The following is a 206,031-nucleotide window of genomic DNA, read 5'->3' on the forward strand; positions in this document are numbered from 1 at the left end:
ATATTTATATGGACTGCAGTTTCAGGTATTGAAAAAGGTATCAAGTTATTATCAGATATTAATTTGATTTTAGCATTTGTTTTATTAATGTTAGTTATATTAATAGGACCTACATTAAAAATATTTAATTCTTTAACTAATGGACTAGGATTTTATATAGGGGATTTTGTAAAGGATAGTTTAAAAATAGAAGCTTTTGGAGATAACACATGGATTGCTAGTTGGAGAATTTTCTATTGGGCATGGTGGATTGCTTGGGCTCCATTTGTTGGAACATTTATAGCAAGAATATCAAGAGGTAGAACTATAAGAGAATTTGTTTTAGGTGTTATGGTGGCACCTTCTATAGCTTCATATGTATGGTTTGCATCTTTTGGTACACTTGGAATAAATTTAAAAGAAAAAATAGCTTTTCCAGCTCTTAAGAAAATAGCATCAGTTTCAGATACTGCATTATTTTCAGTAGTTAAAAACTATCCTTTAGCTACAATAATTTCTATAATAACTATAATATTGTTATGTACGTTTTTTATAACATCAGCAAATTCAGCAACATTTGTTCTTGCTATGTTTACCTCAAATGGAGATTTGAATCCTAAAAATTCTAGAAAGATTTTATGGGGAATAATTCAAGCATTACTTGCAATAGTTCTTTTAATGAGTGGAGGACTTAAGAGTCTGCAGATTATATCTGTAGCTGCAGCGTTCCCTTTTATATTTATAATGATATTTGGTTGTCTGGCTTTAGTTAAAGCATTAGGAAAAGAAAAAATATAGATATCTATAAAATTTTTTATATTAGACGTATTGAAATAAATAACTAGTTAGTATGTTTGCTATTAAAGATATAACATAGATAAATTAACTATAATAAATGGAGGAAGGAAATAATTATGAGTTTATTTAAAGAAGGAAGAAAAGTAATAATTATTGGAGACAGAGACGGTATACCAGGACCTGCTATAGAAAAATGTTTAGAAAAAACAGAATCAGAAGTTGTATTTTCATCAACTGAGTGTTTTGTCTGAACTGCCGCTGGTGCAATGGATTTGGAAAATCAAAAAAGAGTAAAAGCATTAACTGATAAATATGGAGCAGAAAATATAGTTGTAGTTTTAGGTGCAGCAGAAGGTGAAGCATCAGGACTTGCAGCTGAAACTGTTTCAAATGGAGATCCAACATTTGCTGGACCTTTATCAAATGTAGCTTTAGGATTAAGGGCATATCATGCAGTAGAACCAGAATTTAAAGAAGAAGTAGATGAAGAAGTATACGATGAACAAATAGGTATGATGGAAATGGTTTTAGATGTTGATGAAATCATAGAAGAAATGACTGATATAAGAGAAGAATTTTGCAAATTTAAGGATTAGCATAAAAATATAATAAGTTATTAATGAGTATAGAATTAATGGATATAGATTAGATAATGTTATTTTTTTTGTGATGTTATAAGTTATATAGTTTAAATATATTTTCAGCCTTATAAAAGATAAGTATAACTTTTATAAGGCTGTTTTAGATTATATAAGGCATATGAAAATAAATAACAGGTCAAAGATGCGACGGATATTTTGTGAAATACAATGACTTGGGTTCTACTAATAGTTATGCTATTAGTAGGTTCTAAGGAAGAAGTAGTTCACAAAATAAACTAGCATACTGACTAGTTATTTATTTGAATGTGCCTAAAATAGGTAGTAGTAATAAATTATTGATGAAAATATTAAAGGCTAGTATTAAAAAGTATTAATAAATTATTTTTAGTGAAATGATGTCCATAAGCTACCTTTGGTATTTATTATATAAATTATTTCTTCGTAAGGTATTTTAAAAGTTGGGAATCCTGCTGAATAGGGTGCTATTTCATAAGGAGTAAAATAAATATATAAATTATTGTCATCTAAATAAAAAGGTTGATCTTTAGATATTCCTTTATAACTATGGGGGAATATACAGCTATATTGAGGTTCATTTTTTATTTGATATTTTATAAGGGAACTTAGTATTTTTACATAATCGCTATCCTTTTTAAATAGATCTTTAAGTTTATAAAATTCTCCTGTAACTAAGTTTATGTGAGGATAGGTTTTATTTGGCATTCCATGAGCTGCCCCAAGAGGAAATTCATACCCATATAAATTTAATACTAATAAATCTTTTTTAAAAAACTTTACTTCAAAATCGCCACTATATGTTGATTTTACATTCTTATCAAATGATTTAGGATAGAAATTAGATAAATTAAATAGTTTTGTATTTACTCTTTTTTGGGTAAGTTTATTTTCCATTCCTTCAACTTGAGGAATATATACAAAATAATTATTAGTTGGTTTAAATTTGTCTTCTTTAATTGAGAACATATTATTTAGTTTTATTATGTTATTTTGTTTCCATACTAGTTTACCATTTTTATCATAATAAGATGTTCTGGTATCCATAAGGGAACTAACTAAATCACCTATAAAAGATAAGATACCAATACCCTTTACTATAGGAAGGGTCTTTGAAATATTACCTTTTTTATTTACAAAAAAGGTCTTCTTACCATCAGATGCACAAGCGAAACCTTTATTATATCTAAAAATATCATTAAATTTAAAATTAGTTAAAAAGTTTCCATTTATATCTGCAATACTATATTTTAAATTAATACGCGGTTTATTAGTATTTAAAGCCATACCAACTGAAACTCGATTTTCTCCTAACTGATTCATATTATTAAATTTAGGAGGTATAACATATCTTCCCATTTTATCTATAAGGCCATATCCATCTGCAAAATTTTCAGATGTACATACAACAGCTCTACCATTTAAAAATGGGAATGCCATATAAAATATTGGATTTATTATGATTTTTCCACTTTCATCTATATATCCGTACTTACTATCAGCACTTTTTTTAAATTGTAAAAGACCTTCCCTAGGTTCACCTACATAAAAATAGCTGTATGAGTTTAAAATTTTTCCTTCTTTATTTATAAGAGAATAATTATTATCATGAATTTTAACTATTGCTTTACCACTATTAAAACTAGTTCCGTCTTCATATTTAGCAGGTATTACTTCATTTCCTTCTCTATCTAAATACCCACAGACTTCTTTTCTATGATTGGTATCTTTTTTTGTAAATAAGGCTCTTTCATCTTTATAATTTTGTATAAAAGTATAATGAGGATTTTTTGTAACTATTTTTCCAGTTTCGTCTATAACTTTATAGGTATCTTTATAAGTTACAATAGATCTTCCGTCAGAAAATTGTTCTATACTTCCATATTTTATTGGAACAATATAATTACCACTAGTGTCTATAATTCCAACTAGGTCATCTTTACTTACAATAGCCAATCCATTTTCTTGAAAATCATAGGCAAAATCATATTGAGGTTTAATAATAAAATTACCGTTATCGTCTATAAAACCCCATTTTGAACCCTCTTTAGTTTTTATGCTTGCAGGATAAAGTTTTATTTTTTTAGGAGGAGTAGATCTGCTACAGAACTTATTTTTTAAATCATAGTCTGCTATTTTATACCATATACCATATAAGTTTTTTAACACCATAACATATTTTTTTTCTTTCAGTGTATAATAGGAAACAATTTCTAATATACCATCACAATCAAAATCTATAAAGTAGATAGCAAAGTGTCTGTAAGGATCATTCATTATGATTAATTTAGCATCTAAAGGAATGAAATTTTTAACTAATTGTACTGGGAAATTTGGATTCCACATATAATAACCTTCCTCTAAAATTATTCATATAACTATATTATTAGGTTAATAAACATTACGTTACATATTATAGGCTTCTATTTGGAAGTACTAATAATATTGAACTATATTTTTATTTTATTATGGATATTTTAATATATTTATTGTAAAAATGAGAAATATTTAATAAATTTTATAAAAAGTTACAATATAAGTATAAATTTTTTTCCTACATTCTTATAATAGTATATGATAAGGAAAATTTAAAACTTTGGAGTGATAAGTATGAAACACGGTGGAAAAATAAATAATTTAAATCAATCAGTTATAGAAAAATTTGAAAAATCTTATTGTTACTGTGAGATTATAACGAATTTTTTTCAAGTAATTGAAGATATACATATATTAAGTTGTAATAAAGAATTTAAAAAAATAACTGGAATAATAGAAAATAAAGATAACTACATAGGTATATGTGAAAAATATAAGGTAGATTTAATAGATAAAATTTCTAAAAATATAAAATCTACTAATAAAGAATATGATTTTGAATGGTATTTTAATAAAACCCAGAAGTGGGGAAGATTAAAAATATTTATAGGTGATAAAAAACATGTGCTTATTACTGTAGATGATGTAACTTTTTATAAAAATAATCAACTTAAATATGAATATATAGTAGATAAATCCTTAGAGACCATTATTATAAGAGAATTAGATGGAAGCATACTTTATTGTAATAGTACAGGATGTGATACATTTCAATATAAACTGGATGAAATAATTAATATGAATGTCAAAGATTTAATTGACAAAGCTATAGAAGGTTATAATAGCTTTTTCCCTTTAAATACAATTACTGAAAGACTTTATATAAAAAAGGATAAAACAAAGTTTTTTGCAGAGGAGATAACTAAAATTTTAAAGGTAGGGAACAAGTCCCATATTGTAACTTATATAATTGATATTACTGAAAAAAAGATAAAGGAGAAAAAATTTAAATATTTAGCTTATTTTGATTCTCTTACAGATTTACCTAATAGAAATTTTTTCAATATGGAATTAAAAAAAGAACTAGAAAAAATTAAAAAATATAATGGAAATTTAGTAGTTATGTTTTTAGATTTAGATAATTTTAAGTATACTAATGATACCTATGGTCATGGGATAGGGGATAAATTATTATGTGAGGCTTCAAAAAGGGTGAAAAGTGTACTTAGAAAAGATGATTTAATTGCTAGAATAGGTGGAGATGAATTTACTATACTATTAAAAGATATAAAAAATATAGATAATGTTAAAAATGTAATGGAGAGAATGATAAAATCTTTTGATTCACCAGTTTGTATTGAGAAAAATATTATTATAAATATGGAGTTTAGTATAGGAATGAGTATTGCACCTAGAGATGGAGAAAATGTAGAGGAATTAATTAAAAGAGCAGATAAAAACATGTATGCAAATAAAAAAAGCAAAAAGAATAAATAATATAAAGTCTTTATTAAAATTAATTTTTAGGTATCATTTAAATTTACATGCTCATATATTATTATAGAAGTATTTTTATAAAGGTAAGTTATGTACATTTAATTTTGTGAAGGAGCATGTAAAATATGATTAAAACTAGAAACTTTGATGTTGTATACTATGTTGCATCACAATGGGAGTATGGATTTATAGGTGAAATAACTATAAAAAATACATCTGAGGAAGTTATAGCTCCATGGAAATTAAAATTCCATTTTAAAAATAAACAAGAAATAATTGCCCTTTGGAATGGTAGTTTTACTCAAAGAGGAAAAGAAGTAGTTATAGAAAATGCTAATTATAATAAAAAAATAAGTCCAGGAGAATCTATTCATATAGGATTTTGTGCAAATACTTTCGGAATTAATGAAAAACCAACAGATTTCACCTTAAATGGTAAAAGACCTATACTAGATTTTGGTTTTCTAGAAATAGTTGTTAAAAAACCATCTTTTAATGAAGAAATTTTTGTTCCTGAAGTAACAATAGATAATATTAAAACTAAACTAAACTTTGGGGAAAAAATAAACTTTCAATTAATAGATGGACATGAATATGCTATAAAATCAAAGGTTTATAAGGATGAAAATTATATATACAAGCCTTTTGTAAGTGAAGAAAAGATAATGATAGAAAAGTCTATAGTAAAAAAAGTATTTATAGAATATGAAAAAAAACCTATAGATGAAAATATAAATTTTGATGTCAAGTATAGTATAGAGTCAGAATGGGATTCTGGATTTACTGGTAAAATAATTATAGAAAATACAGGAGATTTAGTAATTACTCCATGGAAGCTTCAGTTTGATTTTAAAGGGGATCAAAAGATAACTTCACTTTGGAACGGAATTTATACTCAAGAAGAGAAAAAGGTTACAATAAACAATGATGATTATAATAAAGAGATAAAACCGGGAGGGGTAGTTAGTATAGGATTTACAGCTAGTTTTTCAGGTGTTAATGAAAAGCCGGATAACTTCAAGTTAAATAATAAAAGTCCAGTAATAGAATATGGATTTGTAGAAGTTACTGTAGAAAAACCATCCTTTGATCAATCTATTTTTAAGCCTAAAGTTAGAATAGCAAGTATTACAAAACAAATATATTGGGGAGATAAATATAAATTTAAAGTTGAATCAGGTAGAGAATATAATATAGAAGCTAATAGTTTTAAAGATGGAATATATATATATAAACCTAGTATAAAACCTAAAACTGTTATAGTAAAGGCCAATGAAAATAAAAAGGTTAGTGTTTCTTATGAAGAATTAGAATCTAATGAAAATATATTTTGTGGATATTTTCCTTCATGGAAGGAACATTGGGTAAGTAGTGGTGACTTAACAGATTTAGCTAACTTGCCTTCTTATGTAAATAGAGTTATATTAGCATTTGCAAAACCGGATATGATATACAATGGAGATTACGATATATCAAAAACTGGTTTAGAATTTCCCTATGATGCAACTGTTTTAAAAGAAGCCATTATATATCTAAAGAAAAAGAATCCAGAAACTAATGTGCTACTATCTGTAGGTGGAGCTACTTATGTTAATTGGAAGGGATTCAATGAAAAAGATATAGCAAGGTTTGTTAAAGATTTTAATTTAGATGGTGTAGATATAGATTATGAACCTAATAGAGAGTGGGGCTGTAAACCAGATAAATATGGAGTTATTTATTGTAAGACTGATAATGAATATGTTTCATTAATAGAAAAAATAAGAAGAGAACTTAAAAGACCATATATAATTTCAGCAGCGCCACTTAGTGTAGGAGCTTATGGACAGGGTAAATTTAAAGATTCACCACCAGCTTCATTAGACAGTACTGGTATGATGCTTGATGTTATAAGTAGAGCATCAAATAAATTAGATATAATAAATGTTCAAGGATATAATGCAGGCCCAGAATTTAACCCATTAGAAGCTACAGAAGCTTATAGCTATTATTTTAAAGGAAGTGTAGCTATGGGAGTTATGGTGCCACCAGAAGACTTTAGTACTGGTAAATGGACAATAGATAAGATAGAAGAAGTAGGAGATTATATTAATGAAAATAATTTAGGTGGAATGATGCTTTGGGATTTATACAGAAAAACAAAGGAAATGGATAGTCAAACTATGGCAAGTGCAATTGCAAAATCCTTAGGCTTTGAAAATTATAAAGAGACACTGTTTCCACTTCATAGAAAAGAATAAATTAAAGCATATTAAAAAAATAAATAAGTTAATATGTTAGTTTATTTTTTTAATTATATCTTCCTTAGAATCCACTAATAGTAAAACTATTAGTGGATTCTAAGGTGTTTTATTTCATAAAATATCGTCCCATCTTTGAACTGTTATTTATTTTTATATGGTTTAGTTCAATCTTTTACTTATTATTCATCTTTATTAAAAAATAAAATTTTTAAGATTAAACTATAAAAATAAATAGTTTAGAGATGAAAAAGAATAACTAAAGTTATATGTACTATAAACTGAAATCAATTTACGATATAATGTATTTAAGGTAGATTAAAAAAATAAATGTCTTTCACTTATTATTTATTTTAATATGCCTAAAGAAAACTTACATAGGGGAGATAAAATGACAGATAAAGAACTTTTTAAAATAATAAGGCAAGAAAGCATAGAACATGGTGATGAAATAACAGAACGTTTTCCTTATTGGGTAATGAAAATATTTTTTAACTTATCAGAAGATGAGCTTTTTAATGCAATTGGAGGATTACAACAAAATGATGAATCTATAGATGGATTTTTTATTGATGATGAGATGCAAGAAATTATATTTGTTCAATGTAAGGCAGCTTTAAGTTCTAAAAAAATTAAACCTTGTAAAAAAGAATGGCTCTCTTATTTTTATGATATTCCCCATAAACTAGAAAACAATGAATATATAAATAATCATAAAAATGAAAAAGTAAAAGATATAGCTGCAGAATATATTACTGCTAAAAATAAAGGCTATAGACCAAGATTTTATTTTTTTCATTTAGGTTATTTACCTAGAGAAAATAGAGAAATAATAAATTCTTATCAAAACGAGAATACAGACTTTTATTATTTTGGAATAAAAGAAATAAAAGAACAATTAGAAGAATATAATTCTAAGTTAGATTTTACAACACCAGAAACCTTTGATATAAAGTTAAATTATAAAATAAATCCTGATATTATAGATGAAAAGATAGGAAGATATCATACTATAATATCTATAATAACCGGTGAACAGTTAATAAAACTTAGATCAAATTATAAATATAAACTATTTGAAAAAAATGTTAGATTTAGTCTTGGAACTAATAAGATAAATAAAAATATAAAGCAAACAGCTTTAACTAATAAAAGTAACTTTTATTTTTATAACAATGGTATAACTATAAACTGTAAAGCTTATAGATACAAAGAAAACAATAATTCCATTAAGGTAGATTATCCACAGATTATTAATGGTGCTCAAACTGTAGAATCTATTTATGGAGCTTATAAAGATACAGTAAATAAACTTAAAAGAGAACTAAAAGATAAGGATAAAGCAGAAGAAAAAGCATTAAATGAATTTAAAAGCTTAAGAGTTTTATTTAGATTAATTCAATCGGACAAGCATGATTCGGATTTTGCTATGAATGTGATAAGGTATAATAACTCTCAAAATGCTGTAAAAATAAGAGATTTTTATTCAAATACTTCAGAGCAAATAAAACTTCAAAGAAAATTTGCTGAGTATGGATATTTTTATGAAATAAAAAGAGGTGAAAGAACCTATATAAAAAAAGAAAAGCATATTATACTTGGTAAAAAGTTATCTGATTTTAAGTATGGAAGTGAAAAAATAAATATAGAAAAGCTTTGTAGTCTTTATAGGGCATATCTTGGAGAGCCATCTGCAAAAGAGGTAGGAGCTAAATATATACTTAATAGCACTGAAATATATACAAGCCTTTTTGGAAATTCTGCAAATGCTATTACAAACAATAAAGTTAAACAGATGATTTTAGCTTATAATATATTTTCTATAATAGAGGAAGAAACGAAAAATTATAATAAAATATTAAAGATGATAAATGTATTAGATAATAGTAAAAACTTTGATAAACTTCAAGGGTTAATACAAAGTTCTAGAGTATTTAAATCTGTCTTTAAAAATAAATTCAATGATTATGAAATTTATGAAGAAAAAAAGAGAATACTTCATGAGAAAATAAAAAGATATTATCCTTTAACACAAGGTAAGTATTTTTTGATAGCTATATTTAAATTAATATTAGATGAATGCTTATATGAAGATATAATAATAAAACATGAACTATTTTCTGATAAAGAATTTATAGATAAAAAGATAGTTACTCCATGGCTTTCAGATTGCTTAGATAAATTATTAGTTCCTACATATGATAAAGTAAGCGAAAAAGAAAATATATCACTAAATACTTTTTATTTAAGAACTAAAACTTTTGATGGAATTAAAGAGTTGTTTGAACAATTAGATATAGATGAAAACAAGGAATTTAATGAAATATTTGAACTTAAGTTAAATTAATTATTAAAACTAAACTTAAATAAAAGAGTGATAAATTTGAAACAACTTGTCACTCTTTTATTTTAAATATATTAATTAATCTAAAATCTTTCTATAAACTATTTTTAAGCTATATTTTTTTTCTTGAAATAAACAAAAGATATTGCAAAGAATACTAAGCTATAAATTAAAACAATAGAAATTGAAAAAGGTACAGTTACACCTTCTACATGTGGGAAAGAAGAAGTTACACTTAGTTTTCCAGCTAAGTCTAAATTGGAAAATAAAACATATTTTGCCCAAGAATATTTAGCTATAAAAGGCACTAGAGTAGCTCCGCTATTAGTTATAAAAAGTGCTGTAAGAATAGCTATTATTTGACTATTAAATATAAGAGCCATCATAAACCCAACAGAAATGGATAGGGTATAACGTATTAATCCATACATTAAGTATTTAATATGAAATATATAGGCATTATTTTCAACTATTTTTCCATCAATAAGAGTTAATATATTTTGTCCCATACCGTTTTTGCCGTACAAAATAACCCCTGTTATTAATAAAATTAACATAACAAATAAAGATGCTATTGCAGTAAACAATATAGTTGAAGTAATTTTAGAAAGCAGTATTTTATATCTTGAATGAGGCCTTATTAGTAGTTGTTTCATCGTATTGTTTTTATTTTCTAAGTATATAGTACCTACACCGTACATTAAAACAAAATATATTAAAGGGCCAAGAAAAGCTTCCATATTTTTATTTGTAAAGTCCCAAGGAGTTCTCATATTAGTAGGAATGTTATGTTTTATTGAATAATTTAATTTCTTAATTTTATCATTATTTTTGTTAAGTTCTATTATAGCACTACTTTTTGTATTGGTACTTTTTGTATTAGAAATATCAGATTGTAACTTAGTGTTTTCTTCTTTCAATTTTTGAATTTCGTTTTTAGCAGAAGTTTTCCAGTTATCTTTATTAATATTAGGGGCATGTGTTGAATGGAAATACCCCATTATTCCTATACTTACTATAAAAAATATAGCGAATATGAGAGTTCTTAATCTAAAGAAGCTTTTCATATTTTCATTAGCTACAAGTTTAAAAAATCCTTTTAAGTTTTCCATTTTAATTTACTCCTCCTACTATTTTAAGAAATTCTTTTTCAAGATTATCAAATTCATTTGAATTTTTTATTGCTAGCAATTTACCTTTTTTTATTATAGCAACTCTATCACACATAAGTTGCATTTCAGATAAAAGATGGCTTGATACAAGAACAGCTACATTTTCATTATGAGCTAAATCCTTTAAATAAGTTCTCATTTCAGCTATACCTTCAGGATCTAATCCGTTTGTAGGTTCATCTAGTATAAGTACTGAAGGATTGTGCAGCATAGCTAATGCAATACCTAATCTTTGTCTCATACCTAAAGAATATCCTTTAACTTTTTCGTGTATACTTTCTTGAAGATTAACCATTTTAATGACTTCATCTATTCTTTCCTTTGAAACATTATCATACATTTTTGCAAAATGAAGAAGGTTTTTATAACCACTTAGAAATTTGTAAAATTCAGGATTTTCAACTATTGCACCTACGTCCTTTATAGCTTTTTTAAAATCAGTTTTTATACTATTTCCTCCTATTAGAACTTCTCCGCTACTCATAGATATAAGACCTACTATCATTCTAATAGTAGTGGTTTTACCAGCACCATTAGGGCCTAAAAATCCTAAAACTTGTCCTTTGTAAATATCTAAAGATAAATCGTCTATTATTGTTTTATTAGATATTTTTTTCGTTAAGTTTGTAATCTTAATTGCTAAATTATTTTCCATTTGTCCACCTCTTTTGTAATTTTAAATATTAATTATATGATTCAATGTTCAATATTGTATAATCACATAAGACAAATTACAATGGGGTATTGAAATAGTTAAGTGTTTTTTATGTTATTTATAGAAATTATTAATATGTAATTAAGTTTTTTTTAAGGAGTATGGGATTTTTTTATTATTTAAGAATATAATGTAAAATAATTAAAAGATATTACTGTGTTTATATTTTACCTTATATATAAAATCAAACACCCTAGAGCTTATATTATCGCTTAAAATGAATGTATAAAACTATATAATTCATTTTAAGACATAGTATTGTTAGCATAGGGTGTTTTTTTATTAATTTATTTTTATGGTTAACTAAAATTTTTATTATATTTTAAAATCTAATTGATTTAATACAGATTTTGGTATGGAAACTCTAACAGTTTTAAGAGGATTAACTATTTGACAGATTTCAGTATTACAAACTATACTCATAAGCATAACAATTTCATTAGTTTTCATTGATATTTTTTTAGATAGTAGTTTTAACATATCTTCGTTAGCAAGTATTGCTGCTTCATCTACAGTTTCAGCTGAGGCTATAGTGTATAGGCTGTCTTTATCTTCTAATATAGGATTCTCTGTTTTAAATTCTTTTAAAACTTCTAGTTTTACTGTAACTTTTCCTGGGATTTCAATTCCTGATATTCCAATTTCACCATCTCCCATGGAGGCATGTAAGTCTCCAAGAGCAAATAAAGCACCATTAGTAGCTATAGGTAAATATAAAATAGATCCTTTTTTAATAGCTTTATTATCCATATTTCCACCATGATTTCCTGGAGTTCCACAGTTTATAGAAGCTTTTTTAGGGGCTACTCCAATTACTCCAATCATTGGATTAAGAGAAATCTCAATATCATTAAATATTGCTTTGTTATTTTTTATAGGTATTATTTTTGAGTCTAATCCTTTTAATAAGTAACCAAGAGTTCCTAAATCTTTTCCAGTAGATATAACACCTTGATTTTTTATTTCTATATTTTCAATTGTTACTTTTAATGTATCTCCTTTAAGAGCTTCTTTTATAAATATAGGACCAGTAGCTGGATTAACTCTTTCTAAGTCTATGGATTTAAGAGCATCTTTATCATTTTGTATTTGGTTGGAAAAACAATCTAAGGTTTCAATTTCTACTATAGAACTAGATGGTACTTCTAAAACTTTAGGGTTATCCTTTGAAAAAGAATAGATAACATTAGTAGTATCTAATTTAAAGTTCATCTTATTACCTCCATTTCATTTGATAAAACAAATAAGCATATATTTCTAGAAAATATTTATTATAATCTTTAGTGAAATATTTTTATTATTATATATCATTATATCAATTAGTATTAGATTATATTGTTTATTAATAAGATTGTCAATTATTTACCCTTTGAGAGTGCTCTATATTCTCGTGGTTGTAGACCAGTGCTTTTTTTAAAAAGCTCAGAAAATCTAGCAGCACTTTTGTATCCAACAATCAAAGCTATTTTTTTAATATCAAAATCAGTACTTGATAATAAGTGTTCTCCTTGACTCATTCTGCGGTTTTGAATGTATTCAGTTATTGTACAGTTATATATACCTTTAAATGTTGTTTTAAGTTTAGTAGTTCCCATACAAGCCATTTTACATAGTTCACTAAGGGTTAAATTATATGCATAGTGATCATTTATATAGGACACAACATTTTCAATACGATCAATATCTGATTGTGAAAAATGGGTAGGAGCTTTGGATTTTTTAAAATTTTCACGAGAAAGTATAAGAGAAATAGCTTCAGCTACTTTACCTTCATAAAACAATTTAGCAGAAATCCCTGTGCCTTTATAAGCTTTTAATTGATGTAATAGTAATACCATTTCTGGAAATTCTGTTGTTTCATTTATTTTTAAAAGAGCAGATCTTGGGTTAATATAATCATCTGAATATTTTTCCTCTAAGTAGTTATCACAATATTTAGGAGTTAAATCGATACCTATTGATTTCATTGGTATATTTTTATGAAAGATTGCTTGATATTTATTACCATTATACCAATAACTTTTAACACAACCTGCTTTTAACCTACGGTAAGGGTTGATTTCTTCTCCAGATACAGATTCATAGTATGAAATGCCTAGATATTCTGGAAGTTGACTTTCAAAATAAAAGTTATCATGAAAATAAAAATCATGTATAGAAATAGAAAATAAATCCTTATGGGAGTAAATCCAATAGTATCCACTTCCTAAGGATTCATTAAGTTTATAACAAGTTCCGATAGGATTAAATTTATCACAGGAAGATACTTTTCTAAAACCATTTTTAAGTAGTATAGGTTCATGAATTTCTCTTAAGACCATATAATCATCCTTTCTTGATTAGTCGATATAAGACCAGGATTAGACTAACTTAACTGAAAAGCATTCTCAATAACCTGCATAGGTTTTATAATAGTACTTGTAAGAAGATAAAACTATTTACTAATAATCATATGATTCATAATGATTATTGTCAATTGATTTTAGATTAAAAGTATATTTTTCATTGTTTTAAAGTGATTATAAAAAAAGTTACTTATGTCTAATCGAGAAAATCAATTAAATGAAGTATAATTATAAATTTTAAGGAGGTTGAATAATGAATAAAAACAGGAAGGAATTACTGGAGTTAAGTATGGGAAAACTTTTTGTAAAAATGGCTCTCCCTGCTATGCTTGGTATGATAGCAGTAGGATTATATAATATGGTAGATGCTATATTTGTAGGGCAACTTGTATCAGCAGCAGGGGTTGGAGCTATAGTTGTAGCTTATAATGTAACATTATTAAATACGGCTACTTCTATGTTGCTTGCTATGGGTGCTATGTCCGTTTTATCAAGAGCTTTAGGAGAAAAAGATAGTAAGACCATAGATAAGTTATTTGGTAATGTTTTAATAGGTACTGCAGTATTATCAATAATTTTAACTATAATAGTTTATAATTTTGCAGGACCAATGCTTGCTTTTGTTGGTGCAAAGGGAGAAATATTAAGCTTAGGTACAAAATATTTAAAAATAATATCTTTAGGTTTTGTTTTTTCAGGGTTAGGACCTGCATTAAATTTTCTAATTCGTGGTGAAGGACAAATGAAGGTTGCCATGAAAATTATTACTTTAGGAATAGTTATAAATATTGTATTAGATCCAATCCTTATTGGAAAATTAGGTATGGGAATAAAAGGAGCGGCTTTAGCAACAATTATTGCACAATTAATCGTTGTAATAGGAGATATAGTATATTTTAAAACCGGTAAAAGTGTTATTAAGATATCAAAGCATAGTTTTAAAATGTCTTTTGACATTATGCCTAATATATTAAGTGTGGGATTTTCAGGAATGGTAATGCAAATAATGCCTGCAATTCAAATGTCTATAATGTTTAAAGTATTATCTTCTTATGGAGGTAGTGAAAGCATTATTATAATGGGTACTGCCTATAGAGTTATGATGTTTGCTTTTATATCACTTTGGGGTATTGCTCAGGGTGTTCAACCAATAATCGGAGCAAATTATGGTGCTAAACAGTATGACCGTGTAAAGAAAGCCTTTGTAACATTTGCTCGAATATCCACTGCTATAGCAGGTGTCTTATGGCTTAGCTTTATGGTATTCCCTAAGACTATAATAAGTTGGTTTATAACAGATCCATCTTTGGCGCAAGCGGGTATAGGTAGATTTAGAATTTTCCTTGGAATATTTATTTTATATGGAATTATGTCAATGTCTATTGTATTTTTCCAAGGCGTTGGTAAAGGGAAAAAAGCAGCCATATTGGTTATGGGAAGACAAATATTATTTTTTATTCCAATAATTTTATTGTTACCAAAGGCAATAGGAGAAACAGGAGCATGGCTTGCTATGCCACTTGGAGATTTTTTAACTGTTTTATTAAGTGGAATTTTTATTGTAAAAGAATTTGCAGATATGAATAATAAAATTAGAGGATATAATAGTTCTGAATTAGCTAAGGGGAAAATTTAATAATTTAAATAAAGATTGTATTAAAATCAAAAATAGCTAGAAGACAAAGGAGAGTATTATACAATTGTATATGCTCTCTTTTAAATTATAAATTATTATGTGACTTTATTATAAACTATATAAGTTAGAATTAAGGAAATGATATAATTACAATAAGTGATGTATTTATTTTCCATAAGTTAATAAAAACTTATTTAAATGATAAGGGGGAAATGTAAATGATAATATCAATTTACCAAATCGATGCATTCACCAAAGAACAATTCAAAGGTAATCCAGCAGCAGTGTGTCCATTAAAAAAATGGATTAGTGATGATTTAATGGAAAAGATTGCAGAAGAAAATAATTTATCTGAAACTGCATTTTTTGTCAAAAAAAATGATAAATATGAGCTTAGATGGTTTACTCCTAAAGGAGAAATAGATTTATGTGGTCATGCTACATTAGCAACAGCTTATGTGATATTTACTTATATGAATAAAGATGCTAATAAGATAAGTTTTAATACTAAAAGTGGAGTTTTAGAAGTATATAGAGAGAAAAATTTATTAACTATGATTTTCCCAACCAGAAGAGGAGAGAGGTGTACAGCACCAAATCTTTTAATTAAAGCCTTAGGAAAGAAACCACTAGAAGTATATAAATCAAGAGATTACATGGCTGTCTTTGAAAAAGAGGAAGATATTTTAAATCTTAATCCTAATATGAAAGAGTTAAAAAAATTAGATACATCTGTAATAGTAACAGCAAAAGGTAAAAATGTAGATTTTGTATCAAGGTTTTTTGCGCCTAATGTAGGAGTGAATGAAGATCCAGTTACAGGTTCTTCTCATTGTACACTGGTTCCATATTGGAAAGATGTATTAGAAAAGAGTGAACTTGTTTCACAGCAGGTATCTAAAAGAAGTGGAATGTTATATTGCATTGATTTAGGGGAAAAAGTTAAAATATCTGGGGAAGCAGTAACTTATTCAGAAGGTTATGTAAATGTTTAAATTGATATATTGTAATAATAGTGAGGAGTTTTTATTATAAAAAAGAACTCAAAAAACAATGATATTATATATAGCTTAAGGTTATAATATTAAGTTATATATAAACATATTAAGAATAAAGGAAGTTTCATATTTGTTAAAAATAAATAGATAGTTAAAAGAAAATAATTAATGTACAATTATAAACAATCAAGGATATATAATTAAGGGTATATAAACAATTATATCTATCTCCTAAACTAAAGCCTTGAGAAGGCATTAAGTTTTTAATCCTCTAGGTTATTTGTAATATTTCTATATACCCTTACTTTGTATATTTTTTATAGTAAATCATCTATAATGTTTTCTGCTAATCTTTTATACATATTAGATTTATTAATGAGCATTAGGGCTGTTAGTAGATTTTTATAATAATCTCTATTCTCATTTAAATCAGATAACTCATCAAGTATTAAATCCAAATCTTTTTGAATTTCATCATTAAAAGTTTCACTTTCTATGTTTTTAACTTGTAAAAATATTTTGTATAGTTTATCTAAATTTAGATTTTCAGGTTTTTCTTTAGCATTTTCAACTATTTGGTTTAGCAAAGTTTTTATATCAGTTATTGCTAAACTTTGTTTTAAATTATAAATAAGTATCATCATTATTATGTGATCTCTTGAATATTTTTTATTTTTAGCAGGCATTAATATTTTACCTTTTGTGTAGTTGTTAATCATAGTTTTTGTAAGAAGTTTATCATCTTCATTACGCTTAGTTTTATTTAAACCAACTTCAAATAAAGTAATTACTTGGTCCATGTATAAATCTAATTTAGGTATATCGCTAAGGTTAATATCTTCTTTTAAATTTAAAGTACCAATAGCTTTTTCTATTTTATTTTTATAATCATCCATATATATTATATTTAGAGGGAAATAAATAAAGTTTCCTCTAATACTCCTTTCTATTTTAAACACTAGTTTTAAGGTGAGAAGCTATTATTTTCTTATGGAAGAATACTCTTATTATTGAAACAATATATAAGTTTTAGAGTATTTAGCCATTATAGACACAACACATAGTTATTAAAACTATATGATACAGTATACAATTATAATTTTAGGGGTATATTAAGAAAAATTCAATAGCCCTTTATAAAAAAATTTATATTTTTACTAAAAAAGTAATTGAAATATAGTAGAAATGGTATATAATATATATATAACATAACATAGTTTTTAAAACTACGTGATACTATGTAGATATATTTTGTGTTTTTATAATTTAAAGTGTATATTAAATAAAATTTTGTCTAGTATATACTTTTGTATACATATAAAAGATTTAATAAAAGTTTTCGATAATTTAATGATTAAATTAGAGCCAGTTAAATACAAGGAGGAGTAGAAATGGACAAAAATAAGATATTTAGAGAACCTGTTAATGGATTTACTCATTTATTTGGAGCTATAGTTTCTTTTATTGGGTTATTAGTTCTTGTAGTTAAGGCTGCAATTTCATATCCTACAAGCAATTTAAAGATAACTTCTGCTATTATATTTGGATTGAGTCTTATATTTTTATATACTGCAAGTTCTGTATACCATTTAGTTAATTCTACAGAAAAAGTAATAAAAATGCTTAGAAGATTAGATCATTCTATGATATTTGTACTTATTGCAGGAAGTTATACACCAATATGTTTAGTTATTCTTCAAGGTAAATTACGCTGGGGAATATTTATTGCTGTATGGTCAATGGCTATTTTAGGTGTTTTATTTAAAATGATATGGTTTAATATGCCAAGATGGTTATCTACAATGTTTTATATATTAATGGGATGGTTTGTAGTTTTATTTATAAATCCTTTATCTCAAAATATAAAACTTGGAGGAATTATATTACTTGTTTTAGGAGGTATTTTTTATACTGTAGGTGGTATAATATATGGTCTTAAATGGCCAAAATTAAATTTAAAAACTATAGGATTTCATGAGATATTTCATATATTAATACTTTTAGGAAGTCTTAGCCACTATTTATGCGTTTTTGTATATGTAATATAAATACAAAGATTGAATAATAAATATAAATACAAAGATTGAATAATAAATATAAAATAATAATATTTTTATATTAAAAAAATATATTAATGTAGGTAGTTTATTAAAAAATAAGCTACCTACATTTTGTTAATTTATTAAGTTATAAGAAATAGATATAGTTTTATAGTTTAAGATTAGTTAATACAATATCTAGTTTGTTTATTAGATTGTTTATATTATCTTCATTTATAACAAGAGGGGGCTGAAAAGCTAAAACATTTCTATCTATACCATTTTTCCCAATAAGAATTCCTTTGTCTTTTAAAAGTTCAAGAATTAAATCTGTTTCTTCTGTAGCAGGGGTTCCATCTGTTTTTACTAATTCAGCTCCAAGCATAAGGCCTAGTCCTCTAACATTTTTAATAATTAAATGTTTCTCCTTTAGTTTTATTAATTCGTTTTTAAGTTTTTCACCTAAAAGGGCTGCTCTTTCACATAGATTATTATTTTCTATATAATTGAGTACGGAAATTGCAGCTTCAGCTGAAACGGGATTGCCACCTAAAGTTGAAGCTGAAGGCTTTGTAAAGGATGCAGCTATAGCGTCATTTGTGCAAAAAGCCCCAATAGGAAATCCGTTACCTAGAGCTTTGGCAATAGTTATGATATCTGGAACTACATCATAGTGCTCTATTGCAAACATTTTTCCTGTTCTTCCAAAGCCTGTTTGAACTTCATCTATGATTAAAAGTATATTATGTTTTTCTAATAATTTTTTTAAATCTTTAAAATACCAGCTAGGTGGAGTTATTATTCCACCGTTACCTTGTATAGGTTCAGCTATTAATGCAGCAATATTTTTTGAACCTATATGTTTAATAGTTTTTTCTATTTCATTTAATGATTCAGCAGCAGATACATCAAGAGGTTTATCTTTGTTATAAGCATTTTGAACAAAAGTAATAGAGTTATCTAGATTTGGATCTGTTCTCCACATAGGAATTCCAGTTGTACTCATTGTTAAATATGTACGACCATGAAGACTATTTTTTAGTGAAATAAAATTATTTTTTCCTGTATACAAGCGAGCTAATAAAAGAGCACCTTCATTTGCTTCAGATCCGGAGCAGCAAAAGAAAGAGTGTTTTATGTTTCCAGGAAGTAAAATAGATAGTTTTTCTGCTAAGTTAACTATTGGTTCAGTTAGATATATTGTTGTAGTATGTTGAAGCTTTTGCATTTGTTTAATTGCAGCATTAAGTATTTCACTGTTGCAGTGTCCACAATTCATTACTGAAACTCCTGCAAAAAAATCTATATATTTTTTTCCTGTAGAATCAAATAAATATTGCATTTCTCCTCTAACTATTTGAGGAGGGTTTTTATAAAAATGATTGCTACAGGGGAATAAAAAATTTTTTTTCTTTTTGATTATTTTTTCAGGGCCTATAAATTTATTCAAATATTACGCCTCCTTAGTTAAATTGTAAAGCACCTAAAGTAAAACCCTTTTTTATAGGTTTTAAGGAAGAATATAATTCATTACATTTGTCTAAATTAGCAATAGCTATTTTATAGGTATGAATAATTTCCTCTAAAATTTCTAGGTTATAGTCACAAGCTTCAATTCTAAAATGGTTTAATCCAATATTATTAAGTTCTTTTAAAAATGGAAGATAACATAAATCTTTGTATAGTAGTATATGGTTTTTCCCATTGTTATCTTTGTATACAGGATGTTCATAGCCTTTATCATCTACTAAAACTAATAGGTCATTATTAAAATAGTTGTTATCCTCTTTAGAGAAAGGTTTATTTTCTTTTATATTTTCATATAAATCATGTTCTAAATATAATACTACTGGTGAACCATGAACAATTAATTCTAAAGGTATAGGGCTATTTTTAGTGGTTTCAATTAAATCATTTAATGGAGCTTCCACAGAAAGAGTAGCTCTAGATAAACCTTGGTCTTTATAAAATTTGGCAGACATTTCATTATAAATATTTAAAGAATAATCACCAATAAGCTTTAGTTTTAAACTTTTGAATTTATGTATTGCTCCTAGGTTAGTTACTAATAAACCATCTAATTTAAGGTCATTTTGGTTAAGTAAGTGAGTATATTTTAAAAAGTCATCTTTAAACATCATTCTTGGTAAGCCAAGATATACTTTTGTATTATTTTTATTTTCTGTTATTTCAATAATTTCTTTTTTACTAAAGGGTTTGTTAGGTTTGAAAACTTCACCAGAAAGATAAATAGCATCAGCATTTTGTTTTAATGCAATTTTAGCTTGTTTAAGAGAATTAACTTTTACAGTAAGAAGAGGCTTATTCTTTTTATTAATATCCTTTGATAAAGCTTTTTTTATTTCATCTATTCTATTTTTACTTGTTTCAATTTCTTCAATTGGATTACTAAAAACTTTACCATGACTATAAAAAACACCAGTACCTTCATATCTTCTGTTAATATTGTTAAGACCTGGCTTTCCAAAAGCATATGCAGTAGATATGTCTCTTTTTCTGTTTTTAAATATTTCTGTAGAATTTTTTTTATTATCAAAACAAATAGGATCATCAATATATCTATCAATAGCATCACTATAATAATTAATTAAACGAATTAAATAATCAGAATCTCTCATTCTACCCTCTATTTTAAAAGATACAATACCTGAACTTATTAATTCAGGGATGTGTTCATACATACACATATCCTTTACTGCCATAGGATATTCGGTGTTATAAAGAAGACCATCTTTTTTTATCTTAAAATTCCAGCGACAGGGTTTCATACAAAGCCCACGATTACTACTTTTGCCAAAAAGCATACCGCTGTATAAACATTGACCACCATGGGAAATACACATGTCACCATGAATAAAATATTCAAACTCCATATTTGTTTTAATAGATAAAGAACTAACTGTTTTTAAATCCATTTCACGAGAAGCAACAATTCTAGTTATCCCTAAATCTTTTAATGCTTTAATGCTTTCTATGTTGTGAATATTCATCATTACTGATGAATGTAAATTAAGATTTAAATTTAATTTCTTTGTTAATTCTAATATACTTAAGTCTTGGATAATTAAAGCATCTGGTTTAATGCTTTCTAAAAATTTTAAATAATCAGTAGCCTCTTTTAAATCTTTTTTACTAAAAAGATTATTTACTACTACATAAACTTTTTTATTTAATGAATGTGCAATAGTAACTGCAGTAGCTAATTCTTCCTTTGTAAGATTATGATCTTTTTTGTGCATACGCATATTTAGTATTTTACCACCTAAATAAACAGCGTCTGCACCACTATAGATAACTTTTTTAAATATTTCAAATGTACCAGCAGGAGCCAATAATTCTACTTCTTTGCCATTAAAATATCTAGGCATAATTTTCACTTCTTTCATTAAAATAATATTTATTTAATTAGATTGCTATTTGTTACATCATTAAATTTAAAATCTTTTTTTATAAGATCTTTGGATTTTAACCATTTTAAAACTTCTTTAAATTCAGATTTAGAAGGAAGAGTTGCTTTTGTGTATTTTGGTAATACTAAAGAATCTTTTATTCTAGGAGGAAAACCACATTCTTTGATTACTAAATCAATATATTTTTCTTTTTTTTCAGTATTAATATAATCTACAGCTTTATTGTAAGCTTTATAAAATTTTCTTATTTCATTTTCCTTTGAATCTATAGATTTTTGTGTAAATATTAAAACTCCTGCGTTAATATTTTCTTTGTTTGAATCTTTTAGTATTTTTCCACCGTCTAATACTGCAACACTAGCTAAGGGTTCAGGAAGAGTAGCCATATCTAATTTATTATTTTTAAGCATTTCTAATCTTGTAGGTATTTTAGAAATTTCTATTTTTTTTACATCATTAGAACTTACGTTAGGAGATTCAATCATTTTATCTGTTGAATATTCAATTATTGTATTTTTAGAAATACCTATACTTTTATTTTTTATTTGGTTTATATTTTCAATATTAGATTTTTTACTACTGATTAATTTAAAACTTCCATCAGTTTTAGATGTCATTTTAACATTTAATTTTTTATTGTTTAATAAAGGAACAGAAAGCATATCAGATATAGCACCATCTAAATTATTTGTTTGAAGAGCAGAATTACGGTCAACAGCACTTTTAAAATGTTTTAGATTTACTTTAATACCTTCTTCGTCAAAATAGCCATTATTGTTTGCTATGACAAAAGGAATAGCATTAAGGGCAGGGAGAAGTCCTATAGTTAATTCCTTAGATTCTTTAGAAGCACTTTCTTTTTTTGAAGTTGTACATCCTATTAAAGAAATACTAAATAATAATATTAATAATGGTAAAAAAAATTTCTTTTTCATTTTTGTTTCCTCCATTTTTAAAATTTGAATTTTTATTTTATAGTCTGTATTTGTGACTTTAAAATTTTTTAAAAATCAGAAGTTGTAAAGACTTCTTTTTTATCATTAACTAAAATAGCATCTATATTTTTTATAGATTCAACTAGATTTAGAGTATCTTTTATACCAATTAAGATAATAGTTATTTAATTAGATTGTTATTTGTTACATCATCAAAGTTTAAATCTGTTTTGATGAGTTTTTTGGATTTTGACCATTTTAAAACTTCTTCAAATTCAGATTTAGAAGGAAGGGTTGCTTTTGTATATTTTGGTAATGCTAGAGAATCTTTTATTGTAGGAGGAAACCCACATTCTTTTATTACTAAATCAATGTATTTTTCTTTTTTTTCAGTATTTATATAATCTACTGCTTTATTGTAGGCTTTGTATAATTTTTTTATTGAATCTTCTTTTGAATTTATAGATTTTTCTGTAAATATTAAAACTCCTGCATTAATCTCTGACTTATTTGAATCTTTTAATGCATTGCCCCCATCTAAAACTGCAACAGTAGCTAAAGGTTCAGGAAGGGTAGCCATATCTAATTTATTATTTTTAAGCATTTCTAATCTTGTAGGTATTTTAGAAACTGCTATTTTTTTTATGTTATTAGAATTTGTATTAGGAGATTTAGTCATTTTATCTGTCAAATATTCAATTATTGTATTTTTAGAAATTCCTATAGTTTTATTGTTAATGTTATTTGTGTTTTCTATATTAGAATTTTTACTACTAATCAATTTAAAGCTTCCGTCAGTTTTAGATGTCATTTTAATATTGAATTTTTTTTCATTTAATAAAGCCACAGAAATCATATCAGATATGGCACCATCTAAATTATTAGTTTGAAGAGCAGAATCACGGTCAACAGCACTTTTAAAATGTTTAATATTTACTTTAATACCCTCATCATCAAAATAACCATTATTTTTTGCTATAACAAAGGGAATAGAATCAAGATCTGGCATAACACCTATAGTTAAATTTTGTGATTCTTTAGAAGTGCTTTCTTTTAATTCTTTTTTTGTGGTTGAACATCCTATTAAAGCAATACTAAATATTAATATTAATAATGGTAAAAAAAGCTTCTTTTTCATTTTTATTTCCTCCATTTTTAAAATTTAATTTTTTATTTTATAGTCTGTATTTGTGACTTTAAAATTTTCTTTAAACCCAGAAGTTGTAAAGACTTCTTTTTTATCATTAACTAAAATAGCATCTATATTTTCTATGGATTCAACTAGCTTTAAACCATCTTCTATACCTAGTGAAAAAATAGCTGTTGAAAGAGCATCACCATCAATGGATTTGTTTGAAACTATGGTAGTGCTAATTAATGAATTTTCTACTGGATACCCAGTAAAAGGACTTAGTATATGGTGATAGGTTTTATTATTTTTTATAAAGTTACGTTCATATATTCCAGAAGTTACAATGGATTTATTACTAATATTAAGTATTCCTAAATATTCTCCTCGTTTTTCTAAAGGAGCTTGGACTCCTATTTTCCAAGGTTTATCCTTTGAATTATTACCAAGAGCATATATGTTTCCACCTAAATCTAGAATAGCTGATTTTATTCCTTCTTTTTCTAAATATTTAGTTAGTTTATCAGCAGCGTAGCCTTTAGCTATTCCACCTAGGTCTATTTTCATATTTTGTTTTTTTAATTTAACAGTATTTTTGCTTTCATTAAGTAGAATGTCATTATAAGAAATAGTACTTAATGCTTCTTGTATTTCTTGTTTTGAAGGTACTTTTGGGTTGTCTGAGTTTATTGCCCAAAGATTAACTAAAGGCCCTATACTAATGTCAAAATTACCCTTTGATAATTTGGAGTAATCTTTACCTTTTTTTATAACATAGAAAGTTTCAGGAGAAACTTTTATTTCTAAATTATTAGATTTTTTATTAATTTTAGATATTTCGCTGCTTGAAATATTTACGCTCATTTTGTTTTCTATATTTTTTAATATTGAAAAGCAATTATCAAATATCTTATCATCTTTGTTACCATATATTTTTATATTTATATATGTTCCTAAAAAAAAACCAGATTTACTTTCAGAGATGTTTATACTATCCTTTTTAGTTAATTGTTTTTTTTCTTTTAAAGTATTATGTAGGTTATAGTTATAAAAAAAGATACCAGATATTATAAGTATTAATAAAATTAAACAAGCAGAGATAGTTTTTTTATTATTTAATTTCAATGGTATACCTCCTGAAAGTATAATTTATTTTTTATAAAAGTTATAAATTTATCAAACTTAAACAATTGTTATAAATTTATCAGCTTATAATGACAAAATGTCACTTGTGATTTTGTAAATTATATCATTAAAATTTATAAGGGTAAATATTTAATTAAATTATGATAATTAAGTAAATATAGTAAGTGAAGGTTGTTAAAAACAAAAGGTTTTTAATTTATTTTATGAACAAAATTGATAAAAAAGTAGTATTTTAAAATTAATATGATAAAATTTTTGTATAAAAATTAATTATATTTAAACTATTTTTGAATTAAATTTAACAATATTGTGGCATTATTATCAATGTGGAATTATTACTTATTTTTTAATTTAGGAGGTAAATTAATGGGGACGAAAAATAAGATAGTTATAGTTGGGGGCGGATATGGTGGAATTCTCACAGCTAAGAAACTATCCAAAAAATTTAAAAAAGATGAAAATCTTGAAATAACATTGATTGACAAAAAACCATATCACACATTACTTACAGAACTTCATGAGGTTGCAGCTAATAGAGCGCCGGAAGATTCTATTAGAATAGATTTGAAAAAAATATTTGCTAAAAGAAATGTTAATGTTGTGTTAGATGAAGTAATTAATATTGATTTTGACCAAAAGATTGTAAAATCTAAAAATGATTCTTATGATTATGACTATTTAGTAATAGGAACTGGGTCCAAGCCTACTTACTTTAATATACCTGGAGCAGAAGAATATACAAAAAAATTATGGTCTTATGAAGATGCAGTGAATTTAAAAGAACATATTTTAAATATGTTTAGAAAAGCGGTAAGAGAAACTAACAAAGAAAAAAGAGAGAAGTTATTAACTTTTGTTGTAGTTGGTGGTGGCTTTACTGGTATTGAAATGATAGGTGAATTAGGTGAATGGAAAGATAAATTATGTAAAGAATTTTATATTGACAAAGAAGAAGTGAAACTTTATGTAGTTGATGCAATGCCTAAGATTTTACCTATTTTCCCTGATAATTTAATAAAAAAAGCTGAAAAAAGACTTAAAAAATTAGATATTGAAATTGTAACAGGAGCAGGTATTACAGAAGTTACAAAGGATTCTGTAATTATGAAAGATAAAGGAAGTATAAATGCAAATACTGTAATATGGGCAGCTGGAGTTGAAGGTGCAGATATTATTAAAGATATAAAATTAAAGCAAGAAGGAAGAAAAAGAATAGTTACTAATGATAAATTACAATCTATAGATTATGAAAATGTATATGTTGTTGGAGATAATATATTTTATATTCCAGAAGGAGAAAAAAGACCAGTTCCTCAAATGGTAGAAAATGCAGAACAGTCAGCACCGTTAATTGCTAATAATATTTATGCAGATATAAAAGGGGGAGAGAAAAAATCATATAAACCAGGGTTTCATGGAGCTATGGTATGTATAGGTGGTCGCTATGGTGTGGCTCATATTGGTAAGCCAGGCAAGTTTATAGGATTATCTGGGTTTTTAGCAATGTTTGTTAAACACTTTGTTAATCTTATGTATTTTTTCCAGGTTGCTGGATTTAACAAGTGTTGGACTTATTTGATACATGAATTTTTTCATGTTAAGGATAAAAGAAGTTTTGTTGGAGGGCATTTTGCTAAATCATCACCTAATTTTTCGTTAGTACCATTAAGGCTTTTTGTAGGATATAAATGGTTAGAACAAGGATTACATAAGCTTCCTAAAATTTTAGAAGATCCTTCAAATATTTTCTTAATACCAAAACCTCCTTCAGTAGATGGTAATACTGCAGCATCAGCTGCTGCAAGTACTGCAGAAGCTGCAAAAGAAGTTGTAGAAACTTTACCAGTACCAGAATTTTTGCAAAATATGGTTGATTGGTCTATGAATACATTTTTTTATAATGGTGACGGAGGATTTACAGTTTTAGCAGAAATTTTTCAAGCAGGCATGGTAATTGGAGAAGTATTAGTTGGATTAATGTTAATATCAGGGTTATTTACAGCTCTTGCATCTTTAGCTTCTATTGTTATGGGAACTATGGTTTGGACTTCAGGAATGGCACCCTATGAAATGATATGGTATATAGGTGCTGGTATAGCTTTAATTGGTGGATCAGGAAGTGTTTTTGGATTAGATTATTATATACTTCCAATAATTAAGAAGTATTGGAAAAAGATACCTTTTGTAAAAAAACATTATGTATACACAGATTAATAAAAAGAAAAATAATTTTTATAATGAAAAGTAGTAAAAATATATACTTAAGTAAACTTAGGCTAAAAGAATTAAAATGGAATTTTTTAGTGTGATATATATGTTCTATTGTTACTTGATAAATGTTAATTTTTAACTAATATAAATGTCCTTTTAAAGCAGTCTTTAAAAGGACATTTGATTATATATACCAAGAAGTAAATATTAAGCAATATCTATAATGATTAGTATTTATAATTTGATTAATTATATAAGGGTGGTTATATGAAAAAATTAGACAAAGTTATAATAATATCTATCTTATTAATAGCAGTAATTTTCTTTGGAGTAATTAAATATAGAGAAAATAATATGAAAAAAAATAGTAATACTTTATATGCTCATGTATATGTAGAAGAAAAATTATATAAAGTTATTAATATTTCAGATAATCATTCAGAAAAAATTGTAGTTGAAACTGATCTTGGAAAAAATATTATTTATATCCATGATAATGGAATTGAAGTAGTTGAAGCAAATTGTGATGATCATATATGTGAAAAAATGGGATTTAAAAGGGAGCCTGGCGAAATTATAGTTTGTCTTCCAAATCAAGTTTTTATAGAGATAAAAGGAAATCAGGAGGCTGATGTTGATGAAGTCTCAAAATAAGAGAATTTTAAATATGAGTAAGATACAAAAAATGATTTTTTTCTCTATGTTAGTGTCTCAAGGTATAGTTCTTAACATAATAGAGAGAATGTTGCCTTTAAATTTTACTATACCAGGCGCAAAGCTTGGTTTAGCAAATATTATTACATTAACATGTATATATTTTTTTTCCTTTAAAGAAGCTTTGCTTGTTGTAGTTCTTAGAACAATACTTACTTCTTTTATTGCAGGATCTCCATCAAGTTTTTTATATAGTTTTTCAGGAGCATTAGTAAGTTTTTTTATTATGTATATGTTAATTTATATAAGCGAAGAAAAAATAAGCACTATAGGTATAAGTATATTAGGTGGAGTTTCTCATAATATAGGACAGTTAATTGTAGCTACCTTTATTATAGAAAATATGAAAATATTTTATTATTTACCATTTTTGATGATGACAGGTGTAGCAACTGGTATATTTGTAGGTTTATGTGTGAAGTATTTACTTTTATATTTAAGGAAATTAAAATATTTTAGTTAAATGGTAAAGGGGATTAAAATGAGTGAATTCTGGCAAGGTTATCCTAAAGTTTATAAAGAGCTTAGCTATGTTAAAAGTATTATAAAAGAAAATTTAAAAGGTTCAGATGTGTATTTAAAAGATTCAATTATACCTTCAGTTGAACAGGGTGGAAAAATGTTAAGACCGGCCTTTGTTTTGCTATCAGCAAAATTTGGGGAATATAATTGTGAAAAAATAAGTAAACTTGCTGCTGTAGTAGAAATGCTTCATTTGGCAACATTAATTCATGACGATATAATAGATAACTCTAAACTTAGAAGGGGCTGTGAGAGTATTCAATCTAAGTATGGAAAAGATTTTGCAGTTTATGCAGGGGATTATTTGTTTTGTCAATGTTTTAATGTACTTTCTAAAGATGATTATGCAGTAGAAAATTTAAAAGATGTTTCTAAAACAATTACAAGAATATGTATGGGAGAAATAAAACAAAATTATTTTAGATATACTAAGAAAATTAATTTAAATAAATATATAAGAATAATTTCTGGAAAAACAGCAGCACTATTTTCTTTAAGTTTTATCTTAGGTTCAAATGAATCAAAATGTGATAGGAAATTGGTAAAGACCTTAGGGAGGATTGGATATAATATTGGCATGGCATTTCAAATTATTGATGATTTACTTGATTATGTAGGTGATGTGGAAAAGATGGGTAAAGGTACTCAAAATGATTTAAAACAAGGATATTATACACTTCCAATAATATTTGCACTTCAAGAAGACAAAGAGGGCACACTTTCTAAAATTTTAGATAACTCTACATTTAAAGAAGATGATGTTAAGAAAATATTTAAATTAGTTATAAAACTTAATGGAGTAGAAAAATCTAAAAAATTAGTAGAAAGATATTCTACAAGAGCCTTTAATAGTATTAAAAAATTACCAGATTGTGAAAGTAAAATAATACTTTTAGAGGTTTTAGAAACTTTAATTTATAGAAAATATTAAGAAATATTTTAAGGAGTGGGGTTAATGGCTTATAAAGATTTGCAAGATTTTATAAAGATGCTTAAGGGGAAAAATCTTTTAACTGAAATAGAAGTAGAAGTAGATAGTGATTTAGAAATAACAGAGATTACTGATAGAGTTTCAAAAAAATATGGAAAAGCACTTTTGTTTAAAAAAGTAAAAAATTCTCCATATCCTCTGTTAATAAATTCTCTAGGAACTTATGAAAGAATGAATTTAGCCCTTGAAGTTGAGAATTTAGATGAAATAGCTAAAGATATTATGGAGTTTATGGATGTAGCTAGTTATGCCACTCTTATAAATAAAATTAAGTCTGTTCCAAAACTTGCTAGATTAGCTAGAGTTTTTCCTAAAAAAATAAAGAATGCTCCTTGTCAAGAAGTTATAGAAGAACCTAATTTAGATAAAATACCAATTTTAAAATGTTGGCCTAAAGATGGTGGAAGATATATAACTCTTCCATTAGTTATAACTAAAGATCCAGAAACAGGTCAGCAAAATATGGGAATGTATAGATTACAAGTATATGATAATAAAACTACAGGGATGCATTGGCATTTGCACAAAGATGGAAGAGAAATATATGAAAAATATAGAAAACTAGGTAAAAGAATGCCTGTATCAGTGGCTATAGGCTGTGATCCCGCAATAATTTATTCAGCTACAGCACCCCTTCCTAAAATGATTGATGAAATGATTTTTGCAGGTTTTTTAAGAAAATCACCAGTTCAATTAGTTAAGTGTATTACAAATGATATATATGTACCTTCTAATGCAGAATTTATATTAGAAGGGTATGTAGAGCTAGATGAAATGAGGTCAGAAGGTCCTTTTGGGGATCATACAGGTTACTATTCTTTAAAAGATATGTATCCAGTGTTTCACATTGAAAAAATAACTAGAAAAAATAAACCGGTATATCCTACTACTATTGTTGGTAAACCTCCTATGGAAGATTGTTATATGGGAAAAGCTACAGAAAGAATTTTCCTACCACTTTTAAAAATTCAATGTCCTGAAATTATAGATATGAACTTTCCACTAGAGGGGGTATTTCATAATTGTGTTATAGTGTCAATTAAAAAATCATATCCTAAACATGCTCATAAAGTTATGAATTCACTTTGGGGAATGGGACAAATGATGTACACAAAAATGATAATAGTTGTAGATGAAAATGTTAATCCTCATGATATATCAACTGTTTCATGGAAGGTATTTAATAATATAGATGCAAAAAGAGATTTAGTAATATCAGAAGGACCTTTAGATGCTTTAGATCATGCTTCAAACACAGCTTTTTATGGTCATAGATTAGGAATTGATGCAACTAAAAAGTGGGAAAGTGAAGGACATACTAGACCATGGCCTGATGACATAGAAATGACAGAAGAAATTAAGAAATTAGTAGATAGTAGGTGGCATGAATATGGTATTGAATAAAATTAAGCTTTATGGTGAATTGGTAATGTTTTCACATACCCTCTTCTCATTACCCTTTGCAATAATTGCAATGATATGGGCAGCTAATGGTTTGCCGAAGTTTGACACTATCTTTTGGATTTTAATTGCGTTAGCTGGTGCTAGAAATGGAGCCAATGCATTAAATAGATGGGTGGACAAGGATATAGATAAGAAAAATCCTAGAACAGCTAATCGTCATATGCCAAGAGGATTAGTAAATAGTTATGAAGTATGGTTAATAGTTATATTTTGTTTTTCAATTTTTCTATTTGCATCTTATAAATTAAATCCCTTATGTTTTAAATTAACTCCTATAGCATTATTTTTATTTTTTATTTATTCCTATACTAAAAGATTTACTTGGATATGTCATGTTGTACTTGGGATTGCATGTGCTGGAGCACCTGTTGGTGCATGGTTTGCTGTTACAGGTGAATTTAACTATATTCCCTTTGTTTTAGGTGCAGTTGTAGCTTTATGGGTTGCAGGATTTGATATAATTTATGGAACTCAAGATATAAAATTTGATAGAGAAAATGGGTTGTTTTCAATTCCAGTAGCTTTTGGATTAAAAAATGCACTTATTATTGCAGCAATTTTTCATTTTGTGATGATAGTGTTACTTATAGCTTTATACTATATTTTAAATTTAACTTGGATTTATTTAATAGGAATTATTATTAGCGGCGGACTTTTAATTATAGAACATTATATTGTATCTCCATCAAATGAAAAAAAGATGAAATTGGCATCATATAATATAAACCAAATTATAAGTCTTATAATATTAGTATTTACAGTTTCAGATATTTTTTTAAATCCTATAATTCCATAATATACAATTGCAAAATAGTTAAATTTTTATTAAAATTTTAAGTAATAAGAATGAAGTTTTGTATAAAGTTATGTCGAAAAATAAATTTTAATTGAGGAGGGTTTTTTTGCCAAGATATATAGTTGGAATAACAGGTGCTAGTGGAAGCATTTATCTTTTACGACTACTTGAAGAACTTTGTAAACTAAACTGCCAAATATACTTGATTTCAACTGACAATGGAAAAAAAGTATTTGAACATGAAATAGGATATAAACTAATGGATTTGGTTCAGAAGTTAAATAATGGTAGTAACAAAATAAAAATTTGTAATATTGATGATATGTTTTCTTCTGTAGCTAGTGGTTCATTTAAAACAGATGGTATGATTATTGTTCCCTGTTCTATGTCAACAGTAGCTAAGTTATCTCATGGTATATCCGATAATTTGCTTTTAAGAGCTTCAGATGTAATGATAAAGGAAAAAAGAAAACTCATAGTAGTTCCAAGAGAAACACCTTTAAACTCAATTCATTTAAAAAATTTACTTTCACTTAGTAATTTAAATGTTACTATAATCCCTCCTATGCCTGCTTTTTACATGAAACCTAAAAATATTAATGATATAGTAAATGGAACAATTGGAAGATGTCTAGATGCATTGGAAATTAAAAATCATATATATTCTAGGTGGAAAGAAAATGAGTAAAGTGGTGTGGATAAAATGATAAAAGTTGAGAATTTAACAGTAAGTTATAATAACAAAAGGATATTAGAAAATATAAATTTAAATATAAAAAATGGTCTTATTTATACAGTAATTGGTCAATCTGGTGCAGGAAAATCAACTGTTCTTAAAGTGCTGGCAGGAATAAATAAAAATTATAAAGGTAAAGTTTATTTTAATGATAATGAGTTAGATACTAAAAAATATTGTATAGGATATATACCACAAAATTATGGTTTAGTTGATTGGAAAACTATTAAACAAAATATTTTATTATTATTTAATACAAAGTATGGGAAAAAGGCTATAAATTCAGAATTTTATGAAAAAATTCTTAAGAAATTAGATTTAGAAAAACATTTAAAAAAGTATCCTAGAAATTTAAGCGGTGGAGAGAAGCAAAGAGTTGCTATAGCAAGAGCGCTCCTTTTAAAACCTAATTTATTATTAATGGATGAACCATTTTCAGCATTAGATTACTTTACAAGAGAAGAAGTTCAAAGATTGTTTATTAATATATGGAAGCAACATAAAGTTACAACTTTATTAGTAACTCATGATATATGTGAAGCTATTTATTTAGGACAAAACATTATTATTATGTCATCTTCAAAAGGTAAAATTAAAAAAAATATAGAAAATGATTTATTTGGAAAGAATCCAGAACTTAATAGGGAGTTATATAAAAACATGGAGTTTAAAATTAGAAATTTATTAAAAGAGGAAAAAATATATGAGATTAAATGAATGTAAGAAAAAGAGTTTTCTATATGCCTTTTTACTTTTTTTTATTACATGGCAAGTTATTTCTATATGCATTAATAACGATATTTTACCATCTCCTTTAAAGATTATTAAATTTATATTTAACAATAATTTGTCAAAAGTAATATTGTTACATATTTCACATAGTTTTACTAGAATACTAGTAGGTGTATTAATAACATTAGTTATAGGAATACCTATAGGAATATTAATGGGATATTATAAAAAAATAGATTTGGTTTTATCTCCTATTCTTTACTTAACTTATCCAATTCCTAAAATTTCATTGCTTCCTATTATAATGTTGATTTTTGGATTAGGAGAAATATCTAAAATTATTATGATAGTCTTTATAATTATGTTTCCTGTCATTGTAAATATTCGTGATAGCGTTAAAAGCATACCAGAAGAAGTATACTATCCAATGTATTCATTAGGTGCAAGTGATAAAAAAATTATATATGAAATAGTTTTTCCCTATGTATTACCAGTTATGCTTACCTCAATTAGGATAGGAATAGGTACTTCTATATCAATATTATTTTTTACAGAAACTTTTGGAACGGAATATGGTATGGGATATTATATAATGGATTGTTGGATGAGAGTAAGTTATATAGAAATGTATTCAGCCATATTAATTTTAAGTTTTATTGGATTGATGTTTTTTATTTTTATAGATGTTTTAGAAGGGTTTTTATGTCCCTGGAAGGAGAATGCTTAAAATAGTTAATTAAAGGAGTTTTAAGTAAATGATGATAAAAAAATATGGAACATTTATATCAATTATAATATTAGCATTTGTGGTAGTTACTTTATTTAAACCAAAAAAACTATTGTATAAGGAAGGATGTTATGAAGGGGTAGGGCAAGGCAATCATAGTCAGATAAAAGTTAAAGTTATTACAGGAAAATATAGGATTAAAGAAATAAAAATTTTAGAACAGGAAGAGACACCGGGACTTTGTGACATAGTATATGATGAAATTCCAGAAAGTGTTTTAAAAAATAATAATGTAGATGTGAATGTTGTTTCTGGAGCATCATATACAAGTCAAGGATTAATAAATGCAATAAAAGATGCAGTAAATAAAGCTAAATTAAAAAAAGGTTATTAGATTAGTATATTGTCTAAAAAGGTGTGATATTTTGAAATTAAAATACAAGATGATTTTATTTATATCCGTTATGTTAAGTATTGTTGTAGGTAGTGTTGGAGTTTTAACTTTTAAGCAAGTTGAAAAAACTGTTGAAACTCAAATGGGGAATAATGCAATGGATTTAGCACAAACTGTAGCATCTATAGACACAATAAAAAAAACATTAGCTACAACTAAGGATTATAATATTATTCAAGATATAATAGAAAATTTTAGAGAAAAAACAAGATTTCAATATATTATAGTTATGGATTTAGAAGGAATAATTTATTCTTATCCATATGAGGATGCTTTAGGAAAAATTTATAGAAATGGAGGTGCAGAAAGAGGCTTAAAATATGGAGAAACATATATATCTGCTGATAGAAATGTTTTAATTTCAGCAATAAGAGCAGTTGTACCAGTATATTATAAAAGAGAGCAAGTAGGAGTAGTATTAGTAGGGTTATTAAATGATACTGTAAACAAAGAAATTTCACCACATATATCTAATTTTAAATGGATTTTTATAGTTGGACTTTTATTAGGAATTATAGGTGCTGTACTTTTATCTTATAATATTAGAAAATCTATATTTGGATTAGAACCTAAGGAGATAGCATTATTACTTGGTCAAAGGGAATTAGTTTTACAAAATTTAAAGTATGCTATATTAGCTGTTGATAAAGATGGCAAAATAATGTTTTTTAACAAAAGTGCTAAATTAATATTCAGTTTTAAAAATGAAGATAGATTTAAAAATATTGCTGATTTTAATATAACTTTTTCACATCAAATCACAAAAGTTTTAGAAACTAAAGAAGCTATTTATAATGAGGAGATAAAAATTGCTGACAATATGGTCTTGTTATGTAGTCATACTTTGTTAAAAGACCATAAAGATGAAATTATAGGGGTTGTTTCAAGTTTGCAAGATTTAACTAAAGTAAAACAAATGGCGGAAGAACTTACAGGTACAAGAAAGATGACTAATGAATTAAGAGCTCAAAATCATGAATTTATGAATAAACTTCATACTATATCAGGGTTAATTCAGTTAGAAAAATATGATAAAGTAGTAAAATATATAGAAGATATATCTTATAAAAATCAAGAGATTATTGCAGTTATTAATAGAAACATTAAAAACTTTCATGTAGCAGGTATTCTATTAGCAAAATATTATAAGGCGGCAGAATCTAAAGTTTCTTTAGAGATTCATAACAAATCAAATTTAAGTAGAATACCAAAAAGTATAACTGATGCAGAACTTTGTTCAATAATAGGAAACTTAATAGAAAATGCAATAGATGAACTAGTTAAAATAAAAGAGGGGAAAATATTATTTAAAATTAATTCCTATGATAATAATTTGAGAATTTTAATAAAAGATAATGGAAATGGAATAGATGAAAAAATAAAAGAAAAAATATTTGAAAGAGGTATAACGACTAAAGAGGGAAAAAGAGGATTTGGACTTTGGATTATAAAGAAAATTATAGACAAGGCTGATGGAACTATAATATTATACAATGATAGAGGTACAACATGGGACATTAATATACCATTAGAGAGGGGTTGTAATTATGATTAAAGTGGTTATTATTGAAGATGATCCTATGGTTAGAGAGATTAATGAGGGATTTTTAAGAAAAGTTGAAGGATATTTGTTGTTAAAGAGTGTAAGCAGTATAGAAGAAGGTAAAGAGGTTATAAAAGAAGAGAAACCAGATTTAGTCTTATTAGATTTGTTTTTTCCAAAAGGACTTGGAACTGAACTTTTAAAATGGATTAGGATTAACAATATTAAATGTGATGTGATTTTAATTACAGCAGATAAGAGTATGGAAACCGTTGAAGAATCATTTAGGTATGGAGTTGTAGATTATATAATAAAACCATTTACATTTAATAGATTTAAAGAAGCTTTATTACAATATATGGATAGAAGATGTAACTTTGAAAATTGTGAAAATATTGAACAAGAACTGATAGATAAAATGGTTTTAAGAGATAAAGAGAAAAATGTTCGGTGTGATTATATTGACAATATAAAAGGTGTTAGTACTCATACTTATGATAAGATTTTGCAGCTTATTAAAGAAAGAAAAGAAGGAACTATTACAGCTCAAGAATTGGCATTAATTACAGGGGTTTCTAGAATTACAGCAAGACGGTATTTGGATTTGTTAGAAAAACAAGGAGAATTGGTTCTTATTATGGAGTATGGAAAAGTTGGTAGACCTCTTAATAAATATAGAATTAAAGAAAAAAATACTTTCTAAAATCCCTAATAGGGATTTTTTTTATTAATAGTATCTCAAAAACATTTTGTCAAAATTTTGTCAAAATGTTTTATATAGTAATTAAGTTTAATTATAGTATAAAAATATCAATAAATATTGAAAACTAGTCATTTACAATATGAACAAAAAATATACATAATTAATTAAAATTGAATTTCATTAATAAATTAAATATAATTTACTTAAATATAGTTAAATTTTTTACAAACTTTTAAACAAATGAATTGAGGGGGGTTACTATGCGTTATGCAAGAAAAATTATTTTATGTTTATTAATTGGAGTTATGACTTTCTCATTAGCAGCATGTGGTAGTTCAGCAAAGACATTTGAAGGAGAGGCAAAAGGTAAAAATGGTATTATTAAAGTAAAGGTTTCTATTAAAGATCAGAAAATTACAAAAATTGATGTAGTTGAAAACCATGAATCAGATTTTACAAAGGATACATTTAAAAAGGTTATTGAAAATATTATTGAAGAAAACAGTACAGAAATAGATGCTGTTTCTGGTGCAACTGTAACAAGTTCAGCAATAATTGCTGCAGTTAAGGATGCAGTAAAAAAATCAGGAATTGAATTGAAATCTAAAAAAGGTTCTGATTCTTCTTCTAAACTAGAAAATACAACAACAGATATAGTAGTTATAGGAGCAGGTGGAGCTGGGCTTACCGCATCTATTGAAGCAAAAGAAAAGGGTGCTAAAGTAATACTTGTGGAAAAAACAGCTGTAATTGGTGGAAATACTAATTTTGCTACCGGTGGATTAAATGCTACTGAAACAAAATATCAAAAAGAAAAAGGTATTAAAGATAGTGTTAAGTTATTCATTGATGATACGATGAAAGGTGGAAAGAACAAAAATAATCCTGAATTAGTAAAAAAATTAGCTGAAAAATCTTCTGAAACAGTTGATTGGTTAACTGAAAGAGGTGCTGATTTAAGTGATGTTGGTATAATGGGTGGTGCAAGTGTTAAAAGAACTCATAGACCAGAAGGTGGAGCACCAGTAGGAAACCATTTAGTAAAAGTTTTAGAGAAAAAAGCTAAAGATTTAAAGATTGATATGAGAACAGAAACAAAAGCTACAGAATTAATTGTTGAAGATAATAAAGTTGTTGGAGTTAAAGTTAAAAAAGGTGATAAAACATATGACATAAAAGCTAAATCAGTAATACTTGCTATGGGTGGTTTTGGAGCAAACTCAGATATGGTTGTAAAATACAGATCTGAATTAGAAGGATTTGGAACTACAAATGGACCAGGAGCTACTGGAGATGTAGTAAAGCTTGTAGAAAAATTAAATGTTGAATTAGTTGATATGAAAGAAATTCAATCACATCCTACTGTAGTACCAGGTAAAAGTAAACTTATAACAGAAGCTGTTAGAGGTAATGGAGCTATATTAGTAAATAGAGATGGTAAAAGATTTATTAATGAATTAGAAACAAGAGATGTTGTTTCTAAAGCAGAATTGCAACAAAAGGGTAAAACAGCCTTTTTAATTTTTGATCAAAATGTAAGAGAAAGCTTAAAAGCAATAGAAGGATATGCTAAAGCAGGAGTAATGAAAGAAGCTGAATCAATTAAGGAATTAGGTGGAAAAATTGATATTAACGTAGCTGAATTAGAAAAGACAGTAAATAAATATAATTCCTATGCAAAAGCTAAAAAAGATGCTGATTTTAAAAGAGCAGATATGAAATTTGAACTTAATAAAGCTAAATATTATGCAATTGAAGTTGGACCAGCTGTACATCATACAATGGGTGGAGTAAAAATTAATACAAATGCTGAAGTTATGAATAAATCTGGAAAAGTAATAGAAGGATTATATGCTGCTGGAGAAGTTACTGGGGGAGTTCACGGAGCAAATAGACTTGGTGGAAATGCTGTAGCAGATATCACAGTGTATGGAAGAATTGCTGGAGAAAACGCAGCAAAAGCAGTAAAAAAATAAATATAGTATTATTATTAATTATATATAATAAAATATGTAGTTTGGATATAAAAAGTATGAAATATAAAAAAGATTCTTGTCTTTAGCAAGAATCTTTTTTTATTAGTCAAATATTATCTTTAATATATGTATATGATAATTGAATTAGTTTTCCTATCTAAGAACACTATAAGATAACTTTTTTTTCAAGGAATCTAGAGAAATAAGCTATAATACAATTCATAACTAAGTATAAAAATCCTATAGTTGCAAAAACCTCAAAGGGTCTAAAAGTTGTTGTATAAATTTGCTGACCAACTCTAGTTAAATCTACTACAGCAATTACTGATATTAAAGATGAATCTTTTAATATTGCAGAAACAGTATTAACAAGTGGTGGTATTGATATTTTTAGTGCCTGAGGAAGAATAACATATCTTAAAGCTTGTATATGAGTCATTCCAACCGAGATTGCTGCTTCATACTGCCCCTTATCAATTGATGAAATAGATGAGCGTACTATTTCTGAAACATAAGCCCCTGTATTTAAAGAAAAGGTTATTAATCCAGCTTGTATAGGCTCAAGTTTTAAACCAAGTTGTCCAAGACCAAAGTATATAAAAAATAATTGTATAAGCAGTGGTGTCCCCCTAAAAATTTCAACATAAAACACGCATATGTAATTCAATAATTTTGCTATTTTAGATGTTCTTAATGTACCTACTATTATTCCAATTATACTTCCAAAGATAAAGGTTAAAAATGATACCCATATTGTAAGAAAGCATCCTGATAATAATTGTGGAATCCAGTCTATAATTATTTTAAAATCTATCGAATACATTTAAGTTACCTCTATTTTTTATTAAGTGAGATCCATTTTTTTATAAGTTTATCATAAGTTCCATCTTCTTTTATTCTCTTTAAAGATTTATTAATTGCTTTTGTAAGTTCAGAGTTTCCTTTCTTTGTAAGCATAACTATATCAGTTTCATCAAAAGGTTTTCCTATAATTTCATATTGTTTTGTTTTATTAATAGTGCTAATAGCATAAGGATAACCTACAATTACTGCATCTAATCTACCTTGGTTTAAATCAAGCATTTCATCTGGTGGAAGTTTGAATTTTCTAAGATTTTTGAATTTAAGTTCTTTATTTAATTTTTCTGCAGCCATTTCATCAGCAGTACCTAATTGAACACCTACAACTTTTCCTTTTAAATCTTCTTTGCTTTTTATTGTTGTATTACCTTTTTTTACTACTATACAAGAAGGTAATTCATAGTATACATCTGAAAAATCTACAGTTTCGTTTCTAGCACCACTTTTAGAAACACAAGAAATAACTACATCATAATCACCTTTTTGAAGGGAAGGAATTAATCCTTGCCAATCTGCATCAGCAAATTGTATATCTAAGCTTAAGTCTTTACCTATTTCTTTAGCCATGTCTACATCGAATCCTTCAAAGCTGCCATCTGTCTTTTTAGATTCAAAAGGTGCCCATGTAGCGCAAAATCCAACTGTTAGTTTACCATTTTCTTTTGTTTTGAAAGAAGTACTTTTAGCAGTATCTTTTTTCTTATCTTTCTCATTTGTTTTGCTTGTACATCCAATTAGACTTAAGATAGTTAATATAGATACCATTAGTAAAATATACTTTTTAAATTTTTTCATCTTTAGCTTCCTTTCTTAATAAAATTCAAATAATTTGTACTTAGTTATTTTTATCTAATACAGATAGTATTTCTTTTAAAGAACCTTCAGGGTTTGCTTCGTCTAATCCTATAAATTCTAAAGGAGTTTTGTTTTTTATAGCTTCTTCTTTTAGACATCTCATAAAAACACCTTGTCCAGGACCAACTTTGAAATCATCAAAGGTTATCTTTTCATTGCTTACACCGCCGCCATCGCCTAGGAAGGTTTTACTTACACCACAAGATGGGCTACCATTCATGCCTAAAACATAGCTTACACTATATCCATTTTTCTGGTAATCCTTTACTTCCATTATTATAGTTCTAGCTATTTTTCTACAATGATCTTCATAGAAAGGATTATCATATTGGCTTATGCTTTGTCCCCATCTTTTTATTCCCATAATAAGGTGTTCAGGACAAGGCATTTGAATTATTCCATAATTTCTATCAAGCAGTGCATCTAGTACATTTCTAACAGTACCCGGTGAAGTAGCAAGTCCTTCTACTTTAGAGTTTACATTTAATAGACAATGAGGAACTAGTATAATTTTTTTTGCTCTTTTCATAAAAATATCCTCCTTTTATTATGTATTATTATTCAAGTAATCCTTTAAATCGACATAAGTATACCATTTTTCTGCATAATATTACAATTTGAAAAAATTATAGAAATAAGTGAAAGCTATAGAAAAATTTTATAATAAATATATTATATTAATTGTAGTTTATTGTGGAAGTATAAGTATGTAATATGAAAAATACAGTAGATACATTCTAGAACCTGTAGTTAGTAAAAGATTACTGTGAAAAAAATATTTAAATTATAATGAAAAGTATAAAGTTTGTATAAGATTATATGTAAAATATACATTTAAATTACATTATAAGAATATTTTTATAGTTGACAAATTTTAATTAAGTAAAATATAATTTAATTAGATTAGACCAGACTGGTCTGGTCTGAAACTTAGACTTTGTTTTTATTAAGAAACAAATTAGAGTTTCGTGTAGATAATATATTTTAAGGATTACTTTTAGGGAGGATATATTTTGGAGACAGTTTTTAAAAGTATAGATATAGAAAAGAGAGATAAAATTATTAATAGTGCTTTAGAGGAATTTGGGGAATATGGATTTGAAAAAGCTTCTATAAATAGTATTGTGAAAAATGCTTCTATATCTAAAGGTTTTCTTTATCATCATTTAAATGGTAAGGAAGAACTTTATAATTATTTAGAAGATTTTTCTTTTAGGATAACTTTAGATGCAATAAAAAATAATATAGATTGGAAGGAGGAGGATATTTTTATTCGTATAAAACAAATTGCTCAAATTAAGTTTAAACTACTCCATAGATACCCATATATTTATAAGTTTTTTACACAAAGCTTAAAAAATAAAACTCCAAAGGATATAGAGAAGCTTTTAAAAAAGCAACCACTTGAATTAAGTAAAAAAGTATATGAGTATAATATAGATTTTTCTAAATTTAAAGATCAAGAAAATATTAAAGAGCAAGTTGATATTATAAGATGGTCTATTGAAAAATTTGGAGAAGAATATGTGGATAAGGTTAAAAATTCAAAGGATTCATTTGATTATAATATTGTATGGAAAGAATTTTATAACTATATGAGTGTACTTAAAAAAGCACTTTATAAATAGAACTTTTATAAATTTTATATTTATAGGATTCTTAGTTATCTTTAAAATTGTTTTATAGGTAAGAGATAAAAATACTATAAATATTTCTAATATATATAAGCTTTTTAACATAGTAAAATATAAAAATGAGATATACAATTAAATTTAAATTATAAACAAAGGAGGGTCAATATGTCTATTAATCTAAAAAACGTAGAAAAAGTTTATAAAACCGGTGAGGTAAAAACATATGCACTAAGAGGGGTTACTTTTGATATTAAAGAAGGCGAAATTATAGTTATATTAGGTCCTAGTGGAAGTGGAAAGAGTACACTTTTAAATGTTATAAGTGGCCTTGATACTCCAAGTTCTGGAGAGATAAAGTACAAAGATGAAATTATAAGTAGTTATAAGGAAGAGGCACTTACAAAGTTTAGAAGAAAATATCTAGGATTTATATTTCAACAATATAATCTTATACAAAATCTTACTGTAAGAGAAAATGTTGAAATAGGATCTTCTATAGGTAAAAATCCTTTAAATGTAGATGAGATTTTAGAAAAAGTAGGAATTGATGATCAAAAGGATAAGTATCCTTATCAACTATCCGGTGGACAGCAACAAAGAGTTTCTATTGCAAGAAGTGTAGGGAAAAATCCAGATATATTATTTTGTGATGAACCTACAGGAGCTTTAGATGAAGAAACAGGGAAACAGGTTTTAGAAATACTTGAAAAAATGAATGAAGATTATAAAACTACATTAGTTATAATAACTCATAACCCTAATATTGCTCTTATGGCAGATAGAGTGATTAAGATGAATTCTGGAAAAATAGAAGAAATAACTAAAAATGAGCATAGAAAAAAAGCTCAAGAAATAAAGTGGGGATAAATTGATGTTATTTAAAAATACTTTAAAGATATTTTTAAAGAAAAAATTTGAGTTAATAGCTTTAGGAGTTATTATAGCTGTAAGTTCATTTATATATTCTGCCATGTATTATGCAATAGATGGATTGAAATCACCTACAGAAGCTTTTTTTAAAGAAAACAAACAAGAAAATTTTTCTATAGATTATTTAGATGTTTTAAATAAAGATGAAGTTATATTTATTAATAATAAATATAAAGTAATGCCTAAAAGTATGGTTTTAAGTAATCTTAAGATTCAGGATAAAAATATTTACTATGATGTATTGGAAAAAAGAATAAGTAAATTTAATGAAAAATTTCCTGATTATAAATTGAATGTGAGAGAAGCTAAAGATGTAAACTTTAAAATAGATGGAAAATCTAATAAAATAAGATTTTTAAAGAAAACTGATGATATGAATATACCACTTGTAGAAGAGGGTAGGTATCCAAAAGAAAATAATGAAATAGCAATTACAAAAATATATGCAGAGAAAAATAAAATAGATTTAAATGATACACTAAAATTTAATGACAAAAATTATAAAGTTGTAGGTCATGTATTGTTTCCAGATTATAATATGCCTATTTTAGGTAAGGAGTTTATAATAGACAACGGTAAAATTAGTATAGGGCTTACTACAGATAAAGAGTTTGAAAATTTAAATGGTAAATATATATCTTATTTTTCAGGAATAAGTAAACATAACTTTGACGAAAAAAATTTTAATAATAATGTAGTGGGAAAATATAAAGACTATAAAGATTTAGATTTTATATCAAATATAGTTATGACTAAAAATCAAATGAGAAGCGGAGTTATATATGATGAAATAAAAGGTGGTAAAGCAATGAGCTTAGGCTTAAGTCTTATAATAGCTTTAATTGCAATAATGATAACTGCCATAATAATTTATAAAGTTTTAAAGAAAGAAAGAGGACAAATAGGACTTTTAAAAGCTCTTGGATATTCAAGAAAAGAAATGCTAATGCCTTATTTGTTTATAATAACTATAATGGCGCTTCCTATGCTTGTTTTAGGATATTTTTTAGGAATATATGCAGCAGAACCTCTTAAAAATTTATACTTAGAATTTTATTTGCTTCCAAGTTTACCTATAAAGCAAAAACCAATTGTGTTTTTAACAGCAGTATTTGTGCCTTTAGTTTTCTTTGTTGGACTTTCAATGTTTGTAATAATGAAAATGATATCTAAAAAAGCAATAAATCTTTTAAATACTGGTGAAAAAAGTGGAGTAACTAAAGCAAATAAATTAGTATCAAAAATATTTAAAAACTCAAAGGCTCAAACTAAGTTTAAATATTCATTTATATTTAATAACACTGGGAAGTTTGCTGTATTTTTCTTTGGAGTGTTATTTACATCTTTTCTTATAATAATGAGCTTAATGTTTTCTGGATTCTTTGATAAAATGACTACAGATTACTATAAAAGTGTTAATTATAATTATGAAGCTTATGTAGATCTTCAAAAAACACTTCCAAAGATTGATAAAGGTATGGAGAAATTTATAACTTTCCCTGAAGGTTTATATGAAGATGAGAAGATTTCTGCACTGGGAATAGAAAATGATAGTAATCTTCATAAGCTTTTTAACAATAAAAAAGAGGATATAACAGAAAAGCTTAAAGATGGAGTTATAGTAAATGAAAGCTTTAAAAGTGTATATGGAGTAAAAAAAGGCGACAAGATAGATATAAAATTAGGTGATAAAAAAGTAAAAAAAGAAGTAGTAGATGTGTCATCAAATTATGGTGATAAGATTGTATACTTTGATAGAGAAGAACTTAGTAATTTATTAACAGATAAAAAAGATTTTTTTAATGGAGTATATTCAGAAAATGCTTTAGATAAAGATGAGTATTCTTTAATAATAAATAAAAACGATATATTAGAGCAAGGGAAAAACATGCAAGCTTTTACCAAAATAGCTATTTATTCAATGCTGATTTCAGCAGTATTTATAGCTGTTATAATACTTTATATTTTAACAAGTTTAACTGTTGAAGATAACTATTATAATATATCTTTATTAAAAGTTATGGGATACAGCAAAAAAGAAGTAAATAAAATGATTTTAAGTAGTTATTTTGTATATTCAATATTGTGTTATCTTATAAGTATTCCTATGACAGTATTTTCTATGAGATTGGCTATGAAGTTTTTAGCAAAGCAGTTTAATATGGTAATACCTATACATTTTACAGTACTTCAAGGATTTATTGGAGCAGCTGTTGTAGCTTTAGTATTTTATATTTCAACTATAGCTGCTAAAAGAAAAATATATAGTATATCAATACAAGAAGTATTAAAAGCTTATAGAGAGTAAGGTTTATTATTAATAAAATTTATAAATTTTGAAGAGCATTTTAAATTTTGCTATTTATTAAATCCACAGCATATGCTGTGGATTTAATTTTATAAACTTATAAATTATAGATATTTTCTAAAATTTTTAATATTTAGATAATTGTATCATTATTGTAATTATGAGTCTTATTAAAATTTGGAATATATAGTAGTAAGAATTGTATGAATACGATTTTTTCAGTTTACTTAATATAAAGAATATATTGATATTATTTATACTCAGTTATATAATTATATAAAACTTATTAAGATAAATTTATAAATTAATAAAGTTAAGAGGGGGCATTAAAATGGAAAATAAAACAATTGATTGGAAAAACTTAGGTTTTTCATATGTTAAGGCAGATTATAACTTTATTGCTCATTTTAAAAATGGAGTTTGGGATGAAGGAAGTTTAACTGAGGATGACAAAATAACAATTAGCCAAGGTTCTACTTGTCTTCATTATGGACAACAATGTTTTGAAGGTTTAAAAGCATACAGCCATAAAGATGGTACTGTTTGTATGTTTAGACCAGACCAAAATGCTAAAAGATTAAATCAAAGTTGCAAAAGAGTTATGATGCCAGAAGTTTCTGAAGAATTCTTTGTAGAATCTTGCAAAAAAGTAGTTAGAGCAAATAAGAGATTTGTTCCACCCTATGGTAGTGGTGCTACTTTATATTTAAGACCGTATGTTATAGGCGTAGGTGACAATATTGGGGTTTGTCCAGCTAAAGAATACATTTTTGGTATATTTGTTATGCCAGTAGGTCCTTATTTTAAAGGTGGAATGTCACCGGTTAATTTTATAACTTCTGATTATGATAGAGCTGCACCAAATGGAACTGGAGCTGTTAAAGTTGGTGGAAACTACGCTGGAAGTATGCTTCCTCATGAATTAGCTGCTAAAGAAGGTTTTGCAGATTGTATTTATTTAGATCCTGCAACACATACAAAAATAGAAGAAGTTGGAGCTGCTAATTTCTTTGGAATAACAGAGGATAATAAGTTTGTTACTCCTAAATCGCCATCTATTTTACCAAGTATAACAAGAAGATCTCTTGTATATATTGCAGAAAATTATTTAGATATGAAAGTTGAAGAAAGAGATGTTTACATAGATAACTTATCTGAATTTAAAGAGGCTGGAGCTTGTGGAACAGCGGCTGTAATATCTCCAATAGGATCAATAACACATAAAGGTAAAAAACATACTTTTTATAGTGAAACAGAAGTTGGAGAAGTTACAAAGAAACTTTATGATACATTAATTGGAATCCAAAATGGAGATGTAGAAGGTCCAAAAGGTTGGATTGAAAAGATATTATAAAATAGACTAGGGATTTACTAGTTATTTATTTTAAATTATATAAAATTTACTGGAAATAATTATAAAACACCTTCTAGAATTGTTTGATATGCTCCCTTTATAGTAGACAGTTAAAATAATAAAACTGTCTACTATAAAGGGGCATTTTATTTGAATTTATTATTTATTTTGAATACTTATAGTTTAATATATTAAATATTATTAATTATTTTATTGAAATAAAATACCCTAATATATATATTATCCATAAATGTATAGGATAAAAAATATAAAATAGATATTTAGTAAATTTAGTGTTTAGTCCTCTTTTGCCATTATACATCATTATAAATGGAATGGATAATATTTCCGCCCATTGAAGATCATCTTGTAGTAAACGTATAAAAGAAAAATCTGGAGTATTCATAAAATTTATAAATGGGGAAATTATATTCATAAGTAATGATATAGAAATATAAGTTAATGTCATTTTTCTTTTTTTACCTCTTAAGAAATAAAAAATTAAAGTTGCAATAATTCCATGGATACTAGCTTCTGTAAATACTGATAATGTTATTACTGCTAAAGCTCCAATAATTCCTATAAATATGAATTTTATATTTTTTTTATTATTTTTAATCCATTCAATTATACTCATTAATAAAATAGACATTCCTAATGATAAAAATATATTATTATGAAGACCTGTATCTCTATTGAATATCATAACAACTAATTTACTTCCACAAAACATAATTAATGCCCAAGTAAAGAGTCTAATAGCATATTTGGTTTTGCTTCTTGTATGAAAGAATCCTTCTACTATAAAGAAAAAGAATATAGGGGCTACAATCCTACCTACAAGGTTAAAGGAAATGATTAAATTAAAAGGTAGGTTTGGAATATAAGTACTTATATGATCAAGCACCATTAATATCATTGCGAAAATTTTTAATTGAAAACTATTTAATTTCATGAAAAATGCCTCCTAAATATATAATGTTTTATGGTTATAAACTGATTATATATTAGGAGCTTTTAAATTAACTATCGATTTTTATTACACATATATTACAATGTTGTAATTGTAATGCATATACTTTAAAGTTATTAAGTGAATTTTATAGTATTATAAAAATCTATTATTAACAATTAAATGAATTTTTTTATTTAAGAGCTAGTTGATTTGCAATATTTTCTAGCAATTTTCAATATTTTATGATAATATATATATGCTGGATTGTTATATAAATATATACTTTTTTACCATAAAAGACTATTTAATATAATTTTCAGAATACATTTTGAGAGTAATTATATTTAATATTTCTAAAAATTTATGGAAAAAATTAAATATAACATCATTCTAAAGAAGGATTATGGCTTCTTTGAAAACATATCTTAAATTGAATGAACTCTTAGCATATTTTAATTCTTACAAATTTATCTTGAAGAACTTAAATAAAACAGAAACAAAGTAAGTTATTTCAGCAGAAAGGTTATATTATAAGGGGGAATACTATGTCAAAGAATAAAGATAAAAAGATTGTTTGGTATACGCTTGCGTTTATGGCGTTCTCTACTGTGTGGGGTTTTGGAAACGTTATCAATGGGTTTTCAGAATATAATGGATTAAAAGCAATTGTTTCTTGGGTTATAATTTTTGCACTTTACTTTGCACCATATGCTTTAATGGTAGGGGAACTTGGATCAGCATTTAAAGATTGTGGTGGAGGAGTAAGTTCATGGATACATGAAACTATAGGTCCAAGGCTTGCATATTATGCTGGGTGGACATACTGGATAGTTCACATGCCTTATATTTCACAAAAACCATCAGGTTTTATGATAGCAACAAGTTGGGCTGTTTTCCAAGATAAAAGAATTAGTTCAATGGATACAAAGATTATGCAGCTATGTTGTCTTATAATATTTTTAATAGGAATGTATATTGCTTCAAAAGGATTAAATCCACTTAAAAAATTGGCAACAATTGCAGGGACATCTATGTTTGTAATGTCTATTTTATTTATTATTTTAATGGTGGCAGCACCAGCTATTACAAATGCTCATTTAAATCCTATTGATTGGTCACTTAAAACTTTTATGCCAACTTTTGATACTAAATTTTTTACTAATTTAGCTATTTTAGTATTTGCAGTTGGTGGATGTGAAAAAATATCACCTTATGTTAATGAAATGAAAAACCCAGAAACAGGATTTTCAAAAGGAATGATTGCTTTAGCAATAATGGTTGCTGTATGTGCAATTTTAGGTACAGTTTCACTTGGAATGATGTTTGATTCAAATAATGTACCTAAAGACTTAATGACTAATGGTGCATATTATGCATTTCAAAAATTAGGAGAATATTATCATTTAGGAAATATATTTGTAATTATATATGCAATTACAAATATGATTGGACAGTTTGCTGTGTTAATAATATCTATTGATGCACCACTTCGTATATTACTTGATAGTGCAGATGAACGCTTTATTCCTAAAAAAATGTTTGAAAAAAATAAATATGGAACATATAAAAATGGACATAAGCTTATATTAGTTATTGTATCAATATTGATTATTGTACCAGCTTTAGGCATTGGTAACGTAGACGAGTTAGTTAAATGGTTAGTAAAATTAAATGCTGTATGTATGCCACTTCGTTATTTATGGGTATTTGTTGCATATGTTGCACTTAAAAAAGCAGGAAGTAAATTTAAGAGAGAATATTATTTTATAAAGAGTGATAAAATAGGAATGATTGTAGGAGTATGGTGCTTTGCATTTACTGCATTTGCATGTATTGCTGGAATGTATTCTACAGATATATTTAAATTAGCACTTAATATTGTAACACCTTTTGTTTTAATTCTTTTAGGTGTTATTATGCCTTATCTTGCTAAAAAGGATAATGAAAGTAAATCAAAAGGTATATCACAGTAAAGAAAATCCACGATATTTTTATATCGTGGATTTATTTTTATTTAGGAATTTATAAATTTTTTACTTATTATTTATTTTTATATTTTAAGATATGAAAAATATCATTGTTATACAATTAGATTTTAAATTAATACCATATTAAGTTAGTATTACAATTATTATTTATAATTTCATATATTATGGTATAATTAAAAATGACAAAAAAATAATTAAATCTATAAATCTGTTAGATTTTTAAATGCTATTATAGAATTTAATATTTAATAGGACTGGTTCGAGAACTCCCAGTATAAAAAACCAAAGATTTATTGGCTTACTATAGCTGTATCCTTTGGTACGGCTTTTTTTGATTGTATTAAAAATATAGATTTTTTATTAAGATTATTATTTTAGAAATTAGAAATTTTAATCTATAAAAAATAAATAAATTTATTACTTTTATAAATAAGCTGTACATATTGTTCTCCAATATAATAACAAAGGAGATAAGGATTATGGAAAAAAGGAGATTATTATTTAATATTAAACCTACTATTTTAAATAATGTATTTTATTATAAGGAGGAAAAGGAGTATGAATAAAATTTCTTCTTATAAAATAAGCGCTTTAGGATTAGGAGTAGCTTTAAATATTATAGGAACACTTATAGCTTTTAGTTTTAAAATTCCTATACTTATGGATTCTTTAGGAACAGTAATGATTTCAGCTTTAATTGGGCCTATATATGCTGTTATTACTGGAATATTAAGTTCTCTAGTTAGTGGAATAACTTTTGATATATATTCTTTATATTTTGCACCAGTTCAAATTTTTGTAGGGTTATTGGCAGGAATTATGTTTAACAAAGGGTATATGGAAGGTAAAAAAAGATTTTTAGCTGTGCTTTTAATTTCTTCTGTTTCCTCTTTTACAGGAGCTATAATTTCAGCTTTTTTATTTGGAGGAATTACTTCTTCAAGTTCTTCATATATAGTAGTTATATTATTTAATTTAGGGTTTAATAAAGTTTTAAGCGTGTTTTTAGTTCAATTTTTAATGGATTATATAGATAGATATTTGGCAGTTTCTCTAGTAATACCAGTATTAAAGAAACTTCCAATAGATTTAAAACAAAAATTAGTTTAAAATTTATAGCAATATTTATAAAAAAAGTATAAGATAGAACAAATATAGTTAAGTTTAAAATACATAATGTTAAAAACAATTTTTAAAATTAGAATATAATTTAGCGAGGTATTAAAATGAATAGATATAGTGTTATAGAAAATAAATTTCCAAGAGAAATACTGCTTTTAAAAGGATTTCCATGTGTTTGGGGAAAATGTACCTTTTGTGATTATATATTAGATAACTCCATTTCAGAAGAAGAAATAAATAAAATTAATTTTGAAATTTTAGAAAAAGTAACTGGTAAGTATAAAGTTTTAGAGGTTATTAATTCCGGTAGCTCTTTTGAACTTCCTAAAAAAACTCTACATAAGATTAAAGAAATAATAAAAGAAAAAGGCATAGAAAAATTATTTTTGGAAAGTCACTGGTGTTATAAAAATAAAGTAAAAGAAATGAGAGAATACTTTGAAATTCCTATAATATTTAAAATAGGAGTAGAAACTTTTGATTTTAAATTTAGAAATGAATTTTTAAATAAAAATGCAAAATTTAAAACTGTAAAAGAGTTAAAAGAGTATTTTGATTCTCCTTGTATTATGGTAGGAATAAAAGGCCAAACTAGAGAACAAATAGATAAGGATATGGATATAATTTTGAATAATTTTAATCACTCAACAGTAAATGTATTTGTTGAAAATAGTACTAAAATAAAAAGAGATGAAAAACTAGTAAAATGGTTTAAAGAAAAATATAAGTTTTTAGATGAAAATCCTAAGATAGAAGTTTTATATAATAATACAGATTTTGGAGTAGGGGACTAACTTTAGTCCTTTTTTTAGTATTAAGGAAATTATAAATCTATTAGTTTTTCTAGGAATGTATGTATTTGTTTATTTATAGATGGATTAAATTGAGTTTTTATGTTATTATAGTGCCTTGTGATATTAAGTATTAGGAGGAAATGTATGACGTTTAAACAAATGATAAGTGACAAAAAGAGCATAAGAGATGAAATGTTATCTGGACTTACCGTTGCATTAGCTTTAGTTCCAGAGGCTGTAGCTTTTGCTATTGTAGCAGGAGTAAAACCTTTGGTTGGGTTATATGCAGCATTTTTAGTTGGATTTATAACATCAATTTTAGGTGGAAGACCAGGGATGATTTCAGGAGCAACAGGAGGACTTGCTGTTGTAATGGTGGAACTTGTAGCTAAAAGGGGAGTAGAATATTTATTTTTAGCAGTAATTGTTATGGGAATTATTCAGATTATAATTGGATTATTAAAATTAGGTAAATTTGTAAGGTTTATTCCCCAACCTGTAATGCTTGGATTTGTAAATGGACTTGCCATTGTTATTTTTATGGCTCAATTAAATCAATTTAAAGTAAAGGGAAGTAATGGACAATTACAATGGATGGTTGGAACTGAGTTTTTTGCAATGCTTGGACTTGTTTTATTAACTATGGGTATAATGTATATCTTACCTAAGATTACAAAGGTAGTACCTGCAGCACTAGCTGCTATTGTAATTGTGTCTTTGTTAGTAAATTATTTAGGAATAGATACAAGAATTGTAGGGGATGTAGCTAAAGTTGGCGGAGGATTTCCAAAGTTTAGTATACCAAATGTTCCATTAAATTTAGAGAGTTTTAAAATAGTATTTCCATATGCCCTTATTTTTGCAGCAGTTGGATTAATAGAGTCTCTAATGACATTAACTCTTATAGATGAAATTACTGAAACAAGAGGAAGAGGCAATAAGGAGTGCATAGGACAAGGAGTTGCTAATATAGTTACAGGTTTCTTTGGTGGAATGGGTGGTTGTGCTATGATAGGTCAAAGTATGATTAATATTAATTCCGGTGGCCGAAAAAGATTATCTGGATTAACAGCATCTATATCTTTACTAATATTTATATTATTTGGATCAAGTCTTATAGAAAGAATCCCATTGGCAGCATTAACTGGTGTAATGTTTATGGTTGTAATAGGAACTTTTGAATGGGCAAGTTTTAGAATTATAAAGAATATACCTAAAAGTGATGCATTTGTTATAGTTTTGGTTTCAGTAGTTACGGTATTTACTGATTTAGCTATTGCTGTAGCAGTTGGAGTTATTGTATCAGCCCTTGTTTTTGCATGGAAAAAGGGAAAGAAAATAGATGTTGATCCTAAACTTAATAAGAATGGAATCAAAGAATATTATGTAAGAGGGGCTGTATTTTTTGGTTCAGCTCGTAATTTTATAGAAGCTTTTAATATAAAAGATGATCCTAAAGAGATTATTATAGATTTTAAATATGCAAGAGTTTTTGATCATTCAGGTATAGAAGCTATAAACAATTTAACAGCTAAATATAAGAATTTAGACAAAAAACTTCATTTAAGACATTTAAGCTATGAGTGTAAAAAATTAATAAAAGATGCAGATGATATATTAGAATTAAATATAATTGAAGATCCTAAATATCATGTAGCAGATAATGCTTTAGCATAATTTAGCCATATGAAAATCAATAACTAGCATACTAACTAGAGTTATTTATTTGAATGTATATTTACAAAAAAACCTTAAGATAAAATTTCTTAAGGTTTTTTATTATAAATTTATTTTGGTATAATATTTATAATAATTAGATTAGAGGAGAGATACATATGATAAAAGATAAGTATTCTCAATATATTAGAACTATTGAGCTTAAAAGAAAAGAAATAGATGATTTTGAATGTTATCCTTATAATCTTAATGCGGTTAAGTATTTAAATGAAATAAGTATGCATCCTAATGTAACTTTTTTTGTTGGTGAAAATGGAAGTGGTAAATCTACATTATTAGAAGCTATTGCAGTATCTTTTGGATTTAATCCTGAAGGAGGGACAAAAAATTTTAACTTTTCAACTTATGAAAGTCACTCTGATTTGTATAGATATTTAAAAATTATAAAAGGACTTAAACATCCTAAAGATGGATTTTTTTTAAGAGCTGAAAGTTTTTATAATGTTGCAAGTAATATAGAACAATTAGATAGTGAGGGGATTGGAGCTAGAGTAATAGATTCTTATGGAGGGGTATCATTACATAAACAATCCCATGGAGAATCTTTTATGTCAGTTTTTTTAAATAGATTAAATGGAAAAGGTATTTATATATTTGATGAACCAGAGGCAGCCCTTTCTCCTAATAGACAATTAGCTTTTTTATCTAGAATGCATCATTTAGTAGAAGAGGATGCCCAATTTATAATAGCAACTCATTCTCCAATAATTATGAGTTATCCCAATTCTAAAATAATTAATCTAGATGATAAGATGAAAGAAATAAAATATGAAAAAACAGAACATTATTTAATAACAAGAGATTTTCTTAATAATACTGAAAAGATGCTCCATTTATTAATGGAGTAGAATTAAAATGTTTTTTCTAAGAGTCTTAATTTAATTATGTATAAAGTTTATTCATATACAATTATAATATATACCAATAAACACATATGTTTTACATAGATATTTATTGGTATATATTTTTATTAAGTGTATTTAATTTTATCTTTATGATGCTTGAGTTTTGTTAACATAAGGAATAAACATTTTTTTATATTGCCATTTTGCAAATAGAAGGGAACATAAAGAAGATAGAAAATCTGATATAGGAAAAGCTATCCAAATACCTAATATTCCTAAATTAAAAGTTGAAGGTAATACTAAAGAAAGGGGTATAAAGAATATTATTTGTCTAAGTAAAGATAATACTAAAGATTCTTTTCCTTTACCAATAGATTGATAAAATCCAACAGCTGTCATATATATGCCTAGTATAGGATACATCATAATTATTATTTTTAAAACTTTACTACTTTCTTTGATTAATACTTTATCTGTAGTAAATAATTTAACAACTAGTTCTGGTGTTAATAGTATTAATGCTGTTAGTATGGCCGAAATAAGTGTGGATATTATTAAGTTTATTTTGATTGTTTCTTTTATCCTAGATATATTTTTGCATCCTAAATTAAAACCTACAAGAGGTTGCATACCTTGAATTAGTCCAGATAGCGGCATTTGTATAAATAAAGTAAGTTTATAAACTATTCCATATACTGAAATAGCTTCATTACCACCATATCTATATAAAGAATAGTTTAATATAAGTGTAACTATACTCATAGATATTTGGACTGTAAATGCAGATGAACCTATTGATAACATTTCTTTTAATATATCTTTATTTAATTTTAGGTATTTAGGTTTGATCTTTATAGAAGACTTTTTTAGAAAATAATAAAAAACATATAAAAAACTTAATCCTTTAGATATAGAAGTTGCAATACCTGCACCACTTATTCCTATTTTAAATACATATATAAATAAATAATCTAAAAATATATTTGCAATCATTCCTATTATCATTGAGTTCATAGCATCTTTAGCATTTCCTTCTGCTCTAATTAGATTATTTGAAGCAACACAAAGTGGAAAAACTAGTACACCAGGAAACATAGCTCTAGCGTAATTTGTTGCATATGGAATAACTTCACCAGTAGCTCCAAATAATTTAACGATATTTTCTGCAAATATCAATCCTAATATAGAAGTTATGATTCCAAATAATCCAATAGTTAAAAATAAATTTCCACTAGCAATACTAGCAGATTCTAAGTCTTTACTTCCAAGTTTTCTAGAAACAATAGAACCAGTACCAACACCTATTAATAATCCAAAAGATAATATTATTATTTGGATTGGAAGATAAATTGTTAATCCTGCGATTCCTAAAGACCCTACTCCTCTTCCTATAAACATTGTATCTACAATGTTATATATAGCATTTACTAGCATTGCAATGGTAGCTGGAATACTTAATTTCATCAAAGCTTTAGATATTTTTTCTTTTCCTAGTATATAATCTCGGTTCATATAAAATCTCCTTTTAGTTGTGTTATGCAACTATTATAAAATAAATAGTTGTAATTTGCAACTATTTTTATATAAAATATATTATATGAATGTGTTTTATAGGATAAATAAATATGGATATATATCTATATTTATTAATAGTGGTTCTATTAGATTTATTTTATTAGTAAAATAATCTGTTTTTTAAATTGTTATAAAAAAACTGAATAATAATAGTGTAAAAGGATATATTGAAAGTAAAATGTTTTTATAGTATATTTTTTATAAAGATACAATTGGATAAAATATTAAGCTAGAAAAGAGGATTTTTAATGGATAGGAAAGATGAAAAGTTTATTACTACAAGAAAATCTTTTGGTAAATATATAAGTGTTATATATAAAAATCAAAATTATTATATAGGGAAATATATAGAAAAATATAATTTAAATAGAACTGAGTATAAATATTTAATTCAAATATATGAAAATGAAGGTATCTGTCAAGATGATATAGTTAATATATTAAAAGTTGATAAGTATGAAGTGGCAAAAGGTGTAAAATCTTTAATTAAAAAAGGATACGTTTATAAAGAAAAAGATGAGATAGATAAAAGAAAGAATAGGCTTTATATAACAGAGTTAGGAAATGAAATAAAAAGTGGAGTCATAGAAATTTTAAAAAAAACATCGGAAATTTTGACTAAAGGATTTAAAGAAGAAGAAAAAAATCTTGCTTTTGAATTTCTTTTGAAAATGGCAGAAAATATGGGGGATGAAGTTAGTAAAATAAAAGGAAATAAATAAAATAATCTAAAGTAAAATATTCCAAATAAAAAAGCACTTAGTCTTTTGAAGCTAAGTGTTTTTTGTCTATATTTAAATTGTACATTAACCCTATTACAACTAAAATTCCTCCAATAATTTTACCTATAGATATTTTATTTAAAGTAAAGTAATCAATTATAATTCCAACAAACAATTGTCCTATAAACATAAGAAGTGTTAAGTAAAAAGAAGACATTTTAGGGGTTATATAACTTGATAAAACAATTACAATAACTCCAGTAAGTCCTCCTAAATAAGCCCACAAAGGTATAGAACTTAGTTTTATAGTAGATAAATTTAATTTTTCATTTGTTAAAAATAAAAATATAAATGAAAATATTAGTCCAAAAACATAATTAAGAAAGGTTCCTTGAAATATACCTATTTCTTCTGCTAAATTAGAGTTTATTATTCTAGCAACTACAATAGAAGATCCAGCAAGTATTGCTAAAATTATATAAAAAAACATTGTATGCCTCCTTTAAAGAATAGTCATTATAAATATTCCTAAAATAATAAATGATAATCCAATATATTTTTTCTTTTCAAATTTGATAACTTTCATTTTAAGTAATCCAAAATGATCTATTAAAATTGATGTAATAGATTGTCCAAGTAGTCCTAAGGAGATAGTTAAAGATGCTCCAAGATGTAAAAATCCTAGGTTAGTAAAAACAACAGAAAAAACTCCAATTGCACCGGCACTGTATAAATATAATGGTATTCCTTTTTGAATTTTCATTTTTGATTTTGTTATTATAAGAACAAATATTATAGAGAAAAGTCCAACAATATGAATTATTATACTGGAATTATAATTTCCTAAAGTTTTTGTCAAGGTTCCATTAAAAAGAATCATTATAGCTATTAAAGCACCGATAAAAGTTGAAATAAAATTATTCATAATTTGTCCTCCTATTTAAAGTTCAAATCTAATTTAACATGAAAGACTTGCTAGCAGTTATGACATATGTCATACTGTTGAAAGGAATTTAAATTATTTTTAAATATTATAGTTTAATATAAAATAAAATTTATTAGATTAAAGAGGAATAGCATGAAAAAATTAAATGATATTAAAAAAATGAAAAAATATATTTTAAAATATAAAATAAATGAAATTTTCACAGAGGATATGACAGAGTACATGAATTTATTTTTCTTTAGAAAAAATGAACATATATGCAAAGAATCTGTTGACATGAGATATCTATTTTTCTTTGTAGAGGGAAAAGTGAAGGTATATATAACATTACCTAATGGTAAATCTTTGCTTCTTTGCTTTTATGAAAACTTTAAGGTTTTTGGAGATGTAGAAATGATAGATTTAAGGGAGGCATCTTCAAACATTCAAGTAGTAGAAGATTCATATTGTATTGGAATATCTTTAAAAGATGTAAAAGCTCATTTACTTAAAGATCCTAAATTTTTAAGATTTGCTTGTACTTCTTTAGGAGAAAAATTAGGAGCATGTTCAAAAAATAGTTCTATAAATTTGCTTTATCCACTTAAAAATAGATTGGCAAGATATATATTAGTTACTGATGAAGAAGTAACTAATAATGGAGAGAGAATAATCAAATTTGATGGAAATTTAACTGAAGTATCAGAACTTTTAGGAACAAGTTATAGGCATTTACTAAGAACATTAAAAGATTTTTGTGACTATGGTGCTATAAAAAAGAAAGAAAATTATTTCGAAGTTATAGATGAGAAGATTTTAAAAAAACTTGCATTAGATGTATATAAATAATAGAGTTTCTACTTTAGAAATTAGTATATATTATTGTTTTTAAATTACAATATTTATTTTTAAATTACAAATCATTTATATTAAACTTTTAAAATATTATGTATAAAAGTGGTATGTATACCAGCTATTTATCATATGTTAAGTATTTTTGTAACATTTGTATACAACAATTTTACAATTAAAATATTATTCATATATATTAATAAAATATAATTAATTTGTAACAATGTGAGATAACTAAAGATTAAAATAATTAATATAAGATTAAAAGATTGTAGTTTAACATATTGATTTAATGTTTTTCATATACAATATTAAAAATTTATTAAAGGGATGTTTTTTATGAATAATAATGCTATTAAAATTATTTTAGCAATTATAGCAGCAGTGATAGTATGTACTATTTCTATTTCGGCGTTTTTAAATATAAATGAAATATCAGATAACTTAAGAGTTTTATCTATTGATAGAGTGCAAGATTCAAGGGTTTTAGGAATAAATAATAAGTATAAATCTAATGAGAAAAAAGATTATGATGATGTAGTACAGGATAAAGGAGCACAAGATGATTGGATTTATTGTTCTACTAGAGACAATAAATATAATTTGAATAATATAAAAAGAGATTATAAAGAAAAACAATATAGTTCATCTTTATATAATGATGACATTAATAAAAAGTTTAGCTTTATAGTAACTTTTAATATAAGGGTAAAAGAATCTTTTGTTAATGGAAAAAATATATTTATATTAGATAGTTCAGGAAAGAAAATAAACACTAAACTATCTATAGAAAAAAATAATAAAAAAATAAAAATTACTCCACTAGAATATTATGAAAGAGATAAAGAATATTATTTATACATAATAAGTAGTAATATTGATAAAAAAAATACTAATCCTATGAATAATATTAAAATAGATTTAAATATGGAATTTTGGTAAATGTATTTACTAAGATTTAAAGATAAAATTTAAAGCATTAATTAATTTATACGGGGGATAAAGAGTGTTTTAAATATAAAAGAGCTTTAAGAGGTAATAATAATTATATCTTAAAGCTCTTTTGTTTTTTATTTAAAAAAGAAAAATTTCTAAAATTCATTAGCTTTAAAACCGGTGGATTTAATTATAAATCTTTAAATCTATTGTGATTATTTGCTTTATGCTGTAATATTAAAATACAGTTATATAAAGATGCTTCTTAATTTAGAGTATAAGTTTTTATTAGATAGAAAATATAAGTTAGTATAAATATAAGAGTTACTATTTTAATTTATGTATTTAATATGGAATTTTTAAAATGGTAAATTAATGAAAATAATTATTGATTATAGCAGGAGATTGAAATAATGGTAAAAGATAAAGATAGACAAAGTATAAATGTTGCAAAGTTATATTATAAATCTGAATATAGCCAAAATGAGATTGCAAAATTACTTAATATTTCTAGACCTACAGTATCAAAACTTTTAAAATATGCTAAAGAAAAAAGCTATGTTACAATTCAAATTAATGACCCTATGGATGGATTAGATGATTTGTCTTTAGCTTTGAAAAATAAATACAATTTAAAAGATGTTATTATTGCAATTTCTCCATTAAATGATGATTATGAGATAAAAAAGCAAATAGGTTATGTTGCGGCTAATTATTTGAATGATATAGTTAAAGATGGAGATGTAATTGGTATAAGCTGGGGAACAACTATGTATTCTGTAGCCAAACAATTAAATATTAAGAAATTGAAAAATGTTCAAGTAGTACAGTTAAAAGGTGGATTAAGCCATACACATATTGATACTTATGCTTCAGAGGTAAATGATTTATTTACAAGAGCATTTAATGCAGAAGGAAGAGCTCTTCCATTGCCTGTAATATTTGATTCTCCAGAATTGAAAAAAATTACAGAAAAGGATAGTCATATAAATGGTATAATAAAGATGGGAGAGAAAGCAAATATAGCTATTTTTTCTACAGGAACAGTAGAGGATGATGCTTTATTATTTAGACTTGGATATTTTAGTAAGGAAGAAAAAAAACGTATACAAAATCATGCAGTAGGTGATGTTTGTTCAAGATTTTTTGATAAATACGGAAATATATGTGATGAAAAAATAAATAGTAGAACTGTTGGTATAGCACTAGATGAGCTTAGAAAAAAAGATATAAGTATTTTAGTTGCAGGTGGAGAAAGAAAACTTAATTCTTTGCATGTGGCTTTAACTTCAAAAATAGCTAATACTTTAGTAACAGATCAATTTACAGCTAAATTATTATTAAGTAAATAATAATATTGAACTAATTTTAAAGAATAAACTTAGATTTAAATTATAGTTTTATATAAAGAGTATTCCTATAACAAGGGTTATAGGAATACTCTTTTTTTCTAAATTATAAAATTTTTTAAAAATCCATGGCTTTATTTTATTTATTAAAAAGAAGGAAATTTTTTCACAAAATATTCGCCTATATTTGATTTGTAAAATTATTATTTATTTTTATATTCTATAGATAGAGAAAATGGAACAAAAGTAAAATAACATATTTACTTTTGTTCTCTTAGGTGATATTATAAACATGTAATGATAAGTAATAGCATTAATAAAAAGATAATTTGGATGTAATTATATTAATTTAAATTACATTTTAAAATTGAAATCTTTATAAGATGTAGTTAAAATTTATAAGTATTCTAGAGGTAGTAAATAAATAAAATCAACATATAAGGAAAATGAGGGGAGTTACAATTTATGAAATTATCTAAGTACATTGATCACACACTTTTAAAACCACAATCAACAGAAAAAGATATACTAAAAATTCTTGAGGAAGCGAAAACTTATGATTTTGCATCAGTTTGTATTAATCCTTCTTGGGTTAAACTTTCCCATGAAAAATTAAAAGATACAGATGTTAAAGTTTGTACTGTTATAGGTTTTCCACTTGGAGCAACTTCTACAGCTTCAAAGGTATATGAAACAAAGGTAGCTATTGAAGATGGTGCTGATGAAATAGACATGGTTATAGCTGTTGGTATGCTTAAAGAAGGAAACTTTGATTATGTAAAAGAAGAAATTAAAAAAGTTGTTGAAGCATCAAAAGGTAAATTAGTTAAAGTAATTATAGAAACTTGTCTTTTAACAGATAAAGAAAAAGTAAAAGCATGCAGCCTATCTAAAGAAGCAGGAGCTGATTTTGTAAAAACTTCAACTGGATTTTCAACTGGTGGCGCAAAACCAGAAGATATAAAATTAATGAGAGAAACTGTTGGATCTGATATGGGAGTTAAAGCATCTGGTGGAATTCACACTAAAGAAGAAATGCAAGCTATGATAGATAATGGAGCTACAAGAATTGGAGCAAGTTGTGGAGTTAATCTTGTAAAATAATTTAAATATATAAAATATTGATCTGTTATAAAGGCAGATTAATATTTTATACAAAATGTAAAGGTAAACATAGATCTATTTAAAAGTTTCTATACATCTAAAGGAGATGCAAAAATGAGTATGAAAAATATTAAACAATATGAAGATGGTTATTTAAATAAAATGCCAATTTTTCAGTATATATTATTATCTTTATTATTTTCTCTATGGGCAGCAGCTGCTAGTTTAAATGATATATTAATCACTCAATTTAAGAGTGTATTTAATTTAAGTGATTTTGCTAGTTCTTTTATTCAAAGTGCATTTTATGGAGGGTATTTTTTAATTGCAATTCCAGCAGCTATGGTAATTAAAAAGACAAGCTATAAAGTGGCTATATTAATAGGACTTACTTTTTATAGTGTAGGATGTTTTTTATTTTATCCTTCATCCCATATGGCAACTTATTCAATGTTTTTATTTGCAATTTTTGTCCTTGCAATAGGGCTTAGTTTCTTAGAAACATCCGCTAATACATATAGTTCTATGATTGGACCTAAAGAGAAGGCAACACTTCGTTTGAATATAAGTCAAACATTTCATCCAATAGGTGCAATTACAGGAGTTTTACTTGGTAAATATTTGATCTTTCAAGATGGTGAATCCTTGCAATCACAAATGTCAAAAATGTCGAATGTAGAAGCTAAAAAATTTGGAGAATCAGTACTTCAGCATACATTAGAACCCTATAAATATCTTATAATGATTTTACTTATAATGCTTGTATTGTTTGCAATAACTAAATTTCCTAAATGTAAACCTAAAAAAGCTGAAGGTGGATTACAAGGAAAAGTAAGTATGTTAGAAACCTTAAAATATTTATCTCACAATTCTAATTTCAAAAAAGGTATTGTTGCTCAATTTTTCTATGTAGGTATGCAAACTACAGTTTGGTCTTTTACCATAAGACTTGCATTAACCTTAGATAAAAGTATAAATGAAAGATCTGCTTCTACATTTATGATATATAGTTTTATAGCCTTTTTTATAGGTAAGTTTGTTGCTAATTTATTGATTAATAAATTTAATGAAACAAAAGTATTGTTTATATATTCAATAATAGGATGTTGTCTTTTAGGATATGTTTCAATTACTCCTAATATAACTTCAGTATATGGAGCTATTTTAGTAAGTTTATTATTTGGTCCTTGTTGGCCTACAATTTATGCAAAAACATTAGATTCTGTTGAAGAGAAAAAGTATACAGAACCTGCAGGGGCAATTATTGTAATGTCAATTATAGGGGGAGCAGTTATTCCAGCTATACAAGGATTAGTTTCAGATTCACTTGGATCAATGCAGTTATCTTTTATAGTACCAATGATTTGTTTTGTTATAGTAGCTATATATTTTTATATGGAAATGAAAACATTTAAATTTAATAGGGAGATGAATAAAGATGAAAAAAATATTTTTGCAAAAGAGACTATTTAATGAAAATCCTTATACTATTTATAAATCAGATGAATTTCAAGTTACTTTATTTAAGTATCCATCAGATATAGAAGGATTAGAAATAAAAAATAGTAAAGGTAAAGTAACTGTTCTTCCTTATATGGGACAAATTATATGGGAATTAGAATTTGAAGGTCATGATCTTAGAATGGAAAATATGTTTAAAGTTCCACATAAAGCTAATGAAATTGTAGAAACTTATGGATGTTTTGCTTTCCATTCAGGATTACTTGCAAATGGATGCCCAGCACCAGAGGACACTCATCCATTACATGGAGAGATGGCTTGTTCAGATATGGATGAAGCTTGGCTTGAAATTGACAACGATTTTATTAAAATAAAAGGCAGCAAAGAATATGCTAAAGGATTTGGAGATCATTACTTAGCTAAACCTAGTGTAACTTTAAGAAAAGAAGAATCAAATATAATTATAGAAATGGATGTTACTAATTTATCTAAATGTCAGGATATGCCCCTACAATATATGTGTCATATGAATTATGCATATGTTGAAAATGCTAAATTAACTGAATCTTTGCCAAAGGGAACTTTTAAAATTAGAGAATCAATACCAGCCCATGTTAAACCTACTGAAAAATGGCTTTCTTATAATAAAGAATTAAAAGAAAATGGTGGAGGATCTAATATATTAAATCAACCAGAAATGTATGATCCTGAAATAGTATTTTTCGCAGATCATCTTGAAAACTATGGAGAAAACTTAAATTTTGAAATGGAATCTCCAAAAGGATTTAAGTTCTTTACTGAATTTTCATCAAAAGATTTTAATTTTGCAACTAGATGGTTATTATACAATGGAGATCAAAAGGTTGCAGCCTTTGCGTTACCTGGAACTTGTAGGCCGGAAGGATTTAATGCAGCAAAGGCAAAGGGTAGTTTAATATATTTAAAACCACAAGAGAGAAGAACTTTTAAAGTTGTAACAGGGAAAAGATAGGATATATAAATTTTAAAATGAAGGAAGTGCTTAAAATGGATATCGCAGTTATAGGTTCAAACATGGTAGATTTAATAAGTTATATAGATAGAATGCCAAAAGAAGGGGAAACTTTAGAAGCACCTGATTTTAAAATGGGTTGTGGTGGTAAAGGTGCAAACCAAGCTGTTGCAGCTTCAAGATTAGAATCAGACGTTATGATGGTAAGTAAAGTTGGAGATGATCTATTTGGTAAAAATACTATTGAAAACTTTAAGAAAAATGGGATAAATACAAAATTTGTAACAGTTAAAGAAAATAGAGCAAGTGGAGTTGCCCCTATATTTGTTGATAAGAATTCTAAAAATAGCATATTAATTATAAAGGGTGCAAATAAAGATTTATCTCCTAAAGATATAGATGATGCAAGTGAAGAATTGAAAAAATGTTCTTTAATAATTTTACAATTAGAAATTGAATTAGAAACGGTTTATTATGCTATAGATTTTGCTAATAAAAACAATATACCGGTTTTATTAAATCCAGCTCCAGCTACAAAAGATCTTGATTTAGAGTACGTTTATAAATGTGATTTCTTTGTTCCAAATGAAACAGAATTAGAAATTTTAACAAATAAGCCTGTAAAAACAGTAGAGGATATAAAGAAAGCTGCTCATTCAATTAGTGATAAAGGAGTAAAAAATGTAATTGTTACAATGGGTAGCAAAGGGTTACTATGGATTAATAACAAGGAAGAACATATTATAAAAGCACATAAAGTTTATGCAGTGGATACAACTGGTGCTGGAGATGGATTTATAGGATGTTTTGCACATTTTTATGTAAAGACTAAAGATATAATGTTGGCTCTTCAAAAAGCATCAGCTTATGCTGCATTAAGTGTTACAAGATATGGAACTCAAACATCATACCCAACTAAAAAAGAATTTGAAGAATTTATAAAATAATATAAATTTATTTAATATATTTTTTATAATTAATGTTAAAATTATTATTTTATTAGATATTGAAACTTTTTTGTTTTTGTAAATGAAAAAAATATATATAAATTAAAACTTCTAAATATTAGATAGAGCAGAAACTATGTTTAATATTTAGAAGTTTTTTATGTGATTAATTATATTTTATATAGTGTTTTAAGAAGTTATAAAAGATTTTTTTACATAGGATTTGTTTTTAGGTTAAGTTAACTTATTATTTTTCAAAACTTAAGAAATATGAAAAAAATTTTAAGGATTTCTAAAGATTTAATTTAAGTTTTATTAATATAGAAAGTTTATAATAGTTAGTATAAAGAAACAAAGTATTATTAAAAAAAGAAAATAGGTTAATGTTATTTTTAACAAATAATAGTTTGTTGTGAGAGAATTAAATCATCTTTCTTATTATATTATGAGAAACTCCTTAAGGAATATAAAAATGCAAACTAAGTTGTGGTAAGTTTTATTATTAACATAAGTAGTTGTAATAAAAATAGCATATTTAAATTATAAAAAATAAAGAAGATTTTAGTATTAAGTTTATTAGGAGGTAATAGAAATGAAAAAATTAATAGGATTTACAATAGCAAGTACATTATCTATATTAACAATAGCAATGCTTTCTACTATTGGTTAATATAATTTGAATATAAAGTAAAAGCCAAGTATTATAGAATTTAATATTATAATTAGATATGAATAATTATATTGCTGATAATTTATATTAGATTAAAGTAATATAATTATTATTTTATTTGAAAGTTTATATAATAAAACTCTTATACTTTTGTATAAGAGTTTTTTGGTTGCGGGAGAAGGACTTGAACCTACGACCTTCGGGTTATGAGCCCGACGAGCTACCAGCTGCTCCATCCCGCGATATTATAACAGAAAGTTTTGTTTACTTTGTCTTAAGTATAAGTATAACTCTATAAATTTAATAAGTCAAGGTGTTTTCCAATAAATGTATAAATTATTATAGTATAATTTGATTCAATGACTTATTTATTTAAGTAATTACCTTTAATTTAATTAGTTTACCGAAGAATTTATAATTTTCTAAATAATAAAAAAACCAGTGTTGTTTTTACACTGGTTTTTTTAGTTTAGGAGAAATTTCTTAGTTAATTAAGAGTATGGGCTTTTTACCGATGTAGTTTAGTTTTTTTAAATATATATTTAAATATATAAAGAACATTTCAATACTATAGTATGAAATACTTATATATATGGTTCGTGATTAATTTTTTTTTATATGAAAATTGTAATTTGAATTAAAGATTTAAAATATACATAACATATTAAGGAATGGTTAAGATGTTTTAAAGTGAAATTTAATATAACTAAGGTATACTTTTATTAAAGAATAAAACTAGGATTAAAATTTATAAATTACTAAGGAGGGAAAGTATAGTGTGGAAACGAGAGGTAATAAAACAAAGAGCTAAAGAAGTACTAAGAGTTAATTATTGGAAAGCATTTCTTGTTAGTTTAGTTATGACTATAATAGCTGTAGGTGAATTTTCTAACTTAAGAACAGCAACAGGTAGAGTTACAAATAGATTTAGGTATAACTATGTTCCTTTTAATACTGGAACTAGTCAAACAATTATTAATTTGTCTAATAAATTTATTCTTTTTCTTGGATCAATAGCAATAGTTTTAATAATATTAAGAATTGTAGTGGGGTATTCTCTTCAGGTAGGTGGAACTAAATTTTTTATTAAAGCAACAGATGGAGAAAGTAATATGAATTATTTAGGATATTGTTTTAAAGAAAGAAGATATTTTCCTGTAGTTATAACAATGCTTTTAAGATCAGTTTATTTATATTTATGGTATTTACTATTAGTAATACCAGGTATAATAAAAACATATTCCTATAGAATGGTTCCGTATATATTAGCAGATAATCCTTATATAGGATATAATAGAGCCATAGAACTAAGTAATGAAATGACTAGAGGGCAAAAATGGGATATGTTTGTTCTTGATTTATCATTTATAGGATGGTATATATTGGGAGCGTTAGCCTTTGGAGTAGGTACTTTATTTGTAAATCCATATGCTAATTCTACTTTAGCTGAGTTGTATTTAAGTTTAAGAGAAAATGCAATAGAAAGGGAATTAACATCTTATGAAGAATTAAATCTTCAATATAAAAGCTGAGATTCTTAATTTTAACAAATTAGTTTATATTTTTTCAAAATAAATTTTATCTATAGGTGGTTGTACATTAAATAATAATAAATAATAAATTATTAATTATGGGGGGAGACAATTTTAATGTGGACACGTAGACAACTTAAAGAGAGAGCAAAAAAAGTATTAAGGAATAACTATTGGCAAGCTTTTCTTGTTAGTTTGGTTATACTTATTTCAACTACAGCTGGAAAGTGGGGTAATATAGAAAGAAGAATAGATAGAATTATTGAAAATCATCCTGTTGTTCATGATTTTGTACCTAGTGAAATAATATACTGGACTTCAGGTTTAATGTTTTTTTTAGCATCAATAACAGTGATTTTATTAATATTAAGAATTGTAATAGGATATAATCTTGAAGTTTCTGGTAGAAAGTTTTTTATAAAAGCTGCCCAAGGAGAAAGTAATATGTCTTATCTTGGATATTGTTTTAAAGAAAGAAGATATTTAGGAGTAATTATGACAATGCTTTTAAAGGCTGTTTTTAACTTTTTGTGGTACTTATTATTAGTAATACCAGGCATAATAAAAACTTATGCTTATAGCATGGTACCTTATATATTGGCAGATAACCCTTTTATAGGTGCTGAAAGAGCAATAGAGCTGAGTAATGAAATGACACGAGGTGAAAAATGGGATATGTTTGTTCTTGATTTATCATTTTTAGGATGGTATATATTGGGGGTCATGGCTTGTGGAATAGGAACAATATTTGTATATCCATATGCTAATGCTACAAAAGCTGAATTATATTTAAATTTTAGAGAAGAGCTTATAGAAGAAGGAATAACATCCTATGAAGAATTAAATCTTGAATATGATAAAACAGAAATATAATCTTTCAAATAATTAAAATAAATCCATTATTAGTTTTTAGTTTTAATATTTTATAAATAAAGTAGAAGAGACTGAAGTCATATAACTTCAGTCTTTTTTTAGATATATATTTTTTAAATATAAAAAAAATAGCGAAAATACAGGGAAAATAGTATACAAGTGGTATTAAAATATGTATAATATATGTATATTTCATAAATTATACATATATTATTGTTTAGCATAGGGTATTTACTATTAAGATTTTAACAAAAGAATAATCTATTTTATTAAGAGGGAGAGAAACATAAAATGTGGACAAGAGCTTCAGTTAAGGAAAAAGCTAAGAAAGTATTACAAGTTAACTACTGGAAAGCTTTTATCGTAAGTTTAGTTATATTAATTACAGGAGGAAATAATTCTTCTAGCATATTAAAAGTCTCAAATAATATTATTGATGACTATAGCAAATCTGTTTATGGCGCAATAGATTTTGCTCCTCTATTTTTTGTGAAAATTATGTTTTTAATATCATTAATTGTGTTGATTACTGCTATTTTAAGATTAGTATTAGGACTAGCAATTGAAATAGGAGGAAGAAAATTTTTTATTAGAGCTGCTGAAGGGGAAAATAATACAGAATATTTGGCATATTGTTTTAAAGAAGGAAGATATTTTAAGGTGCTTATAACAATGGTACTTAGAAGAATTTATATAGTATTATGGACTTTATTATTAATAGTACCAGGAATAATAAAATCCTATGCATATCGTATGGTTCCTTATATATTAGCAGATAATCCTCATATAGGATGTAATAGAGCGATAAAACTAAGTAGTAAGATGACAAAAGGAGAAAAGTTTAATATATTTGTATTTGATTTATCTTTTTTAGGATGGTATATTTTGGGGTTATTAGCCTTAGGAATAGGTACTATATTTGTAAATCCATATAGAGAGGCTGCTGAGGCTGAACTTTATTTGGTACTTAGAAAAAGAGCAATAGAAAAAGCCACAGTATCTTGTAGTGAGCTAAATGTTGATGAATACATGAATTCTATAGCATAATAAAATTTATCTATATTAAATTTAAAAGCAAAAATATTATAAAAAATATAAACATTGAACTATATTTATATGACGCTTCCAAAGTAGACAGTTTAATTAAACTGTCTACTTTGGAAGTGTTTTTTATTGTTAAGGAATTTATAAATATTTTTACTAATATATGATTTCATTCTTTTAATATATAAAAAAATTATATAGATAAGTCAATATATAAATTAAATAGCATAGAATGTATAAGGTGTACTCAAATAAATAATTAGTTAGTGTAAATAGGTGTTTTTTCCTATATTTTTTATTGTAATCTACTAATAAAAAATATTAGTATATCTAAGGTATTATATTTTATAAAATAAGCTTTTCATATTTGACTTGTTATTTATTTTTGTATGCTTAATGTAGGATTTTTATATTAATATCTAGTTATACAAAAGGTTAATATTTTTAAATTGTATAAATAATTATAAGGAGCGTATTTTAATGTGGACAAGAGAGTTAATAAAAAAGAAGGCTAAATTGGTTCTAAAAAATAATTATTGGAAAGCATTTTTAATTAGTTTAGTTATTAGTATAGCAAATTTAAGTAATATGAATAGTGTAGAGAAAAATATTAGAAGAGTGGAGGAAAACCTAGGTATTTATGAATTTTCAATACCTGGGACTGCGTTAAACTGGATTTTAAAAATGGCAGTATTTTTTGCATCTATAACCCTAATATTATTGATTTTAAGAATATTTATAGGATATACACTTGAAATAGGTGGAAGAAAATTTTTCCTTGAATCAAGAGAAAATAATACTTATATGGGATACTTAGGAGAATATTTTAAAGAAGGAAGATACTTTGGAGTATTAAAAAGTATGTTGCTTAGAGATGTTTTTATTATTTTATGGACATTATTACTTATAATACCAGGAATAATAAAATCTTATGCATATCGTATGGTTCCTTATATATTAGCAGAGAATCCTTCTATAGGATGTAATAGAGCAATAGAATTGAGTAATGAGATGACAAAGGGTGAGAAGTGGAATATATTTGTATTCGATCTATCATTTATAGGATGGTATTTGTTAGGGGTAATAGCATTTGGGTTAGGGGTAATGTTTGTAAATCCCTATTTTAATGCTACAGAAGCAGAATTATATGTAGTTCTTAGACAAAAGGCTATAGAAAATGGAAAAACTACTTATGAGGAATTAAATTTAGTAAATGATGGATTAGAAGTTTAAAAAGAAAGAACAGTCAAATGACTGTTCTTTTATAGTATTTCATCCATTTCTCTTATATGGTGTGATATGGTTATTGATTTCCAGGTTCTAGGTGAATTGATTTTTGATTTTCCAGATTGCATAGCTAATATTTTTTTACAACCACAACATTTGTCTATATGATCAGAAGAGATTGAATTCCAACAGGATGAAGTTGTATATATAGGAAGTACTTTAGTTGTAAAAGTTATTGGTTTATTAAAGTTTCCTTTAAATCCAACATATACATTTTTTTGTCCATTATAATGTATATAAGAAGGGTAAACTGCTTTGGTGTTTTCAAGAGGAAGATTTTTTATACCACAGTAATCCCCAAAAGCATCAAAGTTAAGAGTTTTAAAATCTTTTAAAAGATCTGTGCTAATTTCATTGAGTATACTTTGATTAACCATTGAAGATTTTTTGAATGTTTTAGGTATAGCAGTATGAATTATAACTGTTTTAATTTTTTTAGTAGTTTTTAAATTGTTGATTGATTTGTATAATTCAATCAGTTTTTTGTCATTTTTACTATAAGGCTTTTCTATATCAATTAGTATAATATCATCATCTTTAAGAAGTGGTATTATTTCATTTGCTGCATTTATTGAATGCTTTGAGAATAATCTGAATGCTAAATTTTTAAAGTCACCTCTAAGTGTTTTTTCTTGATTTCTTAAGAAGCCACTATTATATTCTTTATTAGGATTATAGGAAATTACTGGTATAAACTTAGAGGGATTACTGCTTAACTTTTTAAGATAATCTACTCTAGTAGATGGATTATCATAAATAGGTTTTAAAAATGTTCTTATGTTTTTAATGGTTTTTAAAGACGTTTTTATATTCATAGGTATATCAACTAAAATTTTAGACTTAATATCATCAAAAAACTTTGTATGATCATCAAAATAGTTATATTTAGATTTGACGGTAGGTTTGTCTACAACCATTTCTAAAAGTGGTAATATCTTATTTGAATAAGATTGTTTTATTATTGATGTTCTTTCAGCAGAACGATTCCTTATTATAGGTACATATTTAAAATCCAAATTAATCCTCCTTAAAAGATAAATACATTAATATATATTGATTAATATAAAAATTTATGAGTGATTTAGAAATGTTGATTTTATATAAGTTTTTAAAAGAAAAAATATATTCTTAAATTATAAAAAATTCTATTAAAATGATTTTTAAATAAAAATGCAAAAGAAATAAATGAAGAATAGTTAAGTGATTTGTAGAAATTATAGTGAATTATATATGAAAAGGGTTGAAAAGTTAATAATAAATCACAATATAGTATATAGTTTTGATAATGTCTTAAATTGGCTGTTTTACAGATTTTATAAATAAATACCAATATTTACAAAAATATCATTAAAGTTTATACTATTAACAAGCTACATTGAATAATATAATAATGAACAGATTTATATTAGTTGTAATGTATAAACTTTAGTTAATATAGTATAAGCTGTAAAAAATGAAAGGATATATCTAGGGGTATAACTATTTTAATATTAAACATTAAAATAGTTATAGATAGTATCCTTTTGCTAAGATATTAAGTTTTTATTTGAGCCAAGGTTATAAAAATAAAAAAGGGGGACTAATAAGTATGTCACAAAGAGGATTGCCTAAAGGAGCATATGGTCTTAAGGAAGGTCAAAAAGAGTATATACCTTATGTGCCAAGCGAAAAGATTATGCCAGAATTTACTTTGTTATCAGTAATTATTGGTATTATACTTGCTGTTGTATTTGGTGCAGCCAATGCATATTTAGGTCTTAAAGTTGGTATGACAGTTTCAGCTTCAATACCAGCGGCGGTTATTTCAATGGCAATAGTTAGAGTTATTTTAAAAAGAAAATCAATTCTAGAAAATAATATGGTTCAAACTATAGCATCTGCAGGTGAATCTGTAGCAGCAGGAGCTATATTTACAATTCCAGCATTATTTTTACTAGGAACTAGCCCAAGTGTATTTACAATGGGAATTATATCCTTGATAGGTGGTACACTAGGAGTTATATTTATGATTCCAATAAGAAGATATTTAATAGTACAAGAACATGGAAGACTTCCTTATCCAGAAGGTACAGCCTGTGCAGAAGTATTAGTAGCTGGTGAAGTTGGTGGTGCTAGTGCAGGTTTAGTATTTACAGGTGGTGGAGTAGGACTTTTATATAAGTTTTTAGGTGATGGAATAAAATTATTCCCAACAGAAATTAGTTATGGATTTAAAGGTGCATTAAATGGTGCAGGTATAGGAATGGATGTATACCCAGCATTACTTGGTGTAGGATTCATAATTGGACCTAAAATAGCTGCTTATATGTTAGGTGGAGCTATATTAGGGTGGTTCTGTTTTATGCCACTTATAGCTTTGATAGGTTCTGGAGGAACAACTATTGTTGCACCAGCAACTCAAGCTATAGCTGAAATGGATTATTGGGCTATATGGACTAACTATATTAAATATATTGGTGCAGGAGCAGTTGCAGCTGGTGGTATCATAAGTTTGATAAAATCATTACCAGCTATGGTATCTTCTTTTAAAGAAGCTATGAAAGCTTATAAAAACAAAAATAATACTGCTTCAGTAAAGAGAACAGAACGTGACCTTGATAGTAAATATATAATAGCTATTATAATAATTGCTGTCATATTAATGGTTGCAGTTAAGCAAATTCAAGTTGGACTTCTTGGAGCTATATTAGTAGTTATATTTGGATTTTTCTTTGTAACTGTATCTTCAAGAATAGTTGGTATAGTTGGTAGTTCTTCAAACCCAGTATCTGGGATGACTATAGCAACACTTTTATTCACAGCTATTATAATGAAAGCTGCAGGAGTTACTGGAAAAGCTGGAGTTGTAGCTGCTATAAGTGTTGGTGCTATAATTTGTACTGCTGCATCAATTGCAGGAGATACTTCTCAAGATTTAAAAACAGGTTATTTAGTAGGATCTACACCTAGAAGACAACAAACAGGTGAACTTATTGGTGTACTTGCTACATCAGTTGTAATTGGTTTTATAATGATTATGCTTAATCAAGCTTATGGATTTGGTTCAAAAGAGCTTGGTGCACCACAAGCTACTCTTATGAAATTAGTTGTAGAAGGAATAATGTCTGGAAATCTTCCTTGGAATTTAGTATTTGTAGGAATTGGATCTGCTGTTATGCTTGAATTATTTGGAATACCATCACTTCCAGTTGCTATAGGATTATATCTTCCAATACATCTTTCAACTCCAATAATGGTAGGCGGAGTTATTAAAGGCATACTTACTAAGAAAGTTAAGGATGAAAAAGTATTGGCAGAGAAGAGTGAAAGAGGAATACTTTATTCTTCAGGACTTATAGCAGGTGAAGGCTTAATGGGTGTTATTATAGCAGGTATAGTTGCAGCAAATAGTAGTGGAATAGGATTTAAAGAGCCACCTTTAGGTCAAGTTGCAAGTGTAATTTTCTTTATTATAGTTGTTGCGTTATTGGTTTATCAGGTATTTATTAAAAAGACTTCTAATGCTTCAAATAAAGCATAAAAAATAGTAATTTTTAAGATTAATATAAAATTAAATAAAAAAGAATTGAGGGATTATTTTCCCTTAATTCTTTTTAAATAAAATGTATAAATTCAATTTTACTTATGGGAATAGAATCTTGTTCAATAAAAAATTATGTGTTTGTTTTTCTACAGTATATAAAATATTAAATTTTAAGTGAGGTAGTTATATGAAAAGAGCTAATAGAAAGAAAAATGTACTGCTAATGACACCAAAACGAAGAAAGAATATTGAATGGGAAAAGAATGATGAAATAATAACTTTAATTATAAAAAGAGAGAAAGTAATAGATACTATAATGAATAAAATGTTTAAGACACCTAAAACAATAAGAATAGAATTAGATAATATAGGAAGTTTTGTTTGGGAAAATTGTGATGGTGAAAAGAACGTAAACGATATATCTAAAACTATGAAAAGTCATTTCGGAAATAAAGTAGATCCAGTGATTGAAAGACTTGTTACCTATATTAGAACCTTGAAAAACAATAAATTTATAGAAATACAGTAGTATTGAATTTATTAGGTAAGCTATTAGAAGTTTTATAAAAGAGAGATTTAATATTACTATATAAATTATTAATAGTTGTAATAAGGGGGAGAGTTTTGAGATATTTTATATATTTAATATGTGTTATATTGATAACAATGGTTATGGTTTACATAGGAACGATAAAAGAGAGAAATGTTGGAGCAAATCTTACAAATAAACTTTATACAAAATGTGCTGAGAAAGTTATTAAGTATTTAAATAAAAATGAATGTGCTAGTTTAAATGACATACAAAATGTAATAAGAGGAGTAACTACGTCTATATTTTGGACTAGAAAAAAAGTTCAAGTTCAAAATCCACTTAATTTTTCTAAAGTTTTAATGGATAAGCTGTATAAAGAAGGAAAAGTATCAATAGAAATGAGAAAAAACAAACAAATATATATGCTTAAACAAAAAGCATAGTTATATTATATAGTAAGATATGAAAAAGAGTAGCCAAAAATGGTGGCTCTTTTTTAGTTTATTATAAAAAATAATAAAATGATTAGGATTTCATTTTAAATAAATTCCAAATAATACAATAAAATACTAAAATTTAAACGAAAATTATAAATAAATTTGTTTTTTTTATAAAATATAGTATAATAATTCATAATTATAAAATGTTAAATTAATATAATTTCTAGTATAGCTAATTATTTGTTTAGGTATACTAAGGTTTTTTATAACATAATTGTAAAGTTAGCTTAATTTATAATTTATACAACAGATGATTAGAAGATATATAAATTAAATATTCAGAGGGAGCGGATAGTGCTATTAGAAAAGAATATAAAGTTTTTTAAATATTTCTTAAAATGAAATAATTAGATTTTTAGTATGTTTATAGAATAGAGGGGGAAAATGATTAATTATATAAAATCTGAGTTTTATAGAATTTTTAATAGATCTTATTTTAAATTATATGTAGTTATGGTAAGTATGTTAATGTTTATTGTAAATCAAATAATAAAACTTTATCCAAGGAACGAAATGAATTTAAGGTTAGTAATTGAAGGTTCAATACTTATTTCAAAATTAGTAATATTCTTAATTATTCCAATAGTTTACATGATTATATTAGAGGAGAATAAAACAGGAACCTTAAAAAATGTTTTAGCTTTTGGACTGTCAAGAAATAAGATATTTTTATCAAAAATTATAGTTTGCAGTATGCTTATATTTATAACAATGTTTTCATCATTAACTTTATTTATATTAAGTGGATGGATTATGTTTTCTAAGGGAGAAAATATATCCACAACTATGTTAATGGGGTATGGTCTTAGGTTATTAGTATGAATGTTGTTATGGATTGCAGTAGTTTCCTTAATAACTGCGTTAACTATGTTTTTTAAAAATACTAAAAAGTTTATATTTTTTTATATCTCTTTATTTTTAATTATAAAGCAAGTTATAATGAATCTTATCAGTACAGTTATTTCAACTGAATCTATAGAAAAAATAACCATCTTAAGATTATTCGATCAAATATCACTACTTTCAGAATCAATTGATACTTTGATTTTTGTAAGTCTAGTATCAGTAGGCTACATTGCAATTTTCATTGCTATAGGGTTAATTTATTTCCATAAAAGAGAAGTTAAATAGATTTTTAATAATAGCATAATATATAGATAATAGTAATTTTATAAAAAAATAAATCTTATTTTCTATAAAGGCAATTTATAGGAGATAAGTTAAAGAAAAGAGGTGAATATAAAAAGGTATATAAGGTTTTATTTTTAAATTTATATTGTATATGTTAAATAATTTATTAAGTGCTTTACAATATAAATAATATTTTTAAATAATTATACTTTCTTTTATGCCTTTTTATTAAAAGTATGAATAGTAATATAAATATATTAATTGTAGAAGACGATGTGGATATAAATAATCTTTTGTATAAAATTCTTACAAAAGAAAATTATAATGTAACTAGAGCTTATTCAGGATCAGAAGCTAAGATGTGTATTGATCATTCTGATTTTCACCTTATATTATTAGATTTGATGTTACCTGGAATAGATGGAGAAGAAATTATTTCATATATAAGAAAAATTAAAACTATGCCTATAATAGTTATTTCAGCTAAAACAGGACAAAATATAAAAGTAGAAGTTTTAAAAACAGGAGCAGATGATTTTATATCAAAGCCTTTTGATGTTAATGAAGTTTTAGCAAGGGTAGAAGCTCAGATAAGAAGATATACAATGTTTTCAAATTCTAGTGAAAAAGAAAATGTTTTAAAATATAAAAATTTATTGTTAGATAGAGATAAAGTAGAGGTTACTATTAACGGACAAATTGTACCTCTTACATCAAGGCAATTTTCTATATTAGAGCTTTTGTTGTCCCATCCAAATAAGGTCTTTACAAAGTCTAGATTATTTGAAAGTATATGGAATGAAGGGTTTATGGGAGATGACAATACAATAAATGTACATATGAGTAACTTACGTTCAAAGATATCTAAAATTGACCCTAACACAGAATATATTAAGACTATATGGGGAATAGGATTTAAACTTGCTGACTAAAATTAAGTCTTTTTTAATTTTTTTTTAAGTGCTAATTATAAATTTCTTAGTATTATATAAGCAGTAAGAGTGTTAGGAGGAAAGCTAATGAAGAAAATTGTTCTTAAAACCAACAATTTAAGTAAAAGATATGGTAAATATTTAGCTGCAAATAATATTAATATTGAGATTAAACGAGGAGAGATATATGGCCTTATAGGGAAGAACGGAGCAGGGAAAACAACATTGCTTAAAATGATAACAGGACTTACAGTACCATCTAGTGGTGAGATTGAATTATTTGGAGAAACATCAGTTAGTGGCTTAAATAATTCGAGAATGAGAACCGGTGCAATAATCGAAAGTCCAAGTTTTTTTCCTTATTTATCTGCTAAAAAAAATCTTGAGCACTATAGAATACAAAGAGGAGTTGCTGAAAAAAAATTTGTTGATGAAGTTCTTCAATTTGTAGGACTCCAAAGTGTTGGAAATAAAAAATTCAGAGATTTTTCTCTTGGAATGAAACAACGTTTAGGGTTAGCACTTACATTACTTTCAAGTCCTGACCTATTAATTTTAGATGAACCAATTAATGGATTAGATCCTACAGGTATTATTGAATTTAGAGAAATATTATTAAAGTTAAACAGAGAAAGAAATATTACAATTATTATATCTAGTCATATTTTAGAAGAACTTTCACAACTTGCTACTACTTATGGATTTATAAATAATGGAAAATTGATAGAGCAAATATCTGTAGAAGAATTAAAAGAAAAGTTTAAGAAATCTATATCTATAAAAGTAGATGATGCTAAGAAAGCTTCTACTATAATTGAAAATCAACTTAAATGCAATAAATACGAAATTTTACCTAATAATGAAATTAAATTGTATGAAAAAATTGATATTCCTGATATAGTAAATAAAACTTTAGTAGAGAACGGAGTAATGGTATCTTCAATTAATCAAGTAAGTGTAAATTTAGAAGATTACTTTATAGATTTAGTTGGAGGTGTTAATTAATGCTTAAGTATATAAAATCAGAGTTCTATAGAATATTAAATAAAAAGGGTTTTTGTTTATATTTCATAATACCACTTGTTTTGGCAATATTAAGTATCATATTTATGTATTTAAAAAAATTTCAGGTACCATCTGAAAAAATAGTTTATGACTTTCTTATTGTATGTATAAATGATTTTATTAGTATGAGTATGTTTTTTGTTTTACCAATATATGATATATGTATAGTTGAAGATGATAAAAGTCATACCCTTAAAAACGTTGTATCTTATGGTATTCCAAGGAGTACAATAGTTATATCCAAAATTGTAATTTGTAGTATATTAGGTATAATTTTTATTTTTTATTTGTTAGTTTTATTTTTAGTAACCATGGCAGTTGTATGTAAAATACCTCAAACTTTTTTATCAAGTATTATTACAGTATTTATACCTAAATTAGGAGTATGGATAGTAATATTTGTTGCATCAGCTTCTATAGCTACATTTTTATCAATGTTTTTTAAAAGTAAAATAACCTTTGTCATTTCATATCTTATGGTTTTAACTGTTTTATCTAAAAGATTAGTAAATTTCTTAACTGGCTTGATAACTGATAAATTGAACTTTTTGGGAGATATAGTTCTTAATGATCAAATTACCAATATACTATCAGCTTCAGCTACAAATCATACTCTTATAGTAGCAAGTTTAGTAGCATTAGGTCATATTGTAGCTTTTTCAATGATAGGAATAGTATATTTTAAACAAAAAGAGGTTAAATAAATTTATTATTTAAGATATTAAAAAAACTAGAAGGAACTATTTTTTAAACATTTAATATATTATTTTTTAAAAGTTAGAAAAGAAAGGAGTGGGGTAAGTGGTTAAATTAATTATTGTTTTGCTCTTGATTTTGTTAATAATAATCTCCACTCTTTATTTTTTATTAAGTAATGAGATTAAAAGCATAAGTAATCAGCTCCATGATATTAATAATAGAGATACTAACTCTAAAATATTATTAGGTTCAAGCAAAAAGAGATTACTAAATTTAGTATTAGAGATAGATAGTATTTTAGAAAAAAATAAAAAAAATGAAATTGACTATAAACGTATGGATTTACAGCTGAGACAGTCTATTGCTAATATATCCCATGATTTGCGTACCCCACTTACTTCAATAATGGGATATATTCAACTTATGGAAGATAAAAATCTGTCTATACAAGAAAGAGAACAATATATAAGAATTATAAGAAATAGAACTGAGTCATTGAAAATGCTTATAACCAGTTTTTATGATTTATCACGGTTAGAAGCAAGGGAATATAAATTTGATATTGAACCTTTAGATTTTAAAAATATAATGAGTGAATCCATAGTTTCTTTTTATAATGATTTTATAAATAAAGGAATAGAACCATTTATTGATATAGATGAAAAAGTATCGCTAATAAGTAGTGATGAAAAGGCAACAAAGAGGATAATATCTAATTTGATACATAACATATTGAAATATGGGAAAAGCTTTGTGGCCATATCTTTAAAAAATACTGAAGATTATGTTGTTACTACTTTTACAAATGATGCACCTAATCTAAATGATGAAAATGTTAAATGTTTGTTTAAAAGATTCTTTATGGTTGATAGGGCAAGAACAGGAGAAAGTACAGGGATAGGTCTTGCTATAACAAAAAGGTTAATAGAACAAATGGGACATACAATTTCAGCAGAGTTATCAGAAGGAAATCTTAGTATAATAATAAAATGGAAAATACATAAGAATTTAAAATAACTTAATTTAAATAAGAAATTTTAATATATAAAATAGTTTGATTCTAAGAATTTACCTAGGTATATACATAAATAACAGAAGATCTGATACTATTTATTTTTGATATGTTTTAATAATTATATTAATAATTAAAGAGAAAAAGGAATATGAATATGAACAGCTTTAAAAGGTTGTTCTTTTTTATTTTGTATTAAATTATTTTTGCTTTTACTATTAATTCGAATTCTAGGAGAGTAATTATTGTACCTTTTATATGAGAAAGTATAAGATTTTTTTAAGATTTTAATATTAACGAACTCAGTTTAAGTTGAAAATAAATTTTTTATATGTATTGGTTATAATTTCAATAAATGTTACAATTAAGGTGCGAAAGAAAAGGGATACAATACAATTATGTAATATTGTAGGAAAGGATAGAAGTTTATGATAGAAACTCTAGAGCAAAATGAAATTATAAAATCTTTTAATAATTTAATACCATATTTTCAATGTTACTTTGAGGATGAAGTAGCTTTTACTATTTCAAATACTGAGTATTTCTTAAATGTTGTCAATGGTAAAACAATTGATTTAGGTGCTAAAGCGGGGGACAAGTTACCAGTAGGATGTGCCGCATATGAGTGCTTAAAGGCTAAGGATCAGGTATCTATAATTGTACCTAAAGAAGTGTTTGGAGTTTCTGTAAAAGCCATAGGGGTTCCAGTAAAGGAAAATGGTGAAGTTGTTGGTACCATAGTTATAGCAAAAAGTTTAAAGAGAAGAAATGGTTTTGGTAAATTGGCTAATAATTTATCAGAATCTTTAAATCAAATAACAAAAGCTATAGGAGAAATTAATACAGGAGCACAAAATGCCTCAGAAACCAATTCTTATATACAGGAAGAGGTTTCAAAGACATATGATGAATCTAAAAATACTGATGAGATATTAAAATTCATAGAAAATATTGCAAAGAAAACTAATCTTTTAGGATTAAATGCAGCAATTGAATCAGCTAGAGCAGGGGAAGCTGGAAAAGGATTTAATGTAGTTGCCAAAGAAATTAGAAAACTTTCTTTATCAAGTAGTGAATCTATTAAAGAAATAAATGAAACATTAAAAAATATTCAAGATTCAGTAACGGAAATATCAAAGAGAATTAATAATTCACAAGATGTATTTGAAGAGCAAGTTTCTTCTATTGAAGAGATAACAGCAACAATAGAAAATTTAAATCAATCTGCACTTTCTTTAAAAAAAGCTGCACAAGATATGTAGTTAACTATTATTTGAAATTTTAAAGAGAATTTTAAATAAATTGAAATATTAAGATTGTTTTACTAATTTTAAAAAATATTTTTTATATGATTATAAAATTAGTTGTACATAATAATGTTTCTTAGAAAATTAATATGTTTTCTACCAAATATTATAATTATATTAGGAGGTTTTTAGGTATGAAAATAACAACAGTAATAGAGAATTCTTTAGGAAAAAATAAAAATCTGAATAATGAGCATGGACTTTCTTTTTTTATAGAAACAGAGAATTGTAATATTTTATTTGATACAGGTAAAAGTGGGGATTTTGTTTTTAATGCTGAAAGATTAGGTGTTGATTTAAATAGCACAGACTATCTTCTTTTAAGCCATGCACATTATGATCATTGTGGAGGAGTTAGAAAATTTTTAGAGAGCTTTAATGTTCGTCCTGAATTTTATGTAAGTGAAAATTTCTTTTCAAATGGTGATAAATATCATTATTCAGATGGAAATCAAAATTTAGATTTTGCATCAGAACCAGGCTACAGATATATAGGAACAAATTTTGACGAAGAATATTTGAAAGAAAAAGGTATGAAAATAAACTTCATCAATAATGGTATGACTAAACTTAATGATAAGGTATATGTTTTTACTAATTTTGAAAGAACTAATGATATAGAAAAAGCAAATCCTAATATGAAGGTTAAAGAAGGAGATTCTTATAAAGTAGATTCATTTAATGATGAAATAGTGATGGCCTTTGATACAAAAAAAGGATTAGTAGTTTTACTTGGTTGTTCTCATCCAGGTATCCTAAATATAATTGATACAATAGCAAAAAGAACAGGTAAAAGTATATATGCAGTTTTAGGGGGGACTCATCTTGTAGAAGCAGATGAAGATCGTATAAATAAGACTATAGAACATCTAAATAAAATGAACATAAAACTTATAGGAGTATCTCATTGTACTGGAGATAAAGCTGTTAGTATGTTTAAAGAAAAATGTGATGATTTCTTTGTTAACTGTACAGGAACTGTATTAGAAATTTAGATATAAAGAATAAAATATATAAGAAGCTTGAAATAAGTATATTATAAAAATTTAAAGATTTTAATAGTTTCCTCTTAAATTAGAGAGTTATATTATTTAAACTATCTAGTATAAGGGGTTTTATTTTTAATACAGTATTTATATATAATAAAAGATCAATTAATTAGTATATTAAATGATTATATATATTAATTATAAATTTAATATATAATGTAATTCTTATTTTATACAAGGGATAAAATATTAGTAGTATGAATATAGTAGAATTTATAAGGGAAGTAATAACTATAAGCGAAGATACGAGTTTTATACTATTGGACAAATATAGTAAAGTATAATATAGTTAAATTCGATTGATACTACAGCTTTTAAAAAGAGAAATAGGTGGATTTAAGTGGTTAAAGAGAAAAATTGGTTTAAACTAGATAACGCTGGTAAAATGTATTCATCAATAACTTCAGCAAGAAGTACTACATTATTTAGAATATCTGTGGATTTAAAAGAAAAAGTTGATAAAAGCATATTGCAGAAAGCTTTAGATAATTGTATGGATAGATTTCCTTATCTAAATGTAAATTTAAAAAGAGGATTGTTTTGGTATTATTTTGATAGAAACTCTATAATGCCAAAGGTAGAGAAAGAAAAGTATTATCCTTGTATGTATTTAGAAGTTAAAAAAAAGAATATTTTTCTCTTTAGAGTTCTTTATTATAATAAAAAAATTTCTGTAGAGTTTTCACATATAATTACAGATGGAACTGGAGCAACATTTTTTTTGAAAGTCCTTATTATTGAATACTTTAGGTTAAAGGGGATTTATTGTGAAAATATTGAAAATATTTATAGGACTAGTTATATCCCCAAAATAGATGAAATAGAAGATTCTTTTAAAAAGTACTATGATAAAAAAATACCAAGTATACCAAATGGAAAAAGTGCTTTTCATTTTCCTTTTAAATTGTGTGAAAAAGGGGAGTACTATGTTGTTATTGGTATTGTAGATGTAGATGTATTAATAAAAAAAGCTAAAAAGTATGATTCTACTATTACTCAATTTCTTACAGCAATATATTTTAAAAGTATTTTAGAATTTATAAAAAGTATTAATTGTAAGAAAAAGCCTATAGTTATGAATGTGCCGGTGAATTTAAGAAAGATGTATTCTTCTAAAACTATGAAAAATTTTTTTATAAGTTTAACACCAACTATAGACCCAAGGCTTGGGGAGTATACTTTTGAAGAAATAATAAAGTATACTAAAAATTATATGAGGTTTTATATAGATAAAAAGTATATAAACAAAATAATATCTCGAAATGTTAAAAATGAAAGAAGTATATTTTTAAGAGTTTTTCCTTTAATATTAAAGGATTTTGGAATGCCATATATATATAATTTTTTTGGTGAAAAGAACTATACTACTGGTTTTTCTAATTTTGGAAAAGTAACTATGCCAAAAGAGATAGATAACTATATTGAAAGAATTGAAGTTTATCCTCCTCCAAGTATAGGAAATATTATTAAAGTTACTGCAATAAGTTATAATAATAAAATGCATATAAGTTTTGGTAAGTTAACAGAGAATAAAGATATAGAAATGATATTTTTTAGGAATGTAAGGAAGATGGGAATAAAGGTTAAAGTAGAAAAAAATAATTACAATATTAGGAAGTGATAGGATGCCTTATTGTGCTAAATGTGGAGTAGAGGTAGATAAAGATATAAAAAAATGTCCTTTATGCGATTTTCCTATTCCAGATGTAGGAGAGGTAAAAGAAGATAAAGATTCTAGATTTCCCAAAATGGAAAATGTTTATCCTAATAAAACTAAAAAAACTAGAAACACCATTTTTGCTATTTTGTCTATTATATTAGTTTCTTCAGTTTTTTTGTTAGGGTATAACAATATTCATTTTTATGGTAAATTAACATGGGCAAGATATAGTATAGCAGCACTTATAGCGGTTTGGTCATATTCATTTTTTTTATTTGGATATATACCTAGTTTTAGAAAAAAACTATCAGGGATTAGTATTACAACTATTATACTTTTGTATTATATTGACTCTTTTAATGGAAAAGTAGAATGGTTTTATTGGATTGGATTAGGAGCGGTTTTAGGTGCCTATTTTTTGATTTTGATAAGCTATTATTTCTTAAAAAGAGCTAAGAAAAATGGGATAAATATTACTGCTTATAGCTTTTTAGTTATATCAATATATTGTTTAATACTTGATGCTTCTATACATAAAAATTTTGATGAAAAATTTAGTTTTTCTTGGTCTATAAATGTAATTATTGAATTAATTCCTTTGTCTATTGTTTTATTTATTATAAGTGGAACTATTGGTAGTAAATTTATATTAGAATTAAAAAAGAAACTCCATTGGTAGTTTTGTAATCTTATGTTTTAAAGGGGATTTATTTCATTTGACTGAGATTTATAAATAAAGTATAGTTTAAGCTATATTTATTATAATAAAGCATAAGATAAGAGGTGTTTTTGTGAACTTAGGTGAAATTGTATTTAATAAATTACAAGAACTAGGGAAAATAACATCAAGTGAAGAAGGTGTAACTAGATTTTTTTTAACTAAAGAACATAAAAAAGCAAATAAACTTCTGAAAACTTGGATGGAAGATGCAGGATTAAAAGTTAAAGTAGACAATGTAGGGAATATAGTAGGAGAATATAGATCTGCTTTTGAAAATGCTCCAACTCTTGTAATGGGATCTCATCAAGATACTGTTAAAAATGGTGGCAAATATGATGGAGCTTTAGGGATAGTTTTGCCTATTGTAGTTTTCAAAGATTTTATAAAAAAAGTTAAAACTTTACCTTATAATTTTAAAATAATAGGATTTGGTGACGAAGAAGGTGGAAGGTTTGGAACTATATATCTTGGGAGCAAAGCAGTAGTAGGAACTTTTGATTATGAATTATTAAATGAAATTGATGATGATGGAGTAAGATTAAAAGAAGCTTTAGAAAATTTTGGAGTTGAAGGTAATAAAATTGAAGAATCAAAGATTAAAGAAAAAGTTGATGGATATTTAGAAGTTCATATAGAACAAGGACCTGTATTAGAAGATGCTAATATTCCAGTAGGAATTGTGAAAGGTATAGTTGGTTGTCACATATATAATTTTACTTTTGAAGGAATGGCAGGACATGCTGGAACTGTACCTATGGATTTAAGAAAAGATGCTGGGGTAGGAGTTTGTAGCACTGTTGTTGAAATAGAGAAATATGTAAGTACTGTTGATGATCTTGTTGCAACAATTGGTAAAATAGATTTTAGTCCTTACTCAATAAATGTAATACCTGGTAAGGCAACTTTTACATTAGATATAAGATCATCTAATGATGAAATTATAATTGATTCTATCCAGAAAATAAAAAAAATAGCTCAAAATATTGCAACTAGAAGAGGACTAAAACTAGATATACAAAATATAAATAAAGCTTCTTCCTGCAATTGTGATGAAAGTATTACAAAAATTTTAGAGAAAAGTATTTTAAGTGTTAAAAATATAGATATTAATCCCTTTTATCTTTACAGTGGAGCAGGACATGATGCTCAGGAATTAAAGAAAATAACTAATATAGGAATGTTATTTGTTCGTTGCAAAGAAGGAATAAGTCACAATCCTAAAGAAAGTATAACTCCAGAAGATATAGAAGTTGCATCTAATGTTCTTACTGAATTTTTAAAATTGTATCCTAATAATAACTAAATTGCTTATATGAAATTTAGTTGAATGTGCCTAAGCAATAATATTAGAAGTTTTTAATTATCTAATTAATTGGATAAATATATATAATGAAAAAACAGTGATTAGATTTGCTGTTTTTTATTTTATTTTCACAATTGTTATAGTAGTTATTTTTTTATTTTAGTGTGAATTTATATATTAAAATTGTATAAGTTAGCCAAGGCTTGTTAAGTATACCCAGAGGAAAATGCTGTTATTAAATGTATTTGTAAGGCTATTTTTATAGTTAACATTAAATAGATATTAGTTTTAAAATATGAAGCATATGTAAATCGAATGAATTATATTCATTGACTTTGATTTATTGGAATGATATACTATATTTAAAATTAAGAAAGGAGTTTGGTAATATGGTACGAATTTCAAAGGCGCCTGAAGTTCGAAAACAAGAAATATTAGAGACGGCAATGAAGTTATTTTATATTAAGGGATATGAGAAAACATCAATGGCTGACATAGCAAAAGAAATGGATGTAGTGCCAGGACTCTGTTATCGTTATTTTAAATCTAAACAAGATTTATTTGATACTTCTATGAATCAGTATGTAGAAGAATGTTCACAAAAATTTTTAGAGGTAATACGTGATGATAAGAAAACATTAGAACAGCGTATAGATTATATGGCAAACTTAATGGAAACTCAAGAAGAAAATAGTAGATATCATAATTTTTATCACAAAAATGGTAATGAAGATTTACATCAGCAGCTTATGATAAAGATTGCAAAGTATTTAACTCCTATAGTTTCTGAAGAATTAAAAAAGATTTCTTTAAAAGGAGAAGTCCAAGTTGAAAATATTGAAATGGTTGTTAATTTTATAATGTATGGACAAATAGGAATCCTATCTTGTGTAGGAATTTCCATGAAGGAAAAAGTAAAAGAAATTCGTAAATATATAGATTTATTATTGTTATCTAAATTATAGTTATAGTCCCTAGTAAAGTATTATTAATATTTTATTAGGGTAAAAAATTGCAAAACGAGTGAATTATATTCATTGATTTTAATTCATTCAAAATATGTGAGGCTTTTTTATTAGAAGATATATAGAAAGAAGATGTTTTAAATGAAAAAGAAGTTAGAAAGAGATTTTACAAAAGGAGATACAACTAAAAATTTAATTAGTGTTACTATACCACTTTTTATAGCCTTTTTGTTTACCATGGCATACAATGTTGTGGATAGTATTTGGATTGGAAATTTACTTGGGGAAAAAGCAATGGCAGCTCTTACAGTATCAATGCCACCAATACTTTTAATTAATTCTGTTGCAATGGGAGCTACTAATGGTGTATCAATTTTACTTTCAAAAAGTATAGGAGCAAAAGATGAAAAAAGTACCAATAAAGTTGTGGCTACATCTTTTGTAGTATCAATTATTTTTAGTATAGTTATAACTTTAATTTGTGAATTTTCTACAAATGGAATTTTAAATCTTTTAAATACTCCAAATGAAATTTATTCTATGGCCAAAGGTTATTTTACTTTGTATATATTAGGATATATTCTTATGTTTATGTATTTATATTTTACTTCTGTACTTCGAAGTTTTGGAAACACAACAATGCAGATGATTTCTATTATCTTTTGTACAATAGTTAATGGATTTATAGATCCTATATTTATAAATAAGATGGGAATAAAAGGAGCTGCTGTTGCAACTTTATTATCACAAGGAATTATGGTTTTTATAATGATTGGATATATTATTAAGAAAAAGTTAATTAAAATTAATTTTAGATTGTTTAATATGGAAGATTTAAAAGAACTTACAAAAAAGTCTGTGCCTTCTATAGTTCAACAAAGTCTACCTGCAATTAGTACTAGTTTTATTACTTCTTTAGTAAGTGAATTTGGAGTAGTATCTATAGCGGCTTTTGGAATAGCAGGAAAATTAGAAACTATACTACTTTATCCATCAATGGCACTTAATATGACAATAACTACTTGCAGCGGACAATGTTTCGGTGCTAAAGATACTAAAAAAGCAAAAGAATATCTTAAATCAGGAATATTATTTGGTAGTTTGTTTTTAACTATTATTACAATATTTACAGTAATGTTTTCAAAAAATTTAGGATCAATGTTTGGAGCTGGGGTAGATGTTAAAAATATAATTAAAGTATATTTTTCTATTATATCAATTGGCTATGTTTGTAATACTGTTACTAACTGTGTACTTGGAACAGTTAATGGATTTGGAAAGCCAGCGGCGGCTATGTTTTTGATGATTTTCTATTATATAATTGTTCGTATGCCACTTTCTAAGATTTTATCTATAACTTCATTGGGACTTAACGGAATATGGATAGGTGTTTTAGTAAGTCATATTGCAGCAGCTATAGCAGGACTTTCTTATTTTAAAATATTACTAAAAAAACAAGAAGTGAAACTTGAAGTTCAGCCAGAGGCTAATTATTAAAATAGTAGTGGAGGGTAAAAATATTTAAATTAATGATAAATAATATATAACTAAATGAAGGAGAATAACACCATAAATATTTTTTGTTTTGTTAAAAAATACTAAATTGTTTTCTTAAATCATAAAAAGACTTTAAGTATAAGTGTACTTAGGGTCTTTTACTTTTAGAAAGCTATGCTATAATAATATTGAATTATGGGAATATATAGTAGTGAACTTGTTTAAAATAAGAAAATTTAATATATAAGAGGGGACTAATTTTATTATGTTAGATTTAACTTTACTAGGCACAGGTGGTGGAATGCCAATGCCAAATAGATTTTTATCAGCATCACTTATAAGTTATAAAGGAAGAAAAATTCTTGTAGATTGTGGTGAAGGAACTCAAGTATCTATGAGAATGTGTAATAGCGGTTTTAAAAGTATAGATGTAATTTGTATAACTCATATACATGGAGATCATATTGTAGGATTACCAGGACTTTTAGGAACAATAGGAAATAGTGGAAGAGTGGATCCTTTAACAATAATTGGACCGGAAGGAATAACAGAAGCTGTAAATGGGCTTAGAAAAATTGCGGCGTGGCTTCCTTATGAAATAAAAATTGTTGAAAATCCAAAGGAAGATATAATTATAAATGAAGATATAGTGTTATCTTCATTAGAAGTAGACCATTCAGCGCCTTGTTTAGGTTATAGTTTTTATTTAAAAAGAAAAGCAAAGTTTGATATAGAAAAAGCTAAGGAAAATAATGTACCTAAAATTCTTTGGAGTAAACTCCAAAATGGAAAAGATATATATTTTGAAAATAGATTATATAAACCAGAGCTTGTAAAAGGTAAAGAGAGAAAAGGAATAAAACTTACAATAATAACGGATAGTAGACCAACAAAGGAAATGATAGATTTTATAAAAGAAAGTGATTTTTTTATATGTGAAGGTACCTACGGACTTAATGAAGATTTGCCTAAAGCCATAAAAAATAAACATATGACATTTAAAGAAGCAGCAACCCTCGCTAAAGAAGGAAGGGTTAAAAAATTACTCTTAACACATTTTAGTACAGCTATAGATGATCCTATAGAATATGAATATAATGCTAGAAAAGTATTTGAAAATACTATTATAGGATATGATAGATTTAAGGTAGAATTGAATTTTGAAGAATAAAATAAGTAAGAGTTTTTTAAAAAAAATATATAAATTATAATTTGCATCTGTTTAATAATATATTGTTAATAAGTAGGGAAGTCAGAGATGGCTTCCCTTAAAATATATATTATACAGTATGGTTATGATTTTTCTTTGTGTTAACAGTACCTTTGGTGTTACTAGGACGTTTACGCTTATGGTTATTAGTAGGCCTTTTTTTCCTTTTAACAGTTTTTTTAACATTTTTATTTATAGGATTAGAGTATGCTATACATCCTATAAGTAGTAAAATAGATGCACCTATAAATACATATAATCCTGAACCAGAGGCGTTTATATTTGTATCTAATAAATTAGCAGATTTACTTAGACAAAAAGCTACCCCTGCTATTATGGAAAGTATTGAACAAATGATTGCTATAGGCTTAATCATGCGGCATCTTATAAGTGAAACACAAAATGGGTAAATAAAAAGAACTAAAAATATAAATCCTTGTTGTTGAAATCCACTTGCGGAAAGTATTCCAAGGTCAACCCAAGGTAAAAATAGAGATAAAATAGCTATAGCGGTTGATATTATTACTAATATTGCTCCTACTGGTGATCCTTTTGATTTCATTGTCATCTTCCTCCTAATGATAAATTATTTATAAATTTGTATTGTTTGGAATAGTTATGATTATAACAAAATAGACAAATTTTATCAAATAATTACATAATTATAAATTAATTGTAAAAGAGCCGTATTTGATATTCTTATATATTATTTATATGTTTATAGGTTAAATTCTAGATTAGAAACTATCTTGATTTTAATACTATCTATTTGTTACATAATAAAATATGGAATTTCAAATAATATGTCCTTAGAAAAAGTGTTGTATTATAAACAAAATAGTTATTTTAAAGAAAAAAAGAGGTATACATATATATTGGTATATATATAATATTAACTAAACGATTTTTAAATAAATAAAACTTGCAACATTAAACGTTATCATTTAATCTTTAATTGTATATGTTATATTTTTACAATAAATCAATTAAGTGTTAAAATTTAATGGTAATTGATTTGGAAATGGGGAGTTTGGTATGGGTAATTATAGAGAAATGACAAATGAGTCTATAGTAAGTTATGCTAAAAAAATTAAACTTTTTCCAGAAAATCATAATATTATAAGTGAAGAAATTGGAGATGGTAATTTAAACTATGTATTTAGGGTGAAAGATTTAGAAACTGACCAATCATTTATAATAAAACAAGCCTTACCTTATTTAAGAGTGGCAGGTAGTGGATGGAAACTAACATTAGATAGAAATAGAATTGAATCAGAAGCTATGAAACTTCAAAATCAAATATGTCCTGGCTTTGTACCACAAATATATTATCATAATGATGAAATGGCACTAACTGTTATGGAAGATTTAAAGGATATGGAAATTTTAAGAAAAGGTTTTATAAATATGAAGAACTATCCTAATTTTTCAAAACAAATAGGAAAGTTTATGGCTAGAAATTTGTTTTTATCATCAGATATGGGTATGGGTCCTTTACAAAAAAAAGAAAATATAAGTAAGTTTATAAGTCCAGAGCTTTGTGATATAACAGAAAGGTTAGTTTTAAATGATCCTTATATGGATGCTGAATCTAATGATATAAATGAATATATAAAAGATTATGTTAAAAACATGTGGGAAAATAAAGAAATTAGACTTGAAACAGCAAAATTGAAAAATATATTTATGACTAAAGGGGAAGCATTACTTCATGGAGATTTGCATACAGGATCAATTTTTATAGATACAAATAAATGTATTGTTTTCGATACAGAATTTGCTTTTTATGGTCCTTATGGATATGATATAGGACTATTATTTGCAAATATTATTTTGAATTATATTTCATGGGAAGGAAAAATAGAAGAAGATAAAGAGAAAATAAAAGAATATAGAAAATATTTATTAAGATTGAGCTTAGATATTTGGAAAGAATTTTATAAAGAATTTCATTATCTATGGAATAATGAATCAAAAGATATAATAACTAAAGTAGATGGATATGAAAAATATTATGTAGAAAATTTATTACATGAAACTTTAGGATTTTGTGCCTGTGAAATTATGAGAAGAATTATAGGAATGGCACATGTGCCAGATCTAGATTTAATAGAGAATTTAGAAGATAGAGGAAAAGCTCAAATTATGGGACTTGAAATAGCTAAAGATATGCTTTTAAAGAGAAATAAAATAAATGGTTTTCAATCTGTTATAGATTTAATAGAAGGTAAAACTAAATAGTAGTTTTACTGATATAAATAAAAGGATATGTATGGAAATATAAGGGCTTGAATTATACTTAAAAAATGCTATGAAATTGGATTTTAGGGTTGTTAAAATAAATATAAAGCTAGATGTAATCTATAGGGTATTATATAAATGAATTTAAATAAAAAAGCATTAGATTATAAAAACTAGTTAGAAAAATTTTAAATAATATAAAATTTAGATGGAAAGAAGATGGGGAGAGTATGGCAGAATTATTAGCAATTACTTGGGAAGATGAAAGAGATGAAATTGTATTATTAGACCAGACTAAATTACCAAATTCAATAGAGTATATTGCCTATAAAAGTGTAGAAGGTATTTATGATGCTATAAAAACTATGGTAGTTAGAGGGGCGCCAGCTATTGGAGTTACTGCAGCTTATGGAATGTACTTTAGTGCTAAAAATGCACCAGAAGATTCCTTTGGAAAATTTTATGAAAAATTAGTAGAAGATGGACAATATTTAAATTCAAGTAGACCAACAGCAGTTAATCTTTCCTGGGCAATAAAAAGAATGATAAGAAAAGCTAAAGAAGTGAAAAATTTAAAAGTTAGAGAAATTAAAAAGATACTTAGAGATGAAGCTAAATTAATTAATGAAGAAGACATAACAATTTGTAGAAAAATTGGTGAAAATCTAATAACCTTATTAAAGGATAAAATGGGTATTTTAACTCATTGTAATGCAGGTCAATTGGCAACTTCTAAGTATGGTACAGCTACATCACCTATGTATCTTGCCAAAGAAAAAGGATGGAAGTTTAAAGTATATTCTGATGAGACAAGACCTAGACTTCAAGGTTCTACATTAACAGCACTAGAACTTTATATGGCAGGAATTGATGTAACAACAATTACTGATAATATGGCAGCAGTTGTTATGTCTCAAAAGAAAATTGATGCTGTAATAGTAGGCTGTGATAGAATAGCTAAAAATGGTGATACTGCAAATAAAATAGGAACTTTTGGAGTTTCAATTTTAGCTAAATATTTTAATATCCCAGTTTATATAGCAGCTCCAACCCCAAGTATCGATTTGAGTGCTGCTACAGGTAAAGATATTCCTATTGAAGAGAGAGATGAAAAAGAAGTTACTAATAGATTTGGAGTTAGAACAGTTCCTAAAGGGGTTAATGTTTATAATCCATCTTTTGATGTAACACCACATGATAATATAACTGCTATAGTTACAGAAAAAGGTATAGTTTATCCACCTTTTAAAGAAAACTTACAAAAATTATTGGAGAAGATTTAAATAAGGAAAAATCTTTTTAAAATAAAAAATATTAGGGTGAAAAATGGTGAGGTTAAATGTTAGAAGATTTAAAAAAGAGATTAGTTGATATTGCTAAAAAAGCCGATAAAGAAGGGTTATGTAAACATAAATCTGGGAATTTTAGCATTAGGGATTCTAAGACCGGTAATATTGTAGTAACCCCTTCAGGAGTTTCCAGAGAAGATTTAACTTATGAAGATATTTGTGTTGTTGACATAAATGCAAATTTAATAGAAGCAAAAGCTAAGGTTAAACCTACAAGTGAACTTTTAATGCATTTAGAAGTTTACAAATGTAGAGATGATGTAATGGGGATTGTTCATACTCATTCAAAGATGGCTACAGCTTTTTCAGTACTTAATAAAGAAATACCACCTATAGTGTATGAAGTTATAAATGTTGCAGGAAGTAATGGTACAATACCAGTAGCTCCTTATGCAAGACCGGGAACAGTTAAGCTTTCTAAAAGCATAATAAATCCTATTAAAAAATCAGACGGATGTCTTATGGCAAATCATGGTGCTTTAGCTGTTTCAAACAATATTGAGGATGCTTTTCTAAAAGCATGTTATATTGAAGAGGTAGCAGAGATATATTATTCAGCATTAATGATAAATAAAGGAGCTGAACCTGAAACTATTCCATTAGAAGAATTAAGTAAATGGAAATATCCAGATGAGATAAATTTAAAATAATTAAAATTTAGAGATTAAATTAATATATAAGTAAAATAGAAAAATAACTATTATTTTTAAAATAAGAATTTTATTAAAAAATAAAAGAATCAGTATTGTTTATATACTGGTTCTTTTTAGATTATTAATTATTATGATACTTTTATATTATATAAGGAAACTTTTAAGTTTTTAAATAAAAATTTCTAAAAATTATATAGAGTAAAAAAATTCATTTTAAGGTAAAAGGATCCTTGTATGAATGATTGAGTTTATAAATTGCTTATTAGTATAAATATTTGTGTGTATAGTTAAAATAAGAAAAGAGGTAATATAAAATATTTAGGAGGCAAAATAGTGAACAAAAAAGATGATTATTTTATGAGAAAAGCTATTGAATTTGCAATTAAGTCAAAAGAAAAAGGTAATGCACCTTTTGGAGCTGTTCTAGTAAAAGATGATAATATTGTAATGATAGAAGAAAATGAAGTTAATACTTTATCTGATCCTACAAGTCATGCAGAGATGAGCCTTATAAGAAATTTTTGTCAACAAAATAGAATTACTGATTTACATGAATATATTTTATATAGTAGTTGTGAACCATGTGCTATGTGTTGTGCAGCTATGTCATGGGCTAACTTAGGTAAACTTGTTTATAGTGTGTCTAATGATGAACTTACAAAAATGTTTGGTGATAATATAAAAATATTTTCTAAAGAATTATTTCAAAAAAGCACCAATAAACCAGTTGTTGTTGAAAAGGTACTTAATAAAGAAGGGCTAAAGGTTTTTGAAAAATATAAGTTTTAAAAGTTAATTATAAGTAAAATATTTAGTTTTTTTTAGTAATATAGTTTATTATATAGCTACATATGATGGAAGTAGAAATTTTATTCCCTTACTTTGAATGTCAGATATAGTTAAAGGTATACAACTTTTAATTTTATTTTTATGGTGTTTTAATTACAAAATGAAATGTGGAAGTTGTGGTAAAAATTATAAAAATATAGTATAATATTTTAGTTATAATATATGGAAAGAAGGGAATAAGATGGAACGAAAGACTAATAAACCACTTTATAAAAAAATTTGGTTTTGGATAGTTATTATATTAATAATGGGGGTAGCAAGTAATGTTATTAATAAAAATAAAACTACAGATACATCAACTAAGAATACTCCTAAAGTACAAGCTCAAAAACACAAAGTAGAAACAAAAAAACATAAGGTAGAAAAAGAAAAGAAGAAAGAAGAATTTGATTTTTCTAATAGTGAAATTACAGAGGAAAATGTAAAAAAAGCTTTAGGTTCAGATTTTAAATCATGTAAAGTTACTATAAGTGAAGAAAAAGGCAAAAAAATAATTGATGTAATAAAGCCACCAGCAGATTATTGGAGTGGAGAATCTTTAGCAAAAGGATGTTGTAAAATTACATTAGATGTAATTGAAAAACTATTTGTTAATAGTAAGATTGATATTGTACATTATTGGATAGAAAGTAAATTCCAAGATGAATATGGGAATGAAAAAGTTGAAAATGCTATGCAACTAGGATTTTCAAGGGAAACCTATAAGAAAATGAATATTAAAAATTTAAAAGAAACAGCAGTTCTTAACTATAAAAATATAATTAATATAGCTGACTCAGAATATATTCATCCAGCTATACAAAAAGAATTAAATTAGATATATATAATTAAAATAACCATACAAAATATGTTACTTCTTTAACCATATTTTATATGGTTATTTATTTTATTGTTTTTTATAAGTGTCTAATATATTTAAGATTATATATTTTGAATCAATAATGTTAAATATATTATATAATGCTAAGGTAGTTTGATATAATCTGTAAGTATTGTAAACTATAAAAATAATATTGGTTTACAATCCTTTGGCATTAAGATATAATGTAGTACAAATGGAGAAAACAAACTAGGGTGGAGGGGATATTAGTGAAACAATTTATTAAAATGCTTGAAGATAAAGTTTTAAAAGGGGAACTTATAAATTTCAAAGAGGCTATGAAATTAACAAATGTAGAGAAAAATGATATAGGAAAGTTATGTAAAAGTGCTAATAAAATAAGAGAATATTTTTGTGGTAATGAAGTGGATTTATGTACAATAATGAATGCTAAATCTGGACAGTGTAGTGAAGATTGTAAGTTTTGTTCTCAATCTTCTCATTATAAAACTAATATAAAAGTTCATGGAATTGTTTCAAAAGAAGATGCTTTAAAATTGGCTAGAGAGAATCAAAATGAAGGGGTTAATAGATTTTCTTTAGTTACAAGTGGTAGAGGAGCATGTAAAAATGAATTAGAACAAATAATTGATATATATAAAGAAGTTAAAGATAATACAAAAATAGATTTATGTGCTTCTTTAGGAATATTAGATTATAAAGATTTAATTAGGCTTAAAGAAGAAGGAGTAAAAATGTATCATCATAATTTAGAAACTAGTAGAAGTTATTATGAAAATATATGTACAACCCATGGTTATGATGAAAGAATACATACTATAAATGCAGCTAAAGATGCAGGGTTAGAGGTTTGTTCAGGAGGAATTATTGGACTTGGAGAAAGTATAGAGGATAGATTAGAACTAGCTTTTGAGTTGAGAAGTTTAAATATAAAGTCTATTCCTATAAATATATTAAATCCAATTAAGGGAACACCACTTGAAAATGCAGATAGCTTAAGTCAAGAAGATATATTAAAAACAGTTGCAATATTTAGATTTATTAATCCAAAGGCATTTATAAGACTTGCAGGAGGAAGAAATCAAATAGAAAACTTTGGAGAAGGATGTTTTATAGCAGGAGCTAATGCTACTATAACTGGGAATTATCTAACAACATCTGGTAATAAAATATGTGATGATAAAAAAATGATAAATGATTTAAAGTTAAAAGTTAGAAAAAATTCTTAATTTTAAAGTTATCTTGGAGGTTAAAAATGACTAAAGGTATATTTATAATTGGAACAGACACTGATGTAGGAAAAACTATTGTAACTGCTGGTATTATTAATGTTTTAAGAAGTAATGGATATAATGCAACTTATTTTAAGGCAGCCTTAAGTGGAGCTTTAGAAATTAATGAAGAAGTTGTTCCAGGAGATACAAAGATAGTTAGTGAAGTTTCAGGGCTTAAAGAATGTTATAAAAATATAAATCCTTATGTATATAAAACTGCTGTGTCACCTCATCTTGCAGCACAAATTGAAAATAAAAAAATTGATATTAAAGTAATAAAAGAAAAATATAATTATTTAAAAGAAAAGTATGATTATATAATTGCAGAAGGTAGTGGTGGAATTGTATGTCCATTAATATATGAAAATGAAAGGATATATTCACTTGAAAATCTTATTAAAGATTTGAATATGGATGTAATTATTGTTACAAGATCAGGCCTTGGAACAATTAATCATACAGTATTAACGGTGAAATATCTTCATAATATAGGGGTTAATATAAGAGGGATAATAGCAAATAACTATGAAAACAACCTTTTGTGTAATGACAATATAAAAATGATAGAGAAAATAACTAAAATCCCTATTATAGCTAAATTTCCAAAGATAAAGGATTTAGAAGAAGATATGGTAGAAAAGATAAGAGAAAAGAGTATAGAATCTCTTAATGTTTGTGAGTTAATTAAGTTTTTTAAAGAATTATAGTTAGAGTAACAAAAATAATATTTAAATATTAATAAAATAGATTAATATACTGACTAATTATTTATTTTAATGTGCCTAAAAAAAATAGAGATTAAAGGTACTAAAAGATAAGAGAGGGGAATTTTTCATGAATAGTTATATAGAGAAAGATTTAAAATATGTATGGCATCCTCGTTCTCAAGTGAAAGTTGAGCCTATAGTTATTGAAAAAGGTGAAGGTGTTTGGCTTTATGATATAAAAGGGAATAAATATTTGGATTGCATATCATCTTGGTGGACAAGTACTTTTGGACACAGTAATAAGAGAATTAATGAAGCTTTGAAAAAACAAATAGATAATATTGAACATGTTATATTTGCTAATTTTTCTAATAAACCAGCTATTGAACTTTCTGAAAGACTTGTAAATATAACGCCAGAGCCGTTACAAAAAGTGTTTTTTTCAGATAATGGATCTTCATCAGTAGAGATAGCATTAAAAATGAGTTTTCAGTATCATATGCAAAAAGGAAAAACTAAAAAGAAAAGATTTGTTGCATTAAAAGATGCATATCATGGAGAAACTCTAGGAGCTTTAGCTGTATGTGATTTAGATGAATTTAATAAAATATACAAGCCTTTACTTATGGATACAATAAGAGTTGAAGGACCGGATTGTTATAGATGTAAGTATAATTTAAATAGAGAAAATTGTGCAGCTAAGTGTTTTGAAAATATGAAAAAAACAATAATACAAAATCATGAAGAAATTAGTGCTGTTATAGTTGAGCCTATGGTTCAAGGTGCAGCAGGTATGAAAATTTATTCACCAGTATATTTAAAAAAGCTTAGAGAGATTTGTGATAAATATGATATACACATAATTGCAGATGAGATTGCTATGGGATTTGGTAGAACAGGTGAAATGTTTGCTTGTAATCATGCTAAAATAAGTCCAGATTTCATGTGTCTTTCAAAGGGGATTTCTGCAGGATATATGCCTATGTCTGTAGTTATGACTACAAATGAGATATGGAGTTGTTTTAATGGAGACTATAGGGAAGGAAAGTCCTTTGTTCATAGTCACACATATTCAGGAAATGCTATGGCTTGTGCAATTGCAGTGGAAAATTTAAAGATATTTGAAGATGATAAAATTATAAAAAGGAATAAAGAAAAAGGAAAATTAATAAAGAACCTTACATTAAAAAGAGCAGAAGGGGTAGAGCATATAGGAGAAGTAAGAAATATAGGAATGATAACAGCTATAGAACTAGTTAAAGATACTAAAACTAAAGAGAGATTTCCTTTAAATATGAGAGTAGGTTATGAGATTTATAAAATAGGATTAACTAAAGGTGTGATTTTAAGACCCTTAGGAGATGTACTTTATTTTATTCCTCCTTATGTTATAAATGAAGAAGAAATCAAATTTATGGTAGATAAATGTTTTGAAAGTATAGAAGAATATTTTCATAATATAAATTATTAAAAAATAAAAAAGTTTTTAGATTTATAACATTTTTAAAAGAAAAAATAAATTGATGATTCTTAAAGATAAGTATATTTTTAATATATATAATTTATTTAATTATAAGCAATACATAAGAAAATATAATGTTTTTAATAAACAAAAGAAATCTTAATAGGAGGAAAAATGAACAAAACAAGAGAGTTAGTTCTTATAAGTTTACTTGCAGTAATTATAGCTTTATCAGGATCTTTTAAAGTACCAAGTCCTTTTATGGGATCAGAATTTCAGCTTTCAGCACCAATAGCTGTAGCTATTGCAGCCTGCTTTGGATTTAAAAGATATTTTTTAGCAGGAATAATTGCAAGTGCTGTTTGTATGCTTTTAGGTACACAAAATATTATAAATGTTATAGTTGCTATGACATTTAGAGTTGTAGCTGGAGGTATTATACATTTATTTAAAGGAAATATAGTAGCTATTATTTTAAGTGGTCCTACAGGGAGTATAGCAGCTAGAGTAGTTTTATGGATATTTTTTAAGAAAGCTATTATGGTTATGCTTATAGCTGGATTCCCGGGAATGTTGTATACAGCTATTTTATCTTATCCTTTAACTAAATTATTAAATAGAGTTAGAAAAGTTATTCCTTGGAGTGAATTAAGTTATGGAAAAAATTCTTTATAATGTTAAAATGAGAGCTTCTAAAAAAGTTTTTAATGAAAATAGTAAAGAGATTTTAAATGAGAAATTTAAAATAGATGATACCATTCATATATCTGGAGCAGAAAGAATTATTTCTAAAGGTAATATAAAAGAGGCTACAAATAGTTTAATAAAGAGAGCTTTGAATCATTCAAGGGGGGAAGCAGATTTTATAAATATATCTATAAATAAGATAAATCAAAAAGATATAAAATATGTTAAAGCATTAGATGTTACTACTATAGATGTAAAAACTTATAATGAAGGTCTTGAATGTTCTATGAAAATTTTAGAAAAAGTAGGAATATCCAAAGAAAAGTCAAAGGAAATCATTAGTATTTTTAAAAATATTAATGATATGCGTGGCGCTATGATTTTAGATATTAATTTATTAGAAAGGTTAGAGCCAGATTTTGAAAGAGGTATTAGAGCAACATCTATAGATTGGGAAGAAAATATAAAAGAAAGTCTTAACCATCTACTAACTAATAATTTTTTAAATAACAATCATATTAAGGAAGCCATTGCTCTTTCCACAAAGGTTTCTAGTTTTAGTGGTATTATAGCAGAAATTTGTATGTCTGATGACAAAGGATATGTAGCAGGGTATGTAGCTTCAAAAGAACTTGGGTATGTTAGAATTACTCATATGAAAGATGAAAATTCTTTATATGGTGGAAGAATTTTTGTTTTTGATTCTTCAAAGGTATCTATTGACGAATGCATAGAATATTTAGAGAAGCAGGTTGTTATTTTAAATGAATTACCTAAAATAAAGGGAATAATATCTTATAAGGATTTTATTAAGTCACATTTAGATAAATAACTAGTCAGTAAATATTTCTTAGTGAAGTGATATAATACTTTATTTAAAAAAATATGTGGATAAATAAAGGATTCTAAGTTTTAGGTAGAGTGAAAATTATCTATAACTTAAGAATCCTTTTTATGTAGAAAGCAAATAGAAATTAATAGATAGAGGTGGTAGAGTGAATTTTTTAAAAAAAGAGCTAGAAAATATAAAAAACAAAGGTCAATATAGAGAACTTACATATTTAAAAGGTTCTCAAAATAAATATTGCTCTTTTGAAGATAAGAAAGTATTACTTATGGCATCTAATAATTATTTAGGGCTTTGCGATGATGAAAGAATAAAAAAAGTTTCTAAAGATGCTATTGATAATTATGGAGTAGGTTCTGGAGGATCTCGTCTTACAACGGGAAGTTACGATATACATAAAAAATTAGAAGAAGAAATTGCAATATTAAAAAATAGAGAGGCAGCCCTTTTATTTAATACAGGTTATATGGCCAATATAGGAGTTATAACTTCCATTTGCAATAAAGAGTGGATTATTTTTAGTGATGAATTTAACCATGCAAGTATTATTGATGGATGTAGACTAAGCGGTGCTAAAATAGTTGTTTATAAACATTCTGATATGAAAGATTTAAAACAAAAGGTGAAGCTTTATAAAGGTGCTAAAAGAATTATTATAACTGATGGAGTTTTCAGTATGGATGGTGATATTGCAAAACTTCCTGATATAATAAAAATTTCAAAAGATAATGACATCTGGGTTATGGTAGACGATGCTCATGCTACTGGAATTTTAGGAGAAAAAGGTTCTGGAACAGAAGAGTATTTTGGGTTAAAGGGTCAAGTGGATATTCAAGTAGGAACTTTTAGTAAAGCTTTAGCAAGTGAAGGAGGATATGTGGCAGGAAGTTATGAATTAATAGAGTATTTAAAAAATAAAGCTAGAAGTTTTATATATTCAACAGCACTTTCACCAATTGTTGTATCAGCAGCTTTAAAGGCTCTTTATATAATAAAAAAAGATAATAATTTAAGGAAGAATCTTTTAAATAATTCTAAATGGTTTCAAGAAGAATTAAAAGAAAGGGGGTTTTGTATATTAGAAAGTGAAACTCCTATAATACCTTTACTTGTAGGGGATGAGGATAAAGCTATGAAATTTAGTAAGATGTTATTTGAAGAAGGAATATTTATACCTGCAATACGACCACCTAGTGTTCCTAAAGACACAAGTAGACTTAGGATAACATTAATGGCTACTCATATAAAGGAAGATTTAAATTTTGTTTTAGATAAAATATCTTATGTTTTTAAAAAGTTAAAGTAAAGTAATTTTATATGTTTAATAATAAATATTTAGATAAGAGTATTATTTTATCGTAAATTATATACAAGTTTCCTTAATTTTATTTTTAATACAAAATATGTATTTATTGTGTTATAATGAAAATCATATAAAAATTAAAGTTTATATGACATCAATTAGGGGGAATACAAAATGAGCGAAGATACTATTAATGAGAAATTACTTTTAAGAGATAATATTAAGTTTTTCTTTTTAAATCCAAAAATCATTTTTAAAAAACTTAGTAAATCATTTAGTTATGGAATAATTTTATTAATATTAATTTTAACTAAAATTATTAATACTATAGTTTCAGTTAGTCTTCCGAAAAATGTAATAAAAAAGACTATTGAAAGTCAAACTAGAGGGATATATCCACAATCTGCAGAAATAGTTAAAAAATTTATTTATATTATTAATCAACCTAGTATTCAAATTTTTTTATCAGTTGCTGCAGTAGTTGTAACAATATTTTCTGTTTCCTTTATAATATTTTTGATTTTAAAGGCTAGTAAATGTTCTTTAAAGTATAATAAGGTAGTTTCTATATATTGCCTAGCATCTTTACCAATAGCTATACATAATATAGTACAAGCAGTGTATATGTTTATATCACAAAAACCTATAATACATCCTAATAGTGCAATACATACTACTGTTGCTGCAGTAATATATGACAGTATAAATATTTTTTCAATATGGCAATATATTTTACTAGGAATAGGCATATGTAGTGTTTCTAAAATTTCTAAAAGGAAGGCTATTATAATAACTTTAATATGTTTTATATTTTTTGAAGGAATAGCAATAGGTATAGGATTAACGAAAGTTAGTTAGAAAGTATGAGAATTACTTTTATATATTTTAAATAAAACATTGTAGTATAGTTTATAATTAACACAAGCTTTAAAATATATTTAAAAGGAGGTATTTTTATGGATGTAGGAATTATAATACTTGTAGCAGTTACTTTATTATTTGTTATACTTGGAATTGTTTTAAAATGTGGAAAGGGAAGTTTTTTAATTGCAGGATATAACATGGCTTCAGAGGAGGAAAAAGCTAAGTATGATGAAAAAGCTTTATGCAATTTTATGGGTAATTTAATGTTAGTTATTTCTGCAATTATAATTTTCATGGGTATTTGTTTAGTATTAGAACTTGAATCTTTAAAACCCATTGCTACTTGTTTGATACCGATAGTTACAATAGGAGCTATTATTTATACGAATACAGGAAATAGATTTAAAAAATAAAAATATATATCTTATTAGAAAATAGATTAATCCATTATAATAGTACTTTTATACTTGACTAAAGTAGATTATAATGGATATTTTTGTTATTATATATAATGAATTAAAAAGTCTTGTTTTAGAAGGTAAAAAAGTTGAAGGAATAAAAAAATATAGAATGATTGTTAAAGTTAGCTTAAAGTAAGCTAAGGAGTATGTTGATTTTTTAAGCAGATACAAAAATGTGTAGCTAATATATTATTTATAGTAATAAATTTTAATACTAATGAAGGAGGCAACAAATGAACTATAATAAGTTAGATAAAAATGCTAAAAAATCATGGGTTATATCGAGAGGTATAGCTGCAGTTATTATTACAGCAATACTTTTAGGTGTTAAGTGGTTTTTTACAGATAAAATTCATGTAAAGTTTTTTATAAATGGTAGTTTTTATATTAATGTAATTATAGGAATAATAATTTTATTTTCAGTAGTAGATTTTATTTTATATCCATTTATAGAATATGCTCAATGGAAATATATAATAACAAATGACAAAGTGGAGTTTTCAGAAGGAATATACTATATAAAAACAACAATAATCCCAATAGTGAGAATTCAACATATAAAGATAAATCAAGGACCTATAAATAAAATATTAAATTTAGCAGATGTTCATATGTATACTGCAGGTGGAGAGCATCAAATTCCTAATTTAAGTATAGAAAAAGCTAATGAGATTAGTGAATACTTAAAAGATAAGATAAAAGAAAAGGTTGATGAAAATGATAGATAAGCCAATGAGAAATCATTATTTGTATATTATAAAAGAAATACTTACTTTTATTAAAGCATCATGGTTTTTAGTAATTTTATTTATAACAAAGGGATTAAATGTAAAAACAGTTTTATGGGTTTTGTTAGGGATAGTACTTGGTGTTTTTTTTGTAATACTAGATTGGAGAAAATTTAGATTTTATGTGAAAGATGGAATGTTAGTTTTAGAAAGAGGGGTTATTTCAAAATCTAAACAAGATATACCTTTTGATAAAATAAATACTATAGATTCTACTCAAAGCATTTTAGATAGAATTTTTAAAGTATATACATTAAAGATAGATACAGGCAGTGTTATTGCTGAAAAATCGGAGTTTAAGGTTATTGTAAAGTATGAAGTCTTAGAAAATCTTAGGAATACTATTCTAGGTGAAGATAAAGTTAAAAAAGAATATATACAAAATAGTAAATCTAATGAAATAGAAAAAGAATATGTACATAAAGATTTATATATTGAAGATAAAAAAGAAGAGGGACAAGTATCCTATAATGATTTGAAAAATTCAAATGAAAAGGATAAAATTTTTAAAAATTCAACATTTAATAAAGATAGAGATTTAGTAAATAAAAGAGTAATAACTGCAAAAGAAATATTTAAATATGCTTTAACTAAAAGTAAAATTTTCTGGGCAATAGGATTATTTTTTGCTGCAAATAATTTTCTTGATGATATATTTAAAAATACTAATTTTAAATTTGCACAAATTATTAAAAAATATTTAGATTTAAATGCTATACAATCAAAGTCAGTTTTAGTTATAATACTAGGATTTATAGCTTTTATAGTATTTCTATATATGATTATAGTTTTAATATCTATTGTCTTTGAGATGGTAAGACTTAATAATTTTACAGTAAAAACTTATAAAGATAAGATTAGTATATCTTATGGATTTTTTACTAAAAAACAGTATTCTTTTAAGCTTGATAAGATATATGGTATAAGGTATAAACAAAGCCTGTTACAACAGTTTATGAAAATAGGAGAACTTGAACTTATAACTGTAGGGTATGGTGATGAAAAAGATGAGAAAGCCATATTGTATCCTATAGTAAACGAAAATTTGAAAGATAGTTTTATAAAAGATATATTAAAGGATCTAGTTTTTAAAGGAGAAAGGAAGACTCCACCTAAAAGTAGTAAGGTAAGGTTTATTTTAAAACCATGTATAATCTGGTCTGTAATACTTTTACCTACCTATATATTATTAAAAATTGTTCCTAGTAATATAAAATTATCTGTTATTATAATTATATTTATATTTTCTTTTGTAAGTAGCTTCCTTGATTTTAAAAATACATCTTTAGGAATGAGTGAAAATAGTTTAATTGCAAGTAATGGTGGATTAAAAAAAATCACAACAACAATAAGAGAAGATGATATTCAGTCTATAACTAAAAAACAAACTATATTTCAAAAGAAATCAGGAATATGTACTTACAATATAGATTTATATTCTAATAAATTAGGAGATGTTATTAAAGTTAAATATATGGAAGAAATACTTTATGAAAAAATGCAGGAAAATATAAAATTTTAGATTGTAAATTAAAACAAAATACAAAGAAAAGCTTAGCTGCTTAACTTATAAAATAAAGGAAAGTTAAAATGACTTTCCTTTATTTTATTATTTATTATTTTTAAACATTATATATGAGTTGTATATTATATCGATTAAGAATACTAAGGAACTTCTAGGGGTTATATCGTATCCTTTAAATTCATGTTTTTCAACTTCACTACTTAGTGATAAATTTGAAAGGTTTGCTAAAGGTGAGTTTGGCGAATTTACTACGCAAGCTGTTTTAAAATGTCCAAAAGATAGTTTTTCAGCTATTGAAATTAAGGTTCTAGTTTTACCACTATTTGAAATAAATATAACTAAGTCTTTGTAATGGAGAGTATTAGGCAGTAAATCTATTATGTGTGATTCATACACATATATGGAGTTTTTATTAAGTTGCATTAAAAGTTTTGAAAAGTACTCGCCTATAGCTTTAGTAAGTCCAACAGAAACTATTATTATTTTTTCAGATTTATCTATCATTCTAATAAGTTCATTTAAATCATTTTTATTTATATTATCAGCAGTTGAATTTATATCGTTTACTATAGATTCAATCACATTCTCATTTCTTGATAAATTGTCCTGTTCTATATTTTTGATTATGTATTTTAATTCAGAAAACCCTGCAAGATCAAGCTTATGACACATTCTAACAATGGTTGTTGTGCTTACACTATTTACTTCTGACATTTTGGTTAAACTTTGAGTTTTAGCAATATCTAAATTGTTATCTATGTAATAAAAAACGTGTTTTTCAGAGTAGCTAAGGGAAGATAGCTTATTTTGAAATTTAGTTAATAATTTACCCATGAATAATTCTCCTTACAATACTGAACTATATTACTAGGTTAGATTAAAATATCTAATATTATTCTAAATATAAATATAACTTTAATCAAGTTATATTTTGGTTATTATAAGACTATTAAGCTTATGTATGAATGATTTTACATGAATTTGTTATAGAAAAGAAAAGGTTTTAAATTTGTATTATACATAAAATGTAGATTATACTCATTAAGTACAAATGTACATCTTTTGTACAATGAAAACATTTAAAAGTATGTTATAAATAGAATATAGACATTAACATTCGAATTCGAATACTAATAAATTTAAAAAAATTCAATTATTAATAATGAAATTAAATGATGGAAAAAGTAATTATTCAAAGTTACTATTCCATTTATATTAAAGAGGACTTATTTTTGTAATTAAACAAATAATACGCAAGGAGATGAAGTTTATGAATTTAAAGCAAATGACAAATGAAAATTTAATATTATTAGATTTTGATGGTAGATCAAAAAAAGACGTTATAGATGCTTTAGTAGGAAAACTACATGAAAACGGTTATTTAAGTTCAAAACAAGATTTTTTAAATGCTGTTATGAAAAGAGAAGAGCTTTCTGAAACTGGTTTAGAAAAGGGGCTAGCAATACCTCATGGAAAATCAAAAGTAGTTAAAAAACCAGTGTTTGCAGTAGCTAGATTGAAAAACAAAATAAAAGATTGGGAAAGTATAGATAAATCAAATGAAGTTGATTTGGTGTTTTTACTTGCAATACCTGAAGAAGAAGCAGGTTCAACTCATTTGAAACTTTTAGCAGAACTTTCAAGGTCTTTAATGAATGAAAGTTTTGTTGAAAAAATTAAAGGAGCTAATACTACAAAAGAGTTTATTAATGCTTTAAGTTGTAAAGATGAAAGTGAAAAGGTAAGCAACAATTATGAAAAGACAGTAATTGCTATAACAGCATGCCCAACGGGAATCGCTCATACTTACATGTCAGCTGAAGCACTTGAAAATGCAGGTAAAGAAATGGGTATAAGAGTTCTTGTTGAAAAGCAAGGAGCAAATGGTATTGAAGATAGACATACAAAAGAGTTAATTAAAAAAGCAGATGGGCTTATACTAGCTACAGATATTGCAGCTAAAGATATTGGAAGATTTAATGGTAAACCTTATATTAAAACAAAAGTTGCAGATCCTTTGAAAAATTCTAAGGGATTAATTGAAAAGGTATTAAATAATCCAGATGGAATAATAAATCAAGAAGATGATGGAAGAGCTAATGATGATTCAAAAGGTAAAGAAGGTATTTTATCTCAAATAACTCAAGCTATAATGACTGGTATTTCATATATGATTCCGGTAATTGTTGCAGCAGGCCTTATGATGGGAATTGCTAAACTTGGAGCAATGGGATTTGGAATAGTAAATGAAATAGGTAATGCAAAATATGCGGTAGATGGTAATCAAGTTATAAAGATACTTCATTATTTAGATGCTTATGGTGGAATGATATTTAAATTTATGTATCCTATTTTCTCAGCTTTTGTTGCATATTCAATTGCAGATAGAAGTGGATTAATATCAGGATTTATAGGTGGTGCTTTTGCAACTGGACTTCACTATACTTTTTGGAATATAGAAGGTGGCATTCCTTCAGGATTCTTTGGAGCATTAGTTTTAGGTTTGTTAGCAGGTTATGTATCAAAATTAGCTAATGATAAGATAAAACTTTCTAAGAATTTTTCAGCAATGAAACCTATGTTTTTGATTCCAGCAATAAGTGTATTAACAGTATTTTTTATAAACTTTTATATAGTAGACCCAGTATTTGGATCATTAAACTTATGGCTTAAAAATACGATTCAATCAGCATCAGGAGCGGGAACTTATTCTTTATGTATGATAATTGCAGCAGCAACAGCTTTTGATTTAGGTGGACCTATAAATAAAGCGGCAGGAGCAATAGCAATAGGACTTGCAGCAGATCATATATTCCCATTAACAGCTAGAGTATTAGCAATTGTAATACCTCCTATGGGACTTGGTCTTGCAACTATTCTTGATAAATATATTGTTAAAAGACGTGTATTTGATGAAAATTTGAGATTTACAGGTAAGACTTCATTGTTATTAGGATTTTTAGCTATAAGTGAAGGAGCAATACCTTTTATGCTAAAAAATCCACTAATAACAATTCCAATAAATATAATTGGTGCAATGATTGGATCCGTTGTAGCAGTAGCTCTTGGAGCTGTTCAATGGAATCCACTACCAGCCATATGGGGATGGCCACTTGTAGAAAATTTATGGGCTTATTTAGTAGGACTTGTAGCTGGTGTTTTATTTATAGCAATTGCAAATATATTTGTAAGATCCGCACTACTTAAAAAGAAAGAAAGTTAAATTGATTGTTTTTTAATGGAGATAGAAAACATGTATTTATAAATAGATTACTATATTTTAAAGATACATGTTTTTATCTCCTTTAGTATAAAATTAATTAATTTTGTTATAGAATTTAGTTTTAATAGATCCAGTTAATAAGTAGAAAAATTCTAGGATGTTAATTATAAATTTTAAGGTAGCTCTGTTAGAGCTAGGTAATTTAAAAAACTAATATGAAAAATAAATCTATAGTTAGGCTATTTCTATAGATAAAGTAAACTGATTAAAATGTTAAATTTAATTAGCTTAATGGAGGTTTAAAATGGTTAAAAAGAAAGTTTATATAGTTCCTCATTCTCATTGGGATAGGGAATGGTATTTTACAATAGAAGATTCTAATGTGTTATTATCTGAAAATATTCCATATTTAATGGATGTTTTAGAAAAAGATAATGAATTTAAAAGTTATGTTTTCGATGGTCAATTATCTGTTGTAGAAGAATTTTTAAAAGTTTGTCCAGAAGAAAAAGAAAGATTAAAAAATCATATAAAAGAAGGAAGAATAATTGTTGGTCCTTGGTACACTCAGACAGATTCTCTTCTTGTAAATAAAGAATCTATAATTAGAAATCTTTTATATGGAACTAGAATAGGGGAAGAGATAGGAAATACTATGAAGGTTGGATATCTTCCAGATATATTTGGTCAAAATATGTATCTTCCATCTATATTTAAAGAATTTAAAATAGATTATACAATATTTCAAAGGGGAGTATATACAGATTCTTTAAAGAATGATTTGAATTTCATATGGGAATCTCCTGATGGAAGTATTACTAAAGCTAATAATATGTTTTTAGGTTATGGACCAGGAAAATTTCTTGCATCAGATGATGAATATATTAAAGATAAGTTAATTCCAATGCTTAAAAAGTTATCTGGTTTAAACAAATCAACTAACAATATCTTGCTTCCAAGTGGGGGAGATCAAGTTCTTGTAAACAAAAAATTACCTAAGATAGTTAAAGAATTAAATGAGAAAATAGATGATTATGAATTTGTACTTTCTGATTATGAAAGTTTTATAGAAGAAACTTGGAAAGATAATAATTTTGAAAATAAAATCTCAGGGGATCTTATAGCCTGTGAAAAATCTAGAATACACAGTACTATTCGTTCTCAAAGATATGATATAAAAAGGTTAAATACCTTAGTTGAAAACAAGATTTTGTATATTCTAGAACCTTTAGCTGTTATAGGAAAAGTTAATGGGTTAAAATATCCACAAAAATGGATTGATATTATGTGGAAGTTGATGTTTGATGTACATGCACATGACAGTATTGGTGGATGTAATTCAGATGATACAAATAAAGATATAATAAATAGATTAACTAAGGTGGAAAGAATTTTAGATGGACTTATTAATCTAATTAAAAAGAAAATAACTTGTGCAGTAGAAGAAAAATTAGGAAAAGAAAATATACTTGTAGTATTTAATTTAAAACCTAATAATAAAGGACAAAATTTTGAAAGTGTTATATTTACTAAAAAGAATATATTTCAAATTGCTACATTAAAAGGTGATAAAGTACAATTTGATGTGATAGATCAAAAGTATTTAAGTGGTGGTAAAAAAGTTGTTGTAACATCAGAAGGAGAGAAAGAAATAGAACTTGAAGGATATTATAGAACTAAAATTAATTTTGATTTAGATAGCATTCCATCCTTTGGATATACAACTTTAGAAATTAAGGAAAAAGAAACAGAAATAAATAGTTTAAAAGTGTGTGAAGACAAATTTATTGATAATAAAAAGTATAAAATTAGTTTTGAAAATGGAAAAATAAAGCTCCATAATAAAGAAGATAATAGAATAATTAATGATTTAATAGCCTTTGAGGATGCAGGAGATGCAGGAGACTCTTATGATTTTTCACCACTAAAAGGGGATATTCCTATTTTATCTAAAGAATCTTTAGTTATATCAATTGAAAAAGGTAATAAAGTTCAGAAAATGATAGTAAAAAATGAGATTAATCTTCCAAGTGATTTAAAAGATCGAGAAATTAACAAAAAAACAGATATTTTTGAAATAATAACTTATATAGAATTAAGAGAAAATGAAAATTTTGTGAGAGTTAAACATGATATATGTAATAATATTAAAGATCATAGGGTTAGAGTTTTATTTAATACTTCTATGAATGAATTAAAGCATTCTTATAGTGATGAAGGATTTTCAGTTATAAAAAGAGATAATTTAAACATTCATATGAAAAAATGGAGAGAAAAAGGGTTTAAAGAAGCACCAGTTTCTATATATCCTCTTGAAAATTTTGTAGCTTTAACTGATGAAAAAACTACTTTTTCAGTTATGACTAAAGGAATTAAAGAATATGAAGTTTTAAGTGAAAAAACTTTAGCTTTAACCTTATTTAGGGGAGTTGGAGTTTTAGGAAAGGATAATTTACAGTGGAGACCAGGAAGAGCTTCAGGAATAAACAATAAAGTTGTATATACTCCTGACGCTGAGATGATTAAAGATTTAACTTTTGAGTATGCTATATATTTTAAACAAGAAAATTTATCTCCTTGTAATTTGTTTAAAGTTACAGAAAATTATTTAGAGCATTATGAAACTTATCAAAGACAAAAACTTAACACCTTTGAAGAAAGATTAGAAAGATTTGAAATACCTTTAGATTGTAAGTGTATAGAAGAAAATTATTCAATGTTTTCTATAGATAATGAAAGTGTTTTTGTAAGCTCAATAAAAGATAGCTGGCAAAAAGATGGTGTTATAGTTAGAGTGTTTAATCCACAAGATAAAGAAGAAAGTTTTTCTATAAAATCAGAAAAATTTAAAGATATAGTTTTATGCAATTTATATGAAGATGAAAAAGAAGTATCAAAAGGAAATGTGAGTATAGGGGCTAAAGGATACGTAACTTTAAAACTTAAATATTAGATTAATTAGTATGATAGATTGTTATCTAGAAAATAATTGTACAAATATAAGTTAATCTATTAAGCTAGTTGATTTTTTATATTTTTAAGAGACTTCTATTAATACTTATGTATTTGAAAATTCTATATGGTTAAAAGAAGTAAATTCTATATAAAAATTAATTATTAAAAAGAGTTAATTTAAGTTTTAAATTTAAATTATATATTCATAATTAGAATAGTTTTGAAAATGACATGTAAAATGAGCTTTAAAATATGGATTTAGGACTGAAATATAATATTGAAGTTAAAATAGAGGTGGTAAAAAGATGAATAAAGAAGAATTATTTCAAGATGTGAAAGAAAAACTTAAGTATATATATAAAGATAAGTATAATGAAGAATTTATTTTGAAAATGGAAGAGCTTTTTAATAAATGGGAAAATAAACACTGGGAAAAAGCAAATGAAATAACAGAAAAAAATGTATATCTTATAACTTATGGTGATAGTATATATGAAAAAGGAGAAAATACTTTAGCTACTTTAAATAAATTTTTAAGAAAAGAAGTTAAAGATGTTATAACGGATGTTCACCTCTTACCTATGTTTGAATATACATCAGATGATGGGTTTTCAGTTGTAGATTATAAAAGGATTGATGAAAATTTAGGTGATTGGGAAGATATTAATATACTTTCTAAAAATTATAGATTAATGTTTGATTTTGTTGCTAATCATATTTCTAAAAGTAGTGACTGGTTCAAAAGATATATAAACGGGGAAGAAAAGTATAAGAATTTTTTTATTCCTTATGATGAAAATTTTGATACTTCAAAGGTTGTAAGACCAAGGACATCACCTTTATTTCATAAATATATAGGAAAAAGTGGAGAAAAAACAGCATGGACTACATTTAGTGAAGATCAAGTAGATATAAATATAGCTTATTTTCCCATATTGTTAGAAATGACAGATATAATACTTATGTATGCAAACAAAGGAGCTACAAGTATAAGATTAGATGCTATAGGATTTTTATGGAAAGAATCTGGAACTAGTTGTATGCATTTAAAAAGAACTCATGAAATAATAAAACTTTGGAGAACTGTACTAGATTATTTTAAACCTAATACTCAAATAATAACAGAAACTAATGTTCCTCATAAAGAAAATATAAGCTATTTTGGAAATAAAAATGATGAAGCAAACATGGTATATCAATTTTCTCTTCCACCACTTGTTTTATATACTTTCACAATGCATAATTCAACAAAGCTAAGTAACTGGGCAAAAACAATAGATGTTGTATCAGATAAGGCTACTTACTTTAACTTTTTATCAAGTCATGATGGAATTGGAATGAGACCTACAGAAGGAATTTTAACGGAGAATGAAAAACAAATTCTAGTAGATAAAACCTTAGAAAATGGAGGTAAAGTGTCTTATAAGACTAATGCTGATAAAACTAAGTCTGTATATGAATTAAATATAAATTACCATGATGCACTTCTTAATAAAAATGAAGATGTAACAGAAGAGTTAGAAATTAAAAAGATATTAGCGGCAAACTCTATACTTCTTTCATGTGTAGGAGTTCCAGCTATATATTATCACTCATTGTTAGGGTCAAGAAATGATGAAAAGGGAATGAAGGATTCAGGTATTAATAGAAGAATAAATAGAGAGAAACTTTCTTATGATTTTATTTTAAAAGATGTAAATAAAGATAATAGAAGAAGTAAGATATTTAGTTCTCTTAAAGAGATAATAAAATTAAGAAAGAAGGAAAGTTCCTTTTCACCTTATGCTAAGCAAAAAGTTATAGATTTAAATAATAAAGTATTTGCTCTTGAGAGAATAAATGAAAATACAAATGAAAAGATAACTTTTATAGTTAATATAGATTATAAACCTATAGAATTTGGGTGTGATATTAAAGGAAAAGATATTATAACAGGAAAAGATATTGATGGAACAATTAAATTAAATCCATATCAGTTTCTTTGGATTAAATAAGGAAACTAATGTAGTTATATGAAATTAAATCATGTATTTATAAAATGTTTTTAAATAACTTTTATAAATACATGGTTTTTTATTGGTTAAACAATTATAAATTTCTTGAATAAATTAATTAGTTTAACATATATAGTTTAATTTTTATAATCTAAATATCTTAAAAGATAAAGCTATTATATATAACTATGTGTATATAAAGTGTAAATATTATATAATAATAAATAAGAAGAAATGGAATAAAGGGTAAGTACTAAAGAAAAAGGAGAGAGGTATAATGAATAGTTATGTGCACATTGCTTTAGGAGATTCGGCGGCAGGATGTTTAAAATATTGTTTGAAAGAAAACAAAGATAATATATACTTTGGTAAAGTAATGAAATTTACAGATGATCTTTCAACTGGAAGTATATATAAACTTGATGAAAATATTAAACAAAGAGATTTATGGTTAGAACAGTTATATGGTAAAACAGGAGTTAAATACTATATAGCACCTAATAAAAAGTTAGATGCAGAATTTATTTATAATGAAATAAAGAATATTTATAATGGTACATTAAAAATACCTAAAGATTTTAAAGTTGTTATCTGGCATGGAAATAATGTTATGGAGCAAATTTCTTTAAGATATATAATGAATACATTTAAAGAGTATGAACTTTATGAGGCGGATGTTTCAAAATATATAACTCATGTATATGACAATCAAGAATATAAAGTAAGATGTGTGGCAGAATGTAGACCACAAGAATTAGAATTAGTGCTAGAAAAAATTTCTCCTATAGATGATGATAAGAAAAGTGAGCTTATAAGTCAGTGGAATAACCTTCAAGAGAGTAAAGCTACATTAAGAATTTTACAAAATGGAAAAATTGTTAGTGTAGGAGAAGATTATTATGACAATGAAATATTAAGATTTCTTTCAAAGAAATTTAAAAATGCTCCTAGAGTAATAGGCAATGTTCTTGGTACTTCTCACCAAATAGTTAGTGATACATTTATAGATTATAGATTAAGAAATTTAATAGAATTAGATAAGGTTGAATATAAAGGTAAACTTAAAACTATGAGGGATTTTGAAGTTAAAATAAAGGACAAATAAAATATAACATAATATAAAATAATTCTATAAGAGTTAAAATAGTTTTATCAATTTTAATAAAGACTAAGAAATCATCTTTAGTTAATTTCTTAGTCTTTATGTGTTAAAAAATACTATTTAGTTTATATTTTTATAATAATCATTTTTATTATACATCTTTATCATCTTTAACAAACAAACAAGCCACTATACTTATAAATCCAATCCATGAGTTGTTTAAAATATAAGATAATATGAGTCCTAGTATTATAATAACAACAGCGAAATCAATATCATTATTAAAGTTATAATGATTAGTATTTTTTACGTAATTCATATTGCCACATCCTTAAATATTTTAAATAATTACTTTAACAAATATTATTTCGGTTGGTTGCTATTATTTTTAATAAATAATTTTAATTTATTTTAAAAAATATTTATTTATATAAAAAGATGTTTATCATCTTCATCTTTAATGAAAGGGCAGGCTATTAAAGAAACAATCCAAGCTTTAGGTATAAGAGGTGTTAATATTATTCCAATCATTACAATTACAAAAGCAATATCAACATCACCTTTATAAGGTTGATTGTTTATTTCTGTTGTATTTTTCATATGTATCACCTTCTTAAGTATTTATACAATAAAATACTTAGGCACATTCAAATAAATAACTGGTTATTAGGATAATATATTTTACAAACTATTTTTTCTTTTGAAACTACTAATAGAAAAATGATTAGTAGAACAGAAGTAATTGTATTTCATAAAATATCTGTAATATTTATTTTTCTATGTCTCATTACAAATTTTAGTGTTTTTCAATTTTTATATGTATTTTATTGGCTTTATTTATTGGTATTTTTTATAATACATTTAACAATATGTATTATAAGGTATCAATTTAGAGAAATCTTATATTTTAGTTACTAATAAATTATTTATTGGTAGAGGATGTTATAGGTGATTTCCTATTTTCCTCCTTATATTCTGTTGTAATTGAAAAATGTGGACTAAGCTTATTTCTAATATCTTTTATAAAATTGCAGGAATCTAATAATGTAACCATAGGAAATGCAAGAAAAAAAGATAACAATAATGTAATTGTTTTTTGAATAAATTTCTTTTTTTGTATAAATGAATTAATAATCAAAGATCCGTTAATTATTAAAAGTATTATTCCAAGTGGAGGAAAGAATAATTCTGATAGTTCCCAGGCCACAGTTCCTATTAATCCTTGTATTATGTAAATACTTATCCATAAAGTAAGTAATAATAGTGTTATTAGATAGTTAAGTATTTTATTAAAGTGTTCCGTATCCAACGTTTAAGTCCTCCTGAAAAATTTGGTTATAAATTTATATATAAGTTTTTCACCTAAATTAATATTATTAAATTAAAAACTAAATATAATTATACCAAAATAATTTTAAAATTACCATAAAGTTACAAGAATAAATTAACAAAAGATTAATATTAATTAAATAAATTTAAGAGAAATAGATTACATATACAGAAAGTAGTAGATTTATTAAAAAATATTTATTGTTAAATTTTAGAACAGTATTAATATGGATAAATTTAGAAAAATATTTTTTAATGTAAACATTTTATAATAGTTGACATTTCAACTATTATAAAATATCATATATTTAATTGAATTTTAAACTAAGTATTTAACGTAATAAACAAATTGAATTTTTTAGTTGGTAAAAAATAGTTAAAGGAGGAATAAAGAATGTCAATATATAGTTTTAAAAATGATTATAGTGAAAGTTGTCATCCAGATATTTTGAAATCATTAGCCAAAATAAATATGCAGCAAGAAGAAGGGTATGGGTATGATTCTCATACAATAAATGCAATTTCTAAGATAAGAAAGTTGCTTGGAGATAAGAATGCTTATATTCATTTTATATCAGGAGGAACTCAGGCTAATTTGATAGTTATTTCAGCTTTTTTAAAACCACATGAAGCTTGTGTATGTGCAAATACTGGTCATATAGCTACTCACGAAACTGGTGCAATTGAATATACTGGACATAAAATAATAACAGTTACTTCAAAAAACGGCAAATTAACTCCAGAGCAGATTGAAAAAGCTATAACTCCTTATAATTGTGAGCATTTTGTAAAACCAAAACTTGTTTATATTTCTAATGCTACAGAAATTGGTACAGTATATACAAAAGAAGAACTAAAAAACTTAAATGAATATTGTAAATCTAAAGGACTTATACTATTTGCTGATGGTGCAAGACTTGGATCTGCACTTTCTGTTAAAGAAGCTAATTTGACTTTGAAGGATATGTATGATTTTACAGATGCTTTTTATATTGGTGGAACTAAAAATGGAGCACTTTTAGGAGAGGCTATAGTTATAAGAAATGAAGCTTTAAGAGATGGATTTAAATATAATGTAAAGCAAAAAGGAGGATTACTTGCAAAAGGGCAAGTTTTAGGAATACAGTTTGAAACTTTGTTTAAGGATAATCTTTATTTTGATCTTGCAAATCATGCAAATGAAATGGCAAAACTAATAACTAAAGGACTAAAAGAGGCTGGAATTAAATTTTTAACTGAATCTTTAAGCAATCAAATATTTCCTATTTTAAAAAATGAAGTAATCGAAAAATTAGAAAAAAAGTTTGGATTTTATATTTGGGAAAAAGTAGATGAAAATTATTCTTCAATTAGATTAGTTACTTCATGGGCTACTAAAAAAGAAGAAGTTTTGAAATTAATTGAAGAAATTAAAAAATTAAATAATTAAATATAAATTATTTATAAAAAGATTCTCATAATTTTTATAGTAAATTTGGATCTTCAAAATTTAGAAAGAGTTAATTGATATGAGCAATTTATATATTTATCTAGAGTTTGTGAATATCCTGGAATTGATTTAATAAAGCTATCAAGTATTCTAAAAAGTGATAAAACTACAATTACTAAGAGTATTTTTAAATTTATGAAACAAGAACTTGTAATTAAAAAGAAAGATGAAATTTATAAGGGTTCTTATAAATTCTATCCTAAGGATAAGCCTAAGCAGGTATATTGTGAAATTATAAGAGAGAAAAACAGAATTATAGATACATGCTTTAAGGGATTTAATAAAAAAAAGAAAAAGGTTCTTGAACTTATTTATAGGATGGAAGAAAATATAAAATCAGAGTGGTATGATATAAAAAAGTATAGTGAAAAATAAGCACTAAAATTTTAGTGCTTATTTTTATTTAATGAATTTGAAGTTTACAAAAGATTCTATGTTGCTATAGATATAATTATCTTAATAATTGAAGAATTCCTTGTGGTTTTTGGTTTGATTGATAAAGCATTGCCTGAGTTGCTTGTACCAATATATTGTTTTTAGATAAATTCATCATTTCTTTTGCCATATCAGTATCCCTGATTCTACTTTCTGATGATATTAGATTTTCAGAGGAAGTAGATAAATTATTTATTGTGTGTTCTAATCTATTTTGATAAGCTCCAAGTTTAGCTCTAAAAGAAGAAACTTTTTCTATTGCTTTATCAAGGTCTTCTATAGCTGCTGTGCATTTTTCATGACTTGAAACATCTAAAGCATATTCTTTAATTTTCCTATTAGTGTTATTAATTATTCTCTTATTTAAGTTCTTTGTATGTGTTTGTGTGAATTTAATAGAGTTAGTATCTTTTATAGATAAATTAGAAATTCCAAGAGAATTTGCCCCCATATCACATAGCTCTATATTAAATGATTGATTTTTATTCGCTCCTGTTTGTAACTTTAGGTTTAATTTATTAGATTCAAATTTAATATCAAATGGACTATCTTGATATATACCTATCATTCGGACTAATTTTAAGTTGTTTTTTTCTACTTTTGATAAATCAAAATCTATTGAAGTGTAATTATCATTTCTTTTTATTGTATTAAATAAATTTAAAGCTGTAATATCTTTATTTTTTCCTATGTTGAATTCATTTTCTTTTAGTAGTTTATTATTTTTAGTGTTTCGTATCGCTATATATCTTTTCCCATCTAGTATTAATACATCACCATTTTGAAAGTTTTTATTTATTTTAAATAGCATTTCTTCAGTATTTAAATCACTTCCACCTTCTAAAGGAGTAGCTTTTTGTGGCTTGGCTATATTAGAAAGGGATGAAGCTGAACAGGTTATTTTTTTAAATAAATTTGTTGCATCATAATTTTTATTAAGTTCATTTTTTACGTCTTCTATTGTAGATGTAATATTTCCTGACTTATTAGTAGAAAGTATTATTTTAATGTTATAGTATGGTAGACTTTCAATTGTGTTTTTATTAGAAATTTTAGCTTTAACAAATGAATTACGTATATCTAAATATTGGTTATAATATTTAGGTTTTATGAACTCTAATTTTACGCAATTTCCTAATGATCCAGGAGTAGTATATTCCAAATTCAACCCTTGAATTGTTGTCTTAGCTGTGGTGAAATCTGGTTTGTTTTCTCTTTTTATTATAGTAATTTTATTTTTAACAGTACTTCCTTTAAATAATTTTTGATTATTAAATTCAGTGTGATTACTTATCTTGTTAACTTCTGATGTTAATTGATTTAGTTCATTTTGTATATGCTCTCTATCTTCCTTTGAATTTATATCATTAGATGCTTGTACTGCAAGTTGTCTCATTCTTTGAATGAGTGATTCAGTCTCTTTTAAAGCACCTTCTGCAGTTTGTAGTAAGGAAATACCATTTTGTACATTGTTTTTAGCTTGTTTTAAACCTCTTATTTGTCCACGCATTTTTTCTGATATTGAAAGCCCTGCACAGTCGTCACTAGCGCTATTAATTCTAAGTCCAGAAGATAATTTTTGGGTGGATTTATTTGATTGAAGAATACTTTTCATCATATTTGTATGTGTAGTTATTGCATTAGTATTAAGGTTAATTCTCATTAAAGGGTGCCTCCTTATTTAATTCCTATAATTTGTATACTTAATAAAAGTTGTTTTTTAGTTATAAATTTATTTAAAAAAATCAGATAAAAAAACCTATGTTCATTAAATTATGAACATAGGGTAGGTTGCATCACTAACTCCATACATACAAGATGCCCAATTTAAGTATGTATATCTACGTTTCCCTTAAGGTATAAAATTCTTTTAAATAGCTTATCTGTATAAATTTTCTTATTTACTAAATTTGATTTTTAAAGATATGTTAATTAACTAAAAAATTATAGTTTTTTTAATAATAAAAAAACCTATGTTCACAAAATTATGAACATAGGGTAGGTTGCATCACTAACTCCATGCATACAAGATGCCCAAATTGAGTATGCATATCTACGTTTCCCTGTTAATTATATATTCTTAAATAATATATGAAAATTATAGCATAAAACTAATAAAAATGGAAATGTTTGGAGTGGATTATAAGTAATTCGTAAGTTTTTATTACAAATTGTATAAAAACTTACGATATTGTAAGTTAAAACATTGCTTTTGTAAGTTGCTTCTATGGCTGCAAATTATGATAAACATTACAATATTAACTATAATAAAGATATTTGTTAAAATATTTTTGCTTCAAATAGTTAAAGTAAAATTATCAAGCAGGAGGAGATATATGGGTATTTTAAAAACAGAATTTACAAAAAAAATTAAAATCAAATCTAATAAAATATTAATGGTATTTTTTATATTTATGACCGTTGGTTGTATGTTTTTTAAACCTACATTAGAAACTGAAAATTTTCATATTGATAAGCAATATAAAAAAGTAATAGATACTAGAAGTACAGGAGTTATTGCTAATCAAAAATTTCAAAAAAAGATTGATTCACTAAAAAAAATTGCCGATTCTAATGTAGAAAGTATGGCTAAGTCCGCAAAAGAACAATTAAAAGATAAAAAATCAAATGGATATAAAGATATATTGTTTTGGCAAGTTTTCAATAGTAGAATAAATAACCCTTTAATGATGGTATATTTTTTAGCTTTTATAATAATGATGTTTTGTACAATTTATACAGATGAAGTAGTAAGTGGAGTAGATAACTTAATTCTCTCTAGCAAAAATAAATTTAAAGTATTAAATTCAAAATTATTATTAGGGGTATTGATTCCAAGTATTATATATATAATTTATTTAATATCTCAATTTGTACAGTTAACTTTTAAATATGGTACACCACAAAATGGAAATTTACAAGCTTTTAGAATATTACAGCCTCAAACACTATTGGATGGAAGTATTTCTATTAAAAACTTTATTTTAATTAAAGTAGGATTTATATTATTTTTATTAATAACATTTTCATTAATATGTGTTTTGTGTTCATTCTTATCTAAAACATCATTGAAAGCTATATCTTTAATTGCAGCTGTATTTGTATCATTTAAAGTTATACCTTATATGAGCTTCTTACCTAAAAAAATTATTTATATGTTTGGCAGTTTTAATTTCCCAGATTTATTTTTACCTGAATTTTCTGCTAAACCACCATATATATATCAGAATTCATTTTATGTAAGTTTTTTAGGAATATCTACTAGTACATTTAACATGATTTTAGCAATTTTAACAATACTTTTTTTAATAACAATTATTGCAATAAAGGCATCAGCTAAGAGATTAACAGCAAAATAAATTTTGAAATATGAGGAGGATTATAATATGAAATTAGAACTTAAGAATTTATGTAAAAATTTTGGTCATAAAAAAGCAACAAATAATTTTTCAGTAACTTTAGAAAATGGAGTTTATGGACTTTTAGGACCTAATGGTGCTGGGAAAACTACTATAATGAGACAGATGACAACTTTATTAAAACCTGATAGCGGGGATATTGTTTTAAATGGAAAAAGCATTTTTGAAGATGAAGAAGCATATAGAGCTAAAATAGGTTATTTACCTCAAGATTTTGGAGTTTATAAAAGTTTTAAAGCAAAACAATTTTTAAAATATATTGCTGCCTTGAAAGGATTGAGTTCTAAAGAAGCAAATGAAAAAGTTGACTATCTTTTAAAGCTTGTTGGATTATATGATGTTAGAAAAAAACCTGTAGGTAAATTTTCAGGAGGAATGAGACGTAGGGTAGGTATTGCTCAAGCACTTTTAAATGATCCAGATATATTAATATTGGACGAGCCAACAGCAGGACTTGATCCTCAAGAAAGAACTAGGTTTAGAAATCTTTTATCAGAAATATCTAAGGACAAAATAGTTGTTTTATCTACTCATATAATATCTGATATAGAGGCTATAGCAAAAGAAACCTTAATTATGAAAGATGGAACTTTAATGTTAAAAGGTACTCATAGAGATATATTAGAAGAAATGGATGGTAAAGTTTTTTTGGTAAATACAGTTGATGAAAATGAAGCCTATGAAATTCAAAGAAAATATAAAGTAGTTAATATACAACGTGGAGTCCATAGTATTGAGCTTAGAGTAATATCAGATACTATTCCAAAGGCTCAAAATGTAACTTCTGCTCAAGCTAGATTTGAAGATGTTTATATGTTTTACTTTGATATTGAAGATGCAAAGGAGGTGTAGAAATGTTATCACTTATAAAAGCAGAATTTCAAAAACGTTGTTTTAAATTATCTGTATTAATTCCATGGGGTATGATTTTATTGTTATCAACTCAACTTGTAAGAGCGAGTTCTAATATTTCTGATATGTATGCTGATGTATTTTTGAAGTTTACAGGTATGGCTCCTTTTATAGGAATTGTAATTTTTACTATGTTTTCAGGAGCATATATTCAAGAATATGAATCTAAAATGAATTCATTAATAAATTCAACTAAGCTTGGTAAAAAGAAAACTATTATGGCTAAATGGATTGCTCATGGAATAATGGCATCTATAATAAATATTTCTGTGTTCTTTGTAGTATTTCATAAAGCATATTCTGCTGCAAATGGAAAAGGTTTGGATTTACAATTAACCAAACTTTGGTATTTTGGAAACAGTGGTTCTACATTAACAGTATTACAATTGATATTAATAGTTTGTTTAACTATAATACTAGGTTCATTCTTTTTTGCTCAAATAGGATTAACCCTTTCATCAATATCAAAATCAGCAGTTCTTCCATTTATATTGGGGGGAGTTATAATGGGATTACCAACTTTTCTTAATATTATCCTTGTTACAATGGGGATTCCTTCAAAAACTATTGCTCATATAGGTGGATTTTTCCCTCTTAATGTTATGTATTATAGCGAACAGATTAGAAATGGGATGCCATTTATAGTTACTTTAATAAATGCAGCATTGTTCTTAATAGCTATGATAGTACTTCCTAAAATTACTTATAAAGCCTTTGTAGATCCTAATAAGAAATAAAAGGATTATTAACACCTTACTTTTAAATTATTAAGTAGTTTAAAGTAAGGTGTTTTTATTAAATATTAATTATTAAGTATTGATAAGGTATGGAATTTGTATTACATGGGGAAATGCTTAAGTATATGTATTGATAAAAATACTATACAATAATACTGTTATTTGTTTATAATTTTGGAAATGATGAATACTTTTCATAGGTATGAAGAATTTCAGAAGATTATATATACTTATGACAACTTTTTAAGAATAAAGTTATCATAAGAATAATTTAAATAAGATAACTTAAGAATTTAAAACATATTATAAATAAAAGGTTAGTAAATAGAAAGAGTTATTTTAGACTTTATAAGGAGTAGTGATTATTTGCAATTTCTTTAAGAGCTTTAATATCTAATTCATTAGAATTTGCAGCATTTTTAACTAAATAAATGGCTTCTGTAAGATCATTTAGTGACTTAGAAGTGTTTGTAATAGCAAGTTCTATAACACCTAATCTTTCACCTAAAGTTTGACCATCTTTGTTTTGGAATATATCCAATTGTTTTGAAAAAGATGTTTGAAGTTTTTCTATTATTTTAATATTTGCTTGGAGTTCTTCAAGCATTAAAGAATTTTTATCTACTTGAGTTTTGATTATAGAATTAGATTCTTCTAAACTCTCAAAACGTTTATCAAAATCAGTATGTATTTTTTTTAGTAGATTATAAAGTTCGTTTTCCATTGGGTACACTCCTTATTGATTGTTATTGTAACAGTATATAATTATATACTATTTAGTGATTTTTATAAACTTAAAAAGACAATTTTTATCTAAAACATACTTAAAAGTAGAAATTGGTAACTCTACCAGAGTATATGTATTATTTTAAGGGATTTTGGACAAATAAGAGAATTTTTAAAAAGGGATATAAAAAAAATCTAAATATTATTTCTATTAACGTTAATAGAAGCTTTCATAGGGTAATAGTTAGGAGGTAGAATAATGAAAAAAGATTCTAAATTCATTGGTTTAGGCTATAAAAAAACAGATATTAAAGATTTAGATGATCTTACTGAATATGTTAGTGCAAATAAAAGTATACAAGATATGATTCGTATAAAAGATAGAATAGGAAAGGCTAAAGAAAATTTAAAAAAAGCAGAAAAATATATTTGAAAATACCAAAGTTAAAAGTACCCTTTATGTGAATTGTACCTTGCTATTATAAAAGGTCCAGTTCAATAAAGGGTATTTTTAAGTTAATAGACTAGGTTTGAAATATGGACAGGAGCTCAAAAAACTCCTATGAACATTATACAAAGGAGATAGTACTAATTCAATATATACTATGTAAACATATTGAAAATTTATATAGGAGACTTATAAGAGGTTTTTAAAAGTGTTATGAAAAAAAGATGGTTATATATAATTATAAATATGAACAAATTGTAAACATATAGTAAAAACTTAATATTAAGTAAATTAATGGTAAGAATTATTAAAAGAAGCAATAAAACAATCTGAAATACTTAAAAGTAAAGTTGGAGGTTCAACACAAATGTTTAAGATATCAGATGATAATATATTTGATGAAGTAGCTAGAAATATAGCAGCTAGAGTAATTAAAACAGCAGTATCCGATGCCAAAAACAAAATGGTTAATGAAAAAGATAAAAAAGATGCTAAAAAGTGGTTAAGAAGTGATGACTGCAAAATGTATTGTGAGATTTTAGATATAGATTATTTCAGAATGATTAAAAAATTAAAAATAATAGGAGGCTATTAAAATGAAATCAACAGGAGTAGTAAGAAAGGTAGATAAATTAGGAAGAATAGTTCTACCAAAAGAATTAAGAAGAGTTTTTGATATAAAAGGTGACGAGACAAGTTTAGAAATTTATACTGAAGGTGAAAAAATAGTTTTAGCTAAATATCAACCAGCTTGTATATTTTGCGGTGAAGGAGATAATATTATTAACTATAAAGGAAAAAATGTTTGTGAAAAATGTTTAAAAGAACTAAAAAATGATTAAACTATAATTAGAAGATAGAAGCTTAAGTAATAGTTTTAGAATACAAATAGCAATATTTAAATATAAAATAAAATAATTTAAATAATAAAATTTAACTAATAGATGAAAAACATATATAGTTTCAATTTATGTTAGTGTGTAATATTATATTGCTTTTAATAATTATTCAAAATAATTAATGTAGATTTAAAATAATATTGTTTATTGTAATTAATGAGCATTATTGCAATATAAAATTCACATCAGCTCCTATAAGTGTTAAAACTTATAGGAGCTGATTTTAAAATCTATAATATTAAATAGAGATTTTAACTGGACAAGCATATAGTTTTAATTTTTAATTAATATAAGGGAATTGTATAAGTTAGATTCTATTTAGTAATAGTTAAAAGATAGTTTGTTTAAGTGGTCAAATTAGTATTGCTATATAGTGAAATAGTTAAAATATAATAAATAACAAGATATTATTTATAAAGCTATTTAATGAACTTTTTAACGTAGTTATTTAAAATAAAAATATTATTATTTTTACTTTGTATAAAAAACTAATAAAAACATACTTAGCAAATTGTACTTATTATGTTATAATAATTCGAGCATATTAGACAAAAAAACATTTTAATTTAAAGTATATTATGATTAAAAGTTATAAATGGAGGAATTACAAAAATATGATAAGTACAAGCAATATAAGTTTAAGATATGGTGGACGTAAATTATTTGAAGATGTTAATATAAAATTTACTCCAGGAAATTGTTATGGGTTAATAGGAGCAAATGGTGCTGGCAAATCTACTTTTTTAAAAATACTTTCTGGAGAAATTGAGGCTAATACAGGAGAAGTAATAATACCTAAAGGAGAAAGAATGGCTGTTTTAAAACAGAATCATTTTGAATTTGATGATCATCCTGTTTTAGAAACTGTTATTATGGGTCATAAAAGATTATATTCTATAATGAAAGAAAAAGATGCCCTTTATGCAAAACCAGATTTTACAGATGAAGATGGAATTTTAGCTTCAAAACTTGAAGGTGAATTTGCAGAACTTGATGGATGGGAAGCTGAAACAGAAGCTATTAGTTTGCTTATTGGACTTGGAATAGAAACAGAATTTCATGATAAACTTATGAAAGATTTAGATGGGGCACAAAAGGTAAGAGTACTTTTAGCACAAGCAGTATTTGGAAAGCCAGATGTATTGTTACTAGACGAACCTACAAACCATTTAGATATAAAATCTATTAGATGGCTTGAGAATTTTCTTATGGATTTTGAAAATACTGTAATAGTTGTATCTCATGATAGATATTTTTTAAATAAAGTGTGTACTCGTATAGCTAATTTAGATTTTGGAAAAATTGAAATTTGTGTTGGTAACTATGATTTTTGGTATAAATCAAGTCAGTTAGCACTTAAAATGGCTAAGGATAAGAACAAAAAGAAGGAAGAAAAAATAAAAGAACTAGAAGAATTTATTGCTAGATTTAGTGCTAACGCATCTAAATCAAAGCAAGCAACTTCTCGTAAAAAACAATTAGATAAGATACAATTAGAAGATATAATTCCTTCTTCTCGTCAATATCCTTTTGTTGGATTTAAAGCTGATAGAGAAGCTGGAAATGATATTTTAAAAGTTGATGGTATTACAAAAACTATAGATGGAGTAAAAGTTTTAGATAATGTTAGTTTTACAGTAAACAAAGATGATAAAATAGCTTTTGTTGGAATGAATGAATTTGCAAAGACTACCTTGTTTCAAATATTAAATGGAGAATTAGAACCGGATGAAGGAGAGTATAAGTGGGGGATAACTATTACACATTCATATTTTCCAAAAGATAATACAAAATATTTTGAAGGCATAGATTTAAGTTTAGTTGATTGGCTTCGTCAATATTCAGATGAAAAAGCTGAAACATTTATAAGAGGATTTTTAGGTAGAATGTTATTTTCAGGAGAAGAAGCATTAAAAAAAGCTAGCGTTCTTTCAGGAGGAGAAAAAGTTCGTTGCATGCTTTCTAAAATGATGTTAAGTGGTGCTAATGTATTAGTATTAGATGAACCTACAAATCATTTAGATCTTGAATCCATAACATCTGTAAATGATGGATTGATAGATTTTAAGGGAACAATTTTATTTACTTCCCATGACCATGAATTTGTACAAACTATTGCAAATAGAATCATAGAAGTAACACCGAAAGGATTAGTAGATAAAAAAATGCCTTACGATGAATATTTAGATGATAAAGATTTACAAAAGCAGATTAAAGAAATGTATAAATAGTATTGAATAAATACAATTTTGAAATTATAATATAGTAAAAGAAGGGACATACCCTTCTTTTATTATATATCTACATAAACTATTCATGATAATTTAGAAAATATTGAAATCAATTACTATAAACAATAGGTTTATAGTTTCTATTTAATATATCTAAAAGAGAGAGGATGACTATAAATGGTACGAGCAATATTTTTTGATATAGATGGAACTTTATTAAGTTTTAGAACTCATAAGATGGCTAAATCAACTATTGAAGCTTTAAATACTTTAAGGGATAAAGGAATTAAACTCTTTGTTGCAACAGGTAGACATAAGTCAGAAGCAACAATACTAGATAAATATTTTTCATTTGATGGATATGTTACTTTAAATGGACAATATTGTTTTGATAGTGAAAAAATTATTTATAAAAAAAGCATTAATAAAAAAGATATTGAAAAAGTAGTTGAGCAAACAAAGAAAAAATTATATTCTTGTTATTTTGTAGATGAAAATGAATTATTTGTAAGTCACATTAATGATGAAGTTAAGAGTATATGTGATTTAGTTAATGTTAATATACCAAAAGTTTGTGATTCTTCAATTGCACTTGATAAAGATATTTACCAATTAGTTGTTTTTTTAAAAAAAGAAAATGAAAATATATTATTTGATGCAACTAAAGAATTAGATGGAACTAGATGGCATGATGCTTTTATGGATGTGGTTCCTAAAGGCGGAAGTAAAAAAGTAGGAATAAATAAATTGTTAAATCATTATAAAATATCTTCAGATGAAATTATGGCATTCGGAGATGGAGGAAATGATATTCCAATGTTAGAATTAGCAGGAATAGGTGTAGCTATGGGAAATGCTAAAGATGAAGTTAAAAATATTGCAGATTATACTACAACAGATGTTGATAACGATGGGATTATGAATGCTTTGAAATATTTTAAAGTTATATAAATTAAAAATATTTAAATGGAGAAGGAATATGCTGAATTTATAGCATATTCTTTTTTTATGGTTTTGTATAATAATTAATACAATAAATTACATTTTATACATAAAATAAAAGTAAAATGTAGAAATTTAATATAATATTACAAAAATAATATAATATTTACAAAAAATATTAAATATAGTATTTAAAATAATTAAAATTTATATTATAATATAACCAATATAATATTAATTGTTAAAAAATGAATTTATTAACATGGTTTTTATGTTATTAATTGTAAAATAAAGTTTTATGTGATAATTATTATTTTTAATTATTTATTTGTACACATAGGTTTGTTAAATTTTATACAAATGATATTTAAATCTTATTAGGGTATTTTACATTTACTTATAGATTTAAAAAAATAATACTGTCATCTTTTTTAGAGAGAGATATTATATATTTTTTATGAAGAATTTGAAATTTTAGACAGAGCAGCACTGATGCCAAAAATAGAAATTCTTTATTATTTGTAAATCATATATACTCTAGTAGATTAAAATATAAAAACAAGTAGTTTTATACTATCTATTAACTGAAAATAAACAATAGGGGGAAAATTATGAAAAAAAACGTAAGGAAAATGTTAAAGAGGATTGGTTTAATAGTGGCTTTAGCGGCTATATCTGTAACTGGTTACAGTAATATAACAGCAAAAGCCCAGGAAAATGTAAATGCAAAATTAAGGGACATCAATGGTAATCCAGTATTGTCAGGTGAAAATTATTATCTAATTTCTAAAGGAAGAGATTATGATTCTTATGAAAAGGGTGGAGTTTCACATAAAGATAAGCTTACAGGTGATTATTTATATGTTGATCCGTCAGAAGAGAAAGCAACTCCAATTCAAATTTATAAAGAAGAAAAACCAGGAGTAGCTGGTCAATTAATTAAAGATAAAGATATTGGATATTTTAAAATGAATGGTAAATATTTAAACTTTGCAACAAAACAATTCTGTTATGTTGAGTTAGAAGACGAAAAAAAAGGTTCATTTCAATTTCTTCAACAAGGAACTAAAAATCAAATGAAACTTTTAGCTGGAACTGCAAAAGTAAGCTATGATAACTTTGGACGACCATCAACAGGTTTATTTGATCATACAAATGTAAGCAATGAATCGGTATATTTAAATGCTTCTAAAGTAGGCCCTTTAGGACATTTAAGCTACGATGACATGTGGGTAGAAATATCTCCATCATCTCTTAATATGACAAATAACTATGCATTAAAACCAGTACCTAAAATTTCTTCAAAACAAGGAGATGTTCTTAAATTTAATTATTATAATAATGATGATTTTGAAAACAAGACTTCATCTAAAAATGGACCTTTTGTTGAAAATGGTACTAAATATAGAGTGAAATATCATGTTATTGCTAACAGTGATACTAATCTTAGTTTGTCTTTTAGAGATAAAAAAATAGCTGAGACAAACATTTCTAAAACAACAGCAGATAAATATACTACTGTAGATGGACCAGTTGTTGTTTTATCTAAAGGTGAGAATACTGTAGAAGTAGAAAATGTAAATGGAGGAAACGTTAAAATATCACATGTAGAGTTTATTCCTTTAAATGATTCTGATGTTACAAATCTTAATCCAATAAAAAAAGAACTTGATCTTGATAAAACTTTTAATGTCAGAGATGCTATTAATCAAAGTGCAGCTTACTATTCACCAGATCAAAATGTAGTATATTTAGGAAACACAAGACAATATATAACATATAAATTTAATGCACCAGAAAAAGGGGAATATAAAATTAACTTAGGGGATTCTGTAACTTCTACAGCTAAAGGTTTAAATTTAATTTCTAATTTGAGAGTATTAAATTTAAATAATAATAAATATAATAAAGAAGATAAAATAGAGCTTGTAAAAGGAGAAAATAAACTTAAAGTTTTAGTAAAACCATTTGAAAGTAGTTATGTAGATACTGTTTCAATAAATGAAAATGGAGTAAAACAATCTTCTGATAAATATGAAGCAGAACTATTAAAAAATGGTGGGAAAAATATTAAGGTGGAAGGATCAAAAGTAACATTTAACGGATTAGATTCTTATGTTGATTTGAAAATAAATAATAAAACAGGAAATTATAAAGATGTAACTATAGATGTGCAAGGAAAAGGTGAGTTTGTATTAACAAATCAATATAGTGGAGCTACTATATATGGACCTAGTCATATAAATAATGTAATAGATAGATTAAATTGGGCTGTAAGAAAAGAAATTCCAAGTAGAAATATGAAACTAAATCCTGGTGTAAATATAATAAGAATAAGTCCTCAAAATAATGGACATTTATTAAATACAGTGAATGTGAAAAGATATTTTAGAGAAATAGTTGGGTATAGTAAATAATATAAAGAATGATTCATAATAAATTTTAAATTAATAAAAAAGAAAGGCTTTAATTTTAGGCCTTTCTTTTTATGATAGCATAATTTACATAAGTTATTAATGTATATAATTTTATAGTATTTAATCTTAGATATTAGCATAACTTTAAAAAATAACATATGGATTAAGAATTAATTTTAAATTCTTTTAAATCTTCTAAACCTTGATATATTTCTTTTCGAGGCAAATTATTTTTAGTTAGTTCTTCATCACTTTTTTCAAGTAGGCAATTATAAAAGTCAATAGCTATTTCATATACTTCAGGAGAGTTATTTTTTTCTAATTCATCAAAAATTAAATCTTCTGCTTTATCATAGCTTCCCTCATGATATAATTTATTGAAAATAATTTTAAATATATCTTGAGAACCTACTTTATTAATAACGATTTTTTCACTAGTTTTTTTATCTTTGTTAGAAACCAATTTACCCAAGGCTCTTCCAACTCCTTCAATAAGTTTTTCTATATTCATAAGATTTTCACATTAAAACCAAATATATAAGTACCATTAATTGATTTATAATACTAAGGAATATTATAACACAATAGTAGTATAAATAAGCAGTGTTTATGTATTCAGTTTTAGTTGTTTTTATTTATAATTACTAAGAGATATTTTGTGATTTTTAAAATGCTACATTCTATTTTCTCTTTCATATTTAACTAAATCATTTGCTATTTTATTGGCTTTTTTAAATATTGAATTTTCATCCAAAGTGGCAAGTTTACCATCTTTAACTACAACTTTACCGTTAACAATAGTCATTTTTACAAGACTACTGTTACCACAAGTTACTAGACCTACAAGTGGGTTATGACATCCTGCATATGCAACATCATTCAAATCGTAAAGAACTATATCAGCAGCTTTACCTTTAGATAAAATCCCAATATCGTCTCTTCCAAGTACTTCAGCTCCACCCCTAGTAGCACATTTTAATACTTCATAGGCATTTAATCCTTTTGTTCCATATTTTAAATGATTTAATAGATAAGCTCGTCTAACTTCTTCCCACATATTTGAAGCATCATTGGAAGCGCTTCCGTCTACAGCTATACTTAATTTAACTCCAGCATTTAAAAGGTCAGTAGTAGGACATATTCCACTAGATAATTTCATATTAGATGAAGGACAATGAGATACTCCACATCCTTTTAATCTTTTTATTTCATCAGCATTCACATGAATAACATGGGCAAACCATACGTCACTGCCTATCCATTTAACTTCTTCCATTAAATCAACAGGTTTTTTACCATACATATTTAAACAAAAATCTTCTTCATCTTTTGTTTCAGCAAGATGTGTATGAAGCATAACCCCTTTTTTTCTAGCTAATTTTTGTGATTCAATCATTAAATTTTTACTTACTGAAAAAGGAGAACAAGGAGCTAGTGCTATTTTTTGCATGGAAAATCTACTATTGTCATGATATTTATTTATAAGTCTTTCTGAGTCCTCTAAAATTACATCTTCAGTTTGAACTACGTTATCTGGAGGTAAACCTCCTTTGCTTTTTCCAAGAGACATAGAACCGCGAGTAGCATGAAAGCGCATACCTATTTTAGATGCAGCTTTTATTTGTTCATCAATTAATTTACCAGATGTATTATTTGGAAAAAGATAATGGTGATCCATAGATGTTGTACATCCAGTTCTAAGAAGTTCAGTAAATGCTACTAAAGCACCATAATATACAGCTTCTGGATTTAGATGTTTCCAAAATTCATATAGTCCAACTAACCAAGGAAAAAGAGGTTTTTCTTGAACTTCATCTATTCCTCTAAATAAAGATTGATAAAAATGATGATGGGTATTTACAAAGCCAGGCATTGCTAATAGATTAGAACAATCAATTACTTCAACATTTTGGTCTACAATGATATTTTTACCTATAGAATGTATTTGATTATCTTTTATTAGAATGTCCTCGCTATCTAAAATTTGTTTTTTATCATCAAATGTTATTATTTTTGAGATATTTTTTAAAAGTAATGACATTTACATAGTCCCCCTTACATATATAATTTTATGCGACTAATATTAAAATATATTAATTTCAATATATTTACATTATATATTTTAAAAATTAGATATTCAATTATAAATAGATCAAATAATAAATAATAATTTCTTATTATTAAAAAGTATCCTTATAACATTTTATATAAATTATGGAAAAATATTAAGTATACTAGTATAATTATATATGTTTTACAACAATTAACTAAGAATAGATAGTTTTAAAGTGAAAACTAATATATGGAATTAATTTCTTTACATTTTAGATTTAGGTCGATTTTTAGAAGGGAGAAAAGATGGAGTGTAAAAAAAGTGATAATAATATAAAAAAAGAAAGGTTATGGACACATAATTTTTCTTTGTTATTTCAAGGACAACTAGTATCAGTGTTTGGTAATATAATATATGATACAGCATTAAAACTTTGGATTCTTACAAAGACTGGTTCAGTATCTCTTATGGCAGTATTTACTGCCATTACAATAATACCTGAAATTATTGTTTCGCCTTTTGCAGGTACATTTATTGATAGGTATGATAAAAAGATAATATTGATAATTACTGATACTATTAGCGGAATAGGTATTATTTTTGTTGGATTAGCATCTATATTAGGAATTTTAAAAATATGGATGGTAGTTTTAATAGGTAGTATTGTAGGATTATGTACTTGTTTTTTCAATCCATCAATAGATTCAATTATTCCAGAGCTTGTTCCTAAGTCAAAACTAATTAAAGCAAATTCAGTATTTTCTTCTATGAGTACAGCAAATAATATGATTGGGTATGCATTTGGAGGATTTTTAATTAAATTATTAGGTATACCTATAGTCTTTTTATTTAATGGAATAAGTTTCTTGATTTCTGCTTTTAGTGAATATTTTATCAAAATACATAAGGTTGAAAAACATTCAGAAGAATTAACTTTTTTAGAGGATTTAAGGTTTGGCATAAGATTTATTAAAAATTTTAAAGGATTGAAATATCTTTATATGGTAATATCTTTTTTAAACTTATGTGCAGTTATGTCAATGACTTTAACATTGCCTTGGTTTCAACTTAATAAACAATTGGGAATAGTAGCTTATGGTGTAGCAATGGGTATTAATACATTAGGTATGTTTGTGGGTTTTAGTTTTTTATCTGTAATTAATATAAAATCTGATAAAAAATTTATGATGTTTATTTTAAGTGGGGTATTAATTTCTAGTACAATGATTGTTTATTCTTTTACAATGAATAGAATTATAATTTACAGTATGTTCTTTATTAATGGAATAAGTTTAGCAGTTATTAATTCATTGATTCAAATAAGTTTACAAAACAATGTTCCATCAAAGATAAGAGGAAAAATATTTGCATTTAAAAATACTATATCCTCAGCTTTAATGCCAGTAGGCATGTTAATTGCAGGACTGTTAGCAGAAAAATTAAGAATAAATTTTATTGTTTCAGGAGATTATATTGTATTTTTGATTTTTATTATTTATGTTTTATTTTTACCAGAAGTTAAGGAAGTTATAAACAGTTAGATTAATAATTAAAATTACAAAATATAATGGTTATGATATAATAGTTAGGAATTTATGTAAAAACCATTATTTGTATAATAGGAGATGGAGTAATGAAAATAAAACCAAAGAAAATAATATTTTTTTCTATTATAGCTGTTATTTTTATAGTAGCGTATAATGTTCTATCTTATTGGAACTTGATTCCTAAAAAATCCTATAAGGCAAAGAAATTTAATATTAAAACTATAAAAAGTAAAAATGATTATAATAAAAATGGAATAGATGATTATAGGGATATTTTATTAGGAGCTAGAAAAGATGCTCAAAATAAACCTAAGTATAAGAGTGTTTACTATGAAGGTGGATATCCTCCTAAAAATGAAGGTGTTTGTACAGATGTTATATGGAGAGCCTTTGAAAATGCTGGATATTCTCTTAAAGATATGGTGGACAAGGATATAAGTAATAATTTATCAATGTATCCATGGGTTAATGGTAAACCAGATAAAAATATTGATTTTAGAAGAGTACCTAATTTAAAAGTTTATTTTGATAGAAATGCAATTTCATATACTTTAGATCCACATAAAATAAGTCAGTGGCAGCCAGGTGATATTGTTATATTCGGTAAAAAGTATTCTCATATTGCAATTGTATCAGATAAAAGGAATAGTGAGGGAGTGGCATATATTATTCATAATGCAGCCCAGTCTAAGAGAGAAGAGGATGCATTAATTAAGTATTCTAAAAAATCACCTATTACAGCTCATTATAGATTTGAGAACAAAAAAAGTAATTAGAATATATGAATGTTGTTAGTAAATAAGTGGTTAATATGTTAAAATTATAGTATAAATACTGCAAGGTGGTGAAAAGTAAACATTAAATATAAATAAAAATTTTAGGTTTTAAAGGAGGATATATGAATATACTTAGTAATATAATTACTTTTATAATTTTTTCAATGTTAGGTTTGTGTATAGGAATAAAAAATAATAAAAAGTTGAATTGGCATAAGGAGATTTTATTTGTAGTATTAGCTATAATAGGTTCTTATGTTGGAATAAATACTAATGTGATTTCTATATTAGGGTTTAACCTTCCTTTGAACGTAATACTTTTTTCAGTTTTTATGTTTATTTTTATTGGACGTTTAATATCAAGAACTTCATTTTTAAGAAGAAAGACAAATTGATATTTACTTATATATAATAGTAAATATTTTTTTAATTATAAAAAATAATGTTTTTATTACATTTGTAAAGTTGTATTATAAAAGTTATAGGATTTAATCCTATAATTTTTTGCTATTTACATGATAATATTATTATATTTTAATTTGTAATAAGAATACTAGTTATAATAAAATTTTCAAGATATTAGTTAGGTGATAAGTTTATAAGATTATTAACAAAATAAACTAAATGTATTATATAAAGTTAACTGTTATATATTATATATATGTGGAGGTAATATAATGAAAGTATTAGGTATTGTAGGAAGTAGAAGAAAAAATGGAAATACAGCCTGTTTAGTACAAGAAGCTTTAAATGAAGTTCAATGTGAAGAAATTGAAACTGAGATGATTTTTCTTGGAGATTATAATATTAGAGGGTGCATTGGATGTGAAGGATGCAAAGATACATATAAATGTGTAATAAAGGATGATATGCAAAAATTATATCCACGTATATTAGAAGCAGATGCTATCATTATGGGTTCACCTACATATTTCTATAATATAACTTCAGATATGAAAGCTTTTATTGAAAGATTATATTGTTTTCAAATATTTGCAGAAGATGACCGTTCAGTATGGTCAAGTATTAATGAAGTATTAGGAGGTAAATATGCTGTAGTTATATCTATATGTGAGCAAAGTGATGAAAAAGACATGGGATTTACTGCTGAAGCTATGAGTCAACCTCTTGAAGGATTAGGGTATAGAGTAATAGAAACTGTTAAAATTTTAAAATTGTTTAAAAAAGGTGAGGCACTTAAAAATCAAGATGCTTTAGATCAAGTGAAAAAAGCTGGAATAAAGCTAAGAAAAACTATTAGGTTAAGAAAAGAAACAGAGAAAAAACTTAGATCAAGTTTAGATTAATTAAGGGAGTTATAGAAATATAACTCCTTTAATTTTGTTTTAGGTACTAAATTCAAATAAGCAACTAGTTAGTATTCTAGTTTGATTTGTAGGTTGTTTACTCTTTTAAACCTATTGATAGCAAAACTAAGTTATTGTATTTTATAAAATATTCTTGGAAACTTTTATTAATCAGTTATTTTGATAGGATTTATTGTATATAAAACCATAATGTGGTATGATTTTTATATCCCCTATAGGGGGATATGAAAGGAGTGATATTATGGATAATAAAGACAAAAAACATGAACATGAAAATACACAAGCGGTTATCAACCGACTTTCAAGAGCAATAGGACATTTGCAATCTGTAAAAAAAATGGTGGAAGATGGACGAGAATGTAGTGAAGTTCTAATTCAAATTGCTGCTGTTAAATCAGCAGTTAATAATATAGGGAAAATAATTTTACAAGACCACATTAAACATTGTGTTGTAGATGCAGCTTTAACTGGAGATGAAAAAGTTTTAGAAGATTTATCTTATGCAATCGATAAATTTATGAAATAGATTGGAGGGATAATTTTGAAATCAAGACATAATAGTGCAGTATTTATGGCTATTTTAGCAGCAGCATTATATGCTATTAGTTCTCCATTTTCAAAAATACTTTTAAATAAAATTTCTCCCACTATGATGGCAGGATTGTTATATCTTGGTGCAGGTATTGGAATGTCTATAATAGCTTTGTTTAGATATAAAACAGGAAAGTATAAAAAAGAAATGTCATTAACAAAGAAAGAAATGCCCTATACAATTGGCATGGTAGTTTTGGATATATTAGCCCCTATTTTTCTTATGATAGGTTTAACTATGACTAGTCCTGAAAATGTATCTCTTTTAAATAATTTTGAAATTGTAGCTACTTCAATAATTGCACTTTTAATATTTAAAGAATCTATAAGCAAAAGGTTATGGATTGCTATAGTGTTGATTACGATTTCTAGTATTGTTCTTTCAATTGAAGATATTAGTAGTTTTTCATTTTCTTTTGGTTCTATTTTCGTTTTACTTGCATGTGTTTCTTGGGGATTTGAAAATAACTGTACAAGAATGTTATCCATAAAAGATCCATTACAAGTTGTAGTAATTAAAGGTTTTGGATCTGGATTAGGTTCTTTATTAATTGCTTTTTTTATTGGAGATACTTGTAATGATATAACTTATATAATTTACACACTTTTATTAGGTTTTGTTGCTTATGGTTTAAGTATATTTTTCTATGTATATTCTCAACGAGAACTTGGAGCTGCTAAGACAAGTGCTTATTATGCTATTGCTCCTTTTATTGGAGCTTTACTTTCTTTTGTTATATTTTTTGAGATACCTACTATTTTATTTGTTATTGCATTTATAATTATGATATTTGGAACTTATTTTGCTTCTATAGATACTAATAATCAGTAATATTTACTATTTTCTAATAAAAACATCTAAAAACTAAGAAATGATATGTTTACTTTATAGTTATGGCTATATTATTTTAATTGTCTACTATGATAGTGCATATTATATATTAGTTTAGATGTTTTTTATTTTTATAATAAATAAGGAATTTAAAAAGAATAAAGAATTATATTTTATGAGTATAAATATAAATGAAATAAGGGGATTAATTATGTGATTATACTACATAAGGGGAGAGTGTAATGGACAGCAATAATGTACTTAAAAATATTAAATATTTACTTAATAATTCTAAAGAAAGAGTTAGTATATTTGTTGATGGAGATTGGGGAATAGGGAAAACTTTTTTAATAAAAAATCAGCTTTTTGAAAAAGAGGACAGTAAGTATGAGTTAAAATATATATCTTTTTTTGGATACAATAGCTTAAGAGAAATAGAAAATGAGCTTTTAATGCAATTTGTACCATTTATGAAGACCATAGACAATATTCCTATAGCAGGTAAAGCAATAAGTGATATATCTAAAAAATTTATAGGAGTAGATTTAAATGAATATATAAATTGTTTTTCTATTGATAATATACCTGAAAAGCTTTTAAATGGAAAAAAGATTGTTCTATGTTTTGATGATATAGAAAGGAAATCTGATGAAATTCATCTTAAAGATTTATTAGGATTAATAGAACGTTCTTCACATAAATTTGATGTTATTGTTATTTCAAATTTATTAAAACTAAAAGAGGAAGATAGAGAATTATTTAATTCCTATAGAGAAAAAGTATTAGATTATGAATTTTGTATTACTAGTATAAATGATAATGTTTTAAGAGAAATTTTAAGAAGTAGAAGAAAAGATAAGGATGTAGAGTATGAAGATGCTATAATAAATATTTACAAAGAAGACTTTTATAGTAATATAAAAAATGTTCCTTGCAAATATAATAAGACAAGTATAAAAAATATTAGAATATATATAAGATTTATTGATCTTTTATGCAAATTAGAAAATGAAGTTTCTATGATAACAGGTGGTTCTTATAATAAATTAGATTATGTTGTAATTGAAGCTTCAAAAGATATTATTTATAATTATTGGGAAGATAAATATAAAATAACTAGTAGTTATTACAATAACATTGATAAACAGATTATAATGAGGGAAATAAAAAAGATATTTTATCGTAAAGAATATGATATAAGTAATATAAAAGAATATTTAAAAAAAGATTTAGAAATAAGAAAGGATATATCCTTATTATGGAATTTATATAAATTGGATGAAGAATCATATGAAAAATTAATAGAAAAAATTAATGAAAAAATAGAATATAAAAATTTAGAGTATTTTATTAATCAAAAACAGGTTATTTCTATGATGGATGCTTTTATACATTTAAATAAAGGAGAAGTTTATAAAGAAAAGCTATTTTATATTACTAAACTACTTTATAGACCTACATTAAATGTAAGTCCTAATGTTTATAATGAAGATGACTGGTCTTATATTAACAAGAATTTTTCTATTGAATTAGAGTGTAATGAAAAAATAAAAAAATTCATAGAAAAAATAAATATTTCTAATAGAATTGAATTTAATAAGTATGTTGATAAAGAATATGAAAAAGCAATTTGTAAAAAGGATATAGGAAAATTAAAGGATATTCTTAAACATAAAAGAATAGATGATTTAAAAGAATTTGAGAAAGTATTTACATTTGCTTTTGATTATTTAATTAATAATTATGATGATGAATATATGTTGTTTATAGAATCTTTGATTGAAAATACAAAAAGTGAAGTTATATATAAGTATTTTACTGAAAAAGGAGAAAAAGAAAAGAAGGTTACTATAAGGAAAAAATACGAATATTTTGATCAGTTTTTATCTAAAAAGATGTATTTAGAGAGTATAACAAAAGATGATTAATAGGATAAATTTTATAATAAAAGGCTTAATGAAAATCTAAGCCTTTTGTTTTTGAATAATTTACAAAAGAAACATTATTTATAATTAATAAACAGTAAGTTTATATTGTTTTAAAATAGTATAAAAACGTAATAAAGAGTTAATGTATGATGATATGTAAAATATGGTATAATCAACTATAAAATATTAAGAAGTACTTAAAAAACAATATGACTGGAGGAAAACAAATGTCTACACAAGTACTTATAGTTTTAATTCTTACATTTATTATATACATAATTTCAACTTTAGCTTATTCTGTAAGAATTGTTGGAGTAAGAACGGGAAGAATAGCCATATCATTTGCTGTGTTTAATATATTTTCATTAATTTCAAGAACTGCAAATAGTGTTCAAGCGCCATTATTAGCTAAAACAATAGAAAGTACTATAAAAACAGGAAATCCTGAGAGTTTATTACCTATTTTTAGATGGATACTATTTTCTACAACACTAGCAACAATTATTGGAGCATTACTTATGCCAACATTTATAAAAGTTTTTGGAAAAGCGGTAGAAGGGTTTAGCATATATCGTTCTATACCTAAATTACTGATACATGGTTTTTCAAAATCTGGTATAGAACAGTTTAAAAGTAGTATTACAAGACCTAAAAAGCAAAATTTAGCTCAATTAAAAAGTTTCAAAATGATTCCTAAAAAGATTGTGTTATTTAATACAGTAGCTTTTGCAATAACAACCGTTGGAATTTTAGCATCACTTTATGCAGGGTGTTTAAATCCGGAATTAAGAACAACTTGCAGTACTTTATCATCTGTAATAAATGGTCTTTCAACAATACTTATGTTTATATTTATAGATCCTTTTATATCAATGCTAACAGATGATGTTATAAGAGGGGATTGTAGTCAATTTCAGTTTAATAGATGTGTGATTTTTATTGTAGGAGGACTAATAGCAGGTACAATTTTGGCTCAGTTTTTATTAGTTCCATCAGCTAAAGTTATAGGATATATAGCAAAATTAATTTAAAAAACACCTAGCAGTTAATAGAGTAATTCTGCTAGGTATTTCTTAAACTAATAGAAGTGTATTTTAAATAAGTGGATTATCTTAATATAATAAAATTGAATAAATAAAATCCTTATGTAAATTTGTAGAATTCAAATTTATGATTTTAATATTTAGTACATATAAATGCTCCCATACAAAATTCAGTTTCATCTAGTCTTTTTAATATTTTTAATCCAGCTTTTTTAATAGCTTTTACATATTCAGTTTCGCTAAAAAGTGAAATAGACATTGTATTATGATAATAATTAATATTATTATTTTTACCTATAAGATGGTGCATATCTATATTGATTTTTCCATCATTTAAAAGATTAATAGATTCCATTCTAGAATAGTTTATATTTCCTTGAGTTTTGGTATCTGTGAATAAACCAGATTTAAAAGTTTCTTTTGTTGACCAAGGAGTAAGAATAAAGATACCACCTTTTTTAAGATGTTTATTTATTAATTGGAGTCCTTTTAAAAGTTGATTATAATCCTTAGCGTATCCAATTGATCCATATAGATTTACAATTATATCAAAGTTTAATGGAAGATTGAAGTCAAACATATCTGCTTTTACAAAAGAGATATCAGAAAACTTAGTTTTGGCAATTTTAAGCATTGCATCGCTTAAATCTATCCCTGTAACATCAAAAGTATTTTTCAAAAAACTTGCATGTCCTCCTGTACCACAGGCTATATCTAATAATTTGTTGCTGTCACTAGAATTATATGTATTAAATATATCTATAATTTTATTAACATCTTTTTTATAATTATCAGATTTAACATACATTAGATCATAATATTGTGATATTGTATCAAAATCTTTATACATTTGTTATCCTCCTTTTAGATAGATGATTTTTTTATAAGCTTCTCAGTAGGGTATCCAAATTCTATCAAAAGCTTTGAATTTTTGAATCCTAACTTTTTATACATATCTCGTGTAGTTTTCCCATACTTATCCCCTTCACGATAAGTAGTTACAGTGATATCAGAGCCTTTAAGAAATTCATTAATTACTTTTTTTAAAAAAGCTTTTGCAATCCCTTTTTGTCTATAATCAGGATGAACAGCTAAAAAATCAATGCTTTTATTTTTATAAGAAAAACCCATGATACCAATTGCTATGGAGTTTTTTATTATAATTAATGCACTTTTATTATAAATATGTTCTTTTAATAGTCTTATGTAGTCTTTAACTATCAATCCAGGGAAATCGTTTTTTACAATATATACTAAATCCATCCAAGCTTTAATGTGTTTATAGTCTGCTAAGATTATATTGTGTTTATTAAGCAAAGTTTTTTTTGAATTATCAAATACAAACTTTAATTGTAGGGGATAATATTCTTTGCTTTTGCGAAAAGCATAAGGTGATTTTTTATATAATAGTTTAAAAGCAGTAGTGAAAGCTTGTTGACTTTTATAACCAGATAATAAGGCGATATCTATAATAGGCCTTTTAGTAAATACAAGTAATTTTGCCGCTTCATTTAGCCTTCGTCTTTGAACATAATTATGAAGTGTAAAATTAATTGTATTTGAAAATAATCTATGAAAATGATATTTAGAATAATGGGTTATTTCTGATATAGTATCTAAATTAATTTCTTCTGTTAGGTTATCTTCTATGTAATCAATTATTTTATTAATATTTTCTAGAGTATTATTCAAACTAGTACCTCCATAATATTAAATTTAGTATTTATTGAGATAGGTTAGATAGTATTTATTGCTATATTTTTAAAAATGTTTAATTCCTTTTTAAAATTTAATACACTTAAATATAAAAATATGTATAAGAGATTGTAGTTATTAATAACTAAGTTTTAAGCTGATTTTATTATAGCAAAAAGTGTAATAGGAATTTTAATATATTTTGCTATGTTATATAAGTGGAATATAAATATTGTTAAGAATTGAGTTAAAAATTAGAATATTTACTAACATTATTTATATATAGAAGATTAAAGGAGAATTTTATAGTATAATATAAAAAAGAATGTATTTTGGGAATAAAATACATTTATGTAAATGACCAAATAAGGACTGGAGATCAGAGGAAAATATATTACAATGGGGGTAAATATGAGTACTTATTATATAGATGAAAAAGTATTTTCTAAAAAGGATAAATACTTTGTGTATGATATTGAGAATAAGAAGGTATCACAGATTACAGAAAATGCTTTTGCTGGAGTTTTTGATAGAATTTTTGGAAGTGTTTTTTCTATAGGTCACAAGTTATGTATAAATAATTTAGAGGGCAAAGAGGAATTTATACTTAAAAAGAGAGCAGGAGGGGTTTGCCCAAGATATGATCTTATAGTTGATAATAGTATAAAAGCAACAATAAAAAGAGATAGAAAATGGATAAAACCTAGATATAATGTATGGGGAGATTATGGAACTTATTTAATTGAAGGAGATATTTTGGGAAAAAAATTTAATGTAAAAAAAGATGGCATAATTTATGGAAGGATTGATAAAAAAGACTTTTCGCTTAATGATATTTATGAAATTTGTACATATAAAAATGGTAGATATGAATTATTCATATCAATAACATTAGCTATAGATAATTCTATACATAATTAACAATAAAAAAGCTGTCTCAAAATAGTTGAAAAATTATTTTGAGACAGTTTCTTTTATTATATTATTTAAAACTTAAATTTTTAAAAAGGTTAAATAATATCTTTATTAGGTAACTTTTTTAATATATTTTATAATTTAAATAAAAGAAGTTTAGTTATGTGAAATTGTATGGAATTTTTTAGACTTCCATTTAGATTTCCATCTTCTATTTAGATATCTAAGAAATTTTTTATAAAAGGCAGTTAATAAAACCATTGCTGTAAAATAAACCAGTAGAAAAGTACCATCCCATTTTACAGGTACGTATTTTGCCGGTATTTCGTAAAGATAGCATAAGAAAATAAAAAATAAAAAACTTGAAGATCCACCATTTTTTTTAATTAAATCGTATCCTCCAATTGAGCAGAGTCTTAAGGTTTTATATACTTCAAGACCTAATATAAGTGGTAAAAAATAAGAATCTTGTTTAAGTACATATCTTGTGTATATATCAAAGATAATAAGTACTACAAAGATAATAAAGTAACATTCGCTTGTAACTTTGTTTTCTAAAAGTTTCATTTTCCTTTTTTTATTTTTTAGTTGATTAGCTATTTCAGACATTTGTTTTTCCTCCCTGTTAAATAAATTTTCGGAAATTAGTTACAAAACTTTACATTTTAGTTAGCTTTTAATTATGTAAAATGCATTTCATGGATTAAAAATTAGAAATACTAATAAGTTATTATAAAAAAATATGTTATAACAAATATATATAAATGTTATGATGAATTATGATATTTTAATACAAAATACGGCTAAAACAATAAAAATATAGTATTTTGTACATATGTATTGCTTTATTTGTTATGATGAATTATAATATAATTAAAATAATACAAAAACACATAGAAAAGGAGTGTGAAAATGTTAGATAAAAAATCTAATACTCCCTTATATCAACAATTAAAAGATAAAATTCAAATGAAAATAGATAAGGATCTTAAACCTGGTGACAGTCTTCCAACAGAAGCTGAAATACAAAAACAATATGGTGTAAGTAGAATGACTGTAAGAAGAGCAATACATGAGCTTGTAATTGAAGGAATTATACAAAGAAAACAAGGTAGTGGAACATTTGTGCAAGAACCAAAAATGGTTCATAATGTTGAAAGAATAACTAGTTTTACAGAAGAGATGAGAGAAAAAGGCATGATACTTAAAACCGTTTCTACTGAAATAAATGAAATACTTAGCCCCTCAAAAAAACTTGTCAGCAAATTAAATTTATCTCCTTATGAAAAAGTAATACAAATAAAAAGATTAAGATATGTAAATAACCAACCTTTTATTATAATGATAAATTATTTAAGAGAAAAATTTGTAAAAGGTATAAAAGAAAAAGGAATAAATAAAGAATCATTATATGACATTCTTGAAAGTGATTATGGATTAATTTTAGAAAGAGCAGATGAAACATTAGAAGCTAGGGAATCAACAGAATTTGAAGCTGAACATTTAGAAATTGATATATGGTCTCCAGTACTTTATCTTGAAAGATTGTCATATATAAAGGATGCTGTTCCTATAGAATTTACTAATGTAACTATAAGAGGAGACAAATATAAATATAATGTTAGTTTATATGGCCGTGATAAAATCAAATAAAGTTTTACTTTATTTGGTTTATTAATAATAAATACTTTGATTTTTAGGAGGTGATTAATTGCTAGAAAAATATTTAACTAGAAATTTAGTAGTTTTTAACGCTACAGCTTCAACACCAGAAGAAGTTATAAGACTAGCAGGAAATTTATTATTAGATGAAGGAAAAATAAAACAAGAGTATGTAGATGCTATGATAGAATCATATCATAAATTAGGATCATATATAGTTATAGCACCTCATATAGCAATGCCTCATGCAAGGCCCTCTCAATATGTAAATGAAAAATCTATAAGTTTTATTAAACTAAAAACTCCTGTAAAATTTAATAGTAAAAAGAATGATCCTGTAAAAATTGTATTTGCATTAGCAGGTAAAGATGATGAAAGTCATTTAGGTATGATTAAAGAACTAGCTGAGTTGCTTACTAATCCTGAAAAAGTAGAAAAGTTAACGTATGTAAATAATTATCAGAATTTTTTGAAAATAATTTCTTGATGGAGGTATAAAATGAAGATATTAACAGTATGTGGAATGGGATTTGGAACTAGCTTAATGTTATTAATGAGTATTCAAGAAATAGGGAAAAAATATGATGTGGAGGTTGATGGGGAAGCTGTAGATCTTGGTTCTTCTAAAGGAAGAGAATGTGATCTTATAGTAGCTTCATCAGAGATTGCAGAAGAAATAAAAGAAGAAAATATTGAAGTAATAGCAATTGATAACTTGCTTGATAAAGAAGAGATAGAAAGAAAAATTCTGCCCTATATTAAAAAATAAATAAGGAGGAGATAATATGTTAGATTTCATTACAGCTATTTTAAGTAATCCTGCATTTATTTTAGGAATAATTGCAATGGTAGGCTTAATAGCTTTAAAAAAGAGTGGATCAGACATAATAAAAGGTACATTGAAAACGGTTTTTGGGTTCCTTATTCTTCAAGCCGGTGCAAACATAATTGTAAATGCTCTTATTCCTTTTAGTTCAATGTTTACAAGTGCATTTCATTTAAGTGGTATTGTAGCTGAAGATAATTCTCTTGTTGCAGCAGTTCAAAAGTTTTTAGGTAGAGAGACAGCTCTTATTATGGTATTTTCATTTCTTATAAATTTAATTCTTGCTAGAATAACACGTTGGAAATATATTTTCTTAACAGGACATATGATGTTTAGTTTTGCAGGTACTATGGCAATAGTGCTTGATCAAATGGGGTTCAGTGGATCTACGTTAATTTTAATAGGTTCACTAATACAAGGTATATCTATGGTTTTATTTCCTGCAATATCCCAGCCTATGGTTAGAAAAGTTACAGGAAATGATAGTGTGGCATTTGGATTTTGGGGAAGTTCATTAATTAGTTTATCTGGATTAGTTGGAGGAGTATTAGGAGATAAATCTAAATCTTGTGAAGAATTAAAAGTATCTAAAAAGCTTGATTTTTTAAAAGATATGTCCATATTAATGGGAATAGTAATGGTGTGTATATATATAGTAACTGCATTAGGAGCAGGAAAAGATATAGTATTAAAATTAAGTAATGGTCAAAATATATTCTTATTTAGTATAATTCAAGCTCTTACATTTGTAGCAGGGATATTAGTTTTACTTCAAGGAGTTAGAATGTTTCTTGGAGAAATTGTTCCAGCATTTAAAGGTATAGGTGAAAAAATAGTGCCAGGTTCAAAACCAGCTCTTGATGTACCAATATTTTATTCATATTCACCAATGGCAGTTACAATAGGATTTTTATCAGCAATGGTAGGTGGATTAATTGTAACATTTATATCGAAATTCCTTCCAGTAGTTGTATTACCAAGTGTTATAGGATTATTTTTTATGGGAGGAGCAGCAGGAGTATTTGGAAATAAAGCTGGTGGTAGAAGAGGAGCTATAATAGCAGGTTTGTTTTTAGGTTTTTCATTTTCTATACTAATTGCCTTAGCATATCCCTTAGTAGATGTGACTAAGTATGGAATTAAAGGTCTGTGGTTTGCTTCATCAGATGCTATTATAGTCATAATAATAATGAGACTTGTAGGTAAATTATTTGGAATTTAAATAAGGTTTACTTAACTTAGAAATAAAATACAAGTTAGGAGATGATAAAGTGAGTAAAATTAGAACTGTTTTAGGAGATATAAAAAAGGAAGATTTAGGATTTACTTATTCCCATGAACATCTACATGCAGTACCACCACAATCTCAGAAGGATAGAGATCTTGAAATAAGTGATTATGATAAAACTTTAAAAGAGTTGTTGAATTTTAAAGCAGTAGGTGGACAAACTTTAGTTGAAGCTTCTACATTAGATTATGGAAGAGATGGTAGTACATTAAAGAAGATGTCTAAAGAAGCAGGAGTAAATGTAGTTGCAACAACAGGATTTAATAAGCATATATACTATCCTAAGTGGGTGGAAGAAAAAAGTATTGAAGAGATAAAAGATGTTTTAGTAAGAGATATAGAAGTAGGAATGGATGGCACAGATGCAAAAGCTGGATTTTTAAAAGGAGGATCATGGTATAATTTGGTTCATCCATTAGAAGATAAAACAACAAGAGCTATTTCAAGAGCACATAAAGAAACAGGAGCTCCAATATGGATTCATACAGAAGCTGGAACTATGGGTATGGAAATGGTTGATATATTAGAAGAAGAAGGAATTGATCTTACAAAAGTTGCAGTAGGACATTTAGATAGAAATGCAGATCCATACTATCATTTAAAACTAGCAGAAAGAGGGGTATATATCCAGTTTGACGGTCCTGGAAAAGTTAAATATTATCCTGATAGTATAAGGGTTTCTTTGATAAAAAATTTAATAAATCATGGATTTTTGGATAAGTTACTTATTTCTGGAGATATGGGAAGAGCTTCATATTTACATGCTTATGGTGGCGGTCCAGGATTTAAATTTATAAAAACTAAGTTTATTCCAAGACTCATAGATGAAGGGATTACAAAAGAGGAGATAGATATTATATTTAAAAACAATCCAGCAAATTGGTTGTCCCAATTTTAGGAGGATAATATATGAATAGATTAAAGAAAAATGATATTATTGCAATATTTAGAGATATAAATCCTAAAGATGCACCTTTTATTGTAGAAGTATTATTAGAAGAAGGAATAAACTTAATAGAAGTTTCTTTAAGCGAAGAAGAAAAAGGACTTAATTCTATAAAAGAAATTTATAAGAATTTTAAAAATTCTAATATTAATTTAGGCATGGGAACAGTTATAAATAAGAGTCAAGTAGATAAAGGGATTAAAAATGGGGTAAATTATATAATTACTCCTGGGTTTGATAGAGAGTTAGTTAGATATGTTAATGATTTAAAAGTAGATATATTACCAGGGGTACTTACTCCAGGAGATGTGGCTCAAGCAACTGCTGAAAATATAAAAATAAGCAAATTATTTCCAGCGAATACTTTTCCTATAAATTATATTAAAAATTTAAAAGGTCCTTTTCCTAATATGAAATTTGTAGCAGTTGGAGGAGTTAATTTAAATAATATTAATCATTTTTTTAACAACGGATTTTATGCTGCAGGAATAGGAAGTGATCTTATACCTAGAGGTTCATTAAAAGAAAATAAAGAGAATATAAGACAAAGGGCTAAAGAATATATAAAGGTTATAGAAAAAAAGGATGATGTTTATGGCTAATAAATATGAAATGATTTATATGACAAGAGATGAAATAGAAAAAAGATTTAAAGAGACATCTATAGCAATTCTTCCCATTGGAGCTTTAGAACAACATGGACATCACTTGCCTTTAGGAACAGATGTTATTATTGCAGAAGAGTTATCAAAAAGAGTATGTACAGAAACAGGAGCGTTACTATTACCAGCAGTTTCTTTTGGATATTCATGGGTCTGGCGTAATATACCAGGTACAATATCTTTAAAACAGCATAATGTTGAAGAAATAATTAAAGATACAGCTACAAGTTTAAATAGATATGGAGTTAAAACTCTTATAGTTATAAATGGTCACGATGCTAACAATGCTTCTATGAAATATGCAGCTAGAGAATTAGAAGATGAAATAGGCATAAAAGTTATATATCTTTTTTATCCTGATATGAATGATGTAATTGAAAAAATAATGGAATCAGATACTTGGCATGGATTAATACATGCTTGTGAATTTGAAACTTCTCTTATGTTAGCTATAAAACCTGAAGTTGTTCATATGGAAAAAGCAGTTAAGGAATATCCAAATAAACCTTTATTATATGGAAAATCAACTATTTCTTTAGGGGATTTAAGTAAGAGTGGTGTCTATGGAGACCCAACTAAAGCTACAAAGGAAAAGGGAGAAAAATTATTAAAGATTTTTACTGAAAAAATTGTGAATATTATAAAAAGTATAGATTCATAAAATATTAAAAATATAAACTGATTTAATACTAATTTATGTTAAATTTAAAGCATAAATTAATCCTAATGTGTAAAAATCAATTATATTTTATAATTTAAAAGATTGAAGAACCAGTAAGTTTTTCTGGTTCTTATTTTTATTAGTATGAATGCAAGTGTATATTCTATTAGTTAGATGTTTTTTATTACCTTCCTTTATAACATTATTAGAAAAATACCATTTGTTTAATGGGATTTGTATACTGTTTTTTATTTATATATAGTTTTTAGACAAAATTCGACAAAGGGGATTTAAGGGTTACAATATATTCAATTTTTAAACATATATAGTTAGAGTAACATAATTATAGGGTAATTTCATATAAAATATTAAATTTATTAATATATTGTACGAAAATATATATTAGGGTTCTAAAAATTATGTAGAAATAAAGTGAAATATAGTGTGCTTAGAATTTGTTATAAGCATAAGGGGAGGGTTTTATATTGAAAAAATTAAATTTAAGCAGTATTAAACACAAAATTATGATTTATTTTTCTATTTTGTTGGTTTTAGGTTGTGTGGCATTTGGAATAACATCTTATTTAATATCTCAGTCATCATTAAATAATACAGTAGACTTAATGCTTCCAGAACTTTCAAAACAAGGTTCGAAACTTGTGAATCAAGAAATAGAAAGTAAACTTAAAAATTTAGAAAGTTTAGCTAATATTCCTATGATGAAAGATGAAAAAATTAAAATAGAAGAAAAGCTAAAGCTTTTAAAAGAAGAAGTTAAAATAAATGGTGATTTAAGAATGGGAATAGTAGATACCAAGGGTAATGCTATATATACAAATGGAAGTAAATTAAATATTAAAGATAAAGAAAATATAGTAAGAGCTCTTAGAGGCGAGAATTGTATAATGGATCCAAGCAAAAGTAAAATTGATGGTAAAATTATAACAGTATATACTGTTCCAATAAAGTCAAATGGTAAGGTTATAGGTGCTATTTCTTCTGTTTTAGATATGGCAGCCTTTAATAAATTTATGGATGACATAAGTGTAGGAGATACTAAAAGTTCTTTTATAGTAGATAAAGAAGGAGTAACTATAGTAGATAAAGATATAGAAGTTGTTAGAAATCAAGTAAGCTACATAAAAAAAGGAGAAGAAGATTCTAATTTTAAAGCTGTAGGTGAAGCTGTAAAAACCATGATAGATAAAAAGGAAGGAACCTTAGAATATAATTATGATGGTACAGATAAAATTATGTCTTTTTCTACAATCAAAAGTACAGGTTGGGTTGTTGGAGTTGTAATAACTAGACATGAAGTTTTATCACAACTTTCAAAGCTTATACAGGGCATAATTATAGCAGCTTTAGTGGTGATAGCTTTAAGTTTAATATTTACAAGATTTATATCTGCTAAAATAGCAAAAGGAATTGAAAATGGAGTAAAATATATAGAGAGAGCATCTCAAGGTGATTTTAGCTTTGAAATTAATGAAAAGCATTTAAAAAGTAATGATGAAATTGGAAAAATGTCAAAATCCATAAATGAAATGAAAAAATCTATTAGTGATATGATTAATTCAATAAAAGATACTTCTAATAGTATTGAAAATGAATCAGATGGACTCTATACTGCTTCAAATGAAATGACAAACTCTTGCGAAAATGTATCTTTAAGTATACAAGAAGTTGCAAAAGGGACACAAGAACAGGCTGAAGAATTATCTAAGATAACTCAAATATTAAATGAATTTGGAGCGAAAATAGAAGAAGCAGAAAAATCTGTTAAGGATATAGAGACAAGTTCTTTTGACATAAAAGAAACAGCAGATGAAAGTAATAAACATATGAATAATCTTCTTATATCAGTTAGAAACGTTAGCCATGCTTTTAATCAGTTAGAAGAAAAGACTAGAAATGTTGAAACTAATGTAGATAAAATAAATGAAATAACGAATTTAATAAATTCAATAGCAGAACAAACTAATCTTCTTGCTTTAAACGCAGCAATAGAAGCAGCCAGAGTAGGTGAAGCTGGTAAGGGTTTTGCTGTAGTTGCAGATGAAATAAGAAAACTTGCAGAGCAATGTAAAAATTCTTCAGAAAATATAGCTACAATTGTTTCAACTGTTGTAAGTGATACAGGAGAAATGTCCAATAATACAAATGAAGTTAAAAATATTTTAGAAAAACAGGAAAAAAGTATAGATATTACAGCAGAGTCTTTTGATAAAATAACTGAAACAGTTGATAATCTTATGCCTAAAATAAGAACTACAAGTGAGGCAGCTCTTAAAATAAGTGAAGATAAGGATGATATAATAGGAAGAGTAGAAAATATATCTGCAGTGTCTCAGGAAGTTTCAGCTTCAAGTGAAGAAATATCAGCTTCAAGTGAAGAAATGACTGCTATATCAAATCAAGTTGAAGATACAGCTAAAAAGTTAAATAATATGACAAAAGACATGAAAGATAAAGTTGATATATTTAATATATAATTTTTTAAAAGGATAAAATTATATAAAAAATTCAATATAATGAAAAAAATATAATGTAAAATTAATGTTGACATGTTTGGTATTAATATGTAAAAATAAAGAGTAAGGTATTTAATATTAAAATCTATGAAATATAGATAATTAGATGAACTGTATTAAATACTTAACAAATTAATATATATAAAATGTAAACGGATTAAAACAAAAGGGATTTAGGTGAAAAAGTATCTATAGGATAGGCATTTTAGAATGTTTAAATTATAGATACTTTTTCTTTTTTTATATTTATATAAATATAACATATAGAGGTATAAAAACATAATTATGTATTATTTTCATATAAATTATTAAATATACTAATAAAATGAACGAAAACTATATATAAAACCAATGTAAGTAAAAGTATGTATAAACAAGATGACAATGGGATAGTATACTTCAATAAATTACTAGGGGGGATAGTATATTGAAAAAAATTAATTTAAGTAGTATAAAATACAAAATCATATTTTATTTTTCTATTTTATTAGCAATAGGATGTATATCTTTTGGTGCTACATCTTATTTTATATCTAGTAGAGCATTAAACAATACTGTGAATCTTATTTTACCACAACTTTCTAATCAAACTTCTAAGCTTGTAGATCAAAAAATAAAAACTAAACTTAAAAATTTAGAAACTTTAGCAAATATACCTTTGATAAAAAATGAAAAAGCTAGTATAACTGAAAAGATGAATTTATTAAAAGAAGAAGCAAAAATAAATAATGATTTAAGAATAGGTATAGTAGACATTAATGGAAACGTTATATATACTGACGGAAACAAAATAAATATTGGTGAAAAAGAGAATATAGTAAAAGCTCTTAAAGGTGAAGAAAATGTAACAGATCCTTTAAAAAGTGAAGTAGATGGAAAAGTTGAAGTTATGTGCACTTTTCCAATAAAATCAAATGGAAAAGTAATTGGAGCTATAACTTCTGTTACGGATATGAAAGAATTTAATAAACTTATGGAGCAAATAAAAATTGGAAATAGTAATAGTTCTTTTATAGTAGATAAAAATGGAGTAACTATTGCTGATAAAGATATGACTGTAGTAAATAATCAAATTAGTTATATGAAAAAAGCAGAAAAAGATTCTAAATTTAAAAGTGTTGGTAAAGCTGTTAAAAAGATGATAAGCAAAAAAGAAGGTACTTCAGAATATAATTATGAAGGCGTAGACAAGGTTATGGCTTTTTCAAGTATCAAAAGTACAGGATGGGTTGTTGCAGCGGTTATAACAAAGAAAGAGGTTTTATTACAACTTAATGTTTTAGTTAAAAGTATAATAATAGCAAGCATAATTGCTTTGATTGTAGGTGTAGTTTTTACAAGATTTATATCTCATAAAATGTCAAAAGGAATTGAAAATGGAGTAGAATATATAGAGAAAGCTTCAAGTGGAGATTTAAGATTTGATATAAGCAAAAAACATTTAGAAAGTAAAGATGAGATAGGCAAAATGGCAAGATCCATAAATGAGATGAAAAGTTCCGTTGGAGGAATGATAGATTCTATAAAAGATACATCAAAAAATATTGAAAATCAATCTGATGGATTATATAATGCATCAAATGAAATGACAACATCTTGTGAAAATGTAACTTTAAGTATACAAGAAGTTGCAAAAGGAACTCAAAATCAAGCACAGGAGCTATCACAAATAACTGATATATTAAATCAGTTTGGATACAGCATAGAAGAAGCTTCTAAATCTGTTGAGGATATTGAAGAAGGTACAAAAGGTATAAAGGGAACAGCAGATGAAAGCAATGAACATATGAATCAACTTATTATATCAGTAAAAAATGTTAAGAATACTTTTAATGATTTAATAGAAAAAACTGTTGCTGTTGAAACTAATGTAGATAAGATAAATGAAATAACAGATTTAATAAATTCTATAGCACAGCAAACTAATCTACTTGCTTTAAACGCTGCAATAGAAGCAGCTAGAGCTGGAGAATCAGGAAGAGGATTTGCTGTAGTTGCAGAAGAAATAAGAAAGCTTGCAGAAGAATCTAGAAATTCTTCCGAAAATATAGCAAGTATAGTTTCAAATGTTGTAACTGATACAGGAAACATGTCCAACAATACAAAGGAAGTTAAGAAGACTTTAGAAAAACAGGAAAGCATGATAGATATAACATTAAAATCTTTTGAAAAAATAACAAATGCAGTAGATGATATTATGCCTAAAGTTAAAAAAACAACTGATGCAACGTTAAAAATTGATAAAGATAAAGTAGACATAATCAAAAAAATAGAAAATATATCAGCAGTGTCAGAGGAAGTTTCAGCATCCAGTGAGGAAATATCAGCATCATCAGAAGAAATGACTTCTATATCAATGGAAGTTGAAGAAACAGCTAAAAAATTAAATGTTATGACAAAAGATATGAAAGATAAAGTTGAAATATTTAATGTTTAAAACAAAATCTCCTACTGTTTAATCAGTAGGAGATTTTGCTATTTTAATCTTTGGAATTTATAGTGTTATTTTTATTCATGGTTTAGATGTTTCAACTTATAAGATTTTAATTTAAAATAAAATATGCTTATTAAAAGAATAGAAATAACTAAAAAAATCAAATAAGATATTGGATTTCTAATATCAGTTAATTTATAAGTTTTAGTTAAAGAATTTAGAATACAAATTATAGGGTAAGCAAGTCCTATATACATGAAACTTCTTAAAGCTTTTATATCAAACTTATTTATGGAAGTATTTTTAGTTTCAAAATAGATTGATATAAAAATTATAGAATTTAAAAGAATTATTTCAAGATTTTTATTTTTAACAGATACTGCTATTATAGTTAATATTGCATAGGTTAAAAGTAGTTTTTCAAAAGTAAGTTTATTCAACAAAATCACCTTTCTTAGGGTAAAATGGTATTTGCTTTTAAAATTATAGTTGTTATAATTTGTATCATTGAATAATATGTAATATTTTTCTATAATTATATCAAATTTACTAAAATTTGAAAATGATTAAACCTATTATGATTCTTAATACTAATAAGGGCTAGTATTAGTTTTTTTTATAGCTAAATTTTATTTCATTATATGTGTAAATAAATAGTAGCATATATATGTATACTATAATTTATAGATTAATTTTATATATTTGTGATTATTAGCTTAATGAAGGATAAGAAAATAAAATATAGGATTTTAAATTATAAGATTTTAAAAAAAGTAACTATTAAAAATTTGATATAATTAGACATATAGGTTTTAAAAGATTTATAGAAGGAGGTTATCTTATGTTGTTAGGAGCAATAGAAGCAGGAGGAACAAAATTTGTATGTGCTATAGGAAATGAAGAAGGACTAATAGAAAAAAGAAAACAGTTTGATACAACTACTCCAGAAGAAACTATGAAAAAGGTTATTAGTTTTTTCAAAGATAAAAACATAGAAGCTTTAGGTGTAGGGAGTTTTGGACCTATAGACTTAAATGAAAAATCAGATACATTTGGATATATAACATCTACTCCAAAGGCAGGTTGGAAAAATTATAATATATTAGGAGAATTAAAAAAGCATTTTAACATACCTATAGGTTTTGATACTGATGTTAATGGAGCAGCTCTTGGAGAAATGAATTTTGGAGCAGCAAAAGGATTGAAAAGTTGTGTATATATGACTGTAGGAACTGGAATTGGAGCTGGAGCAGTTGTAGAAGGAAAGTTACTTCATGGAATGCTTCATCCAGAAATGGGACATATTATTTTAAATAGACATAAAGATGATAACTTTGAAGGCATTTGTCCATATCATAAAAGTTGTTTTGAAGGGATGGCAAGTGGACCGTCAATAGAAAAAAGATGGGGTAAAAAAGGAACAGAATTAGGTGAAAATCATAAAGCGTGGGATATTGAAGCTTATTATATAGCAGAAGCTCTTGTAAACTTTGTATTGATACTTTCACCAGAAAAAATAATATTAGGTGGAGGAGTAATGAAGCAAAAACAACTTTTCCCTAAAATTCGTTCTTATTTAAAAGACATGTTAAATCAATATGTTGTACATAAAAATTTACAGGAAGATATAGAAGATTATATTGTTTATCCATATCTTGGAGATAATGCAGGTATTTGTGGAGCATTAGCTTTGGCTAAAAATATATTATAAGTTGAAAATTGATTTTATACTCAAAAGTCAGTAATTTTTATTACTGACTTTTATTTTACAATTTTATGTTGACTTATCCATTTTTCGCATATATAATAATAGAAAAAATAGGGAACGGGGGATTAAAATGAAAAAAATTGCAATAAAAAGTATTATTTTAACTGGATTTATTACATTAGGATGTTATTCTTCAGTATTTGCATGGTCAAGTAAGGAAAACGTTAACACTATGGATACTCACAAAACTATATCTGTTCAAGCTTTAAATATGATAAAAAATGATTTAAAGTTAGACAGTAATGTATCAAAAAATATTGAAATACTTGAAAATAATATGGATCAATATAAAAAAGGATCGGTAGCACCAGATTTTGGTGAAGTCGATATTGAAAGGGATTACAGATTATATCAAGATCATTTTTTCGATCCAGATAGTAATAGTAATTTTACAACATCATCTTTATATCCATTATATTCAATAAAAGATACTGCTGAATCTCAAACAGTGAATTATATGGGACAAGCTGTTGCTTCTTGGAAAGATGGAGATTATAGTAATTCTGTATATTTACTTGGGAAAGCGCTTCACTATTTTGAAGATTTAAATGAGCCTCATCATGCATTAAATTGGACTGGTGGACCAGGAACATCCCATGCAGGATTTGAAGATTATGTAGAAAAAGAAAAAGATAATTTTAAAATCAGTTCAATGGGTGAAGATAAAAGTGAATATAATTCATATTCTGATGAACCATTTTACAAATTTTTATCTCTTCAATCAATAAAATATGCTAAAAAAGCAAAAGGATTTAAATCAAAAGTGTCTATGAAAAATAGTTGGGATGATTGGAAAAATGCTGCTATAGGATCAATGAAAAATGCTCAAATAGGTACTGCTAGCGTTGTTTATAGATTCTTACAAGAGGTTTCAAAAAATGAAAATAATTCTTTAACTAATCCAATTGGTAGATTTTTTGTAAGAATAAAAACTGATAATGTAAGTTATGCAGGTACTGATGATTACATGTATTTTGGTATGGGATTTGAAGATGGTAAAAAACTAGAAGTGAATTGTGATGTTGCAGGAGATGATTTCACAAGAAATTCTAATAGAGCTTACCAATTTACTATAAAAGATTCAGATTACGATGTTAATAAATTAAATAAGATATGGATAAGAAAAGCGAAATTTGCAGGGGATGATTGGAAAGGTAAAGAAATAGAATTATATATGCAAGGTAAAAGAATATTTAAAGGTACTATAGATAGATGGATGTCAGGAAACGATACCTATGAAATTTCTTTAAAATAAATATTTTATTAAAGGATATAAATATTTATTTTAAAATTGAAATAATATTATTAATATGCTATTAGAAAATAAAAAGGGAACCTTTAAGGTTCTCTTTTTATTTGAGTATATATTAATTTATTTTATTAAATCAATAAGTATTTTGTAAAATTTAGTTATACAATTTGTATATTTAATGATACATTTTTAATGCAAACAGTAAAAAACAAATATATAAAGAAATAATTATAATGTTAAGAGTTAATGCTATTTTTGTTAGTTTAGATTTATTTAAAATTAAAGTTATTATACAGAAAATAGTTCCTGCAATAGAGATATAAAGAGGAGTAAAAAGAGAAATATTATTAAGTTTTATAAATGGTATTATTTTGGAAAAATAGTTTATGAATATAAATAAACTAGATAGTGGTAAAACTATACATATATATTTTAAAATGTTTAAATAATTTTTACTCATTTAAATTCCACCTTTAGGGATACTATATTAAAGTAATATAAATATACAATAAAACACAGCCAATTAAAGTATTTTTATTATATAAATGCTGTAGCTATTTGATATCAGGATCAGATGTGTTAGTAATATGATCCCAGTTAACATCTACAGTTTCTTTATCTTCTTTAGAATCAATCCATTTATTAACTTCTTTATCTACAGCATCGATGCCATTTACGTTTACATTAAAGCTTTTTAAGTACCAATCTGGACCTATACTAGAAATATTTTTCTTAGTTAAATATGTTTTTGCTACATCTTTAGGATTAAAATCTATATCATTTATATATAGATAGTATTCATCACAGTCTCCATATTCAAAATCATTATAATTAACTTTGTCTAATTTCCATTGTTTAACTGTACCATCCTTTAATTCTATAGAAAAATAAATATCGTCATCAGTTCCAGCTCCGAAAGCTTTTCCTGTTTCTACAGTAACTGTAAGAGAACTCATAGGAGATTTGCTAAGTCCAACATCTAAATTCCATCTATCTGTAAATCCAGAATAATCACCAGATTCTGCTTGCTTTAAAAGAGTAATTCCATGTTTCTTTCCTTGTTCAAAGGCATTTTCAAGACGTTTAATTCTATTATTTTGTGATAGCATTTTTTGAGAATCTTCATAACTAATATAATTATATCCAATTCCCGTTTTTAATCCTAGTTGAAGAGCTTTAGTCCACATAGTTTCTTCTGTTTCACTAGAAGATTGTCCATATACTTCTTTTGTAGTTTCATTCATAAATTTAAATGGAATATCATTTGTGTTAGCAAATTTTTCTGATATGTTAGTTTTGTTATAATCTGATATTTTATTTCCACCTAATTTATTGAAAACATATATTTCAGCATTACTTTCTAAATCTTTATGAAGTCCTCTTGTAGATTCATTATCAAGATAGACTCCACACTCTGGATTGACAAATACTCCATGACAAGCTAAATCACCAGTTATATGTGAAACCCAGCCAGCGGCAAAAGCTATATTTTTTAGATTTTTAGAAGCTAGTGCCTTTTTTAATTGGGTTGATGCAAAAGTACCTACTTTATAATAGTGAAATCTATCTGCCCAAGGTGCTCTTTCTAGTACTTGTCCAGGTTGTAGGTAGGGCAGATCTAATCCATTTGCACCCCAGTTTGCTACATTAGGATATGTTTTTATTGCTTTAGCGATTAAACTTTCTTGTGGTAGATCTTTTGATATCTCTTCAATTAAGGTGCAATGACTAACTGGTTGAAAAGCTAGTGCTGTAATGCTAGTGTTGAAAACGATAACAACAGATAATAAAAAACTACTTACTAAATTTTTTTTCTTCATGTGTTTATCCCCCTTTTATAGAAATGTTAGTTATTAATACAATATTTATTATATATTAACATGATTACATATAATTAGTAAATAGAAAAAATAAAAAATTTAATTTGAAATTTAATAAAATTAAATAATATATTTAAATAGATATATTTATTTTAAAAAAATAGAAAAGACTTCCTTAATTTAATAGGAAGTCTTTTTAAAATTAAGTAATATATAATTTTTTATTTATAATAAATAAAGATTTCATTCTATTAGTTAGTTTTTAGTATCTTACCATCTTTGTCAAGTAAATTTCCAAAATAATCTACAGGAACGAAAACCCATTGAGAATTTGAATGTTCTGTATCTAATCCATCTGAATTAATAAAGCCATCATTATCAACATACAAAAATTTGTTATTTACCATATTTTTAAGTGATATTAATCTTTTATCTGGGCCACCGCCGGAAACACGATTTGCTATATTAATTTCAAATTTTTGGTAATTTGCAGCGTTTGCATCTCCTGAAAAGCTAGTCCATCCGTTACCATTGTAAGCTTTATAACCAAAGTATTGATTAATATCTTTTCTAGGTGCTTTAATAGTTATTTTATCACCACCATGTAAAATTGCTTCATAAGGAATAGCGCCACCTTGTACAGAAATCATATCATCATAATTAGGATTCCAAGGTTGTTTGTGTAAACTTAAATCTAGTCCAGTCATTGGTTGATTGGGTAGTGTGTTATTAGGATCGTTCCAAGCTATTTTCCCACGTTCAGAAAACCAGTGTGATTCAAAGCTTATCCCTCTTCTAGGAAATTTAGCAGGAGCTATTTTGTATCTTTGGTGAGTGTGTATTGGATTTCTCCAAATATCATGTAGTGTATTTACTTTTTCCTGTGTTGTCATTTGTCTAGGATGTAAAGAATCTGCTGCGGATACTGATTTTGTTCCTAAAATAAGAACTGATGATAAGCAAAAAGTTGATATCAGTAGTTTAAGTAATTTTCTCCTTTTTTTCATTAGTATCCCCCTAAAAATTTATTAATAGAAAATTATTAAAAATAATCTAATTATTTCTAATAACCTGACTATTGTTAATATAATAATTTACTAAAATGTAAAAGTCAACAGAAAAATGTAATATAAACAAATGTTATGTATATTTTGTGAATAAAAAAGCATTTTATGTAAAACATTAATCATTATATTAAAAAATATATATTACTATAGAGTGAGATATAACATGTTATATTAAAATATATAAATAAAATATATTATATAAAATTAATTAATTGTTTGATATATTATAAAATAGTTCTGATATTATAGGAGGATTATTTTGATTTAATATTTAGAGATAGAAACATATTTTGGATAAACAATATATCCAAAATATAATTATTTATACATTTATAGTATAATTTATGGTATAATTTTTTTAAAAATATTTTTCTGACTAGACTTTGAAAGGGCTAATATAAAGTAACTAAATATACTTAGGTATAGCAAGAGGTGGCAAATATGAAATTAGAAAAGATGTTAAAATTAGGGGTTATATTGGTTGTGAGTATAAGTTTATTAACTGGATGTGATATCTCAAATAGAATTTACTATGATAACAGTAAAATAATTAAAGATTACGATAGTTTAAATATAGATATGATTGAAGAAACAGCAGGGGATGCTACCTATTCAGCAATATTAAAATTAAGTGGAAGTGCAACTATTTGGAAATATGAAAGTGATAAAGATATAACTTTAAAGGCTCCTTATGATTTGTTAGTGAAAAGTGGTAAAGCAAAGATTGTTTTAATTTCACCGGATAATAAAATTACTACATTGATAGAAAGTAGTGGTGAGTCTGTAGGAAGAAAAACATCAGTTTTTAAGTTGAATATTAAAAAAGGTTACAATCGTATAAAATTAGTAGGATATGAAAAGGCGGATATAGATTTAGAAATACATATAGAAATAGGGGAATTTCAAGAGATAGATTTTTAGATATGTTATAAATTTAGATGAATACAATAGTTTGATTTATATAAATCTATAAATAGAGGTAACAAAGGAGATGAATCTATGAAAATAGATATGATTTTAGATAGTATAACGGCAATATTTATGATGTTTGCTATATTTTGTATTTCATTTGCGGAATATAAAACAGCTAAAAAATCAGGCGAAATTATAATGAGAAGAAAGTATGTAAATAATGTGATACTAAAATCTTTTATAATGATATTATTGGGAGTACTACTTTTATATGGGGTATATACTGTATATAAAGAAAAGAAAATAAGTACTTTTTTAATGGTTTTATATAATATATACATTTGGCCTACTTTAGTTACTGTATATTCAAAAAAAGCTTATACAATATGTGAAAATGGAATTAAATTAGGATTTGGTGGATTTATAAAATGGCAAGATTTTGATAATTATGAAATAGAAAATGAAATTTTAAAAATTAAAAGTAATAAGAAAAGCTTTATATATAAGATGAAGCTATTGCCAGAGCATATTGAAAAGATGAAAGGAATATTGAAATTTAATATAATATACCCATCCTAAAACATCTATTTTATGATTAGTAAATGTTAATATAAAATTTTATCCTATAGCATAATTAGTATTATAAAAATTAATTCAATCTAATAGAAAAACATAATTAAGTCTATTTAAATTAAATGAAAGGGGACTAAATATGATTTCTAAAAAGAAAATGCTGATATTTATAAGTTTAATTATTTCAATAAGCATGTTAATAGGTTGCAATAATACTATGGATAATATTTATAATGATAATAGTAAAATAGTTAAAGAAGGGGATACCTTTGGGTTAGATGAAACCCATGAAGTTGCCAAAAATGGAATATATAAAGGTATAGTAAAATTAAGTGGTACAGGAACTATATGGACATATAAAAGCGATAAAAATTTAAATTTAAAGGTTCCATACACTTTTTCTGTTAAAAGTGGTAAAGCAAAGATTGTTTTAATATCACCGAATAATAAAGTAACTGTACTTGCAGAAAATACAGGGAAAAATACTGAAGGTGAAATTAAAAAATTAACTATACCAATTAAAAAAGGCAATAATCGTATAAAATTAGTGGGATATAAAAAAGCAAATATAACCTTAGAAATACATATAGATAAAGGTGAATTTCAAAAGATAGATTTTTGATTTTACAAGAAAAAACATTAATAAGGAGGATTAAAATATATGATAGAAGTTAGTAATTTAACTAAGCGATTCAAAAAAGGTGTAACAGCAGTAGATAATGTAAGTTTTAAAGCAAACGATGGAGAAATACTTGGATTACTTGGGGAAAATGGAGCAGGTAAAACTACCACTCTTAGAATGCTTGCAACAATGCTTAAAATTACAGAAGGAAAAGCTATAGTAAATGGTCATAATGTAACTAAAGATCCAGATAAAGTAAGAGGAGAAATAGGAATTTTGTTTGGAGGGGAAGTAGGGCTTTATGATAGGCTTACAGCAAGGGAAAATATAAAATATTTTGCAGAGCTTAATGGAATGAATAAAGAAGAAACTGATAAAAGTATAAAATCTCTTGCTAAAAGTTTAGAAATGGAAGAATATCTTGATAGAAGAGTTGGGAAATTTTCTAGAGGTATGAAACAAAAGGTAGCTATTGCAAGATCTATAGTTCATAATCCATCTGTTGTTTTATTTGATGAACCAACTATAGGATTAGATGTAACTTCTGCAAAAATTGTACAAGACTTTATATTAGACTGTAAAAAAGCAGGAAGGACAATTATATTTTCAAGTCATACAATACCAGAAGTAGAGAAATTATGTGACAGAATTGTTGTTATTCATAAAGGAAAAATAGTTGAAGATGGAAAACTTAAAGATTTAGAAGAAAAATATGATAATAATATAGAAGAAATATTTATAAATTTGATAGCTAAATAAATATATAGTTTAAATTATACTTGTATATAAAGGATTAAGAAATGAAACTGAATTTAATACATATGATAATTTAAAAAGTATAACTAATATAAAAAAGTAGGTGACAATATGAAAAATATAGTATCAGTAGTTCTAAAAAAAGAACTTATAGATTTATTTAGAGATAAAAAAACAATAATATTAAGTATATTAATACCAATAATTCTTTTACCAACTATGTCTTTTTTTATTGGTAAAATGACTAATTCAGATAAGAAAAGTGTACAAGATAATCTAAAGATAGCTATAGAAGATAAAGGAAATAGCAGTTTTTCTAAGTTTATAACATCACATAAAAATGTGAAAGTCATTGATTCTAAAAATCCTGATAAAGATATAAAAGAAGGAGATATATATTTAAAACTTACAATCCCAGAAGGATTTGATAAAAATATAGCTAAAGAATCTAATGAAAAAATAGAATTAAAATATGATAATTCAAGTAGTGATGCTATGACTGCTGTATCAGTAGTTAAGAATTACATAACAGAATATTCAAAACAAATAGTTTCAAAAAGACTTCAAAAGAGAAATATAAGTCAAGACATATTAACACCAGTAAATGTTACAGATAATATCATTGGAGATAAGGAAGACGGATTTGGTAAAATGATGGGTTCAATGATGATTCCATTACTTTTAATGATTTATAGTGCAACAAGTACAATAGGAGCTGCAGTAGATCTTGGCGCTGGTGAAAAAGAAAGAGGAACACTTGAACCACTTCTTACAACAAAAGCAGGTAGATCATCATTACTTATTGGAAAATTTCTTGCAATAACAGTAATGGGCATGCTTATGTCTCTTGCTTATTTAATTGGAATAATATTAACAATGAAACAACCTAACGGAATGTTTGGAGAGGCAGGCTTAAACTTTGGACCGGCAACTTTTGTTCTTATAATGATTTTACCGGTTTTATATACAATGGTTTTTGGGGCAATACAACTTGCTATAAGCATTTATGCAAGATCATTTAAAGAAGCCCAAACCTATTTAAGTCCTATAAGTTTTATAGCAATTATATTGATTTATATGGTTATGGTTAAAGATGCTAAAAATATCCCAATAGTTTATTTTAATATTCCACTTACAAATGGAGTATGTCTTATGAAAGAATTTTTAGCTGGAATTTATAACTATACTCATATAGCAATAACTTTTGGATGGATAGCTTTTTATATAGTATTAGCTATAATGTTTGCAAGATATATGTTCTCAAAAGAAGAAGTTATATTTAGAACTTAGTTAGGGGAAATAGAGATATGTTTAGATTAGATAGTACTGATATAAAGTTATATTTATAAAAATAAAGAGAGGTCGCATTTAATGTTTAATATTCATGGTATTCAAATAATGTTTTTTATACTACTTACTGTAATTATAGGTGTACTTATTTTTAATCAATATTCAATAATTAAAATGTCAGGAGAAACTATAATAAAAAGAAGAAATACAATGACTATGATTTTAGTTACAATAGTTACTGCTTTGTGTATAGGAGCTTTGGATTATTATGATGAATATATGCTTAATATTTTAGATATATTACATATATTAATGTGTTCATTATTAAGTTTGCAAATAGTCTCTAGCTTTTCAACTAAGTTTTATACAATAAGTAAAAATGGAATTAGTATAGGGTTTTTCGCATTTTCTAAATGGGAAGATATTAAGGGGTATGATATAGAAAATAGTTTCTTAAAAATTCAAACTAGAAAAGATATTATTGTACGTAAAATGAAAATAGAAGAAAACAGTATTAAAAGAATACAAGAAATAATAGAAAAAAACAAAATTTTACCAATAACATAAAAAGTAGAATTAAAACTATCTTAAGTTTTTAAGTATAAAGATTAGGATAGTTTTAATTTGTTTATTATTTATAAGTAGTTAGATTATTATATATGTTACATAGGAGAGTATATAATGGCAAAAAAAGTAGGAGAAAAAATCATAGGAATATTTTCTATATTGTTTATAATAGGAACTGTGATTTTAATATGGATGATGAATAAAGATATGAAAGGAAAGTTTGTAGGAAAATTTGTAGTTATATATTTATATGTACTTTTTTTATTAATTATAGCAATTATATGTACTACTCTTTTTAGATTAAAAAACTTAAAATTGGCTGATATAAAAAAGATAATATATAAAGGACTTTATAGTTTCTTTATATATGGTATTTTATTTTGTATTTTAGATTATTTTTTTAAAGGAAATAAATTAGATTTATATAAAAATTTTTCTAGAGGAATACCAATTGTTTTAGGAATATGTGCTTTTGAAATCATATTATTTAAAAAGAAGAGAGAATTACAGTAAAAGAATTATACATAATTTTAGAAGAGGTGGTTTTATGAAAATTTGCATTGTAATAGAGGAATAGTTATAAAACACAATTATAATGTAGAGGAGACAGTTAAACATGACTATTCCAAATTTAAATAAAGTATATCCAAGGAGCAATGATTATCAAACAATATATCTTAAAAATGTAATTACAAGAGATAATATACAGATTGGTGATTACACAATATACAATGATTTTTATAATGATCCAAAGGAGTTTGAAAAAAATAATGTATTATATCAGTATCCTATAAATAATGATAAATTAATAATAGGAAAATTTTGTTCTATAGCATGTAAAGCAAAATTTCTTATGAATAGTTCTAATCATACCTTAAAATCTTTATCAACTTACACATTCCCTATTTTTGGAGATGAATGGGATAAAACATTAAATCCAAAAGATGCCTGGGACAATAAAGGTAATATTGTAATTGGTAATGATGTATGGATAGGATACGATGCTGTGATTTTGTCAGGTGTTAAAATAGGAGATGGTGCAATTGTTGGAGCTAGAGCTGTAGTTACAAAGGATGTTCCACCTTATGCCATAGTAGGCGGAACACCGGCAAAGGTTATAAGAAAAAGATTTAATGATAGTGTTATAGATAGGTTAATGAAAATTAAATGGTGGAATTGGCCAGATAAAAAAATTCAAGAAAATATTCAATATATTCAATCAGGAAATATTGATAAATTGGAGTTAAGTTATAAAAGTGTAATAACTTAATATGAAATCAATAAAAAAGTTAAGAAGGATATAAAATGACAGAAAAAAGGGGCAGGTTACTATGAGAATTAGCATATTAGATATTGGAATTTTAATATTTTCTATAGTATTTATTATATTTAGTATAGTAAAAACACATCTTATAAATAAGTCATCCGGGAAAATTATAATTAGAAAAAGATTGGATAATAAATATTTATTAATCGTCATAACGGCATTAATTGTAAATATGTTTATAGATATATATATTATTTGTAAAGATGGAGATTTACATATTCTTACTAATACCATCGCTTTTATAATTTTCTATCTTTTTATAATCTTTTTTTCTTCATCTAGGTTTTATACAATATATGAAAAAGGTCTATGCTTAGGCTTTTTGGGGTTTTCTAAGTGGAGAGATATAAAAAAATATGAATTTAAAAAGGATGGAACTTTAATATTTAAAACTAATAAAAAAGGTATTCCTGGGGAAATAAAAATAAAAGAACAAAATATCAAAACAGTAGAAGAATTGTTAGAAAAAAATGTGGCTCTTTAGTAAGAATAAAAAAGTACTTAATTATATGACTAGGAGAGATAGATAATGAAGTTTACTGCTATTAGTATTTTTTATATTATAATTTTATTAAGTTTATTAACAATTATAATATATAGCATAAGGAAAGGAAAATTAATAGCTAATTCATCAGGAAAAATTATAGTTAAAAGAAATCTTATAACTAATAAAATATTAAGAGTGTTATTAATCCTATTAATGATAGGATTGATACTATTTGTTTTATATTTAGGTTATATAGAACAAGAGTTTTTAAGAAGTTTTATTAGTATTTTATGGGTGGTAGGTTATAGCATATGGAATATTTGTTTTGGTGGATCAAATAGGTTTTATACTATATATGAAAAAGGAATTTGTTTAGGATTATGTGGCTTTTTAAAGTGGGAGAACATTATAGGATTTGAGATAAAAAATGGTTTTTTAGAATTTAAAGCAAATAAAAATACTATGGTATCTAAATTAAAAATCCAACCAGAATATACTCAAAAAGTGGAAAGTATACTTGAAAAAAATATGGTGTTACCAATTTGTAATTAGTAAAATTACTTTTTAAAACATTTTTAATTTTATATTTATAGATTAATTTAATATGATAAAATTGTTTAATAGTATTTTTTATAGAATTTGCAAAGGAATACAGTCTATCATTTTCTCTCTTTTTAAGTTATAATAGTTTTTATGATTCTTGTAAGGGGGAGAAAAAATGAATATAATAAAAGACTTTATAAGTTATTACAAGCCTTATAAAAGAATGTTCTTTATGGATATGTTTTGTGCTCTTATGTTATCTTTTATAGACCTATCATTTCCTATGATAGTTAAATATCTATTAAATGATGTATACACAAAAGATACAAACGTAATACTTAAATATGCTATTATAATAGGTATTTTTATGTTTTTAATGTATGTTGTAAGATTTTTTTGCCAGTATTATATAACTTCTTGGGGACATATAATGGGGGCAAGGATGGAAGCTGATATGAGATTAGACATATTTACTCATCTTCAAAAGCTATCTTTTTCTTATTATGACAACAACAGTACAGGAAAACTTATGTCAAGAGTAGTTACAGATTTGTTTGATATATCAGAACTTGCCCATCATGGACCAGAGGATGTATTTATTTCTATATTAAAAATAGTGGGGTCTTTCATACTTCTTTTAAACATAAATGTGAAAATAACACTAATATTACTTTTTGTAACATTAATAATGTTGTATTTTTCATATTTTTATAATAAAAGAATGAGATATATATTTAAGAAAAACAGAGCTAAGATTGCAAATGTAAATGCTCAGATTCAGGATAGTTTATCAGGAATTAGAGTTGTAAAATCTTTTGCAAATGAGAATGTAGAAAATATTAAATTTAGTAAAGGAAATAAAGAATTCTTAAGTACAAAAGAAAAAAGTTATTACTTAATGGGAAGCTTTTTTAGTATGAATGGATTCTTTCAAGGAATGCTCTATCTTTCAGTAGTATTGTTTGGTGGAATATTTATAAGTACAGGAGATATAAAAACTGCAGATTTAGTTGTTTATATACTATACATAAATATATTTTTAAAACCTATAGAAAAGCTAGTGAATTTTACAGAGCAGTATCAAAAAGGAATATCAGGATTTGAAAGATTTTTAGAAATAATGAATACAAATCCAGACATAAAAGATAATAAAGATGCAATAGATATACAAAATCCTAAGGGAGAAATACAATTTAAAAACGTTTCTTTTAGTTATGATGAAAAAAATTCTATACTTAATAATATAGATATGAAGGTAAAAGCAGGCAAAACTGTCGCTATAGTTGGTCCATCAGGAAGTGGTAAGACTACATTTTGTAATATTATACCAAGGTTTTACGAAATAAATAAAGGAATAGTTACAATTGATGGACAGAATATAAAAAATATTAAGTTAAAATCTTTAAGAAGAAATATTGGAATAGTTCAACAAGATGTGTATATTTTTGGTGGTACAATAAAAGATAATATAGCTTATGGTGACTCAAATGCTACAGAAGAAGAAGTTATAGAAGCGGCTAAAAAAGCTAATGCTCACGAGTTTATAATGGGACTTGAAGATGGATATGATACTTATGTAGGAGAGCGAGGAGTAAAGCTTTCAGGAGGACAAAAGCAAAGAATATCTATAGCAAGAGTATTTCTTAAGAATCCACCAATACTTATATTAGATGAAGCTACGTCTGCTTTGGACAACGAAAGTGAGAGATATATACAAAAATCTTTAGAAAAACTATCTACAAACAGAACGACTATAGTAATAGCTCATAGACTAAGTACTATAAAAAATGCAGATAAAATAGTTGTATTAACAGAAGAAGGAATAAAAGAGACAGGAACCCATAGTGAACTTTTATCAAAAAAAGGAGTATATGCTAAGCTTTATAATATGCAATTTCAAACAGCATAAATCTCATTAAATATATGTAAATGCGGTTAATTAAAAACCTATCTTAATATTAAGATAGGTTTTTATAATTGGTGTTTTGCCTGAATTTTAAATAAAGTACATGGAAATAAATAATTATATTGATTGAGATTGATAATCTTTATCATTAGTGATAAAATTAGTTTAATTGGTAAAAATAACAAAATTAAAATAATAGGGGGGATACACTATGATTAAATTGTCACAAAACTTGTTAGAAAGTTGTAAATCAATGATTTATCATGAAAAAAAATTCTGCTTTGATAAAAATGTATTTGTTATGGCTACAGAAATATGTGAAAAAAATTTTTATGATGATTATGTTATGTATGAAAATAAAGGGGAAATATCAATAGGAATAGGTAGATTTGCTACAGTTATTGTTACTCCTAATGAAATTAATCTTGAAATAATGGGAGAAATTCAGCATTTTAAAAAGAATGATATAAGTATAGAACTAAAGGAAATATTTAAATCAATAGATTTAAAAAATTGGCGTGCCTATGGTATTGCAAATTTTGGATTAGCTTGTCACAATTACAAATTACCTTTAAGAGATGAAAATAAATCACTTATTAAGATGTTTATACCAAAGATAGATATTCGTTTAGTAGAAAATAAAATTTTAGTTAGAGCATTAGATACTAAAGATTTAAGTAGAGTAGAAAAATTTATTGAAAAGTTAGAAAATAACTTGGGTAAAAAAGAGGATTTACAAAATGAATTAAATAAAATTAAACTAAAGGTACCAGAAATACTTGAACAAAAAGCAGAAACATATAAAGATATTGTATCTAAAGGAGTAGAAGATATTAAATCTAGAAAATATGAAAAAGTAATTCTTTCTAGAAAGATTTTATTAAATCAAAGGATTGATATGTTACATAGTTACATTATAGGGAGAAGAGAAAATAGTCCTGCTAGATCCTATGCATTGAATTTAGGAGGATTAAAAGTTATAGGATATAGCCCGGAGACTGTTGCAGAAGTTAGTAGAGATGGATATGTTAGTACATTTCCTCTTGCAGGTACTAGAGCTATGGGGAAAAATAGAGAAGAAACAAAAAAATTAAAAGAAGAATTATTAGCGGATCCAAAAGAAATAGCAGAACATGCAGTATCAGTAAAATTAGCTTATGAGGAGCTTGAAAAAGTTTGTGAATTAAATAGTGTATCTGTAATAAAATTCATGTCTGTTTTAGAAAGAGGAACAGTTCAACATTTAGCTTCAAGATTAAAAGGTAAATTAAAGGAAGAATTTAATGAATGGCATGCTTTTAATGCACTGTTTCCAGCAGTAACAGCATCTGGAATTCCTAAAAAGCAATCTATAGATGCTATAATTAGATTGGAAAATGAGGCTAGAGATCTTTATAGTGGAAGTGTATTAACTTATGATTTTGATGGAACTATGGATGCATCATTGGTTTTACGTTCTGTATATCAAGATGAGGAAAATACATGGCTACGTGCAGGTGCTGGTATTGTAGAATTGTCAAAACCAGAGCGTGAATTAGAAGAAACTCGCGAAAAACTAAGAAGTGTTTCAAAACAACTAGTTAATCTATAGTATTTTATAAAAAGCCTTACTTTCAAATATTTAGTTTGAAAGTAAGGCTTTTTTTAAGAATATAATTATTCTTGAAGTATTGATTTTATTTTATTAGATTTTGAAATTATTTTCTTTAATCTTTTTGGAAGAATTGACTGTTCTCCATCAGATAAAGCATCCTTAGGAGATATATGGGATTCGATTATTATACCATCTGCTCCAGCTGCAGTAGAAGCTAAAGTTAGAGGCATTATAAGTTCTCTTTTTCCAGTGGCATGACTAGGATCTGCAAAAACTGGTAAATGAGTTAATTCTTTAAGAAGGGATATAGATGAAACATCCATAGTGTTTCTTGTATAGTTTTCAAATGTTTTGATACCTCTTTCGCAAAGAATAATTTGGTGATTTCCATTTAACATTATATACTCTGCACTTAATAAGAATTCTTTTATGCTGGCGCTGGGACCTCTTTTAAGTAAAATAGGCTTGTCTACTTTTCCAAGCTCTTTTAATAGTGCATAGTTTTGCATATTTCTTGCTCCTACTTGAATTATATCAATGTAATCAATAAACATTTGTAAATCTTTAATAGACATTATTTCACTAACAATAGGTAAACCTGTAATTTCTTTGGCTTTGTACAATAGCTTTATACCCTCTTTTCCTAATCCTTGAAAATCATAAGGAGATGTTCTAGGTTTAAATGCTCCACCTCTAAGAATATTTGCTCCATATTTTTTTACTTCTTTGGCAGTTTCAATTATTTGGTTTTCTGATTCTACAGAACAAGGACCGGAAATAAATATAGGATTTTTTCCTCCTATCATTAAATCTCCTAATTTAATAATTGTTTGCTCTTTTTCTTTTTTACTTACTAGTATTCCAAAATCTGAAGATGATAAAGTAACATGAAAATTATTTTTTATATAATTAGTTATTTCTGTAGACAAAGTACGTTTTACATGTATAAAAGAACCCTTATCAGTTTTATATAGGTGATAGGGGATATTTAATTTGGTTAGATAAAAATCAATATTATCTATAATATTTGCTTTGCATTTTTCTATAATAATAAACATTATAGTCCTCCTTTTAAAATATATTGAATAGTAAAGTGTAAATTTAATATTTCTTAAAATGGTGTGCATATTAAAAATATAAAAATAAATTTTATAATATAAAGGATTTTGTTAAAATATGTTAAGTTTATATATATATTATCATTATTGATATTGAAAATCAATATCAATAAGAGTATAATAGAAAATAAGAAAAAATTACCTGTAAAAAATAGGAGGTATAAATGAGAGAAAAAAAAGATTCTTTATATTTATCAAATAATCCAAAATCTAAAGATAAATTGAGATTATTTTGTTTTCCTTATGCAGGAGGAGGAAGCTCTGTTTTTCGTAAATGGACTAATATGTTTCCTTCTGATGTAGGGGTTTACCCAATTCAATATCCAGGGAGAGAAAATAGGATTGGTGAAAAACCAATAAAAAAGATGGAAGATTTAATTGAGAAAATATATGATTCAATTAAAGATTATTTAAAAGATGTACCCTTTGTTTTTTTTGGACATAGTTTAGGAACTAAAATAATTTATGAACTAACTTTAAAAATTGAAAGAGAATTAAATATAAAACCAAAAGCTTTAATAGTTTCAGCAGGAAGAGCACCTTTTTATTTAGAATCTAAACCTATTTATCATTTGAAAGATGATGAATTTGTTAAAGAATTAAAAAGATTTTCAGGAACACCAAAAGAAATTTTATCTAATAAAGATTTAATGAAGATCTTTATTCCTATGCTTAGAGCAGATTTTCAAATTGATGAAACTTATATTAAAAAAAATTTAGAAAAACTAGATGTTCCTATACTTGGATTTATGGGAACTAAAGATGAAGAAATGACTTTAAAAGAACTTAAAGATTGGGAAAAAGTAACTAAAAAAACTTTCAAATATGAAATGATTGAAGGTGGACACCTGTTTATAAATACAAATAAAGAAAGTGTTATTTCGTCAATTACAAAATATTTGAGGGTTTAAATGAAAAAAGTAAGGTGTAATGAAAAATTAATAATATCAAGAGTTAACTTAATAAATGATATACATTCTTTAGATATTTTAAAAAGATTAAATAGAAATATGAATATGATTGTTATTGCTAATATATGTGAGTTTAGAAATTTAGGATATCTGAAAAGATTTTTGACAAATAAAGAAAAGAATAAACTAGAAAAATTTGTATTTGAAGATGATAGAAAAAGGTATATTCTTTCCCATGGATTGCTTAACTACATATTTTCAGATGCATTAGGAATTTCAATAAAAAATATTAAATTTTATTTAGGAGATAAGGGGAAACCTAAAATAAAAAATAAATATAAAATAAATTATAATATTTCTCATTCAAAAGAATTGATTTTAATAGGATTTTCTAAAGAAAAAGAAATAGGAATTGATGTGGAAAAAGTTTATTACAACATAGATTACAAAGAGATTTCTGAAGCTTTTTTTCACCCTTATGATCTTCTTTGTTATAGTAATAAATCTAAAATAGATGAAATAAAAAGTTTTTTTAAAATTTGGGTTGTAAAAGAAGCATATACTAAAGCTTTAGGTACAGGGTTAAGTCGTTCTTTAGATACGTTTTTTATAAAAAAAAGCTTGAATAATAAGCTAATGGTTATGGATATTATAAATTCTACTGAAACCTATATAAAAACTTTTAAACCACAATTAGGATATATTGCAGCTATAAGTATTTTAGATAAATCAAAATGATAGGAGGATATAATGAAAACTAATAATATTTTAGAAAAAGAATATATAGATAAAGGATATTGGAAAGATATAAACTTAGGAAATATGTTAAGAAAATGGAGTAGTATTTATAGTGAAAAAATTGCAGTTGTAGATGGTGATACTAGAATTACTTATAAACAGTTAAATCAAAAAGTAGACAAGCTTGTTAAAGGATTTAAAAAATTAGGATTAAAAAAAGGAGACAAAGTAGTTTTACAACTACCAAATAGCTTATCTTTTGTGGTTATTTCATTTGCTTTTTTTAAAATGGGAGTTATTCCAATAATGGCACTGCCAGCTCATAGAGAAACTGAACTTAAAGGAATATTTGAAACATCAAAAGCAACAACTTATATTATTAAAGATAAACATTTAGGATATGATTATAGAGATTTAGCTAGAAATTTAAAAAGAGAAAATTCTAAGATAGATAAAGTAATTGTAGATGGAGAAGAAGAAGAATTTATACCACTTAAATCATTAATTAGTAATGATATTTTTGTTATTGATGATATTGTTGTTAATGATTATATTGATGATAATTCTAATGTTGATGAGAGAATAGATTTTAAAGATATAGCATTTTTATTATTGTCTGGTGGAACTACAGGTATTCCTAAATTAATTCCAAGACGTCATACAGATTATTTATATGTTGCAGAAACTTTAGCTCATAAATGTGAAATGGATGAAAATAGTGTATATTTAGCAGTACTTCCTATAGCTCATAATTTTCCATTAGGTTGTCCTGGAATGATAGGGACATTTTCAGTAGGTGGAACTGTTGTAATGTGTAAAGCAGCTAGTCCAGATGAGATACTTCCCCTTATAGAAGAAGAGAAAGTTACAATGACTGCTTTAGTTCCTGCTTTAGCTAGTATATGTTTGGAATTTTTAGAATTAGAAAATGATTTTGATATATCCAGTTTAAAACTTATACAAATAGGTGGATCTGTATTAGACTCTGTTACAGCTCATAAAGTAATGAATTCATTTAATTGTACATTGCAGCAAGTTTATGGAATTGCTGAAGGTTTAATTTGTTGTACAAGTATAGATGATACTAAAGATATAATTTGTAATTGCCAAGGTAAGCCTATTTCTTTAGGTGATGAAGTTCGTATTGTTAATGAAAATGGAGAAGATGTTAAAAAAAGAGAAGTTGGTGAACTTATTGTTAGAGGCCCATATACTATTTTAGGGTATTATAATTTACCTATAGTAAACAAAAAGTGTTTTACAAATGACGGATATTATTGTACAGGAGATAAAGCTTATATAACATATGAAGGTAATTATCAGATAGTTGGGAGAATAAAAGAACAAATTAATAGAGCAGGAGAAAAAATAACACCTTCAGAGTTAGAAGAATTATTATCTAAACATGAAATGATAAAAGAAGCATCAGTAGTAGGAATTAAAGATAGTAGTTTAGGAGAAAGAATTTGTGCATTTATAATTACAGATAATAAAAAACTTAATATAAATGAAATTAGAAAATTTTTAAGAGAACAAGGGCTTGCAACTTTTAAAATGCCTGATCAAGTGGAAGTTATTAAATCTTGGCCTTTAACAAGTGTTGGGAAAATTAATAAAGAGAAGTTAAAGAATTTAGCTACAAAAGATTATAAATAGAATATTTATAAGGGGATGTAGGGAAAATGATAAAATCTGATATTTATAAAGATATAAAAGATAGGTTAGTAAATGAGGTGAGAAATTATATAAAAGATATAGAAACTATAAAAGAAGATAGTAATTTAATTGAATATGGTCTTAGTTCTATACAAATTATGCAGTTATCTACTATGTTAAGAAAAATGGGAATTAAGCTTTCTTTTTCTAAAATGATTTCAAATCCTAGTTTCAAATCTTGGGCTACCATGATTAAAGATATAGAACCTAAAAATATAAAGAGCCAAAATAAAAAGGATTTATCAAAGAGTAAGGATAAAGAAGCTTTTTCTTTAACAGATGTTCAATATGCTTATTGGATAGGACGACAAGATGATCAACCTATGGGAGGTGTTGGTTGTCATGCTTATTTAGAATTTGATGGAGAAAATATAAATTTACACAAATTAGAAAAGTCGTGGAATAAGTTACAGATGATTCATCCAATGTTACGTATGAAATTTTTAGAAGATGGCACACAAATGCAAATGGAGGAGCCTTATTCAAAAAAGATTTATTTAAATGATTTAAGAGGGGAAGATGAAAGTTTAACTAAAGATAAATTAAAACAAATTAGGGAAAAATTATCCCATAGAAAATTAAAAGTTGAAGAAGGTCAAGTAGCGGGATTAACACTAACTCTTATGGCAAAAGGTAAAACTAGAATACATTTAGATATTGATTTACTTGTTGCTGATGTTCAAAGTTTAAGCATAATCATTAGAGATTTATCAAGGATTTATAATGGAAAAGAGATTCATGAGGAAGTTTTTAAGTTTAAGAATTATTTATCTAAAAGGAAAGATCAATTAGACTTAGAAAAAAAAGAAGCTTCTACGTATTGGCAAAATAGATTAAGTAAAATGCCAGGAGCACCAGCATTACCTTTAAAAATTAAACCTGAAATGATAAAAAAACCATTTTTTAAACGCAGAAAGTATTTTATTGATAAATCTTCTTGGGAAAAAATTAAGAAAAATTCAGCTAAGTATAGAACTACACCTGCAATGGTGCTTTTAACTGTGTATGCTTTGGTTCTAGAAAGATGGAGCTTTCAAAATGATTTTTTAATTAATGTACCTCTATTTAATAGAGAAGAAGATGAGGAAAAAATAAAAAATGCAGTTGCAGATTTTACTAATCTATTATTATTAGAAGTTCATTCAAATAAAAACATGACTTTTTTTGAAATGCTAAATCAAATACAAAATCAATTTTACGATTCAGTTGATAATTCAGCTTATTCTGGAGTTCAGGTACAAAGAGATTTAGCAAAACTACATCTAGGGGAACGTTTTTTAGCTCCAGTTGTTTTTGCTTGTAATCTTGGTACTCCTCTTATAAGTAGTAAGGATGAACAAATTTTAGGAAATTTAAACTATATGATTTCTCAAACTCCTCAAGTTTGGCTTGATTTTCAAGTTTACGAGAAAGATGGAGGAGTATTACTTACATGGGATGCTGTAGATGAATTATTTCCTGAAAATATGATAGATGATATGTTTTTATCATATAGAAATTCTTTAGAAATGTTAAAAGAAAATAAACAATGGCAATTAGTAACAGATGTATTACCTAAAAAACAAAAATATATGAGAGAAAATGATTTGAAATTAGTTTTAAATGAATCTAAAGATAATAATTTATTATATTCAGACTTTTTAGAAAATGCAAAGAGATTTCCTAAGAAAGTAGCTTTAATAAATAGTGTTACTGAAGAAAAAATTTCTTATAAAGAGTTATTAGTAAAGTCTCTTAATATTGCTGCTATGTTAAAAAACCATGGAGTAAAAAATGGAGATTATGTAGGAATAACTTTGTCTAGAGGAATAAAACAAGTAGAGACTATTTTAGGAATTTTAATGGTAGGAGCTTGTTATGTTCCAGTTGGTATAAATCAGCCCTTTAATCGTAGAGAAAAGATTCATAAAAAGATTGGGATTAAATATGTTTTATCAAGTTATAAGTTAAATGAAAAAATTAAATGGCCTTCTAGTTGCAATGTTTTATTAATAGAAGATTCTAAAGAATATAAACCACTGAATAAACCAATTGAGGTATCTAAAGAGGAAAGTGCTTATATAATTATGACATCAGGTTCAACAGGAGAACCTAAAGGGGTAGAAGTGAGTCATTGTAGTGCTCTAAATACAATAAATGATATAAATAAAAAGTTTAATATTTCTTTAGAAGATTCAATACTATCTGTTTCTTCAATAGATTTTGATTTATCCGTTTATGATATTTTTGGATTACTTTCTAAAGGTGGAACAGTAGTATTTAATACAGAAGAGAGCAAAAAAGATGCTACACATTGGATAAGTATTATAAAAAAATACAATATAACAACATGGAATTCTGTACCTATATTATTAGACATGTTAGTTACAATGGCAGAAGGAGAAGATCAAAAGTTACCATTAAAAGTTGCCATGTTATCTGGTGATTGGATTGGTTTAGACTTACCTAAGCGTTTATTTGATGTTTGTTTAAATTGTAAGTTAATAGCTATGGGTGGAGCTACAGAAGCATCAATATGGTCAAATTATTTTGATGTTACAGTTCCTATCCCAGAGGATTGGAAATCTATACCTTATGGTAGGCCTTTAACTAATCAAACATACAAAGTAGTAGATAGTAAAGAAAGAGATTGTCCTAATTGGGTTCCAGGAGAGCTCTGGATTGGTGGATTAGGAGTAGTAAAAGGATATAAGGGTGATAAAGAATTAACTGAAAAGAAATTTATCAAAAAGGATAATATCCCTTGGTATAAGACAGGAGATATGGGAAGGTTCTGGGAAGATGGAACTATTGAATTTCTAGGAAGAATAGATTATCAAGTTAAGATAAAAGGACACAGAATTGAATTGGGAGAAATAGAAACTGCAATTAATAAAATAAGTACTGTAGATAAAAGTTTAGTAAAAAAACAAGTAAAGGGGAAACATGAATATTTATTAGCATATATTATTTCTAAAAAATCTAGAGATCAAAATGATTTTATTAAAGAAATAAAATATGAGTTGCAGAAGGTATTGCCATCTTATATGATTCCTGAAAGTTTTATATTTCTTAAGGAATTTCCACTTACTTCAAATGGAAAAATAAATTATAAAGCTCTTCCATTAGATGTAAAAAAAGACAATGATGAAGATATGGATATGAACAATAATAATACAAAAACTGAAGAAATTCTTTTGAAACTGTGGAAAGATACATTTAAAAATAGTTCAATAAATAAATATAAAAACTTTTTTGAAATAGGAGGAGATTCTTTATCAGCAACAAAAATATGTGCAAATATTAATAAATCTTTAGGTGTAAATATTAACATTAGTGTAATATTTGAAAAATTAACTATAGAAAATATTGCAAAAGAAGTAGATGCTTTAAAATCAAAGAATCAAATTGAGTTTATTCATAGGATAGAGCAAGATGAAATAAGTCATTATAAACAATTTCCGCTAACTGATGTACAGTATGCTTATTTAGTAGGTAGAAGTGGAGCCTATGATTTTGGTAAAACATCATCTCATTTTTATTATGAAATGGATTGTAAAGATATAGATATATATAGATTAGAAGATACTTGGAATAAGTTAATTAAAGAACATGATGCTTTAAGAATTGTAATTTTAAAGGATAATCTTAATCAAAAGATATTAGAAAATGTTTTTCATTATGAAATAGAAACATATAATTTGACTAATATGAGTAGTGAAAATAAGCAGAGAAAACTTATGAAAATACGTGAAGAAATGTCAACCCAAGTTCTTGATGTATATAAATGGCCAATATTTGATATTAGATATTCCATAATAAATTCTGATAAAAAAAGAATCCATATAAGTTTTGACAATATGATTTTAGATGGATTTAGTATCCTTTATTTATTACATGAATGGAGTAAGTTATATTATAATCCAAAGTTAAAAGTAGAAAAACATAATATATCTTATAGAGATTATGTTTTAGGACTTAAAGAAATTAAAGAAAGTATTCATTATAAAAAGTCAAAGGATTATTGGATTAATAAATTAGATCAGATATACAATGCTCCAGAATTACCAATTAAAAATACAGTTGAATTTAATGAAAAACCTATATTTAAAAGATATGGAGGAAGAATAAGCAAAGAAGATTGGGAGATTTTAAAAGATAAAGCAAAATATTATGATATTACACCATCAGTAGTTCTTTTAACAGCTTTTTCAGAAGTTTTATATCGTTGGAGTAAAAAGTCAGAATTTACAATAAATCTTACGTTATTTAATAAGATTCCTATGAATGAAGAACTTGAAAATGTAATAGGAGATTTTACATCCTTGATGTTATTATCAATTAAATCTGGGAAAAGGGATAGTTTTGTTCATAAGTGCCTTGTAATACAGAAAGAAATGACTAAAAATTATGAGAATTTATATTTTGATGGAGTAGAAGTTCAAAGAGAAATAGCTAAATTTAATAAGACATCAAAAAGTGTAGTTATGCCTGTTGTATTTACAAGTACATTAGGAGTAATAGATAATTCTTCAGAATTATTAGGGAAATTAAATTATGGAATTACTCAGACACCGCAGGTTTGGCTTGATCATCAAATTCGTGAAGAAAAGGAAGAACTTATATTTAATTGGGATGTAGTAGAAGGATTATTTCCTAAAGGTTTAATTGATGAAATGTTTGGAACATATAAAAGATTAATAACTAGATTAGTCAAAAATGATTATTTATGGAGTGAAAATAGAAATACATTAGTTGATATTCCAAGTATTAGTCTTAGAGAGAAAGTTAATAAAACTGAAAAATCTTATAAAGAAACTACTCTTTTAAATATGTTTGAAAAAAATATAAAAAATAATGGGGATAAAGAAGCTATTGTATTAGATGACAAAATTCTTTCTTATAAAAAGTGCAATAAACTTTCTAATATAGTATCACAAAGAATTAAAAATAGCAGTGATTGTGTGGCCATAATTATGGAAAAGAGTATAGAGCAAATTATTTCTGTTATTGGAGTTATGAAAAGTGGAAAGGCATATTTACCAATAGATATAGGAAATCCAGTAGAAAGAATTGAAAAGATAATTACTAGTTCAAAAGTTAATAGGATAATTACAAAAGAAAAATACATTAAAAAATTAAAAAATATTTCTAATGTGGATATAATATCCTTTGATATGGACTTAGAAAATGAAACTATTAAAGAAAATAGTGAAATAAATGATTTGAATAATAAAATTTTTCCAAAGGATTTAGCCTATGTTATATATACTTCAGGTTCAACTGGTATGCCTAAGGGTGTTATGATTCAGCATAAAGCTGCAGCGAATACTATTTTAGATATTAATTATAAATATGAGGTAAGTAGTAAGGACAAAATATTAGCTTTATCAAATTTAGCATTTGATTTATCTGTATATGATATGTTTGGCATGTTCCAAGCTGGTGGTAGTATTGTTATGCCTTCATCAGAGGAAATTAGAAATCCATATTTATGGATTAAAATGATAGAAAAAAACAATATAACAATATGGAACTCTGTACCAATGTTCATGGAGATGTTATTAGAGTATTTAAAAACTAATTCAAAGTATATAGAAAAAATTCAATCATTAAGGCTTGTACTTTTAAGTGGCGATTGGATTGCTAAAGATTTACCTAAAAGAATAAAGATGGTTTTTAAAAACGCAAGAGTAATTTGTTTAGGTGGTGGAACTGAAGCTTCAATATGGTCTAATTATTATGAACCTAAAGAAATTAAAGATGATTGGATAAGTATACCTTATGGATATCCTCTAGCAAATCAACAATATCATGTATTAAATAAGGACATGCTTAATTGTCCTAATTATGTTCCAGGAGAAATATATATTTCAGGTGAAGGGCTAGCTAAAGGGTATTTAAATGAGGAAAAACTAACAAAAGAGAGATTCCCTATTTTAAAAAGGTTAGATATGCGATTATATAAAACCGGAGATATTGGGAAATATGAAGAGGATGGAACATTACTATTTTTAGGGAGAGAAGATGCTCAAGTTAAGATTAATGGATACCGTGTTGAATTAGGAGAAATAGAATCAGCACTTAATAACATATCCTATGTAGAGACTTCTGTTGCAATGATTGATGATAAAGGAAAACTTATTACATTTGTTGTATCAAAAGATATTAATTTAAATCATATAGAAGAAAAGGTATTAGAGGAAATATCAGATAAATTACCAGATTATTGTATACCCTCAAGGGTTTTGTCTGTTAAGAAGTTGCCTTTAAATAGTAATGGTAAGATTGATCGTAAAAAATTAAAGAAATCAATGGAAGGTAGAGAAAATAATATATCTAAAGAAAGAGCTTCAGGAGAAATTGAAATTCTTATTTCAAAGGTATGGAAAGAAATATTAGATATAGAAGATATTTATCGTGATGATGAATTCTTTAAAATAGGTGGGGATAGTTTAAAAGCAATAAAAATTGTAGCATATATTAATAAAAAATTAGAGAGCTTAGAGTTAGAAATTAGTGACCTGTTTAATTATCCAACAGTAAGAAAACTTTCAAAATATATAGAAGAAAAAAATAAAAAATCAGAGAACTCGTTTACGGAGGGGGTACTATGAAGATTTCAAGTTTAATAAACAAATATAAAGAAAAAGGAGTTTTACTTTGGACTGAAAAGGGAGCTTTAAAATATCGTGCTCCAGAAGGTGCATTAACAAGGGATGATATATTAGAACTGAAAAATTTTAAAGAAGATATAATAAATTATTTAGAGGAATTAGAAATAAAATTTGCTACCAATTTAGAAGATAGATATAAATCATTTTCTTTAACAGATATTCAACAATCTTATGTTGTTGGTAGAAAAAATGTGTATGAGTTAGGTGGAATAGGGTGTCATGGATATGTTGAATTAATGACAGAAGATACTATTTTAATAAAAAAATTAGAGATTGCTTGGAATAAAGTTATACAAAAGCATGATATGTTAAGAGCAATAATTTATCCAGAAGGTTATCAAAGAGTACAAGAAAAGGTTCCATATTTTAATGTTATATATCAAGATTTAAGAGGAGAATCAGAAGAAAAAGCAAAAGAGAAATTTTTAAGGTTAAGAGAAAGTTTATCTAATAAGCAATATGAATTAGGTAAATGGGGCTTATGTGATTTAGCTCTTACCTTACTTTCTAAAAAGAGTGTTATTCATTTTTCACTAGATATGCTTATAGCGGATTTTGTAAGTGCTAAAGTTATATTAAATGATTTAGATAAATTTTATTATGAAGAATTAAATGAAGATAATTCTTTAAATGTTTTATATAAGGATGTTATTTATTTTTTAGAAAAGAAAAAGGAAGCGCCTAGTGGAATAGCTAAAAGAGAAAAAGATAAAGAATATTGGAAAAACAAAATATTGGATATGAATGGATCACCAGAGCTTCCAATAAATAAAAATACAGATTACAAGAATAGGTTTATACAAAAGAAATGTTTTATTGAGAAAAATCATTGGGAAAAAATCATTGACAATGCAAAGAAAAGAGGGGTAACACCTTCAAATGCACTTATGGCAGCATACTTGCAAACCATTGGTTTATGGTCTAAAAAATCTTCATTTTGTATTAATGTAACTTTACTTAATAGGCCAGAAGTTTATAGTGGGATAGATAAAGTTGTTGGGGATTTTACATCTGTTAATGTTTTAAGTGTGGATATTAAAAATAATAATAGATTTATAGATTTTACTAAAGTTGTGCAAAAGGGATTATGGAAGGATTTAGCTCATAGTTCTTTTTCAGGAGTAGAAGTTTTAAGAGAAATGAGTAGATTAAAACAAGAAAATATTGTAATTCCAATTGTTTATACCAGTACTGTAGGTGTTGAGAATGAAAATCAAAGTCATGAATTTATGAGAAATGCAAAATTAACATATAAAATTAGTCAAACACCACAAGTTTGGATTGATTGTCAAGTTGCAAAACAAGATGGTGGATTATTAATTAATTGGGATATAAGAGAGGGCGTTTTTAAAGATAAAATAATAAAGGATATGTTTGATTCTTATATATCTATAATTAAAAGAATGGTTAATGATAATATTTTTGAAGAAAAATTTCCCGCAAAACTTCCAGAAAAAATGAGAGAAACAAGAATAAGAGTAAATGATACAGACGGAATATTCCATGGAGGGCATTTATATGATTATTTTATTAAAAATGTAGAAAAAAATCCAGAAAAATTAGCTGTAGTTACTTTAAAAGAAAAATTTACCTATAGAAAGTTAAGAAATTATGTAGCATCAATTCAAAGAAGACTTTTAAAAAATAATATTTCTAAAGGTGATAAAGTTATAGTTTTACTTCCAAAGGGAATATGGCAAATTGCATCAGTTTTAGGAATAACAATGTCTGGAGCGGTGTATGTTCCTGTGGATATTTCTCAGCCTATAAGTAGAATAGAGTCAATAGCCAAAGATTCAAAAGCTAAATTTATTATATCTTCATATAAAAACAATTTAGAAAAGTTAAAAGATATTAACATAATAAATGTTGAAGATATTGAAATTACTGAAGTGGATTATATTAATACTAAAGAAATTAGTGAGTATGATACTGCTTATATAATTTATACATCTGGAAGTACTGGAAAACCCAAAGGTGTTGTTATTTCACATACTGCAGCATTAAATACTATTTTAGATATAAATGATAGGTTTAAAGTAAAAGAAGCTGATGTTTTTCTTGGACTTGCAAGTTTAGCTTTTGATTTATCTGTTTATGATATATTTGGTTCTTTAACTGCAGGAGGGACTATTGTTTTACCAGAGCAAGAATTATTAAAAGATCCTAGTCATTGGCTATCTTTAATAAATAAATTTAAAGTAACAATATGGAATTCTGTACCAGCACAAATGCAAATGCTAATAACTTGTGTAAAAAGTGATGAAACATATAAAAATATGCCACTTAAATTAGTGCTTATGAGTGGAGATTGGATTCCAGTTACTTTACCAGAAAAAATATATGATTATTGTAGCAATGCTAAAGTTATAAGCTTAGGTGGTGCAACAGAAGCATCTATTTGGTCTATTTATTTTGAAATACCTAAACATTATAAAAGCAAAAATAGTATTCCCTATGGAAGAGCTTTAAAAAATCAAAAGATGTATGTTTTAAATAAAAATTTACAAATATGTCCTGATGAAGTAGAGGGTGATATATATATTGGAGGAGTTGGATTAGCTTCTGGATATATGAATGATGTAGAGATTACTAATAGACATTTTATAAAACATCCTATAACTGATGAAAGATTATATTATACTGGTGATTTAGGAAGATATGATGAAGATGGAATTATAGAATTTTTAGGAAGAGAAGATAGTCAGGTTAAGGTACATGGACACAGAATTGAACTAAGTGAAATTGAATCAGCTCTTATAAAGAATCCATCGGTTTCTACAGCAGTTGTTCTTGCTTTAGATAAAGAAAAGAAAGAAACTAAAATTAAAGCTTTTGTTGAGCCAAAGAAAGGTAAAGAAGATATGGTAGATGAAAGTAGAAATAATAAATTAAAAGAATATTGTTACGATAAGCTAAGAAACAGTAGTAAATATATAGAAAAATATAAAGTTGATAAATGGATGGAAATTGTAGAAAGAACAATGATGTATGATATGTGGAATTCCTTAAATAATATGGGAGTTTTTAAAGATAGTAGAGTTTTATATGATTTTGAACATATTAAAAATTTAGTTAATGTAGCTCCTAATCATGAAGCACTTTTAAAAAGGTGGTTAGATGCATTTGAATCAAAGGGCCTTATAAATAAAAAGGATGATCTCTATTATAAAAAAGATTTAGTTAAGATAACTTTAGAAGATTCTAAAAATAGTTGGAAAGAGTTAAAAGAGTTAGATGATAAAATTAAAATTGGTGGAAAAATGTTAGACTATTTAAAGTTATCTAGTAGTTTTTTAATAGAATTACTACAAGGAAAAGAAGATCCTTTAGAATTGCTCTTTCCTAAAGGTAGTGTAGATACTGCTATGAGTGCCTATCATGATAATTATATTAACTATACATTAAATCAGATAGTAAAGGATACTATAATATTTAATATAAAAGGAAAAAATAAAGAAAAGCCATTTAGAATATTAGAAATAGGTGCTGGAGTAGGAGGAACAACTAAAGATATATTACCAGAACTTGAAGAATATAATGTTGAATATTGTTTTTCTGATGTTTCTCCATTTTTTATAAATGAAGCTAGAAAAGATTTTTCAAATTATGATTGGATATCTTATAAAATTTTTGATGTAAATAAAGATTTTAGAGAGCAAGGTATTGAAGAATTTTCTTTTGATATGGTTTTATGTGCAAATGTACTTCATAATTCTAAAAATATACCTTTTAATTTAAAAAGATTAAGTAATTTACTTTCAAAAGGTGGGAAACTACTAGTTTTAGAAGCAACTTATGAAAGTTTTATGATGTTATCATCAATGGAATTTAAAGATGGGTTAAGTGGTTATACTGATGTAAGACAAAAAAATGGGGTGCCTTTTTTAACTAAGGATCAATGGGAAAATTATATAGGAGAAGCAAATGGTAATTTGTCATTTAAATATCCACAAAAGAAAGATTCTTTAGAAAATGTTGGACAAAGTGTTTTTGAAATAGAATTTAATTCAGAATTTGAAAAAGTATCAAAGGAAGAATTAAATCATTATTTAAAAAGCTTATTACCAGATTATATGATTCCCTATTCAATAGAAATTCTTTCAAAGATGCCAGTTAACAATAATGGCAAAATTGATAGGAAAGAATTATTAAAAAACATTGAAGATTGTGATGAAGACAAAAAAGAAGGATTTGAAGGACCTAAAAATGATTTAGAGAGAAAGATTACGAAAATTTGGGAAAAGATTTTAAACAATAATAAGATTGGTAGAAATGATAACTTTTATGATGTAGGTGGAGATTCTCTTTTAATAGCACAAATAGTTTCCCAAATGAAAAAAGAGCTTTTAGAAATAAAAAAATGGGAATGGGATAGAGTTATGCTTGAGATTCTTAAAGAGCCAACTATTGCTTCTATAAGTTATAAAATTAAAAATAACATAAAATTAAAAGAAGAAGAAACCAAGGATGAAATAATGTCATTTAGTGAGTTAAATGATTGTGATTGTGATGATAAAATTAGAGTGTTTGTTCATGATGGTACGGGTAAAGTTTCTCCTTATAATAATTTATTAAAGCTTATAGAAGAAAATTCATTAGCTCTTATGAAAAATGTTGGGTTTGCAGTGGGTAATTTTGATAAATATTTAAAAATTCCAACTGCTGATTTAATAAAAACTTTAGGAGAAGAATATGCTAATAAATTATTAGATTTAGATTGTAATGAGTTTGAAATAATAGGCTATTGTATGGGTGGATTAATAGGAATTGAAATGGCTAAGGTTTTAAATGAAGCTGGTAAAAAAGTTAATTTAGTTGTAACAATTGATAGTATCCCTTGTGAAGTTAATATTAGTAATGAAATTTTATTTGAAAGGGCATATGGATTGCTTGTTGGGTCTGATATAAAAAAAGCAGGTCATGAAATTGATGATGATAGGCTAAAAAGAGCATTATTAAATAAGAAAAAAGATGAAGATTTATCAACATTTTTAGAAAACGTAGAAACTGATATTGGAATTAGTAAAAATTATAAAGAATTATTAAATCAAAGCCAAAGGGAAAGGATTAGAGCACTTTTTGAATCAAATGAAAAAGAATATGATAAGAGTGATAAGGCATTTGAAAAGTTTTTTGATTTTTATAAAGTATTTTGCAAAAATTTTGAAGCTGTTGCTTTATACAAAAAGGATTATTATGTAGGCAAGGTTTTAGCCCTTGGGTGCAAAAATATTTCAAGTTTCTTTTTACCAATAGGAGATAGAGATGTAAAATCTTATTGGGAAAGTATGACATTAGGTGATTTTAATAGCTTTGATATAGAAGGAGACCACATTTCTTGTATGAAAGATCCTTTTGTAAAAGATCTTTACAATGGACTTGTAAAAGAGGGGGTATTATAATGAACAAATCTCCTCTTATAGGAATTGTTGGTTGTGGAGGTAAAGTTGGGTCTATTGTTATAGATATGTTAGTTGAAAAATATAAAATTAGAGGGGGACAAAGGTCCCCTTGTACTACTATTTATAGCGATGATAGATTTAAATGGAAGTATTTAGACATATACGATGATGATTCTCTAACTGAGTTTTGTAATGATTGTGATGCTATATTAAATTGCTCAGGGCCATCCTATTTGATAAAAGATAGAGTAGCATATTTTGCAATGAAAGCAGGAGCAAAATATATTGATGCCTTTGGAGACCGTATTGTAAAAGAAAAAATTAAAAGTAAAAATTATGATTTGAATAATTTGTTTATACTTTCAGCAGGTTGTTTTCCTGGACTGTCTTCTTTAGCTACTATGTGGTTTTCAAATCGTTATTTTTCATCTGTAAATGAAATAACTATTTATTCTGGTGGAAATGAATCCTTTAGTAAGACATCATGTAAAGATGTAGTATTAAGTTCAATTAATGGATTTGGAAAAGCAGATAGTTATTATTTAAATGGAGGTATTATTAAAGATTTAAAAAAATACGATAATCTTATAAATTTGTATGGATCAAAATATCCAGTATATCTTCAGAGTTTTTTTAGTGAAGAATTATATAAAATAGCTAGTGACTTAAAAGTAGAAAAGGCTCATTGGTATAATATATCAACAGATAAAACTAAATGGGAAAAGCTATCTTATATATGTAGAAATGTTATTTCAGGTGAAAAAAATGATATTAATGAAATTATCAATGATTCAAAATTAGATTTTAATAACAATCCAAATGACCAGTGGTACAGTTTTATTATAGATATAACAGGAACATCTTATGATAAACCTATAAGAAAAAGATTGATTTTAAGATGCTTAAATAGTTATATATTAACAAGTATTGTATCTTCAATTACAGTAGAATATGCATTGAAATCAGAAGAAAGAGGAGTATTTTATGCATCTCAGCTATTGTTAGATGATAAGACAATGAGATATATTTTTAATAATGAAAAAGTAAATTGTGAGATTATTGATTTGCCTTTAGATTATAAGGATAAAACTAATTTGTTTCAGGAGGGAGAGATATGAATAATATAAAGAAAAAAATAATAATGTGTGGAATAAATTTCGGAAAATTTTATTTAGATGGAATAGAAAGAGCTAAAGAAGATTTTGAACTAGTTGGTATACTCTCAAGAGGAAGTAATAAATCAGTAAAGATAGCTTCAAATTTAAATGTTCCTCTTTATAAAGATATTAAAGAGATAGATTTAAAGAATGTAGATTTTGCATGCGTTGTTGTACCTTCTACAGTTGTAGGAGGTAGCGGAACTGAGATAGCAAATAGATTTTTAGAAAAAGGAATAAGTGTTATTCAAGAGCATCCAGTTCATTATAAAGATTATTTAGAATCTCTTAAAATTGCTAAAAGTAATAATTGCTATTATTATATGAACTGTTTTTATTCTTATGTACCATCAATTATAGAATTTATAAAACAAGCTAATTTATTAAAAAAACATTCAAAATTTATTCAAATTGAAGCTAGTTGTAGTGTACAAGTGTTATATCCTATCATTGAGATATTAGGTAAAATATTAGATGGATTTAGGCCTTGGTCTTTAAAAAAAATACACATAAATGAAGAAGGATATTTATTTAAAGAAATAGTTGGTAAAATTAGAAATATACCACTATCTTTAAAGGTTCAAAATCAAATAGATCCTAAAGATCCCGATAATTTTATGCATTTGATGCATAGGATAACTCTTATAACGGATAAAGGTAGTTTGTCTTTAACTGATACCAATGGGGAAGTAGTTTGGATGCCTAAGATGTATATTCCAAGAAATGATAATGGTGAGTTTTCTTTAGATAATACGGATAAGTTACTACATACAAGCTTATCTACTGTATATTATTCTACAAAGAATGAAACTTATAAAAATTTATATGAGAGTATATGGCCTAAAGCTACAAAAGATGCATTGCTAAGTTTTAAAAACAAAATAGATTCAAATGATTATGATTTAAGAGAAAATCAGTATCAATTAACAGCTTCTAGAGTTTGGAAAGATATAGGAGAAGTATTAGGGCCTGCTGAAATTATAAGTTAAGTGTCCATAGGTTTTTAAAATATATATGAAATATATAAAAGATAAGCTTTAGATAGAGTGAAAACTTTATCTAAAGCTTTTTTATTAATGGATCTTTAGTAAATTTATAAATTTTTTAATTCTAACATCGTCTCGATAGCTTTCGGTATTGAACTGGAGAAAGACCGGTGCTTTTTTTAAAAAGTTCTGAAAATCTACTAGCACTTTTATATCCTACAATTTGAGAAACTTGACCTATTATAAGATCTGTATCTGCTAAAAGGTGTTCAGCTTGTCCCATACGGCGATGTTGTATGTATTGGGTAGTGGTACATTTGTATAGTTCTTTAAATGTTTTCTTGAATTTAGTAGTTCCCATGCAAGCTATTTTAGAAAGTTTTGATAAAGTAAGCTCATGGGCATAGTGATCGTTAATATATGAAGTTACATTTTTCAAATGCTCTATATCATCATTACAAAGAGTTGAATGATTTTTTTTATGCTCTTTATATTTCTCATATATAAGAGCCATTGCTTCAGAAATTTTACCTTCATAAAATAGTTTAGCAGATATTCCATTACCTTTGTAATTTAATATTTGGTGTAATAAAAAGACCATTTCTGGGAAATCTGTAGTTTCGTCAATGCTTATTAAAGCTAGTTTAGGATCTATATACTCATCTGAAAATTTGTTTTCTAAAAATTCATTACAATATTCAGGCATAAATTCTATTCCTATAGATTTTATAGGGATGTTTTTATGAAATAGTGCATTATACTTACTTCCGTTGCACCAGTAACTTTTCACACAACCTGCATTTAATCGATGGTAAGGATTTAATTCTTCACCGGAAACAGATTCAAAATATGATATACTAAAATATTTTGAAAGTGAACTTTCAAAATAAAAGTCTTCATGAAAATAAAAGTCATGAATTACTATAGAAAAAAGATTTTTATATGAATAAATCCAAAAGTAGCCTACTCCTATAGTAGGATCTAATTTATAACAAGTTCCAATAGAATTGTATTTGCTACAATTTTTAAGTTTAGTAAAACCACTTTTTAAAAGTAACTCTTCATGGACATTTTTTTCTTCTTTCATTTCTAACCTCCTTTGCCTTGATTAGACTCTAATGTATCTTGATTGGACGAATGACAATGATAAGCGTTCTCAATAGAACTTTTATGGTATATACTAAAAATACAAGTTGTACATAATTAAGTTAATTTAAGTCTAAAACCTATTGAATTAAATGTCAATTAAAAACACTATAAAATTTAATAGTTGTTTAAATATGGCTTAGATTAATTAAAACAATATTTTAAGGGGGATGTATATGTCAAAACAATTAAGCAACACAAATAAATTAACAGTAAAAGATCTTGTAACTACAGGTATTTTTACTGCACTTTTTACGGTTATTATGCTTATAGGAGGAGTATTTTTTGCAACTAATCCTGTGCTTACATTTCTTATGCCATTAGGATCAGCATTGCTTCCAGGACCAGTATATTTACTTTTATCTGCAAAAGTTCCAAAGAAAGGAGCAATTACTATTTTAGGAACTTTAGTAGGGATTTTTATGTTTATAACTGGCATGCATTGGAGTATGGCTGTTGGATTTATAGTTTTAGGAATTATTGCAGATGTTATTTCAGCAACTGGAAAATATAAAAATTTTAAACTTACAATAACAGGATATGCGTTACTTATGTTAAGTAACACAACATCATATATAATGTTTTTCTTGGATCAAAAGAATTATTTAGCTTATATGTTAAAAAATAGTACAGCAGATCCAGCATATTTTGATACTATGGTTAAAACAGGTCAAAGTTGGATGCTTCCAGCTATAATTTTAGGTACAATTATTTGTGCTGTTATAGGAGGATTAATAGGCAAAAAATTATTAAGAAAGCAGTTTAGAAAAGCAGGAATAGTGGCATGATGAATTATCTTGCAGTACAAAATAAAGGTGAAAATGGTATTTTAAGAATTGATCCTAGAACAAAGATTATTTTAATGATACTAGGTAATGTAGCAATATTTCTTGAATCAAGTTTTCAAATAGAAATAGTTCTTATTCTTTCTTATTTGTTCTTTGGTTTTTTATGTGGTGCATATAAATCACCAACTAAAATAGTGGTGGCATATTTTTCATTTTCATTACTGCAATATTTATCTATGGTGTATTTAAGTGGAGCATTAGCCCTTATGCTAATCACATTTGCTAAGTTTATAAATATGATTTTACCATGTGCTCTTTTAGCAAGTATAATGATATCTACAACGAAAGCAAATGAATTTATGGCTGGGTTAAATAAAATGAATGTATCAAAGAAAGTTATTATTCCACTAACAGTTATGATTAGATATTTTCCAGTAATATTTCAAGATTTTAGAAAAATAAAAGACGCGATGAGAATGAGAGATGTGAATCCTTCATTTTTAGGATTTTTAAAAAATCCATCTGATACTATTGAATGTATATATGTTCCAATGCTTATGTCTGCATCTAAAGTAGCAGATGAGCTTTCAGCAGCAGCTATAACAAGAGCTATTGAAAATCCTAGTCCAAGGACATGTATGGTAAAAATGAAGATGAAGTTTTGTGATTATTTGTGTATTAGTGTAATGGGAATAGTTATTCTTTTAGAAGCTTTAATACGAGGAGGCGTATTTTTTGGTTGACTTTAAAAATGTTTATTTTAAATATAAAGGGAAAAAAGAGCCTTCTATACGAAATCTTAACCTTAAGATACAAAAGGGACAATGTATAGTTTTATGTGGAAGAAGTGGTTGTGGTAAGACAAGTAATACAAGACTTTTAAATGGACTTATAACAGAGTTTTATCCAGGAGATTTAACTGGCAGCGTAGAAATTGACGGTGATTTTATTTCAGAACTTCCAATATATAAAATATCAAAAAAAGTAGGGTCAGTTTTTCAAAATCCTAATACTCAGTTTTTTAATACAGATACAGATAGCGAGATTGCATTTGGAATTGAAAATCTTTCTGTATCAGAAGAAAAACTAAGATTTATTGTAGATAAGACTTTTCACGATTTTAAAATAGAAAAACTAAAGAATAGAAGTCTTTTTGAGCTATCTGGAGGTGAGAAGCAAAAGATAGCTTTTGCTTCTATTTATGCCATGAATCCAGAGATTTATGTCTTAGATGAACCATCTTCTAATTTAGACAGTTACGCAATTGATGATTTGAAAGAAATATTAACTTTTTTAAAAAGTAAAGGGAAGACAATTATTATAGCAGAGCACAGATTATATTATCTGAAGGATTTGGCAGATGCTATTTGTTATGTAGAAAAGGGAGAAATACAGTCTATATATTCTCCAGAATCTTTTTTAAAAGTTCCTGATGAAGAAAGAAAATCTAAAGGTTTAAGATCTTTAGATTTAAATAAAGTTCAACTCATTAAAAAAGAAGAAGTTAAAAAAGATGATTACTTAGTGATAAAAGATATGACTTTAAGATACGGGAAAAAAGAAATTATAAAAAAAGGTTTTGATATAACTGCATCTAGAGGTGAATGTATATGCATAATAGGTCATAATGGATCCGGAAAAACAACTTTTTCAAAAGCTTTATGTGGGTTACATAAAGAATATGATGGCAAAATTATGGTAGATGGAAAAAACATACCAGATAAAGAGCGTCTTAAAAAGTGTTACCTAGTTATGCAAGATGTTAGTTATCAACTTTTTGCAGAAACAGTTGAAGAAGAATGTGGTTTTGGAATAAAAAATTTTAACAAAGAGGACGTACTTGAAATTTTAAAAGATTTAGATCTTTATAAGTATAAAGATAATCATCCAAATACTTTATCAGGAGGTCAAAAACAAAGACTTGCTGTTGCAACTAGTATTGTAAGTAAAAGAGAAATTCTAATATTTGATGAACCAACAAGTGGACTAGATTATGACAATATGATCAGAGTTTCAAATCTTATAGAAAAACTTAGGGGTGAAGGAAAGCTTATATTTTTAGTGACTCATGATTATGAATTTATTTGTAATACTTGTACTAGAACACTACATTTTGATGAAGGTGCTTTACTGAATGATTATTCTTTGTTAGATGAAGAAGGGAAAAACAAATTAAATAAATTTTTTATATTGAAAAAATAAAAGCACGTATGTAGGGACGGTGAATTATAAAATGGAGTCAAAGAAAAAATCAACTCTTTCAAAGTTACTAAGATTTGCAGGTAAGTATAAAGTTTTAATTATACTTGCAACGGTATTGTCTGGAATAAGTGCAGTTTTATCTTTATTCCCATTTGTTTGTATATGGTTTATTGTAAAAGATATTTTTAATGTACTTCCAGATGTTACTAAGGCTACAGAAAGTATAAAATATGGCTGGATGGCAGTTGGATTTTCAGTTTTAAGTATAGCGCTTTATTTTGGAAGTCTAATGTGTTCTCATTTAGCAGCTTTTCGTGTTGAAAAAAACATGAGAAAAGAAGCAATGCACAAAATTGTTACGCTTCCCTTAGGTTTTTTTACACAAAATACTAGTGGAAAACTTAGAAAAGTAATTGATGATAACGCAAGCTTAACTCATGGTTTTTTAGCCCATCAACTACCTGATATATCCGGAGTTGTTGTAATGCCAATTGCTATAATTATTATATTATTTGTTTTTGACTGGCGTTTAGGATTTGTTTGTTTAATACCATTATTTTTAAGTTTGCTTTTTTTAAAACAAATGATGGGCGGTAATAATGCTAAATTTATGGAAAAGTATATGGATTCCTTAGAAGATATGAATGGATCCGCTGTAGAATATGTTAGAGGAATTCCTGTAGTTAAAGTTTTTCAACAAACAGTGTATTCTTTTAAAAATTTTTATAAATCCATTAAAGGATATAGTGATTTTGCTTCTGAGTATGCTATAAATTGCCGTGTTCCATTGATTGGATTTACAATCACAATAAACCTTCCATCACTACTTTTAATACCAATTGGACTACTTTTCATAGCAAATGCATCAAATTATAGTGCATTTTTACTAGACTTAATTTTTTATATGTTATTTTCACCACTTGCTGTAGTTATGATGACTAAAATTATGTTTTCTAGCGAAAATGTTATGTCCGCAAAAGAATCTTTAAATAGGATTGATGAAATATTAGAAGCAAAGAGTCTTGTTAAAACTAGCAAAGAGAATAAAACAAATAAAAATGACATTATATTTAAAAATGTTAGTTTTACCTATCCTGAGACTGATAAATCTGTAATAGATAATGTGAGCTTTACTATTCCAGAAGGAAAGACTTTTGCATTAGTAGGGCCTTCAGGAGGAGGAAAAAGTACACTAGCAAGTCTTTTAGCAAGATTTTGGGATGTAGATGATGGTAGTATTGAAATTGGTGGAGTTAACGTGAAAGATTTTACGGAAAAAGATTTAATGAATAAAATTGCTTTTGTATTTCAAAATAGTAGATTATTTAAAACAAGCTTATTAGAAAACATTAAAATAGCAAATCCAAAGGCTACAAGAGAAGAAGTATTAAAAGCAGCTCATTTAGCACAGTGTGATGACATAATAGAAAAAATGCCTCAAGGTATAGATACAGTTATAGGTACAGAAGGGGTTTATCTCTCTGGAGGAGAACAACAAAGAATATCCTTAGCTAGAGCTATTTTAAAAGATGTTCCAATAATTATATTAGATGAGGCAACAGCTTTTGCAGATCCTGAAAATGAATACCAAATACAAAAAGCCTTTGAATCTTTAGTTAAAAATAAGACAGTTTTAATGATTGCTCACAGGCTTTCTTCTATAAAAGATGTTGATTCAATTTTTGTTATAAAGGATGGAAATATTATAGAAAACGGAGACCATGAGAGTCTTATAAGGCAAGATGGAGTATATAAAAAAATGTGGCAAGAATATCAAACATCTATTTCATGGAAAGTTGGAAAGGAGAAAGCTAATGTTTAGTTATATTAAAAATAAATTTGCATTAAGTGATCAAGGAACAAAAGATCTTATAAAAGGTAGTATTTATAGTGCACTTGTAAATCTTAGCATGATGATTCCTGTAGGACTTTTTATTCTTATGTTAGATGAATTATTAAGACCACTTCTTGGGAAAGAAGCTACTACCCCAAACACAATAAAATATATAGGTCTTATAGTAGTAGCTGTAGTTATAATGTGTATTTTCCATCATCTTCAATATTCTAATATATATCTTTCAACCTATAAGGAAAGTGCAACAAGAAGAATTAGTTTAGCTGAAAAGTTAAGGGAACTTCCATTGTCATTCTTTGGTATGAGAGATTTATCAGATTTAACAAATATAATTATGGGTGATTGTGCAACATTGGAGCATGCTTTTTCTCATGCTATTCCACAGCTATTTGGTGCTATTATATCTACTACAGTTATAGTTATTGCCTTATTAATAATGGATTGGCGTATGGGACTTGCAGTTCTTTGGGTTGTTCCAGTATCATTTATAATGATTTTTCTTTGTAAGCATATACAACAAAGGTCAAAAGAAAAACATTATAAATCTAAATATGTTTGTGCTGATGGTATACAAGAATGCCTTGAAAATATTCAAGATATAAAAGCATATCATATTGAAAAATCTTATATTAAAGGGTTAGATAAAAAGCTTGATGATTCAGAAAAAGCACAAATAAAATCTGAGCTTACAATGGGAGCAATAGTAACTAGCGCACAAGCTATATTAAGGTTAGGCCTTGCAACAGTTGTTCTTGTAGGAAGTTCACTTTTAATAAAACAGCAAACGGATTTACTTACCTATCTTGTGTTTTTGATTACAGCATCAAGGCTATATGATCCTCTTTCTGGTAATCTTTCTAATATTGCTGAAATTTTTAACGTGGAGATGCCAATTAAAAGAATGAAAGAAATAGAAAATTATAAGGTGCAAGGTGGTAAAAAAGATTACAAACTAAAGGGATATAATATTGATTTTAATAATGTTGGTTTTTCTTACAATGATGAAGAAACAGTTTTAAAAGACATTTCTTTTACAGCAAAGCAAGGAGAAGTAACTGCACTTATAGGCCCATCTGGTAGTGGAAAAAGTACTGCTGCAAAGCTTGCTGCTAGGTTTTGGGATGTAAATAAAGGAAGTATAACCCTTGGAGGAGAAGATATTACAAAAATAGAACCAGAAGCATTGTTGAAAAACTATACTATTGTTTTTCAAGATGTTACTTTATTTAATGAAACTGTAATGGAAAATATAAGACTAGGAAGAAGAGAGGCTAGTGATAAAGAAGTTTTAGAAGCTGCAAAGCTTGCTATGTGTGATGATTTTGTTTCTAATATGCCAAAGGGATATGAAACTTTAATAGGAGAAAACGGATCAACACTTTCTGGTGGAGAACGTCAAAGAATTTCTATTGCAAGAGCTTTATTAAAAGATTCCCCAATTATTTTATTAGATGAAGCTACAGCTTCTTTAGATGTTGAAAATGAAACAAAAATTCAAAGTGCCTTATCTGAATTAATTAAAAATAAAACTGTTCTTGTAGTTGCACACCGTATGAGAACAGTTGAAAATGCAGATAAAGTTGTTGTTTTAGCTGAAGGTTTTGTAAAAGAACAAGGTAATCCTAAAGAATTACTAAAAAAAGATAGTTTATATAGACATATGGTGAACCTTCAATCTAAAAGTATGGATTGGTCATTGTAATAGATAGAGTTATTAAGAAAATTAAGTAGTTATATTTAATTTAGTACAGATTAACTTATTATTTATTCCATATGTCTAGATTTTTATAAGAATCGATAACTTTAACAAATAAGACCACTATTTATTAAAGTTACCGATTTTTTATTATTACTATATATATTTAGAATGAATTGATAAAATTTTAACTAAAAAAGTGGTTACTAATGACAAAAATATGAATATAATGTATAATATAGAAAAGTGCAAACGTTTGCTATCTGTTAAGGAGGTGATAAAACGATTTGTGTTAATATTAAATATGTTATTTTGCTAACTAAGACCTAAAGAATATAAGGGGGATGTAGGATCGATGATAAAGCATAAAAACAAAATATGTATATTTTTAACTTTACTTTTTTTAATTATGAATATTGTTTGTATCAATAGTAAAGCTTTTGCATCAGATAATGGAACTATGATGCAATATTTTGAGTGGTATTTAGATGATGATGGTACCTTGTGGAACGAAATGAATAAAAACTCTGAAAAATTAAGTAAAGCAGGAATTACAGCTTTATGGATACCACCTTCATATAAAGGACAAGATTATAAGGATGTTGGATATGGTGTATACGATTTATATGATTTAGGAGAGTTTAATCAAAAGGGGACAGTTAGAACTAAATATGGAACTAAAGAAGAACTACAAAAAGCTATAAAATCAGCTCATAATGCTGGATTACAGGTTTATGGAGATGTAGTATTAAATCACAAAATGGGTGCAGATTTTAATGAAAAAGTTAAAGCTGTACAAGTTGATCCTTATAATCGTAATAGAGAATTTTCAGATGATAAAACAATTGAGGCTGAGACTGGTTTTAATTTTGAAGGAAGAAAAAATAAGTATTCAGATTTTAAATGGCATTGGTATCATTTTGATGGTATAGATAAAAACGATGGTAAAATAATTTATAAATTCCGTGGTATAGGAAAAGCTTTTGATTGGGAAGTAGATACTGAAAGAGGAAATTATGATTATCTTATGGGTGCAGATTTAGATATGGATCATCCTGAAGTGGTAAATGAATTAAAAAAATGGGGCCTTTGGTTTACAAATACTTTAGATTTAGATGGATATAGATTAGATGCAGTAAAGCATATTAAATTTGATTTTTATACTGATTGGTTAAATTATCAAAGAAATAAAACTGGAAAAGAATTATTTTCAGTAGGAGAATATTTTAGTGGTGATTTAGGTAAACTTCATAATTATATAAATAAAACAAATAGAACAATGTCTCTTTTTGATGTTCCTCTACACTATAAATTTTATAGTGCTTCTAAAAGTGGTGGAAATTATGACATGAGAAATTTAAACAATAATACTTTAACATCAGAAGACCCTACTAAATCAGTTACCTTTGTAGATAACCATGATACAGTTCCGGGACAATCATTACACTCTTATGTTAAACCATGGTTTAAACAGTTAGCTTATACTTTTATACTAACTCGTGAACAAGGATATCCTTGTGTATTTTATGGAGATTATTATGGTACTAATCCTAATGAAGATGGTGAAAAAGTACCAGCTATGAAAGATAGGTTGGATCCTATACTAGCAGCAAGAAAAAAATTTGCTTACGGTGTTCAACATGATTATTTTGATAATCAAGATATAGTTGGATGGACAAGAGAAGGAGATCGTGAACATGAAAAATCAGGTTTAGCATCTTTAATTACAGATGGACCTGGTGGTTCTAAATGGATGTATGTTGGTAAACATTTTAAAGGTAAAACATTCTATGATTATACAGGTAACAGAAGTGATAAAGTTAAAATAAATTCTGATGGATGGGGAGAATTTAAAGTTAATGGAGGTTCCTATTCAATTTGGGTACAAGAATAATAAGTTATTGATTAATTTAAATGATAGTTATTATTATAAAAAATTTAATTTAAATAAGTTTGTATAGCTTATTTTGATTTAAATTTAATAGTCTAGTATAAATTTTAATTAAATAATTTTAGCTAAAAAGTAAAATAGGGTGCCACAAAACATAAAATTTTGTGGTATCTATTTTTTATGTTATTTTTATCATATTTTATTATATTTAGTAACAGGTTATGAGTTTGGTTAACATGTTATTTAATGGTAAAAAACTATTAAATTTTCCATGTAAACGTGTTAAGGTATTAACATAAGATAATGTAAAGGTAAACATAAAAGGGTAGTAAGATTTTTAATAATTTAATAGGGGTGGTTGTATGAAAGAAAAGATAGTTAATGGAATGCAAATTTTTGCAAAAGCTATAATTTTTCCAGTACTGTTTTTACCAATTGTAGGTATAATAATTGCGTTATCTTCAATACTTAGCAATCCTGCTATTGTAGGGGGAAATCAGTTTTTAATAAACCTAGGGAATTTTATTTCAAGTGGTCTTTGGCCAATAATGAATAACTTAGGAATAATCTTTTGTGTAGGTATTGCTATGGGGATGGCAAAGGAAAAAAAGGCAGAAGCAGCACTACTAGGTTTGTTTTCTTTTTTAGTGTATCTTGGAGCAAATAATCAATGGTTAAATATTACAGGAAGGTTAGTAAAATATAAAGTACCTTCTGATTTATATGGTACAGGACAAACGGTAATATTAGGATTTCAAGTAGTAGATATGGGAGTATTTCTAGGATTAATATTAGGAGTAATAGTTGCAGTCTTTCATAATAAATATTGTAATAAAGAGTTTAAAGGAGCATTATCTTTTTATGGTAATACAAAATTTGCTTTTATAGTTTTAGTACCAGTTTTATTAATACTTTCAATATTATTTAGTTATGTATGGCCTGTTATTGCAATAGGAATTAAAGCTTTAACTAATTTTATAAATGTAGCAGGTTATTTTGGAGTATTTGTATATGGATTTTTAAATAGAGTATTAATACCAACAGGATTACATCATTTAATATGGACTCCTTTTTCTTATTCAAACATTGGTGGAGAATTAATGGTGAATGGTAAAACTTATTTTGGAGCATATAATATATTTTTAGCTCAACTAGCAGATCCATCAATACAAGTATTTGATATATCAGCAAAATATCTTCAATATGGTATGGTTAAGATGTTTGGACTTGTAGGTGTAGCATTAGCATTTTATAAAACAGCTAAACCAAAAAACAAAGAAAAGGTAAAAGCTCTTTTAGTTCCAGCAACAGTAACATCAGTTTTAGTTGGGATTACAGAACCACTGGAATTTACATTTTTATTTGTAGCACCAGTATTATGGTTTGTTCATTCAGCCCTAGATGGAATATTTGAGGTTATATTAGTTGCATTAGGAGGAAGAACTTATGCAGCAGGTGGTCTTATAGATTTCTTAGCTTATAATCTTCCTGCAGGAATAGGAAGAACTAAATGGCCAATTTTTATAGCAGTAGGTGCAGTACAATTAGTAGTTTATTATTTTGTATTTAAATTCTTAATTAAAAAATTTAATTTTAAAACTCCAGGTAGAGAAGAAGATAAGGTTAAATTATATAGTAAAAAAGATTATAAAAATAAAAAATCTAAAAATTTAGAGGATAAAAATACATTGGATATAGCTTCTTTAATTGTAGATGGTCTTGGAGGTCCTAAGAATATAGAAACTGTTAATAACTGTTTTTCCAGATTAAGAGTTAAAGTTATAGATACTGAAAAAGTAGATGAAGAATCTCTTAAAGATACAGGTTCATCAGGTGTGATTAAAAATGGAGAAAATATTCAAGTTATATATGGACCTAAAGTTAGCAATATAAGAAATAAAGTAGATAAATATTTAAATAAAATTGACCAAGAAGAGTAATATCATCTGCCATGGAATAAATAATGATAATTTTAAATATTTAATATAATATATAAATTTGTAACAGGTTATCACTTTTTTTAACATGTTATTTAATGCCAAAAAAGTATTAAAATTTTACTGTAAACGTGGTACAGTACTAGTAAAGGAAGAAACAAATTTAAATAAAAATATAAACGTAAAATTTTATTTAAGAGATTCTTTGAGGATTTTTAATAACTTGTTTTTAAATAACGCTTTACCAATGTATTGTGCTAAATATAATAAAAATAAATATTGTATCATAGATTTATGGGTTAAATTTTAATTTATAAGATGCTAATTTAAATTTACAAAAATGATGATAAAAATATAAATGTGAGTGAAGTATTGTTTATAAGTTAGTATGCTATTATTAGTAAAATAAATGAAAATAAGTAAAAAAATATAAACAAAAAAATCAAAAGAAAGAAGGAATTAATATGAAAAAATTTTCAATAACAATAGCAGGTGGAGGAAGTACATTTACTCCAGGAATAGTTTTAATGCTTTTAGAAAATCAAGATAGATTCCCAATTAGAAAAATAAAATTTTATGATAATGATAAAGATAGACAAAATATAGTTGCTAAAGCATGCAAGATTATATTAAGAGAAAAAGCACCAGAAATTGAGTTTTTAGCAACAATAGATCCAGAAGAAGCTTTTTCAGATATAGATTTTGTAATGGCACATATAAGAGTTGGTAAATATGCAATGCGTGAAAAAGATGAAAAGATACCGTTAAAATATGGAGTATTAGGACAAGAAACTTGTGGACCAGGTGGAATAGCATATGGCATGAGATCAATTGGTGGAGTTATAGAGATATTAGATTATATGGAAAAATATTCTCCTAATGCATGGATGCTGAACTATTCAAATCCAGCAGCTATAGTTGCAGAAGCTACTAGAAAGTTAAGACCTAATTCAAAAATATTAAATATTTGTGATATGCCAGTTGGAATAGAAACACGTATGGCAGAAATATTAGGATTAAAATCAAGAAAAGAAATGAGTGTAAGATATTATGGATTGAATCATTTTGGATGGTGGACATCTATCCATGATAAAAATGGAAATGATTTAATGCCAAAACTTAAAGAACATGTTTCAAAAAATGGATATTTAACTGAAGAAGATAAAAAAGGTGAGACAGAAGCAAGTTGGTATGCAACTTTTGGAAAAGCTAAAGATGTATATGCATTAGATCCAGACACGCTTCCAAGTACTTATTTGAAATATTACCTATACCAAGATTATGTAGTTAAACATAGTGATAAAAACTATACTAGAGCAAATGAAGTAATGGATGGCAGAGAAAAATTTGTATTTGGAGAATGCAGAAAAGTTATAGAAAATAATTCAATAGAAGGTTGCAAATTACACACAGAAGAACATGCATCATATATAGTTGATCTTGCAACTGCAATAGCATTTAATACACATGAAAGAATGCTTTTAATTGTAGAAAATAATGGTTCAATAGAAAATTTTGATTCTACAGGAATGGTTGAAATACCATGCATTGTTGGAAGTGCAGGTCCAGAACAATTAACTATAGGAAAAATACCTCAATTCCAAAAAGGATTAATGGAACAACAAGTTTCAGTAGAAAAATTAGTTGTTGAAGCTTGGGCAGAAAAATCTTATCAAAAATTATGGCAAGCATTAACACTTTCAAAAACAGTACCAAGTGCATCAGTTGCTAAACAAATATTAGATGATTTAATAGAAGCTAATAAAGAATACTGGCCAGAATTGAAATAACAATTTAGTAATATAAATAATATTAAGTTTTGAAGTTTTAACAGAAATTAAAAGAATGTACCTATTAATATAAAAAATTTATATTGATAGGTACATTTTATTTATGTTAAAGTCATCTTTTAAAAAGAATAAATAATTTGTATAGAATACGTATTTTGAAAGCATATTCCATAATAAAAAAATAAATAATGGAGTTTAGAAAAATTTATATGTATAATTGTTGTTGTATACTTTTAAATTGAAAAGTTAAAGGGGGATTTTAATGAAAAAGATTTATGCACCGGGATGTGCACTTATGATTTATAAACCATTGCTTGGAAATAAAATATTAGACTTTTTAAGTAAAGATGCACCAATGAAAAAGCATTTAGTTTGTTGTAGACATAACCCTAACTTACAAAAGGGTGTAAAAGTAATTAATACATGTCCAGGATGTGACAAAAGATATAGAGAACTTTATAAAGGAATATCAACTATATCATTATGGGAGATTTTAGCGGAAAGTGAAACATTTAATTTTCCTGATTATAAGGGAATGGAGATGTCAATTCATGATGCATGTCCTACACGCAGTGAAGAAAGAGTACATATTGCTATAAGAAAATTATTAAAAAAAATGAACATAAAAATAATAGAGCCAAAGAATACTAGAACTAAAGCTATATGTTGCGGTGATAGTTTTTATGGAGTTTTGCCTATAGATAAAGTAAAAGAAAAAATGAAAAAAAGAGCGGATGAAATGCCCTGTGAAGATGTAGTAGTTTATTGTGTTTCTTGTATTAAGTCAATATATATAGGAGGGAAAAAACCTCGCTATATAGTTGACCTATTATTTAATGAGAAAACAGAAATAGGAACCTTTGAACCTAATGATTGGCATAATGAATTACAAAACTTTATAGATAAACATTAAGTATTATAGGTTAGTAACTTGTAAATTTCTTATATGTATTTCTATTATTATTTATAAGGTAGTAATTACCGATAAATTATAACAAAAATAAGTAGATAGATTTAGGTTAGAACAAATCTATCTACTTTTATAAGTAATCTATTTATTATTTAACTTTAGTTATTAGTTTGTTATTTATAAGATTCTTTATGTAGGTTTTTAGTCTATATATTCAGTAACTAAATCAGTAAAAAGAATACCATCTAAATGATCAATTTCGTGACAGAAGCATTTAGCTAAAGACTTTGTTCCTGTTAAAGTCATTTTTTCGCCATTTTCATTTAAGGCTTCAATTGTAACTTTAGAGGGCCTTTCTAGTTTTCCCCAAACATCTGGTATACTCAAGCATCCTTCAATAACAGTTTGAGTTCCTTCTTTTTTGATTATTTTTGGATTCACTAGTTTCATAATTCCAGTTCCCATATCAATTACAACTAATCTTCTTAATATACCAACTTGAGGACCAGCTAATGCAGCACCATTTTCAGTGGAATGTAAGGTTTCTGCCATGTCATTTAAAAGTTTTCTTATGTTATCATCTACTACGCCTACAGGTAGACATTTTTTCCTTAATACTTCATCGCCAGATATTCTAATTGTTCTTACTGCCATTTGAATAACACCTCTACTTTATTTTGATCTTGACTTTCTATTGCTTTCTTCAAAAAGAAAAACTTCTTCAATAGTTCTATGGAAAATCTTGCTAATATCATAAGCAAGCCATATTGATGGTTCGAATTTTTCAGTTTCAATAGAATTTATTGCTTGTCTTGATACACCAACAAGTTCTCCTAACTGCTTTTGTGTTAAACCAAGAGATTCTCGTAATTTTTTTAATTTATTTTTCATATAAAACCACCTTTGTAAGGTTAACCTTACATTTTAAATATAACAATATATTATTTTAAAGTCAAGCTACATTATTTTTATATTGTAGATATTTTTTAGTGTTATTTTATATTGGATTTATATTAAAATGAGTACTTAAAATTTTGAAAAAATGAAATTGAATATAAATATTGATGTAAAATTTTGAATGATTAGTGATTTCAGAAAAAATAGTTTATTTTTAAACTTAATTATTATTTAAAAATAATAATTAATAATGATAAATAGTCTTAAATATATTAAATTATAAATTTAATATAAGTAAATTTATTTAAGTACATTTAAAATTCAGAAAATTTTAAATATGAACTTTTTATTAACAGATATTTAAAATTATATTTTATATAGGAATAAATAATCTCAAATATGTTAGTAAGATTACCCTAAGAGGAATTTATGGTTTAAATTTCATATTTAACATATAGTTAACATTATATGTGAACAAAATATGATAAAATTATTAACAAGAAAAAAACTTAAAAGGTATATAAAAACTTTTATACAGTTATATAATGAATCTTATAATTCTATAATATATACTGAATATACAAAAAATGAAATATTATAAAAAAATAATTGCAAAATTTGTTTCCATGTTTTTTTGAAATATAACAAGATTTTAATGAATGATTAACTTTTATAAATTAAAAATTAATCATCAATAATCTATAAAAAACATAGTTTTAAGTTAATATTAGGGAAAATTTTTATTTCATATATATTAACTTAAATTTAAAATAAATACTTTGATAATCAAAGCTATTTTATTATTGCTTTGGTAATCAATAAATGACTTTATCTAAAATGGTTTGGTTTTCAAAATATTTTAAAAGTAAAACAAAGGAGAAGATAATGGATAAAAACATAAGAGAATCACTAACTAATTTTATTTTTATAGCTAGAATTAATCATGTACCTTTAACAGAAGATCAACTAGATCATGATTTTGCTCTTGAAGGTAAAGATGTAGGAGAAAAAGATATTCTCTTAATTTCTAAAAAAGTAGGATTAAAAGCAAAAGCTGTAGAGTTTCAGTATGATGAGTTAAAAGATATTTCTTCAGCCTGTCTTATAGAAACTAAGGACAAAAAATATACTATAGTAACTGCTGTAGGTGAAGAGAAGGTACTTTATTTTGATTTAGAGCATCAAAAGATTTCAGAAATTTCAAAAGAAAACTTTTTAAGTATGTGGAGTGGGAAAATAATACTTATAAAGAATA

176 protein-coding genes, 1 tRNA gene and 3 riboswitches (1 of these 180 running past the window's edge) are annotated in these 206,031 nt (G+C 25.9%); of the genes, 138 read left to right on the forward strand and 39 right to left on the reverse strand.

The features are described from left to right. Both ABDZ71_RS05380 and grdA read left to right on the forward strand, forming a co-directional pair. Positions 1–777, forward strand: the 3' portion of a protein-coding gene (locus tag ABDZ71_RS05380; protein WP_343759588.1) for a glycine betaine uptake BCCT transporter. 717 nt of this gene lie to the left of the window's left edge; only the last 777 of its 1,494 coding nucleotides appear in the window; the start codon falls outside the window, past its left edge; it ends in the stop codon at positions 775–777. Positions 778–893: 116 nt separating this feature from the next. Continuing rightward, a complete protein-coding gene (gene grdA / locus ABDZ71_RS05385; protein ID WP_343759590.1) occupies positions 894–1,373 on the forward strand; it encodes a glycine/sarcosine/betaine reductase complex selenoprotein A in 480 nt (159 codons plus the stop codon). A gap of 390 nt (positions 1,374–1,763) precedes the next feature. On the opposite strand, the gene ABDZ71_RS05390 is transcribed toward grdA, so the two are convergent. Beyond that, complete coding sequence (locus ABDZ71_RS05390; RefSeq protein ID WP_343759591.1) at positions 1,764–3,740, reverse strand: WG repeat-containing protein; 1,977 nt, start codon at positions 3,738–3,740, stop codon at positions 1,764–1,766. A gap of 264 nt (positions 3,741–4,004) precedes the next feature. On the opposite strand from ABDZ71_RS05390, the gene ABDZ71_RS05395 reads away from it, so the two are divergent. The 3 genes from ABDZ71_RS05395 to ABDZ71_RS05405 all read left to right on the forward strand — a co-directional run bounded on the left by ABDZ71_RS05395 (position 4,005) and on the right by ABDZ71_RS05405 (position 9,794). Beyond that, positions 4,005–5,207, forward strand: a complete 1,203-nt coding sequence (locus ABDZ71_RS05395) for a sensor domain-containing diguanylate cyclase (RefSeq protein ID WP_343759593.1) — start codon at positions 4,005–4,007, stop codon at positions 5,205–5,207. Positions 5,208–5,332: 125 nt separating this feature from the next. After that, a complete protein-coding gene (locus ABDZ71_RS05400; protein ID WP_343759594.1) occupies positions 5,333–7,447 on the forward strand; it encodes a cellulose binding domain-containing protein in 2,115 nt (704 codons plus the stop codon). Positions 7,448–7,838: 391 nt separating this feature from the next. Further along, positions 7,839–9,794: an AIPR family protein gene (locus ABDZ71_RS05405; protein ID WP_343759596.1), complete on the forward strand. Its 1,956-nt coding sequence runs from the start codon at positions 7,839–7,841 to the stop codon at positions 9,792–9,794. Positions 9,795–9,898: 104 nt separating this feature from the next. Here ABDZ71_RS05405 and ABDZ71_RS05410 read toward each other — a convergent pair whose 3' ends face one another. From ABDZ71_RS05410 to ABDZ71_RS05425, 4 genes are all read right to left on the reverse strand, one after another. Further along, positions 9,899–10,903: a DUF2705 family protein gene (locus ABDZ71_RS05410; RefSeq protein ID WP_343759597.1), complete on the reverse strand. Its 1,005-nt coding sequence runs from the start codon at positions 10,901–10,903 to the stop codon at positions 9,899–9,901. Between the two features lies 1 nt (position 10,904). Then, positions 10,905–11,618 (reverse strand): ABC transporter ATP-binding protein, encoded by a 714-nt coding sequence (locus ABDZ71_RS05415; RefSeq protein ID WP_343759599.1) that lies wholly within the window; start codon positions 11,616–11,618, stop codon positions 10,905–10,907. A gap of 375 nt (positions 11,619–11,993) precedes the next feature. Then, positions 11,994–12,890 carry an acetamidase/formamidase family protein gene (locus ABDZ71_RS05420; RefSeq protein WP_343759600.1) on the reverse strand — a complete coding sequence of 299 codons (897 nt, stop codon included), beginning with the start codon at positions 12,888–12,890 and terminating at the stop codon, positions 11,994–11,996. 146 nt (positions 12,891–13,036) lie between these two features. Then, positions 13,037–13,999: a helix-turn-helix domain-containing protein gene (locus ABDZ71_RS05425; RefSeq protein WP_343759603.1), complete on the reverse strand. Its 963-nt coding sequence runs from the start codon at positions 13,997–13,999 to the stop codon at positions 13,037–13,039. Positions 14,000–14,276: 277 nt separating this feature from the next. Here ABDZ71_RS05425 and ABDZ71_RS05430 point away from each other — a divergent pair, with 277 nt between their 5' ends. Both ABDZ71_RS05430 and ABDZ71_RS05435 read left to right on the forward strand, forming a co-directional pair. Further along, on the forward strand, positions 14,277–15,659 hold the full coding sequence (locus tag ABDZ71_RS05430; RefSeq protein WP_343759605.1) for an MATE family efflux transporter: 1,383 nt from the start codon (positions 14,277–14,279) through the stop codon (positions 15,657–15,659). Between the two features lie 218 nt (positions 15,660–15,877). Then, positions 15,878–16,654: a PhzF family phenazine biosynthesis protein gene (locus ABDZ71_RS05435; protein ID WP_343759607.1), complete on the forward strand. Its 777-nt coding sequence runs from the start codon at positions 15,878–15,880 to the stop codon at positions 16,652–16,654. 320 nt (positions 16,655–16,974) lie between these two features. On the opposite strand, the gene ABDZ71_RS05440 is transcribed toward ABDZ71_RS05435, so the two are convergent. Continuing rightward, complete coding sequence (locus ABDZ71_RS05440; RefSeq protein ID WP_343759609.1) at positions 16,975–17,553, reverse strand: DUF1836 domain-containing protein; 579 nt, start codon at positions 17,551–17,553, stop codon at positions 16,975–16,977. A gap of 495 nt (positions 17,554–18,048) precedes the next feature. Here ABDZ71_RS05440 and trhA point away from each other — a divergent pair, with 495 nt between their 5' ends. Continuing rightward, positions 18,049–18,705, forward strand: coding sequence for a PAQR family membrane homeostasis protein TrhA (trhA, locus tag ABDZ71_RS05445; RefSeq protein WP_343759612.1), 657 nt, complete (start codon positions 18,049–18,051; stop codon positions 18,703–18,705). A gap of 160 nt (positions 18,706–18,865) precedes the next feature. Here the strand turns inward: trhA and ABDZ71_RS05450 are convergent, their stop codons facing one another. From ABDZ71_RS05450 to ABDZ71_RS05470, 5 genes are all read right to left on the reverse strand, one after another. Continuing rightward, entirely contained in the window at positions 18,866–20,146 is a 1,281-nt protein-coding gene (locus ABDZ71_RS05450) for an aspartate aminotransferase family protein (protein ID WP_343759614.1), read from the reverse strand. Positions 20,147–20,159: 13 nt separating this feature from the next. Further along, on the reverse strand, positions 20,160–22,085 hold the full coding sequence (locus ABDZ71_RS05455; protein ID WP_343759616.1) for a peptidase U32 family protein: 1,926 nt from the start codon (positions 22,083–22,085) through the stop codon (positions 20,160–20,162). Positions 22,086–22,114: 29 nt separating this feature from the next. After that, positions 22,115–23,062 (reverse strand): ABC transporter substrate-binding protein, encoded by a 948-nt coding sequence (locus ABDZ71_RS05460; RefSeq protein ID WP_343759618.1) that lies wholly within the window; start codon positions 23,060–23,062, stop codon positions 22,115–22,117. Between the two features lie 181 nt (positions 23,063–23,243). Then, entirely contained in the window at positions 23,244–24,200 is a 957-nt protein-coding gene (locus ABDZ71_RS05465; protein ID WP_343759620.1) for an ABC transporter substrate-binding protein, read from the reverse strand. 24 nt (positions 24,201–24,224) lie between these two features. After that, positions 24,225–25,316: an FAD:protein FMN transferase gene (locus ABDZ71_RS05470; RefSeq protein WP_343759622.1), complete on the reverse strand. Its 1,092-nt coding sequence runs from the start codon at positions 25,314–25,316 to the stop codon at positions 24,225–24,227. Between the two features lie 387 nt (positions 25,317–25,703). Between ABDZ71_RS05470 and ABDZ71_RS05475 the strand changes: the two genes are divergently transcribed. The 13 genes from ABDZ71_RS05475 to ABDZ71_RS05535 all read left to right on the forward strand — a co-directional run bounded on the left by ABDZ71_RS05475 (position 25,704) and on the right by ABDZ71_RS05535 (position 38,906). Next, positions 25,704–27,551, forward strand: a complete 1,848-nt coding sequence (locus tag ABDZ71_RS05475) for an FAD-dependent oxidoreductase (protein ID WP_343759624.1) — start codon at positions 25,704–25,706, stop codon at positions 27,549–27,551. A 264-nt stretch (positions 27,552–27,815) separates the two neighbouring features. After that, on the forward strand, positions 27,816–28,202 hold the full coding sequence (locus ABDZ71_RS05480) for a NusG domain II-containing protein (protein ID WP_343759626.1): 387 nt from the start codon (positions 27,816–27,818) through the stop codon (positions 28,200–28,202). Further along, positions 28,186–28,725 carry a Gx transporter family protein gene (locus ABDZ71_RS05485; protein ID WP_343759628.1) on the forward strand — a complete coding sequence of 180 codons (540 nt, stop codon included), beginning with the start codon at positions 28,186–28,188 and terminating at the stop codon, positions 28,723–28,725. Before ABDZ71_RS05480 ends, ABDZ71_RS05485 begins: the two co-directional genes overlap by 17 nt. Before the next feature lie 18 nt (positions 28,726–28,743). Then, positions 28,744–29,715, forward strand: a complete 972-nt coding sequence (locus tag ABDZ71_RS05490; protein ID WP_343759630.1) for a polyprenyl synthetase family protein — start codon at positions 28,744–28,746, stop codon at positions 29,713–29,715. A gap of 24 nt (positions 29,716–29,739) precedes the next feature. Continuing rightward, positions 29,740–31,179: a menaquinone biosynthesis decarboxylase gene (locus ABDZ71_RS05495; protein ID WP_343759632.1), complete on the forward strand. Its 1,440-nt coding sequence runs from the start codon at positions 29,740–29,742 to the stop codon at positions 31,177–31,179. After that, on the forward strand, positions 31,166–32,035 hold the full coding sequence (locus tag ABDZ71_RS05500) for a UbiA-like polyprenyltransferase (protein ID WP_343759634.1): 870 nt from the start codon (positions 31,166–31,168) through the stop codon (positions 32,033–32,035). Before ABDZ71_RS05495 ends, ABDZ71_RS05500 begins: the two co-directional genes overlap by 14 nt. A 106-nt stretch (positions 32,036–32,141) precedes the next feature. Then, entirely contained in the window at positions 32,142–32,723 is a 582-nt protein-coding gene (locus ABDZ71_RS05505; protein ID WP_343759636.1) for a UbiX family flavin prenyltransferase, read from the forward strand. A gap of 15 nt (positions 32,724–32,738) precedes the next feature. After that, positions 32,739–33,488 (forward strand): ATP-binding cassette domain-containing protein, encoded by a 750-nt coding sequence (locus ABDZ71_RS05510; RefSeq protein ID WP_343759638.1) that lies wholly within the window; start codon positions 32,739–32,741, stop codon positions 33,486–33,488. Then, on the forward strand, positions 33,475–34,230 hold the full coding sequence (locus ABDZ71_RS05515) for an ABC transporter permease (RefSeq protein ID WP_343759641.1): 756 nt from the start codon (positions 33,475–33,477) through the stop codon (positions 34,228–34,230). The genes ABDZ71_RS05510 and ABDZ71_RS05515 overlap by 14 nt, the downstream gene beginning before the upstream one ends. A 28-nt stretch (positions 34,231–34,258) precedes the next feature. Next, positions 34,259–34,624, forward strand: a complete 366-nt coding sequence (locus ABDZ71_RS05520) for an FMN-binding protein (protein WP_343759644.1) — start codon at positions 34,259–34,261, stop codon at positions 34,622–34,624. A 31-nt stretch (positions 34,625–34,655) separates the two neighbouring features. Then, complete coding sequence (locus ABDZ71_RS05525) at positions 34,656–36,239, forward strand: ATP-binding protein (RefSeq protein WP_343759646.1); 1,584 nt, start codon at positions 34,656–34,658, stop codon at positions 36,237–36,239. Further along, positions 36,232–36,930 carry a response regulator gene (locus ABDZ71_RS05530; RefSeq protein ID WP_343759648.1) on the forward strand — a complete coding sequence of 233 codons (699 nt, stop codon included), beginning with the start codon at positions 36,232–36,234 and terminating at the stop codon, positions 36,928–36,930. Before ABDZ71_RS05525 ends, ABDZ71_RS05530 begins: the two co-directional genes overlap by 8 nt. A gap of 260 nt (positions 36,931–37,190) precedes the next feature. Next, a complete protein-coding gene (locus ABDZ71_RS05535) occupies positions 37,191–38,906 on the forward strand; it encodes a flavocytochrome c (protein ID WP_343759649.1) in 1,716 nt (571 codons plus the stop codon). 166 nt (positions 38,907–39,072) lie between these two features. On the opposite strand, the gene ABDZ71_RS05540 is transcribed toward ABDZ71_RS05535, so the two are convergent. From ABDZ71_RS05540 to ABDZ71_RS05550, 3 genes are read right to left on the reverse strand one after another with little or no spacing between them, the layout of a single operon-like run. Next, positions 39,073–39,729: an amino acid ABC transporter permease gene (locus ABDZ71_RS05540; RefSeq protein ID WP_343759651.1), complete on the reverse strand. Its 657-nt coding sequence runs from the start codon at positions 39,727–39,729 to the stop codon at positions 39,073–39,075. Between the two features lie 11 nt (positions 39,730–39,740). Then, entirely contained in the window at positions 39,741–40,562 is an 822-nt protein-coding gene (locus tag ABDZ71_RS05545) for a substrate-binding periplasmic protein (RefSeq protein WP_343759653.1), read from the reverse strand. 40 nt (positions 40,563–40,602) lie between these two features. After that, on the reverse strand, positions 40,603–41,151 hold the full coding sequence (locus tag ABDZ71_RS05550; RefSeq protein WP_343759655.1) for a CD3072 family TudS-related putative desulfidase: 549 nt from the start codon (positions 41,149–41,151) through the stop codon (positions 40,603–40,605). 484 nt (positions 41,152–41,635) lie between these two features. Here ABDZ71_RS05550 and ABDZ71_RS05555 point away from each other — a divergent pair, with 484 nt between their 5' ends. The 4 genes from ABDZ71_RS05555 (at position 41,636) to ABDZ71_RS05570 (ending at position 46,848) form a co-directional block, all read left to right on the forward strand. After that, a complete protein-coding gene (locus ABDZ71_RS05555; RefSeq protein WP_343759657.1) occupies positions 41,636–42,250 on the forward strand; it encodes a TetR/AcrR family transcriptional regulator in 615 nt (204 codons plus the stop codon). Between the two features lie 171 nt (positions 42,251–42,421). Continuing rightward, positions 42,422–43,123 (forward strand): ABC transporter ATP-binding protein, encoded by a 702-nt coding sequence (locus tag ABDZ71_RS05560; protein WP_343759660.1) that lies wholly within the window; start codon positions 42,422–42,424, stop codon positions 43,121–43,123. A 4-nt stretch (positions 43,124–43,127) separates the two neighbouring features. Beyond that, on the forward strand, positions 43,128–45,494 hold the full coding sequence (locus ABDZ71_RS05565) for an FtsX-like permease family protein (protein ID WP_343759662.1): 2,367 nt from the start codon (positions 43,128–43,130) through the stop codon (positions 45,492–45,494). A gap of 331 nt (positions 45,495–45,825) precedes the next feature. Beyond that, positions 45,826–46,848 (forward strand): branched-chain amino acid aminotransferase, encoded by a 1,023-nt coding sequence (locus tag ABDZ71_RS05570; protein WP_343759665.1) that lies wholly within the window; start codon positions 45,826–45,828, stop codon positions 46,846–46,848. A gap of 205 nt (positions 46,849–47,053) precedes the next feature. Here ABDZ71_RS05570 and ABDZ71_RS05575 read toward each other — a convergent pair whose 3' ends face one another. Next, complete coding sequence (locus ABDZ71_RS05575; protein WP_343759668.1) at positions 47,054–47,803, reverse strand: TraX family protein; 750 nt, start codon at positions 47,801–47,803, stop codon at positions 47,054–47,056. A 545-nt stretch (positions 47,804–48,348) separates the two neighbouring features. Here ABDZ71_RS05575 and ABDZ71_RS05580 point away from each other — a divergent pair. From ABDZ71_RS05580 to ABDZ71_RS05600, 5 genes are all read left to right on the forward strand, one after another. After that, complete coding sequence (locus tag ABDZ71_RS05580) at positions 48,349–49,776, forward strand: APC family permease (RefSeq protein WP_343759670.1); 1,428 nt, start codon at positions 48,349–48,351, stop codon at positions 49,774–49,776. Positions 49,777–50,039: 263 nt separating this feature from the next. Then, a riboswitch (PreQ1 riboswitch) is annotated at positions 50,040–50,083 on the forward strand. Between the two features lie 266 nt (positions 50,084–50,349). Further along, positions 50,350–50,901: an ECF transporter S component gene (locus tag ABDZ71_RS05585; protein ID WP_343759672.1), complete on the forward strand. Its 552-nt coding sequence runs from the start codon at positions 50,350–50,352 to the stop codon at positions 50,899–50,901. A gap of 116 nt (positions 50,902–51,017) precedes the next feature. Further along, positions 51,018–51,707, forward strand: a complete 690-nt coding sequence (locus ABDZ71_RS05590) for a radical SAM protein (protein ID WP_343759673.1) — start codon at positions 51,018–51,020, stop codon at positions 51,705–51,707. A 144-nt stretch (positions 51,708–51,851) separates the two neighbouring features. Continuing rightward, entirely contained in the window at positions 51,852–53,384 is a 1,533-nt protein-coding gene (locus ABDZ71_RS05595; RefSeq protein ID WP_343759675.1) for a SulP family inorganic anion transporter, read from the forward strand. A 158-nt stretch (positions 53,385–53,542) separates the two neighbouring features. Continuing rightward, entirely contained in the window at positions 53,543–54,292 is a 750-nt protein-coding gene (locus tag ABDZ71_RS05600; protein WP_343759678.1) for an AAA family ATPase, read from the forward strand. A gap of 144 nt (positions 54,293–54,436) precedes the next feature. On the opposite strand, the gene ABDZ71_RS05605 is transcribed toward ABDZ71_RS05600, so the two are convergent. Then, positions 54,437–55,801, reverse strand: a complete 1,365-nt coding sequence (locus tag ABDZ71_RS05605) for an MATE family efflux transporter (protein WP_343759680.1) — start codon at positions 55,799–55,801, stop codon at positions 54,437–54,439. Between the two features lie 311 nt (positions 55,802–56,112). Here ABDZ71_RS05605 and ABDZ71_RS05610 point away from each other — a divergent pair, with 311 nt between their 5' ends. After that, positions 56,113–56,586 carry a MarR family winged helix-turn-helix transcriptional regulator gene (locus tag ABDZ71_RS05610; RefSeq protein WP_343759683.1) on the forward strand — a complete coding sequence of 158 codons (474 nt, stop codon included), beginning with the start codon at positions 56,113–56,115 and terminating at the stop codon, positions 56,584–56,586. 37 nt (positions 56,587–56,623) lie between these two features. Here the strand turns inward: ABDZ71_RS05610 and ABDZ71_RS05615 are convergent, their stop codons facing one another. Next, positions 56,624–57,076 carry a DMT family transporter gene (locus ABDZ71_RS05615; RefSeq protein WP_343759685.1) on the reverse strand — a complete coding sequence of 151 codons (453 nt, stop codon included), beginning with the start codon at positions 57,074–57,076 and terminating at the stop codon, positions 56,624–56,626. A gap of 12 nt (positions 57,077–57,088) precedes the next feature. Continuing rightward, entirely contained in the window at positions 57,089–57,514 is a 426-nt protein-coding gene (locus ABDZ71_RS05620; protein WP_343759956.1) for a DMT family transporter, read from the reverse strand. Between the two features lie 150 nt (positions 57,515–57,664). Between ABDZ71_RS05620 and ABDZ71_RS05625 the strand changes: the two genes are divergently transcribed. The 7 genes from ABDZ71_RS05625 to rbsK all read left to right on the forward strand — a co-directional run bounded on the left by ABDZ71_RS05625 (position 57,665) and on the right by rbsK (position 65,151). Continuing rightward, on the forward strand, positions 57,665–58,360 hold the full coding sequence (locus ABDZ71_RS05625) for a cyclic nucleotide-binding domain-containing protein (protein WP_343759687.1): 696 nt from the start codon (positions 57,665–57,667) through the stop codon (positions 58,358–58,360). Between the two features lie 342 nt (positions 58,361–58,702). Continuing rightward, positions 58,703–59,305: a hypothetical protein gene (locus ABDZ71_RS05630; RefSeq protein WP_343759688.1), complete on the forward strand. Its 603-nt coding sequence runs from the start codon at positions 58,703–58,705 to the stop codon at positions 59,303–59,305. 407 nt (positions 59,306–59,712) lie between these two features. Then, the gene (gene deoR, locus ABDZ71_RS05635; protein ID WP_343759690.1) at positions 59,713–60,651 is read left to right on the forward strand and encodes a DNA-binding transcriptional repressor DeoR; all 939 of its coding nucleotides are present in this window, start codon (positions 59,713–59,715) and stop codon (positions 60,649–60,651) included. A gap of 462 nt (positions 60,652–61,113) precedes the next feature. Then, positions 61,114–61,752 (forward strand): deoxyribose-phosphate aldolase, encoded by a 639-nt coding sequence (gene deoC, locus ABDZ71_RS05640; protein WP_343759692.1) that lies wholly within the window; start codon positions 61,114–61,116, stop codon positions 61,750–61,752. A gap of 114 nt (positions 61,753–61,866) precedes the next feature. Next, entirely contained in the window at positions 61,867–63,225 is a 1,359-nt protein-coding gene (fucP, locus tag ABDZ71_RS05645) for an L-fucose:H+ symporter permease (RefSeq protein ID WP_343759694.1), read from the forward strand. Then, entirely contained in the window at positions 63,191–64,204 is a 1,014-nt protein-coding gene (locus ABDZ71_RS05650; protein ID WP_343759696.1) for an aldose 1-epimerase family protein, read from the forward strand. The genes fucP and ABDZ71_RS05650 overlap by 35 nt, the downstream gene beginning before the upstream one ends. A gap of 35 nt (positions 64,205–64,239) precedes the next feature. Continuing rightward, positions 64,240–65,151: a ribokinase gene (gene rbsK / locus ABDZ71_RS05655; RefSeq protein ID WP_343759698.1), complete on the forward strand. Its 912-nt coding sequence runs from the start codon at positions 64,240–64,242 to the stop codon at positions 65,149–65,151. A gap of 836 nt (positions 65,152–65,987) precedes the next feature. On the opposite strand, the gene ABDZ71_RS05660 is transcribed toward rbsK, so the two are convergent. Next, positions 65,988–66,063 (reverse strand) — tRNA-Met (locus ABDZ71_RS05660). A 534-nt stretch (positions 66,064–66,597) separates the two neighbouring features. On the opposite strand from ABDZ71_RS05660, the gene ABDZ71_RS05665 reads away from it, so the two are divergent. From ABDZ71_RS05665 to ABDZ71_RS05680, 4 genes are all read left to right on the forward strand, one after another. Then, on the forward strand, positions 66,598–67,353 hold the full coding sequence (locus ABDZ71_RS05665) for a DUF975 family protein (protein ID WP_343759700.1): 756 nt from the start codon (positions 66,598–66,600) through the stop codon (positions 67,351–67,353). Positions 67,354–67,470: 117 nt separating this feature from the next. After that, positions 67,471–68,226, forward strand: a complete 756-nt coding sequence (locus ABDZ71_RS05670; RefSeq protein WP_343759702.1) for a DUF975 family protein — start codon at positions 67,471–67,473, stop codon at positions 68,224–68,226. 291 nt (positions 68,227–68,517) lie between these two features. Continuing rightward, positions 68,518–69,273, forward strand: coding sequence for a DUF975 family protein (locus tag ABDZ71_RS05675; protein WP_343759704.1), 756 nt, complete (start codon positions 68,518–68,520; stop codon positions 69,271–69,273). Between the two features lie 477 nt (positions 69,274–69,750). Continuing rightward, a complete protein-coding gene (locus ABDZ71_RS05680; protein ID WP_343759706.1) occupies positions 69,751–70,503 on the forward strand; it encodes a DUF975 family protein in 753 nt (250 codons plus the stop codon). A gap of 29 nt (positions 70,504–70,532) precedes the next feature. Here ABDZ71_RS05680 and ABDZ71_RS05685 read toward each other — a convergent pair whose 3' ends face one another. Continuing rightward, positions 70,533–71,573 carry a beta family protein gene (locus ABDZ71_RS05685; RefSeq protein ID WP_343759708.1) on the reverse strand — a complete coding sequence of 347 codons (1,041 nt, stop codon included), beginning with the start codon at positions 71,571–71,573 and terminating at the stop codon, positions 70,533–70,535. 572 nt (positions 71,574–72,145) lie between these two features. Here ABDZ71_RS05685 and ABDZ71_RS05690 point away from each other — a divergent pair. From ABDZ71_RS05690 to ABDZ71_RS05770, 17 genes are all read left to right on the forward strand, one after another. Next, on the forward strand, positions 72,146–74,077 hold the full coding sequence (locus ABDZ71_RS05690) for an OPT family oligopeptide transporter (RefSeq protein WP_343759709.1): 1,932 nt from the start codon (positions 72,146–72,148) through the stop codon (positions 74,075–74,077). A 190-nt stretch (positions 74,078–74,267) separates the two neighbouring features. Continuing rightward, positions 74,268–74,609 (forward strand): PqqD family protein, encoded by a 342-nt coding sequence (locus tag ABDZ71_RS05695; RefSeq protein ID WP_343759711.1) that lies wholly within the window; start codon positions 74,268–74,270, stop codon positions 74,607–74,609. Positions 74,610–74,704: 95 nt separating this feature from the next. Then, positions 74,705–75,055, forward strand: coding sequence for a hypothetical protein (locus ABDZ71_RS05700; RefSeq protein WP_343759713.1), 351 nt, complete (start codon positions 74,705–74,707; stop codon positions 75,053–75,055). A 441-nt stretch (positions 75,056–75,496) separates the two neighbouring features. Further along, complete coding sequence (locus ABDZ71_RS05705; protein WP_343759715.1) at positions 75,497–75,934, forward strand: ABC transporter permease; 438 nt, start codon at positions 75,497–75,499, stop codon at positions 75,932–75,934. Between the two features lie 117 nt (positions 75,935–76,051). Further along, positions 76,052–76,243, forward strand: a complete 192-nt coding sequence (locus ABDZ71_RS05710) for a hypothetical protein (protein WP_343759717.1) — start codon at positions 76,052–76,054, stop codon at positions 76,241–76,243. 236 nt (positions 76,244–76,479) lie between these two features. Beyond that, positions 76,480–77,175 carry a response regulator transcription factor gene (locus tag ABDZ71_RS05715; RefSeq protein WP_343759719.1) on the forward strand — a complete coding sequence of 232 codons (696 nt, stop codon included), beginning with the start codon at positions 76,480–76,482 and terminating at the stop codon, positions 77,173–77,175. A gap of 87 nt (positions 77,176–77,262) precedes the next feature. Then, positions 77,263–78,180 (forward strand): ABC transporter ATP-binding protein, encoded by a 918-nt coding sequence (locus ABDZ71_RS05720; RefSeq protein WP_343759721.1) that lies wholly within the window; start codon positions 77,263–77,265, stop codon positions 78,178–78,180. Next, positions 78,180–78,944 (forward strand): ABC transporter permease, encoded by a 765-nt coding sequence (locus tag ABDZ71_RS05725; protein ID WP_343759723.1) that lies wholly within the window; start codon positions 78,180–78,182, stop codon positions 78,942–78,944. Before ABDZ71_RS05720 ends, ABDZ71_RS05725 begins: the two co-directional genes overlap by 1 nt. Before the next feature lie 97 nt (positions 78,945–79,041). Further along, on the forward strand, positions 79,042–79,956 hold the full coding sequence (locus ABDZ71_RS05730; RefSeq protein ID WP_343759725.1) for a sensor histidine kinase: 915 nt from the start codon (positions 79,042–79,044) through the stop codon (positions 79,954–79,956). 423 nt (positions 79,957–80,379) lie between these two features. Continuing rightward, positions 80,380–81,213, forward strand: a complete 834-nt coding sequence (locus ABDZ71_RS05735) for a methyl-accepting chemotaxis protein (protein ID WP_343759727.1) — start codon at positions 80,380–80,382, stop codon at positions 81,211–81,213. A 179-nt stretch (positions 81,214–81,392) separates the two neighbouring features. Then, positions 81,393–82,253: an MBL fold metallo-hydrolase gene (locus ABDZ71_RS05740; protein ID WP_343759729.1), complete on the forward strand. Its 861-nt coding sequence runs from the start codon at positions 81,393–81,395 to the stop codon at positions 82,251–82,253. A gap of 394 nt (positions 82,254–82,647) precedes the next feature. After that, positions 82,648–83,928, forward strand: a complete 1,281-nt coding sequence (locus ABDZ71_RS05745; protein ID WP_343759731.1) for a hypothetical protein — start codon at positions 82,648–82,650, stop codon at positions 83,926–83,928. Between the two features lie 4 nt (positions 83,929–83,932). After that, complete coding sequence (locus tag ABDZ71_RS05750; protein ID WP_343759732.1) at positions 83,933–84,646, forward strand: hypothetical protein; 714 nt, start codon at positions 83,933–83,935, stop codon at positions 84,644–84,646. A gap of 112 nt (positions 84,647–84,758) precedes the next feature. Continuing rightward, complete coding sequence (locus tag ABDZ71_RS05755; RefSeq protein ID WP_343759735.1) at positions 84,759–85,991, forward strand: M20 family metallo-hydrolase; 1,233 nt, start codon at positions 84,759–84,761, stop codon at positions 85,989–85,991. A 389-nt stretch (positions 85,992–86,380) separates the two neighbouring features. Continuing rightward, a complete protein-coding gene (locus ABDZ71_RS05760; RefSeq protein ID WP_343759738.1) occupies positions 86,381–86,956 on the forward strand; it encodes a TetR/AcrR family transcriptional regulator in 576 nt (191 codons plus the stop codon). Between the two features lie 141 nt (positions 86,957–87,097). Continuing rightward, a complete protein-coding gene (locus ABDZ71_RS05765; RefSeq protein ID WP_343759741.1) occupies positions 87,098–88,453 on the forward strand; it encodes an MATE family efflux transporter in 1,356 nt (451 codons plus the stop codon). 265 nt (positions 88,454–88,718) lie between these two features. Next, complete coding sequence (locus ABDZ71_RS05770) at positions 88,719–89,624, forward strand: ribonuclease Z (RefSeq protein WP_343759743.1); 906 nt, start codon at positions 88,719–88,721, stop codon at positions 89,622–89,624. Between the two features lie 109 nt (positions 89,625–89,733). On the opposite strand, the gene ABDZ71_RS05775 is transcribed toward ABDZ71_RS05770, so the two are convergent. Next, positions 89,734–90,225 (reverse strand): hypothetical protein, encoded by a 492-nt coding sequence (locus ABDZ71_RS05775; protein WP_343759745.1) that lies wholly within the window; start codon positions 90,223–90,225, stop codon positions 89,734–89,736. A gap of 473 nt (positions 90,226–90,698) precedes the next feature. Here ABDZ71_RS05775 and mtnK point away from each other — a divergent pair, with 473 nt between their 5' ends. The 15 genes from mtnK (at position 90,699) to ABDZ71_RS05850 (ending at position 105,511) form a co-directional block, all read left to right on the forward strand. After that, a complete protein-coding gene (mtnK, locus tag ABDZ71_RS05780; RefSeq protein WP_343759747.1) occupies positions 90,699–91,904 on the forward strand; it encodes an S-methyl-5-thioribose kinase in 1,206 nt (401 codons plus the stop codon). 230 nt (positions 91,905–92,134) lie between these two features. Further along, positions 92,135–93,187: an S-methyl-5-thioribose-1-phosphate isomerase gene (mtnA, locus tag ABDZ71_RS05785; RefSeq protein WP_343759749.1), complete on the forward strand. Its 1,053-nt coding sequence runs from the start codon at positions 92,135–92,137 to the stop codon at positions 93,185–93,187. Positions 93,188–93,243: 56 nt separating this feature from the next. Further along, positions 93,244–93,903 carry a class II aldolase/adducin family protein gene (locus ABDZ71_RS05790; RefSeq protein WP_343759751.1) on the forward strand — a complete coding sequence of 220 codons (660 nt, stop codon included), beginning with the start codon at positions 93,244–93,246 and terminating at the stop codon, positions 93,901–93,903. A 336-nt stretch (positions 93,904–94,239) separates the two neighbouring features. Next, complete coding sequence (locus ABDZ71_RS05795; protein WP_343759753.1) at positions 94,240–94,695, forward strand: nucleoside deaminase; 456 nt, start codon at positions 94,240–94,242, stop codon at positions 94,693–94,695. Between the two features lie 241 nt (positions 94,696–94,936). Then, complete coding sequence (locus ABDZ71_RS05800; protein ID WP_343759755.1) at positions 94,937–95,572, forward strand: hypothetical protein; 636 nt, start codon at positions 94,937–94,939, stop codon at positions 95,570–95,572. A gap of 272 nt (positions 95,573–95,844) precedes the next feature. Further along, complete coding sequence (gene bioB / locus ABDZ71_RS05805) at positions 95,845–96,825, forward strand: biotin synthase BioB (RefSeq protein ID WP_343759758.1); 981 nt, start codon at positions 95,845–95,847, stop codon at positions 96,823–96,825. A 26-nt stretch (positions 96,826–96,851) separates the two neighbouring features. Continuing rightward, positions 96,852–97,577, forward strand: a complete 726-nt coding sequence (bioD, locus tag ABDZ71_RS05810) for a dethiobiotin synthase (protein ID WP_343759760.1) — start codon at positions 96,852–96,854, stop codon at positions 97,575–97,577. A gap of 127 nt (positions 97,578–97,704) precedes the next feature. Beyond that, complete coding sequence (gene bioA / locus ABDZ71_RS05815) at positions 97,705–99,048, forward strand: adenosylmethionine--8-amino-7-oxononanoate transaminase (protein WP_343759762.1); 1,344 nt, start codon at positions 97,705–97,707, stop codon at positions 99,046–99,048. A 165-nt stretch (positions 99,049–99,213) separates the two neighbouring features. Further along, on the forward strand, positions 99,214–99,714 hold the full coding sequence (locus ABDZ71_RS05820; protein WP_343759764.1) for a hypothetical protein: 501 nt from the start codon (positions 99,214–99,216) through the stop codon (positions 99,712–99,714). Next, the gene (locus tag ABDZ71_RS05825; protein WP_343759766.1) at positions 99,695–100,558 is read left to right on the forward strand and encodes a 6-carboxyhexanoate--CoA ligase; all 864 of its coding nucleotides are present in this window, start codon (positions 99,695–99,697) and stop codon (positions 100,556–100,558) included. The genes ABDZ71_RS05820 and ABDZ71_RS05825 overlap by 20 nt, the downstream gene beginning before the upstream one ends. A 163-nt stretch (positions 100,559–100,721) precedes the next feature. Continuing rightward, complete coding sequence (bioF, locus tag ABDZ71_RS05830) at positions 100,722–101,879, forward strand: 8-amino-7-oxononanoate synthase (RefSeq protein ID WP_343759769.1); 1,158 nt, start codon at positions 100,722–100,724, stop codon at positions 101,877–101,879. Between the two features lie 171 nt (positions 101,880–102,050). Further along, positions 102,051–102,734, forward strand: a complete 684-nt coding sequence (locus ABDZ71_RS05835; RefSeq protein ID WP_343759771.1) for a YIP1 family protein — start codon at positions 102,051–102,053, stop codon at positions 102,732–102,734. 98 nt (positions 102,735–102,832) lie between these two features. Beyond that, the gene (locus ABDZ71_RS05840; protein ID WP_343759773.1) at positions 102,833–103,153 is read left to right on the forward strand and encodes a DUF3784 domain-containing protein; all 321 of its coding nucleotides are present in this window, start codon (positions 102,833–102,835) and stop codon (positions 103,151–103,153) included. Positions 103,154–103,434: 281 nt separating this feature from the next. Beyond that, complete coding sequence (locus tag ABDZ71_RS05845; protein WP_343759775.1) at positions 103,435–103,929, forward strand: PH domain-containing protein; 495 nt, start codon at positions 103,435–103,437, stop codon at positions 103,927–103,929. Next, positions 103,919–105,511: a PH domain-containing protein gene (locus ABDZ71_RS05850; protein ID WP_343759777.1), complete on the forward strand. Its 1,593-nt coding sequence runs from the start codon at positions 103,919–103,921 to the stop codon at positions 105,509–105,511. The genes ABDZ71_RS05845 and ABDZ71_RS05850 overlap by 11 nt, the downstream gene beginning before the upstream one ends. Positions 105,512–105,598: 87 nt before the next feature. On the opposite strand, the gene ABDZ71_RS05855 is transcribed toward ABDZ71_RS05850, so the two are convergent. Then, the gene (locus tag ABDZ71_RS05855; RefSeq protein WP_343759778.1) at positions 105,599–106,348 is read right to left on the reverse strand and encodes a MurR/RpiR family transcriptional regulator; all 750 of its coding nucleotides are present in this window, start codon (positions 106,346–106,348) and stop codon (positions 105,599–105,601) included. 436 nt (positions 106,349–106,784) lie between these two features. Between ABDZ71_RS05855 and ABDZ71_RS05860 the strand changes: the two genes are divergently transcribed. The 4 genes from ABDZ71_RS05860 to ABDZ71_RS05875 all read left to right on the forward strand — a co-directional run bounded on the left by ABDZ71_RS05860 (position 106,785) and on the right by ABDZ71_RS05875 (position 114,791). Beyond that, entirely contained in the window at positions 106,785–108,737 is a 1,953-nt protein-coding gene (locus tag ABDZ71_RS05860) for a fructose-specific PTS transporter subunit EIIC (RefSeq protein ID WP_343759780.1), read from the forward strand. A gap of 304 nt (positions 108,738–109,041) precedes the next feature. Next, positions 109,042–111,690: a glycoside hydrolase family 38 N-terminal domain-containing protein gene (locus ABDZ71_RS05865; RefSeq protein ID WP_343759782.1), complete on the forward strand. Its 2,649-nt coding sequence runs from the start codon at positions 109,042–109,044 to the stop codon at positions 111,688–111,690. Between the two features lie 307 nt (positions 111,691–111,997). Further along, a complete protein-coding gene (locus ABDZ71_RS05870) occupies positions 111,998–113,686 on the forward strand; it encodes a sugar phosphorylase (RefSeq protein ID WP_343759785.1) in 1,689 nt (562 codons plus the stop codon). Positions 113,687–113,963: 277 nt separating this feature from the next. Beyond that, the gene (locus tag ABDZ71_RS05875; protein ID WP_343759787.1) at positions 113,964–114,791 is read left to right on the forward strand and encodes a DUF1835 domain-containing protein; all 828 of its coding nucleotides are present in this window, start codon (positions 113,964–113,966) and stop codon (positions 114,789–114,791) included. A gap of 148 nt (positions 114,792–114,939) precedes the next feature. On the opposite strand, the gene ABDZ71_RS05880 is transcribed toward ABDZ71_RS05875, so the two are convergent. The 3 genes from ABDZ71_RS05880 to ABDZ71_RS05890 all read right to left on the reverse strand — a co-directional run bounded on the left by ABDZ71_RS05880 (position 114,940) and on the right by ABDZ71_RS05890 (position 116,097). Further along, positions 114,940–115,107 (reverse strand): hypothetical protein, encoded by a 168-nt coding sequence (locus ABDZ71_RS05880; protein WP_343759789.1) that lies wholly within the window; start codon positions 115,105–115,107, stop codon positions 114,940–114,942. Between the two features lie 107 nt (positions 115,108–115,214). After that, positions 115,215–115,388 (reverse strand): hypothetical protein, encoded by a 174-nt coding sequence (locus ABDZ71_RS05885; protein WP_343759791.1) that lies wholly within the window; start codon positions 115,386–115,388, stop codon positions 115,215–115,217. Between the two features lie 322 nt (positions 115,389–115,710). Next, on the reverse strand, positions 115,711–116,097 hold the full coding sequence (locus tag ABDZ71_RS05890; protein ID WP_343759792.1) for a hypothetical protein: 387 nt from the start codon (positions 116,095–116,097) through the stop codon (positions 115,711–115,713). 420 nt (positions 116,098–116,517) lie between these two features. Here ABDZ71_RS05890 and ABDZ71_RS05895 point away from each other — a divergent pair, with 420 nt between their 5' ends. Both ABDZ71_RS05895 and ABDZ71_RS05900 read left to right on the forward strand, forming a co-directional pair. Then, the gene (locus tag ABDZ71_RS05895) at positions 116,518–117,546 is read left to right on the forward strand and encodes a threonine aldolase family protein (RefSeq protein WP_343759957.1); all 1,029 of its coding nucleotides are present in this window, start codon (positions 116,518–116,520) and stop codon (positions 117,544–117,546) included. A gap of 195 nt (positions 117,547–117,741) precedes the next feature. Next, positions 117,742–117,981 carry a MarR family transcriptional regulator gene (locus ABDZ71_RS05900; RefSeq protein WP_343759794.1) on the forward strand — a complete coding sequence of 80 codons (240 nt, stop codon included), beginning with the start codon at positions 117,742–117,744 and terminating at the stop codon, positions 117,979–117,981. A 76-nt stretch (positions 117,982–118,057) separates the two neighbouring features. Here ABDZ71_RS05900 and ABDZ71_RS05905 read toward each other — a convergent pair whose 3' ends face one another. Beyond that, positions 118,058–119,704 (reverse strand): flagellin N-terminal helical domain-containing protein, encoded by a 1,647-nt coding sequence (locus tag ABDZ71_RS05905; RefSeq protein ID WP_343759796.1) that lies wholly within the window; start codon positions 119,702–119,704, stop codon positions 118,058–118,060. Between the two features lie 114 nt (positions 119,705–119,818). Then, a riboswitch (cyclic di-GMP riboswitch) is annotated at positions 119,819–119,901 on the reverse strand. Positions 119,902–120,029: 128 nt separating this feature from the next. Then, positions 120,030–120,113, reverse strand: a riboswitch (cyclic di-GMP riboswitch). A 264-nt stretch (positions 120,114–120,377) separates the two neighbouring features. Here ABDZ71_RS05905 and ABDZ71_RS05910 point away from each other — a divergent pair. From ABDZ71_RS05910 to ABDZ71_RS05920, 3 genes are read left to right on the forward strand one after another with little or no spacing between them, the layout of a single operon-like run. Then, entirely contained in the window at positions 120,378–121,400 is a 1,023-nt protein-coding gene (locus ABDZ71_RS05910) for a hypothetical protein (RefSeq protein WP_343759798.1), read from the forward strand. 27 nt (positions 121,401–121,427) lie between these two features. Then, the gene (locus ABDZ71_RS05915; protein WP_343759801.1) at positions 121,428–122,312 is read left to right on the forward strand and encodes an ABC transporter ATP-binding protein; all 885 of its coding nucleotides are present in this window, start codon (positions 121,428–121,430) and stop codon (positions 122,310–122,312) included. A gap of 2 nt (positions 122,313–122,314) precedes the next feature. Further along, a complete protein-coding gene (locus ABDZ71_RS05920) occupies positions 122,315–123,109 on the forward strand; it encodes an ABC transporter permease (RefSeq protein ID WP_343759803.1) in 795 nt (264 codons plus the stop codon). Positions 123,110–123,455: 346 nt separating this feature from the next. Here ABDZ71_RS05920 and ABDZ71_RS05925 read toward each other — a convergent pair whose 3' ends face one another. Further along, positions 123,456–123,833, reverse strand: coding sequence for a hypothetical protein (locus ABDZ71_RS05925; protein ID WP_343759805.1), 378 nt, complete (start codon positions 123,831–123,833; stop codon positions 123,456–123,458). A 261-nt stretch (positions 123,834–124,094) separates the two neighbouring features. Here ABDZ71_RS05925 and ABDZ71_RS05930 point away from each other — a divergent pair, with 261 nt between their 5' ends. The 6 genes from ABDZ71_RS05930 (at position 124,095) to ABDZ71_RS05955 (ending at position 130,772) form a co-directional block, all read left to right on the forward strand. Further along, the gene (locus tag ABDZ71_RS05930; protein WP_343759807.1) at positions 124,095–124,268 is read left to right on the forward strand and encodes a hypothetical protein; all 174 of its coding nucleotides are present in this window, start codon (positions 124,095–124,097) and stop codon (positions 124,266–124,268) included. A gap of 382 nt (positions 124,269–124,650) precedes the next feature. Then, on the forward strand, positions 124,651–124,878 hold the full coding sequence (locus ABDZ71_RS05935) for a hypothetical protein (protein WP_343759809.1): 228 nt from the start codon (positions 124,651–124,653) through the stop codon (positions 124,876–124,878). A 1-nt stretch (position 124,879) separates the two neighbouring features. After that, positions 124,880–125,125 (forward strand): AbrB/MazE/SpoVT family DNA-binding domain-containing protein, encoded by a 246-nt coding sequence (locus tag ABDZ71_RS05940; RefSeq protein ID WP_343759811.1) that lies wholly within the window; start codon positions 124,880–124,882, stop codon positions 125,123–125,125. Positions 125,126–125,796: 671 nt separating this feature from the next. Further along, the gene (locus ABDZ71_RS05945) at positions 125,797–127,413 is read left to right on the forward strand and encodes an ABC-F family ATP-binding cassette domain-containing protein (RefSeq protein WP_343759813.1); all 1,617 of its coding nucleotides are present in this window, start codon (positions 125,797–125,799) and stop codon (positions 127,411–127,413) included. Between the two features lie 177 nt (positions 127,414–127,590). After that, entirely contained in the window at positions 127,591–128,364 is a 774-nt protein-coding gene (locus ABDZ71_RS05950; protein ID WP_343759815.1) for a Cof-type HAD-IIB family hydrolase, read from the forward strand. Positions 128,365–128,966: 602 nt separating this feature from the next. Next, entirely contained in the window at positions 128,967–130,772 is a 1,806-nt protein-coding gene (locus ABDZ71_RS05955; protein WP_343759817.1) for a hypothetical protein, read from the forward strand. Between the two features lie 163 nt (positions 130,773–130,935). On the opposite strand, the gene ABDZ71_RS05960 is transcribed toward ABDZ71_RS05955, so the two are convergent. Next, positions 130,936–131,283, reverse strand: a complete 348-nt coding sequence (locus tag ABDZ71_RS05960) for a DUF6483 family protein (protein ID WP_343759819.1) — start codon at positions 131,281–131,283, stop codon at positions 130,936–130,938. A 162-nt stretch (positions 131,284–131,445) separates the two neighbouring features. Then, positions 131,446–132,813, reverse strand: a complete 1,368-nt coding sequence (locus tag ABDZ71_RS05965; protein ID WP_343759820.1) for an 8-oxoguanine deaminase — start codon at positions 132,811–132,813, stop codon at positions 131,446–131,448. A 317-nt stretch (positions 132,814–133,130) separates the two neighbouring features. Between ABDZ71_RS05965 and ABDZ71_RS05970 the strand changes: the two genes are divergently transcribed. The 8 genes from ABDZ71_RS05970 to ABDZ71_RS06005 all read left to right on the forward strand — a co-directional run bounded on the left by ABDZ71_RS05970 (position 133,131) and on the right by ABDZ71_RS06005 (position 140,858). Next, complete coding sequence (locus ABDZ71_RS05970) at positions 133,131–134,366, forward strand: MFS transporter (RefSeq protein ID WP_343759823.1); 1,236 nt, start codon at positions 133,131–133,133, stop codon at positions 134,364–134,366. Positions 134,367–134,458: 92 nt separating this feature from the next. After that, entirely contained in the window at positions 134,459–135,148 is a 690-nt protein-coding gene (locus tag ABDZ71_RS05975) for a DUF1287 domain-containing protein (protein WP_343759826.1), read from the forward strand. 122 nt (positions 135,149–135,270) lie between these two features. Continuing rightward, on the forward strand, positions 135,271–135,543 hold the full coding sequence (locus tag ABDZ71_RS05980) for a hypothetical protein (RefSeq protein ID WP_343759828.1): 273 nt from the start codon (positions 135,271–135,273) through the stop codon (positions 135,541–135,543). Positions 135,544–135,825: 282 nt separating this feature from the next. Next, positions 135,826–136,455 (forward strand): flavodoxin family protein, encoded by a 630-nt coding sequence (locus ABDZ71_RS05985; protein WP_343759830.1) that lies wholly within the window; start codon positions 135,826–135,828, stop codon positions 136,453–136,455. Between the two features lie 262 nt (positions 136,456–136,717). After that, positions 136,718–137,002, forward strand: coding sequence for a metal-sensing transcriptional repressor (locus tag ABDZ71_RS05990; RefSeq protein ID WP_343759832.1), 285 nt, complete (start codon positions 136,718–136,720; stop codon positions 137,000–137,002). Between the two features lie 15 nt (positions 137,003–137,017). After that, on the forward strand, positions 137,018–137,899 hold the full coding sequence (locus ABDZ71_RS05995) for a DMT family transporter (RefSeq protein WP_343759834.1): 882 nt from the start codon (positions 137,018–137,020) through the stop codon (positions 137,897–137,899). Between the two features lie 242 nt (positions 137,900–138,141). Continuing rightward, positions 138,142–139,827 carry a hypothetical protein gene (locus ABDZ71_RS06000; RefSeq protein ID WP_343759835.1) on the forward strand — a complete coding sequence of 562 codons (1,686 nt, stop codon included), beginning with the start codon at positions 138,142–138,144 and terminating at the stop codon, positions 139,825–139,827. A 227-nt stretch (positions 139,828–140,054) separates the two neighbouring features. Then, positions 140,055–140,858 (forward strand): lipid II flippase Amj family protein, encoded by an 804-nt coding sequence (locus ABDZ71_RS06005; RefSeq protein WP_343759836.1) that lies wholly within the window; start codon positions 140,055–140,057, stop codon positions 140,856–140,858. A gap of 145 nt (positions 140,859–141,003) precedes the next feature. On the opposite strand, the gene ABDZ71_RS06010 is transcribed toward ABDZ71_RS06005, so the two are convergent. Together ABDZ71_RS06010 and ABDZ71_RS06015 are read right to left on the reverse strand one after the other, a co-directional pair. Continuing rightward, positions 141,004–141,720 (reverse strand): class I SAM-dependent DNA methyltransferase, encoded by a 717-nt coding sequence (locus ABDZ71_RS06010; protein ID WP_343759838.1) that lies wholly within the window; start codon positions 141,718–141,720, stop codon positions 141,004–141,006. A 14-nt stretch (positions 141,721–141,734) separates the two neighbouring features. Next, complete coding sequence (locus ABDZ71_RS06015; RefSeq protein ID WP_343759840.1) at positions 141,735–142,562, reverse strand: GNAT family N-acetyltransferase; 828 nt, start codon at positions 142,560–142,562, stop codon at positions 141,735–141,737. Positions 142,563–142,976: 414 nt separating this feature from the next. On the opposite strand from ABDZ71_RS06015, the gene ABDZ71_RS06020 reads away from it, so the two are divergent. Continuing rightward, positions 142,977–143,486: an LURP-one-related/scramblase family protein gene (locus tag ABDZ71_RS06020; RefSeq protein ID WP_343759842.1), complete on the forward strand. Its 510-nt coding sequence runs from the start codon at positions 142,977–142,979 to the stop codon at positions 143,484–143,486. Positions 143,487–143,636: 150 nt separating this feature from the next. On the opposite strand, the gene ABDZ71_RS06025 is transcribed toward ABDZ71_RS06020, so the two are convergent. After that, positions 143,637–144,089, reverse strand: coding sequence for a hypothetical protein (locus tag ABDZ71_RS06025; protein WP_343759844.1), 453 nt, complete (start codon positions 144,087–144,089; stop codon positions 143,637–143,639). A 303-nt stretch (positions 144,090–144,392) separates the two neighbouring features. Here ABDZ71_RS06025 and ABDZ71_RS06030 point away from each other — a divergent pair, with 303 nt between their 5' ends. The 9 genes from ABDZ71_RS06030 to ABDZ71_RS06070 all read left to right on the forward strand — a co-directional run bounded on the left by ABDZ71_RS06030 (position 144,393) and on the right by ABDZ71_RS06070 (position 154,496). Then, a complete protein-coding gene (locus tag ABDZ71_RS06030; RefSeq protein WP_343759846.1) occupies positions 144,393–145,133 on the forward strand; it encodes a GntR family transcriptional regulator in 741 nt (246 codons plus the stop codon). 58 nt (positions 145,134–145,191) lie between these two features. Continuing rightward, complete coding sequence (locus ABDZ71_RS06035) at positions 145,192–145,629, forward strand: PTS sugar transporter subunit IIA (RefSeq protein WP_343759847.1); 438 nt, start codon at positions 145,192–145,194, stop codon at positions 145,627–145,629. A 12-nt stretch (positions 145,630–145,641) separates the two neighbouring features. Beyond that, positions 145,642–145,911 carry a PTS sugar transporter subunit IIB gene (locus tag ABDZ71_RS06040; RefSeq protein WP_343759849.1) on the forward strand — a complete coding sequence of 90 codons (270 nt, stop codon included), beginning with the start codon at positions 145,642–145,644 and terminating at the stop codon, positions 145,909–145,911. Positions 145,912–145,927: 16 nt separating this feature from the next. Continuing rightward, positions 145,928–147,190 carry a PTS ascorbate transporter subunit IIC gene (gene ulaA / locus ABDZ71_RS06045; RefSeq protein ID WP_343759851.1) on the forward strand — a complete coding sequence of 421 codons (1,263 nt, stop codon included), beginning with the start codon at positions 145,928–145,930 and terminating at the stop codon, positions 147,188–147,190. Positions 147,191–147,239: 49 nt separating this feature from the next. Next, positions 147,240–148,154: a phosphotriesterase family protein gene (locus ABDZ71_RS06050; RefSeq protein WP_343759853.1), complete on the forward strand. Its 915-nt coding sequence runs from the start codon at positions 147,240–147,242 to the stop codon at positions 148,152–148,154. Between the two features lie 11 nt (positions 148,155–148,165). After that, positions 148,166–148,804, forward strand: coding sequence for a bifunctional 4-hydroxy-2-oxoglutarate aldolase/2-dehydro-3-deoxy-phosphogluconate aldolase (locus tag ABDZ71_RS06055; protein ID WP_343759854.1), 639 nt, complete (start codon positions 148,166–148,168; stop codon positions 148,802–148,804). Next, positions 148,797–149,525, forward strand: a complete 729-nt coding sequence (locus tag ABDZ71_RS06060; protein WP_343759856.1) for a creatininase family protein — start codon at positions 148,797–148,799, stop codon at positions 149,523–149,525. The genes ABDZ71_RS06055 and ABDZ71_RS06060 overlap by 8 nt, the downstream gene beginning before the upstream one ends. A 485-nt stretch (positions 149,526–150,010) precedes the next feature. Next, positions 150,011–152,020 (forward strand): methyl-accepting chemotaxis protein, encoded by a 2,010-nt coding sequence (locus tag ABDZ71_RS06065; RefSeq protein WP_343759859.1) that lies wholly within the window; start codon positions 150,011–150,013, stop codon positions 152,018–152,020. Between the two features lie 466 nt (positions 152,021–152,486). After that, on the forward strand, positions 152,487–154,496 hold the full coding sequence (locus ABDZ71_RS06070) for a methyl-accepting chemotaxis protein (RefSeq protein WP_343759861.1): 2,010 nt from the start codon (positions 152,487–152,489) through the stop codon (positions 154,494–154,496). Positions 154,497–154,567: 71 nt separating this feature from the next. On the opposite strand, the gene ABDZ71_RS06075 is transcribed toward ABDZ71_RS06070, so the two are convergent. Next, a complete protein-coding gene (locus ABDZ71_RS06075; RefSeq protein ID WP_343759863.1) occupies positions 154,568–154,933 on the reverse strand; it encodes a hypothetical protein in 366 nt (121 codons plus the stop codon). A gap of 401 nt (positions 154,934–155,334) precedes the next feature. Here ABDZ71_RS06075 and ABDZ71_RS06080 point away from each other — a divergent pair, with 401 nt between their 5' ends. Both ABDZ71_RS06080 and ABDZ71_RS06085 read left to right on the forward strand, forming a co-directional pair. Beyond that, positions 155,335–156,204 carry an ROK family protein gene (locus ABDZ71_RS06080; protein ID WP_343759865.1) on the forward strand — a complete coding sequence of 290 codons (870 nt, stop codon included), beginning with the start codon at positions 155,335–155,337 and terminating at the stop codon, positions 156,202–156,204. Positions 156,205–156,331: 127 nt separating this feature from the next. After that, positions 156,332–157,516 carry a zinc dependent phospholipase C family protein gene (locus tag ABDZ71_RS06085; RefSeq protein ID WP_343759868.1) on the forward strand — a complete coding sequence of 395 codons (1,185 nt, stop codon included), beginning with the start codon at positions 156,332–156,334 and terminating at the stop codon, positions 157,514–157,516. A gap of 551 nt (positions 157,517–158,067) precedes the next feature. Here ABDZ71_RS06085 and ABDZ71_RS06090 read toward each other — a convergent pair. Together ABDZ71_RS06090 and ABDZ71_RS06095 are read right to left on the reverse strand one after the other, a co-directional pair. Beyond that, positions 158,068–159,333 carry a PLAT/LH2 domain-containing protein gene (locus ABDZ71_RS06090; protein ID WP_343759870.1) on the reverse strand — a complete coding sequence of 422 codons (1,266 nt, stop codon included), beginning with the start codon at positions 159,331–159,333 and terminating at the stop codon, positions 158,068–158,070. Positions 159,334–159,584: 251 nt separating this feature from the next. After that, a complete protein-coding gene (locus ABDZ71_RS06095; protein ID WP_343759872.1) occupies positions 159,585–160,340 on the reverse strand; it encodes a hypothetical protein in 756 nt (251 codons plus the stop codon). Between the two features lie 501 nt (positions 160,341–160,841). Here ABDZ71_RS06095 and ABDZ71_RS06100 point away from each other — a divergent pair. The 12 genes from ABDZ71_RS06100 to ABDZ71_RS06155 all read left to right on the forward strand — a co-directional run bounded on the left by ABDZ71_RS06100 (position 160,842) and on the right by ABDZ71_RS06155 (position 170,974). After that, positions 160,842–161,321 carry a 50S ribosomal protein L7ae gene (locus ABDZ71_RS06100; protein ID WP_343759873.1) on the forward strand — a complete coding sequence of 160 codons (480 nt, stop codon included), beginning with the start codon at positions 160,842–160,844 and terminating at the stop codon, positions 161,319–161,321. Positions 161,322–161,399: 78 nt separating this feature from the next. Then, the gene (locus ABDZ71_RS06105) at positions 161,400–161,891 is read left to right on the forward strand and encodes a hypothetical protein (RefSeq protein WP_343759876.1); all 492 of its coding nucleotides are present in this window, start codon (positions 161,400–161,402) and stop codon (positions 161,889–161,891) included. A gap of 133 nt (positions 161,892–162,024) precedes the next feature. Then, on the forward strand, positions 162,025–162,507 hold the full coding sequence (locus tag ABDZ71_RS06110; protein ID WP_343759878.1) for a 50S ribosomal protein L7ae: 483 nt from the start codon (positions 162,025–162,027) through the stop codon (positions 162,505–162,507). Between the two features lie 39 nt (positions 162,508–162,546). Beyond that, positions 162,547–163,266, forward strand: coding sequence for an ABC transporter ATP-binding protein (locus ABDZ71_RS06115; protein WP_343759880.1), 720 nt, complete (start codon positions 162,547–162,549; stop codon positions 163,264–163,266). Positions 163,267–163,374: 108 nt separating this feature from the next. Beyond that, positions 163,375–164,553 carry an ABC transporter permease gene (locus tag ABDZ71_RS06120; protein ID WP_343759881.1) on the forward strand — a complete coding sequence of 393 codons (1,179 nt, stop codon included), beginning with the start codon at positions 163,375–163,377 and terminating at the stop codon, positions 164,551–164,553. An 81-nt stretch (positions 164,554–164,634) separates the two neighbouring features. Then, on the forward strand, positions 164,635–165,120 hold the full coding sequence (locus ABDZ71_RS06125; protein WP_343759883.1) for a DUF5673 domain-containing protein: 486 nt from the start codon (positions 164,635–164,637) through the stop codon (positions 165,118–165,120). Between the two features lie 114 nt (positions 165,121–165,234). Further along, entirely contained in the window at positions 165,235–165,633 is a 399-nt protein-coding gene (locus ABDZ71_RS06130; RefSeq protein WP_343759885.1) for a hypothetical protein, read from the forward strand. A 103-nt stretch (positions 165,634–165,736) separates the two neighbouring features. After that, positions 165,737–166,390 (forward strand): CatB-related O-acetyltransferase, encoded by a 654-nt coding sequence (locus ABDZ71_RS06135; protein ID WP_343759886.1) that lies wholly within the window; start codon positions 165,737–165,739, stop codon positions 166,388–166,390. Between the two features lie 61 nt (positions 166,391–166,451). Next, positions 166,452–166,931, forward strand: a complete 480-nt coding sequence (locus tag ABDZ71_RS06140) for a DUF5673 domain-containing protein (protein WP_343759887.1) — start codon at positions 166,452–166,454, stop codon at positions 166,929–166,931. A gap of 45 nt (positions 166,932–166,976) precedes the next feature. Further along, a complete protein-coding gene (locus ABDZ71_RS06145) occupies positions 166,977–167,486 on the forward strand; it encodes a hypothetical protein (protein ID WP_343759888.1) in 510 nt (169 codons plus the stop codon). A 166-nt stretch (positions 167,487–167,652) separates the two neighbouring features. Further along, complete coding sequence (locus ABDZ71_RS06150; protein WP_343759890.1) at positions 167,653–169,386, forward strand: ABC transporter ATP-binding protein; 1,734 nt, start codon at positions 167,653–167,655, stop codon at positions 169,384–169,386. 208 nt (positions 169,387–169,594) lie between these two features. Then, on the forward strand, positions 169,595–170,974 hold the full coding sequence (locus ABDZ71_RS06155; protein ID WP_343759892.1) for a salicylate synthase: 1,380 nt from the start codon (positions 169,595–169,597) through the stop codon (positions 170,972–170,974). Between the two features lie 65 nt (positions 170,975–171,039). Here the strand turns inward: ABDZ71_RS06155 and aroF are convergent, their stop codons facing one another. Beyond that, positions 171,040–172,035: a 3-deoxy-7-phosphoheptulonate synthase gene (aroF, locus tag ABDZ71_RS06160; RefSeq protein ID WP_343759893.1), complete on the reverse strand. Its 996-nt coding sequence runs from the start codon at positions 172,033–172,035 to the stop codon at positions 171,040–171,042. Positions 172,036–172,259: 224 nt separating this feature from the next. On the opposite strand from aroF, the gene ABDZ71_RS06165 reads away from it, so the two are divergent. The 7 genes from ABDZ71_RS06165 to ABDZ71_RS06195 are packed head-to-tail and all read left to right on the forward strand — an operon-like array spanning position 172,260 to position 189,667. Continuing rightward, entirely contained in the window at positions 172,260–173,006 is a 747-nt protein-coding gene (locus ABDZ71_RS06165; RefSeq protein WP_343759895.1) for a thioesterase II family protein, read from the forward strand. Next, positions 173,007–173,744 (forward strand): 4'-phosphopantetheinyl transferase family protein, encoded by a 738-nt coding sequence (locus tag ABDZ71_RS06170; RefSeq protein WP_343759897.1) that lies wholly within the window; start codon positions 173,007–173,009, stop codon positions 173,742–173,744. Positions 173,745–173,756: 12 nt separating this feature from the next. Continuing rightward, entirely contained in the window at positions 173,757–175,400 is a 1,644-nt protein-coding gene (locus tag ABDZ71_RS06175) for a (2,3-dihydroxybenzoyl)adenylate synthase (protein ID WP_343759898.1), read from the forward strand. Positions 175,401–175,426: 26 nt separating this feature from the next. Further along, positions 175,427–182,056, forward strand: a complete 6,630-nt coding sequence (locus tag ABDZ71_RS06180; protein ID WP_343759900.1) for an amino acid adenylation domain-containing protein — start codon at positions 175,427–175,429, stop codon at positions 182,054–182,056. Continuing rightward, positions 182,053–187,521 carry an amino acid adenylation domain-containing protein gene (locus ABDZ71_RS06185; protein ID WP_343759901.1) on the forward strand — a complete coding sequence of 1,823 codons (5,469 nt, stop codon included), beginning with the start codon at positions 182,053–182,055 and terminating at the stop codon, positions 187,519–187,521. Before ABDZ71_RS06180 ends, ABDZ71_RS06185 begins: the two co-directional genes overlap by 4 nt. Next, a complete protein-coding gene (locus ABDZ71_RS06190; protein ID WP_343759903.1) occupies positions 187,521–188,639 on the forward strand; it encodes a saccharopine dehydrogenase NADP-binding domain-containing protein in 1,119 nt (372 codons plus the stop codon). The genes ABDZ71_RS06185 and ABDZ71_RS06190 overlap by 1 nt, the downstream gene beginning before the upstream one ends. Then, positions 188,636–189,667 (forward strand): Gfo/Idh/MocA family oxidoreductase, encoded by a 1,032-nt coding sequence (locus tag ABDZ71_RS06195; protein WP_343759905.1) that lies wholly within the window; start codon positions 188,636–188,638, stop codon positions 189,665–189,667. Before ABDZ71_RS06190 ends, ABDZ71_RS06195 begins: the two co-directional genes overlap by 4 nt. A 121-nt stretch (positions 189,668–189,788) precedes the next feature. Here the strand turns inward: ABDZ71_RS06195 and ABDZ71_RS06200 are convergent, their stop codons facing one another. After that, positions 189,789–190,751: a helix-turn-helix domain-containing protein gene (locus tag ABDZ71_RS06200; protein ID WP_343759907.1), complete on the reverse strand. Its 963-nt coding sequence runs from the start codon at positions 190,749–190,751 to the stop codon at positions 189,789–189,791. Between the two features lie 235 nt (positions 190,752–190,986). Here ABDZ71_RS06200 and ABDZ71_RS06205 point away from each other — a divergent pair, with 235 nt between their 5' ends. The 9 genes from ABDZ71_RS06205 (at position 190,987) to ABDZ71_RS06245 (ending at position 203,882) form a co-directional block, all read left to right on the forward strand. Beyond that, on the forward strand, positions 190,987–191,598 hold the full coding sequence (locus ABDZ71_RS06205) for an MptD family putative ECF transporter S component (RefSeq protein ID WP_343759909.1): 612 nt from the start codon (positions 190,987–190,989) through the stop codon (positions 191,596–191,598). Continuing rightward, the gene (locus ABDZ71_RS06210; protein WP_343759911.1) at positions 191,595–192,341 is read left to right on the forward strand and encodes an energy-coupling factor transporter transmembrane component T; all 747 of its coding nucleotides are present in this window, start codon (positions 191,595–191,597) and stop codon (positions 192,339–192,341) included. The genes ABDZ71_RS06205 and ABDZ71_RS06210 overlap by 4 nt, the downstream gene beginning before the upstream one ends. Then, complete coding sequence (locus tag ABDZ71_RS06215) at positions 192,334–193,800, forward strand: ABC transporter ATP-binding protein (RefSeq protein ID WP_343759913.1); 1,467 nt, start codon at positions 192,334–192,336, stop codon at positions 193,798–193,800. Before ABDZ71_RS06210 ends, ABDZ71_RS06215 begins: the two co-directional genes overlap by 8 nt. A gap of 31 nt (positions 193,801–193,831) precedes the next feature. Next, positions 193,832–195,622, forward strand: a complete 1,791-nt coding sequence (locus ABDZ71_RS06220; protein WP_343759915.1) for an ABC transporter ATP-binding protein — start codon at positions 193,832–193,834, stop codon at positions 195,620–195,622. Next, positions 195,615–197,357 carry an ABC transporter ATP-binding protein gene (locus tag ABDZ71_RS06225; protein ID WP_343759917.1) on the forward strand — a complete coding sequence of 581 codons (1,743 nt, stop codon included), beginning with the start codon at positions 195,615–195,617 and terminating at the stop codon, positions 197,355–197,357. Before ABDZ71_RS06220 ends, ABDZ71_RS06225 begins: the two co-directional genes overlap by 8 nt. A 349-nt stretch (positions 197,358–197,706) precedes the next feature. Beyond that, entirely contained in the window at positions 197,707–199,245 is a 1,539-nt protein-coding gene (amyS, locus tag ABDZ71_RS06230; protein ID WP_343759919.1) for an alpha-amylase, read from the forward strand. Between the two features lie 359 nt (positions 199,246–199,604). Next, positions 199,605–201,182, forward strand: a complete 1,578-nt coding sequence (locus ABDZ71_RS06235) for a PTS transporter subunit EIIC (RefSeq protein ID WP_343759922.1) — start codon at positions 199,605–199,607, stop codon at positions 201,180–201,182. A 461-nt stretch (positions 201,183–201,643) separates the two neighbouring features. Continuing rightward, the gene (locus tag ABDZ71_RS06240; protein ID WP_343759924.1) at positions 201,644–202,969 is read left to right on the forward strand and encodes a 6-phospho-alpha-glucosidase; all 1,326 of its coding nucleotides are present in this window, start codon (positions 201,644–201,646) and stop codon (positions 202,967–202,969) included. A 262-nt stretch (positions 202,970–203,231) separates the two neighbouring features. Continuing rightward, entirely contained in the window at positions 203,232–203,882 is a 651-nt protein-coding gene (locus ABDZ71_RS06245) for a (Fe-S)-binding protein (RefSeq protein ID WP_343759926.1), read from the forward strand. A gap of 198 nt (positions 203,883–204,080) precedes the next feature. Here the strand turns inward: ABDZ71_RS06245 and def are convergent, their stop codons facing one another. Together def and ABDZ71_RS06255 are read right to left on the reverse strand one after the other, a co-directional pair. Then, positions 204,081–204,533, reverse strand: coding sequence for a peptide deformylase (gene def / locus ABDZ71_RS06250; protein ID WP_343759928.1), 453 nt, complete (start codon positions 204,531–204,533; stop codon positions 204,081–204,083). Between the two features lie 18 nt (positions 204,534–204,551). Next, complete coding sequence (locus ABDZ71_RS06255) at positions 204,552–204,770, reverse strand: helix-turn-helix transcriptional regulator (RefSeq protein WP_343759930.1); 219 nt, start codon at positions 204,768–204,770, stop codon at positions 204,552–204,554. An 891-nt stretch (positions 204,771–205,661) separates the two neighbouring features. On the opposite strand from ABDZ71_RS06255, the gene ABDZ71_RS06260 reads away from it, so the two are divergent. Then, the coding region (locus ABDZ71_RS06260) for a cysteine peptidase family C39 domain-containing protein (RefSeq protein ID WP_343759931.1) at positions 205,662–206,031 on the forward strand (370 nt) is incomplete at its 3' end.

Source organism: Clostridium oceanicum (assembly GCF_039521385.1).
In the GTDB taxonomy this organism is placed as follows: domain Bacteria; phylum Bacillota; class Clostridia; order Clostridiales; family Clostridiaceae; genus Clostridium_F; species Clostridium_F oceanicum.

Excerpts from the sequence above, each read along its gene's own strand:
- ABDZ71_RS06105 (WP_343759876.1), top strand. The coding sequence starts at position 161,400 with ATGAAAATAGATATGATTTTAGATAGTATAACGGCAATATTTATGATG.
- ABDZ71_RS05960 (WP_343759819.1), bottom strand. The coding sequence starts at position 131,283 with ATGAATATAGAAAAACTTATTGAAGGAGTTGGAAGAGCCTTGGGTAAA.
- ABDZ71_RS05750 (WP_343759732.1), top strand. The coding sequence starts at position 83,933 with ATGCCTTATTGTGCTAAATGTGGAGTAGAGGTAGATAAAGATATAAAA.
- bioD (WP_343759760.1), top strand. The coding sequence starts at position 96,852 with ATGACTAAAGGTATATTTATAATTGGAACAGACACTGATGTAGGAAAA.
- ABDZ71_RS06055 (WP_343759854.1), top strand. The coding sequence starts at position 148,166 with ATGAATAGATTAAAGAAAAATGATATTATTGCAATATTTAGAGATATA.
- ABDZ71_RS05480 (WP_343759626.1), top strand. The coding sequence starts at position 27,816 with ATGAAAAAATTAGACAAAGTTATAATAATATCTATCTTATTAATAGCA.
- bioA (WP_343759762.1), top strand. The coding sequence starts at position 97,705 with ATGAATAGTTATATAGAGAAAGATTTAAAATATGTATGGCATCCTCGT.
- ABDZ71_RS05465 (WP_343759620.1), bottom strand. The coding sequence starts at position 24,200 with ATGAAAAAGAAGCTTTTTTTACCATTATTAATATTAATATTTAGTATT.
- ABDZ71_RS05610 (WP_343759683.1), top strand. The coding sequence starts at position 56,113 with ATGGATAGGAAAGATGAAAAGTTTATTACTACAAGAAAATCTTTTGGT.
- ABDZ71_RS05985 (WP_343759830.1), top strand. The coding sequence starts at position 135,826 with ATGAAAGTATTAGGTATTGTAGGAAGTAGAAGAAAAAATGGAAATACA.
- ABDZ71_RS05585 (WP_343759672.1), top strand. The coding sequence starts at position 50,350 with ATGAATAAAATTTCTTCTTATAAAATAAGCGCTTTAGGATTAGGAGTA.
- ABDZ71_RS06100 (WP_343759873.1), top strand. The coding sequence starts at position 160,842 with ATGAAATTAGAAAAGATGTTAAAATTAGGGGTTATATTGGTTGTGAGT.
- ABDZ71_RS05560 (WP_343759660.1), top strand. The coding sequence starts at position 42,422 with ATGTCTATTAATCTAAAAAACGTAGAAAAAGTTTATAAAACCGGTGAG.
- ABDZ71_RS06170 (WP_343759897.1), top strand. The coding sequence starts at position 173,007 with ATGAAAAAAGTAAGGTGTAATGAAAAATTAATAATATCAAGAGTTAAC.
- ABDZ71_RS05520 (WP_343759644.1), top strand. The coding sequence starts at position 34,259 with ATGATGATAAAAAAATATGGAACATTTATATCAATTATAATATTAGCA.
- ABDZ71_RS05695 (WP_343759711.1), top strand. The coding sequence starts at position 74,268 with ATGAAAAGAGCTAATAGAAAGAAAAATGTACTGCTAATGACACCAAAA.
- ABDZ71_RS05485 (WP_343759628.1), top strand. The coding sequence starts at position 28,186 with ATGAAGTCTCAAAATAAGAGAATTTTAAATATGAGTAAGATACAAAAA.
- ABDZ71_RS06255 (WP_343759930.1), bottom strand. The coding sequence starts at position 204,770 with ATGAAAAATAAATTAAAAAAATTACGAGAATCTCTTGGTTTAACACAA.
- ABDZ71_RS05670 (WP_343759702.1), top strand. The coding sequence starts at position 67,471 with ATGTGGACACGTAGACAACTTAAAGAGAGAGCAAAAAAAGTATTAAGG.
- ABDZ71_RS06200 (WP_343759907.1), bottom strand. The coding sequence starts at position 190,751 with ATGAAAGAAGAAAAAAATGTCCATGAAGAGTTACTTTTAAAAAGTGGT.
- ABDZ71_RS05915 (WP_343759801.1), top strand. The coding sequence starts at position 121,428 with ATGAAATTAGAACTTAAGAATTTATGTAAAAATTTTGGTCATAAAAAA.
- ABDZ71_RS05675 (WP_343759704.1), top strand. The coding sequence starts at position 68,518 with ATGTGGACAAGAGCTTCAGTTAAGGAAAAAGCTAAGAAAGTATTACAA.
- ABDZ71_RS05920 (WP_343759803.1), top strand. The coding sequence starts at position 122,315 with ATGTTATCACTTATAAAAGCAGAATTTCAAAAACGTTGTTTTAAATTA.
- deoR (WP_343759690.1), top strand. The coding sequence starts at position 59,713 with ATGGTAAAAGATAAAGATAGACAAAGTATAAATGTTGCAAAGTTATAT.
- ABDZ71_RS05650 (WP_343759696.1), top strand. The coding sequence starts at position 63,191 with ATGAAAAAAATATTTTTGCAAAAGAGACTATTTAATGAAAATCCTTAT.
- ABDZ71_RS05715 (WP_343759719.1), top strand. The coding sequence starts at position 76,480 with ATGAATAGTAATATAAATATATTAATTGTAGAAGACGATGTGGATATA.
- ABDZ71_RS05760 (WP_343759738.1), top strand. The coding sequence starts at position 86,381 with ATGGTACGAATTTCAAAGGCGCCTGAAGTTCGAAAACAAGAAATATTA.
- ABDZ71_RS05945 (WP_343759813.1), top strand. The coding sequence starts at position 125,797 with ATGATAAGTACAAGCAATATAAGTTTAAGATATGGTGGACGTAAATTA.
- ABDZ71_RS05600 (WP_343759678.1), top strand. The coding sequence starts at position 53,543 with ATGATAAAAGATAAGTATTCTCAATATATTAGAACTATTGAGCTTAAA.
- ABDZ71_RS05405 (WP_343759596.1), top strand. The coding sequence starts at position 7,839 with ATGACAGATAAAGAACTTTTTAAAATAATAAGGCAAGAAAGCATAGAA.
- amyS (WP_343759919.1), top strand. The coding sequence starts at position 197,707 with ATGATAAAGCATAAAAACAAAATATGTATATTTTTAACTTTACTTTTT.
- ABDZ71_RS06010 (WP_343759838.1), bottom strand. The coding sequence starts at position 141,720 with ATGTATAAAGATTTTGATACAATATCACAATATTATGATCTAATGTAT.
- ABDZ71_RS05775 (WP_343759745.1), bottom strand. The coding sequence starts at position 90,225 with ATGAAATCAAAAGGATCACCAGTAGGAGCAATATTAGTAATAATATCA.
- ABDZ71_RS05570 (WP_343759665.1), top strand. The coding sequence starts at position 45,826 with ATGGAAAATAAAACAATTGATTGGAAAAACTTAGGTTTTTCATATGTT.
- ABDZ71_RS05515 (WP_343759641.1), top strand. The coding sequence starts at position 33,475 with ATGAGATTAAATGAATGTAAGAAAAAGAGTTTTCTATATGCCTTTTTA.
- ABDZ71_RS05540 (WP_343759651.1), bottom strand. The coding sequence starts at position 39,729 with ATGTATTCGATAGATTTTAAAATAATTATAGACTGGATTCCACAATTA.
- ABDZ71_RS05735 (WP_343759727.1), top strand. The coding sequence starts at position 80,380 with ATGATAGAAACTCTAGAGCAAAATGAAATTATAAAATCTTTTAATAAT.
- ABDZ71_RS05410 (WP_343759597.1), bottom strand. The coding sequence starts at position 10,903 with ATGGAAAACTTAAAAGGATTTTTTAAACTTGTAGCTAATGAAAATATG.
- ABDZ71_RS06245 (WP_343759926.1), top strand. The coding sequence starts at position 203,232 with ATGAAAAAGATTTATGCACCGGGATGTGCACTTATGATTTATAAACCA.
- ABDZ71_RS05590 (WP_343759673.1), top strand. The coding sequence starts at position 51,018 with ATGAATAGATATAGTGTTATAGAAAATAAATTTCCAAGAGAAATACTG.
- ABDZ71_RS05905 (WP_343759796.1), bottom strand. The coding sequence starts at position 119,704 with ATGAGAATTAACCTTAATACTAATGCAATAACTACACATACAAATATG.
- ABDZ71_RS06140 (WP_343759887.1), top strand. The coding sequence starts at position 166,452 with ATGAGAATTAGCATATTAGATATTGGAATTTTAATATTTTCTATAGTA.
- ABDZ71_RS05460 (WP_343759618.1), bottom strand. The coding sequence starts at position 23,062 with ATGAAAAAGAAATTTTTTTTACCATTATTAATATTATTATTTAGTATT.
- ABDZ71_RS06135 (WP_343759886.1), top strand. The coding sequence starts at position 165,737 with ATGACTATTCCAAATTTAAATAAAGTATATCCAAGGAGCAATGATTAT.
- ABDZ71_RS05630 (WP_343759688.1), top strand. The coding sequence starts at position 58,703 with ATGAATAATAATGCTATTAAAATTATTTTAGCAATTATAGCAGCAGTG.
- ABDZ71_RS05395 (WP_343759593.1), top strand. The coding sequence starts at position 4,005 with ATGAAACACGGTGGAAAAATAAATAATTTAAATCAATCAGTTATAGAA.
- ABDZ71_RS06165 (WP_343759895.1), top strand. The coding sequence starts at position 172,260 with ATGAGAGAAAAAAAAGATTCTTTATATTTATCAAATAATCCAAAATCT.
- ABDZ71_RS05880 (WP_343759789.1), bottom strand. The coding sequence starts at position 115,107 with ATGAATTACGTAAAAAATACTAATCATTATAACTTTAATAATGATATT.
- ABDZ71_RS06085 (WP_343759868.1), top strand. The coding sequence starts at position 156,332 with ATGAAAAAAATTGCAATAAAAAGTATTATTTTAACTGGATTTATTACA.
- ABDZ71_RS05990 (WP_343759832.1), top strand. The coding sequence starts at position 136,718 with ATGGATAATAAAGACAAAAAACATGAACATGAAAATACACAAGCGGTT.
- ABDZ71_RS05400 (WP_343759594.1), top strand. The coding sequence starts at position 5,333 with ATGATTAAAACTAGAAACTTTGATGTTGTATACTATGTTGCATCACAA.
- rbsK (WP_343759698.1), top strand. The coding sequence starts at position 64,240 with ATGGATATCGCAGTTATAGGTTCAAACATGGTAGATTTAATAAGTTAT.
- ABDZ71_RS05740 (WP_343759729.1), top strand. The coding sequence starts at position 81,393 with ATGAAAATAACAACAGTAATAGAGAATTCTTTAGGAAAAAATAAAAAT.
- ABDZ71_RS06080 (WP_343759865.1), top strand. The coding sequence starts at position 155,335 with ATGTTGTTAGGAGCAATAGAAGCAGGAGGAACAAAATTTGTATGTGCT.
- ABDZ71_RS05870 (WP_343759785.1), top strand. The coding sequence starts at position 111,998 with ATGAATAAAGAAGAATTATTTCAAGATGTGAAAGAAAAACTTAAGTAT.
- ABDZ71_RS05875 (WP_343759787.1), top strand. The coding sequence starts at position 113,964 with ATGAATAGTTATGTGCACATTGCTTTAGGAGATTCGGCGGCAGGATGT.
- ABDZ71_RS05770 (WP_343759743.1), top strand. The coding sequence starts at position 88,719 with ATGTTAGATTTAACTTTACTAGGCACAGGTGGTGGAATGCCAATGCCA.
- ABDZ71_RS05440 (WP_343759609.1), bottom strand. The coding sequence starts at position 17,553 with ATGGATGATTATAAAAATAAAATAGAAAAAGCTATTGGTACTTTAAAT.
- ABDZ71_RS06030 (WP_343759846.1), top strand. The coding sequence starts at position 144,393 with ATGTTAGATAAAAAATCTAATACTCCCTTATATCAACAATTAAAAGAT.
- deoC (WP_343759692.1), top strand. The coding sequence starts at position 61,114 with ATGAAATTATCTAAGTACATTGATCACACACTTTTAAAACCACAATCA.
- ABDZ71_RS05885 (WP_343759791.1), bottom strand. The coding sequence starts at position 115,388 with ATGAAAAATACAACAGAAATAAACAATCAACCTTATAAAGGTGATGTT.
- ABDZ71_RS06195 (WP_343759905.1), top strand. The coding sequence starts at position 188,636 with ATGAATAATATAAAGAAAAAAATAATAATGTGTGGAATAAATTTCGGA.
- ABDZ71_RS05535 (WP_343759649.1), top strand. The coding sequence starts at position 37,191 with ATGCGTTATGCAAGAAAAATTATTTTATGTTTATTAATTGGAGTTATG.
- ABDZ71_RS06115 (WP_343759880.1), top strand. The coding sequence starts at position 162,547 with ATGATAGAAGTTAGTAATTTAACTAAGCGATTCAAAAAAGGTGTAACA.
- ABDZ71_RS06040 (WP_343759849.1), top strand. The coding sequence starts at position 145,642 with ATGAAGATATTAACAGTATGTGGAATGGGATTTGGAACTAGCTTAATG.
- ABDZ71_RS05790 (WP_343759751.1), top strand. The coding sequence starts at position 93,244 with ATGTTAGAAGATTTAAAAAAGAGATTAGTTGATATTGCTAAAAAAGCC.
- ABDZ71_RS06020 (WP_343759842.1), top strand. The coding sequence starts at position 142,977 with ATGAGTACTTATTATATAGATGAAAAAGTATTTTCTAAAAAGGATAAA.
- ABDZ71_RS05910 (WP_343759798.1), top strand. The coding sequence starts at position 120,378 with ATGGGTATTTTAAAAACAGAATTTACAAAAAAAATTAAAATCAAATCT.
- ABDZ71_RS05860 (WP_343759780.1), top strand. The coding sequence starts at position 106,785 with ATGAATTTAAAGCAAATGACAAATGAAAATTTAATATTATTAGATTTT.
- ABDZ71_RS06155 (WP_343759892.1), top strand. The coding sequence starts at position 169,595 with ATGATTAAATTGTCACAAAACTTGTTAGAAAGTTGTAAATCAATGATT.
- ABDZ71_RS05430 (WP_343759605.1), top strand. The coding sequence starts at position 14,277 with ATGAATAAAAACAGGAAGGAATTACTGGAGTTAAGTATGGGAAAACTT.
- ABDZ71_RS05495 (WP_343759632.1), top strand. The coding sequence starts at position 29,740 with ATGGCTTATAAAGATTTGCAAGATTTTATAAAGATGCTTAAGGGGAAA.
- ABDZ71_RS05435 (WP_343759607.1), top strand. The coding sequence starts at position 15,878 with ATGATAATATCAATTTACCAAATCGATGCATTCACCAAAGAACAATTC.
- ABDZ71_RS05455 (WP_343759616.1), bottom strand. The coding sequence starts at position 22,085 with ATGCCTAGATATTTTAATGGCAAAGAAGTAGAATTATTGGCTCCTGCT.
- ABDZ71_RS05950 (WP_343759815.1), top strand. The coding sequence starts at position 127,591 with ATGGTACGAGCAATATTTTTTGATATAGATGGAACTTTATTAAGTTTT.
- ABDZ71_RS05835 (WP_343759771.1), top strand. The coding sequence starts at position 102,051 with ATGAGCGAAGATACTATTAATGAGAAATTACTTTTAAGAGATAATATT.
- ABDZ71_RS05925 (WP_343759805.1), bottom strand. The coding sequence starts at position 123,833 with ATGGAAAACGAACTTTATAATCTACTAAAAAAAATACATACTGATTTT.
- ABDZ71_RS05580 (WP_343759670.1), top strand. The coding sequence starts at position 48,349 with ATGTCAAAGAATAAAGATAAAAAGATTGTTTGGTATACGCTTGCGTTT.
- ABDZ71_RS06000 (WP_343759835.1), top strand. The coding sequence starts at position 138,142 with ATGGACAGCAATAATGTACTTAAAAATATTAAATATTTACTTAATAAT.
- ABDZ71_RS05550 (WP_343759655.1), bottom strand. The coding sequence starts at position 41,151 with ATGAAAAGAGCAAAAAAAATTATACTAGTTCCTCATTGTCTATTAAAT.
- ABDZ71_RS05940 (WP_343759811.1), top strand. The coding sequence starts at position 124,880 with ATGAAATCAACAGGAGTAGTAAGAAAGGTAGATAAATTAGGAAGAATA.
- ABDZ71_RS05415 (WP_343759599.1), bottom strand. The coding sequence starts at position 11,618 with ATGGAAAATAATTTAGCAATTAAGATTACAAACTTAACGAAAAAAATA.
- ABDZ71_RS05975 (WP_343759826.1), top strand. The coding sequence starts at position 134,459 with ATGAAAATAAAACCAAAGAAAATAATATTTTTTTCTATTATAGCTGTT.
- ABDZ71_RS05800 (WP_343759755.1), top strand. The coding sequence starts at position 94,937 with ATGGAACGAAAGACTAATAAACCACTTTATAAAAAAATTTGGTTTTGG.
- ABDZ71_RS05615 (WP_343759685.1), bottom strand. The coding sequence starts at position 57,076 with ATGTTTTTTTATATAATTTTAGCAATACTTGCTGGATCTTCTATTGTA.
- ABDZ71_RS06240 (WP_343759924.1), top strand. The coding sequence starts at position 201,644 with ATGAAAAAATTTTCAATAACAATAGCAGGTGGAGGAAGTACATTTACT.
- ABDZ71_RS05850 (WP_343759777.1), top strand. The coding sequence starts at position 103,919 with ATGATAGATAAGCCAATGAGAAATCATTATTTGTATATTATAAAAGAA.
- ABDZ71_RS05690 (WP_343759709.1), top strand. The coding sequence starts at position 72,146 with ATGTCACAAAGAGGATTGCCTAAAGGAGCATATGGTCTTAAGGAAGGT.
- ABDZ71_RS05530 (WP_343759648.1), top strand. The coding sequence starts at position 36,232 with ATGATTAAAGTGGTTATTATTGAAGATGATCCTATGGTTAGAGAGATT.
- ABDZ71_RS06220 (WP_343759915.1), top strand. The coding sequence starts at position 193,832 with ATGGAGTCAAAGAAAAAATCAACTCTTTCAAAGTTACTAAGATTTGCA.
- ABDZ71_RS05865 (WP_343759782.1), top strand. The coding sequence starts at position 109,042 with ATGGTTAAAAAGAAAGTTTATATAGTTCCTCATTCTCATTGGGATAGG.
- ABDZ71_RS06090 (WP_343759870.1), bottom strand. The coding sequence starts at position 159,333 with ATGAAGAAAAAAAATTTAGTAAGTAGTTTTTTATTATCTGTTGTTATC.
- ABDZ71_RS05425 (WP_343759603.1), bottom strand. The coding sequence starts at position 13,999 with ATGGTCTTAAGAGAAATTCATGAACCTATACTACTTAAAAATGGTTTT.
- ABDZ71_RS05970 (WP_343759823.1), top strand. The coding sequence starts at position 133,131 with ATGGAGTGTAAAAAAAGTGATAATAATATAAAAAAAGAAAGGTTATGG.
- ABDZ71_RS05500 (WP_343759634.1), top strand. The coding sequence starts at position 31,166 with ATGGTATTGAATAAAATTAAGCTTTATGGTGAATTGGTAATGTTTTCA.
- ABDZ71_RS05840 (WP_343759773.1), top strand. The coding sequence starts at position 102,833 with ATGGATGTAGGAATTATAATACTTGTAGCAGTTACTTTATTATTTGTT.
- ABDZ71_RS05545 (WP_343759653.1), bottom strand. The coding sequence starts at position 40,562 with ATGAAAAAATTTAAAAAGTATATTTTACTAATGGTATCTATATTAACT.
- ABDZ71_RS06125 (WP_343759883.1), top strand. The coding sequence starts at position 164,635 with ATGTTTAATATTCATGGTATTCAAATAATGTTTTTTATACTACTTACT.
- mtnK (WP_343759747.1), top strand. The coding sequence starts at position 90,699 with ATGGGTAATTATAGAGAAATGACAAATGAGTCTATAGTAAGTTATGCT.
- ABDZ71_RS05575 (WP_343759668.1), bottom strand. The coding sequence starts at position 47,803 with ATGAAATTAAATAGTTTTCAATTAAAAATTTTCGCAATGATATTAATG.
- ABDZ71_RS05820 (WP_343759764.1), top strand. The coding sequence starts at position 99,214 with ATGAACAAAACAAGAGAGTTAGTTCTTATAAGTTTACTTGCAGTAATT.
- ABDZ71_RS06205 (WP_343759909.1), top strand. The coding sequence starts at position 190,987 with ATGTCAAAACAATTAAGCAACACAAATAAATTAACAGTAAAAGATCTT.
- fucP (WP_343759694.1), top strand. The coding sequence starts at position 61,867 with ATGAGTATGAAAAATATTAAACAATATGAAGATGGTTATTTAAATAAA.
- ABDZ71_RS05765 (WP_343759741.1), top strand. The coding sequence starts at position 87,098 with ATGAAAAAGAAGTTAGAAAGAGATTTTACAAAAGGAGATACAACTAAA.
- ABDZ71_RS06190 (WP_343759903.1), top strand. The coding sequence starts at position 187,521 with ATGAACAAATCTCCTCTTATAGGAATTGTTGGTTGTGGAGGTAAAGTT.
- ABDZ71_RS05725 (WP_343759723.1), top strand. The coding sequence starts at position 78,180 with ATGCTTAAGTATATAAAATCAGAGTTCTATAGAATATTAAATAAAAAG.
- ABDZ71_RS05855 (WP_343759778.1), bottom strand. The coding sequence starts at position 106,348 with ATGGGTAAATTATTAACTAAATTTCAAAATAAGCTATCTTCCCTTAGC.
- ABDZ71_RS06120 (WP_343759881.1), top strand. The coding sequence starts at position 163,375 with ATGAAAAATATAGTATCAGTAGTTCTAAAAAAAGAACTTATAGATTTA.
- ABDZ71_RS06185 (WP_343759901.1), top strand. The coding sequence starts at position 182,053 with ATGAAGATTTCAAGTTTAATAAACAAATATAAAGAAAAAGGAGTTTTA.
- ABDZ71_RS05935 (WP_343759809.1), top strand. The coding sequence starts at position 124,651 with ATGTTTAAGATATCAGATGATAATATATTTGATGAAGTAGCTAGAAAT.
- ABDZ71_RS06130 (WP_343759885.1), top strand. The coding sequence starts at position 165,235 with ATGGCAAAAAAAGTAGGAGAAAAAATCATAGGAATATTTTCTATATTG.
- ABDZ71_RS06180 (WP_343759900.1), top strand. The coding sequence starts at position 175,427 with ATGATAAAATCTGATATTTATAAAGATATAAAAGATAGGTTAGTAAAT.
- ABDZ71_RS06145 (WP_343759888.1), top strand. The coding sequence starts at position 166,977 with ATGAAGTTTACTGCTATTAGTATTTTTTATATTATAATTTTATTAAGT.
- ABDZ71_RS05625 (WP_343759687.1), top strand. The coding sequence starts at position 57,665 with ATGAAAAAATTAAATGATATTAAAAAAATGAAAAAATATATTTTAAAA.
- ABDZ71_RS05900 (WP_343759794.1), top strand. The coding sequence starts at position 117,742 with ATGAAACAAGAACTTGTAATTAAAAAGAAAGATGAAATTTATAAGGGT.
- ABDZ71_RS05565 (WP_343759662.1), top strand. The coding sequence starts at position 43,128 with ATGTTATTTAAAAATACTTTAAAGATATTTTTAAAGAAAAAATTTGAG.
- ABDZ71_RS05710 (WP_343759717.1), top strand. The coding sequence starts at position 76,052 with ATGAATCTTATCAGTACAGTTATTTCAACTGAATCTATAGAAAAAATA.
- trhA (WP_343759612.1), top strand. The coding sequence starts at position 18,049 with ATGGACAAAAATAAGATATTTAGAGAACCTGTTAATGGATTTACTCAT.
- ABDZ71_RS05605 (WP_343759680.1), bottom strand. The coding sequence starts at position 55,801 with ATGAACCGAGATTATATACTAGGAAAAGAAAAAATATCTAAAGCTTTG.
- ABDZ71_RS05825 (WP_343759766.1), top strand. The coding sequence starts at position 99,695 with ATGGAAAAAATTCTTTATAATGTTAAAATGAGAGCTTCTAAAAAAGTT.
- ABDZ71_RS06150 (WP_343759890.1), top strand. The coding sequence starts at position 167,653 with ATGAATATAATAAAAGACTTTATAAGTTATTACAAGCCTTATAAAAGA.
- ABDZ71_RS05980 (WP_343759828.1), top strand. The coding sequence starts at position 135,271 with ATGAATATACTTAGTAATATAATTACTTTTATAATTTTTTCAATGTTA.
- ABDZ71_RS05845 (WP_343759775.1), top strand. The coding sequence starts at position 103,435 with ATGAACTATAATAAGTTAGATAAAAATGCTAAAAAATCATGGGTTATA.
- ABDZ71_RS06110 (WP_343759878.1), top strand. The coding sequence starts at position 162,025 with ATGATTTCTAAAAAGAAAATGCTGATATTTATAAGTTTAATTATTTCA.
- ABDZ71_RS05955 (WP_343759817.1), top strand. The coding sequence starts at position 128,967 with ATGAAAAAAAACGTAAGGAAAATGTTAAAGAGGATTGGTTTAATAGTG.
- ABDZ71_RS05705 (WP_343759715.1), top strand. The coding sequence starts at position 75,497 with ATGATTAATTATATAAAATCTGAGTTTTATAGAATTTTTAATAGATCT.
- ABDZ71_RS06175 (WP_343759898.1), top strand. The coding sequence starts at position 173,757 with ATGAAAACTAATAATATTTTAGAAAAAGAATATATAGATAAAGGATAT.
- ABDZ71_RS05420 (WP_343759600.1), bottom strand. The coding sequence starts at position 12,890 with ATGAACTTTAAATTAGATACTACTAATGTTATCTATTCTTTTTCAAAG.
- ABDZ71_RS05490 (WP_343759630.1), top strand. The coding sequence starts at position 28,744 with ATGAGTGAATTCTGGCAAGGTTATCCTAAAGTTTATAAAGAGCTTAGC.
- ulaA (WP_343759851.1), top strand. The coding sequence starts at position 145,928 with ATGTTAGATTTCATTACAGCTATTTTAAGTAATCCTGCATTTATTTTA.
- ABDZ71_RS05930 (WP_343759807.1), top strand. The coding sequence starts at position 124,095 with ATGAAAAAAGATTCTAAATTCATTGGTTTAGGCTATAAAAAAACAGAT.
- ABDZ71_RS06025 (WP_343759844.1), bottom strand. The coding sequence starts at position 144,089 with ATGTCTGAAATAGCTAATCAACTAAAAAATAAAAAAAGGAAAATGAAA.
- ABDZ71_RS06225 (WP_343759917.1), top strand. The coding sequence starts at position 195,615 with ATGTTTAGTTATATTAAAAATAAATTTGCATTAAGTGATCAAGGAACA.
- ABDZ71_RS05680 (WP_343759706.1), top strand. The coding sequence starts at position 69,751 with ATGTGGACAAGAGAGTTAATAAAAAAGAAGGCTAAATTGGTTCTAAAA.
- ABDZ71_RS06235 (WP_343759922.1), top strand. The coding sequence starts at position 199,605 with ATGAAAGAAAAGATAGTTAATGGAATGCAAATTTTTGCAAAAGCTATA.
- ABDZ71_RS06005 (WP_343759836.1), top strand. The coding sequence starts at position 140,055 with ATGTCTACACAAGTACTTATAGTTTTAATTCTTACATTTATTATATAC.
- ABDZ71_RS06060 (WP_343759856.1), top strand. The coding sequence starts at position 148,797 with ATGGCTAATAAATATGAAATGATTTATATGACAAGAGATGAAATAGAA.
- ABDZ71_RS05965 (WP_343759820.1), bottom strand. The coding sequence starts at position 132,813 with ATGTCATTACTTTTAAAAAATATCTCAAAAATAATAACATTTGATGAT.
- ABDZ71_RS05720 (WP_343759721.1), top strand. The coding sequence starts at position 77,263 with ATGAAGAAAATTGTTCTTAAAACCAACAATTTAAGTAAAAGATATGGT.
- ABDZ71_RS05475 (WP_343759624.1), top strand. The coding sequence starts at position 25,704 with ATGGGGACGAAAAATAAGATAGTTATAGTTGGGGGCGGATATGGTGGA.
- aroF (WP_343759893.1), bottom strand. The coding sequence starts at position 172,035 with ATGTTTATTATTATAGAAAAATGCAAAGCAAATATTATAGATAATATT.
- ABDZ71_RS05390 (WP_343759591.1), bottom strand. The coding sequence starts at position 3,740 with ATGTGGAATCCAAATTTCCCAGTACAATTAGTTAAAAATTTCATTCCT.
- ABDZ71_RS05510 (WP_343759638.1), top strand. The coding sequence starts at position 32,739 with ATGATAAAAGTTGAGAATTTAACAGTAAGTTATAATAACAAAAGGATA.
- ABDZ71_RS06210 (WP_343759911.1), top strand. The coding sequence starts at position 191,595 with ATGATGAATTATCTTGCAGTACAAAATAAAGGTGAAAATGGTATTTTA.
- ABDZ71_RS06095 (WP_343759872.1), bottom strand. The coding sequence starts at position 160,340 with ATGAAAAAAAGGAGAAAATTACTTAAACTACTGATATCAACTTTTTGC.
- ABDZ71_RS05595 (WP_343759675.1), top strand. The coding sequence starts at position 51,852 with ATGACGTTTAAACAAATGATAAGTGACAAAAAGAGCATAAGAGATGAA.
- mtnA (WP_343759749.1), top strand. The coding sequence starts at position 92,135 with ATGGCAGAATTATTAGCAATTACTTGGGAAGATGAAAGAGATGAAATT.
- def (WP_343759928.1), bottom strand. The coding sequence starts at position 204,533 with ATGGCAGTAAGAACAATTAGAATATCTGGCGATGAAGTATTAAGGAAA.